General features: G+C 40.7%; 225 protein-coding genes, 1 tRNA gene, 1 other RNA gene and 2 CRISPR repeat arrays (2 of these 229 only partly in view). Of the genes, 156 read left to right on the top strand and 71 right to left on the bottom strand.

The genetic code is table 11. The features are described from left to right. The 6 genes from hscB to C1A47_RS01380 form a co-directional block, all read right to left on the bottom strand. Nucleotides 1-473: the 5' portion of a Fe-S protein assembly co-chaperone HscB gene (hscB, locus tag C1A47_RS01405; protein ID WP_111891688.1), read on the bottom strand. The gene continues 43 nt to the left of window position 1, outside the view; only the first 473 of its 516 coding nucleotides appear in the window; its start codon is at nt 471-473; the stop codon falls past the left edge of the window. An 82-nt stretch (nt 474-555) separates the two neighbouring features. Further along, nucleotides 556-876: an iron-sulfur cluster assembly protein IscA gene (gene iscA / locus C1A47_RS01400; RefSeq protein ID WP_111891686.1), complete on the bottom strand. Its 321-nt coding sequence runs from the start codon at nt 874-876 to the stop codon at nt 556-558. A 31-nt stretch (nt 877-907) separates the two neighbouring features. Then, complete coding sequence (gene iscU / locus C1A47_RS01395; RefSeq protein ID WP_111891684.1) at nt 908-1,294, bottom strand: Fe-S cluster assembly scaffold IscU; 387 nt, start codon at nt 1,292-1,294, stop codon at nt 908-910. Nucleotides 1,295-1,370: 76 nt separating this feature from the next. Continuing rightward, the gene (locus C1A47_RS01390; protein ID WP_111891682.1) at nt 1,371-2,588 is read right to left on the bottom strand and encodes an IscS subfamily cysteine desulfurase; all 1,218 of its coding nucleotides are present in this window, start codon (nt 2,586-2,588) and stop codon (nt 1,371-1,373) included. A 1-nt stretch (nt 2,589) separates the two neighbouring features. Continuing rightward, entirely contained in the window at nt 2,590-3,063 is a 474-nt protein-coding gene (locus tag C1A47_RS01385) for an Rrf2 family transcriptional regulator (RefSeq protein WP_111891680.1), read from the bottom strand. A 125-nt stretch (nt 3,064-3,188) separates the two neighbouring features. Then, entirely contained in the window at nt 3,189-3,836 is a 648-nt protein-coding gene (locus C1A47_RS01380; RefSeq protein ID WP_111891678.1) for a hypothetical protein, read from the bottom strand. Between the two features lie 183 nt (nt 3,837-4,019). Here C1A47_RS01380 and C1A47_RS01375 point away from each other — a divergent pair, with 183 nt between their 5' ends. The 3 genes from C1A47_RS01375 to C1A47_RS01365 all read left to right on the top strand — a co-directional run bounded on the left by C1A47_RS01375 (nt 4,020) and on the right by C1A47_RS01365 (nt 6,910). Next, entirely contained in the window at nt 4,020-4,490 is a 471-nt protein-coding gene (locus C1A47_RS01375; RefSeq protein ID WP_111891676.1) for a phasin family protein, read from the top strand. 148 nt (nt 4,491-4,638) lie between these two features. Beyond that, the gene (locus C1A47_RS01370) at nt 4,639-4,911 is read left to right on the top strand and encodes an HU family DNA-binding protein (protein WP_111891674.1); all 273 of its coding nucleotides are present in this window, start codon (nt 4,639-4,641) and stop codon (nt 4,909-4,911) included. Between the two features lie 130 nt (nt 4,912-5,041). Then, nucleotides 5,042-6,910: a SurA N-terminal domain-containing protein gene (locus tag C1A47_RS01365; RefSeq protein ID WP_111891672.1), complete on the top strand. Its 1,869-nt coding sequence runs from the start codon at nt 5,042-5,044 to the stop codon at nt 6,908-6,910. Between the two features lie 47 nt (nt 6,911-6,957). Here the strand turns inward: C1A47_RS01365 and C1A47_RS01360 are convergent, their stop codons facing one another. The 4 genes from C1A47_RS01360 to tusD are packed head-to-tail and all read right to left on the bottom strand — an operon-like array spanning nt 6,958 to nt 8,329. Next, a complete protein-coding gene (locus C1A47_RS01360) occupies nt 6,958-7,269 on the bottom strand; it encodes a TusE/DsrC/DsvC family sulfur relay protein (protein WP_111891670.1) in 312 nt (103 codons plus the stop codon). An 11-nt stretch (nt 7,270-7,280) separates the two neighbouring features. Beyond that, complete coding sequence (locus C1A47_RS01355; RefSeq protein WP_111891668.1) at nt 7,281-7,562, bottom strand: hypothetical protein; 282 nt, start codon at nt 7,560-7,562, stop codon at nt 7,281-7,283. 5 nt (nt 7,563-7,567) lie between these two features. Next, nucleotides 7,568-7,918 carry a hypothetical protein gene (locus C1A47_RS01350; protein ID WP_111891666.1) on the bottom strand — a complete coding sequence of 117 codons (351 nt, stop codon included), beginning with the start codon at nt 7,916-7,918 and terminating at the stop codon, nt 7,568-7,570. Between the two features lie 42 nt (nt 7,919-7,960). Then, a complete protein-coding gene (tusD, locus tag C1A47_RS01345; RefSeq protein WP_111891664.1) occupies nt 7,961-8,329 on the bottom strand; it encodes a sulfurtransferase complex subunit TusD in 369 nt (122 codons plus the stop codon). Between the two features lie 89 nt (nt 8,330-8,418). On the opposite strand from tusD, the gene C1A47_RS01340 reads away from it, so the two are divergent. From C1A47_RS01340 to C1A47_RS01330, 3 genes are all read left to right on the top strand, one after another. Further along, entirely contained in the window at nt 8,419-9,420 is a 1,002-nt protein-coding gene (locus tag C1A47_RS01340) for an SDR family NAD(P)-dependent oxidoreductase (protein ID WP_111891662.1), read from the top strand. A 112-nt stretch (nt 9,421-9,532) separates the two neighbouring features. Continuing rightward, on the top strand, nt 9,533-10,927 hold the full coding sequence (fumC, locus tag C1A47_RS01335; RefSeq protein WP_111891660.1) for a class II fumarate hydratase: 1,395 nt from the start codon (nt 9,533-9,535) through the stop codon (nt 10,925-10,927). A gap of 88 nt (nt 10,928-11,015) precedes the next feature. Continuing rightward, the gene (locus C1A47_RS01330; protein ID WP_111891658.1) at nt 11,016-11,507 is read left to right on the top strand and encodes a hypothetical protein; all 492 of its coding nucleotides are present in this window, start codon (nt 11,016-11,018) and stop codon (nt 11,505-11,507) included. A gap of 123 nt (nt 11,508-11,630) precedes the next feature. On the opposite strand, the gene C1A47_RS01325 is transcribed toward C1A47_RS01330, so the two are convergent. The 3 genes from C1A47_RS01325 to C1A47_RS01315 form a co-directional block, all read right to left on the bottom strand. Then, the gene (locus tag C1A47_RS01325) at nt 11,631-12,539 is read right to left on the bottom strand and encodes a DMT family transporter (protein WP_111891656.1); all 909 of its coding nucleotides are present in this window, start codon (nt 12,537-12,539) and stop codon (nt 11,631-11,633) included. 213 nt (nt 12,540-12,752) lie between these two features. Then, nucleotides 12,753-14,045: a dicarboxylate/amino acid:cation symporter gene (locus C1A47_RS01320; RefSeq protein WP_111891654.1), complete on the bottom strand. Its 1,293-nt coding sequence runs from the start codon at nt 14,043-14,045 to the stop codon at nt 12,753-12,755. A 1,036-nt stretch (nt 14,046-15,081) separates the two neighbouring features. After that, nucleotides 15,082-16,467 (bottom strand): ABC1 kinase family protein, encoded by a 1,386-nt coding sequence (locus C1A47_RS01315; RefSeq protein WP_111891652.1) that lies wholly within the window; start codon nt 16,465-16,467, stop codon nt 15,082-15,084. A gap of 191 nt (nt 16,468-16,658) precedes the next feature. Between C1A47_RS01315 and C1A47_RS01310 the strand changes: the two genes are divergently transcribed. Further along, a complete protein-coding gene (locus tag C1A47_RS01310; RefSeq protein ID WP_111891650.1) occupies nt 16,659-16,961 on the top strand; it encodes a hypothetical protein in 303 nt (100 codons plus the stop codon). Between the two features lie 48 nt (nt 16,962-17,009). Here C1A47_RS01310 and C1A47_RS01305 read toward each other — a convergent pair whose 3' ends face one another. Both C1A47_RS01305 and ychF read right to left on the bottom strand, forming a co-directional pair. Continuing rightward, entirely contained in the window at nt 17,010-17,474 is a 465-nt protein-coding gene (locus C1A47_RS01305; RefSeq protein ID WP_111891648.1) for a MarR family winged helix-turn-helix transcriptional regulator, read from the bottom strand. A gap of 239 nt (nt 17,475-17,713) precedes the next feature. Further along, on the bottom strand, nt 17,714-18,805 hold the full coding sequence (ychF, locus tag C1A47_RS01300) for a redox-regulated ATPase YchF (protein WP_111891646.1): 1,092 nt from the start codon (nt 18,803-18,805) through the stop codon (nt 17,714-17,716). A gap of 245 nt (nt 18,806-19,050) precedes the next feature. Between ychF and C1A47_RS01295 the strand changes: the two genes are divergently transcribed. After that, on the top strand, nt 19,051-19,800 hold the full coding sequence (locus tag C1A47_RS01295; RefSeq protein WP_111891644.1) for a glutathione S-transferase family protein: 750 nt from the start codon (nt 19,051-19,053) through the stop codon (nt 19,798-19,800). Here C1A47_RS01295 and C1A47_RS01290 read toward each other — a convergent pair whose 3' ends face one another. Then, nucleotides 19,801-20,325 (bottom strand): lecithin retinol acyltransferase family protein, encoded by a 525-nt coding sequence (locus tag C1A47_RS01290; RefSeq protein ID WP_111891642.1) that lies wholly within the window; start codon nt 20,323-20,325, stop codon nt 19,801-19,803. A gap of 210 nt (nt 20,326-20,535) precedes the next feature. On the opposite strand from C1A47_RS01290, the gene C1A47_RS01285 reads away from it, so the two are divergent. After that, nucleotides 20,536-21,897 (top strand): nucleobase:cation symporter-2 family protein, encoded by a 1,362-nt coding sequence (locus tag C1A47_RS01285; protein WP_111891640.1) that lies wholly within the window; start codon nt 20,536-20,538, stop codon nt 21,895-21,897. A gap of 157 nt (nt 21,898-22,054) precedes the next feature. Here C1A47_RS01285 and C1A47_RS01280 read toward each other — a convergent pair whose 3' ends face one another. After that, nucleotides 22,055-22,621, bottom strand: a complete 567-nt coding sequence (locus tag C1A47_RS01280) for an undecaprenyl-diphosphatase (protein WP_111891638.1) — start codon at nt 22,619-22,621, stop codon at nt 22,055-22,057. A 445-nt stretch (nt 22,622-23,066) separates the two neighbouring features. Between C1A47_RS01280 and pepN the strand changes: the two genes are divergently transcribed. Beyond that, nucleotides 23,067-25,673, top strand: a complete 2,607-nt coding sequence (pepN, locus tag C1A47_RS01275) for an aminopeptidase N (protein WP_111891636.1) — start codon at nt 23,067-23,069, stop codon at nt 25,671-25,673. A gap of 123 nt (nt 25,674-25,796) precedes the next feature. Here pepN and C1A47_RS01270 read toward each other — a convergent pair whose 3' ends face one another. The 7 genes from C1A47_RS01270 to C1A47_RS01240 all read right to left on the bottom strand — a co-directional run bounded on the left by C1A47_RS01270 (nt 25,797) and on the right by C1A47_RS01240 (nt 31,075). After that, on the bottom strand, nt 25,797-26,930 hold the full coding sequence (locus C1A47_RS01270; protein ID WP_111891634.1) for a phage integrase Arm DNA-binding domain-containing protein: 1,134 nt from the start codon (nt 26,928-26,930) through the stop codon (nt 25,797-25,799). Between the two features lie 3 nt (nt 26,931-26,933). After that, on the bottom strand, nt 26,934-27,140 hold the full coding sequence (locus tag C1A47_RS01265) for a hypothetical protein (RefSeq protein ID WP_045794083.1): 207 nt from the start codon (nt 27,138-27,140) through the stop codon (nt 26,934-26,936). Continuing rightward, a complete protein-coding gene (locus tag C1A47_RS01260; RefSeq protein WP_045794082.1) occupies nt 27,137-27,337 on the bottom strand; it encodes a hypothetical protein in 201 nt (66 codons plus the stop codon). The genes C1A47_RS01265 and C1A47_RS01260 overlap by 4 nt, the downstream gene beginning before the upstream one ends. Nucleotides 27,338-27,523: 186 nt before the next feature. Then, entirely contained in the window at nt 27,524-28,219 is a 696-nt protein-coding gene (locus C1A47_RS01255) for a hypothetical protein (RefSeq protein ID WP_111891632.1), read from the bottom strand. Then, nucleotides 28,212-29,306 (bottom strand): hypothetical protein, encoded by a 1,095-nt coding sequence (locus C1A47_RS01250; protein WP_111891630.1) that lies wholly within the window; start codon nt 29,304-29,306, stop codon nt 28,212-28,214. Before C1A47_RS01250 ends, C1A47_RS01255 begins: the two co-directional genes overlap by 8 nt. Further along, nucleotides 29,306-30,391: a hypothetical protein gene (locus C1A47_RS01245; RefSeq protein ID WP_111891628.1), complete on the bottom strand. Its 1,086-nt coding sequence runs from the start codon at nt 30,389-30,391 to the stop codon at nt 29,306-29,308. Before C1A47_RS01245 ends, C1A47_RS01250 begins: the two co-directional genes overlap by 1 nt. Before the next feature lie 36 nt (nt 30,392-30,427). After that, on the bottom strand, nt 30,428-31,075 hold the full coding sequence (locus C1A47_RS01240) for a LexA family protein (RefSeq protein ID WP_111891626.1): 648 nt from the start codon (nt 31,073-31,075) through the stop codon (nt 30,428-30,430). Between the two features lie 101 nt (nt 31,076-31,176). On the opposite strand from C1A47_RS01240, the gene C1A47_RS01235 reads away from it, so the two are divergent. From C1A47_RS01235 to C1A47_RS01065, 37 genes are all read left to right on the top strand, one after another. Next, nucleotides 31,177-31,362 carry a Cro/CI family transcriptional regulator gene (locus C1A47_RS01235; RefSeq protein ID WP_111891624.1) on the top strand — a complete coding sequence of 62 codons (186 nt, stop codon included), beginning with the start codon at nt 31,177-31,179 and terminating at the stop codon, nt 31,360-31,362. Between the two features lie 39 nt (nt 31,363-31,401). Further along, nucleotides 31,402-31,854: a phage regulatory CII family protein gene (locus tag C1A47_RS01230; RefSeq protein WP_004901041.1), complete on the top strand. Its 453-nt coding sequence runs from the start codon at nt 31,402-31,404 to the stop codon at nt 31,852-31,854. Further along, nucleotides 31,836-32,141: a hypothetical protein gene (locus C1A47_RS01225; protein WP_111891622.1), complete on the top strand. Its 306-nt coding sequence runs from the start codon at nt 31,836-31,838 to the stop codon at nt 32,139-32,141. Before C1A47_RS01230 ends, C1A47_RS01225 begins: the two co-directional genes overlap by 19 nt. Further along, entirely contained in the window at nt 32,138-33,082 is a 945-nt protein-coding gene (locus tag C1A47_RS01220) for a helix-turn-helix domain-containing protein (RefSeq protein WP_111891620.1), read from the top strand. The genes C1A47_RS01225 and C1A47_RS01220 overlap by 4 nt, the downstream gene beginning before the upstream one ends. A gap of 97 nt (nt 33,083-33,179) precedes the next feature. After that, nucleotides 33,180-33,647 carry a hypothetical protein gene (locus C1A47_RS01215; protein WP_227539712.1) on the top strand — a complete coding sequence of 156 codons (468 nt, stop codon included), beginning with the start codon at nt 33,180-33,182 and terminating at the stop codon, nt 33,645-33,647. 9 nt (nt 33,648-33,656) lie between these two features. Continuing rightward, nucleotides 33,657-34,154 carry a hypothetical protein gene (locus C1A47_RS01210; protein WP_111891618.1) on the top strand — a complete coding sequence of 166 codons (498 nt, stop codon included), beginning with the start codon at nt 33,657-33,659 and terminating at the stop codon, nt 34,152-34,154. 293 nt (nt 34,155-34,447) lie between these two features. After that, entirely contained in the window at nt 34,448-34,909 is a 462-nt protein-coding gene (locus C1A47_RS01205; protein ID WP_111891616.1) for a hypothetical protein, read from the top strand. Between the two features lie 274 nt (nt 34,910-35,183). Continuing rightward, on the top strand, nt 35,184-36,005 hold the full coding sequence (locus C1A47_RS01200) for a DUF2971 domain-containing protein (protein ID WP_111891614.1): 822 nt from the start codon (nt 35,184-35,186) through the stop codon (nt 36,003-36,005). 173 nt (nt 36,006-36,178) lie between these two features. Continuing rightward, entirely contained in the window at nt 36,179-36,415 is a 237-nt protein-coding gene (locus C1A47_RS01195) for a hypothetical protein (RefSeq protein WP_111891612.1), read from the top strand. Further along, a complete protein-coding gene (locus C1A47_RS01190; RefSeq protein ID WP_111891610.1) occupies nt 36,415-36,660 on the top strand; it encodes a hypothetical protein in 246 nt (81 codons plus the stop codon). Before C1A47_RS01195 ends, C1A47_RS01190 begins: the two co-directional genes overlap by 1 nt. Then, the gene (locus C1A47_RS01185) at nt 36,641-36,925 is read left to right on the top strand and encodes an HNH endonuclease (protein ID WP_111891608.1); all 285 of its coding nucleotides are present in this window, start codon (nt 36,641-36,643) and stop codon (nt 36,923-36,925) included. The genes C1A47_RS01190 and C1A47_RS01185 overlap by 20 nt, the downstream gene beginning before the upstream one ends. Nucleotides 36,926-37,109: 184 nt before the next feature. After that, complete coding sequence (locus C1A47_RS01180; RefSeq protein WP_111891606.1) at nt 37,110-37,592, top strand: terminase small subunit; 483 nt, start codon at nt 37,110-37,112, stop codon at nt 37,590-37,592. A 3-nt stretch (nt 37,593-37,595) separates the two neighbouring features. Beyond that, nucleotides 37,596-39,269, top strand: coding sequence for a terminase large subunit (locus C1A47_RS01175; RefSeq protein WP_111891604.1), 1,674 nt, complete (start codon nt 37,596-37,598; stop codon nt 39,267-39,269). 54 nt (nt 39,270-39,323) lie between these two features. After that, the gene (locus C1A47_RS01170) at nt 39,324-39,911 is read left to right on the top strand and encodes an HK97 family phage prohead protease (RefSeq protein ID WP_111891602.1); all 588 of its coding nucleotides are present in this window, start codon (nt 39,324-39,326) and stop codon (nt 39,909-39,911) included. Continuing rightward, nucleotides 39,908-41,230 (top strand): phage major capsid protein, encoded by a 1,323-nt coding sequence (locus C1A47_RS01165; protein WP_111891600.1) that lies wholly within the window; start codon nt 39,908-39,910, stop codon nt 41,228-41,230. Before C1A47_RS01170 ends, C1A47_RS01165 begins: the two co-directional genes overlap by 4 nt. Nucleotides 41,231-41,320: 90 nt before the next feature. Then, nucleotides 41,321-41,488, top strand: a complete 168-nt coding sequence (locus tag C1A47_RS17710) for a hypothetical protein (protein WP_171294313.1) — start codon at nt 41,321-41,323, stop codon at nt 41,486-41,488. A gap of 11 nt (nt 41,489-41,499) precedes the next feature. Next, complete coding sequence (locus tag C1A47_RS01155; protein WP_111891596.1) at nt 41,500-42,939, top strand: phage portal protein; 1,440 nt, start codon at nt 41,500-41,502, stop codon at nt 42,937-42,939. After that, entirely contained in the window at nt 42,939-43,250 is a 312-nt protein-coding gene (locus C1A47_RS01150) for a head-tail connector protein (RefSeq protein ID WP_111891594.1), read from the top strand. Before C1A47_RS01155 ends, C1A47_RS01150 begins: the two co-directional genes overlap by 1 nt. Before the next feature lie 8 nt (nt 43,251-43,258). Continuing rightward, complete coding sequence (locus C1A47_RS01145) at nt 43,259-43,612, top strand: phage head closure protein (protein ID WP_111891592.1); 354 nt, start codon at nt 43,259-43,261, stop codon at nt 43,610-43,612. 7 nt (nt 43,613-43,619) lie between these two features. Further along, a complete protein-coding gene (locus tag C1A47_RS01140; RefSeq protein ID WP_111891590.1) occupies nt 43,620-44,078 on the top strand; it encodes an HK97-gp10 family putative phage morphogenesis protein in 459 nt (152 codons plus the stop codon). 2 nt (nt 44,079-44,080) lie between these two features. Continuing rightward, nucleotides 44,081-44,452: a tail completion protein gp17 gene (locus C1A47_RS01135; RefSeq protein ID WP_111891588.1), complete on the top strand. Its 372-nt coding sequence runs from the start codon at nt 44,081-44,083 to the stop codon at nt 44,450-44,452. Between the two features lie 65 nt (nt 44,453-44,517). Next, the gene (locus C1A47_RS01130; RefSeq protein ID WP_111891586.1) at nt 44,518-44,985 is read left to right on the top strand and encodes a phage tail tube protein; all 468 of its coding nucleotides are present in this window, start codon (nt 44,518-44,520) and stop codon (nt 44,983-44,985) included. Nucleotides 44,986-45,034: 49 nt separating this feature from the next. Then, nucleotides 45,035-45,508, top strand: a complete 474-nt coding sequence (locus tag C1A47_RS01125; RefSeq protein WP_111891584.1) for a phage tail assembly chaperone family protein, TAC — start codon at nt 45,035-45,037, stop codon at nt 45,506-45,508. Between the two features lie 17 nt (nt 45,509-45,525). Further along, a complete protein-coding gene (locus C1A47_RS17625) occupies nt 45,526-45,693 on the top strand; it encodes a hypothetical protein (protein ID WP_162625905.1) in 168 nt (55 codons plus the stop codon). Between the two features lie 105 nt (nt 45,694-45,798). Next, nucleotides 45,799-46,218, top strand: coding sequence for a hypothetical protein (locus C1A47_RS01120; RefSeq protein WP_227539711.1), 420 nt, complete (start codon nt 45,799-45,801; stop codon nt 46,216-46,218). 104 nt (nt 46,219-46,322) lie between these two features. Beyond that, nucleotides 46,323-50,852 carry a hypothetical protein gene (locus C1A47_RS17815; protein WP_227539710.1) on the top strand — a complete coding sequence of 1,510 codons (4,530 nt, stop codon included), beginning with the start codon at nt 46,323-46,325 and terminating at the stop codon, nt 50,850-50,852. Beyond that, entirely contained in the window at nt 50,852-51,643 is a 792-nt protein-coding gene (locus tag C1A47_RS01110) for a hypothetical protein (protein ID WP_111891582.1), read from the top strand. Before C1A47_RS17815 ends, C1A47_RS01110 begins: the two co-directional genes overlap by 1 nt. Before the next feature lie 8 nt (nt 51,644-51,651). After that, entirely contained in the window at nt 51,652-52,563 is a 912-nt protein-coding gene (locus tag C1A47_RS01105; RefSeq protein ID WP_111891580.1) for a hypothetical protein, read from the top strand. A 5-nt stretch (nt 52,564-52,568) separates the two neighbouring features. Then, nucleotides 52,569-53,597, top strand: a complete 1,029-nt coding sequence (locus tag C1A47_RS01100) for a hypothetical protein (protein WP_111891578.1) — start codon at nt 52,569-52,571, stop codon at nt 53,595-53,597. Then, on the top strand, nt 53,581-54,075 hold the full coding sequence (locus tag C1A47_RS01095; protein WP_111891576.1) for a DUF1833 family protein: 495 nt from the start codon (nt 53,581-53,583) through the stop codon (nt 54,073-54,075). Before C1A47_RS01100 ends, C1A47_RS01095 begins: the two co-directional genes overlap by 17 nt. A 26-nt stretch (nt 54,076-54,101) precedes the next feature. Then, the gene (locus C1A47_RS01090) at nt 54,102-54,467 is read left to right on the top strand and encodes a hypothetical protein (protein ID WP_111891574.1); all 366 of its coding nucleotides are present in this window, start codon (nt 54,102-54,104) and stop codon (nt 54,465-54,467) included. Further along, nucleotides 54,445-57,282 (top strand): host specificity factor TipJ family phage tail protein, encoded by a 2,838-nt coding sequence (locus C1A47_RS01085; protein WP_111891572.1) that lies wholly within the window; start codon nt 54,445-54,447, stop codon nt 57,280-57,282. Before C1A47_RS01090 ends, C1A47_RS01085 begins: the two co-directional genes overlap by 23 nt. A 15-nt stretch (nt 57,283-57,297) precedes the next feature. Then, entirely contained in the window at nt 57,298-57,465 is a 168-nt protein-coding gene (locus C1A47_RS17620) for a hypothetical protein (protein WP_162625904.1), read from the top strand. A gap of 63 nt (nt 57,466-57,528) precedes the next feature. After that, on the top strand, nt 57,529-57,786 hold the full coding sequence (locus tag C1A47_RS01080) for a holin (protein WP_111891570.1): 258 nt from the start codon (nt 57,529-57,531) through the stop codon (nt 57,784-57,786). Next, entirely contained in the window at nt 57,770-58,312 is a 543-nt protein-coding gene (locus C1A47_RS01075) for a glycoside hydrolase family protein (protein WP_111891568.1), read from the top strand. Before C1A47_RS01080 ends, C1A47_RS01075 begins: the two co-directional genes overlap by 17 nt. Next, on the top strand, nt 58,309-58,899 hold the full coding sequence (locus C1A47_RS01070; protein WP_111891566.1) for a hypothetical protein: 591 nt from the start codon (nt 58,309-58,311) through the stop codon (nt 58,897-58,899). Before C1A47_RS01075 ends, C1A47_RS01070 begins: the two co-directional genes overlap by 4 nt. A gap of 200 nt (nt 58,900-59,099) precedes the next feature. Further along, nucleotides 59,100-59,498: a pilin gene (locus C1A47_RS01065; protein WP_111891564.1), complete on the top strand. Its 399-nt coding sequence runs from the start codon at nt 59,100-59,102 to the stop codon at nt 59,496-59,498. 109 nt (nt 59,499-59,607) lie between these two features. Here the strand turns inward: C1A47_RS01065 and C1A47_RS01060 are convergent, their stop codons facing one another. Continuing rightward, a complete protein-coding gene (locus C1A47_RS01060) occupies nt 59,608-60,096 on the bottom strand; it encodes a hypothetical protein (protein WP_111891562.1) in 489 nt (162 codons plus the stop codon). 164 nt (nt 60,097-60,260) lie between these two features. Between C1A47_RS01060 and C1A47_RS01055 the strand changes: the two genes are divergently transcribed. Both C1A47_RS01055 and C1A47_RS01050 read left to right on the top strand, forming a co-directional pair. Further along, nucleotides 60,261-60,857: a hypothetical protein gene (locus C1A47_RS01055; RefSeq protein WP_111891560.1), complete on the top strand. Its 597-nt coding sequence runs from the start codon at nt 60,261-60,263 to the stop codon at nt 60,855-60,857. Nucleotides 60,858-60,946: 89 nt separating this feature from the next. Beyond that, the gene (locus C1A47_RS01050) at nt 60,947-61,756 is read left to right on the top strand and encodes a DUF2971 domain-containing protein (RefSeq protein WP_111891558.1); all 810 of its coding nucleotides are present in this window, start codon (nt 60,947-60,949) and stop codon (nt 61,754-61,756) included. A 17-nt stretch (nt 61,757-61,773) separates the two neighbouring features. Here the strand turns inward: C1A47_RS01050 and C1A47_RS01045 are convergent, their stop codons facing one another. Beyond that, nucleotides 61,774-62,670 (bottom strand): hypothetical protein, encoded by an 897-nt coding sequence (locus C1A47_RS01045; RefSeq protein ID WP_111891556.1) that lies wholly within the window; start codon nt 62,668-62,670, stop codon nt 61,774-61,776. 2 nt (nt 62,671-62,672) lie between these two features. Then, nucleotides 62,673-62,909 (bottom strand): Arc family DNA-binding protein, encoded by a 237-nt coding sequence (locus C1A47_RS01040; protein ID WP_111891554.1) that lies wholly within the window; start codon nt 62,907-62,909, stop codon nt 62,673-62,675. Nucleotides 62,910-63,032: 123 nt separating this feature from the next. Here C1A47_RS01040 and C1A47_RS01035 point away from each other — a divergent pair, with 123 nt between their 5' ends. The 4 genes from C1A47_RS01035 (at nt 63,033) to C1A47_RS01020 (ending at nt 64,829) form a co-directional block, all read left to right on the top strand. Then, nucleotides 63,033-63,191: a YlcI/YnfO family protein gene (locus tag C1A47_RS01035; protein WP_111891552.1), complete on the top strand. Its 159-nt coding sequence runs from the start codon at nt 63,033-63,035 to the stop codon at nt 63,189-63,191. 67 nt (nt 63,192-63,258) lie between these two features. Beyond that, the gene (locus C1A47_RS01030; RefSeq protein WP_111891550.1) at nt 63,259-64,089 is read left to right on the top strand and encodes a Bro-N domain-containing protein; all 831 of its coding nucleotides are present in this window, start codon (nt 63,259-63,261) and stop codon (nt 64,087-64,089) included. Nucleotides 64,090-64,155: 66 nt separating this feature from the next. After that, nucleotides 64,156-64,383, top strand: coding sequence for a hypothetical protein (locus tag C1A47_RS01025; protein ID WP_004752848.1), 228 nt, complete (start codon nt 64,156-64,158; stop codon nt 64,381-64,383). Further along, nucleotides 64,380-64,829, top strand: coding sequence for a transcriptional regulator (locus C1A47_RS01020; protein ID WP_045794233.1), 450 nt, complete (start codon nt 64,380-64,382; stop codon nt 64,827-64,829). Before C1A47_RS01025 ends, C1A47_RS01020 begins: the two co-directional genes overlap by 4 nt. A 91-nt stretch (nt 64,830-64,920) precedes the next feature. On the opposite strand, the gene C1A47_RS01015 is transcribed toward C1A47_RS01020, so the two are convergent. After that, entirely contained in the window at nt 64,921-65,442 is a 522-nt protein-coding gene (locus tag C1A47_RS01015; RefSeq protein ID WP_162625901.1) for a hypothetical protein, read from the bottom strand. Nucleotides 65,443-66,636: 1,194 nt separating this feature from the next. Here C1A47_RS01015 and C1A47_RS01005 point away from each other — a divergent pair. The 8 genes from C1A47_RS01005 (at nt 66,637) to yddG (C1A47_RS00970) (ending at nt 78,586) form a co-directional block, all read left to right on the top strand. Continuing rightward, nucleotides 66,637-67,332 carry a GntR family transcriptional regulator gene (locus C1A47_RS01005; protein ID WP_111891544.1) on the top strand — a complete coding sequence of 232 codons (696 nt, stop codon included), beginning with the start codon at nt 66,637-66,639 and terminating at the stop codon, nt 67,330-67,332. Between the two features lie 61 nt (nt 67,333-67,393). Continuing rightward, nucleotides 67,394-68,713 carry an NAD(P)/FAD-dependent oxidoreductase gene (locus tag C1A47_RS01000; RefSeq protein WP_111891542.1) on the top strand — a complete coding sequence of 440 codons (1,320 nt, stop codon included), beginning with the start codon at nt 67,394-67,396 and terminating at the stop codon, nt 68,711-68,713. Between the two features lie 191 nt (nt 68,714-68,904). Next, nucleotides 68,905-70,236, top strand: a complete 1,332-nt coding sequence (locus tag C1A47_RS00995) for an MFS transporter (protein ID WP_111891540.1) — start codon at nt 68,905-68,907, stop codon at nt 70,234-70,236. A 69-nt stretch (nt 70,237-70,305) separates the two neighbouring features. Further along, entirely contained in the window at nt 70,306-71,211 is a 906-nt protein-coding gene (locus C1A47_RS00990; protein WP_111891538.1) for a dihydrodipicolinate synthase family protein, read from the top strand. After that, nucleotides 71,211-72,710, top strand: a complete 1,500-nt coding sequence (locus tag C1A47_RS00985; protein WP_111891536.1) for an aldehyde dehydrogenase — start codon at nt 71,211-71,213, stop codon at nt 72,708-72,710. The genes C1A47_RS00990 and C1A47_RS00985 overlap by 1 nt, the downstream gene beginning before the upstream one ends. A 163-nt stretch (nt 72,711-72,873) precedes the next feature. Then, complete coding sequence (locus C1A47_RS00980; RefSeq protein WP_111891534.1) at nt 72,874-74,046, top strand: hypothetical protein; 1,173 nt, start codon at nt 72,874-72,876, stop codon at nt 74,044-74,046. 91 nt (nt 74,047-74,137) lie between these two features. Then, entirely contained in the window at nt 74,138-77,587 is a 3,450-nt protein-coding gene (locus C1A47_RS00975) for a pyruvate carboxylase (RefSeq protein ID WP_111891532.1), read from the top strand. Between the two features lie 81 nt (nt 77,588-77,668). After that, the gene (gene yddG, locus C1A47_RS00970; RefSeq protein WP_111891530.1) at nt 77,669-78,586 is read left to right on the top strand and encodes an aromatic amino acid DMT transporter YddG; all 918 of its coding nucleotides are present in this window, start codon (nt 77,669-77,671) and stop codon (nt 78,584-78,586) included. On the opposite strand, the gene yddG (C1A47_RS00965) is transcribed toward yddG (C1A47_RS00970), so the two are convergent. The 3 genes from yddG (C1A47_RS00965) to C1A47_RS00955 form a co-directional block, all read right to left on the bottom strand. After that, nucleotides 78,583-79,518, bottom strand: a complete 936-nt coding sequence (gene yddG, locus C1A47_RS00965; RefSeq protein WP_111891528.1) for an aromatic amino acid DMT transporter YddG — start codon at nt 79,516-79,518, stop codon at nt 78,583-78,585. The two genes, yddG (C1A47_RS00970) and yddG (C1A47_RS00965), sit on opposite strands and share 4 nt — an antisense overlap. A 94-nt stretch (nt 79,519-79,612) precedes the next feature. Further along, a complete protein-coding gene (locus tag C1A47_RS00960; RefSeq protein ID WP_111891526.1) occupies nt 79,613-80,668 on the bottom strand; it encodes a GlxA family transcriptional regulator in 1,056 nt (351 codons plus the stop codon). Nucleotides 80,669-80,725: 57 nt separating this feature from the next. After that, entirely contained in the window at nt 80,726-82,456 is a 1,731-nt protein-coding gene (locus C1A47_RS00955) for a TerD family protein (protein WP_111891524.1), read from the bottom strand. Between the two features lie 248 nt (nt 82,457-82,704). On the opposite strand from C1A47_RS00955, the gene C1A47_RS00950 reads away from it, so the two are divergent. The 3 genes from C1A47_RS00950 to C1A47_RS00940 all read left to right on the top strand — a co-directional run bounded on the left by C1A47_RS00950 (nt 82,705) and on the right by C1A47_RS00940 (nt 86,280). Then, the gene (locus C1A47_RS00950; protein WP_111891522.1) at nt 82,705-84,138 is read left to right on the top strand and encodes a gamma-aminobutyraldehyde dehydrogenase; all 1,434 of its coding nucleotides are present in this window, start codon (nt 82,705-82,707) and stop codon (nt 84,136-84,138) included. A 33-nt stretch (nt 84,139-84,171) separates the two neighbouring features. After that, nucleotides 84,172-84,651 carry an ester cyclase gene (locus C1A47_RS00945; protein WP_111891520.1) on the top strand — a complete coding sequence of 160 codons (480 nt, stop codon included), beginning with the start codon at nt 84,172-84,174 and terminating at the stop codon, nt 84,649-84,651. Nucleotides 84,652-84,765: 114 nt separating this feature from the next. Beyond that, nucleotides 84,766-86,280 (top strand): APC family permease, encoded by a 1,515-nt coding sequence (locus tag C1A47_RS00940; RefSeq protein ID WP_205669572.1) that lies wholly within the window; start codon nt 84,766-84,768, stop codon nt 86,278-86,280. A gap of 53 nt (nt 86,281-86,333) precedes the next feature. Here the strand turns inward: C1A47_RS00940 and C1A47_RS00935 are convergent, their stop codons facing one another. The 5 genes from C1A47_RS00935 to C1A47_RS00915 all read right to left on the bottom strand — a co-directional run bounded on the left by C1A47_RS00935 (nt 86,334) and on the right by C1A47_RS00915 (nt 92,549). Continuing rightward, nucleotides 86,334-87,797 carry a SulP family inorganic anion transporter gene (locus C1A47_RS00935; RefSeq protein WP_111891518.1) on the bottom strand — a complete coding sequence of 488 codons (1,464 nt, stop codon included), beginning with the start codon at nt 87,795-87,797 and terminating at the stop codon, nt 86,334-86,336. Between the two features lie 254 nt (nt 87,798-88,051). Then, nucleotides 88,052-89,689, bottom strand: coding sequence for a PepSY-associated TM helix domain-containing protein (locus C1A47_RS00930; protein WP_111891516.1), 1,638 nt, complete (start codon nt 89,687-89,689; stop codon nt 88,052-88,054). Continuing rightward, nucleotides 89,686-89,982 carry a hypothetical protein gene (locus C1A47_RS00925; protein ID WP_111891514.1) on the bottom strand — a complete coding sequence of 99 codons (297 nt, stop codon included), beginning with the start codon at nt 89,980-89,982 and terminating at the stop codon, nt 89,686-89,688. Before C1A47_RS00925 ends, C1A47_RS00930 begins: the two co-directional genes overlap by 4 nt. Further along, nucleotides 89,979-90,266, bottom strand: a complete 288-nt coding sequence (locus C1A47_RS00920; protein WP_227539709.1) for a hypothetical protein — start codon at nt 90,264-90,266, stop codon at nt 89,979-89,981. The genes C1A47_RS00925 and C1A47_RS00920 overlap by 4 nt, the downstream gene beginning before the upstream one ends. 48 nt (nt 90,267-90,314) lie before the next feature. Then, entirely contained in the window at nt 90,315-92,549 is a 2,235-nt protein-coding gene (locus C1A47_RS00915; protein ID WP_111891512.1) for a TonB-dependent siderophore receptor, read from the bottom strand. Between the two features lie 349 nt (nt 92,550-92,898). Here C1A47_RS00915 and C1A47_RS00910 point away from each other — a divergent pair, with 349 nt between their 5' ends. Then, on the top strand, nt 92,899-93,513 hold the full coding sequence (locus C1A47_RS00910) for a superoxide dismutase (protein ID WP_111891510.1): 615 nt from the start codon (nt 92,899-92,901) through the stop codon (nt 93,511-93,513). Here the strand turns inward: C1A47_RS00910 and C1A47_RS00905 are convergent, their stop codons facing one another. After that, the gene (locus tag C1A47_RS00905) at nt 93,514-94,419 is read right to left on the bottom strand and encodes a LysR family transcriptional regulator (RefSeq protein WP_111892167.1); all 906 of its coding nucleotides are present in this window, start codon (nt 94,417-94,419) and stop codon (nt 93,514-93,516) included. A 117-nt stretch (nt 94,420-94,536) separates the two neighbouring features. Here C1A47_RS00905 and C1A47_RS00900 point away from each other — a divergent pair, with 117 nt between their 5' ends. Further along, the gene (locus C1A47_RS00900) at nt 94,537-94,956 is read left to right on the top strand and encodes a CidA/LrgA family protein (protein WP_227539719.1); all 420 of its coding nucleotides are present in this window, start codon (nt 94,537-94,539) and stop codon (nt 94,954-94,956) included. A gap of 12 nt (nt 94,957-94,968) precedes the next feature. Continuing rightward, nucleotides 94,969-95,661 carry an LrgB family protein gene (locus C1A47_RS00895; RefSeq protein WP_111891508.1) on the top strand — a complete coding sequence of 231 codons (693 nt, stop codon included), beginning with the start codon at nt 94,969-94,971 and terminating at the stop codon, nt 95,659-95,661. A gap of 46 nt (nt 95,662-95,707) precedes the next feature. On the opposite strand, the gene C1A47_RS00890 is transcribed toward C1A47_RS00895, so the two are convergent. The 5 genes from C1A47_RS00890 to glnL form a co-directional block, all read right to left on the bottom strand. Further along, nucleotides 95,708-95,932, bottom strand: coding sequence for a DNA-binding protein (locus tag C1A47_RS00890; protein WP_111891506.1), 225 nt, complete (start codon nt 95,930-95,932; stop codon nt 95,708-95,710). Nucleotides 95,933-96,107: 175 nt separating this feature from the next. Then, complete coding sequence (gene argF, locus C1A47_RS00885) at nt 96,108-97,028, bottom strand: ornithine carbamoyltransferase (RefSeq protein ID WP_111891504.1); 921 nt, start codon at nt 97,026-97,028, stop codon at nt 96,108-96,110. A gap of 80 nt (nt 97,029-97,108) precedes the next feature. Further along, nucleotides 97,109-97,780 carry a TetR/AcrR family transcriptional regulator gene (locus C1A47_RS00880; RefSeq protein ID WP_111891502.1) on the bottom strand — a complete coding sequence of 224 codons (672 nt, stop codon included), beginning with the start codon at nt 97,778-97,780 and terminating at the stop codon, nt 97,109-97,111. A gap of 236 nt (nt 97,781-98,016) precedes the next feature. Continuing rightward, entirely contained in the window at nt 98,017-99,510 is a 1,494-nt protein-coding gene (gene glnG / locus C1A47_RS00875; RefSeq protein ID WP_111891500.1) for a nitrogen regulation protein NR(I), read from the bottom strand. After that, entirely contained in the window at nt 99,497-100,606 is a 1,110-nt protein-coding gene (gene glnL, locus C1A47_RS00870) for a nitrogen regulation protein NR(II) (RefSeq protein ID WP_111891498.1), read from the bottom strand. The genes glnG and glnL overlap by 14 nt, the downstream gene beginning before the upstream one ends. Before the next feature lie 361 nt (nt 100,607-100,967). Here glnL and rimO point away from each other — a divergent pair, with 361 nt between their 5' ends. From rimO to lpxA, 12 genes are all read left to right on the top strand, one after another. Continuing rightward, nucleotides 100,968-102,311 (top strand): 30S ribosomal protein S12 methylthiotransferase RimO, encoded by a 1,344-nt coding sequence (gene rimO, locus C1A47_RS00865; RefSeq protein ID WP_111891496.1) that lies wholly within the window; start codon nt 100,968-100,970, stop codon nt 102,309-102,311. Between the two features lie 58 nt (nt 102,312-102,369). Beyond that, on the top strand, nt 102,370-103,098 hold the full coding sequence (gene pyrH, locus C1A47_RS00860; RefSeq protein ID WP_111891494.1) for a UMP kinase: 729 nt from the start codon (nt 102,370-102,372) through the stop codon (nt 103,096-103,098). Nucleotides 103,099-103,170: 72 nt separating this feature from the next. Then, the gene (frr, locus tag C1A47_RS00855) at nt 103,171-103,725 is read left to right on the top strand and encodes a ribosome recycling factor (protein ID WP_111891492.1); all 555 of its coding nucleotides are present in this window, start codon (nt 103,171-103,173) and stop codon (nt 103,723-103,725) included. 3 nt (nt 103,726-103,728) lie between these two features. Further along, nucleotides 103,729-104,481 (top strand): polyprenyl diphosphate synthase, encoded by a 753-nt coding sequence (gene uppS / locus C1A47_RS00850; RefSeq protein ID WP_111891490.1) that lies wholly within the window; start codon nt 103,729-103,731, stop codon nt 104,479-104,481. 3 nt (nt 104,482-104,484) lie between these two features. Continuing rightward, nucleotides 104,485-105,309 (top strand): phosphatidate cytidylyltransferase, encoded by an 825-nt coding sequence (locus tag C1A47_RS00845; RefSeq protein ID WP_111891488.1) that lies wholly within the window; start codon nt 104,485-104,487, stop codon nt 105,307-105,309. Then, nucleotides 105,310-106,509, top strand: a complete 1,200-nt coding sequence (gene ispC / locus C1A47_RS00840) for a 1-deoxy-D-xylulose-5-phosphate reductoisomerase (RefSeq protein ID WP_111891486.1) — start codon at nt 105,310-105,312, stop codon at nt 106,507-106,509. Next, complete coding sequence (gene rseP / locus C1A47_RS00835; RefSeq protein WP_111891484.1) at nt 106,509-107,864, top strand: RIP metalloprotease RseP; 1,356 nt, start codon at nt 106,509-106,511, stop codon at nt 107,862-107,864. The genes ispC and rseP overlap by 1 nt, the downstream gene beginning before the upstream one ends. A 39-nt stretch (nt 107,865-107,903) precedes the next feature. Beyond that, nucleotides 107,904-110,363 (top strand): outer membrane protein assembly factor BamA, encoded by a 2,460-nt coding sequence (gene bamA, locus C1A47_RS00830; protein ID WP_111891482.1) that lies wholly within the window; start codon nt 107,904-107,906, stop codon nt 110,361-110,363. Between the two features lie 57 nt (nt 110,364-110,420). Beyond that, on the top strand, nt 110,421-110,909 hold the full coding sequence (locus tag C1A47_RS00825) for an OmpH family outer membrane protein (protein WP_111891480.1): 489 nt from the start codon (nt 110,421-110,423) through the stop codon (nt 110,907-110,909). Between the two features lie 3 nt (nt 110,910-110,912). Further along, nucleotides 110,913-111,986, top strand: a complete 1,074-nt coding sequence (gene lpxD / locus C1A47_RS00820) for a UDP-3-O-(3-hydroxymyristoyl)glucosamine N-acyltransferase (RefSeq protein WP_111891478.1) — start codon at nt 110,913-110,915, stop codon at nt 111,984-111,986. A gap of 2 nt (nt 111,987-111,988) precedes the next feature. Next, the gene (fabZ, locus tag C1A47_RS00815; protein ID WP_111891476.1) at nt 111,989-112,465 is read left to right on the top strand and encodes a 3-hydroxyacyl-ACP dehydratase FabZ; all 477 of its coding nucleotides are present in this window, start codon (nt 111,989-111,991) and stop codon (nt 112,463-112,465) included. A 7-nt stretch (nt 112,466-112,472) separates the two neighbouring features. After that, complete coding sequence (gene lpxA, locus C1A47_RS00810) at nt 112,473-113,261, top strand: acyl-ACP--UDP-N-acetylglucosamine O-acyltransferase (RefSeq protein ID WP_111891474.1); 789 nt, start codon at nt 112,473-112,475, stop codon at nt 113,259-113,261. A gap of 68 nt (nt 113,262-113,329) precedes the next feature. Here lpxA and C1A47_RS00805 read toward each other — a convergent pair whose 3' ends face one another. The 3 genes from C1A47_RS00805 to paaZ form a co-directional block, all read right to left on the bottom strand. Beyond that, entirely contained in the window at nt 113,330-113,983 is a 654-nt protein-coding gene (locus C1A47_RS00805; RefSeq protein WP_111891472.1) for a CoA transferase subunit B, read from the bottom strand. A 12-nt stretch (nt 113,984-113,995) separates the two neighbouring features. Continuing rightward, on the bottom strand, nt 113,996-114,700 hold the full coding sequence (locus C1A47_RS00800; protein ID WP_111891470.1) for a CoA transferase subunit A: 705 nt from the start codon (nt 114,698-114,700) through the stop codon (nt 113,996-113,998). Nucleotides 114,701-114,782: 82 nt separating this feature from the next. Continuing rightward, on the bottom strand, nt 114,783-116,897 hold the full coding sequence (paaZ, locus tag C1A47_RS00795) for a phenylacetic acid degradation bifunctional protein PaaZ (protein WP_111891468.1): 2,115 nt from the start codon (nt 116,895-116,897) through the stop codon (nt 114,783-114,785). Between the two features lie 265 nt (nt 116,898-117,162). Between paaZ and paaA the strand changes: the two genes are divergently transcribed. The 19 genes from paaA (at nt 117,163) to C1A47_RS00700 (ending at nt 136,844) form a co-directional block, all read left to right on the top strand. Next, entirely contained in the window at nt 117,163-118,101 is a 939-nt protein-coding gene (paaA, locus tag C1A47_RS00790; RefSeq protein WP_111891466.1) for a 1,2-phenylacetyl-CoA epoxidase subunit PaaA, read from the top strand. Between the two features lie 31 nt (nt 118,102-118,132). Next, nucleotides 118,133-118,423 carry a 1,2-phenylacetyl-CoA epoxidase subunit PaaB gene (gene paaB, locus C1A47_RS00785; RefSeq protein WP_111891464.1) on the top strand — a complete coding sequence of 97 codons (291 nt, stop codon included), beginning with the start codon at nt 118,133-118,135 and terminating at the stop codon, nt 118,421-118,423. Nucleotides 118,424-118,438: 15 nt separating this feature from the next. Then, a complete protein-coding gene (gene paaC / locus C1A47_RS00780; protein WP_111891462.1) occupies nt 118,439-119,191 on the top strand; it encodes a 1,2-phenylacetyl-CoA epoxidase subunit PaaC in 753 nt (250 codons plus the stop codon). Nucleotides 119,192-119,211: 20 nt separating this feature from the next. Beyond that, on the top strand, nt 119,212-119,712 hold the full coding sequence (paaD, locus tag C1A47_RS00775) for a 1,2-phenylacetyl-CoA epoxidase subunit PaaD (protein ID WP_111891460.1): 501 nt from the start codon (nt 119,212-119,214) through the stop codon (nt 119,710-119,712). Nucleotides 119,713-119,735: 23 nt separating this feature from the next. Next, nucleotides 119,736-120,797, top strand: a complete 1,062-nt coding sequence (gene paaE, locus C1A47_RS00770) for a 1,2-phenylacetyl-CoA epoxidase subunit PaaE (protein ID WP_111891458.1) — start codon at nt 119,736-119,738, stop codon at nt 120,795-120,797. Between the two features lie 11 nt (nt 120,798-120,808). Continuing rightward, entirely contained in the window at nt 120,809-121,582 is a 774-nt protein-coding gene (locus tag C1A47_RS00765) for an enoyl-CoA hydratase-related protein (RefSeq protein WP_111891456.1), read from the top strand. Between the two features lie 4 nt (nt 121,583-121,586). Then, on the top strand, nt 121,587-122,378 hold the full coding sequence (paaG, locus tag C1A47_RS00760) for a 2-(1,2-epoxy-1,2-dihydrophenyl)acetyl-CoA isomerase PaaG (RefSeq protein ID WP_111892163.1): 792 nt from the start codon (nt 121,587-121,589) through the stop codon (nt 122,376-122,378). A gap of 1 nt (nt 122,379) precedes the next feature. Beyond that, nucleotides 122,380-123,921: a 3-hydroxyacyl-CoA dehydrogenase gene (locus C1A47_RS00755; protein ID WP_111891454.1), complete on the top strand. Its 1,542-nt coding sequence runs from the start codon at nt 122,380-122,382 to the stop codon at nt 123,919-123,921. Nucleotides 123,922-123,932: 11 nt separating this feature from the next. Then, nucleotides 123,933-125,150, top strand: coding sequence for a 3-oxoadipyl-CoA thiolase (pcaF, locus tag C1A47_RS00750; RefSeq protein ID WP_111891452.1), 1,218 nt, complete (start codon nt 123,933-123,935; stop codon nt 125,148-125,150). A 43-nt stretch (nt 125,151-125,193) separates the two neighbouring features. Beyond that, a complete protein-coding gene (gene paaK, locus C1A47_RS00745) occupies nt 125,194-126,483 on the top strand; it encodes a phenylacetate--CoA ligase PaaK (protein WP_111891450.1) in 1,290 nt (429 codons plus the stop codon). A gap of 35 nt (nt 126,484-126,518) precedes the next feature. Further along, the gene (paaX, locus tag C1A47_RS00740; RefSeq protein WP_111891448.1) at nt 126,519-127,460 is read left to right on the top strand and encodes a phenylacetic acid degradation operon negative regulatory protein PaaX; all 942 of its coding nucleotides are present in this window, start codon (nt 126,519-126,521) and stop codon (nt 127,458-127,460) included. Nucleotides 127,461-127,475: 15 nt separating this feature from the next. Beyond that, entirely contained in the window at nt 127,476-128,078 is a 603-nt protein-coding gene (locus tag C1A47_RS00735; protein ID WP_111891446.1) for a gamma carbonic anhydrase family protein, read from the top strand. A gap of 255 nt (nt 128,079-128,333) precedes the next feature. Then, entirely contained in the window at nt 128,334-129,932 is a 1,599-nt protein-coding gene (locus C1A47_RS00730; protein ID WP_111891444.1) for a GMC family oxidoreductase, read from the top strand. A gap of 9 nt (nt 129,933-129,941) precedes the next feature. Continuing rightward, nucleotides 129,942-131,378, top strand: a complete 1,437-nt coding sequence (locus C1A47_RS00725) for an aldehyde dehydrogenase family protein (RefSeq protein WP_413772943.1) — start codon at nt 129,942-129,944, stop codon at nt 131,376-131,378. Between the two features lie 159 nt (nt 131,379-131,537). Further along, nucleotides 131,538-132,200, top strand: coding sequence for a response regulator transcription factor (locus C1A47_RS00720; RefSeq protein WP_111891440.1), 663 nt, complete (start codon nt 131,538-131,540; stop codon nt 132,198-132,200). A 565-nt stretch (nt 132,201-132,765) separates the two neighbouring features. Beyond that, nucleotides 132,766-134,154, top strand: a complete 1,389-nt coding sequence (locus C1A47_RS00715; RefSeq protein ID WP_111891438.1) for an APC family permease — start codon at nt 132,766-132,768, stop codon at nt 134,152-134,154. Nucleotides 134,155-134,177: 23 nt separating this feature from the next. Beyond that, entirely contained in the window at nt 134,178-135,059 is an 882-nt protein-coding gene (gene aguB, locus C1A47_RS00710; protein ID WP_205669571.1) for an N-carbamoylputrescine amidase, read from the top strand. Nucleotides 135,060-135,081: 22 nt separating this feature from the next. Then, the gene (gene aguA, locus C1A47_RS00705; protein WP_111891434.1) at nt 135,082-136,176 is read left to right on the top strand and encodes an agmatine deiminase; all 1,095 of its coding nucleotides are present in this window, start codon (nt 135,082-135,084) and stop codon (nt 136,174-136,176) included. A 179-nt stretch (nt 136,177-136,355) separates the two neighbouring features. Continuing rightward, entirely contained in the window at nt 136,356-136,844 is a 489-nt protein-coding gene (locus tag C1A47_RS00700; protein ID WP_111891432.1) for a hypothetical protein, read from the top strand. Nucleotides 136,845-136,970: 126 nt separating this feature from the next. Here C1A47_RS00700 and C1A47_RS00695 read toward each other — a convergent pair. Continuing rightward, a tRNA-Ile gene (locus tag C1A47_RS00695) sits at nt 136,971-137,047 on the bottom strand. Nucleotides 137,048-137,468: 421 nt separating this feature from the next. On the opposite strand from C1A47_RS00695, the gene C1A47_RS00690 reads away from it, so the two are divergent. From C1A47_RS00690 to C1A47_RS00655, 8 genes are all read left to right on the top strand, one after another. After that, complete coding sequence (locus C1A47_RS00690) at nt 137,469-138,350, top strand: LysR family transcriptional regulator (protein WP_171294312.1); 882 nt, start codon at nt 137,469-137,471, stop codon at nt 138,348-138,350. A gap of 120 nt (nt 138,351-138,470) precedes the next feature. Continuing rightward, entirely contained in the window at nt 138,471-138,881 is a 411-nt protein-coding gene (locus C1A47_RS00685; RefSeq protein ID WP_111891428.1) for a DoxX family protein, read from the top strand. A gap of 60 nt (nt 138,882-138,941) precedes the next feature. Further along, nucleotides 138,942-139,910, top strand: a complete 969-nt coding sequence (locus tag C1A47_RS00680; RefSeq protein WP_111891426.1) for a glutathione S-transferase family protein — start codon at nt 138,942-138,944, stop codon at nt 139,908-139,910. Between the two features lies 1 nt (nt 139,911). Next, nucleotides 139,912-140,511 carry an alpha/beta hydrolase gene (locus C1A47_RS00675; protein WP_111891424.1) on the top strand — a complete coding sequence of 200 codons (600 nt, stop codon included), beginning with the start codon at nt 139,912-139,914 and terminating at the stop codon, nt 140,509-140,511. A gap of 675 nt (nt 140,512-141,186) precedes the next feature. After that, nucleotides 141,187-142,740 (top strand): EAL domain-containing protein, encoded by a 1,554-nt coding sequence (locus C1A47_RS00670; protein ID WP_111891422.1) that lies wholly within the window; start codon nt 141,187-141,189, stop codon nt 142,738-142,740. Between the two features lie 252 nt (nt 142,741-142,992). Then, nucleotides 142,993-143,571 (top strand): YceI family protein, encoded by a 579-nt coding sequence (locus tag C1A47_RS00665; protein WP_111891420.1) that lies wholly within the window; start codon nt 142,993-142,995, stop codon nt 143,569-143,571. A gap of 448 nt (nt 143,572-144,019) precedes the next feature. Continuing rightward, the gene (locus tag C1A47_RS00660; RefSeq protein ID WP_111891418.1) at nt 144,020-144,805 is read left to right on the top strand and encodes an HAD-IIB family hydrolase; all 786 of its coding nucleotides are present in this window, start codon (nt 144,020-144,022) and stop codon (nt 144,803-144,805) included. A 26-nt stretch (nt 144,806-144,831) separates the two neighbouring features. Continuing rightward, the gene (locus tag C1A47_RS00655) at nt 144,832-146,052 is read left to right on the top strand and encodes a glycosyl transferase (protein ID WP_111891416.1); all 1,221 of its coding nucleotides are present in this window, start codon (nt 144,832-144,834) and stop codon (nt 146,050-146,052) included. Between the two features lie 174 nt (nt 146,053-146,226). On the opposite strand, the gene C1A47_RS00650 is transcribed toward C1A47_RS00655, so the two are convergent. After that, nucleotides 146,227-146,946 (bottom strand): glutamine amidotransferase, encoded by a 720-nt coding sequence (locus C1A47_RS00650; RefSeq protein WP_111891414.1) that lies wholly within the window; start codon nt 146,944-146,946, stop codon nt 146,227-146,229. A gap of 229 nt (nt 146,947-147,175) precedes the next feature. Then, the gene (locus tag C1A47_RS00645) at nt 147,176-148,687 is read right to left on the bottom strand and encodes an aldehyde dehydrogenase family protein (RefSeq protein ID WP_111891412.1); all 1,512 of its coding nucleotides are present in this window, start codon (nt 148,685-148,687) and stop codon (nt 147,176-147,178) included. Nucleotides 148,688-148,834: 147 nt separating this feature from the next. On the opposite strand from C1A47_RS00645, the gene C1A47_RS00640 reads away from it, so the two are divergent. Further along, nucleotides 148,835-150,013 carry a helix-turn-helix domain-containing protein gene (locus C1A47_RS00640; protein ID WP_111891410.1) on the top strand — a complete coding sequence of 393 codons (1,179 nt, stop codon included), beginning with the start codon at nt 148,835-148,837 and terminating at the stop codon, nt 150,011-150,013. Nucleotides 150,014-150,186: 173 nt separating this feature from the next. Here C1A47_RS00640 and mdh read toward each other — a convergent pair whose 3' ends face one another. Next, nucleotides 150,187-151,359 carry an iron-dependent methanol dehydrogenase gene (mdh, locus tag C1A47_RS00635; protein WP_111891408.1) on the bottom strand — a complete coding sequence of 391 codons (1,173 nt, stop codon included), beginning with the start codon at nt 151,357-151,359 and terminating at the stop codon, nt 150,187-150,189. 307 nt (nt 151,360-151,666) lie between these two features. Here mdh and C1A47_RS00630 point away from each other — a divergent pair, with 307 nt between their 5' ends. Both C1A47_RS00630 and C1A47_RS00625 read left to right on the top strand, forming a co-directional pair. Beyond that, on the top strand, nt 151,667-153,382 hold the full coding sequence (locus tag C1A47_RS00630; protein ID WP_111891406.1) for an AAA family ATPase: 1,716 nt from the start codon (nt 151,667-151,669) through the stop codon (nt 153,380-153,382). A 13-nt stretch (nt 153,383-153,395) separates the two neighbouring features. Continuing rightward, complete coding sequence (locus C1A47_RS00625) at nt 153,396-153,761, top strand: 5-carboxymethyl-2-hydroxymuconate Delta-isomerase (RefSeq protein ID WP_111891404.1); 366 nt, start codon at nt 153,396-153,398, stop codon at nt 153,759-153,761. Between the two features lie 36 nt (nt 153,762-153,797). Here C1A47_RS00625 and C1A47_RS00620 read toward each other — a convergent pair whose 3' ends face one another. The 4 genes from C1A47_RS00620 to C1A47_RS00605 form a co-directional block, all read right to left on the bottom strand. Then, nucleotides 153,798-154,418 (bottom strand): LysE family translocator, encoded by a 621-nt coding sequence (locus C1A47_RS00620; protein ID WP_111891402.1) that lies wholly within the window; start codon nt 154,416-154,418, stop codon nt 153,798-153,800. Between the two features lie 61 nt (nt 154,419-154,479). Next, nucleotides 154,480-155,298 (bottom strand): hydroxyethylthiazole kinase, encoded by an 819-nt coding sequence (gene thiM, locus C1A47_RS00615; protein ID WP_111891400.1) that lies wholly within the window; start codon nt 155,296-155,298, stop codon nt 154,480-154,482. A 24-nt stretch (nt 155,299-155,322) separates the two neighbouring features. Continuing rightward, a complete protein-coding gene (locus C1A47_RS00610) occupies nt 155,323-156,414 on the bottom strand; it encodes a hypothetical protein (RefSeq protein ID WP_111891398.1) in 1,092 nt (363 codons plus the stop codon). A gap of 159 nt (nt 156,415-156,573) precedes the next feature. Further along, a complete protein-coding gene (locus tag C1A47_RS00605; RefSeq protein WP_111891396.1) occupies nt 156,574-156,831 on the bottom strand; it encodes a hypothetical protein in 258 nt (85 codons plus the stop codon). A gap of 272 nt (nt 156,832-157,103) precedes the next feature. Between C1A47_RS00605 and C1A47_RS00600 the strand changes: the two genes are divergently transcribed. The 5 genes from C1A47_RS00600 to C1A47_RS00580 all read left to right on the top strand — a co-directional run bounded on the left by C1A47_RS00600 (nt 157,104) and on the right by C1A47_RS00580 (nt 161,896). Next, nucleotides 157,104-157,472: a hypothetical protein gene (locus tag C1A47_RS00600; protein WP_111891394.1), complete on the top strand. Its 369-nt coding sequence runs from the start codon at nt 157,104-157,106 to the stop codon at nt 157,470-157,472. Between the two features lie 64 nt (nt 157,473-157,536). Then, nucleotides 157,537-158,764: direct repeats of the CRISPR family, unit length 28 nt; unit sequence TTTCTAAGCTGCCTATATGGCAGTGAAC. A gap of 279 nt (nt 158,765-159,043) precedes the next feature. Further along, nucleotides 159,044-160,054, top strand: a complete 1,011-nt coding sequence (gene prmB, locus C1A47_RS00595; protein ID WP_111891392.1) for a 50S ribosomal protein L3 N(5)-glutamine methyltransferase — start codon at nt 159,044-159,046, stop codon at nt 160,052-160,054. A gap of 12 nt (nt 160,055-160,066) precedes the next feature. Next, entirely contained in the window at nt 160,067-161,158 is a 1,092-nt protein-coding gene (aroC, locus tag C1A47_RS00590; protein ID WP_111891390.1) for a chorismate synthase, read from the top strand. Nucleotides 161,159-161,308: 150 nt separating this feature from the next. Further along, a complete protein-coding gene (locus C1A47_RS00585) occupies nt 161,309-161,551 on the top strand; it encodes a hypothetical protein (RefSeq protein WP_111892161.1) in 243 nt (80 codons plus the stop codon). Nucleotides 161,552-161,593: 42 nt separating this feature from the next. Further along, nucleotides 161,594-161,896 (top strand): hypothetical protein, encoded by a 303-nt coding sequence (locus C1A47_RS00580; protein WP_111891388.1) that lies wholly within the window; start codon nt 161,594-161,596, stop codon nt 161,894-161,896. Nucleotides 161,897-161,951: 55 nt separating this feature from the next. Here C1A47_RS00580 and accC read toward each other — a convergent pair whose 3' ends face one another. From accC to C1A47_RS00560, 4 genes are all read right to left on the bottom strand, one after another. Further along, nucleotides 161,952-163,325, bottom strand: coding sequence for an acetyl-CoA carboxylase biotin carboxylase subunit (accC, locus tag C1A47_RS00575; RefSeq protein WP_111891386.1), 1,374 nt, complete (start codon nt 163,323-163,325; stop codon nt 161,952-161,954). Between the two features lie 15 nt (nt 163,326-163,340). Continuing rightward, the gene (accB, locus tag C1A47_RS00570) at nt 163,341-163,766 is read right to left on the bottom strand and encodes an acetyl-CoA carboxylase biotin carboxyl carrier protein (RefSeq protein ID WP_111891384.1); all 426 of its coding nucleotides are present in this window, start codon (nt 163,764-163,766) and stop codon (nt 163,341-163,343) included. A gap of 35 nt (nt 163,767-163,801) precedes the next feature. Beyond that, nucleotides 163,802-164,239, bottom strand: coding sequence for a type II 3-dehydroquinate dehydratase (aroQ, locus tag C1A47_RS00565; protein ID WP_111891382.1), 438 nt, complete (start codon nt 164,237-164,239; stop codon nt 163,802-163,804). 773 nt (nt 164,240-165,012) lie between these two features. Beyond that, nucleotides 165,013-165,882, bottom strand: a complete 870-nt coding sequence (locus C1A47_RS00560; protein ID WP_111891380.1) for a DMT family transporter — start codon at nt 165,880-165,882, stop codon at nt 165,013-165,015. A 111-nt stretch (nt 165,883-165,993) separates the two neighbouring features. On the opposite strand from C1A47_RS00560, the gene C1A47_RS00555 reads away from it, so the two are divergent. Continuing rightward, nucleotides 165,994-167,385 carry a PLP-dependent aminotransferase family protein gene (locus tag C1A47_RS00555; protein WP_111891378.1) on the top strand — a complete coding sequence of 464 codons (1,392 nt, stop codon included), beginning with the start codon at nt 165,994-165,996 and terminating at the stop codon, nt 167,383-167,385. 7 nt (nt 167,386-167,392) lie between these two features. Here the strand turns inward: C1A47_RS00555 and C1A47_RS00550 are convergent, their stop codons facing one another. Further along, a complete protein-coding gene (locus tag C1A47_RS00550; protein ID WP_111891376.1) occupies nt 167,393-168,790 on the bottom strand; it encodes a coniferyl aldehyde dehydrogenase in 1,398 nt (465 codons plus the stop codon). Between the two features lie 428 nt (nt 168,791-169,218). Here C1A47_RS00550 and lldP point away from each other — a divergent pair, with 428 nt between their 5' ends. From lldP to dld, 4 genes are read left to right on the top strand one after another with little or no spacing between them, the layout of a single operon-like run. Beyond that, a complete protein-coding gene (gene lldP, locus C1A47_RS00545) occupies nt 169,219-170,883 on the top strand; it encodes an L-lactate permease (RefSeq protein ID WP_111891374.1) in 1,665 nt (554 codons plus the stop codon). 27 nt (nt 170,884-170,910) lie between these two features. Then, nucleotides 170,911-171,666, top strand: coding sequence for a transcriptional regulator LldR (lldR, locus tag C1A47_RS00540; protein WP_111891372.1), 756 nt, complete (start codon nt 170,911-170,913; stop codon nt 171,664-171,666). Continuing rightward, on the top strand, nt 171,663-172,814 hold the full coding sequence (gene lldD / locus C1A47_RS00535) for an FMN-dependent L-lactate dehydrogenase LldD (RefSeq protein ID WP_111891370.1): 1,152 nt from the start codon (nt 171,663-171,665) through the stop codon (nt 172,812-172,814). The genes lldR and lldD overlap by 4 nt, the downstream gene beginning before the upstream one ends. A gap of 10 nt (nt 172,815-172,824) precedes the next feature. Beyond that, the gene (dld, locus tag C1A47_RS00530; protein WP_111891368.1) at nt 172,825-174,525 is read left to right on the top strand and encodes a D-lactate dehydrogenase; all 1,701 of its coding nucleotides are present in this window, start codon (nt 172,825-172,827) and stop codon (nt 174,523-174,525) included. Between the two features lie 47 nt (nt 174,526-174,572). Here dld and C1A47_RS00525 read toward each other — a convergent pair whose 3' ends face one another. Continuing rightward, nucleotides 174,573-175,433: a YbgF trimerization domain-containing protein gene (locus tag C1A47_RS00525; protein WP_111891366.1), complete on the bottom strand. Its 861-nt coding sequence runs from the start codon at nt 175,431-175,433 to the stop codon at nt 174,573-174,575. Between the two features lie 276 nt (nt 175,434-175,709). On the opposite strand from C1A47_RS00525, the gene ffs reads away from it, so the two are divergent. After that, nucleotides 175,710-175,806: signal recognition particle sRNA small type (ffs, locus tag C1A47_RS00520), an RNA gene on the top strand. A 9-nt stretch (nt 175,807-175,815) separates the two neighbouring features. Here ffs and C1A47_RS00515 read toward each other — a convergent pair. The 4 genes from C1A47_RS00515 to C1A47_RS00500 all read right to left on the bottom strand — a co-directional run bounded on the left by C1A47_RS00515 (nt 175,816) and on the right by C1A47_RS00500 (nt 178,666). Then, entirely contained in the window at nt 175,816-176,307 is a 492-nt protein-coding gene (locus tag C1A47_RS00515) for a regulatory protein RecX (RefSeq protein WP_111891364.1), read from the bottom strand. A 56-nt stretch (nt 176,308-176,363) separates the two neighbouring features. After that, nucleotides 176,364-177,404, bottom strand: coding sequence for a recombinase RecA (recA, locus tag C1A47_RS00510; RefSeq protein WP_111891362.1), 1,041 nt, complete (start codon nt 177,402-177,404; stop codon nt 176,364-176,366). 145 nt (nt 177,405-177,549) lie between these two features. Then, entirely contained in the window at nt 177,550-177,993 is a 444-nt protein-coding gene (locus tag C1A47_RS00505; RefSeq protein ID WP_111891360.1) for an RNA-binding S4 domain-containing protein, read from the bottom strand. Next, nucleotides 177,977-178,666: an HAD-IA family hydrolase gene (locus C1A47_RS00500; RefSeq protein ID WP_111891358.1), complete on the bottom strand. Its 690-nt coding sequence runs from the start codon at nt 178,664-178,666 to the stop codon at nt 177,977-177,979. The genes C1A47_RS00505 and C1A47_RS00500 overlap by 17 nt, the downstream gene beginning before the upstream one ends. Before the next feature lie 714 nt (nt 178,667-179,380). Between C1A47_RS00500 and C1A47_RS00495 the strand changes: the two genes are divergently transcribed. Together C1A47_RS00495 and C1A47_RS00490 are read left to right on the top strand one after the other, a co-directional pair. Further along, complete coding sequence (locus tag C1A47_RS00495; protein WP_111891356.1) at nt 179,381-179,758, top strand: RcnB family protein; 378 nt, start codon at nt 179,381-179,383, stop codon at nt 179,756-179,758. Nucleotides 179,759-179,893: 135 nt separating this feature from the next. Further along, nucleotides 179,894-180,238, top strand: coding sequence for a DMT family transporter (locus C1A47_RS00490; RefSeq protein ID WP_111891354.1), 345 nt, complete (start codon nt 179,894-179,896; stop codon nt 180,236-180,238). On the opposite strand, the gene leuE is transcribed toward C1A47_RS00490, so the two are convergent. The 3 genes from leuE to C1A47_RS00475 all read right to left on the bottom strand — a co-directional run bounded on the left by leuE (nt 180,235) and on the right by C1A47_RS00475 (nt 182,915). Continuing rightward, the gene (gene leuE, locus C1A47_RS00485) at nt 180,235-180,903 is read right to left on the bottom strand and encodes a leucine efflux protein LeuE (RefSeq protein ID WP_111891352.1); all 669 of its coding nucleotides are present in this window, start codon (nt 180,901-180,903) and stop codon (nt 180,235-180,237) included. The two genes, C1A47_RS00490 and leuE, sit on opposite strands and share 4 nt — an antisense overlap. Nucleotides 180,904-180,974: 71 nt before the next feature. After that, nucleotides 180,975-181,952: a transaldolase gene (gene tal / locus C1A47_RS00480; protein WP_111891350.1), complete on the bottom strand. Its 978-nt coding sequence runs from the start codon at nt 181,950-181,952 to the stop codon at nt 180,975-180,977. Between the two features lie 69 nt (nt 181,953-182,021). Beyond that, a complete protein-coding gene (locus tag C1A47_RS00475; protein WP_111891348.1) occupies nt 182,022-182,915 on the bottom strand; it encodes a LysR family transcriptional regulator in 894 nt (297 codons plus the stop codon). 88 nt (nt 182,916-183,003) lie between these two features. Here C1A47_RS00475 and aceI point away from each other — a divergent pair, with 88 nt between their 5' ends. The 5 genes from aceI to C1A47_RS00450 all read left to right on the top strand — a co-directional run bounded on the left by aceI (nt 183,004) and on the right by C1A47_RS00450 (nt 186,812). Next, the gene (gene aceI, locus C1A47_RS00470; RefSeq protein WP_111891346.1) at nt 183,004-183,417 is read left to right on the top strand and encodes a chlorhexidine efflux PACE transporter AceI; all 414 of its coding nucleotides are present in this window, start codon (nt 183,004-183,006) and stop codon (nt 183,415-183,417) included. Nucleotides 183,418-184,032: 615 nt separating this feature from the next. Beyond that, nucleotides 184,033-184,749 (top strand): FadR/GntR family transcriptional regulator, encoded by a 717-nt coding sequence (locus C1A47_RS00465; protein ID WP_111891344.1) that lies wholly within the window; start codon nt 184,033-184,035, stop codon nt 184,747-184,749. A 63-nt stretch (nt 184,750-184,812) separates the two neighbouring features. Continuing rightward, nucleotides 184,813-185,526: a cache domain-containing protein gene (locus tag C1A47_RS00460; RefSeq protein WP_111891342.1), complete on the top strand. Its 714-nt coding sequence runs from the start codon at nt 184,813-184,815 to the stop codon at nt 185,524-185,526. Between the two features lie 25 nt (nt 185,527-185,551). Beyond that, the gene (locus C1A47_RS00455; protein ID WP_111891340.1) at nt 185,552-185,944 is read left to right on the top strand and encodes a MerR family transcriptional regulator; all 393 of its coding nucleotides are present in this window, start codon (nt 185,552-185,554) and stop codon (nt 185,942-185,944) included. Between the two features lie 64 nt (nt 185,945-186,008). Further along, the gene (locus C1A47_RS00450; RefSeq protein WP_111891338.1) at nt 186,009-186,812 is read left to right on the top strand and encodes an SDR family NAD(P)-dependent oxidoreductase; all 804 of its coding nucleotides are present in this window, start codon (nt 186,009-186,011) and stop codon (nt 186,810-186,812) included. Between the two features lie 53 nt (nt 186,813-186,865). Here C1A47_RS00450 and ahpC read toward each other — a convergent pair whose 3' ends face one another. Then, nucleotides 186,866-187,429 (bottom strand): alkyl hydroperoxide reductase subunit C, encoded by a 564-nt coding sequence (gene ahpC / locus C1A47_RS00445; protein ID WP_111891336.1) that lies wholly within the window; start codon nt 187,427-187,429, stop codon nt 186,866-186,868. 338 nt (nt 187,430-187,767) lie between these two features. Here ahpC and hrpA point away from each other — a divergent pair, with 338 nt between their 5' ends. From hrpA to C1A47_RS00360, 17 genes are all read left to right on the top strand, one after another. After that, a complete protein-coding gene (gene hrpA / locus C1A47_RS00440; protein ID WP_111891334.1) occupies nt 187,768-191,688 on the top strand; it encodes an ATP-dependent RNA helicase HrpA in 3,921 nt (1,306 codons plus the stop codon). Between the two features lie 30 nt (nt 191,689-191,718). Then, nucleotides 191,719-192,822, top strand: coding sequence for a beta-ketoacyl-ACP synthase III (locus C1A47_RS00435; RefSeq protein WP_111891332.1), 1,104 nt, complete (start codon nt 191,719-191,721; stop codon nt 192,820-192,822). A gap of 225 nt (nt 192,823-193,047) precedes the next feature. Next, on the top strand, nt 193,048-193,992 hold the full coding sequence (cas1f, locus tag C1A47_RS00430; protein WP_111891330.1) for a type I-F CRISPR-associated endonuclease Cas1f: 945 nt from the start codon (nt 193,048-193,050) through the stop codon (nt 193,990-193,992). Nucleotides 193,993-194,096: 104 nt separating this feature from the next. After that, on the top strand, nt 194,097-194,324 hold the full coding sequence (locus C1A47_RS00425) for a DUF2188 domain-containing protein (protein WP_111891328.1): 228 nt from the start codon (nt 194,097-194,099) through the stop codon (nt 194,322-194,324). Nucleotides 194,325-194,471: 147 nt separating this feature from the next. Then, nucleotides 194,472-197,852 (top strand): type I-F CRISPR-associated helicase Cas3f, encoded by a 3,381-nt coding sequence (gene cas3f / locus C1A47_RS00420; protein ID WP_111891326.1) that lies wholly within the window; start codon nt 194,472-194,474, stop codon nt 197,850-197,852. Nucleotides 197,853-197,861: 9 nt separating this feature from the next. After that, complete coding sequence (csy1, locus tag C1A47_RS00415; protein ID WP_111891324.1) at nt 197,862-199,112, top strand: type I-F CRISPR-associated protein Csy1; 1,251 nt, start codon at nt 197,862-197,864, stop codon at nt 199,110-199,112. Further along, nucleotides 199,112-199,996, top strand: a complete 885-nt coding sequence (gene csy2, locus C1A47_RS00410) for a type I-F CRISPR-associated protein Csy2 (protein ID WP_111891322.1) — start codon at nt 199,112-199,114, stop codon at nt 199,994-199,996. Before csy1 ends, csy2 begins: the two co-directional genes overlap by 1 nt. A gap of 26 nt (nt 199,997-200,022) precedes the next feature. Beyond that, the gene (csy3, locus tag C1A47_RS00405) at nt 200,023-201,036 is read left to right on the top strand and encodes a type I-F CRISPR-associated protein Csy3 (protein ID WP_111891320.1); all 1,014 of its coding nucleotides are present in this window, start codon (nt 200,023-200,025) and stop codon (nt 201,034-201,036) included. A gap of 3 nt (nt 201,037-201,039) precedes the next feature. Then, a complete protein-coding gene (gene cas6f, locus C1A47_RS00400) occupies nt 201,040-201,657 on the top strand; it encodes a type I-F CRISPR-associated endoribonuclease Cas6/Csy4 (RefSeq protein ID WP_111891318.1) in 618 nt (205 codons plus the stop codon). A gap of 131 nt (nt 201,658-201,788) precedes the next feature. Next, nucleotides 201,789-204,518: a CRISPR direct-repeat array (repeat unit 28 nt; unit sequence GTTCACTGCCATGTAGGCAGCTTAGAAA). A 192-nt stretch (nt 204,519-204,710) separates the two neighbouring features. Beyond that, on the top strand, nt 204,711-206,549 hold the full coding sequence (locus C1A47_RS00395; RefSeq protein WP_111891316.1) for a phage capsid protein: 1,839 nt from the start codon (nt 204,711-204,713) through the stop codon (nt 206,547-206,549). 135 nt (nt 206,550-206,684) lie between these two features. Beyond that, nucleotides 206,685-206,879, top strand: coding sequence for a hypothetical protein (locus C1A47_RS00390; RefSeq protein WP_111891314.1), 195 nt, complete (start codon nt 206,685-206,687; stop codon nt 206,877-206,879). Between the two features lie 244 nt (nt 206,880-207,123). Beyond that, on the top strand, nt 207,124-207,825 hold the full coding sequence (locus tag C1A47_RS00385) for a GntR family transcriptional regulator (protein ID WP_111891312.1): 702 nt from the start codon (nt 207,124-207,126) through the stop codon (nt 207,823-207,825). Further along, a complete protein-coding gene (gene prpB, locus C1A47_RS00380; protein ID WP_111891310.1) occupies nt 207,818-208,702 on the top strand; it encodes a methylisocitrate lyase in 885 nt (294 codons plus the stop codon). Before C1A47_RS00385 ends, prpB begins: the two co-directional genes overlap by 8 nt. Nucleotides 208,703-208,768: 66 nt before the next feature. Further along, nucleotides 208,769-209,929 carry a 2-methylcitrate synthase gene (gene prpC, locus C1A47_RS00375; protein ID WP_111891308.1) on the top strand — a complete coding sequence of 387 codons (1,161 nt, stop codon included), beginning with the start codon at nt 208,769-208,771 and terminating at the stop codon, nt 209,927-209,929. Next, a complete protein-coding gene (acnD, locus tag C1A47_RS00370) occupies nt 209,926-212,550 on the top strand; it encodes a Fe/S-dependent 2-methylisocitrate dehydratase AcnD (RefSeq protein ID WP_111891306.1) in 2,625 nt (874 codons plus the stop codon). Before prpC ends, acnD begins: the two co-directional genes overlap by 4 nt. Nucleotides 212,551-212,605: 55 nt before the next feature. Continuing rightward, nucleotides 212,606-214,045, top strand: a complete 1,440-nt coding sequence (locus C1A47_RS00365; RefSeq protein WP_227539708.1) for a hypothetical protein — start codon at nt 212,606-212,608, stop codon at nt 214,043-214,045. 445 nt (nt 214,046-214,490) lie between these two features. Continuing rightward, nucleotides 214,491-214,634: a zinc ribbon-containing protein gene (locus tag C1A47_RS00360; RefSeq protein ID WP_111891304.1), complete on the top strand. Its 144-nt coding sequence runs from the start codon at nt 214,491-214,493 to the stop codon at nt 214,632-214,634. Between the two features lie 132 nt (nt 214,635-214,766). On the opposite strand, the gene C1A47_RS00355 is transcribed toward C1A47_RS00360, so the two are convergent. Next, nucleotides 214,767-215,390 carry a TetR/AcrR family transcriptional regulator gene (locus C1A47_RS00355; RefSeq protein WP_111891302.1) on the bottom strand — a complete coding sequence of 208 codons (624 nt, stop codon included), beginning with the start codon at nt 215,388-215,390 and terminating at the stop codon, nt 214,767-214,769. Nucleotides 215,391-215,491: 101 nt separating this feature from the next. Between C1A47_RS00355 and C1A47_RS00350 the strand changes: the two genes are divergently transcribed. Further along, nucleotides 215,492-216,700: an MFS transporter gene (locus C1A47_RS00350; protein WP_111891300.1), complete on the top strand. Its 1,209-nt coding sequence runs from the start codon at nt 215,492-215,494 to the stop codon at nt 216,698-216,700. Nucleotides 216,701-216,786: 86 nt separating this feature from the next. Here C1A47_RS00350 and C1A47_RS00345 read toward each other — a convergent pair whose 3' ends face one another. Then, the gene (locus tag C1A47_RS00345) at nt 216,787-217,557 is read right to left on the bottom strand and encodes an IclR family transcriptional regulator (protein ID WP_111891298.1); all 771 of its coding nucleotides are present in this window, start codon (nt 217,555-217,557) and stop codon (nt 216,787-216,789) included. 219 nt (nt 217,558-217,776) lie between these two features. Between C1A47_RS00345 and C1A47_RS00340 the strand changes: the two genes are divergently transcribed. From C1A47_RS00340 to C1A47_RS00315, 6 genes are read left to right on the top strand one after another with little or no spacing between them, the layout of a single operon-like run. Continuing rightward, nucleotides 217,777-219,132, top strand: coding sequence for an MFS transporter (locus C1A47_RS00340; RefSeq protein WP_111891296.1), 1,356 nt, complete (start codon nt 217,777-217,779; stop codon nt 219,130-219,132). Between the two features lie 37 nt (nt 219,133-219,169). Next, a complete protein-coding gene (locus C1A47_RS00335; RefSeq protein WP_111891294.1) occupies nt 219,170-219,985 on the top strand; it encodes a shikimate dehydrogenase family protein in 816 nt (271 codons plus the stop codon). Then, nucleotides 219,975-220,802 carry a sugar phosphate isomerase/epimerase family protein gene (locus C1A47_RS00330; RefSeq protein WP_111891292.1) on the top strand — a complete coding sequence of 276 codons (828 nt, stop codon included), beginning with the start codon at nt 219,975-219,977 and terminating at the stop codon, nt 220,800-220,802. The genes C1A47_RS00335 and C1A47_RS00330 overlap by 11 nt, the downstream gene beginning before the upstream one ends. Nucleotides 220,803-220,807: 5 nt before the next feature. Further along, nucleotides 220,808-222,574: an FAD-dependent oxidoreductase gene (locus C1A47_RS00325; RefSeq protein WP_111891290.1), complete on the top strand. Its 1,767-nt coding sequence runs from the start codon at nt 220,808-220,810 to the stop codon at nt 222,572-222,574. A gap of 24 nt (nt 222,575-222,598) precedes the next feature. Continuing rightward, entirely contained in the window at nt 222,599-224,323 is a 1,725-nt protein-coding gene (locus tag C1A47_RS00320) for an FAD-dependent oxidoreductase (RefSeq protein WP_111891288.1), read from the top strand. Further along, nucleotides 224,320-224,937 carry an NIPSNAP family protein gene (locus C1A47_RS00315; protein WP_111891286.1) on the top strand — a complete coding sequence of 206 codons (618 nt, stop codon included), beginning with the start codon at nt 224,320-224,322 and terminating at the stop codon, nt 224,935-224,937. The genes C1A47_RS00320 and C1A47_RS00315 overlap by 4 nt, the downstream gene beginning before the upstream one ends. Nucleotides 224,938-225,050: 113 nt before the next feature. On the opposite strand, the gene C1A47_RS00310 is transcribed toward C1A47_RS00315, so the two are convergent. Beyond that, nucleotides 225,051-226,430, bottom strand: coding sequence for an L-serine ammonia-lyase (locus tag C1A47_RS00310; RefSeq protein WP_111891284.1), 1,380 nt, complete (start codon nt 226,428-226,430; stop codon nt 225,051-225,053). Nucleotides 226,431-226,672: 242 nt separating this feature from the next. Here C1A47_RS00310 and C1A47_RS00305 point away from each other — a divergent pair, with 242 nt between their 5' ends. Further along, nucleotides 226,673-227,554: a DMT family transporter gene (locus C1A47_RS00305; protein ID WP_111891282.1), complete on the top strand. Its 882-nt coding sequence runs from the start codon at nt 226,673-226,675 to the stop codon at nt 227,552-227,554. A gap of 410 nt (nt 227,555-227,964) precedes the next feature. Here C1A47_RS00305 and C1A47_RS17615 read toward each other — a convergent pair whose 3' ends face one another. Continuing rightward, nucleotides 227,965-228,123, bottom strand: a complete 159-nt coding sequence (locus C1A47_RS17615) for a hypothetical protein (protein WP_162625900.1) — start codon at nt 228,121-228,123, stop codon at nt 227,965-227,967. Between the two features lie 455 nt (nt 228,124-228,578). On the opposite strand from C1A47_RS17615, the gene C1A47_RS00300 reads away from it, so the two are divergent. The 4 genes from C1A47_RS00300 to C1A47_RS00285 form a co-directional block, all read left to right on the top strand. Beyond that, complete coding sequence (locus C1A47_RS00300; protein ID WP_111891280.1) at nt 228,579-229,442, top strand: transporter; 864 nt, start codon at nt 228,579-228,581, stop codon at nt 229,440-229,442. A 104-nt stretch (nt 229,443-229,546) separates the two neighbouring features. Beyond that, nucleotides 229,547-229,795, top strand: a complete 249-nt coding sequence (locus C1A47_RS00295; RefSeq protein WP_111891278.1) for a DUF6868 family protein — start codon at nt 229,547-229,549, stop codon at nt 229,793-229,795. A gap of 84 nt (nt 229,796-229,879) precedes the next feature. After that, nucleotides 229,880-230,581 carry a DUF1003 domain-containing protein gene (locus tag C1A47_RS00290; RefSeq protein ID WP_111891276.1) on the top strand — a complete coding sequence of 234 codons (702 nt, stop codon included), beginning with the start codon at nt 229,880-229,882 and terminating at the stop codon, nt 230,579-230,581. A 23-nt stretch (nt 230,582-230,604) separates the two neighbouring features. Continuing rightward, nucleotides 230,605-230,686 carry the start of a hypothetical protein gene (locus C1A47_RS00285; RefSeq protein ID WP_162625902.1) on the top strand. The gene runs 344 nt beyond the window's last position, so the window shows 82 of its 426 coding nt (coding positions 1-82); the start codon lies at nt 230,605-230,607; its stop codon lies off the right edge, out of view.

The raw sequence follows: 230,686 nt of genomic DNA, 5'->3' as shown, positions 1-230,686 counted from the left end.
CGATCTTCAGCCTTATCAATGTCATTCATGACACGTTGGAAGAAGCGTAACTTACGAACAGTATCACGTGCTTCGCCCCAATCTTCATCGTCATAGTCGATTTTGAATTCGCGAACTAAACCAGCAATCCATTGATTCACTTCATCTTTTAAAGTGTGTAGTTGCTCAGGGTTTTGTGCTTCATCGAGCTGTTCACGAATTTCTAGTGCAGACTGTAAAAATTCAAAGTCGTGAATAGATTGGTCTAGGCCATGATCTTGCTTTTTAAGTGCGAGTAAATAACCAGCGCGGCTATCAACATGTGATAACACTTTATGGGCTTGGTTAATCTCACTCGATTTGATGAGTGCTTGATCTTTATCTTGTGCTTTATCAGGATGATATTGTTGTTGCAATTTCAAAAAGCTATTTTTTAAAGCTGCTAAATCAATATCGAGTGCAATAGGTAATCCGAACAACTCAAAATGATTCATGGGGGATGATTTCCACGAGGTAAACGTCAATAAAACAGTGAATTATACACTGTTTTATTGAAAGGGAAGGTGAAAGGGAGAATTAAACAGTGAAAGACTCACCGCAACCACATTCACCTTTTTTGTTTGGGTTATTAAATTCAAAGCCTTCATTTAGACCATTTTTTACATAGTCCATTTCCAATCCATTGAGATAAACCAAACTTTTTGGATCAATAAAAACTTTTACACCAAACTGCTCAAAGACTTGATCATGTGTATCGACTTCATCGACAAACTCAAGTACATACGCTAAACCTGAACAGCCTGAAGTTTTCACCCCAACGCGAATGCCTTCACCCTTACCGCGATTTTTTAGGTAATTGCTGATATGAGTGGCTGCATTTTCAGTTAAATGGATCATGAAAACTCCGTGAATTTATCTTGCCAAACAATTATGCATTTGATTTTTTACTACGATAATCTTCAATCGCAGCTTTAATTGCATCTTCTGCCAATACTGAACAGTGAACTTTCACTGGCGGTAAAGCAAGTTCAGTTGCAATGTCAATGTTCTTGATCGCTTGAGCTTCATCAAGAGTCTTGCCTTTTAACCATTCGGTAACCAAAGAGCTCGATGCAATTGCTGAGCCGCAACCATAAGTTTTGAAGCGTGCTTCTTCAATTACACCTTCATCGTTGACTTGAATTTGTAAACGCATTACATCGCCACATGCAGGTGCACCCACCATACCTGTACCAACATTTTCCGCATTTTTGTCAAGTACACCGACGTTACGAGGGTTTTCATAATGGTCAATGACTTTTTCACTATATGCCATGGTCTTTCTCCGAACCTAGGGGGTTAGCCTGAGTATCCTTAATTTAATATGGGGGTAAAAACATTAATCGCAAGGATTAATGTTCTGCCCATTCAACTGTTGAAAGGTCGATGCCTTCTTTATACATATCCCAAAGCGGTGAAAGCTCACGGAGTTTTTCTACAGCAGATTGAGTAATGCTGATTACGTGGTCAATATCTTCTTCAGTGGTGTATTTACCAAAACTGAAACGGATTGAGCTGTGTGCAAGTTCATCAGACAAGCCAAGCGCACGTAATACATAAGATGGTTCTAGTGTTGCAGATGTACATGCAGAGCCACTTGAAACAGCCGCGTCTTTAAGTGCCATCATTAAAGATTCACCTTCAACAAAGTTGAAGCTGACATTTAAGTAGTTGGCAACGTTTTGTGTTGGGTGACCGTTCAGGAAGACTTGCTCTAAGCTTTGTACACCATTCCATAATTTGTCACGAAGTACACGTAAACGTGCCTGTTCAGATTGAAGATTTTTGCCTGCAAGTTCAAAAGCTTCACCCATACCCACGATTTGATGCGTTGCAAGTGTACCTGAACGCATACCACGCTCATGACCACCACCGTGAATTTGTGCTTTTAGACGAACACGTGGGCTACGGCGTACAAATAGTGCACCAATACCTTTAGGACCATAGATTTTGTGAGCAGAGAAGCTCATTAAGTCTACTTTGATTTGACTTAAATCGATTTCAATCTTCCCAGCAGCTTGAGCAGCATCGACATGGAAGAATGTTTTGTTGGCACGAGTCAATTCACCGATCGCAGCAACATCAGTCACAGTACCGATTTCATTGTTGACCATCATCAATGACACTAAAATGGTGTCTGGACGAAGCTCAGCAGCAACCATTTCAGGCGTAATCAAACCAGTTTGTGGTTGTGGTTCGATATACGTAATTTCAAAGCCTTCAGCTTCAAGCTCACGACAAGTATCTAAAATTGCTTTGTGTTCAATTTTACTGGTAATGATGTGTTTGCCTTTAGATGCATAAAACTGAGCAACACCTTTAAGTGCGAGGTTGTCAGATTCAGTTGCACCAGAAGTCCAAACAATTTCACGCGGATCGGCTTTAACTAGATTCGCAACTTGCTCGCGTGCATACTCCACTTTTTCTTCTGCTTGCCAACCGTAAGCATGTGAACGCGAGGCTGGATTACCAAAAGTACCATCAAAGGTTAAGCATTCCATCATGCGTTCAGCAACTTGAGGGTCAACTGGAGTTGTTGCTGCGTAGTCAAGATAAATAGGACGTTTCATGTTAAATACCTGTACCCGATAATAGGTCTGACTCATAAGAGGCTGAATTTTGGCGAATCGCAACAGTTTGTACGTTGTCGCGAGAAATGAGGTCAGATAAGGAAATTTTTGCTAAATAATCGGCGATATGGTTGGAAAGATCTTGCCATAGGTCGTGAGTTAAACACATTGCGCCATTTTGGCAGTTGCCTTTGTGGTCACAACGGGTTGCATCGACTGTTTCATTAACAGCTTCAATAATTTCTAAAACAGTAATTTCATTTGCGCTTCTTGCTAAATGGTAACCACCATTTGCTCCGCGAACGCTAGAAACTAAACCATGACGTTTAAGTTTGGCAAATAACTGCTCAAGATAAGCAACTGAAATTGTTTGGCGTGCTGCAATTTCTGCAAGCGTGATCGTTTGCTCAGGTGGCTGCAAGGCTAAATCAAGTAGAGCAGTCACTGCGTAGCGACCGCGAGTGGTTAGACGCATAATTCGATACACATGTTTAGACTAGATGCCTAAATTTTATGAATCCTGACTAAAATAGTCAAGTTTTTTGATGGTAAATTTGAAACTAAGCGGAGAGTGAAATTTAAACGGCTAATGTTATTGTTTTAAACTGCCCAATGATTATATAGCAAAGTACACAAAAGAATGACAATTACAGTGATAAAAAAACTATTTAAGCGGCGTTGCTTTTTTTCAATGTGACGTAGGCGATTTTTGTACTGTTTAACTTCAACTTGTAAGCTATTGATTTTTGATCGTTGGTATTCAATTTTTTCTAATAAAGGTGCAATACGTTTTTTTGATGCAATGACTTCTGTGTCAGGTTCAGAACGAAATAACCATTTTTTCCAATCAGCAGCAAGTTTTGGTAATGCCAGTTGAGTTAACAAATCTCGAAAAGGATCTTTGAGTTGGTCGTGTCCATACATGCGAATTCCGCGGACACTTTTCTTGTTGCCTAAGACTAAAGTTTGAACGTAACCAAAAACAGTACTGCTAATTTCTAAATCGACAGATGAGTCTGGTGCGTGTAAGTCAAATAAAATCCCTTTTCGGGTAAAGCGGACGTAAAAGTCCATATAAGGAATATAACAATTCACTTTGACTGTTAATTGCTGGTCTAAAAACTCTTTTGCATGTAGTTGAACCACATCATCGTGCTTGAAAATGAAACTATAGAAAGTTTCTAGTGCAATCATGCCAAAGTTTAACAACAACTTGGGTTGTTCTTGTTTCTGTTGAGATTCACTCATAAAGTCAAAATTCCTCAATGAAGATCCGAAGATTTCATTGATTGTCCTCGAACGATGAAAATGGTCGAAAAAATGAAGTAGTTTTGTAGAACAGTTTGGGAAAATGTTCAAGTCAAATCTTTGTTATTATAACGTGATTATGCCTAAAGACGGTTGCTGTCATACAAAGAAGGAGTGATAACAATGAATAAGAGGATAATAAATCAGCAAAATGAATCGGAAGAAAGCTCCGTTGAAACTCAGGATAAAAAAAATAAGCAGAATCAAAAAACTGCTTTAGATTTTCGTAAGTACACGCAACAAATTTGGCTGGCTGGTTTAGGAGCATTTTCACGTGCCGAAGAAGAGGGCAATAAACTATTTGACTCTCTAGTCAAAGTTGGTGAAGAACTGGAAGCGAAAACGCTTGGTTTTGCAGATCAAACCGTGTCTAAAGTAACGGATAAGGCTTTAGAGTCAGTTTATGAAACAAAAGATAAAGTTGAAAAAATATTGGATCAAGGGGTGAATACTTCACTCAACCGCTTAGGTTTAGCATCAAATAAAGATATTCAGCATCTGGAACAACTGATTCTGTCTCTTCACCGTAAAGTGGATATGTTAGTTGAAGAAAATCAAGCATTGCAACGTCAGCTTTCACAAAGCTCTCAATAAATGTGCATTTTCATAGATTTTTTCAGGGAAATCTGACAAAAGCTTTTGGTGAGTATTGCCTTTTCACCTCAAGCATTGCTATAAAGGCGTTATGGTTATATTTGAAAGCCTTGGATTTAAACAACCAAATTAAGAGGACGTAATCTTCATGAATAAATCAGAATTAATTGATGCAATTGCTACAAAAGGGGGATTGTCTAAAACTGATGCAGGTAAAGCATTAGATGCGACTATTGCTTCAATTTCTGAAGCGTTAAAAACAGGTGACACAGTTACTTTAGTGGGTTTTGGTACATTCAGCGTTAAAGAGCGCAGTGCACGTACTGGTCGTAACCCTAAAACTGGTGCAGAATTGCAAATCGAAGCAAGCAAAGTACCTAGCTTTAAAGCTGGTAAAGGCTTGAAAGATGCTGTTGCGTAAATAAAGCAGCAAATAAAGCGCGCCATAAGGCGCGTTTTTTTATTGAATTGTCGAAATAAACAAGGCAAATGCGTTCATTCGCCTTTTGATTTCAGTTAAAATCGCACACAAATAAAATATTGGAATACTTATGGAATCGTTTCGTAAACTGATCAAAGGTTGGTTAGGCATCGCATTGCTGGTGTTATTCCTAGCTCCTTTAGCGTTAGTAGGTATTGAAGGATATTTTAGTGGATCGAAAAAAACCGATGTAGCTAAAACAGTCAATGGTCAAGATATTTCAAACAAGGATCTTGATGACTTGGTAAAAGCTTATCAGAAACAATATTTGCAGTATGTTCAAGGTGATGCATCCTTACTTAATATGGATGTAATTCGTAAGAACGCACTAGATACTCTAATTGCACGTCAACTTATGCTTCAGCAAGCTCAAAAAATGGGTTTGAACTTAAGTGATGCGCAATTTGTGACAATGCTTTCGCAAGTTCCTGAATTCCAAGTCAATGGTAAATTTAGTGATGAGGCGTTTGGTAATTATTTACGTACCAGTGGTTTAACGAAAGAAACTCTTATTGCAAATTTGCGCAAAGATCAGGCTTTAAAAATCCTTACAGGAACGGTTTCGAATTACACATTATTAGATAAGGCGGATATTCAGCGTTTGGCGAATATTCAAACTGAACAGCGTGAAATTTATCTCGCGAGTGTGAAGCTTGATGACTATAAAAAAGGTTTGACAGTAAATAATCAGGAAATTGCTGATTATTACAACAAACATAAAACGAGTTTCAAACAGAATGCCAATGTTGATGTTGATTACGTCGTTTTAACACCAGCAATGGTCAATGTAACAACGGCTGCACCGACTGCTGCAGAACTTCAGCAAGCATATAGTAAATATGCGACAACTCAGAAAACTGATGCTTCTAAAGAAGTTCATCATATTTTGATTACGTTGAACAATCGTGATGACGCTGCAGCACTTAAGCTGGCAAATGAAGTTGAAGCAAAAATTAAGGCAGGTATGTCATTTGCTGATGCTGCAAAACAATATTCTGAAGATCCAACATCTAAAGAAAAAGGTGGTTTGCTTGATAGTTATAAAGCAGGCACTTTAGGTTCAAAAGAGTTTGATAATGCTGTGGCCTCTTTGGCAGACAATCAGATTTCACAACCTGTAAAAACTCAGTTTGGTTATCATATTATTGAAGTAAATACACCAGCTGTAAAAGTTGCACCATTAGAAGCGGTTAAAGCACAATTGATTGCAGACATTGAAAAGACGAAGAAAGCCAATGCATTTAGTGACATGGTTAACAAGTTAAATGATTCAGTGATTAGTAATGATGCTTTGGATGTTGTTACACAGCAAGTTAAAACAGCAAAAATACAATCTGCGAAAGCAGTAACCGTGTGGACAAAAGATCCATATTTGGCGGATGCATCTGTAAAAGCAAAACTCTTTAGTGATGATGTAAAAACGGGTGATCGTAATGCCTCAAGCAGTATTCAGTTAGCAAATGGTGATGTGGTTTGGGTGAAAGTCCGTAATTACCATGCTGCTGGAACGCAATCTTTGGCTCAAGCAACATCTCTGATTCGTAATAAAGTGTTAGACCAAAAAGCGGCAGCGATTGCACAACAGCGTTTAGCGGCAATCTTTGATGGATTTAAAACTAAGCCTGCGGCACAAGTGTTGACTCAGTCAAGTATCAAGTTTGAGAAAGCAGGTGTGTTCCCACGTCAAGGTCTGAAAAAAGAAGTATCTAATATTGCATTCACCCTGCCAGCACCAAAAGATGGCATGTGGTCAGTTGGAACAACAACTTTACCAGATGAAATGATTGTGATTGCGGTGTCTAAAGTATTGCCAATGGATCCTAAGGCGATTAGTGCTGAGCAAATGCAACAATTACAAACTTGGTATCAACAGAGTCGTAGTGAGCAAGAACTTGCAGACTATGTTGAGTATTTGAAGTCAAAAGCCAAGATCAAGTAATAAGTAAATAAAAAAAAGCGCTTCGGCGCTTTTTTTATTTTTAAAGATTATAAACAGTTGGCTGGCTTTGGTACGCCTGCCAAACGGCTTAGATGTCGGGCGACAAGTCCTGTGTTAAAGCGCTGTTGCAGCACAGCATTGTCAATTTCAGGACTAACCGTTTTCATTAAATACTTAATCAGTGGACGGGTCGCGGGTGAGTGTCCAAACTGCTGATAAAACTGTCGAACAGCATGTAAAATTTCGAAATGCCATGCTGAGAGTTCGATTTCTAGGCTATTGGCGAGTTCTTGGGCAACTTGTTCATTCCAGACTTGATAGTCAACTAAATGACCATCTTGATCGAGTTCTAAAGACATTGTTTTCTCAATTATTTAAGACTGATACAACGTGTATGTTGTATAAGTAATTCGGTGAAATCAGGATAATCAATAATCTGAATTGAAGCACTTTCAAGTTCAGGTAAAATACAGGTATCTGCTTTAAGCAGATAGCAATTATAAGATTGAACTGCTGGATGGCTGTATAGCAGGGTTGATTCTGCCATGAGTACAACTGAGTCAGTTGGGCTGGCCATTTGTTGTAATTGTTCTAAGAGTGCTGAGGCTTTACTGTAATCACCTTGCAGCAGGAAAAGCGTAGAATTTGACATGTCAGTTACCAGTAAAGCACGTGCTCAAAATTTGCAATAAATTCAGGATTCAATTCAATAAACTCAATTTCATGTTGGGTTTGGCAGACAAACGGATGATGTTGCTGCTTTTGCTCGATATAAATCGGGCTAAGATCATAAAACTCAAAACTATCGACCATATTCGAGCCAAGCTTAAAGGGATGATTTTTTGCATCAAAAACCAAATCATTTTTCAGCAGGCTCAAAGCTGCATCTTTGAGTAAGACTTTAACCTGACAACCAAAGGTTGCCAAAACCATGGTGGCAGACAAGCTTTCATTGCTCTGTGCCTGCATTAAATTTGCTTGAGTTAAAATAACAAGAACAGTTTTCACAGAACTACCTTTTAAAAACAACAAAGCACACGTGCAAAGCTACTAAAATTGAACTAAACGTAGGGTATTTTGAACAGCATCGGCAAACTCACCTAAACCAACCAGCTCAAAACCCGATGCCAGATTAAATTGTGTCAACTGATGACGTTCAGCATTGTCTTGGTCTGTAATGCCGCGAGCGAGAGCTGCACTGACACAAACAGGTAAATGAATACCTAGTTTTTGCCATTCCTTAGTAAGTTGGCGCTGATCGTCAGGATACCAGTTCAAGGTATTTGCCACCATGACACCATCCTGATAGAAAAAAACTCGAAAATTCTGATTTGTAGCTTGAAGTGCTTGTGCTGTACCTAGCGCATGCCAAGCCAAAACAGAGTGAGGAGATGCGGTGACGAGGATTAGGGTGCTCATAACAAATCACTTTACAAAGAATATGGTTGTGCACTCACTGAATAGATGGAATGGTAAACCATGGAAAATAAACAATAGGTAAGTATACAATGATTTTAATTACAGGTGGTTTAGGCTTTATAGGTTCTCATATTGCACTGCACTTGCTTTCAAAGGGGCAGCAGGTGGTATTGGTTGATAATTTGGTGAATAGTCATCCACAAACCTTAGATCGGTTGCAATATATCTCAGGACAATATATCCCATATTTACAGGTTGATGTGCGAAATACACCTGCACTCACTAAATTTGTGGAGCAGTACCCCATAGATGCTGTTATTCATTGTGCAGGATTTAAGTCGGTGCAGGAGTCAGCGCTCAAGCCTATTGAATATTATAATAATAATTTAAGTGCTTTAATGAGCGTTGTGCGAATGATGCAACGGATTGGTTGTCGAAACTTTGTACATATTTCAAGTCTTATGATTTATGGTCGATCTGAGTTAGGTCTTTCAGAGAATACGCCTTTGAATTATGACTATGTAAATCCTTATGTTCAGTCTCAGCAAATGATGGAAAAGATTTTAGCTGATGTCTTTCAGCATGATACTGAATGGAATATTGGTGTTTTACGTGTTGGCAATGTTGCGGGCGCATTTGAACAAGGTTTTTGGGGAGAATTTGTACCTAAACTGCCAAAAAGTATCATGGGGTTGTTAATGCAAGTGGCTAATCATGAGCGTGAGGGAATAGAACTCTATCAATCTGCAAAAACACAAGACCATACTGTTGAGCGCAGTTTTGTGCATATATTGGATGTGTGTGATGCGATAGACAAAACTTTAGAATGGTTAAAGCAGCAGCAACATCGTTATGAAGTATTGAATATTTCCCGTGCTGAAGCGACAAGTATGGCTGAATTATTGCAAGCAGCCGAACGAGTAACCCTAGCTAGAATTCCAGCATTGGAGTCAACGGTTGGAGTGCATTCTCAAGTGCTTGAGCAGATTGGTGCAGATGTGAGTAAAGCTAAGCAACTATTAGATTGGTCTGCACAAAGAACTGTTGAACAAATGCTAAAAGATCAGTGGCGATTTTATCGCGGTGGATAACTTTATGTGTAAATGATAATTATTTACTAAATGGCATTTACTGAGTATGATTGTCAAGGATATGACAAAAATCATTACATATAAATGAATGATAAAGAAATAGAGGAAGCTTATGAAAACGCGTATTGAACATGACACCATGGGTGAAGTTGAAGTTCCAGATGAAGCGCTATGGGGTGCACAAACACAACGGAGCTTGCAAAATTTTAAAATTGGTCAAGAGCGTTTACCACGTGCAATGATTCGTGGCATGGGACTGGTTAAAAAAGCTGCCGCGATGACCAATGCTGAGCTGAAACAGATCTCACAAGAACTTGCAGGCTATATTGTGGATGCGGCTGAAGAAGTGATTGCAGGGAAGTGGGATTCGCAGTTTCCTCTGGTGGTTTGGCAAACTGGTTCAGGTACGCAAAGCAATATGAACTGTAATGAAGTTGTTGCGAATATTGCCAACCAAAAATTAGGAAATCCATTAGGTTCACAAAAACCAGTTCATCCTAATGATCATGTCAATCGTGCTCAATCAACCAATGACTCATTTCCAACGGCTATTCATGTGGCGGCAAGTGTACAAATCAATGAATTATTGATTCCCGGAGTTCAGCGATTAAGAGATACCTTGCGAAAAAAATCATATGAATTTCAAGAGATTGTTAAAATTGGACGGACACATTTGCAAGATGCAACACCACTGACTTTGGGGCAAGAATTCAGTGGTTATGTATCACAACTTGATCATGGCCTAAAGCGCTTAAATCAGGCCTTAGAAGGATTATATGAGTTACCTTTAGGCGGGACAGCCGTGGGTACGGGCCTAAATGCTCATCCAGACTATGCTGTGAAAGTCGCACAGCAATTGGCGGAGCTAACAGGTTTGCCATTTGTAACTGCTCCAAACAAGTTTGAAGCTTTGGCAGGGCGTGATGCAGCTGTATTTGCTTCAGGTGCATTAAAAACACTCGCAACCAGTCTGAATAAAATCGCAAATGACATTCGTTGGTTGGCAAGTGGGCCACGCTGTGGTTTTGGTGAGCTACGAATTCCAGAAAATGAACCAGGCTCAAGTATTATGCCGGGTAAAGTCAATCCGACTCAAAGTGAAGCCATGACGATGGTTGTTGCCCAAGTATTGGGGAATGATACAACCATTAATGTTGCAGGGGCTTCAGGTAACTTTGAATTGAACGTCTTCATGCCTGTAATCGCATTTAACTTATTGCAGTCTATTCAATTGCTTGGAGATGTATGTAATAGCTTTAATGACCACTGTGCTGTTGGCATTGAGCCAAATCGAGAAAAAATTGATCATTTCTTGCATAATTCACTCATGTTGGTCACAGCATTAAACCCTGTTATTGGTTATGAAAATGCTGCGAAAGTTGCAAAGACAGCGTACAAAGAAAATAAAACCTTAAAGCAGGTTGCTGTTGAGCTGAATCTAGTCACTCCTGAACAGTTTGATGAAGTTGTACGACCTGAGAAAATGGTTGCACCCAATGTGAAATAATCATCAAGTACAACATCAGTAGTTTGTATTAGTGTGAGTTATGCGTACAATATAGCGCTTCTATTTACTTACTGCTGATGATCTTTTTATGCTCGATATATATTTAACCGATACGCAACAACACGTTCAGTTTCAAGATTATCCGGGTGATCATCCTGTAAAGTTTATTCTTAATTTTAAAAAGATTTTTCCAAGCGTTATGGAGCTTTTGCTTCCAGTATTGCCTTCAGATGAAAATTTGGAAGAAATGACTTGGGAATCGACTTCGCATGATCTGGAAATTTTCAAGCTCTTACTAAGTGGCTGGGGTTTGGTTGAATTGCGTTTATCGGCAGTTACACAATATAAAGATCGTGCTTATGCCGATCAATTTGTGAAAAAAGCACAAAAGAAACGTCAGGAATATAGCAAGAAAAATGCGAAATTATCGACAATCGAGCTGGACTATTTATTCTTGCAAGATTTACATGCCTTGATTGATGCTGATCTTATTGAAATCGGTGAAAAATTCTATTTACCAACTTTACGTGAACAATGGAAAGGCTTTGTTTCAGATGCTATTTTAAATGGCACAGTATAGGTATAGATAGTTAAGCAAAGTTCTAGACTTGCGTTTGAAAAACAAAAACCTGTTAAAATTTAACAGGTTTTTTTATAGCTTAGGTCAATGTTGAAATTGATCTAACTCATTCTATCTATAGTTTTACGCTTGCTTTTGGTGGTTCAGCGCAACTTTATCTGGACTGACCACCATCCATACCGCGATACAAACAATCACTGCTCCAAGAATAAAGCCTTTGGTAATTGTTTCATCTAATACAAGATAACCCCATAACACGCCAAAAGGTGGAATCATAAATGTCACAGTTAAAGAACGTAAGGGGCCAATATCAGCAATCAATTTGAAATAAATAATATAGGCAAAAGCCGTACAAACGAGACCAACTGCAATAACACTTGCCCATACGTTTCCCTGTAGCCAATGAATACTTGGGCTTGTTGTTAAAGACCAAATAAAAAATGGAAAAAGAAAAAGTACAGCCCCAAGCTGACTGCCAAAAGCGACTATTTTAGGATCTAAGCCACCTCGATTCGAAATCCAGCGCCGTGTTAAAAAGCCTGCTATTGCATAGCAACTTGTGGCAATCAGACATGCTGTAATTCCAACGGTTGTTCCCTGAGTTTTACTGGCTTTTCCAACGGTTGTAATGACGATAATTCCAAAGAGTCCAAGAAATACCCCAATCCATTTTTTCAAAGACAAGTGTTCGCCGAAAAAACCAAATCCAAAAATTGCACCCATGAGTGGTGTGGTTGCATTTAAAATTGCAGAATAACCTGCAGGTAGCCATTTCGCTGCTAAACAATACATTAAAAAGGGTAAACCAGAATTAATCATGCCTAAGATGAGTGTGGATTCAAATTTACCTTCAAATTGAAATGAAGATTTGAAAATAAATAAAATGACAGCAAGTCCTGAAAATCCAAACACGACTCTTAAAAAAGCAGTATTGATTGCGCCAAATTCAGGAACCGCTATTCTCATAAAAAGAAAGCTAGCTCCCCAGATAGCTGCAAGAAACAATAATCTAATGTAATCGGATGAACGCATATAATCCACCACTTCTTGTCATGCGTAATCATTTGATCTTATTCAAATCCGATTTTACGCAATCTTATACAAATTGATATCCAAAACTTGCTCAATTGAGTGGCTGATCACATTGCATTTTCGGTCGGTGTCATCATTTTGAATGATCAATTCAATGGCAATAAAAAAGCCGTGAATTTCACGGCTTTTTTATATGCAAATGATGTTTAGATTTTATTTGTGCGATTTAAGCGCAGCATCTAATTTTTCTTTATCTAAGGCTTTGTCCCAACGTGCAACTACAATAGCAGCACAGGCATTACCTACAAGGTTGGTTAATGCACGGCATTCAGACATGAAACGGTCAATACCTAGAATAAGGGCCATACCTGCAACAGGAACGTCTGGTACTACAGAAAGCGTTGCTGCTAATGTAATGAAGCCTGCACCTGTTACACCAGCTGCACCCTTAGAGCTGATCATCGCAACAAGTAACAATGTTAATTGTTGACCAATGGTTAAGTCGATATTACATGCTTGAGCAATGAATAATGCAGCCATTGTCATATAGATGTTAGTACCGTCAAGGTTAAATGAATAACCTGTAGGAATAACTAGACCAACAACTGATTTTTCACAACCCGCTTTTTCCATTTTGTCCATTAAAGATGGTAAAGCAGCTTCAGAAGAACTTGTACCCAATACTAGGAATAATTCATCTTTAATATAGCGAACTAAAGCGATGATTGAGAAGCCGTTGTATTTTGCAACCGCACCTAAAATAATCACAACAAACAATACAGCAGTGAGATAGAACGTTAAGATTAATAGCGCTAAGTTACCGATTGAGTTAATACCATATTTACCAATGGTAAATGCCATGGCACCAAATGCACCGATTGGGGCAAATTTCATTAACATGCCAACAATTTTGAATACAGGTGTAGTCAAGTTGTTTAAGAAGTCAATGATAGGTTTAGAGTGTTCACTTGTTGTTGCAAGTGCAATACCAAAGAGTACTGCAACGAACAGAACTTGCAGGATGTCACCACCAACAAGAGGGCTAACCAATGTTTTTGGAATAATATTCATAAGGAAGCCAACAACGGAAGAGTCGTGTGCTTTCTCTACATAATCAGCTACTTTACCAGTATCTAACGTTGCTGGATCAATATTCAAACCGTGACCAGGTTGAATAATGTTCGCAACGATCATCCCAACAAATAATGCTAAAGTTGAGAACGTGACGAAATAAAGCATTGCCTTGCCTGTTACACGGCCAACACTACCCATGTTGTTCATGCCAGCGATGCCCGTAACGACGGTTAAGAAAATTACGGGTGCAATGATCATCTTGACAATACTAATGAAAGCATCACCTAAAGGTTTTAAGCTCTGACCAACACTTGGGAAGAAATGTCCAATTACAATGCCGACGACAATTGCAAAGATAACTTGAACATAAAGTATTTGGTGAAACTTCGGCTTTGCCCCTGGAGCTTTGGTTTGATGTGCATGAATGTCCATTAATAAAAAAATCCTGTAAATATTCCAAAAAAGTGGGTGCCAATTTTTTTGCTTACTTGCAGAACGGATTTTACTTTAAAAAAATATTTGAAGTTAAAATGTAGCTATAAAATTTCGAAATGTTAAAAAAAAACAAATAATTTAAAGAAATAAGAAAAAAATACAAAAAATATAAAAATAAATTTAAAAACAAATACTTAATTTGATTTTGTATTTTTTTTGATTCAAAAAAACAATTTTTGAAAAAATAAAATGAAGAAATAGAAGTCTAATACTTTAGTCGAACAGATTGTTTTTTGTTCGAAATTTTTAAGAAAAATTACATTGAGTTTATTTTTTAAATTTTATTCTTATGCATAATGCATTTTTTAGATTGTTAAGTTTTGCTTGAAATTTTTAATCTAATAAGGTTGTCTTATCGAGAAAATGATTTGGTTTTTGAGGTTTTAATTTAATTTATTTAATCAATATGGTTATTTAATATGCAAAAATCGCATTAATATGGTGCAAAAAATGCATAAATTAAATAAGAAAATCTTAAATATGCTCATGACATTAGTGAGATTATTCATATTTCTTTATGAAATAGTGTAGAACCTAAATGCCAGAAAATAATGTGATCTGAAAGTTTTTTTAAATGCTTTCTAGTGATGTTTAGTAGCGTTTAGATCGGAGAAATGCAGTATTGGATGAAGAAAAAGGGAAAATCATTGATTTGCCGTCAGGCTAAGATGTGGTGAAAGGTGAGAATCTAGCTTTAACTCCTTCTAGTAGATTTTTTTATTTAAAAACATCATTGCGGCATTAATTTGATAGGCATTTGTAATGCTTTCATCAGTCAAAAAATGACTATTCGTGGTTAATAAATTGTTTGTTCTCTCTTTAGGGTGGTATCTGCATTGTAATTTCAAATAAGTCTGATGAACGAAATTCAATATATAAGGTTTGATCTATTTTTAGTGTTGTAGATAATTAAACTTGTATAATTTTAATCGTGTTTAATAAAAAAACCTCAGTCGAACTGAGGTTTTTGCTTTTATGCAGGTTGTATGAGAAAGGGGGTAACCATTTTTCGAATATTCGTTTGGGCATCAAGAACGGTCATAAAGGTATATGCACCGATGAACTTGCGACTAATAAACATGAACTCTTTTGGTGGAACACTGAAATAACGTGAAGCCATAGATTTACTTGCGCGTTGCATTACTCGGCTGTGCAACTGACTATTTTTCCAATTATAACGATTGTGTTCATCCATTACACCTTCTGGAATATCGGGATTATTTTCTTTGTTGCTAAATGGTTCTGTCGCAATTAAAAAGACTTTTGCCATATCTGGTTTGATACTGGCTGGAATATTATTAAAGAAGTCATAACCAGTCATGGCTTCTACCATTTGGTCTAGATCATGATGGTAGCCTGCGCTGATTAAGTTATGTGCAACATTCAGTAAGTGTTGGTCAAAATGACGGATTGCACCAAAATCTAAAAGTACGATTTGATCAGGAATATCTTCACCATTGCCTAATCGGACAAGATAGTTGCCAAAGTTGGGGTCAGTTTGCATTTCACCCCATTCAAACAATTCACGAATTGCAATTTCTAATGATGCTTCACCGAGTTTGTTGCGACGCTGTTGTGGTAAAGAAAACATTACAGGACTATTGACAGGGACACCCTGTTCAAAGGTCATGCAAAGAATTTGCTGAGTGCAGTATTCATCAATAATTTCTGGAACGATATAACGCGTGTCATGTTGCAAGTACTTAGCAAAGCGTCGAGTAGTTGCAGCTTCAACAGCATAATTAACTTCCCGATGCATCATGTCACGGACTTCTTCAAACCACTGGTCGAATTCGCGGGTTTGAGGAACCATATTGGTCAGGCGAATCATGCTTCGAAAAAGATTCATATCTGAATCAATGGCATTCGCAACGCCTGGGTATTGTACTTTTAAAACAATATCTAAACCGTCAGAGATTCTTTTTGCACGGTGTACTTGTGCTAGAGATGCTGTACCAATGGGCTCAGGGTCGATGTGTAGCTCGTAGTACTTATCACCCAACTCATTTTGCAGATGATTTTTGATGGCATTCCATTCTAAAGCCATCGTCTGGTTATTTAGTGTGTTTAATGCTTGAGTAATTTCTTCAGGTAAAAAATGTTCGCCATACAACGCCATCATTTGCCCGATTTTAACAATAGAGCCTTTTAATTTGCCAATTTCAGAAACTAAATAGTCGGCTTGTTCTTTTAAGGCTTTTTTGCGTTTACGCTCTTTTTCTTCTTCATTGGAAAACATGGTGGTTGCATTTGAAGTCGCCCAGCGTGTACCTGCCAATAATGAAGCTTTTACAATGGATAGACGTCGATCTATGGAAGATGTTTTTAAATTCTTTAACTTATCTTTCTGACCTGACATCGAACACAATCCTTAAAAGAAGGGAGATTTTGAAATAAGTAGTTTATTGTAACGAAAAAAAAGCTTTTCGTGCGTATTAAAACAGTTCAATGTAGATAATCTTGTAGCGTTTTGCAGTCTTTTGCATGCTTACTCATCATGTATTTATATAATGGATATAACACCATCTATGGTTGTTTGAGGGAAATAGTGTGAGTTACAAACATAATAATCTAATGGCGATGCGCAAACATTACTGGAATGATTCATCAGCACAAGTACAACAAGAAAAGCAGGCTTTAAAGAGTTTTTTGGAACAGCAGCAGTTATTTACCAATATGCAAGATGAAGATTTGAAGTACTTCTTCTTTAGCTTGCCAAGTCAGGTGATTGTGAAAGGATATGCATTGGGGTTTATGCATGAGCGCGTTCGGGATATGATTTTGCAACATATTACAGAAAATAAATCACGCCTAGAAAAGCGTGAGTTATTTAAAGTGAAATATCGAATGTAGAGATCAAACTTATAGTATAAGGATATAAGTTTGGCTCTATAGGGCTTGCTAGTGCGATAGATTTTTGAAAATGTGCTGTAATTGGGTGAGCAGCTTTTCAATTTGTAGCGGTGTAAGACCTGTGAATGCCTGTTCAAGGACAATGCCTGTAAGGTCATTAATTTTTTTGAGAATTTCCTGACCTTGCTCGGTGAGAACAACGCGAGTGATTCGAGCGTCGTCAGGACATGAGTAGGTGTCGATATAGCCTTCATCTTTGAGACGATAGATGAGCTTGGTGGTGGTCGACATTTTAGTGATTAACATTTCCGATAACTCGGAAACACTGGCATTAGGTCTGAGCAATAGTGCACCTAATATGCGGCGACGTGAGTTATCCATTCCGTATTTTTTTAGTACGTGATCGATATTCTCAACGTATTTTTGATGAATCTGCGTAACCCAATAAAATGGAAAATTATTGATTTCAATATTATCCGAAGAGGGTAAATATTTTGCATATTTTTTATTCATGTTTTTGCCAACCTCTTTTGGTACTTTTTATATTATAAGTATTTTGTGAAAAAAATCACATAAAAAGTGAATATTATACAAAAAGTTTAATTTTTAGCTTTTTTTAACAAATTTCTTTATAAATTAGCGCAATAATTTTAATAGTTTAATGTTGGAAATACATAGGAATTCTAAAAATTGATACAAAATCTTTATGAGCAAGGTCAGGAAAAAGGTTCCTGACCTTGAATGCTTTTTACTTACACATTAAAACGGAAATGCATGACATCGCCATCTTGTACAATGTAAGTTTTTCCTTCCAAGCGCCATTTCCCCGCTTCTTTAGCACCAGATTCGCCGTTGTACTGTACAAAGTCATCATACGCCACAACTTCAGCACGAATAAAGCCTTTTTCAAAGTCAGTGTGAATAACACCTGCTGCTTGGGGTGCTGTAGCACCAACTTTTACAGTCCACGCGCGGACTTCTTGCACGCCAGCCGTGAAGTAGGTTTGTAGACCAAGCAAGCTATAACCTGCGCGGATCACCACGTTTAGGCCAGGTTCTGCCATGCCCATTGCTTCAAGGAATTCAGCGCGTTCGTCATCTTCAAGAACTGAAATTTCAGCTTCGATCTGGTTGCATAGAGGAACAACAATTGCATTTTCTTCTTCAGCCAATTTACGGACAGCATCTAGATGTGGATTGTTTTCAAAACCATCTTCAGCAACGTTGGCAATATACATGGTTGGTTTTAGCGTCAGTAATCCATAACCACGAATAAGTTTACGCTCATCATCAGAAAGATCTGCAGAACGTGCAGGTTTACCTTCATCCAGTAATGGTAGGATTTTTTCGAGTACTGCTTTGGTTGCAACGGCTTCTTTGTCACCACCTTTAGCGACTTTGGTTAAACGAACAAGTGATTTGTTAAGCGTATCCAAGTCTGCTAGAGCAAGCTCTGTATTAATGGTTGCAATATCATCTAGAGGGTCGATTTTACCGTTAACGTGAATGACGTTTTCATCGTCAAAGCAACGTACAACATGTGCAATTGCATCTGTTTCACGAATATTTGCTAAGAACTGGTTGCCTAAACCTTCACCTTTTGATGCACCAGCCACAAGACCTGCGATATCTACGAATTCCATTGTCGTTGGTAGAATGCGTTGTGGATTCACAATTGCAGCCAATTTGTCTAGACGTGCATCTGGAACAGGCACAATCCCTGTATTGGGTTCAATGGTACAAAATGGGAAGTTTTCCGCAGCAATCGCAGCTTTGGTTAGTGCGTTAAAAAGAGTTGATTTGCCGACGTTTGGTAAACCGACGATACCACAATTAAAACCCATGCAAGACTCACAAAAGTTGTTATGTAAAATTGCCGATGATTTTACAACAAAGCAGCGTTAAAGTCAGGTGATGATCGGGTGGTGATATGTCATCTATCGTATAAAAGTCAGCTAAAGTTTTCACTTTCTGAAAATTACTTCATGATCTTGATAGAAATGAACATTGAGTTTGCCAAGATACCTGAATAAAGTGATAAAGTATTCTAAAACCTTAGAACTAAAATTGTGATAAATATGGAGGCATTATGCGTACTTTATATCAATTTCCATTGTCACATTTTTGTGAAAAAGCACGCTGGTTGCTCGATTATAAAGAATTAGATTTTGTTGCCCATAATTTAGTACCTGGTTTTCATCGAGCTTTCGCTCGTTTAAAAACTGGGCAAAATAACTTGCCGATTTTAAAAGATGGAACGCACTGGATTGCAGATTCTACTGAAATTGCCCGTTATTTGGATGAGACTTATCCTGAACATAACCTTTTACCCAACCGTTTTGCATTACGAGAGGAAGTGTTACAAATCAATCATCATGCAAATTTGTTAGGTGTGCATGTACGCCATTGGGTTTGGTCACAGATGATTGTTCGCAATAACACCACCATTGATATTTTGTTGGGTGAAAGTCGATATTTGCGTAAATTTAAAAAATTCTCTAAGCCTGTACTGAAATCTTTGGTGAGCCATGGTTTTCAATTGGATGCAGGTCGGCTGGCGGAATCAAAACATCATATTTTGACATTTGCCCAAAAGTTCAATGATCAGCCGAAGTATTTGGTTTCTGATCGGTTAACCTTAGCTGATATTTCTGTCTGTTCAATGCTAGCACCTTTATTAAATATTGCTGGAACACCATGGGAACTGGATGGTTTTGATGCGATTCCAGAAGAAGCGTATGCCTTTTCATTGCAATTACAAAACTTGCCAATCGGACATTATGTATTGCAAAAATATACCGATGAACGTAATGCACGAGTAGACTGGCGCGGAATCTAACTATTTTTTAACATCTTTTTGTTTGTTCAGATGATTCGGTAATTGCATTTGGGCTTTATCACGTAACTTCTTTTTAATGTAAAGCACCAGCGCAAAGCTGGTGGTTGCAACAGTTAAGAATAAACTATTCATATAACTCATGATTGAACTGACATAACCAATCGTGGTGAGTCGGTTCATCATTTTGATGACTTGCGGGCTACTTTCTATGCCAGTGATAGCCCAGCTACATAAGTGTTCACAGTTATTGATAATCAAGTGATAGTCATTTTCATGAATACGTGAACGCATTCGGCGAATCACGGCACGACCTTTGTATTTGGGGTTCTGATAGTGACGAACTAAAATTTTTTTGCCATGTGAAAATTGTGCAAGGCTAGTTATTTCGATAGGGTGTTTTTTGAATAGATGTGCAAAACCTGAGTAATGAATCACACGGCCACGTCCTGCGTAAATACCGTGATGCGTATAGCCTAAGTGTTTCACAATCAAATGTGTGCCAATGCTGAAAGGGACTTTCGCCATTTTTCTTTACACTGCAAAGATTCAAAGCCAAGGTTTCATAGAGTTTCGAAGAATAACACAATTCAGACTGAATCAATCGGATCTAGCGTGAACGTTTAGTATAAGCTTTGTTGCGCAATTTACTTCTCCACGATCAAAGATTGATTGGCACATTAATTGCTCTTTTTAGCATTAGGTAAATTTATTAATGCTTAAAGGAGGAGCAAAACAATGCCATCAACAAATCAAATCTCTCCAGAGCATGAGTTTTTAGGTTTCGGAAAAAGCTTTGCTTATGGTTTGCAACATGTTCTCACGATGTATGGTGGAATTGTTGCACCACCGCTCATTGTTGGTGCGGCAGTTGGATTGACCGCAGCACAAATCGGCATGTTGATTACCGCTTCACTCTTTGTCGGTGGTCTTGCGACCTTACTGCAAACTTTGGGATTCAAATGGTTTGGTGCTAAATTGCCACTGGTACAAGGTGTTTCCTTTGCTGGTGTTGCTACCATGATTGCAATAGGCACGTCAGGGAGTGGTTTCCCTGCAATTTTAGGTGCGGTCTTTGCAAGTGCAATTATTGGGCTTCTCATTGCACCATTCTTCGCCAAAATTGTACATTTTTTCCCTCCAGTCGTTACGGGTTCTGTGATTACCGTGATTGGGCTGTCTCTTTTACCTGTTGCACTACATTGGACGATGGGCGGAAATGACAAAGCGCCAAATTGGGGATCTTTAGAAAATATCGGGCTTGCAGGTCTGACACTGGTCATTTTATTGGTTTTAAGCAAAATCGGAAATGATGCGATTCGTCGTCTAGCAGTTCTGCTTTCAATTGTACTTGGCACAGTATGTGCCTATGCACTTGGCTTCACCGACTTTTCTAAGGTTGCAGCAGGAGATTGGTTTGCTGTCCCTAATTTTTTAGCTTTTGGTTTTCCTGTATTTGAAGTTCCAGCCATTATTGCTATGTGTATTGTCATGATTGTTACCCTGACAGAAACCACAGCCGATATTTTAGCGGTTGGGGAAATAATAGGGACACCAATTGACCAAAAACGGATTGCCAATGGACTTCGTGCAGACATGTTGTCATCGGCTGTCGCTCCATTTTTTGGAACATTCATGCAAAGTGCCTTTGCTCAAAATGTAGGCTTGGTTGCTATTACAGGGGTAAAAAGTCGTTTTGTAGTGGCTGCGGGCGGTGGAATTTTAGTGATATTAGGATTATTACCTGTGATGGGTCGTTTTATTGCAGCAATTCCAACACCTGTTTTAGGTGGAGCTGGTTTGGTGTTATTCGGCTCAGTTGCCGCAAGTGGAATTCGGGCTTTAGGTCGAGTGAATTATCAGAATCAACAGAACTTGATTATTGTTGCTGTTGCGATTGCTGCGGGAATGATTCCAATAGTGAGTCATGATTTCTTTGAACATTTTCCAAAATGGGTGCAAACACTATTTCATTCAGGAATCAGCTCAACATGTGTTGTAGCAGTGACTTTGAATATTTTCTTTAACCATTTATCATTTGGAAAGAAAACTGTGGATGTTAAAAATTTATCAATGACACAATCAATTTCACATCATTAGGCTTCTTTCATAAGTCCTTTTTATTTCTCTTGCGCTGCATTGAAATATATTTCAATTTGGCTCAGGGAGAAAAATAAAGAGGGTGTAGACAATTATGAAAGAAGTCTATTGATAAATGATGAATTAAAAAAAGCTGTCTTTTGGCAGCTTTTTTATTTCAGAGTGGGATATTGGCAGGATTTTTACGCAACGTTCTAACTTCTAAATATTTATAAAGAATCATATTCCCAAGGATATTGATGAAGAGTGCGATTATAAAAGCACCGAAAATATCGAGTGGAAAATGCACACCAAGATAAACACGTGACCAACCGACAATCCAAGCCAAAATCACACAAATCGTACCGATCAGTTTTTCGCGACTAAACAATAGAAATGCCAATGCCATACTACTCATCGCTAGCATGTGATGACTTGGAAATGAATTGGTTGCAGCGTGATGAATCAGGGTATGTCCCATATCTAGCACGAATGGGCGAGGGTGATAATAAAGTTTGTCGATAATTGCTGCGATGAGAGAAGTAATCCCTGTAAAGACAGCAGCTTTAATCGCAAGGACTTTAAAGCGTTTTGGTCTGAAGAATGCTAAAGCGACTAATCCGATTGCAAAAATGGTCACAAGGTCATGTGAAATAAAAATCGCAAATTTAACCAAAAAAGGATTAGGGGTTGCCGATGCATTGAATAAATCAAATAATCGGAAATTCAGCATCTCGAGAGACATCTAATAAGACCTCAAAAAAGCAAATACGCTTAATGTTCAAATTCTTTTAATTGAATAATTTTAATATTAAGCCTAGCTTAGGTTGAATTTGCCTGAAAATAATCAGAATACATGATTAATCTTGAATGATATATTTTATTTCTAACTGATATTTAACATCTTTTAATATTTCTTCTTGTTAGATTTTTTTCTAATAAAACTGAGCATGATAAAGCTTGGTAACAAAAAGTCTGTGCAAGTAGAGCTATGTAAATTTTTAAGGATTAATCAGATTTAGATGAGATTTAAGGTTGAAATTGTTTGTGATTTCATCACTAAAACGCAATTGAATTGAAAATACAGCAAATTGCCCAATATTAACAAACAAGCACTAAAGACAACTGAAACAACTCCACGTATGATCAAATCATGTGGTCTCGAGTTCAGAATAAAATTAGGAAGATCTATGAATATTGCAGCAAATCCAGTGGTAGAAGCCGATCAAACCGTTTATTTAAAAGATTACCAAAAGCCAAGCTTTTTAGTGGATTCGGTAGATCTTAATATTCAGGTTTATGCTGATCATACAGTTGTCGATGCAACCTTAAATGTACAACGTCAAACAGCGGGTGATCTGATTCTGCTTGGTCGTGATCTTGAACTGAAAAGCATTCGCTTAAATGGTGATTTGCTATCCGAAGCTGAATATCAGCTTGATGCTGAGCAGTTGGTACTTTCCAATGTGCCTGATCAGGCAATTATTCAAACCCAAGTGATTATTCACCCTGAAAGCAATACCATGTTAGAAGGCTTGTATCAGGCTGGTGATTTATTCGTTACGCAAAACGAGCCAGAAGGTTTCCGTAAAATTACCTTTTATCCTGACCGTCCTGATGTCTTGTCAGTCTTTACCACGCGCGTTGAAGCCGATAAAAAATATCCTGTATTACTCGCCAATGGTAACTTGCTGGAAACAGGTGAAGCAGGCGAAGGTCGTCATTATGCGATTTGGCAAGATCCAACCAAAAAACCAAGTTATCTGTTTGCTTGTGTGATTGGTAATTTGGCTGTATTGAAAGATCGTTATGTCACTTCAGAAGGTAATGATGTTGCTTTAGAAATTTATGCGATTGAAAAAGATATTCCAAAATGTCACATTGCGATGGAAGCCCTAAAACATTCCATGCGTTGGGATGAAGAACATTATGGTCGCGCTTACGATCTCAACAATTATATGATTGTGGCAGTCAGCCAATTCAATATGGGTGCAATGGAGAACAAAGGTTTAAATATCTTTAATACGTCCTGCGTGCTTGCCGATGAAGAATACACCACCGATGCCGCGATTATGCGTGTGCAGTCAGTCATTGCACATGAATATTTCCATAACTGGACAGGCAACCGTATTACTTGCCGTGACTGGTTCCAGCTCTGTTTGAAAGAAGGTTTAACGGTATTTCGTGATCAGTCTTTCTCGGAAGATTTACAATCGGCTGCGGTACAGCGTATTGATGATGTTGCTGTGCTCAAGTCACATCAATACCCTGAAGATGCAGGCCCACTTTCACATCCACCACGTCCTGATCATTTTGTTGAAATCAACAACTTCTATACCGCAACGGTTTATGAAAAAGGTGCGGAAATTAACCGCATGATGTCAACTTTGCTTGGTAAAGAAAAATACCGTCAGGGGACAGATGAATATTTCAGCCGTCACGATGGTCAAGCGGTTACCGTAGAAGACTGGGTAGCTGCACTTTCAGCAGGTTCGGGTGTCGATTTATCAGCATTTTTAAACTGGTACAATCAACCAGGCACACCAAAACTCGAAGCAAAAGGTGAGTATGATGCTGCGGCTCAGACTTATCGCGTCAGCTTCAAGCAAAGTTTAAAAGCGCATGCTAAATATCCAAACTTGAAAGCCGTACCTATTCCTGTTGCTTTAGCATTGTTTAATGCCAAAACAGGTGAACAATACACCTTGCATTCACCAGATTTGTTTGTGAATGAAGTGAAAGATGGTGTGTATCTGTTTGATCAAGATCAGGCAACCATTGAATTTACAGGGGTAACTGAACAACCTGTGGTGTCATTGCTGCGTAATTTCTCTGCACCTGTCAATTTAGACTTTAACTATTCAAATGATGAATTGGCATTTTTAATTCAGCATGAAACCAATGGTTTTAACCAATGGCAAGCAACTCAAACACTGCTTGAGCGTATTTTACTGGAAGATCATTCTGCTCAAGCTTATATTCAAGCGCTGAAAAATACCCTGCCTGAACTGGTACAAAAAGATCCATTACTGGCTTCGCGTTTACTGGATGTGCCTGCTGAGGGTTATTTGGGTAGCCGTATTGATCAAGATTATCAGCCACAAGTGATTCAACAAAAACGAAATGCTTTATTGAATGACTTGGCGAATGAAATGGGAACTTTCTGGAAAGAAACCTACCAATCGCTTGACCCTGAATTACAAAATGAGTTTTCACAAGCGATGGGTGAGCGTGCATTAAAAAATATTGCACTGAGCTATATGGCACGTCAGGGTGATGCAGATACATTTGCATGGGCTGAACAGCAGTATCAAACAACATACAATATGTCTGAACGCTTAGGTGCGTTGAAAGTGTTGGTCTGGAATGATGCACCACAAGCTAAAGTATGTCTGGATGATTTCTATAATCGTTTCAATGATGAGCCGTTGGCATTGGATCAGTGGTTTATGTTGCAAGCAGCACATCCAAAAGCAACTGAAGAAACCATTCAGTATTTAACTTCACATCCTGATTATGATTTGGGAACACCAAACCGTATTCGTGCAGTCAGTGGTGGTTTGAATGCCAATCCTGTGAATACATGGAGTTTTGGTATACAGCACTTTATTGAGCTTGCACAGTATTTAGATGAGAAAAATCCGATTGTGGGTTCTCGTATGCTACAAGTATTGTCACGCTGGTACACTTTGGCTGAGCCACAGCGTTCAGAAGTACAACAGGCATTGTTGGCACTCAAAGCACAAGTGAAGTCAAAGAATGTGGTTGAAACACTTAATAGTATGTTAAGTGTTTGATATTTAACAAGTTATTGATTTTTAAATAGAAAGGGGTGCTATTTTTCTAAATTTCGATGGAAAAATAGCACTTTTTGAAGTTATAGAAAACAATGACTTACGATAGGGTTTTGCAGCCGTTTTTTATGTCATTTCGGCAAATGGCAGTGCAATTCCAATGTCGACATCGTTCCAGATAATTTCATGTCCAGCGGCATAATGTTCTGTCATTTTGCTTGAGCTGTGTCCCGCAAGTGCCTGAGCACTTCGTCCTGCTTTTTTGTGTAGAAAAATCGCCAGTGCCCGAATTTCGTGGAAGCTTGGAATCTGCTTGCCTGTATATTCGGGATAGGCATTTGTACTCAGTGCCAGTTTGCTAAAGTTACGGGTAATGTACTGTTTGTCGATTTGCGTCCAGTGCAGTTTTTCGCCGTCGATACCATCACGCTTTTTACGCTGTGGGGTACGGTGGACAATAAACGGACTGTCGATGTCGTCTTTACAGCGATCTAAAACTTTTTGTAGTTCGGCATCTATCTTGATGCGGACATAACCTGCACCTTCCGAAATTTCAAAAGCGTCCTCTGGATCGTCCGTGGTTTTCTGCTGTGCAACGTGCAAGTAGCCATCGTGTATGTCTGACCATTTCATGTTGATAATGTCGATGCGCCGTTGAGTGGTGAGTAGCGCAAGGTCAATTGCATTTTTCAGCCACGGTTCAGCCGCATCACGAATTTTTTGCAATCCCTCAAGCGTGTGACGTTTTCTGATCTTGTTGGGGTATTTGCGTTGCGTGAGTCGGGCGGGGTTGTCAGGGCAAAGTCCTTTACTCATGGCAAGGTCAAAGATCTCGGTCAAAATAGAACGGGTCTGGTTACTTGGCACAACGCTGAGACTGTCCAAGTGCTGGTTGACCATGAGCAGGGTAATTGCGTCTAGGCTGAGGTCTTTCCACTTCTCCTGACAGAGTGTGAGGTAGAAGCGATAGAGGTCTTTGGTGTTTTTGGAAATCGGTTTGCCGTCTTTGCGCCGTTTGTTTTGAAACCACTGCTCGGAAAACTCAACGAATTTGACGTTGCCCGAAACTTTGGACACAAGGTCAACTTCGGGTGTGAGTAGGTCATTGAGTTTTCTTGCAGCAGCCACGGCTTTGGCTTTGTCGATGCCCATAGCGTGGAATTTGCCTGTTACGGGGTGGCGATAGCGCCATGTGTTGCCATCTCCCCGATACAGGTTGGCAGGCATGTCCTTGTTGCCTCGTTTGCGTGGTCGAGCCATGTTTTAGCCTCTAAGGACTTTGTCGACGAGGTTGTCACCTGTTTGTTTTTGGTAGATGTCCCAGTCGATGTACCAGAGTTTACCTTTTTGTGATGCAGGAAGTTCACCACGGCGGCATGAACGGGTGATGGTCTGCGGTGTCGGTGGTGTTGAACCGTGTTCGCCGTAGACACGTTTTATAAATTCGGACACTTTGATAAGACAGGTCATACCGCACCTCCAAGCATATACACCACTCCTGTAATGACTGCATAGCACAGCGTACCGATACTGGCAAACAGGGCAAAGTCTTTGGTGTTGGCCAGTACCACTTTTAGGCGGTTTGGGCGTTGTTCTTGTGGGGTGGGGTGTTGGTAGAGTCGTGCGGAGGTTGCGGGCATTTGACTCGGAATGTGTTTTTGTTTCATACTTATCTCGCTATATGCAAAGCCCCGTCTCCGTCCAAAGTGAAGGGGCTTTTTTATTGGTAGTGAGATAAAGGTAAGTTAACTTACTTTTATTGTCAATAGTTAATTAAACTTACTTTTTGAATTTCATACATGGATTAAATATTCACAATTAGGATTATAGGTGCTTTAGCTAAATTTCTATTATTAATTGGTATTTATAGAAAGTATTTCTTTGATGTATTTAAAAATTTCATTACCGCTTAATGAAAATTCCAAGTTATAAGATTTTACTTGAATGAGACCTTTTTTATTTAAAGTTATAGAAGTTTCAGAGATAATACTTTTTATTACTATAGATATTTTATTTAAGTCTAAATCATTTTTTTGTATAAGGACTTGGAAATCATCTAAAGCATTTTCAGCAGAGTATACTTCTATATTAGCATAAGCTTTTGAGTTTAAACTTACTTTATCAAATTCAACAAAATTTATCAGGCAATGATAATTTTGATTAAAATATTCAGAGATTTTTGATAATCTTAATGCTACTTCTTCAATTGTGTAGTTTATGCCGCCAATAACTGATAACACATTAAAAAAACTTCTTACGGATCTTGGTGGATTATGTAATGCTAGATAAGATGCATTTTCATGTGTAAAGATAGAAAAGAGAATGGTTTGGTATGTTTCATATTCGATTACATTTTTTTTGCCATCTGGAGAAGTGAAATTAACTCTATTTTTTATTTTTTCAAAGGATCTAACCTCCAAAATATCAGTGTTAAAAGTCTCAATTGCGAAAGTAAATTTCGAATTTTCTAAACTATATTTAACAAATGAGTCATATAGAGATGCAATTGTTTTTCCAGTTTTTATTTTGTAAAGGTAAATTCTATTCATGACTTTCTCCTAATTCTTTAGTAGCTTTAAGACTACGAACAGCAGAAAAATATATCTCTCTATTTAATCTAAGTGTTTCTGTTAAAGAGCATTGTTCAATTTTATCATCAGATTTCCGTCCTTTAAGAAGATAGGCAAATCCAAGACACTCATCAGGATTAGAGAATTTTGCCTCAAAAACAAAGGTTTCACCTTCTGAAGACTCACTTTGCCAAATGACGCGGTATATATGAAACCCTTTAGTCAAAAGATTATCTAGTTCAGGAACATCCATCAAGCCTTGTCCACTAAATGAGGCTTTACGAATAGAAGCAACAGAAGTTATAGGGGATTTTTTTTCATTGTCTTCAGGATCTTCACTCTTTGTTACGAAAATATCAATTACAGTATCATATTCAAAATCTTCAATTCCTCTAATTAATTTATTAAAGAAAAACTTCCTATGTTCTAAATTTGTTATACCTTTTAATTCAACTTTTGTTTTTTGACTACCTGGAAAGTTATTCATTAAAGAGGGTAAGATTTGAGTTTCAACGATATAGTTAATTTCTTTAATATTTGGAAATTCAATATATATTGATTCTGAGTGATCTAGTGGTTTTATAAAAATACTAGCTTCACGTCGATCTCGTCGATTAAATGCATTTTTTGTAAAATCATAAACTGAATATTTTAAATCAATTTGTCTTGAACTAATTCCATTCCTTTTATATGTAACAGTATCAATGTTCACTTCATCTTGGTCTTTTTGAATACTTCTTTTTAAACTATCTTCTAGTTGATCTAATTTAGTAACTATTTGTCGGTTAGTTAAACTTTTTACTCCATCTAACGAAAAGCCACTAGCTGAAGTTTTTTTACGATCTATTGCTAAAGCAGCTTCTATTAAAAGATAGTCATAACTGCTATGAAAATAAGAAGAAAATTCTCTTGCTAAAAGATCCCGAGGAGTATCTTTTCCAAAAATAATACCTCTTTTTGCAAATAGGTAGGAAACTTCTGATTGAGTCAATGCTCGGTTTCTATTTAGAGTTCCAAAAAGATCAATAGCATTAGGATTAATATAGGAATATCTTGAATAGTTCATTATAAATGTCTCGCGCCATTAAGAGGAGCTGATAAAAATTTTTTTTCTAAGTTAGGAATTTGATTAAATGTTAATTGATTTTGACCTATTGGATCTAAACCATTCACGCTCCAGATCCGATTATATTCTTGAAGAGCATTGTTAAAATTTACTTCTGCATTCTGATGAGGATTCAAATGTATTTGCCGTACATTAATTAATTTCTTATTGTTGAACATTTGAAATCTTGCTAGTTGATCAATCAAAAATAAGAACTCATCTTGAGTTTCACCACTTAGTCGATAGTAAACAATAAAACTTGGCGGAAATTTTATAGTTTTATCTGAATCTTCAGGATCTTGTTGCTCAGTTAAATAATTTCCAATAATCAGATATGGACCGCATAGAGTTTCAATTGTTGCTGGAAAATTAACTTCTTCACCTTGGGTTCTATGAATTTCTAAATTCGGATAAAAGAAATAATAATTTTTACTTCCCATTGGGAACTTTGATGATCCTCTAAGTCTCTTTATATCTTCACGAATTGTTTGCATATAAACAATAACTGTTGGATCCATCATATGTACGAATTGACCCGCATCAATATGAAGATTTTCAACGCTAATAACTGAACTAGTATTTCTATGTATTTCTTTCTCAAATTTAGCAACTACATTCAATTTTGATAATACATCAGATGAATAGTCACCATCATGATTTAGTAAAAAAAGTAAACCTCGAACTTCACCTAAATATTCAGGATCAGAAAAATCTATTCTCCATTGCTCATTATCTCTAGCACATGCTATTGATTTTCCTAGAGAGTTTAATGTTTCTCGTAACCTTGATGGGCTAATACTTGCTGCGGTATAACTTTTTAAGTCACTGTAAAAGAATATAGTTTTACCTGTATATGGATGAATATAAGAAAAAACCATATCTAGGGGGTGTTTATCATAGTCTGTTTCAAGAAAATGTCTTTCTATATCCTGACAAAGATAATCACGATTTTCTAAAAGTTCAGGATAGGTTTTCCATTTGAAAAAACTTAGCATTTCTTTAGATTTGTTTTCAGCAATTTTTGCTGTTGATGCAGTTTCAACCATTGTTCTCCCCTTAAAGAAGTTGCAGGGTTTTTTTATTTATACATCCCTATATAAACCCACGACTTTTCCAACCAAACGACAGCCTTCTTTTAAGTCCATCATTTTTTCGTGCCAGTCAGGGTTTAAGGGTTTTAAAACCATCCCATTACTTTCAACAATCAGCTTTTTAAACGTAGCTTCCACTTCATTGTCACAAACAACAATAACAAGGTCGCCAGTTTTTAAATCACTGAGCTGAAAGTCAGGGTTTACATAAATTTTGTCGTTTGGTCGGAAGTCAGGAAGCATCGACTCACCAACCACCACCAAGCCATAGCCATGCTTTCCGCATTTGGGATTTGGTGGTAACCATTCATCAAACTGTGTTCCTGTTGGAGCGCTGTCCATGGTTGTCCATGTACCTGCTTGTACCCATGAGATCACTGGCACTAAACGCCCAGCAATCGGGAATTGATCAGTTACATTTACATCTAAATTTGCTTCACCTTTGCCATGCAATAAATATTCGGCTGTAACTCCTAAAACCTTTCCTAAAGCAGTCAAGCTGTCATATTTGGGTAAGTTTTCATCTTTTTCCCAATAGATAACTGATGTTTTAGAAACCCCAATAGCATCAGCAACTTGTTGTTGAGTAAGCTTTTTTGCTTTTCGGTGGGTTTTAAGACGAATACCTAATGTTTCCATAGATTTAGCTCTATTAGTTCGTAAGAAAGCTTACCATTTGATAAGGTAAGTTTTATGTGTTTTAATAAAGGTAAGAAAAGTTACCTTTAAGAGTAAAATTCATGACTAAATCAGAAGCATTGAATCTTTTGGAATGCAATGTCACCGAATTAGCCGAGAAATTGGGAATTAGTACACAAGCAATTAGTCAGTGGTCTGAGGAGAGTATTCCTTTAGCGCGTGAGTATCAGATTCGTGATTTGTCTAAAGGTCAGGTGCCATTAGCTAGGGTCACATCATCAGCTTAGTAGGCATCAATCTTACAAACACGTTCAAAGGACACCACCATGAACATCCTAGATGCCGCATACGCAACCGTACACGACCACCACGGCGGCGCATCTGCCTTAGCCCCACGCCTAGGCATCAAAAGCCCCGCCGTACTGAACAGCAAGGTCAACCCAAATACGGAAACCCACCACCTGACATTGCTCGAGGCTTCAAAACTTATGGCACTGACAGGGGACTACCGCATATTGCAAACCCTTTGCGCCGAACATGGCAAAGCCGCCATAGATCTGCCCGACATACCCGAAAGTCAGCGTGACCATAGCCTTATGGACACCTTTGTACGCATCGCCATTCAAAAGGGCAATGTCGCACAAACCTTCCACGACATGATGGCAGACGGACGCATTACCCACGGCGAAGCCCTCGACATGAGCAAAGTTATCCACGAACTCCATGTGCTACTTGGCACACTCGCTACACAGGTGCAGGCATGTATAGAGAAAAACTAAACCCACACAGCCTGACCGCGCAAAAACAACGTCAGGCGATCCAGACATGGTACGAACCCGCACTCCGCGTGTTGAACGAACTACTGGCAGAAGCACAGCACAACTTACGCCAACGGCGCTATAACGTCGCCAATGCCGCCGTACCACGCCAAAAATTTAAAGAACAACTCCAGCGCCGTTTTCGCATTCAGTGGGCGCTAGTCAATGACATCGAAAAAAGCCTGCTCAATGCAGACAAAATCGAAATGATGGGCAGTTACATCAAGCCCAAGGCAGGTGAGCAATGAGTCTAGATGCAACCAACTGGGCATGGCGGATTAAATTTCCCGACCGTAAAGGCGGCAGCCTAAAACCGCTTAAAAAACTGGTGCTGCTATCACTGGCAGATCGGGCAGGCGAAGACCATACCTGTTACCCAAGCATGCAACGACTGGAACAGGATACAGGGCTAGACCGCAAAACCATCTTGAAAATTATTTCAGAATTACTGGCGGATCACCTGATACGAGATACAGGCGAACGCAAAGGCGTGACCAAACGTGTCAAAGTCTACAAATTGCTTGGCGTAACAGGTCGGGAAACAGTACCAACAACGGAACCATTCAACAGCCAAAAAGCACCTGAAACAGTCCCATCAATGGAACAGTCCCAACAGTGGAATGATTCCAACAATGGGATGTTGAATAGTCCCAACAGTGGTACTTTGAATAGTCCCAACAATGGGACACAGAATCTACCAAAGAATCTACCAGTAGAATCTAAAAATAAAAAAACGTGGTTGTGTTTGAAAAAACTTGGAGAAGAACTTGGTTTGATCACCGATGCAGAAACCATCGAGCAGATCAAAACCGCCAACTGGTTCAAACGAGAGCAAAACGCATTTGAACGCTACAACTCCGACAAGAACCTGTGTGATGACCTGATGCATTACCACTTTGCAGACTGGTTGCTGAACGCACGTTTGAAATACCAAAGCCGAGCGCAACAACCGACATCGCAAAACCCAACGGCGCAGACAGCAAAACCGAAAAAGCTCTCTGAAAAACAAATCAACCTGTTCGCCCAGAAACTGGCACACCATCCCGAAGTATCGAGCAAGTTTGCCGAAGCAGGGGAAAGCTACGAGCAGCTTACGGCGCGCATAGCAGCAAAACTGAGCAATCCTGAACAACGCAAAAAACTTGCACCGTATCTGGCACAGGTGGGATTTGAGGGGGTACTTGCATGAGTCCAAAAGATTTCTTGGTTTTTATGATTCTCCTGATCATTTTCTGTCTTGTTTTAGGCGCATCAAGTTACAGCGTCAATCATGTGTTGGGGTTTTTATGATGAAGCATAAAATTTTGATTGGGGTTGATACAGGGGTAAACACAGGCTTTGCAGTCGCCATTGACCAAGGACACGGTGGAGAGCTGATTTTGGTGGAAAGCCTGAGCATTACACAAGCAATGGAACAAGTGAAAGAACTTCTTAAAGAACATGGCCAAGACTCTGTACACGTTTTTATCGAAGATCCGCGCTTACGCACATGGTTTACAGGTGGACGGGAAAAAGCGCAGGGCGTGGGTTCGGTCAAACGTGATGCACAGATCTGGGAGGACTTCTGCAAGGAAAATGAGATTGCCTACAAACTGATACACCCCAAAAGCAATATGACCAAATCGAAAGCAGATACTTTTAAAAAACTCACAGGCTGGACAGGTCGCACCAATGAGCATGCCCGAGATGCTGCCATGTTGGTGTTTCGCCGTTTTGCCAAAGATAACACTGTACTTAAACGCTATGGGGCATAAGGACTTTATATGAATACAGCAATCAATATTATGCAAGCCGTAGACTGGACACGTTTTGATTTGGAGGGGTGGCTTTATCAGTTTGGGGCTTGGCTAGATCAGGAAAGTTTTACAGGTGCACCGAAAGGCTCGTACAGCAACCCGATTGCTTCAGCGATGGTGCAGGCAGAAAAGAAGCGCCGTTTAAAGCAGCTTAGTAAGAAACAGCAGCAAGAGATTATTGCCAGTTACTTCACCAGTGACGTTGAGCCATTTCGTAAAAGAAAATCTAAAGTGACCTGTCAGATTGAGGACAATGAAGCCCGCGCCGTACAGCGTTTAGTCCTTGACTTAATGGGACGCAGTGAAATTATGGATGACTGGATGGATGCAATTGTTGACCGTTATTTTCGGGGTTTGTCGTGGTCGGAAATGGTTACGCCTGAACGGACACAGGCGGATGCAAGACAGGATGTAAAGTGCGGGTTGGCGGTGTTGCATTGTCGGTATGGGTTTGTTGCGTATTAAACCAAAACTTATAATGAGAAATTATGGATACCAATCAAAATTTATCTGTATGCGTAATAAAAAATACAGAAAGAATTGTAAACAAAAAAAGCGCCGACTCGGAAAAGTTGGCGCTATTTAACTGTATTTAAGCAGAACTAATGTAAAAAATCAGTTATAAAATCGTATTAATATTATTAAAAATCAAATATTAAGCATATTGTTTTGTCGAAAAATAAGCATTATCTTTACCAGCATGTTTGCAAACATAACAACTTTAACTTTATGAAAATTAATGATTTTTAGGTGCTCTTATGTATATTTTAAGTGAAGATGGTCAAAAGGCATTTTCAGTATTTATGAGTAATTTAGTTGCTCAATCTGTTTTAGGATCAATATGTCTACTATTGCTTTATAGAGCTTCACAACTACCAATTTTGACATATCAATGGTTTGTCTTCGGGATCCTTTCTATAGCAATAATTTGTTTTTTTATTTTTTGGTGCTTTTGCAGTTTTATGCAGTTTATTAAACCATTGAATGATGAATTAGATCGAAGAATACAAGCTTTAGATATTCAAATGGATAAAAAAGATACCTTAAAACAAACTTTGATTAACTTATTTAAACGTGTCTATTTAGCATGGAAATACGACAAGGTTATTTTTTGGCAAGGTATTAGACTACTTGTCGCTATTGAGATACCAGCAATCTTTTTATTTCTAGCTTCTGCTATTGGAGCTGTTCAAATTGCAACTGGACTTGGATGGCAATAAATTTCAAATTTTAGAGGATCCAGAGGCGTTTATTCAAGCTGTGGGGACTCTGGCTTGCGCAAGAGGTATGAAACTATTGCCAAAGTTATAAATGCTTTAGGTTTGAAAATAGCTCATTAAATATTCAAAACTTGACCCTGTACAAGGCAAATGATATTTTTGCGTTATAGTGGTCGAAGTGTAAATGAAGATCACAGCTATATTTTCAAAGCTCGCCATTGGTGGGCTTTTTTCTTATAATAAGTGAATCACATTATATGATATTTTACTAAAAATGAATGTAGATGATCTTGATTTGAATATAAGCCTTTGGCGTTATATGGATTTCTCAAAATTTGTTGATCTTGTCTTAAATGAAAAAATATACTTAAGCCCTTTAAGGAAATTTGAAGATATATATGAAGGGCATATAAGTAATGTTTCGAAAAAAAAACAGCAGCAATATGTACAAACTCTCTCAAACTATTTAGGGTATAGCAAAAAAACAGATGAGATCCAAGCTATTGATGAGAAAGAAAATGATGCTGAAAAAAAATTAGTTTATTTTGCCTATGCAAATTGCTGGCATAGTAATAAATATGAATCCGCTGCAATGTGGAGGCTTTATGCTCAAACAAATGAAGCTATTGCAATAAAAACAACACTTGGTAATTTAATTAAAGCTGTAAAACCATTGAAATCACTTCGTGCAGATGGTTTTTTTTGTGTTAAAAAAATTGAATATGTTGATTATAATGATGTAAACAGCTTTCCTGAAAAATATAATTTTATTCAACCAGTAAGTCCATTATGCACAAAAAGATTGAGCTTTAAGCATGAGAATGAAATTAGACTATTATATTTAAAAAGTAATCTTTTATTCCCACCTTGTCACCCTTCAGAAAAAAGTAAAATTGAAAGTATGAGTTTGAAAGATTTAGAGAATATGAGTAGTTCTGGTGTTAATGTAGATATTAACCTTAGAGATTTAATTGAAAAAATATATGTTGCACCTGATGCACCAATTTGGTTTTATGAAATGACAAAAGAATTTTTGAAAAAAATGAATCTTGATTATATAGAGTGTGAAAAATCTTCATTGTATGAATTAAAATAATTATCATATAAAAGCCTAGCCTTCGGGTGGTTTTTTATTCTCCATAGCCGAACGGATTACGGCACACAAAACCGCACTGCTTGCAAAAGTTAGTGCGGTTTTTCTTTTTTATTCCGAGGTGTCTATGTCCTGTAAAGGCTGTGAAGAACGCCGTCAAAAACTAAAGGCTATGTATGACTACAGCAAACAACGACTGCAACTTGCAATCAATCGTCTTACAACTGGTACAGCAGAACAACCAGTTAGTCCAACAAAACAATCTGTTGACCGATCAAACCAATCAACTGATTCAACAGAACAACCAACTCATTCAAATCAACAGTGACCAAACCGCACAGATCCGCATGCTGCTCGATGAGATCGTTGGCGATGAGGATGAACCACAATCACGTAACTTGGATGATGACTAATGGCTAAAGTAGTTTCGATTGTTCCTACATCTAAATGTACAAATACAAATGCACATGCAGCACAAGGAACTAAAGTTTTATTAGATGATGGTTCGCGATTAGAGCATGTCCATAAAGTTACTTTGGTTGCTGAGAAGGGTGCAGCATGGAAAGCAATCATTGAAGTCTACCCAACCAATCAACAACAGATTGATGCAATCATTGAAGACTTAAAGGTGGTTAGTAGTGAAACTACAGACACTTAAGCCAAGGCTAGAGATACGCTGTCAACAGACTGAACCCAAGAAGAATTGGGGAACTGGTCGTGGTGGCAGACCATGGCGTAGACTCAAGGACAAGATACATCTGCGGGATGAATGGGCATGCCAGTGCTGTGGTCGGGTAACCACTGAGCTTGAGCTAGACCACATCATCAATGTTGCCCAAGGTGGAACGGATGACGAATCCAATCTGCAATCTCTATGTGTTGAATGCCATAAGAAGAAGACACAGAAGGAGAGCAGGCTATGATTGAAAAAAGAGCTTATCGCCGTGGATGGGGGGAGCTAAAAAGTTCAAAAACTTTAAGCAACGGACACCACCACCCACCTCACGTATAAAAAAAATTCCCGTTTCAGCGGAGTTAACTTTTTTGAGAGTTAACTCCTCAGAGTTAAAAAGTTAAAAAACAGTTAACTTAGTTAAAGGTCGAGCAATGGCTATCAATGAGAAAATGAAAAAATTTGCTCAAGCCATTGCTGATGGTGCGAGTAATAAAGACGCTGCAATTTCAGCAGGTTATCCAGAAAAATCAGCAGCGCAACAAGGCGCAAAATTAAAAAAACATCCCGAAATTATTGTCTATATAGAGAAGTTAAAGGCTGACAAAGACGGTCGCTCTTTAACTAAAACCGAAGTTAAAAAAGTTAAAGAAGTTAACTCGAATAGTGAAGAACAGGATTGGGATGACCCACCTGATGACCCGTATTCAAAAGATGACCCTTTAGAATTTTTGATTGAGGTGATGAACAACGCGGGCAACGACATGTTTTTACGTTTCAATGCTGCCAAGGCTGCTTTGCCGTACAAGCATGGGAAAGTTGCCGAGAAAGGCAAGAAACAAACCAAGGAAGAGGAAGCCAAGAAAGCCAGTACTTCTGGGAAATTTGGCACTCTGAATAGTCAGCTACCGAGTTAAAACATGTCTTCAATGTCACCAATCTGGACGACAGCTTGCCCAGATTGGGCAACACGTATCGTCAATAAACAATCTTTAATGCCATGTGAGCCACTCTTTCCTCAGGTGGCAGACGTTGCAGAACGGATTTTTAAAGAACTGATTCTTGTGGATGTGATGGATAGCCCGAAGATGGGCGATGTCACATTGCCATGGGTGATTGAGTTTGTACGGGCGATTTTTGGAGCATATAACCCGAGTACAAAACGCCGTTTGATTCGTGAGTTCTTTCTTCTGATTTCGAAGAAGAATACCAAGTCTACGATTGCTGCAGGTGTGATGCTGGTTGCTTTGCTTTTGAATGATCGGCTTTCAGCAGAGTTGATCATCCTTGCACCGACCAAGGAAGTCGCAGACAACAGCTTTAACCCGATCCGCGATTTTATTCGTGCTGATGAAGAACTCAGCGCAATGATTAATATCTCTGAACATACCAAGACGGTGACGCATCTCGGTACGGGTGCAACACTGAAAGTGATTGCAGCAGAAAGTAATGCGGCTGCAGGTAAGAAAGCCTCCATCATATTGATTGATGAGGTTTGGCTGTTTGGTAAACGTGCCAATGCTGAATCGATGTTTCGTGAAGCCAAAGGTGGTTTGGCCAGTCGCCCAGAGGGATGTGTAATTTATCTGTCGACCATGTCAGATGAGATGCCATGCGGAGTATTCAAGCAGCTTTTGGACTATGCCCGTGATGTTAGGGATGGCATCAAAGAGGACAAGGCATTTTTACCACTGATCTACGAGTTTCCAAAACAGCTCATTGAAGATGGTGAGCATTTAAAACCTGAAAATATCTACATCACCAATCCAAATTTGGGTGCTTCGGTTGACCTTGAGTACCTGATTTCGGAGTTCAACAAGGTTAAAGATGCAGGTGAGGAGTCACTTCGAGATTTTCTGGCTAAGCATTTAAACATTGAAATTGGGCTGAACCTACGTGCCAATCGTTGGGCAGGTGCCGAGTTCTGGTTACAACAGGCACGGAAGCTCTCACTCGAAGACATTATTCAACAATCAGATGTGCTTGAAATTGGCGGTGATGGTGGCGGCTTGGATGACTTGCTGGGTTTTGCAGTATTGGGACGGCATAAAGAGACACGGGAATGGCTGCTCTACAATCATGCCTGGTGTCATCAGATTGTACTTGAGCGCCGTAAATCAGAAGCGCCCAAGCTGCTTGATTTTGTCAAAGAAGGAAGCCTGACCATTTATGAAAATGTCGGAGATGACATTAGCGAGTTAGCCGCAATTGCCAAGCAAGTTTATGACAGTGGAAAGCTCGATAAAGTTGGACTAGATCCGCTAATGCTTGGTGGCTTATTGGATGGTTTGCTTGATGTGGGTATTCCTCAGGAGCAAATCATTGGCATTCCTCAAGGTTATAAGCTTGCAGGTTATTTGCAGACCCTTGAGCGCAAACTTGCGGGGTGTGAACTTTGGCATCAAGGTTTGGGATTGATGGCTTGGGTGGCAGGCAATGCTAAAATTGTGATGAAAGGCAACGGGATTATGGTCAGTAAGCAGGAAAGTGGTGTTGCTAAGATTGACCCACTGATTGCATCCCTGAATGCCACGGCACTGATGAGCATGAATCCTGAACCCGCCAAGAAAGACTATAACGTTTACTTTTTTTAATTGATCCAGTTTGTACAGCTCGCATTTGCGGGCTTTTTTATTTTTGGAGGAGCCATGTCTGCTCTACATAAAACGTTTGACTTTGAAATGAAGAATTTTGATGAAACCAAACGCACATTTAGCGGGATTGCCAGCACACCGAATCAGGACCGTGTAAAGGACGTTATGGTCTCGAAAGGTGCGTCATTTTCCTTACCCATGCCGTTGCTTTTTCATCATGACCCAACCAAGTCTGTTGGTCATGTCACCAGTGCCAAAGTCACGGATGCAGGCATTGAAGTCGAAATACACATTCCAGAGATTCAGGAAGAAGGCGACTTAAAACGGGAAGTCGATAAAGCCTTTCAATCCCTGAAATACAAACTGGTGAAAGGGCTATCGGTTGGTTTTATCCCGAATTGGGATGAAGCGGAAATGATCAAAGGCGGTGGAGTGCAGTTTAACAAGTGGGAATGGTATGAACTGTCACTGGTCACAATCCCTTGCAACCGTGAATCCGAAGCAGATTTCTCCAAAGCATTTGAGGAACATCAAGCCGCGTTGGGCAAAAAACCTCAGAACGTTCCAGATGGCGATGCATCTGAACAAAAACATGTTGTTGTCAAATTAGCAAGCCCAACGAAGGGCGGAGTGAAACTATGAATAAGTATTTAAAACAGCTTCTCGATGCTTTGGCTGCCAAGCAGGCAGAAAAACAGGTCATTGTGACTAAAGCACTTGATGGTGGTCAAACACCAAATGATGATGAAGAGAAGCAGATTGAGGCAATTGATGCTGAAATTGCCACAATTCAAAAAAATATTGATCGTGTGCAAGACATGATTAAACAAGCTGAGCAAGCCGCCAAAACCGCAACACCTGTTGCAGGTGAAAATCCTCAGCAAGCCAAAAAATCTGCTGAAGGTGATCCAAACCCTGCTGCACCTGCCACGGTGATTGAAACCTTGCCGAAAGGTATTGGTTTTGCTCAGTTTGTCCGTGCAAAAATGTTGTCAGCCCATGAAGTGAAGAAAGGTAACGCAGTGACGGCTGTACAAGCAGCTAAAAATTTGGGTTATGGGGAAAGTGTGGTTCAATTTGTGGAAAAGGCAACACTAGGAACCACAACAGATACAGGCTTTGGTGCGCCATTGGTTGAAACCAATACTTATACAGGGGACTTTATCGAACTGCTGCGCAATGCCACTGTGTTTGACAAATTGAAGGGCTATCGTTCAGTGCCTTTTAACGTAAAAATCAAAGGTCAGAAAACAGGCGGTACGGCTGCATGGGTAGGTGAATCTCAGCCTAAACCACTCACCAACCCGACTTTTGATAGTGTGGAAATCAAAGAGCATAAACTTGCTGCGATTACGGTCTATACCCAAGAGCTATTGCGCCGTGCAGACCCTGCGATTGATCAATTGGTTTTGGATGATTTGATTGCTGCATCGGCTGAACTGGTCGATAGCACATTCTTGGGTGCAGATGCGGGCACGGATGTCATTCCAGCAGGTATTTTAAATGGTGTTACTGCTGTACCAAGTTCAGGCACAACGGCAGCAGACTATGAAAAGGACTTAATGACCCTAATCACAACTTTTGTGGAAGCCAACCTATCAACAGACAATGCCTATTTCCTAATGTCTGAAACCCGTGCCATGCAATTGGCTTTGCTGCGTGATGCTTTAGGAAATACCTACTTTACTGGCATGTCGTTTTCAGGTGCAGCCCGTAGCTTGTTGGGTATTCCTGTGATTACCTCTCAAGCAGTGGGTACCAAAATTGAGCTTGTGAAAATGAGTGAGATTCTAGTTGCTCAAGATGGCGGTGTGGATGTGTCCTACAGCGACCAGGCGACCTTGGTGGATGGTACAACCACTTACAACTTATGGCAGAACAATGAGTTTGCCATCCGTGTTGAAAAGTTCATCACTTGGGCAAAACGCCGTGCGATTGCCAGTGCTTATATTCAGTACTAAGCCATGTAAATTGATGAATAACAGCTCCTGATTTGGGGCTGTTTTCATATCTGAGCAATGAAAATTGATTGTTGAGCTATGGGAGCAGCGATGAAAATTGAGTATTTAAAGACGATGCATGATGCCAATGTGGGTGATGTCAAAGATGTTGAGGATTTTGCCGCCAATGTTTTGGTTAAAACAGGGGTTGCAAAGGCATGTGATGAACCTAAAAAAGCATCTTCTAAAGTGGAAAAAGAACAAATCCCAAGTAAATAAAGGCGGTAGACATGGGCATTTTTGAGAAGTTATTCAAACGAAAAAGCTACCAAACTGCCCGAAATGCAGGAACTTGGAACAGTTTTTTTGTGCAAGAGCCATTCTCAGGCGCTTGGCAACAAAATAAGGAAATTACCCGTGAAGACATGACCGCATTTTATGCTGTATTTGCTTGTATTGGGCTGATTTCCAAAGATATTGGCAAGATGCCGATTGTACTAAAGAAGAAACAGCAGGGTGTTTTGGTTGATGCGTTGACCCCAAAACAGCTTGTTCGTGTCTTTAAAAAGCCCAATCATTACCAGAATTGGCAACAATTTAATGAGCAGTGGACACAAAGCTTACTTTTGCGTGGCAATACTTATGTATTCAAGGTGAAAGATGCCTTTGGTGAAATTTATCGCCTTGTAATTCTCAACCCTGATTTGGTCACCACCTTGGTGGATGATCACGGTAATGTATTTTACCAGTTGAGCACTGATCGGCTGACACAAACTGAAAATGTGATTATCCCTGCCTCTGAAATTATCCATGACCGTATTAATGCGCTGTATCACCCATTGATTGGTTTAACCCCGATCATGGCATGTGCTTTGGCTTCGGAGCAGGGCATCTCGATTTTACGCAATTCTAAAAATTTCTTTCTGAATGGCTCAAGACCGGGTGGCGTGATTGAAGTACCTGGTGCAGTCGATAAAGATAAAGCCCAAGATATTAAAACCAAATGGGACACCAACTATGGTGGTGCCAATGTAGGTAAAACTGGGCTACTGTCTGATGGGGCGAAATATACCAGTATTGGGATGAAAGCTACTGACAGCCAATTGGTTGAGCAGTTGAATATGTCAGCTCGGATTGTCTGTACCGCTTTCAATGTCCCACCTTTTAAAATTGGCATTACTGATGTGCAGGGCGCAACCAAGGTTTCTGATCTGAATGAAATCTATTATTCAGATTGTTTGCAGGTGTATATCGAGGCACGTGAAAACCTGCTAGATGATGGTTTGGGCTTGGTGGATTTGGGTGTCGAAGCCTTTCTTGATTTAGATGTGCTGATTCGCATGGACTCATCGAGCAAGATTGCTTATTACAAGGAAGGGATTGGCGCAGGAATCTTTTCACCCAATGAAGCGCGGCAAAAACTGGGTTATTTGCCCGTTAAAGGTGGTGATTCTCCACTGATTCAACAGCAAAATTTCTCACTGGAAGCATTGGCCAAACGTGATGCCAAAGATGATCCATTTAGTACAGGGTCATCCAATACGCCAGCACCACAGTCTGATGCCAATAAGTCCTTTGAAAGTTTGTATCAGGGCGTATTTTCAGATGAAAAAACCTATAAAAAAGGCAGTTTTGTAACGTTTAAAGGTTCACTTTGGCACTGTGAAAAAGATCATCAGGGTGAATTCAGCCATGAATCATTCAAGTTGTGCGTAAAAGGAGCAAAATAATGGCAATTACTACCTTGGAACTGGTCAAACAGCATTTACGCTATGACTCGGATGATCAAAATGACCTTTTGGATGCCTACCGACAAGCCGCAGAATCTGCGGTTTTTTCTTATGTGACAGATACATTTGAAGCAGATGTCAACACGGGTGTTGTGAGCTATCCCGCACAATTGACACAGGCAGTTTTGCTATTGTGTGGTTATTACGACCAGTACCGCAATATTGAAGGGGATATGCCCAGTGATGGCAATTACTTGCCGCCACCTGTTCGGGCTTTACTTTTTCCATTTCGTAGTCCGACAGTGGTTTGAGGTGATTGATGAAAGCATCCAACTTAAAACACCGCATCACCATTCAACAAGAAAACGTGACAGGGCAAGACCCGAAAACAGGCAAGCAAATCAGTCAGTGGAAAGACCTTGCTACTGTTTGGGCAGAGGTCACAGACCTATCAACCAAAGACCAGATTGCAGCCAAGGCAGCGCAAAGTACCATTCAGGCACGGGCAAAGATTCGATATAGCCAAACCGCCAAGCAGATTACCTCCTCGATGCGGGTAAAGTTTGAGGGTTATTACTACCGTATTGATGGTAACCCGATGGCGGATCCTGACAGTCGCCGTGAATACTTGACCTTGAACCTTGCCACAGGGGAAAAGGCGTGGAATCCGTGAGGGACTTATGGCACGTATTCAAGGTTTAGAGCAGTTACAGCAGAAACTTCGTGCCATTGGCAAGAAAAGTACCATTAAACGAATTGCACGAAAGTCGGCACGGCAAGCCATGAATATTGCCCGTGATGCTGCTCGAGCAAATGCCAAAGCGCTGGATGACCCGATTACCAAAGAGAAGATTTGGAAAAACATTGTCACCCAAACAGGTAAAACCCGTAATTCTGATGAAATCATTATGCGTGTTGGCATCCGTGGTGGTGCAGCGCAGAACAAATACACAGATAAAACTGCGTTATCAGGTTTACCGGGTGGCATTACCACCTACTGGCGTTATATCGAGTTTGGTACCAGTGAAATTGCAGCGCAACCGTTTATGCGTCCTGCATTATCTAAAAATGTGGGGCAGATTACCGACAAGTTTGTGCAGGTGTTTTCTGCTGAAATCAATATTGTTTTAGGAGGCTGATCATGATCGATTTGCCTATTTTTCCGATACTCAAAGCCAATATCGCCGTGACAGACTTGCTTGAGAGTAATGGCATTTTACGTGCGTATAGTTTCGGGCTTGCTCCTGATAATCCACAGCCGCCGTATGTGACTTGGCAGATTGTCGGTGGTGACCCGTATAACAATTTGGACATGGCTCCAAGTTGTGACCGTGTCGATGTTCAGATTGATGTCTATGCTACGGATGATGATGTGGTCAGTGATGTTGCTAAAGCAGTGCGAAATGCGATTGAGACAGAGTGTTATGTCACTCGCTATGGCAATCAGGATCGGGACCCAGTGACAGGTATGCCGCATTACAGTTTTGATGTGAGTTGGCATGTAAATCGATAGTTTAAATTTTTTAGTTATGCGTCCGAATGGGCGCTTTTTTTATGCCTGATTAGGAGTGATTTCTCATGGCAAAATTAAAAGTTCAGGGTTCTCGTTGGTGGGCATTTGACGGTACAAGCTTGATCCGTCTTGTCTGCTTAAAAACATTTGATCCTGGTTCAGATTCGGCAGGGAAAATCGAAACAACCTGTCTAGATGACGAGGAAACTAAAACCTATCTTCCTGGTCTATCCGATCCTGGTGATGGTTCGCTAGGGTTTGACATTGACACAGAAAATGCAAGCCACTTGCAGATTGTTCAGTGGGCAACAAATAAAAAGGAATTAACCATTATTCAGGGGGGGACGGATTCAGAATCCGTCCCAACAGTTACGGGTGGTGTATTAGATGCTCTCCCAACAGATCGGACGTGGTGGCAATATACAGCGTCATTTACTACCCCAGTGTGGAAATTTGATGCGGATACCTTGGTCAATTGTTCCGTGACCATGCAGCGCTCAAGCGCTACTACATTTATTCCTAAGACAACCTAAGATCAAACCTTTAGCCCCTTGATTGGGGCTTTCTTTTTAGGACAAAACCATGAAAAAGATTGATATTGCTCAAATCAAAGCAGGGGCATTAATTTCCAAGCCACAACCTGTCACGGTTCCGATCAAATTTAATGGTGAAGATGCTGAATTTAGTACATTCATCAAGCCGTATTCATATCACACCACCGTAGCAAAATTACGGGCTTTTGGTGAACAGAAAGAAGCTTTAGCAGGAATTTTGGCGGCTTCAATTTGTGATGAAGAAGGTAATCTTCAATTTACAGAAGATCAGGTACGTCAAACCTTTAGTCATGATTTGGCAGAGGCAATCTGGAATGAGATTGTCAATGTAAACTCATTGGGAAAGACATCGACCTCACAGAAGAAACCGAGCTCCTCTGTGAAATCGCCATTGCAACAGGCAAAAGCATCGAAGAAGTCCAAGAACTCTCGTTCAACGAAATCAAAATTTGGGCAGTCTACATCCGAAAATACGGAAGCCTTAACATCGGTCGAAGAGTAGAACAGGAGCTTGCTCGGTTGCATCATTCGTTCTTGGTATCGAAAGGCATCAAAAATATTGAGCTTGTTGATCTTATGCTACATGAAGGCGCTGAAAAACGGGCTGCCAATGATGATCAGGAATTTGATGATGATGCTTTGACGGCTTATTTGATGGGGACAGTGGAGAAGGAAGAATCAAAATAAAATGCCATCTTCGGGTGGTTTTTTTATTGTGTGGTATAAATTTAAATTTGCGTTACTTTATGTAAGTTGATTATATTGTAATCTCATGTCAGTAAGAGATTAAAAATGAAGAAACTTATTACTGCTGCCGCGATTGCCTCATTATTTTTGGGCGGTTGTACAATGCGTGTAGCTGATTTAACAATGGCAAGTACAAAAAATTATAACTTGGTTTCAAGTGGTTTTGTAAAAGGTGAACGAGTTCAAGGCGAAGATACTGCACCTGTTGTAGTTGTTCCACTTGGTATTCCAAATATGAAAACGGCAATTGACCGTGCTATTGAGAAAAATAAGTGTTCTGTTGCCTTAACCGATGTTGTGATTACTCAGTTAAACCAAGCGTTTATTTTTGGTCGTATTGGGTATCGTGTTGAAGGTACGCAGGTTATTGATACAAATCAGCCAAATTGCGGGCGAGTTTCTTCAAACCTTGCTGACATGAGTAAAGAAAGACCATTAATGCTGAGCCCAGCGCCACGAAATTAAAAATAAAAGCCACCTTCGGGTGGTTTTTATTAGCAATTAAGCAATAAGTTATTTTGATAGAAGCCCCGCCCAGCGGGGTTTTTTATTATCTAGAGGAAAGTAATATGGCTGCATCTCTCGGTCGTTTAACCCTTGATCTTGTGACTCGCATTAGCTCATTTACTGAGCCTCTAGAACGGGCAGAGCGTCAGGCAGAAGATTCTACAAAGAAAATTGCCAAGTCATTTGATGCAGCATCCTTTGCAGTCAAAGCATTGGGTGCAGTTGCCGCAGGCTTATCGGTGGCGAGTGTGATGGCATTTGCCGAAAAATTTGTTGATGCAGGCAATGACATTCAGAAATTTGCCAAGCTCTCCAATGCTTCTATTCAGCAGTTCCAATATTACGCAGTCGGTGCAGATACGGCAGGCATTTCGATGGAATCTTTTGCTGACAAAATGAAAGATATGCAAGACCGTATTGGCGACTTTCAGCGTACAGGTGGTGGGCCACTTGCTGACTTCTTTAATGATATTGGGCCACGTGTCGGAGTCACCATTGACCAGTTCCAAAAACTATCTGGGCCAGAAGCATTACAGCTTTTTTATAACTCATTGGAAAAAGCAGGGGCTTCAACCAATGATATGAAATTCTATATGGAGTCGATCATTTCAGATTCTTCATTGTTAATTCCATTGCTTGAAAATGGCGGTAAAGGATTCCAAAAATGGGGGGATGTAGCCCAACAAGCAGGAAAAATCATGTCAGATGACATGGTGAAAAACTTGGCTTTAGCCAAAGAAAACCTGCAAATTCTAGATTTACAGTGGCAGGGGTTTGAAGCGGAACTGGTCAATGTTGCAGTGCCAGCCTTGAAAGAAGTTGTGACCCACATGGATGAGGTCAAAGCTGTGGCAACCGTACTGGGCGCATATCTGGTTGGTGCAGCTGTACCTGCAACTGCAAAATATGTTGCAGGGATTTATAGCAAAATCACAGCGATTGTTGCAGATATTCAGGCAGAAGAAGCAGCGATTTTAACCGCACAGCGTAAAGCAACCGCAGAACTCAATGCGGCAAATGCGGAAATGTCTGCTGCACGTGCGGCTGTTGCGAATGCTGAGGCAAAAGTGGCTGCAGATCGTCAGGTGATTGCTTCAGAAATTCAGCGGGTTGAATCTAGTATTGCACAAACCAATGCTGAAAAAGCTTTAGAAGTGCAACGTCTACGCAGCCAAATTACAGATCAAGGGCGAAATGCAACATTGGCACGTATGGCGGAATTACAGCAGGTTCAAGCCAGTATGACTGCTGAACTGACTGTGTTAGAACAACGTTTGGCTTCAACTACAGTGGCAGGATCTGCCGAGTATGTTGCCGCCCGTACTGCACAAACTACTGCAACTGAGCGTTTGACTGTTGCCACCAGTGCCAACAATGTGGCGCAAGCTGCCAGTGTTCGTACTGGAGTAGGTTTATTAGGTCTGCTCGGTGGACCTGTCGGTTTAGGGCTAACTGTAGCGGCAGTTGCAGCATCTTATTTATTGCTCAAAGACAATACCAAAGATGTTCCAAAAGTTTTGGAGACACAAGGAAAATCTGTTGATGAGTTAACAAGTAAATATGAAAAACTGAATGCTATTCAGAAAGATACTGCAATTCGACAATTGACTAAGGATGTTAAGGAGCTAGGAGAAAAGTATTCTTTCGCTTACTCTGAACTTGATGCCTATTTAGGATATTTGGAAGATTCTGGGCGTATCTCTGAAAAAGTTTCTCAGCAAGTTCAAAAACAGTTCAAGCAGTACTCGCAAGGCAAAATTACAGCTGTTCAGTTTTATGAAGCCGTGAAGTCAATTAATGGTGTCAGTGATGAACAGGTTGAGAAGATTGGTAACCTAACTTCTAAACATGATGCAGCGAAAACAGCATACCAAAAGGAAAAAGATGTTTTAAATCAGTTGAATCAAAAAAATGATGAGGCTGCAAAGAAACAGCAACAGCATGCAGATGCGACAAACAATGCTGCCAAAGCGTATGCAAATCTGACCCAAAAGCAAATGGAGTATATTCGCGGTGTAGATAAGGACTTGGCACGCCAAAAATATATTCAAAACCAAGTGAATAATAATGGCATGTCTTTAGATATGGCCAATCACTTTGCAGATGCACGTGAGGCAGCAGGGCTAGGTTTTTCAGGTTCAAAAAAAGATGTGATGCCTGATTCAGTTCGACAAGCCACAATCAAAAGCTGGGATGCAAAAAACTATACATATAGTGATAGTGACCGTAAAAAAATTGCTGGTGCTGCTGTATTGGTTGCAACACATAGTCTTGAAGATATTGCTAAAAACAAGGGGTTACCATCAGGACTGCTAACGGGTCTTATTGCGACTGAATCAGGTGGGAAAAATGCGACTAGCCCAACAGGTGCAAAAGGTTTTCTGCAAACAACACAAGGGTTTAGGGATACCTATAGCCTAACAGTGGCAGACAATACGAAAAACCCTGGTAAGGTTGCTGCGGCAGCTGCGGAGGATTTGGCTAAGAATTATAAGAAATACGGAAACTGGTTAGATGCCATCATGGCATATAACGGTGGAACTGGCGGAGTCGATGCTCTTAGAGCTGGACGTATTTCTGATCAGGTTACTGCTCAGGGTGGTTATCAAAAAATTAATGGTGTTGGCTATTTATCTCCAGCGAAAGCAAAGGAGATGCAGGGGCATGCCAATAGTGTTTTGAAATATATGGCTGGCGCAAATGGCCAGTCTACCGTTGATCAGTCTATCTTGATGCCGACACAGGCGGATTTACTGGCTCAACAGGCAACTTTGGCAGAAGCCCAAAAGGCACTGGATGATAAGAAACTTGAAATCAACAAGAAGTACTACACCCAAGAACAGCAGCTTGCCCAAGATAACCAAGATGCCATTGAAGCGATTAACTCAACCTTGACAGGTTCAGATCAAACCAATGCTTTGGCAAAACAGGCTGCACTGTACCAAAGCCAGCTTAAAACCTTAAATGCTCAGGAGAAGGATGAATACAACCAGCTTCATTCTTTTGAAACTGATCGGATTACCCAGCTGCAAAATGAGTATGCCGTGAAAAAGCAATTGGCTGAGGCTGATTTATCTAAAACGCCAACACAACGTAAGGATGCAGCAGCTGCTTTAGATCGCCAGATGCAAACTGAGATTGAAGCAGTCAAACGTGAAGAAGCGCAGCAGATTCTATCAGCTAAGCAGGTTTCGATGGATTCCATCACGTTTATGAAACAGCAGTACGCATTTGAACGTGATGAAATTTCTAAAAATACTCAGTTAAGTAAAGCAGCACGTGAGGCAATACTTACCGCCAAAGATTCAGAGTTTCAGCATAATTTAAAAAATGCTGAGCTAGAGCGTGAAGCAACACTGTTAGCTGCACAAGAAGGTCTTTTAACTGTTCAGGATTATGCAAAGCGTCAGCATGATTATGAAATCGCCATGATTGATCAGACCGCAGGCTATGACAAAGCAGTTGCCGAACAACTCAAGGCATATAAGGAGCAGCTCTACCGTAAGGCTTTGGATGAGCAGTTTAACGAGGCCAAGCAAAAATGGGAGGAATTAAAGAAAACCCTAGGTTTAAACTTTGGTAAACCTTTTGGTCAAGGCGGGGATAATCCTGCTATGCCAGAACAAGGGGCTAAACTTGCTGATTATGCGACTGTTAAAGAAGGTGAAAATTCTGCACGTTCAGCATCATATGCAAACCAAAGTGATGCCGAAGCGAAGCTAGAGGAGTTACGTAAAGCTGGTTTGTTGACTTCAGAACAGGATTATCAGACTCAGTTAAATGACATTATTCAAAAGGGTCTAGATGAGCGTAATCGTATTTCTGAAGAGGCAAATATTACCCGTCAAGCAATTGACCAGAAATATGCACTGGCTCAAACCCAACTCTGGCTAGATCAAGGGACAACTGCAACCACGGCCATGCTGGATATGCTTGAAGCTGCAGGTGATAAACAATCAGGTGTTTATAAGGCTTTATTTGCTACTCAACAGGCTTTTGCAATTGCAACAGCAACTATGAATGCTTGGCAGGCTTATACCTCGGCATTTGCTGACCCAACAGCAATGACCCCCATGCAGAAGATTGCAGGCGCAACGGCTGTTTTTGCAGCAATTACACCTGCCATTGCAGCGATCTCATCGATTGATGCGGCTTTTGCTGATGGTGGACATGTGCGTGGTGCAGGTACAGAAACCAGCGATTCAATTCCTGCATGGCTATCGAACAATGAGTATGTGTTTAAAGCCAGTACAGTAAAAAGCTTGGGCGTTGGGACACTCGACTATATTAACCAGACAGGCAAACTTCCTGTCTTTCGTGCTGATGGTGGGCTTGTTGGATTTGATGCTTCTACATCTCAAAGTAAAATCGCATCTGCATTGACAGAGTCATCAAGCACAAATCAAGGCGCAAACATCACCATCAACAACACTTCAGGCGCACAGGTCAATGCCCAGCAGAACAGTGATGGTTCGATCAGCATTGATGTTGTGGATCAGATGATCAAGCGTTCATGGCAGCAACTGGGCAATGCCAATTCACGCGAAAGCAAATCACTGGCACGTAATACCACGGCAAGGAGAAACCGATAATGAATCGTCTTGATCTTTGCCCGTTACAAGCCAGTTATAGCGTGCAGTTTGGCTGCTCGGTGCAGCGAGATCAGTTACCAGGAGGATTTTCACGCTATAGCACGCTGACTGAATCCAAAAAGCATCTGGTCAGTATTGGCTATAAATTGACAGAAGCCGACTACCTTTACTTTCGGGCATTTTATCTGAACTGGCAGCTTAACCCGCTGCCTTTTTTTATGAAGCTGTTTATTGAAGATAGTCAGTACAAGGATTACATCTGCCAGTTTGTACCTGACAGCTTTAGTTTCTCGGAACTGAATGGGCGGATCTTCAATGTCAGTGCTCAGTTACTGGTGGTCATCAGTCCTGTGATTGCCCTGACTTCGCGAATGTATCCGTTCCAGTTTGTTGAGAGTATTACTACTGATTTTGCGCTGACAGCTGGAGTGCAGCGTGAAATTATGAATCTCACAGATGCCGATGTTGAATCGGTTGAAACAGCCTTTGCACTTTCACAAGCCACGATCCGTTCAGAAAATACCATTTATCCCGATGCTGATAACACCAGTGGTTCAGGTGCAACAGGTGGAGGTGATCAGGCAGTGGTTGATTCTGTTCAGACAGCCTTTGCACTGACAGCAGCAATGATGCGGAGTGTCTTGGACAGTACAACCATTGAAACAGAGAACGTCACGACGGCATTTGCATTGACTGCCGCGACTCAAAAAAATGTATTGGTGGTAAACACCATGCAGCCTGAAAAAATTCAAACCACCTTTGCGCTGATTGGTGCACAAATTACAAACTAGAGGTTGATATGAAATTTAGTTTCCATCAGGAAATTGGAGCACGGTTTAAACTGGTGGCTCGTAAAGCCGATGGCCGTATTGCCCGTGAAACAGACTGGTTTTGCAATCTGGTGCTCGATACGGGTCTGGCACAAATGTCAGTCGGTACATGGATCAGTCAGTGCTGTGTTGGAACAGGCAATAGCACGCCTGTGGCGACCCAGACCGCACTGGATGCCTTTCTGGCCAGTACCACAACACAGCAGGCAACATCGTCAGCGGTACAGGTGACCACAGCACCTTACTACTATTCAGCAACCGTGACATGGCGATTTGGGTTAGGTGTTGCTGCTGGAAATATTTCGGAAGTCGGTTTAGGGTGGGGGAATACCACACTTTGGAATCGGGCACTGATTAAAGATGCCAATGGCAATCCGACCACGATTACTGTGCTGTCTGATGAATATCTGGATGTGGTGTCAGAAGTTCGGGTTTATCCTGCACAAATCCTGTCAGGATCTTTTAACCTGGTGGATAAAACAGGAGCCTTGATTAATAGCTATAGCTATACAGGTCTACCATATCTAGGGACACCATCAGTTACTTTTGGACAGGTATATGCCCCATACCTATATGTTTATTCTGGTGCGTCAGGCTCATCGGTCACAGCATTACCATCCACAAATCTTGGCACTACATCTTCACGCACAACAACATACCCAACCCCAACCTCCTGTAAATCGGTGTTTAATCTGGACTTGAATACGGTGAACGGGTCGCATTTGTCTCTGAAGGTAGGGTATGCAGGGTTATTATCAGTCGCAGGTTGGTTAAGCACGATTATAGGTTATAAATTGCAACTCAATACAGCAATCACCAAGACCTCATCCAATACCATGACCTATACCTTTGAACTGAGCTGGGGCCGCTATACAGGATAATCATCATGCTACCTGACAACACACTATCTTCAGCCAGCATCTTCGCTGGCTTTTTAGTGCCTGATCGAACCAGTGACCTGATCGATTATGAATGGGGCGGTACAGATCTTCAGGATGCATCGAATGGCCTGCAAGTCAAAATCTGGACGTGTTTTTATCAGGATGGCTGGATCTGTATCACCGACAATGCTGGGATTACGCATCAATTGCTTGAAATTGCAAATGTTACTCAATTGAGTTTTGCCTTTAGTTTTTCCATGCGCCCCTACGTGACTTATGTTGCAAATGGCATTGCCTATCTGTGGTGGTATGACACCAGCATCAGTGCCTATGTCACCACAGCCTACGATGCCGAGCACCTGACCCCACAACTGGCACTGGATGACCATCGGGCAGAGCAGTCCGCCAATGCCGATGTGATTCTGGCCTATATTCGCAATGACACGCTGTACTATCGCCAACAGCGGGATCGCTTTCAGACTGAGTATGCATTGGGTACAGCATCCGCCCTGGTGCAAATCGGCATGACCAAGAACTACCGTTTTGCCTTTGCTTTAAAAGCTGTGGTGAACCGTTTCAATATCTATTATGACCAAGCGATTATCGAACCGCGCAACATTGCAGGGGCACGCTTTAATCATTTAGATCTCTGTCCCTTGCAAGCTTCTTATGCCATGACATTGGGCAATAGCGTGATTCAGGTCGAAGGCTTAACCGATAACCGTTATCGCGCAACCTTTGAGCAGCTTGAGAATGTGGTCACGACCAACTTTAACTTAACTGCCGATGACTACAGTTATTTCACTGCCTTTTATCGGGTCTGGCAGCATCTGCGTAAGCCATTCACCCTTGATACGGTGATTGATACACGGGCATTGCAGCGTTACAAGGCACACTTCGTCCCGAACAGCATTGGCATGACTAAAAACGGAAAGATTTTTAAAGTCACGGCTCAAATGCACATTTTAAACAATGTACTGGATACAGCCGCAATTCAAACCCTCGCGGAGTCCCGAAATGACCAATCAGCTTGAAGAATACCTGTTTGCCACACAACCCGCTTATTTGATCGAATGTATCGAGATCAAGCACAGCCTGTGGGCAACCCCGCTGCGCTATGTCACCAACATGGCGGATGGGGTCAGTGTTGGGCATGACAGCAGTTACTTTAACTATGAATACGTGCCGCTTCAGATCGACAAGGGCAGCAGTTCAGACGATTTAGACCAAACCCTAGCCATTACCATTGGTGATCTGGGTGACATTGTTCCTGATCTGATTGACCAGATTCTGGATGCAGGCTCAACCGAGCGTCCACAGGTCACTTATCGGGCTTACTCCAGTCTGGATCTGTCCACACCAATCCTGGTGATTGATAACCTCGAAGTGACCGATCAAAGCTCTGACTATCAGGGGACAACATTTAATGCCGAAGCACCGAAACTGAATGCCGTGGGGACAGGTTTGCTGTTTACCAAAGCTAACTTTCCAACGCTGATCGGATTCTACTAACTAACCAAAACAATGGAGTCAGTGGCATGGATCTAGGCTTATTTGAAAAGCAATACAACGTTTTAAATTATCACTGCGTGCATTTTGTGATTGATGCTGCCAAAGCCTTACTCCATCAGGATTATTCCAGCAGCTTTATTGGCTTAACTGGCGCACTCAATCAGGCGATCACCACCTCACGGCAAACTGTGATCAAAAACAAACGACTCAAACAGCCACAGCAGGGCTGTATCGTGCTGATGACCAGCCTCACGGGAGATAACCATGTGGGGCTTTTTTATGGCGGCAAAGTTCTGCATCTCAGCGAAGGCGGGGTGCAGTACGTGCATTTGCGTGCGCTCAACATTCACTATCTCAGGTTTCGATATTATGAGCATGTTCAGGATCTTTGAAAATCCACTGGATGATTCCAGCATCACCATCGAGCACACGGACAACGTTTTGCATGCTTTCCTGATGATCAAGGCCAAATATCCACTGGCCCGCATCTATAAGGGACAACCGTGTGCCGAGACCGATGTTACCCCGCATGACAAAGCCACGGCTTTTGCCTTACTGAATGCTGATCCAGATGATCAGTTTGAAGTAGTGTGTCATGCAGGGGCTGCGGTCTTGCCGTATATCTATTATGCGGTGGTGGCGATCATGGCGGCTTACTCGCTGTATACCGTGCTCACCATGAAAAACCCTTCTGCGGTGGCGCAGGGTTCAAGTAACAATGACCTGTCCAGTCGATCCAACAAACAGCGACTGGGTGGACGGGTTGCAGACATCTTCGGAACAGTCAAAGCCATTCCTGATCTGCTTGCAGTGCCGTTGTCTTACTACAACAGTGATGGCATTGAGATTGAAGAATGCCTGATGTGTCTAGGGCGTGGTTATTATCAAGTCACCGAAGTGAATGACGGGGAAACCGCAGTCGAGGGGATTAGTGGCTCATCGGCCTGTTTTTATGATCCTGAAACCAGTCTGATCGGGACACCTGCGTATCAGGCAGGAACTGCTTTCGATGAATTGCCATACACAGTCAAGAAATCGGCATCAATCAACGGGCAAACCTTAAAAGCACCCAATGATGTCAGTCTGAGTAATGTCGGGTTGTACTTTACATCGGGCGGGGCAATCCATCGTACTAATACCAGTGTCGATTTTACTGACTCGTTTGAAGTCGGTGATGGGATTGCGATTCAGGGTGCTGAGTTTGGTCAAGCCAATGTCTCACTTTCAGGTTCGGCCACTGTGAATGAAAATGGACAAGTGATTGTTACCAGTACCCAGAACATTGCAGGATTTGCAACCTATCAGGGGCTGACGTTGACAGGAGCATCCATCACCAAGACTGTGACCAATCCTGATCTGACAACCACAACACAATCTTATGATCTATCGGGCAGCTTTGAAGTTTCTAGTGTGGCTCAAACCGTCAGCGGCTCGGATTATATCTATACGATCCAGCTCAGCAATGCCAGTACGGTCAATTACAACTGGTCGCAGGTCGATACGGATTACAGCATTAGCGCAGGGATTACCTTAACAGACTCAAGCAATAGCATTAACCTCGATGAAACCTATACCGTCGGTGCTGTGCAGGAGGATCAGATCACACTGGCCAATGCATCTTCAGTGAATTCGGATTGGGATAAACTCAGCAGCGACTTTGGGGGAACAACACAAGGACTCAGCACTGATTCAGAGATTTCCCTTGCCATCGTCACCAGTAAATGGGTGGGGTGGTATTACTTAAAATTCGACAATCCCGAACGTGCGTTATTCAACTTCAATTTTCCACAGGGCTTGTATCAGGTCACTAAAGATGGCGTTCGCAAGGATTTTAGAGTCCAACTAACCATTGAATATCAATATCTGGATATCAATGGCGATGAGGTCGGCGAGGTTCTATCTTACGCATTCATTCAGTGGAGCAATATCATTGATAGCTTTGGTAAGAGTATCTATCTAGATCTTGATTTTGGTCACTATGGCATCCGCTTTCGATCAGCAAAAACTTGGGCGGTCTGGTCAAATGGCAATAGCTATGAAACGGTCAAGCTCAAAGATGTCTTTCTGCTCAAGCAATCCACTCAAGACAGCTACCCTGATGTGACCATTGTCCGCACCAAAACACTGGCCACCGATGGTGCACTTTCTGTCAAAGAACGTCAGATCAACTGTATTGCGACCCGTAAACTGTATAGCTATGCCACAGGCGTTCAATCCACAGAAATGACCGCCAGCAACAACTTTGCCGATGCGGTCTGTGCCTTGACGGTCGATCCGCTGATTGGACGACGGAGTCTCGACACACTGGACATTGAAAGCCTGTATGCCACAGCTTCAGAAATCAATGCCTACTTTGGCACAGCGATTGAGTTTAACTACACTTTTGATGATGCCAAGATGTCCTATGAAGAAACACTGGCTGCAATGGCATCGGTACTGTTCTGTGATGCTCGGCGTGAATCCAACATCGTGTACTTTGCGTTTGAGCAGCCGCAGGACGTGCCGACCTTGCTGTTCAACCATCGCAACAAAGTGCCACAGTCAGAAAAACGCACCAGTAATTTCGGAGTCAATAAGGACTACGACGGGATTAAATTGACCTGGACAGATCCCGATGACAGTTGGTCTGAAAGCGAAATTAATCTACCCAATGATGATGTGGTCAATCCGCAAAGCATCGATGCCAAAGGCGTGACCCATGAAAATCAGGCGAAGCTGTTGGCTTATCGTGCCTATAACAAACTGATCTATCAACGACGTGCCGTGGAGTTTCAAACTTATCACGAAGCGGATCTGGTCACCCGTAATGACCTGCTACTGGTGGCGGATGACACCAAACAACAGGTGATTAGCTCAGGGGCAGTGCTCGATCAGGACGGTTTATATCTAGAGCTTTCACAGCATTGTGAACTGGAGGTAGGGCAAAACTATGTCATTCACCTACAACTGCCCAACAAGTCGGTGGATGTGATTGCGGTGACTCAGGGGGACGATGAACATGAAGTCCTGCTGGCACGTGCACCAACCGCCAGTCTGATTCTGGAATATGACGGCAATCTGAGCTGTACCCAGTACATCATCACCCGTGATACGGGAGTCAGACGGGATCTGTTTTTAGTCACTGAAAAGTCCAGTGATGGCACGATTACCTCAATTAATTACAGTGATCTTTATTACAACAACGATAAAGATTTTATAAATGCTTGATCAGGAATAAATAAGATGAAATTTAAAATCATTACCCACCGTGTCTACCGTATTGAACGTGAAATTGAAGCTGAGTCACAAGAGGAAGCCATGCAATATGCTGAAGCATTACAGCAAGCGGATCTGCCTGAAGATGCTGTGCGTAGCGATGATTTAGGCGTTCAGGAAATTACAGAAAGTTAAAAATAGATTGATTTTATAGCCCCACATCGGGGCTTTTTTATTGCCAAAAATAAGGGGGAAACCGTGTCTGAACAGGCATTTGATAATACCGCTTCAACGCTACTCGCCAGTAAAACGGCCATGTATGGCGGAAGTATTGGCGCATTTTCATCGTGGCTGGCATCACTTGATTTGGGATTCTGGATCAGTGTGCTGATCGGTGTGGGTGGCTTGGCGATGAACTGGTATTTCGCACGTAAAAAAGACAAACGCGATGCAATTGAACACCAAGCCTATCTCGAATCGTTAAAAAAGGAAAAATGTGATGTCGAACAAGACTAAATACTACGTGATTGGAACTTTAGCCGCCGCGATTGGCGGCTTTTTTATTCAGGGTGTCAGTGATACAGGTGTGGCGTACACAGGCTCGAAAGAGGGTTTTCGTGCTGTACCGTACAAAGACATTGGTGGTGTGCCCACAGTGGCATTTGGTAATACGGTTCATCCCGACGGTCGCAAGGTTAAAATGACTGATCCGCCAGTCTCGAAAAAGCAGGGGCATGAATATCTCAAGGCACACTATGCCAAAGATGCACCCGTGTTTAACAAGTCCTTGCAAGGCATCAAGCTATCACAAGATGAATACGACCTGTATGCCGATTTCTCTTACCAGTTCGGGCAAAGCACGTGGGCTAAGTCATCTATGTTGAAAAATCTCAAAACAGGACAATACACACAGGCATGTAAGTCATTACTGAAATACAAATATGCCGCAGGGCGAGATTGCTCAATTCGTAGTAATAACTGCTATGGCGTGTACACCCGACAGCTTGAGCGTTACAACAAATGTATGGGAGCGAACTTATGATTTCAGCCCTCGCAATTCTGAGCGCCATTTGGCGTTTTTTTTGTGCCTGTTTCTGGTGGGTACTGGCACATAAACGCTGGTCTTTGATCATCGTTCTTGTGATTTATGGCGTATTCCAGACTTGGCAAGCTAACAGTCTGGCAAGTGATTTGAACAATGCCGATGCCAAATGCACAACAAAAGTGAACCAAGCCAAAGCTGAGTTAAAACAGTACAAAGCCGATCAAACCGAAGCCAATGCGAAAGCCAAAACCGATGCGATTACCCAAGAAAAAACATGGGCCGAACAACTTCTAAAGGTAGAACAAAATGCGAATCAAAAAATACAAGATGCGGCTGCTGCCGCTAGTGCTGCTCAGTTGGCTAATTACGGGCTGTCAGAGCAGATCCGTCGTGCAAACCAACGTCTGTCCAGTGCTTCCAAAGAAACCATTGTTGACTACACCATTGCCAACGGAGAGTTACTCGAAGCATGCACAACAGAATATCGAGCAATGGCAGAAAAAGCTGACGGACACGCAGTTGATGCGGAGCGATTGAGTCAGGCGTGGGATGTTGTGACGAATGAAGAAAAGCCCTCTAAGTGAGGGCTTTATATGTAGCCACATATTTTATTTTGACTCAATTTTCATATACGGCTGTGCTAAAAAAAAGCGTGAACAATGTCTCACTTAATAGAAGAAAAATGAATTGATTAAAACTTGATCATTTTATATATTGATAAGAGATAAAAAATAACGTGAATGGAAAAATAAATATAAATCAGCTTAACTTTGGAGAAATTCTGATGAAAAAGCACTATATGGGGTTTAGTTTAATTGAATTGCTTACTGTTATCGCAATTATAGGTATCTTGGCTGCTATGGCGTTTGCAGTGTATCAAACTTATATAGCGAGAACGCAGGTAACAGAGGCTATAGTTCAAGCTGGTGGGCTGAAACCCCAAATTGTAATAAATGTCGGAAACAATACTTGTGGGACAGATTCATCTCTAGGAACATATGGTGTTGCTGTAGTTGCAGGTACAGCACCAGATTGCACGATCACTTACACTTTTAACACTACAAAAGCTACAGCAATTCTAAAATCAAAAGTTATAGGTTTTGATGTTGGTTCTAGTGGATCACTGTCGTTAAATTCAGACACCACTGTAGACCGCATATACATACCCAACTCAATACAATGACTTGTTTAATATCCTATGCACATGGCACGCTGTAGTTTTTCGTTTTATAGCCATGTGAACTCTTCACATGGCTTTTTTACATAAAAAAAGGGAGAATCAACTGGTTTTATCAGTCATTAATCTCTTTAGGCATATTTACACGGTTAAAATCTTTTCCATATGGAGAAGAAGCATCTTTTTGAATCGAATAGCAGACCTTTACGTTATCATATGAATTTCGATAAGCAGATACACTACCTTCTATACATAAATCAGTATTATAAAGTGAATAGTTGATACTTGAGGGTTTACCTGTAAGAAAGCCATGAGAGTTTTTAAAGCCTTGTATTTCATCTGATAATGGATAAGCGATACCTGTTTTTGTATCTAGTGCAACATATCGAATATTTGAGCGACTGCTTACATTGATCAAAATGTATTGTTCATCAAAATTTGGTTTCTTTGTAGCCAAAGCATTTTTGTATTTTTGAATATTTGTTTTTGAGCAGAACTTAAAGCCGTCATAGTCAAATTCGCATGTTGTGATGCCTTTATAAGTTTGTGCGAGTGTTGCTGTACTGCAAAGAACTAAGCAAGATAGGAGTAATGATTTTTTCATTTTTTTTCCGTTTTTAGTGTTAGGGCGCAAATATACCTAATTTATGCTTTTGACGCATCAAATCATGTTGTAAAAAGGACATTTGGTTGACAAACTCCATTTTTAGTCCTAAAAGTTGGTTGACAAACTTAAGAATCAGTCCTAAATCGGATAAATAAAAAGATATGCTTGATTTTATTTTAAAAATAATTGAACTGTTTTTAACTCACCATAAAAATAAGTTTAAAAAAATAGAAGCTGTTTTAGAAAGAAGGCAAAATTTTATAGATGAAGTTAAGAAGATCGAGCAAAACACTGATCTGAGTGATGATGAAAAGAGAGCACTTAAAAACGCATGTGCCCAACTTGTCTGTGGTAGTCGTGCTGTTAATTATGAATTGGTTGATTATTACTTTAGAAATAAGAATTTTAGGAATTTTGAAATTATTGCACCAATAATTGCTTTTTGGGAGGATGCAGTTTCTAAAGAGTATGATGAGAATGGGAAAATTAAGTCGATAAAAATCCATAAGAAAAATCATAATCGGGAAAGAAACTATATAGTATTTAGTTTTTTTCTTACTATATTTATAGACTGGATGTTTATCAGAAATCATGATTGGGTTGTGAATCTTTTAATAAAATATTTGCCTCTAAATATTGCGATAGCAGATATTATTTTTGTCGTGTTGCTTGCACCATTGCTTTACTTAACATGGTTGGCATTCTTTGGGATGATGACAGTTATAGATTTAAAAAGTTATACGGAAGATGAGTCTTAGTTAATTGTATAACAGTTTCTCTATAATTAAGCTGAATAGAATTCACAAGATTTTTTAATGGTTTAATTGAAAAATAAAGGTATTTTAAAATGACAGTCTCATGGAAAGGTGGTTTCCTATATCGTTATCGAGAGTGGAATGAATATACTAAAAAAATATTGCTAGAAGAAGAGTTATTTTATGCATCCTTCTGTAGTTTAAATGACCCAAATGAAGGTAAGAATTTTTCAGATGAATTAATAGAACTTCACTTAAAGAAAATTATTGGTGAGAATAATATAGATCATAAAACTAGATGTAATATATTAAATGATTTGGATGGATACAATGAAAACAATAAAAGTGTTTTTAATAAATATAGAGATGCAGTATTAGGGGTTGTAGATAAAATGGGTGTAGTTTGTTTAACGGAGAAATATGATAATAATCCTATGTGGCATTTTTATGCAAATGAAAGTAAGGGGGTTTGTTTAGAATTTTATATTCCAGATATTAAAGATGAAAAATATGTACATTTATTGCCGCATTATGTTACATATGAAGATGGATGCTATAATGACGAAATTGCTGATAATGCAATTTTTAAAAAAAATTCAGATTGGAGTTATGAAAAAGAATGGAGAATGCTTGTAAGAAATATAAACACCAAAAATGATAGAGTGAAAAAATACCCAAGAGATAAAATGCTTGTTTCTATCATAGTTGGGCATAATATGAGTGAAAAAGATTTTAAAGAACTAAAAGATATAATAGATGAAATTAATTTAAAGAGAACTGAAAAAATTGATATCCATAAAAGAATAAATTCTAGTTATGGAGTGGTTTTTGAAGATCAAGATAAATGGAATAATCGAAAAAATGGTTTTCAAAAAATTATAAATAAAAATAGCTTGGATTGATGATAATTGGAAGCACCTCACGGTGCTTCTTTATTTTTAACTTCATTCTTAAATGCTTGAGCCATTGTAGTCATAGTTTCAAGAGCTTCTTTTGCAAAACTTACATCAGCATGTTTGAGAAGATAAGTTTCTGGCCACTTAATTTCAGAACTAAGCTGTTCTAATAAGATTGTAAAATCTTTATCACCCTTTTCTACAGTGACAAGATAAATCAGCATGTATTTATCAAAAATAGACTTAATTTTAGTCAAATATGTTGAGGTATCAGAAAAGCTTTTGTACTGACGTAGATACCAAGCGCTTATAAATTCTATGAAAATAAATACTAAAGAAGTCGAAACTATTCCATATATATGTTGAGTTTTAAATTCTCCAACGCGATATATATATAACTGCCATACAAAAGTAGCTAAGATAAAATAGGTAATACCAACAACAGAAAACTTTTTACCATTATCTAAAAGTAGAGAAGCTTTTTTATCAGAATCTATAGCTTTAATTTCTAGATAATTGATGACACTTATAAAATATTCAGAAAATCCAACGATTGATTTCTGAGTGGTTAGATTATTGTTATCTTTCCCACCTATGCTGATATCACCATTATTATTTACAATATTGATCACTCTATTTTTACTTTCTTCATCAATATCACTTAAATTCTTGTTTGAAACTGTTGTTTGTATTTTTATTTCAAAGAATAAAATCATTAGTAATGGGAGAAAAATATAAAATGCTAAATTTTCTTTTAGGTAATTTAGAAAACTCATTTTATTTTGAAGAAAGTAAAACATCATATTTAATGTTAAAAGTGCAGCTAATAGTAAGACTACGACTCTATAAACTAAAATACGTTTAGGATTTTCAAAAGCTTTTCTTAAAGATTTAAGAAATATTATTAATATACCATTCATGTTTATTTTGCCACGACACTAAACCCATCCAAACGCTTAGCCAACTCTTTCATCAAATCTTCAGTCGGTACGCTCTCTAAACTCTCAAAAGCTTTTTGTTCAAAACTTTCTTCAAGACGAGCCACAATATCGGAATTCATAGAGCGATTTAATTCTTTCGCAGATTTTGAAATTTTATCCTTCAATTCGGATGAAATACGTAAGTTGTATTGAATAGTTAGATGTCCACTATTGCTCATGTATATCTCATAGGTAAGTCAGTGGTGACTTACTATCATAGTAATATTAAGTGGGTATTGACAATACTACCCGAATAATAGTATTAATATTTATACCCGATTGATATTATTAGGCGGAAGAGCATGAGTGAGCACAAAAATCCTCAATATAATTTACGGTTACCTTCAGACTTAAAGAATTTTCTTGTAGATCAGGCGAAGAAAGACGGGCGTTCTCTTAATAATTTTATAGTGAAATCGCTAGAAGAACTTCGAGCAGAATTATTGAAACAATCAAATTGAAAAAGTGAAGCCCTGAGAACTTTGGACGGCAATCAGGGCTTCTGTCTAAACCATTAGGAGAGTAGACATGAATAGTCTAGCATTAACATTTAATGAAGTGAACTTGAACCCAGTTTCTACAAATGATGGGCAAGTATGGATAGGGGTAACCCAAATTGGGTTAGCCTTAGGATATGCAAATCCTGAAACCGCTATCACAAAATTATTTAATCGAAATATTGAGGAATTTTCATCTTCAATGACACGATTGATAGAAGTACATACCAATGGCGGTATTCAAACAATCAGAGCATTTACTTTGCGTGGTTGCCATCTCATCACATTCTTTGCCCGCACACCAGTCGCTAAAGAATTCCGCAAATGGGCACTCGATATACTTGAAAAAGAAATACAGCCCAAAGCCAAAACCATCATTGACGACCGCATCCCACTCGCCGAAGCAGTCGGGCTACTGGTCAGCAAGTCGAGCCTAAACACCGTAGAAGTCTACAAAATGCTGCATCAACGCTTTGACGTAGAACATGTGGAAGACATTCCACTTGAAAGCTTGCCTTACGCCGTGGAGTACGTGCATAACCTTACGGCTGTGGTGTCACAAAGCCACCAACTACAACGCCAAGACCAAAAGCAGATCCAACAGCTCGTTGAGGCGGTCATTAACCAAAACTTTAAAATGATGCATGTTTGGAATGCACTTCGACAGCTTAACCCGACTGAGTTTTTCAAATACTCAAGCCTGATCACCCGAGCAAATGAACTCGCGCTAGACGTGAGCAAACGCTACAACATGCGTGGCGCAAACAGTCAGCCACTCATTAGCAAAGACTTCCGTATTGTGAACATGTCCAACGGGGAAATCATGGACACCAATCCAAACTGGTTTAATGCGCCTGCATAAATGTTAGTTTGTTGACCATTGTCAACAAACTAAACTATAATTCAGTTTGCAGCAAAAGGATTAAAGATGAAAAAACATCCTAATAAGCATATTCGAGAAGCCATCGAATACGCGATAGATAACGGTTGGGATGTTGTAGATACAGGCAAATCAGGGCATGCATTCTGTCGCTTAAAATGCGTGCTCGGGCATGCCGAACATCAAATGAGTGTCTGGAGCACACCAAAAGACCCAGAAACTCATGCAAAACAGATCCTTCGTAAAGTTAAACAATGCAACGGAGATGAACTATGAATACATATCACTTCACCGTAGTGGTACGTGATGCACGTTCAGACCTAGCAGATCTCGAAGACCAGTTTTTTGAAGCAGGCTGTGACGATGCATTGCTCTGTAGCTATAACGATACCATCTATCTAGAGTTTGATCGGGAAGCCCCGAGCGCAGCACAAGCGATTACATCGGCTTTAGACAATATTCGTTCACTCGGCTTTTCAGATTTGATCGTAGAAGAACAAGGCTTTTCTACACTCTCTGAAATGGCAGAACGGGCAGGCATGAGCCGACAGGCACTTTCACTCTATGCCCAAAACAAACGCGGCGATGGAAACTTTCCAAGACCGATGTATGGACTGGCATCGAAGTCGGCTATGTACTCTTGGCCAGAGGTCGCAACCTGGTTATTTAAACAAGGCAAATTAGACAAAACACATTATGAAGTGGCGAGCACAGTGATTTAATTTCGTGCTATTTCAGATGTAAAAAGACTCTTTCGGGAGTCTTTTTTATGAGAGTTATTGGAGAGAGTAGTTTGTACTGTCCATATCTTTTCTAATGGCTAGTAGCTTCTGCTTTAGCCCGAGCCTCAGCTTTGGCTTTCGCTTTTTCAATTGCTTTGGCCTTAGCCTCAGCTCTAGCCTTAGCTTCTGCCTCTGTGAATGCTTGTCTTTTTGCGGTGTATCCTTTTTTATTTTCAATCGAGTCTTCGATTGATTTACACTTATTACCATGTACAGCATAATTTTCTTTTAAAAAGTATTTATCCAGATTTACAACTGATTGAGATACTTGATCTGTGAAAAATTCATGGTTTAACTCAACAAATGCCACGTAACTTTCACGTGCTCCAGTATTCATGCATAACTTAAGTAAAGATTCGTCAGAACTTTTATATTGATACGCGGGATAGACTACGGCATATCTTTCAGACTGAACTCGGAGCAAACGCTCTATATACTGTGCTTCAGCAGCATTGTTGGCCTTGATGGGTTCCATGAAATTAATAGAAGTCGATGCTGAAAAAGCCGATGAACTTATAAAAAATAATGATAAAAATGCAGGGATAAATTTCATAACTATAATTTTCAAGAATTTTTCGGTATTTAAACATATTTTAAAAAACCAAACGAACTCGTTTAATTGCAAATCTCAAAAGGGCTTTTGAGAGAGTCTTTTTTATTGCCTTTTTATCTGAAAATTTGTTACGTTTAAAGCATGTCAGAATGGTCAAAACTGCCAAAAACAGCACAAATAGTTTTGTCATTATTTTGCAGGAATTTTGCAGCCAGTCTTTTTAAAATGAAAAATAACGATATAATTTAAAAACTTACAATGAATGAAAAAATTGAAACACTTAATAGTATGTTAAGTGTTTAATGTAATTTAATATTTGTAATCATGGTGCTATTTCTCTCAAGGTGAGAGAAATAGCACATAATAAAAAATACTTAGTTTGCTCAAAAATGCTAATCTAAGAAATTAAAAGGAACATATTTAATTCTGACTTGAGTCCCAGTCTTATATTTTTGAATCTTCTTCTTAGCAGTTAAGAAACTGATATTTTCAGTCTTTACTTCATTGGTTGATGTATGAAATCTTAATCTGATATAAAAAAGCGATCTATATTGAACTTTGATTAAAGAATCAATGAGATATGTAATTTCTGCTGTTGTTATGATTCCTCGACGATAAAGACAAATTCGGTAGAAACATGCTTTAAAAATAATTTTCCAGAAAACATAAGTGATGATAGGGATTAGGCAGATTAAAAGAACAATTACAGTAATGTAGTGGAATGTCATTTTTAGAAAATTTCTATCTTGACTTGGATATCTCAATCAATTTATTGAGATTGCATAAGAGATTGTTATAGAACTCATAATTTAGTTTTGTTGATTGGTAACTTTATAATATCAATAATTGGCTTGCTATGCTGTTAAAACAATCATATTAAAAGTAAAGCATGTTGTTTTGAACCATAAGTACTACCCATACAATTAACCCTCATTTTTTAATTGTAAAATGGTTAATTATTTCAATATCTTAAGATTTTTATTTTTGATCTCTACTTTATAAGAGAATGCTTAAACGACTAAAAAAATTTCATATCAAAAAAATATGACAAAACATTCTATAACTTGTCCTTTTTATTATATTTGAGAATATCTACAAATTGTATTATTTGAAAAAATACAGATTAGACAATTTGTAGACACGATTTGAGTTGCTCCATACAATGGAAAAAAAACTCAAAACGGAGGGATTCTCATGGATAAGAAAGTCTTACTTGCAGAGACGTTGAAACGCCGAATCATCAGCATGGAGCTTGCACCTGGTGCGGTGGTTGATGAGGTGGCATTAAGTGAAGAATTCGGTCTTTCGCGTCCACCTGTTCGTGAATTGATTCGGCAGATGGCGGCAGAAGGTTATATCGAGCTTGAAGCAAATCGGGCGGCACGTGTGTCATCCATGAGTCATCAGGCTTTGCGGAATTTTTTCTTGGCAGCACCACTGATTTATATTTCTACAACTCAGTTGGCAGCGATCAATGCAACACAAAAGGATGTTGAGGCTTTAAAAGAAGTACAACGATTGTTTCTCGCAGCGATTGATCAAAATGATGTCGAAGGCCGAGTTTTCTATAACAATCAGTTTCATTTTGAAATTGGAAGAATAGCGGACAATGCCTATTTGTTGCCAAGTTTGCAACGACTTCTGATTGATCATGCCCGTTTGGGAAAAATCTTTTACAGAGAGCCGAATACCGTAGATATGCAACAAGATTTGGATTTGGCTGTGATTCAACACAATCAAATTATTGAAGCGATTGAACGACATGATGCAGGCGCAGCAGGTGAGCTTGTTCGCGTACATATGGATCTGTCACGTCGTCGCATGACGGAATATGTAGTACCAGCAGGTGTGGAAGTGCCTTTAAGTTATAAGGAAATTTCCACAGGCTGAAATAGTTGAATTCAGCGATAGGACAAGTCGCTGAAAGATCAATAAAAATGGAGTTTAGAAGATGCTTAAGGTTGCAGCATTACCTGCCGATGATAAAAATTGCGGTTGGTATCATACAAGTCCAAAACGACAAGTGAAACCAAAGCATGTGGGCAACAGCCATGCGCGTTGGGTGATTATTGGTGCAGGTTATACAGGTTTGGCGGCTGCTAGACAACTGGCTGTACGTTATCCAGATGATGAAGTGGTACTGGTTGAAGCACAAGAAGTTGGTTTTGGTACAGCAGGTCGTAATGCAGGCTTTGCAATTGACTTGCCACACGATATTGGTGCTGAAGACTATATTGGTGATATTGAAATTGCCAAAACCACACTCAAACTCAACTTGCTTGGACAGTCGATTCTTCATTCCTTGGTTCAAGAACACGGCATTGACTGTCATATGCGTGCCAGTGGTAAATATCAGGCAGCCGTTGAAAATCGCGGGATTGCGGTGTTGGAAGCGTATCAGCGCGGGCTAGATAAACTGGGTCAACCTTACGAAGTGATTAGCGGACAAGATTTACCGAATCACATTGGGACTTCATTTTACAAACGAGGTTTATTTACTCCAGGGACTATGTTGCTTCAACCATCAGCGTTGGTAAAAGGCTTGGCGGACAGTTTACCGTCCAATGTCACCTTATATGAAAATACCCCGATTACTGAAGTTGAATATGGCGAAAAAGTCATTTTAAAACATGAGTCTGGACAGATCACGGCAGATAAATTGATTTTGGCTAACAATGCCTTTGGTCAACGTTTTGGTTTTCTGAAACACACCATGTTACCTGTGTTTTTGTATGCCAGTTTATCTCGACCATTGACTGAACAAGAGCAAGCGGATTTAGGCGGGAAATCGTTTTGGGGTGTGATTCCATCTGACCCATTTGGTAGTACGGTACGCCGCACACATGACAACCGAATTTTGATGCGCAACAGTTTTAGTTTTAACCCGAATCAACAGCCAAAACAGCATTGTTTAGACAAGTTTGTACATCGCCATAAAAAATCTTTTGAGCGCCGTTTTCCAATGTTGCCAAAAGTTGATTTTGAATATACATGGAGCGGTTCGCTGGCATTGTCCCAAAATCATAAAGGCTTTTTTGGTCAGCTTGCGCCGAATGTTTATGGTGCACTGTGCTGTAACGGTTTGGGAATTACCCGTGGCACGGTGACAGGAACACTACTTGCAGACTGGATTTCGGGTGAGAGTAATGAACTGATCGATTTTCTACTCTCAACCTCTGGGCCGAACCGAGTTCCGCCAGAACCATTTTTATCAATAGGTGTCAATGCCACACTGTGGTGGGGGCAAATGAAAGCAGGACTAGAAAGTTAATCCTGTGACATCGAAATACAGTGTGATGGAAAGTCGTTAACAGGGCGGTTGATTGACCTAAACATCACAAAATCTTTAACCAAATAGATCAGCAAAATTAATCATTTAATTTTGCAGGGTTCGTTCAACCTAAATTTAGCAAAATGTGTAGGAAACACATCCACTTCGGTGGTCAAGGACTGGAGAGAACAATGACAAGAAATGATGTATCAATTGATGATGTGCCAATGAATGGCTTCCATCGATTACTCAGTATGCGTACAGGTGGTGGATGGCTACTTGACGGTTATGTGTTGAGCATTATTGGCGTGGCGCTGATGCAGCTATCGGCAGATTTGCATTTAACTAATTTCTGGCAAGGCATGATTGCTGCGTCTGCACTGATCGGGATTTTCTTTGGTGGATTTCTCGGTGGTTGGATGGGCGGCTTCATGGGGCGCAAAAAACTGTACTTTGTTGCTCCAATTTTATTTACGGTGTGTTCGCTTTCTCAACTTTGGGTTGAGTCGGGTATGGCGATTTTCCTGTGTCGTTTCATCATCGGTGTTGGAGTCGGTTTTGAATACACCGCAGGTGGTGCATTACTGGCTGAGTTTTTACCAAAACAGGCGCGTGGTCCACGTTTAGCGATGCTCACCATTATGTGGTTTGTCGGTGCAGCGTTGGCATACATCGTGGGTAATGCGTTACTCGGTCTTGGACATGATCAGGCTTGGCGCTGGGTGCTTGCGAGTCCTGCAGTCATTGGATTTATCCTGATTATCATGCGAATCGGCACACCTGAGTCACCACGCTGGTTGATTAGTAAAGGGCGTACTGCCGAAGCTGAAGCGATTATTAAACAAGTGTATGGCGCAAATTTCTCATTGGCGAATGTGCCTGCACAAGCCCCTGAAAAACAGTTGTCTTTCACTCAGGTCTTGGCTTCTGGTTATGGCAAACGTGTGTTCTTCTGTTCAATGTTCTGGGCGTGTTCAGTCATCCCTGTCTTTGCCGTGTATGCCTTTGCACCAAAAGTATTGGCTGCGCTGCACTTAAAAGGCGAATGGGCATCTTTAGGTTCAGTGATTATTACCATGATGTTTGTGGTGGGCTGTGTGATTGCAACACGTCTCATTAACAGCATGGGTCGCCGCAAAATGGTCATTCAAAGTTTCTTGTGGTCAGGTTTGGCATTATTAGGTTTGGGCATGTTTTCAGATAGCTCACAAATTCTGATTGTGGTGCTGTTCAGCTTGTATGCGCTGTTTATTGGTGGCGCTCAAGTGTTGCAGCTGGTGTATCCAAACGAGTTATTCCCAACTGAAATTCGTGCGATTGGCGTGGGGATGGGTACTTCATTCTCCCGTATTGGCGCTGCGATTGGCACATGGTTAGTCCCGATGTCTTTAGACACGATTGGAATCGGCAACACCATGTTTGTTGCGGCAGGTGTAACACTTTTAGGTTTGATTGTCTCAGTGGCTTTGGCACCAGAAACACGTGCAATGAGCTTGGAAGAAGCAACCTCTTTAAATTCTTAAGATGAGTGATATGCCATGAGCAGATCTCATGGCACTCAAGGAAAAAACGATTTTTGTGGAGAAAATACAATGAATTTTGACGGCATTTATACCCCAGTAATTACCCCATTGGCTGCGGATGGTTCAATTGATCAGGCAGGTTTTGCTGAGGTTTTAGAATATCTGATTGATGCCAAAGTCCATGGCATTATCGTGGCGGCAACCACAGGTGAATATTACGCACATACCGCTCAAGAACGCTATGACTTGGCGAAGTTTGCCAAAGATGTAATTGGTACACGTGTTCCACTCATGTTGGGTACTGGCGCAATCCGTACAGAAGATTCTGTGGAATATGCCAAAGTCGCAAAAGCAATCAAAGCAGATAGCATTTTAGTGACTACACCACCTTATGCTTTACCGACAGAACAAGAAACCGCAGTGCATGCTTTGACGATTGATCAGGCTGCTGATTTACCCGTGATGTTCTATAACTACCCAGCACGTATGGGAGTGTCGATGGGCAAGGAATTCTTTGACACGGTATTTGCTCAGTCAAAAAACTTTGTTGGTCTGAAAGAAAGTTCGGGCGATATGAACCAGTTACACATGCTGGCACGTAATTATCCAAACTTAAACATTTCATGTGGTTGGGATGATCAGGCACTCGAATTCTTTGCTTGGGGCGCGCGTAGCTGGGTGTGTGCGGGTTCCAACTTTGTACCACGTGAACACATTGCCTTGTATGAAGCCTGTGTCATTGAAAAAGATTTCGACAAAGGTCGCCGCATTATGGCTGCAATGATGCCATTGATGGATTACTTGGAAACGGGTCATTTTATTCAATGTATCAAATACGGCTGTGAGTTGAATGGCCTGCGCACTGGCAATGTACGTGCACCATTACAAGCATTACCTGAAGATAAAAAACAGGCATTTGCGGAAATTGTTCAACAGTTAAAACAAGATGTTGCTGCCATCACTGGAGGTGCTTAATGTCAGGGCTTTTGACGACAGCAGAATATACTGCAATCGCGAAAAATCTGAAATTTCAAACCTTGGCATTTATTGATGGCAAGTTTCAGGCTTCAGTTTCGGGTAAAACCTTTCAAACGAGCAACCCTGCAACGGGTGAATTACTGGCAGAAATTACTGCGTGTAATACTCAAGATGTAGATAACGCAGTCGCCATTGCCAAAGCCGCATTTGAAGATGGGCGCTGGCATAAGTTATCTCCAAACGAGCGTAAGCATACCTTACTCAAATTTGCTGATTTACTTGAACAACATACGGTTGAACTGGCTGTCATTGAAAGCTTGGATAGCGGTAAACCTGTGAGTGAGTGTCAACTGACTGACGTGCCTGAAATGATTCATACCATTCGCTGGCATGCCGAACTGATTGACAAAATCTATGACAATACTGCACCTGTCGGTTCAGATACGTTGTCGTTGGTGGTACGTGAAGCAATTGGTGTCGTGGGTCTGGTCTTGCCGTGGAATTTCCCATTGCTGATGCTGGCTTGGAAAATTGCGCCAGCATTGGCAGCGGGCTGTTCGGTAGTGATCAAGCCTGCCAAAGAAACCACACTGAGCGCACTTCGCGTGGCAGAACTGGCAGCAGAAGCGGGCATTCCTGCGGGAGTGCTGAACATTTTGCCAGGTGGTGGGTGTGAAGTCGGTGAGCCGCTTGGTAAACATATGGATGTTTCCATGGTCAGCTTCACAGGTTCAACCGAGACAGGTCGACTGTTCTTGAACTATGCCGCTGAATCCAACCTGAAACGCATTGTATTGGAATGTGGCGGTAAAAACCCTGCGGTGGTCATGAATGATGTCGAAGATATCGACCATGTCGCTCAGCACATTGTCAATGGTGCATTCTGGAATATGGGTGAGAACTGCTCTGCATCTTCACGTCTGATTGTGCATGCCGATGTTAAAGATCAGCTTTTGGAAAAAGTTGCCGTGCATCTTGCTGAATGGAAAATGGGCAATCCGCTCGATCCAGATCACAAACTCGGTTCGCTGGTTAGCCGTGCTCATTTTGAAAAGGTGAAATCCTATATTGAGCAGGCAAAAGCTGAACAACGCAACATCGTGTGTGGTGGCAATACTGAACAGGACATGTTTGTTGAGCCAACGATTGTTGATGGAATTAGTGCATCTGACACGCTCTTTAAAGAAGAAGTGTTTGGTCCAATTCTGTCAGTCACCACCTTTAATACGCTAGATGAAGCGATTGAACTTGCCAATGATTCAGTCTATGGGCTTGCTGCTTCTGTGTATACCAGCAATTTGCGTCACGCAATCAAACTTTCGCGCGCCATTCGTGCAGGTGTTGTGACGGTGAACTGTTTTGGTGAGGGAGACATTACCACGCCATTCGGTGGTTACAAAGAATCAGGTTTTGGTGGTCGTGACAAGTCAGTTTGGGCACATGATCAGTACACTGAACTTAAAACCATCTGGATTGATGTTTCTGAACCTGCATAAGGGTAGTGGTATCTATTCAATATAAATAATAAATCAGCCCTCCATCTTCCTTTGGCTCTGAATGAGTCAAAGGAAATACCCAATCACAGCATAAGAATTCGAAAGCCATGTGCTTTTGAAGGGCATTATTTTGTCAAAAATTCATTTAAATAAGGATATGTAAATGAAGCCACTCTATTTTCGATTAATGACAGGTCTATTGACCACGGGTTTAAGTGTTCCTGCTTTGGCAGGTATTACCTTGGGAGATGCCAATAGCGATTTAGGCGCACTCACCATTTCAGGGGCTTTGCGTGCCAATTATCAAGATAAAGACTATGGACAAGCGGCATCTGACCAAAAAATCAAATTTGATGCAGCCATTTTAAAACTGGATTATCAGGCTAAAAATGTCTTTGGACATGCTGAATATCGTTGTTACCAGTATGACACGCTCTGTGATTTTTCAACCCTTGTCGATGCGTATGCTGGCTATAAACTCAATAGCACCGATAACATTACGGTGGGTTTACAACCGATTCCATTTGGCCCATCACGTTTTTGGGACAGCAGTTTTTACGCAGGTATTAACAACACTATGGGGCTGCAAGATGCGCATGATTTGGGCGTGAATTATCACACTGAGCTGTCATCAGCAACCAAAGTCGATCTGGCCTATTTTGCTACGGATGGTGGCAACTATAAGGGAGCAAGTAAAGATTCGGCGCGTTATACCGCAAATATGGTCGAAACTTCTGATCCGCTGAAAACCAATCTACAAGAAAAGAACATGTGGATGGCACGAGTTGATCAGGATTTAAAATTTTTAAGAACAGATGATCTGAATGTTTCGGTGGGAGGAAGTTATTGGTACTCCGACATCGACAATCGTAAAACCTCTGCAACAGGTTCACGCCAAGTCTGGGCGCTGTTTAATAAAATCCGTTATAAAAATTTGAATATTGTGATGACAGGCGGCAAACAGTCGATGCATAACCAAGACATTCTGAGTCCAAGCATCTCGACTATCGGTTCATTTGACAGTGAATATGACATGGCAAACACGGGCTATTTTTATAGTGTCGATACCAGTTATACCTTCAAGAATGTCAAAGGCTTAGTCAACATTACGCCGTACTTTGTCTTAAGCGGTTATGACAAAAAGGACAAAGGCTTTGCAAATTCACAGCGAAACATTGTCGGGGTGTCTTTCGACTATAAAAATGTTTCGTTATACACCGAATATGTCATGGGCAAAAACGATCCTTTTGTTGGCGGCACAGCAAGTTCGCTGGCTGCGGGGGACGATGGGAAGTGGAACAAGCTAGTGAACGTGATGCTGGTTTATAACTTTTAAGTTCAGTAATCCAAGCCAAATAGACTCCGATTGACTGCGTTCAGGTTTGTATTCATCAGCAGCTTGAACGCAATTTTAGTGTGCAAAAATTATGAACCCGATCCGAACCATCCTCGTTGCCAACCGTGGTGAAATTGCCATCCGCGTGATGCGTGCCGCAGCCGAAATGGGCATTGCCACCGTAGCCATTTATGCCGAAGAAGACAAACTGGCCCTGCACCGCTTTAAAGCTGACCAGTCCTATCGCGTTGGCAAAGGACAAAAACCGATTGCGGCCTATCTTGATATTCAGGACATCATTCGGATTGCTTTAGAAGCCAAAGTTGATGCTATTCATCCTGGTTATGGTTTTTTATCTGAAAATCCAGACTTTGCCGAAGCCTGTGCTCAGGCAGGCATTCGCTTTATCGGGCCAAAACCCGAAGTGATGCGTCAGTTGGGCAATAAGGTCATGGCACGTAATGTCGCGATCATTGCAGGCGTTCCCGTCATTCCAGCCACCAATGCTTTGCCTGAAAGTCTAGATACATGCCAACAGCTGGCTGCCGAAGTGGGTTATCCATTCATGCTCAAAGCCAGCTGGGGTGGGGGTGGCCGCGGAATGCGGGTGGTTGAAAATCAACGTGAACTGGCGGATGCAATTACCGTGGCGCGTCGTGAAGCCAAATCGGCCTTTGGCAATGATGAAGTCTATTTAGAAAAACTCGTTCGACAGGCGCGTCATGTCGAAGTGCAAATTCTGGGAGATACCCACGACAATATCGTGCATTTATTTGAACGGGACTGCACAGTACAACGACGTAACCAGAAAGTGGTAGAACGTGCACCAGCACCTTATCTCTCAGAAGCACAACGCACAAAAATCTGTGAAGCGGCATTACGCTTGGCACGTACTGCAGGCTATAGCCATGCAGGTACCGTTGAATTCTTAATGGATGCAGAAACAGACGAATTCTATTTTATTGAAGTCAATCCGCGGATTCAGGTTGAACATACCGTCACTGAAGAAATTACAGGGATCGATATTGTCAAAGCACAAATACGCATCACCGAAGGCGCACAGATTGGCGATGCTGACAGTTTTGTGCCTGTGCAATCTGAAATTAAGTTACTTGGTCATGCCTTGCAATGCCGCCTGACCACAGAAAACCCCAAAAATGGCTTTATGCCCGATTATGGTCGCCTGACTACTTTTCGCAGTGCCACAGGCTTTGGTGTCCGGATCGATAGCGGCACAGCCTATACGGGTGCAGTGATTAGCCCCTACTATGATTCGTTACTGGCCAAAGTGACGGTTCGAGGGCGCACTGCCGTTGAAGCCAATGCCAGAATGCTTCGGGCATTGCAGGAATTCCGAATCCGCGGTGTTTCCAACAACCTGAACTTTCTGGAAAATGTAATTGCCCATCCGCTGTTTACCTCGGGGCAATGTACCACCCGCTTTATTGATCACACACCCGCCCTGTTTGAGTTTAAAGAAAAGCGCGACCGCGCCAGTAAAATTCTGGACTTTCTGGGCAATGTCACCCTCAATGGCAATCCTGAAATGCAGGGGCGAAGTATTCCTAAAATCTTGCCTCAAACCGCACAGTTGCCGGACTACCGCTTGCACCAGAGTATCCCTCAAGGCAGCCGTGATCTGTTTAAACAACTGGGTGCCGATGCCTTTTCCCAGTGGATGCTGGATCAGAAACGGGTCCTGATCACCGATACCACCATGCGTGATGCCCATCAGTCCTTATTTGCAACCCGTATGCGCACTGCCGATATGCTGGCCATCGCACCTTACTATTCCCAAATGGCAGATCAACTGTTTTCGATGGAATGCTGGGGCGGGGCAACCTTTGACGTCTCGATGCGCTTTTTAAAGGAAGACCCTTGGGAGCGCTTAGCCAAACTGCGTGAAGCCGTTCCGAACATCCTGTTTCAGATGCTGCTGCGTTCAGCCAATGCAGTGGGTTATACCAACTACCCAGATAACGTCGTCCGACACTTCATTCAACAGGCGGCTCAAGGTGGGATTGATTTATTCCGAATCTTTGACTCACTGAATAACGTCGATAACATGCGCGTGGCGATTGATGCAGTCCGTGAATCGGGCATGCTCTGTGAAACCGCGATTTGCTACACCAGTGATCTCTTCAACCACAGTCGCCGCTACAGCCTGAACTATTATGTCGATATGGCCAAACAACTGCAAAAAGCAGGGGTAAATATCCTGGCGATTAAAGACATGGCGGGGATTTGCAAGCCACAGGCCGCGCGTGAACTGATCAGGGCACTCAAAGAAGAAACAGGGCTGCCTGTGCATTTCCATACCCATGACACCAGTGGCATTGCAGCATCGAGTATTTTAGCTGCCATCGATTCAGGCGTAGATGCGGTAGATACCGCCATGGACGCCATGAGCGGACTCACTTCACAGCCGAGCATGGGATCAATTGTCGCAGCTTTAAAAAATACAGAACGTGACACTGGACTGGATCAACAGCATCTGCAACAGCTGTCAAGCTACTGGGAAGATGTTCGCCGAGTCTATGCCCCGTTTGAAGCCGACATGCGTTCCGGTACGGCTGATGTCTATCACCATGAAATGCCGGGGGGACAATATACCAACCTGCGCGAACAAGCCCGTTCATTGGGACTTGAAAAACAATGGAGCGAAGTCTCGGATGCCTATGCCCAGGTCAATCAGCTGTTTGGTGACATCATTAAAGTCACACCCACCTCCAAAGTCGTGGGGGATATGGCGCTGTATATGGTCGTGAACCGACTCTCGCCTGAAGATGTCCTGAGCCCGAAGACCGAAATCGATTTCCCTGAATCGGTGGTGTCACTGTTCAAGGGTGAACTGGGCACACCGGCACACGGTTTTCCAGAGGGTTTACAACACAAGATCCTCAAAGGGGAGACCGCCCTGACCCAACGTCCGGGAGCGACCTTGCCTGCGGTGAACCTTGCACTGGAAAAACAGCAACTGGGCATGATTTACGGCACCTCGATAAGCGAACAGGATCTGGCATCTTACCTGATGTATCCGAAAGTCTTTAGCGACTACCAGAAACATCAGCAGCAGTTTGGCAACCTGTCAGGGATTCCTTCCACGGCCTTCTTCTACGGATTATCGGAACAGCAGAACATCTCGGTTGAACTGGAACCGGGGAAAACTCTGGAAATCAAGCTACTGGGACGTTCGGAAGCCAAAGAGGGCCTGATCGACCTGTTTGTTGAACTAAACGGACAATTACGTCTGGTTCAGGTGCCTGTAAAAGCACAGCATGCACAAGGCGAACAACAGCAACAACATCCCCAGGTGGATCCGAACAACCCTGCACATGTGGGGGCATCCATGCCCGGCATGATTAGCAGTATTCCTGTGAAAGTGGGGCAAAGCGTGGTGAAAGGCGACACCCTGTTTACCATTGAAGCCATGAAAATGGAGCTTGCAGTAAAGGCGGATCGGGATGGGGTCGTGCAGGAGATTTTTTCTCAGCCGAATAAGCCGGTTAAAAATCTGGATTTGGTGTTGATGCTGGCATAAAAAGCAGATTTCGTCCCAACATGACGATGCTGCTTTCTCGCCACAACACGTAATTTTCAATTTATTGAGTGATTCAATGTGATGCAAAATAAAAGAAGCGCAACTTTAATTGGACTGATTGCTGTCCTGTTATGGAGTTCGATTGTTGGGCTGATTCGCAGTGTCAGTGAAAGTCTAGGTGCAACAGGCGGAGCCGCCATGATCTATACCGTTGCGGCTGTCTTTTTACTGCTCAGTGTCGGCTGGCGGCGTTTGTCTGAGTTCCCAAAACAGTATTTGATTTGGGGTAGCTTACTGTTCGTATCTTATGAGTTATGTTTATCGCTGTCGATTGGTTATGCCAATACCAACCGACAAGCGATTGAAGTGGGCATGGTGAATTATTTATGGCCTGCACTCACCATGGTTGCAGCGATTATTTTTAATCATCAAAAAGCCAATTTTTTGATCATTCCGGGATTTGCGATTGCAATTTGTGGGATTTGCTGGGTGCTTGGAGGGAATCAAGGCTTTGATTTGCAAGGCATGTGGCACAATATCCAAGACAATCCACTCAGCTATGGCTTGGCATTTTTTGGGGCTTTGATCTGGGCAGCTTACTGTACTGTGACGGCACGAATTGCGAAGGGTAAAAACGGAGTTACTTTATTTTTTATGCTGACAGCCGTAGTGCTCTGGTGCAAATATTTGTTTGTAGGCGGGAGCCCAATGCATTTTGATTTGCATGCCATGATCTATTTGTTATTGGCAGCAGCTGCAATGGGCTTTGGATACGCGGCATGGAATGTCGGAATATTACACGGCAATGTGACGATTCTTGCGGGAGCATCGTATTTTATCCCTGTGTTTTCGGCGGCGTTGGCAGCGTTGGTGCTGCGTACACCCTTGACGATGTCCTTTTGGCAAGGGGCAGCGATGGTATGTCTTGGCTCAATCTTGTGTTGGTTTGCGACTCGTGGCAAAAGCAAAACGGTTAAGCAAGCGACTGTTTCGGATTAAAAACCATATTTAAATTTGAGAAAAATCTTTTTGGCAAGTGGGCGAATGGCAATCCAGTTGGTTGAAATCCAGCAAATAAATGATCCTAAGGTGACCATTGCTGCACCTTGCCAGAAAGTTGTAGAGAGTGGAGAGTGCAATACAAACATCGCAATCAGTGAAGAAATAATTGGGGTGAAGTAAGACGCAATCACTAAAATCGTGATGTTGCCGTGAATCATCCCGATATTCCACGCGGCATAGCCTAAGCCAATCGCACAGGCAGCAACAACAATCGTTAGCCAGACCGACCAATCCATTGCGGGAATATGGATATCATGCTGAATAAACAATTTTAACCATAAAATCAGGGTCATCACCACAAAGAAGATTGAAACAGGATTGTGCCCCTGACTCATTTTCTTGGTGATCACACAATAAAAAGCCCAAATCACTGCACCTAAAAATGCAAGCAGATAACACAGCGGATTACTTGAAACATGTGCCATGACTTCTGCCAAGCTAAAAGCACCATCTCCTGTTTGAATAAACACAATGCCCGTGATGGAGAGTAAGAAACCCAAGACAATGAGGAACTGAAAGCGTAATTCTTTAAATATGACAAATGCCACAATGGTCAGGCTCGGCCACAGATAATTCACAATACTGACTTCGATGGCTTGTTGTCCATTTTGTGATAAAGCAATCGCAAAAGAAAAGCACAGCTCATAGGCAACAAATAGCAAAGTAGACAGAATCAGGTATTTTTTGGGAATGGCACGAAGGTTGGGAACTTTAAATACAATCAGCAATAAAATTGCGCTGAATGTATAAATGAGCGTTACCCCTAAATGTGGGCCAATCGCTGAACTGATATGTTTAATCAGCCCAACCATAGAAGCCCACATGATGATGGCGCTCAGACCAATCAGGGTTGCAAGATGTCTGGACATGGGAGAGTGTCAATAAAACGGGCGAAATATGATAAAGAAATATACAGGGATTCAATAGTGTTTTTAGGACAATTCATAGAATAGTTTAGCCAAATTATTGCAAACGTTCGGCTTCATGGCGGCGTTTACGATAAGAAAAAGGTGTTTCTCCATATTGTTTTTTAAACCATAAAATAAAATGAGAGGCATCTGAAAAACCACACTCAATGGCGATATTGGTAATGTAGTTATTGGTGTTGGCAAGCAGCTTTTTAGAATGATCAAGACGCAGTTTTCGCCAGTAATGTGCGGGAGACTCATGGGTATTGCTCACAAAAATACGGTGCAGTTGGCGTGGGTTGGTTTTTACATGCTCAGCCACTTCTTTTAAGGTGATGTGTGATGCAAGATTGTCACGCATATAGGCAATTGCTTGATGAACAATGATATTTTCATAAGTATTTGGTTGGTTTAAAGCAATTTGTTCAGCTTTTTGTTCGCTTGGTTTCTCACCGTTGACCAGTAAATATTCCAAAGTTTTATGTGCCCGAATATCACCGCAGTGCTGACGTATCAAATGTGCTGCCAAATCAATTGCTGTTCCCCCTGGGCAAGTCAAAATGCCTTGGTCTTCCACATAACTCTGGTCAACAATGGTGATAACTTTAGGAAAGCGTGTAGCAAACTCATCTCGGGTGGTAAAGTGAATGGCGCACTTTAGACCATCGAGTAAGCCTGCATTGGCCAAGACAAAACAACCTGAACATAAGGCAATAATCGGCACTTTAGCTGCATGAATCTCTCTGAGGGCTTCCAGTAATTCAGGAGAAGGTTCACGCGTTTCAGTCAGTAAGCCACCCGCGATCACTACATAGTCATAATTTTCTTTAAGTTCTTGTAAGTTAAATTCTTTTGTTGGATTGACCGATAAACCACAGCTTGCAGAAACCGATTGATTTGAAAAGGTAATCCAGTCCCATTTACAGTAAATTTGTAAGCTGCGAAAAGACTTGTCTGCTGCAAAACGTAAAGACTCAACCAATCCTGCAACAGGGGCGAGGGTGAACTGATTCATGAGAATAAACGCTACGCGCAGATCTGGATGGATCTGAGCCAGACTTTCTGCGGAAGGAGAAATGTCATCATAAGTATTTTGAGTCGAATAGGTCATGGCATTTATCCTAAGGCTAGGTCAAATTATTATAGCGATATATCGTGGAATACAGTCTTATAAACGATCACTTTTCGCCAAATTACAGGAACGGCATAACAGTTGAATGTTGCGTTCCGAGTTCGAACCGCCTTTGGAAAAAGGAATAATGTGATCAAACTCCAAATAAGACGATGCACCACATTCGACACATTTTCCCTGACAACGTTCCCACACGGCATTTTTCACCTGTTGAGCAATATGCCGTGTGTTGCCAGAGGTTTGCTGAAAGTCCAGTTGACGGTGGAAACGTTTAATCGCTTGATCTATATACGCTTCAACCAAATCGGCATCTTGCCCAATCCAGAATTCACCTGACGCTTTTTGAGTTTTCGCGGTAATGTAAATGGTGGCAGCATGACATTCGATACCCATAATCTGCGTAATCGGAATTTCTAACGCGGTATTAGACATATAAATCAGACGTTCACTGGTCACAAACAGATCACCGATGAGCGATTCTTTTTTGGCATGCAGTTTTTTGACTTGTGTCTGATGCAGATAACAGACTTCCAGATTTTTTAAAATGACCTCATTGGTTTGTATCGGTTGTACTTGCCCCTGACGAATCTGATAAATCTGATTGACCTTGCTAATTCGTGCCTGCAAGTCGCGTTCAAGTTGGGCGCTGACCTGTAAAAATTGGCACAGTTGCTGTAATTCCTGTTGTTCAGTCTGATCGACAAAACCATCAGCGCTCATACTTGCCAGTTGAAACTGCAAAAAGTTTTGAATGTCTTTGTGCATGCTTTGTATGAGCTGCGCTTTCGCTAATTGCTGACTGTGGCAAAGCTGATCGAGCGCCTGCATATTCTGCAAAGTGAGCTGACGTGAGTGAAGTGCTTGTTGCAGTTTTTGTCGAAATTGCTGTTCCGAGCTTTGTTTCAGCAAAGCATAGACTTGGTTTCGGGTTTTTTCGGTAGGGTGTAAAAAAGCCATCCAGCGGTCTAAGGTCGCTTTAGACTGCTTACTGGTCGCGGTAATTAAAAATAAATGAGTTTCTTGTTGAGAAAATTCCAAAGCTTCTTTGAGATCAAGCTGATGCTGCTGACAAAACTGAATGAGTTGTTGCTGGGTTTTTTCAGACAGATCTTGAGTTTGAAATAGGTTGCCAATCAATTGTTGAAAGGCTTTGAGGTGTTTACGTTTCTCAAAAATCTTGAGTGGATTTGACAAAATATCTGTAAAAAAGTTGGATGTTGGCGTTGGCGTTGCAAAGCTTGATTCAGATTCGTCTACAATGTCTACCCCAAAATGCTCTGCCAAAGGTTTGAGCCCACCATTAAAACCTTGCCCCACCAGACGGAATTTCCACTGACCTTTATAGCGGTAAATTTCTCCTAAAATCAGAGCTGCTTCTTGGCGGGACTCACCTAAAATTTTGCCCTGAGCCAGCACTTCATTTTGATTGAGTAATCTAATTTTTAAGAAGTTCATCGCTGAGAAATTACGGGAGACATCGGCGAGGGTGGCGCAAATCGCAATTCTTTCAATTTCAGGGGCTTGGCGCGATAAATCCACCATTAAACATGCACCCACTGCGCTTGAAGACAAACTTAAACTACGGGCTTGATCTTGCGGTTGCCCGTAAAAAATCATGTCATCGTCACCACGGACTTTCTGGCTCTGCTGAGCAAGGCGATAGACGCTAAAATCCAATTCTGCCGCACTTAAACCAAACACTTGGATGTCTACCGTCAGTTGTGTGGTGTTCAGGGCAGTATTGGCGCCAAGCGTCAGTTCTATCATTGGGTTACCTTGTCAGAAATTGTGTTGAATCTAGTTATTGTGTTCTTTGCACAATCTACCGAGCTTTGGCAGAAATAAAAATACAGATGGCGTATTTTGCAGTCTTTTTGCTGATTTCCTAGTCGATTCGTGAATTCAATAAAACATAAAAATTTTAATTAAAGTGATTGACAGGAATTTTTAAACATAATACATATAACATTATAGGTATTATTTTAAATGACTGTACATAGGGAATACGACACGTAATGAGCATACAAAAGTTAAAACATTTTATTAATGGGGAATATGTTGAATCGCTGGGTGGAACATACTTTGACCTTGTCAGTCCAGTGACAGGTGAGGTGTATGCCCAATCACCGAATGCCACAGAAGCGGAAGTCAACGCGGCGTATCAGGCGGCAAAATCAGCGTTTGCAGTGTGGGGAAAAGCAACGCCATCGGTTCGTCAAAAGGCACTGTTAGCCCTTGCAGATACGATTGAACAAAATTCAGAACGTTTAGTTGAAGCCCAAAGCCGTAATACAGGACAGCTCAAACATTTGATTGCTTCTGAAGAAGTGGCTGCCGCAGCAGATCAAATTCGCTTCTTTGCAGGAGCAGCACGCTGCTTGGAAGGCAAATCGACAGGGGAATATTTACAGGGAACCACCTCAAGCATTCGCCGTGAACCCTTAGGTGTCGTCGGGCAGGTTGCACCGTGGAATTATCCATTTTTAATGGCAGTATGGAAAATTGCTCCTGCTTTAGCCGCAGGCAATACCGTAGTGCTTAAACCAAGTGATACCACACCAGAAAGTACATTGTTATTGGCGGAACTGGCAGCGCCATTATTTCCAAAAGGCGTATTTAACGTGGTACTTGGCAATGCCGAAGCAGGTTCTTTAGTGGTATCGCATCGTGTGCCTGCACTGGTGTCAATTACAGGTTCAGTTCGTGCAGGTTTACAAGTGGCAGCATCAGCCGCAGCCAATCTTGCCAAAGCCCATTTGGAACTGGGTGGTAAAGCCCCTGTTTTGATTTTTGAAGATGCCGATTTGGACAAAGCCGCTGAGCATATTGCACTCGCGGGTTACTTCAATGCGGGTCAAGACTGTACTGCAGCAACCCGCGTTTTGGTTGCCGATCAGGTACATGATCAGTTTGTAGAGAAACTGGTGAATGCTGCCAAAAATACCCAGTTTGGTTTGCCAGATGACCAAGACGCTTTATATGGTGCGCTGAATAATGCAGGGCAACTTCAACGTATTCAAGGTTTTATTGAGCGTTTGCCAGCACATGCCAAAGTTGAAACAGGGGGCAAAAAAGCCGAGCAAGCAGGCTTCTATTTTGAGCCAACGGTCATCACAGGTTTGGCACAGCATGATGAAGTGGTACAAACCGAAATCTTTGGGCCAATCATTACCGTGCAGAAATTTAGTGACGAAGCTGATGCGCTAGACAAAGCCAATGATGTGGAATATGGCTTGGCATCGAGTGTCTGGACGAAAGATCACTCACGTGCCATGCGCCTATCTCGCGATTTGGATTTTGGTACGGTGTGGATCAATACCCATATTCCATTGACTGCAGAAATGCCACATGGTGGCTTCAAAAAATCAGGTTACGGCAAAGATTTATCGGGCTATGGCTTCGAGGAATATACCCGTATTAAACATGTCATGAGTGCTTACGAAGATTAATTTAAAAAATACATTCCAATCGGGGAGAGGAATATGCAACAGACAGTTCGTGCGTTTAGTTTTATGACCTTAATGGCATTGGTTGGCGCAGCACATGCCGCACAAGAAGATCCGCAAAAAGTCATTAAAGCCTATATGGCAGCGTGGAATGCACATGATGCTGAAAAAGCATCGAAATATCTGGCACAAGATGCCGTGTACTACGATGTCACCGTTGGCACACCGCAAAAAGGACGTGTAGCCGCACGCGATAATGTCATTAAAGTTTTTGTGGGTGCTGTACCTAACTTGAAATGGGAAATGACCAGTAAACCACTTGTCAGTAAAGATGGTATTTCGTTTCAATGGCGTTTTAGCGGAACCAATACAGGGGCATGGAGTAAAGAAACCCCTGCAACAGGCAAGCCGTTATCCTTTGAAGGGGTGAGCTTTGTCCGTGTTCATAATGGCAAAATTACCTATCAGGGCGATTACTACGACGCTTTAGGCTTTAACAAACAATTGGGTTGGTAAGATCGTCAGATGGGAATTGGGTTGGGGCATACTCAATTTCCATTTTGGCAATTCCGAGCATACTTGTTCTGATCTGCTTTTGAGCAAAGAATAAGGGCAATATAAGGAAATAACATGACAAAACATTCGATTAAAGAAGATGTGGGACTGGTGGTCGATGAAGTCAAACACATCGCACATGCAGTAGATCAAGAAGCCACCCAGTTTGAACGCTCGATTGGTCTGATTTCAAATTTTTCGTTGGGCTTTACCTATTTATCACCATTGACCGCCGTGTATTCACTGTTTGCACTGGCGATTACTCTGGCGGGACCACCATCGATTTGGTGGATTTTAATTGTTGCAATTGGACAGTTATTGGTGGCGATGGTATTTGGGGAAACCGCCTCACAATATCCAATTACAGGCGGATTGTATCCGTGGGCGCGGCGTTTATGGGGGCGTAAATACGCGTGGATGGCAGCATGGATTTATCTCTGGGCTTTGGTAGTCACAGTCACTTCGATTGTGGAATACAGTAGCGGTTTTGTGTTGTCATTATTGCATTTCGCTCCGACTGCCATGAATAGCCTCATCACATCCGTGATTTTGCTGTTGGTGATTATGGTGGTGAACATGTCAGGCACAAAAAACTTGGCACGTGTTGCGCGTATCGGGTTTTGGTGTGAAATCCTGAGCGTGATTGGCTTAGGTTTATACTTGCTGATTTTCCACCGTGCACAACCATTCTCTGTGGTATTTGATTCAATGGGCGTGTTGGCGAGTAATGGTTCTTACTTTAGCGCCTTCATGTCAGCATCTTTGTTGGGCTTGTTCATGTTCTTCGGTTTTGAAGCCTGCGGTAACGTAGCAGAAGAAGTGCAAAACCCAAGTCGTCAGATTCCTGTCGCCATGATTTTAAGTATCGTGTTTGGTGCGGTATCTGCAATTTTATCGGTACTTGGTTATTTGATGGCATCTCCAAACTTGCTACAAATCGTATCAGGTAAAATTACTGACCCGATTCCTGCAATTTTAAATGAAGCACTCGGCACAACTGGTGCGAATATCTTTATTGTGATTGCGATTGTCGCAATGCTGTCTTGTATCTTGTCATTACAAGCGGCTTTAAGCCGTTTGGTGTTCTCGTTTGCACGTGATGAAATGTTGCCAAATAGCCGTTGGATGGCGAAATTGTCAAAACAAGGTGTGCCTGACAATGCCATGATTGTAAGCTGTATCCTGCCGATTTTGCTATGTTTCTTGGTTTACTTCCAACCAGATAGCTTGGCACGTATTACTGCGTTTGCTGTGATCGGGATTTATTGCTCATTCCAAATGGTGGTTTTGGCGGCGTTGCGTCAGCGTTTCAAAGGCTGGAAACCAGCAGGTGAGTGGACTGTTGGTGCTTGGGGGTTGATCATCAATATCTTGGCACTGGCATACGGCATCTTTGCGATTTACTTACTGGCTCAACCAGCAACAGGTAATTCATTTGTCGATCGCTGGATTGTCTTGATTGGTCTTGGTTTTGTGATTGGCAGTGGTTTGGTCTATATGTTTGTGGCAAAACCTTATAACAAATCACAAGCGCCTGAGGGTGATGCAGTAGAATATGCTGCTCAGCTTCGTGCTAAATCTCATTCATAAAAAAATTGCAGGCGAAATGCCTGCAATTTTTGATTTTAAGTTTTCAATTTAGCTTAACTCAAATGTAACTGCGCCTGTGTGGCATGTTGTTGCAGCAACTGCACACTGGCAGCATTCAATCCACGAATTTCACAGTCCATTCCATTGCGTTTAAATTTGCCAATCACCTGATCTAGCGTTTCAATTGACGTTACATCCCAAAGGTGTGCCTGTTCCAAATCAATCACAATTCGATTTTGACTATGTTGATATTCAAACAATTGAGCAAACTTCTTCGCTGAGCTAAAAAATACTTGCCCTTGAATTTGATAGACGCGCTGTTCTTCGGTATCGGTAATTTGACACTGCAATTGTTTTTCCAGTTTGTTGGCAAGAAATACAGCTGATAACAAGACACCTGTAATGACACCTAATGCCAAGTTATGTGTTGCTAAAACCACAATCACGGTGGCAATCATCACCACATTACTGCTACTTGGGTTTTTATGAAATTGAGTGATCGACTTCCATTCAAAGGTACTGATAGACACCATAACCATGACTGCGACGAGTGCTGCCATTGGGATGACTTTCAGCCAGTCGTGAATAAACACCACCAAAATAAACAAGAACACGCCCGCAAAGAATGTCGATAAACGTCCACGACCCCCTGACTTAATGTTAATCATGGACTGTCCAATCATGGCACAACCCGCCATCCCCCCCATGAAACCTGTCACGATGTTGGCAACGCCTTGTCCCACACATTCTTGATGTTTGTTGCTGGTGGTATGGGTCATGTCATCGACAATGGTTGCGGTCATCATCGACTCAAGTAAGCCTACGGCTGCCATGGCTGCTGCATAAGGGAAGATGATCTGTAAAGTTTCCAAGTTCAAAGGAATATTTGGAATCAGAAACATCGGCAGCGTGTCAGGTAGTTTACCCATGTCGCCGACTGTTGGAACATGCACATTAAACAGCAAAGCCAAAGCAGTAATCACAATAATACAAACCAGTGGCGATGGAATTTGCTTGCCAATCTTAGGCACATAAGGGAATAGGTAAATAATCGCAAGACCCAGTGCGACAAACACATAGACCCAAGCGCTGACGTTGTATAAGGCAGGGAGCTGTGCCATAAAAATCAAAATAGCGAGGGCATTCACAAACCCAATTACCACAGACTTAGAGACAAAGCGCATTAGGTTGGCAAGGCGAATTTTCCCTGCAATGATTTGTAAAAGACCCGTCAAAATGGTGGTGGCAAATAAATATTGCAAACCGTGGTCTTTGACCAGCGTGACCATGAGGAGCGCCATAGCCCCTGTAGCCGCAGAAATCATGGCAGGTCGACCACCGACAATCGCAATCACAACTGCCATTGAAAAAGAGGCATATAAACCGATTTTCGGGTCAACCCCAGCAATAATCGAGAACGCAATTGCTTCAGGAATCAGCGCTAAGCCGACGACGAGGCCAGACAAAATATCGGCACGAATATGACCGAACCATTGCTGTCGATACGTTGAAAACATAGAAAAAACCTAATTTAAGAAGAAAAAACAATTAGGCTCGTGATGTGATATATAAGCACACAGACGACACCACATCACGAGTCAAATACTGGTGATGACAAAATTACTCAAGCAGAAAACGAGAAATTAAGGTGGCGTAACTTGCATGTATATAACGGAGAACAATTCTAGAGAATATAAAGCATAGCAAATTTGTTGGATTAAAGGTAGCTTTAGATTTGGCAAATGCTGATACCAAACCTAAAGCGTGTTTCTTATGACAGACTTGTTGAAGAGGAAGCCGCCCATAATGAACCTTGATCGGCTGTTTTTGAACGCCGTTTGGCTTGTCGATAAAAACGTAAAAACAATAAACCGATCAGTAATGCAATAATATCAATCCAAATCAGATCACCTGTGTAGTGCCACAAACCTAAACTTGGCATGATATAGGATACAATTGCGGTCAGTGGAATTGCGAGCAAGACCATTGCAATCGCCAGTAAAAATTGTGGTAATGCTTTGGCTGCACCAATTGCAAATGCATAGCTAATACAGCCTAAGAACACCACATAATAAATATAAATAAACAGTTGATTTAAAGTGACGGATAATGGGTTAAAGAGTGCATAACTCCATTTGCCGATTAACATGCTACTAAAAATCGCCAAGACACAACCTAAACAACTGCCAATTGTTAAGCTGGCTAATAAACGCACATCTTGACGTTGCTCAGGAATCGCATCATTCGGATTCTTGCGTTTACGAGCACGAGTTTCTACCCATAAAATATTGCCTGAGTAGAACAAAAATGCGCCCGCCAAGCCCAGTAAAACATACATCCAGCGAATCCCTGTGCCACCAAAACTACCAAAGTGTAGGCTGAACATCGAAGTGACGAGTTTATTCCAAGCACCTGTTTCAGTATTTAGAAATTTGTTGTTGTATTCACTGACTTTATAGGGGTTCATGGTCATAAAGTCTTGTGTTGCACCACGTAGCATTTGATCACTGCTATAAACTGCAATGCGTGCATTGGCTTTTTCAGGTTGGTTCAAGTTATTGAATTGAATATAGCTCACTGAATATTGAGGTGAAACTTTTTTGACTTGAGCTAAAATCTGATTGATATCTAATTTTGGTACAGCTTGATCAATGACATGTTCTGCTGGGGGCGGGAAAAATGATTTTTTCTGTTTAGATGCAAACTGTAGCGTGTCATAAAAAATATCATGAAATGCAAAAACTACTACAGTCACGCTAATGATGACATGAAAAGGCAAACTGGTAATCCCAATCACATTGTGGGTATCGAGCCAGAAGCGTTTTTTATTTTTCCCCGCACGAATGGCAAAAAAGTCTTTGACCAATGTGGGTAGTAGTAAAATCAAACCTGAAAATAAAGCTAGAAAATACAATACGCACACCACACCCATTAAAGTAACCCCTAAACTGTCATGTCCAAGTGTTCCAGGAATGCTCGCGGTTTCATGTAATTGCTCAATCAAATGTCCTGGTTGCACCAAAGGTTCTTGTTTGATGAGAGTCTGACCTTGTTCATCTAAGCTGGCAAGCCATGTTTTTTGAGTTGCATCGACAGCATGGCGTCCACCACCGCGACCTTCTGTCCACATCATGGGAGCATAATGAAATTCAGTCGAGTTGATATTTAAGGTAAAACTCTTTTGAGCTGCGGGGTGTTGCTGTTGAACATTGGCAATTAACTGATTGAGTTGCTGAACTTGCACGGCCGGCAGGACTTGATTAGGAGGCGTTGCCCACTGGCTCAGCTGATGCTGAAACATGCTTAAGCCGCCTGCAAAAAAGCAGATAAAGAGCAGAATCCCTGCAAAAATCCCAACCCATGTATGCATGCTTTTTGAAAGCTTCATGATATCTGCACGGACTTTCATACAGCACCTCTTAGTAAAAACACAGCTAAACCCGCAATCAGATTGGCAAACAGCATGATCAGTAAGGCTTGCCAACCTCTAGGAATGAAATAACAGGCAAAGAAAATCGGGAGCCAACTCCAAGGAATACTCCACATGGCAATTTGTGCTAAAACACTAGCATCAAGAAATGGTTGACCGATCAGAAAAACCAAACAACCTATCATCAGTGCAAGAGTAAATCCCAAGACTCCGCCAGCGATGGTTTTGCTCCACCAATCAGGTTGAATCGGGTGTTGAGTTTTAGCTTTCATGACCGACCTGTTAGTTTAAATAGAGGAACAAACGGCAAGAAACTCCACACGACAGTGATACAGATCAGCCACGATAAAACAGCCACGACTTTGGGTAGAACCCACCACAAAATCAATAGGCTACTGACAGAAAAAATAATGGCTAAACCACGATAAGTTTTGGCAAGTGGTTGCTTGAGTAAAGATTGATTTGGGTGGCAACAATACAGCACGCCACAACCGATCACAATCAACAGTAGTCCAAGAATTTTCATAAAGATACTCGGATAATTATGGTCTAACATTTAAAAAAGCCCCAAAGCATAAGCTCAGGGGTGTTTAAAGAACTTCAATTAAAATTTATAGCTGAGAGATGCGGTATAGCTAGTCGGATCTCCATAAGTAGCCGCCCAATAGTTCAGGCGATATTTTTCATTGGTGACATTGTCAACATTTAAAGCAACGCTTAATGCTGGCGTAAGCTGGTATTTCGCCATTAAATTGACCAATGCGTAGCCGTCTTGTTTATAGGCAATATATTTGGTACCTGAAACACTGCTGCTATAAAATGCACTTTGCCAGTTTACTCCACCGCCAATGGTCAGCTTTTTATCCCAAATCGGTAGATTGTAGGTTGTAAATAGTTTGAATTGATCTTCAGGAATGGTCGTGTTTTGTTTAATTCCGCTTTTGGTGGATTTGGCATGGCTATAACCTGCTTGAACATTCCAACCTTCTAGGATCTCACCTGAGGCTTCAAGTTCATAACCTTTGGTGATTACGCCATCAATAGCACTGTAATAACTACTGGTTGAACTGACAACACCTGTCAGGCTGCTTGGAATATTTGAGCCATAAACCGTCCCACTGTTGGCAACATTGTCCATTTTGGATTGGAAATATGCTGCACTGAGATTGATTCTGTTATCTAAGAAAGCTGCTTTTAAACCTGCCTCATAGTTGTTACCTTCTTGGGGATCAAGTAGGTTGTAGTTGTAATCCCGATAGGTTTGCGGCATGAAAATGTTGGTATAGCTCGCATACGCCGTGACATTTGGCGAAATGTCATAGGTAATACCTGCATAAGGCGTTAACTTAGCATAGGCACTCATGCGTGAGTCAGTGGTTTTGGTCGTGGTGGTAACATGTGAACGATAGGTATAGTCAGATAAACGTGACCCCAAAATCACATGCAAGCGATCAGTCGGGTTCAAGCGAGTTGCAGCATAGTAACCCACTTGCTGATATTCTTTATTGTTGACCCCAATTACACGGGTTGCTCCTGATGGTACGGCAACATTACCGTTCCATGTCGATAAATCTACCGTACAGGTATCGGTGCTTGAGTCACAGCCATTAAAGTTGTCATTGTTATTGCGGACATATTGATAGCTTGCACCAAGCATAAGTTCATGTTCACGTCCTAACAGTTGATAAGGTCCCGACGCTGAAACATCAAGGCTATGCTCTTTGGGATTGAAATTGTTTTGAGATGCAGCCAGAGAGGCAACATTGGTAGTGTAGTTGGCAGAAGCAACCCCAATGACGCCATAGAGCGATTTGATATCTTGTTCGGTATAACTATAGTTTGCCTGTAAAATCCAATTATTATCAAACTGATGTTTTAGTTGAGCAAAGGCATTGAATGTATCGACTTTGCTATATGCCCAGCGTGCACTGGAGTTAAAACTCGGGCTGTAGGGATTAATGCTGCCATCAGCCCCATACATATCTAAACCATGAACACCTTGCCCTGTAATTTTATTGCGGCTGAGCATGCCACCGACTGAAACGGTCGTTTGATCTGATAAATCGGCATCGACAATCCCATATAAAGTTGCTGAGCGATTGTCACCCCAGTCTTGCCATGAATCACCTTGCCCATATACAGCAACTGCACGACCGCGAACACTGCCTGACTGGTTCAGTTTGTCTTGCACATCAAGTTGGGTACGGTAGGTATTCCATGAGCCTGCGCTGACTTTGATTTCACCTTTTGGCTCGGTGCTATTGGCATGCTTGCGATTAAAATTGACGCTTGCACTTGGGTAGCCTGCGCCATTGGTTAAACCTGTTGCACCTTTGACAACGGTTACATTTTCATAGATAGCAGGATCTAAGCTACTGATCACTGAACCATTTTTACTGTCTAGCGACGGGGAGGTCATTACTCCATCGACTTGATAATTAATAATTTGCTTACCACGAGCGTAGTAAAAAGTATATTCCCCACCATTTCCAACAGCCCCTTTTGCTCCATAACGTTGCATAGAAACACCAGGTGTTTGATTGAGTACATCTTCCACGGAGGTAAGATTGGCATCTTCAATTTGCTGACTGGTAATGACACTGACAGATTGTGGTGTATCTTTCAGGGCTAAATTCAGTTTGGTGGCACTTCTACTTTTTTTAACGGTATAACTTGTGGTTGCATCTTGATTTGCATGCGCTGTAATGGTTGGAAGCGTACTTTCCTCACTGGCAAATGTTGCTGTAGATAGTAAAGAAGCAGAGATCCCGAATAATAAAATCTGACGAATTCCTAAAACAAGTTCCAAAGGGCGGAATTTGAATATATGTTGCTGCATAATTGTCATCGCTATGATTGTGTTACAAAAAACAAAACAATAATAAACTAAATAAAAATCATTATCATTATTGATAATGGATTTAATGATTTAAATAATCATTTATGTAGATTTAATATTTAATTAATTATTTGTTATATAAGTATTTATATTTTTTTATTAAGCTTTAATTTATATAGATAGTAAAAATCTATTCTAGATTTTAAGGGTTAAAACATGATGGAAATATGAAAAAGCCATTTTGATTGAGCACATCCCATCAAATCTGGGCTATTCAGATTGATGAAAATCGGGTATATGTCAGGTTCTTTGTGTAAATAATTATCATTCAAATATTGGATTTCATGAAATGGCTTATACATTACCTGAATTAGCATACGCTTATGATGCACTCGAACCGCATATTGATACTCAAACGATGCAGATTCATCACACCAAACATCATCAAACCTATATCAACAATATTAATGCGGCAATTGCAGGAACAGATTGGGAAAAATTAACGGTAGAAGCGCTGGTTGCTCAAGTTGAACATGTTCCTGAACAGTTAAAGGCAACGGTCATCAATAATGCAGGTGGACATGCGAACCATAGTTTGTTTTGGACAGTGATGAGTCCACAAGGAGGAGGAGAGCCACAAACTGAATTAGCGCAAGCAATTCAGCGTGATATTGGTGGTTTTGAAGCTTTCAAAGAAGCATTTACCAAAGCTGCGCTGACACGTTTTGGTAGTGGTTGGGCATGGTTATCGGTTACACCAGAAAAAAAGCTCATTGTCGAAAGCAGTGCCAATCAGGATTCACCTTTGATGTGGGGGAATACCCCAATTTTAGGTTTAGATGTTTGGGAGCATGCTTATTATCTCAAGTATCAAAACCGCAGACCTGAATATATTGCGGCATTTTATGAAGTAGTTGACTGGAATGAAGTTGCCCGCCGTTATCAGGCTGCACTGAACGCCTAATCAGGTTTTTTTGTGTGGAAAGTGCTGATGCATGATTTTGGTCCATGCTTGTACCGCAGGAGAAATGGCATAATTTTTTTTCCATGCCATAAATAAATGCCAACGAATATCTGGCTGTTGTAATGGAATCGCGGCAAATAATTGAGCATCTAGCATATTGGTATAGTACTGCGGTAAAAGAGCAATGCCCATGCGCTGTAAAACCATGTCAGCCAGTAGATTCCACTGACTGGTTTTACAGACAATATTCGGTTCAAAACCCAGATGTGTACATGCATTCATAATGATGCTATTTAGAGAAAAATTCTCAGGAAACATTAAAAAAGCCTGTTGCTGTAATTCTTCTAAACGAATGGATGAGCGGTTTGCCCAAAGAGAGTCGCGCCGTAACAGCACCATTAAGGGATAATCACACAGTTCAATCGCATTGAAAATATCAGTATCGAAGGGCTGTAATAATACGCCGACATCGAGTTCGTTATTTAACAGGGCTTGCTCGATACCACGTGAACCGACCTCTAAAAAAGACAATTCAATTTTTGACCATTGTTGATGGTAGTCAAAAAGGGCAGGCGTGAGCAGTTGAGCACCAAGTGGAGGGACACCCAATCTGAGTGTGCCAGTTTTCAGAGATTGATAGTTTTCAATTTCCTGAAAGATATTCTGCTGGGTTTGTAGTAAATCCAAAGCATGCTGATAAATTCGCTCACCAATTTCTGTCAGTTCAACTTGTCGTTTTCGTCCAAATTCGGCTTTGACCAAGAGTTGAACGCCAAGCTGATCTTCAAGCTGTTGCAACATTTTACTGATGGTGGGTTGGGTCAGATGCAGTTCATCCGCAGTTTGGGTAAAGCTTTTAGTTTTGACCAAAGTCACAAAACAGCGCAGTAATTTGAACGACAGCATAGGATGAATTTTATTATTCCAAATTGGCATAATTTTAAATTAAATAATTCATATTTGGTATACGGATTTGCATTTAATATGATTCTATCAAATGCAAAATGCTGTTTTAAACTCGCCATGAATACTAAGCTCAATATGGGTAAACAATTGCTCAAACTCTTGCTGCAACTGGGAGTTTTGGCCATTTTCTGGTGGTGTGGAAACCTCATCCATCAAAAACTAAGCTTGCCAATTTCCTCAGGTATTTTAGGCATGTTTTTATTATTGGCCTGTCTGTTTACAGGTTGGATTAAGCTCGAACAAGTGGCTTTGGGTGCAGATGCGGCATTGGCTGAGTTGGTTCTGCTATTTATCCCGATTGCGGTTGCTGTAGTTCAGTACAAGCAACTATTTCTAAGTGAAGGCTGGCAAATTGTCGTGAGTATTGGTTTGGGAACTATGCTGGTGATGTTGAGTACCAGTTTAACGATTCATTATGCCTATCGTCTTAAAAAATACTGGCATGCCCGTAAACGCTTGCAGCATGGTCTACGCTAAGGAGCAGTGACAATGAATCTTTGGGCTGGGTTATGTTTGGTTTGGACACTAGTTGCTTATGTCATCTCTAAAAAAATTTATAGTCGATATCCGAAACTTTGGCTTTCGCCTGCGATTTTAGTGCCTGTACTTACAATTGTTTTAATGATGATTTTTGGAATTTCTTACCAGACTTATCAGCAGGATACACAGTGGATTGTCAATTTGTTAGGGCCCGCAACTGTGGCTTTTGCAGTACCAATCTACCGCTATCGTGCGATGATTCGCCAGCATCTAGGGGTATTATCCTTGGCTGTTGTCGTGGGTATGACGGTCGGTGTGGTAAGTGCATATCAGTTGGCTGAATTATTTAAATTTAGTCCTGAAGTGACACATAGTTTAATGGCACGTTCGATTTCTACACCATTTGCAATTGCTTTGGCAGAAAATATTCACGGTTCAGCAGCTCTGGTTTCACTATTTACCATGATTACAGGACTATTTGGTATGGTCTGCGGTGACTTTGTTTTGGCCTTAACCAGAATTCGTTCCAATATTGCAAATGGTGCAGCCTTTGGTAATGGTGCACATGGCTTTGGTACTGTCCGTGCTCGCCAACGTGATAGTGAAGAAGGAGTGATTGCCAGTTTGACGATGGTGATTGCAGGAATTTTGATGGTACTGGTTGGGCCTACCGCGATTCATTTATGGTTTGCATATTTTTAGAATTTAGATGAAAAAAAGAGGCTTTTTACAAGCCTCTTTTTTAGATTCAAGCAACGGATTTATTATGTAAAACATCAATCACATGATGCATTTGTTCAAGCCGCATATCGGCTAGTTTAATTAAATCATCATTGACCCAATTTGGAATCTGATCGGAACGAATCCAATCTTGAATGTCATTCGTATCAATATTTAAAAAATCAGCGACTTGGCTTTGCCAGGATTCACCAAATAAAGCTTGTCCAATCAGAACAAAGTTTTCAGTTTTCATATTGTTTGTACATAGTCAAAAGACATCTATAGGATATCGGGCAAACATGTAGTGACAAGCTTTATTAGCAAAATTCAACAAAACCCTTAAATTTATACACCATTTCATGTCAACATTTTCGTGTTTGTTTAAGTGAATCTGGCATAAAAAAAGCCTCCGAAGAGGCTCTTAAAAATTAGTCTTTTTTAAGATTTTCAAGCAACAAAAATTCCATTAAGGCTTTTTGTGCATGTAGGCGGTTTTCTGCTTCATCCCAAACCACAGCATTTTTATGGTCAAGCATGTTTTCAGAAATCTCTTCGCCTCGGTGAGCTGGTAGACAGTGCATGAATAAGCAGTCAGGGTGAGCAAGGCTCATGAGGTGCTCATTGACCTGATAATCCGCAAATGCTTTTTCACGAATTTTTTGCTCTTCTTCCTGACCCATTGAAGCCCAGACATCAGTCACAATAAGATCAGCATTCACAGCAGCATCTTCTGCTGAGTCTACAAGTTCTGCACAGTGTGCAAATTCAGACAAAAACTCAGGTTTTGGTTCATAGCCTTTCGGCGCAGCGATTTTCAGCTTAAAGCCCCACATGTGTGCTGCTTCAATATATGAATTACACATATTGTTGCCATCACCAATCCACGCGACTGTTTTGCCTTCAATACTGCCACGGTGTTCAACATAAGTTTGAACATCGGCAAGAAGCTGACAAGGGTGGTGATCATCGGTCAATGCATTAATCACAGGAACTTTAGAGAAAGATGCAAAGCGCTCTACAATGTCATGTCCAAAAGTACGAATCATCACAATATCAAGCATGCTTGAAATCACACGTGCTGAATCTTCAATTGGTTCGCCACGGCCAAGTTGAGTATCTCGTGGAGATAAAAAGATTGCACTACCGCCAAATTGGCACATACCTGCTTCAAATGAAACACGGGTACGTGTGCTTGATTTTTCAAAGATCATGCCGAGAACTTTACCAACAAAAGGTTGATAAACCGTGTTTTCGTGTTGCAAGTGCTTTAATTCTTGCGCACGTGCAATAATGCGATTGAGTTCTGCTGTAGAAAGATCACGTAAGGTAAGGAAATGCCGTAGAGCCATGGTTACTCCACATAATTGTTGAATCGCGATGGCATCAACAATTAGTTGTTCGTTAAAGAAAAAAGTAATCGGCTACTATACTATAAACTGCTTGTTTTTCCAAAAACTTCTCGATATTGCAAGCCTTTTAGGAAGTGATCGATGCTATATTCAATATAGTCGGTAATTTCTTCTAGACTCTCTTGGGGATCAACGCCCATGAGCACTTGCCATTCAAAATGCCAGAGTATACCCAAATACATTTGTGCAGAGTTGATTGGTCGTTCACAAACAATCTGACCTTGTTCATGAGCTTGTTGTAGCCGATGACTGACTTTATGTAGAATTTTTTCTGGGCATTCTTCGTATAAATAAACTGCAAGCTCAGGGTTGTGCTTGGTTTGTTCAAAGAGTAGTCGGACAAATTTTCGATTTTCAGGTTTTAAAATATGTTGATAAAAATTCTGTAAAATGCTCGTTAATAACTCTTTTAACTCATTGTTTTGTAGTGATATTTTTAAAAATAATTCTTTAAAGAAAATATCACGGCGATAATCGCAAATCGCTTTAAATAAACCATCTTTGTTGCCAAAGTATTTATATAAAGAGGCTTTTGAACCTCCCGCGTGGTTAACGATGTCATCGAGTGAAACAGCGTCATATCCTTTATCTAAAAAAAGTTCTGTAGCAGATATTACAAAGGCAAGATGTCGTTCAAATCCACGTTTGGTTTGTGGAGGCACGTTGCAATAGCAGTGAATAGGATCTGACATAGAAAATTATTGAAGATATCACGATTGATTTTTAAGTATAACAAATCTGGACTAAAATGGCTCAAGACCAAGCTCTACAATTGTCCGCTTAAGGTCTATTTACTTTAATTTGTTGAAAAATAGATTGCTAACAAACACTTAGTGTTGGTTTTTTATGTATCTTTTTGCAATTTTCATTTAGGCTTCATCTCAATAAAAAAGCCATGCTGAGCATGGCTTTTCAAATCTCGCTGAACTTAGTCTAGTGTTGAGAGCTTTTGATCTTCTTCTTCATCGTCATCGGCAGAGTCCATACCGAGTTCTTTGAGTTTACGAGTCAGTGTATTACGACCCCAACCAAGGAGTTCAGCAGCATGGCGCTTGCGTCCTCTGGTTTGTTGTAACGCTGCATTAATGAGCGTGCGCTCAAACATTGGTGTTGCAATATCCAAAATTTTCATTTCACCATTGCGTAACTTTTGTACCGCCCATTGTGCTAAAAGTTCATCCCAATGCTGGATGCTGACACGTTCTTGGGTTGCGACGGCATTGCCAGCATCATCCGATTTCTGAATAGGAATTTGTTTTAGCTCATTCGGAAGATCTTCAGGATACACTTCTCGACCTGTGATCATCACCGTTAACCAGCGACAAGTGTTCTCTAATTGACGAACGTTACCCTGCCAAGGCAATTGCTGCATATAGCTAATGGTTTCTGGACGTAAGATTTTTGGACTAACGCCAAGTTCTTTGCCAGCTTGTGCCAGAAAGTGCTGCGCCAGCATTGGAATATCTTCACTGCGGTGCGCTAATTTTGGAATATGAATACGAATAACGTTGAGACGATGATACAAGTCTTCACGGAAACGACCTTCATTAACCAGTTTTTCCAAATCTTGGTGAGTTGCTGCAACAATACGTACATCGACTTTAACGGGGATATGTCCACCAACGCGGTAGAATTCGCCATCTGCCAAAACACGTAACAAACGGGTTTGCGTTTCAAACGGCATGTCACCAATTTCATCGAGGAACAATGTACCGCCATTGGCTTGCTCAAAGCGACCTTGACGTTGTGTATTTGCCCCTGTGAAAGCACCTTTTTCATGACCAAACAATTCGGTTTCAATCAAATCTTTTGGAATCGCAGCCATGTTGAGTGCAATAAATGGTTTGCTCTTGCGCGGTGAGTGGCGATGCAGTGCGTGAGCGACCAACTCTTTACCCGTACCTGATTCACCATTAATCAGAACAGTAATATGAGATTGTGATAAACGACCAATCGCACGGAAAACTTCCTGCATGGCAGGTGATTCGCCAATAATTTCAGTCGAATGAATTGGTGAGCTGGTTTTATTAGCAGATTCTTGTTGCTGTAATTTGGTAATGTGCAAAATTGCACGATTAACTAAAGCTAGAGCTTCGTCAATATCAAAGGGTTTCGGTAGATACTCAAACGCACCCGTTTGATAACTAGACACGGCAGACTCTAAATCAGAATGTGCGGTCATAATAATCACAGGCAAATCAGGATGGCTGCTTTTTACCTTGCCTAGAAAAGTTAGACCATCGATTCCAGGCATACGGATGTCAGTTAAAATAACGTCTGGAGCTTCATGAAGAAGTTGGTCTAAAGCGCTTTGAGCTTCCTCAAAGCTGGTGACATCAAAACCTTCTTCTTTGAATGTTTTTTCCAGCACCCAGCGCATGGCGCGATCATCATCAATGACCCAAATTTTATTTCGCGACATGTTGCGACTCCCAAGGTAAATATAGGCTAAAAACTGTTTTACCAGCGACAGAATGACAGACAATCATCCCGTTGTGCTGGTGCATAATATTTTGTGCAATACTCAAACCAAGCCCTGTGCCATTGGCACGGCCTGTGACGAGTGGATAAAACACGGACTCTAAAATTTCTTCTGGGATACCTGGCCCGTTATCTTCAATGTCAACTCGTACAGCTGAACGGTGCAAAATTCCGTTAATGGTGACAAGACGTTGAATGCGTGTACGTAAAATCAGTTCAGGCTTGTGCTCTTGGAAGAAATCCTTGTGCTCAAGCATGGCTTGAACAGCATTGACACTGATGTTGAGCATCACTTGAATCAATTGGTCTCGATCTGCCTTGACATCGGGTAGGGACAGGTCGTAATCACGGGTAATCTTGATTTTCTTTTTGGTTTGATTGGTGATCAGTGAGCGCACACGTTCTAACGGTTCATGGACATTGACATCGACATAGCTTGGTAATTGACGCGAGCCGAGCATGGTATCTGCTAATGTTCTTAAGCGATCAACTTCATTAATAATAATGTCAGTGAATTCATTATATTGTGGATCGTTTAAGCTGCGAGCCAGAAGTTGTGTTGCGCCACGAATTCCACCCAAAGGGTTTTTAATCTCATGTGCAACACCACGAATAAGCTGTCGAGTGACTTGATGTTGCTGAATCAGGTTTTCTTCTTTCGAAATTTTGAGCATCCGATCAATTGGATTGAGTTCAATCAACAATAAAGGATGATATGGACGACCTGCATTGAGCTGCGAAACCGAATAGTCCACATGAATGTCTTTGAAATTAACATTAATGATGGCTTCACGACGTGTATAGGCTTGACCTGTATTTAAGGTATTGAATAAAGCTTCACGCGTATCAAAAGTGTCATTCGGTGCTTGAAGTAGCTGAATGACAGGCATACCTGAAGCACGCAAAAGACTCATGTCAAAAAGTGCTTCACATGATGAATTTAGATAAAAAATGTTTAGATTTTTATCGACCAATAAGATGGCTGTGGTTAAATTATCAACCAATAGACGATAATCAATCGTTGGAGTAGGATCCATTAGCGTAATCTTCCTGATGTAAAATAGCGCAATGGCATCTTCTTCATTGTGGTTGCTCCCTGTTATGGAACATTTTCTAAAATTAAAAGTAGCCTAATTAAAGCAAAATGCACGCCAACTTTTTAGAATGACTTGTTTTCAAGCAAAAAAATGGTTTTTAAGTGATCTAAAATCAAACACGTGAGATAAACGCCTTAAACAGTATCAAAAAGGGGAGGTATGTGCACTATAATGGTGCTATAAATTTGTTTTGTTAAATAGTAAGCAATATTTTGGTGCGTGACTGAAACATTACCGTTTATACCTATGCTTATGCAGGGAAAAGTCATACAATACGCGCATTCTAGTGGAGTGTTGTTGCATGAAATCCCCCAAAGTCGGTTTTGTTTCTTTAGGTTGTCCTAAGGCATTGGTCGATTCTGAGCGTATATTAACCCAGTTGCGTACTGAGGGTTATCAGGTTGCATCAGATTATGATGGTGCTGACCTTGTTGTTGTTAATACCTGCGGTTTTATCGAGTCTGCGGTACAAGAGTCGTTAGATGCGATTGGCGAAGCCATGAGTGAAAATGGTCGCGTGATTGTGACAGGCTGCTTGGGGAAAGATGAAGACAAAATTCGTCAAATGCATCCAAATGTCTTGAAAGTGACAGGCGCAGCAGCCTATCAGGATGTTATGGAAGCCGTACATGAATATGTCCCTGCACCACCAAAACATAATCCATTTATTGACTTGGTTCCTGAGCAAGGAATTCGTCTAACGCCAAAACATTATGCATATTTGAAAATATCTGAAGGCTGTAACCACCGTTGTACCTTCTGTATTATTCCAAGCATGCGTGGTGATCTAGTATCTCGTCCAGTCGGTTCTGTACTTGAAGAAGCGGCTGCATTAAAACGTGCAGGCGTAAAAGAAGTGCTGGTGATCTCGCAAGATACCTCTGCTTATGGTGTCGATACTAAATACAAGTTGGACTTCTGGAATGGTCAGCCTGTTAAGACCAAATTCTATGATATGTGTGAAGCATTGGGTCAGCTTGGTATTTGGGTGCGTTTACACTACGTTTACCCATATCCACATGTTGATGCCGTGATTGACTTAATGGCGCAAGGCAAAATCCTGCCATATTTGGATATTCCATTCCAACATGCAAGCCCACGTATTTTAAAACTCATGAAGCGCCCAGCGCACAGTGAAAATACACTTGAACGTTTAAAAATTTGGCGTGAAAAATGTCCTGAGTTGGTGATTCGTTCAACATTCGTGGTTGGCTTCCCAGGTGAAACCGAAGAAGACTTCCAAATGTTACTTGACTGGTTGCAAGAAGCTCAGCTGGATCGTGTTGGATGCTTTACCTATTCTCCTGTAGAAGGTGCAACAGCAAACGATTTGCCAGATCATGTGCCTGAAGAAATCAAACAAGAGCGTTATGAACGCTTTATGCAGGTGCAGCAAGCGATTTCAGCAGCGAAGTTACAACAACGCATTGGTCAAACCATGACTGTATTGGTAGATAGTCTTGAAGATGAATATCCAGTTGCGGTTGCTCGTTCTTATGCAGATGCCCCTGAAATTGATGGCAATGTTTTTGTTGAAGACATTGATAAATCACAAATTAAAGAGGGTGACTTGCTAGAGGTCGAAATTACCGATGCAGATGAATATGATCTGTACGCTAAATTGATTAAAATTAAAGCAAGTTAATCAGCCAATATACACACATTTAACTTTATTCGAATGAAAACGCTTTCGGAGCACAGTCATGGCAGAAACAAATAGCCCTCGTTACTCACGTATTTTACTTAAGTTGTCTGGTGAAGCATTATCAGGTAACCGTGAAATGGGGATCGATGCTCAAGTTCTAGATCAAATGTCACTTTCTATTGCACATTTGGTTGGTTTGGGTGTGCAAGTCGGCATCGTTGTTGGTGGTGGTAACCTCTACCGCGGTAGCCAATTGCAAAAAGATGGTTTGGTTGGCCGTGTAACAGGTGACCAAATGGGAATGCTTGCAACTGTCATGAACGGTTTGGCAATGCGTGATGCATTGGTACGTCGTAACATTAAAACCCGTTTAATGTCTGCTTTGTCGATCGGTACAGTGGTTGAACCCTATTCAAGCCGCGATGCGATTCGTCATTTGAGTCAAGGCGAAGTATGTGTATTCGTTGCGGGTACAGGTAATCCATTCTTTACTACGGATACAGCAGCGTGTTTGCGTGGTATTGAAATTGAAGCAAATCTTATCTTAAAAGCAACCAAAGTTGATGGTGTTTACAATAAAGATCCGAGCAAATATGACGATGCTGTGAAATATGACCGTCTGACTTTTGACCAAATTTTGGATGAAAAGTTAGGTGTGATGGATTTGACAGCGATTTGTTTATGTCGTGATCATAATGTGCCGTTACAAGTGTTTGACATGAATAAATCAGGTGCGCTGCTTTCAGTGGTGATGGGTGAAAAAGAAGGAACTCTTGTTACGAAGTAATATACGTGACAGGGAAAGCTCTTTATACTAGCGCTAATTTTATCTATATCTTGAGAAAGTAAGGAAGATCATATGATTAACGATCTTAAAAAAGACAGCGAACAGCGAATGCAAAAATCAATCGAATCCTTAGAGCAAGGGTTTGCAAAAGTTCGTACTGGCCGTGCGCACCCATCTATCTTAAATAGTGTGATGGTTCCTTACTATGGTTCTGATGTGCCATTAAACCAAGTTGCAAACGTTGGTGTTGAAGATTCACGTACACTGATTGTTCAACCATTTGAACGTACAATGGTTTCTGCAATTGATAAAGCAATTCGTGAAAGTGATTTGGGTCTAAATCCAATTACTGCTGACGCAATTCGTGTTCCACTTCCAGCACTGACTGAAGAAACACGCCGTGATATGCAGAAAGTTGCGCGTTCTGAAGCTGAAAATGCCAAAGTTGCGATTCGTAATATTCGCCGTGATGTTCTGGGTGATTTAAAAGCATTGTTGAAAGAAAAAGAAATTTCTGAAGATGATGAGCGCCGTGCAAGTGAAGATGTACAAAAAATCACTGACAAATATGTAGCTGAAGTTGATAAACGTCTGGCTGCTAAAGAAGAAGAGTTAATGAAGGTTTAATGGATGACGAGTTTAGACGGCATTCACCATCTTCCTGAGCATGTTGCCATTATTATGGATGGCAACAATCGCTTCGCTAAAAAAATGCACCTTGAAAAAGGGGCAGGACATAGAGAAGGGAAGAATTCACTTGATCCAATCGTGGAACGCTGTCGCGAGCTTGGTGTTCAGGCGTTAACAGTTTTTGCTTTTTCAAGTGAAAACTGGAATCGCCCACAACCTGAAGTGGACTTGCTCATGCATCTGCTTGAGCAAACAGTCCATGAACAAATTCCACGCATGATCAAATTTGAAATTGCGTTGCGTTTTATAGGGGAGCGTTCTCGTCTTCCAATACATCTACAAGAGCTTTTAAATACAGCTGAACAACAAACTGCACATTTCACAGAGATGACCTTAACCATTGCAATTAGTTATGGTGGTATGTGGGATATTGCAGACTCAGCTAAACGTATTGCTCAAGATGTGCTTGATCATAAAATTACGGTTGATCAGATTAATCCGACATTGTTTGGTCAATACATTCATCTTGGAGATTTGCCTGCGGTAGATTTGCTGATTCGTACAGGCGGAGATTATCGCATCTCTAACTTTCTGTTATGGCAATCTGCGTATGCAGAACTTTATTTTACAAAAACATTGTGGCCTGAGTTTACAGTACAAGAACTCAATCAAGCCTTTAAGGTATTTGCAGAGCGTGAACGCCGTTTTGGTAAAACCTCTGAGCAAATCCAACAAGAGAACACTGAGAAATAATACATGTTTGAGCGGATTAAAACCGCGTTGGTCTTAGTAGCAATTGTTTTAAGCTGTATGTTTGCTACAACCTCGCATTACCCTATGCAAGCTTTGATGGTGATTGCTGCCACAATTGCTGGGTATGAGTGGTATAAATTAATGCCAAAGCAGGATGCATCAATACGACCTTTTTTTGTCTGGGGATATGCATTTATCGCGCTGATCGTTTCAGTTGTTGCGTTATATGTTCATGACATCACCATTCTTTTTTGGATTGCATCTATCCTGATCTGGTTAACAAGTACCTACTGGGTTAAAAACTTCCCTGAATATGATGGTTGGTATAACAAGAGCTTAAATCTTGTCGGGTTGATTTTAATTTCAGCAGCTGTCAGTGCTATCTTTTCCGTATGGGAACGTTCGCCATGGTGGTTGATGTATTTGTTCCTGTTGGTTTGGGGTGCAGATAGTGGTGCCTACTTCGTTGGCCGTAAGCTTGGCAAGCGTAAAATGGCACCAAATGTCAGTCCAAATAAATCTGTTGAAGGTTTAATTGGTGGTCTGATTACTTCAGGCATTATTGTGGTTATTGTTCAAAGCCAATATTTACATTTAACTTTATTACAACATTTATTATTCCTGATTTTATCGATTTTTACAGTGCTTGGTTCGGTTCAAGGTGATTTGTTTGAATCGATGATTAAACGTCGAGCAGGTGTAAAAGATTCGGGTCGGATTCTTCCTGGGCATGGTGGTGTGCTGGATCGTATTGATTCATTGCTTGCAGCAGCACCAATTTTTGCAACAGGAATTTATTTATTAAAACTTATTGGTGTAGATCTATAAATGTCTCAATCTGTTTGTATATTGGGCGCAACGGGTTCCATTGGTGAAAGTACTTTAAAAGTACTACAACAACATCCAGAGCAATATTCGGTTTTTGCGGTTACAGCGTATAGTCGACTAGAAAAACTGGTTGAAATATGTAAACAGTTTAAGCCTAAGATTGCAGTTGTTCCCTCTGTACAGCAGGATCGACTGGCACAGCTCTTTAAGCAGCATGGTGTTTGTAATGTTGAGATTTTGGTTGATGAAACAGGCTTAATTGCAGTTGCTGAACATCCACAAGTTGATATTGTTATGGCGGCAATTGTTGGTGCAGCAGGGCTTTTACCAACATTGGCAGCAGTAAAAGCCAGTAAGCGAGTGCTTCTTGCAAATAAAGAAGCATTGGTGATGTCAGGCGAAATCATGATGCAAGCAGCAGAGCAGCATCAGGCGTTATTGCTGCCTGTAGATTCAGAACATAATGCGATTTTTCAATGTTTGCCTAATGGATATTGCCAGTCAGAGCGTACAGGCCAACCAAAGCAAGGTGTTTCCCGTATTTTACTGACCGCATCTGGTGGGCCATTTTTAAATACACCATTAGATGAACTACGTGCAGTAACACCAACACAAGCCTGTAAGCATCCTAATTGGTCTATGGGACAGAAAATTTCGGTTGATTCGGCAACTTTAATGAATAAAGGTCTGGAATTAATCGAAGCTTGTCATTTATTTTCAATTTTAGAACATTTTGTTACAGTTGTTATTCATCCACAAAGTATTATTCACTCTATGGTTCAATATGTGGATGGTTCGACTTTGGCTCAAATGGGTAATCCTGATATGTGCACGCCAATTGCACATGCATTGGCTTGGCCTAAACGTATCTCTACGCCCGTAGATGCTTTAGATTTATTTGTGCATCAGCAGCTTAATTTTCAACAACCTGATACTACGAAATTTCCTGCATTGAATTTGGCGCGCCATGCGATGCAGGCTGGTGGTGTTGCACCAGCAATTTTAAATGCTGCCAATGAAATTGCTGTAGACGCTTTTTTACAACAAAAAATTAAATTTACAGCAATTCCTGAAGTTGTCGAACATACTCTAAATACAATGGAGAATGCACAAGCAAATTCGTTGGAGACTATTTTACAAGCAGATCAGTTTGCTCGTAATATAGCAACTCAGCGTGTCGATGCTTTGGGTCTAAAATAATGAGTATTTTATTTATGGTGGTTGCTGCAATTTTATTGCTTGGGCCACTGATCGCTATTCATGAATTTGGTCATTATTGGGTCGCGCGGAAATTAGGTGTTAAAGTTTTGGTCTATTCCATTGGTTTTGGACCGACATTACTCAATTGGACCTCGAAAAAATCAGGTATTCAGTATCGCTTGTCAGCACTTCCTTTGGGGGGCTACGTCAAAATGCTAGATGAACGTGAAGCTGAGGTGAAAACTGAGGAACTTCCACTTGCATTTAACCGACAAGCACCTTGGAAGCGTATTGCGATCGTTGCTGCTGGTCCTCTTATTAATTTAATCTTTGCGATTTTATTGTTTTGGATTTTATTTTTACCCAAGCAAGAACAACTGAATACACGGATTGGAAAAATTGTTCCTGATACACCTGCTGCAATGGCTGGATTGGAAGTTGGCGATAAAATTGTTGCGATTGATGGTCGGAATGCGACTAGCTGGGAAACATTAAATTTTGCTTTGGTCGATCGAGCTGGAGAAACTGGACAGATTCAGGTTCAAGCTGAACATCATGGTCAACTGAAAAATTTTAGTTTACCGATTCAGCATTTCTTAAAAGATCAAAGCCAGTCTGCTCTGGATACTTTGGGATTTTTACCTTATCGACCAAAAATTGAACCCATTATTGATCAGTTAGTGCCCGATGGTGCTGCGATTCGTCAAGGGCTACAAAAAGGTGACAAAATTATTGCAATAGATGGAGTTCGAACTCCAGATTGGTTTGATGTTGTCGATATCGTGCAAAAATCACCAGAAAAACTGCTTAAAATTGATGTTGAACGTCAAGGAAAAACCTTGCAGTTGCAAGTTATGCCTCAGGGTAAGCGAGACAACATGGGGAATGTGACAGGAATGCTTGGTGTGCAAACCAAGTCTCAACATGTGCATGTTCCTGATCAATATAAGCAAACAATTCAATATACGCCTGTACAAGCGTTTGGAAAAGCGGTACAAAAGACAGGTGAAATTTCCAGTATGATTTTAAACTCGATGACCAAAATGGTTCGTGGTTTAATTGGCTTGGAAAATCTCTCAGGTCCAATCACAATTGCAAAAGTTGCTGGACAAAGTGCTGAAATGGGGTGGCAAACTTTTATTTCATTTATGGCATTGATGAGTGTAAGTTTGGGGATTTTAAACCTGTTACCCATCCCAATGCTTGATGGTGGGCACCTAGTTTATTACTTTATAGAAGCGATTCGAGGTAAACCTGTTTCTGAACAAATACAAATGATTGGTTTTAAAATCGGGATGGTATTGCTTGGTAGTATGATGGTCCTTGCTTTATTTAATGATTTTATGCGTTTATAACAGAATTGACGGAAAATTCAACTTAGTGGAAAAATAGGCATGCGTCACTCACATTTTTTAATGCCTTTGGCACTGGTTAGTGCAATGGCAGCTGTACAACAAGTTTATGCCGCGGATGAGTTTATTGCTCAAGATGTCAAAATCGAAGGCTTAGTTCGCTTAACTCCTGCCAATGTTTATAGTATGTTGCCAATTAAAAGTGGCGATCGTGTCAATGATGCGACGCTTAATAACGCAATACATACTTTATATGACTCAGGTTTATTTGATGACATTAAAGCAACCCAACAGGGGAATACTTTAGTTTTTAATGTTGTTGAGCGTCCAATTATTTCTAAAGTTGAATTGAAAGGTAATAAGCTAATCCCGAAAGAAGCGTTGCAAGACGGTTTGAAAAAAATGGGGATCGCGGAAGGTGAAGTGCTGAAAAAAGCAACTTTACAAAACCTTGAAACTGAGCTTGAACAGCAATATAACCAGCAGGGTCGTTATAACGCTGATATTAAAGTGACAACAACGCCACGCCCAAATAATCGTGTTGACTTGACTATTGATTTTAACGAAGGTAAAGCTGCAAAAGTTGTTAACATTAGTGTGATCGGTAACACGGTCTTTAGTGATGATGATATTAAGCGAGCATTTTCTTTAAAAGAAAGCAGTTGGTCATCAATTGTCACGCGTAATGACCGCTATGCAAAAGAGCGTATGGCTTCAAGTTTAGAAGCTTTGCGTGCATTGTATTTAGATGCTGGTTATGTGAATTTTGCAGTAAATTCATCTAATCTCAACATTAGTGATGACAAGAAAAATGTTTTTGTTGAGGTTTCAATTACCGAAGGTCAGCAATTTAAAGTAGGTCAAACTAAATTCTTGGGTGATACATTATTTAAGCCTGAAGAATTAAAAACACTTCAGATTTATAAAGATGGTGATACGTATTCTCAAGCAAAAGTAGATGCGGTTAAAAACCTATTACTACGTAAATATGGTAATGCGGGTTATTACTTTGCCGAAGTTAATGTGGTTCCGCAAATTGACAATGATAAAAAGACCGTAGATCTAAATTACTATATTAATCCAGGTCAGCAAGTCACAATTCGTCGGATCAATTTCACGGGGAATACTAAAACTGAAGATCAGGTATTACGTCGTGAAATGCGCCAGATGGAAGGTGCTTTAGCAAGCAATGAAAAAATTGATCTTTCTAAAGTACGTTTAGAACGTACTGGATATTTTAAAACAGTCGATATTAAACCAGTCCGTATTCCAAATGTACCTGACCAAATTGATCTAGATGTTAATGTAGAAGAACAACATTCTGGTACAAGTACTTTAGCTTTAGGTTACTCACAAAGTGGTGGTATTACCTATCAGGCGGGTATTAGCCAGTCTAACTTCTTAGGTACAGGAAAAAGTGTAGGTTTCGACTTTACCAAGTCGCAATATTCAACCTCTTATAATTTAGCAGTAACAGATCCATATTTCACAATTGATGGAATTAGTGCTGGTTATAATGTTTACTATAAAGAAACTAAGCCTTATCAAGACTATCACGTCAGTGACTACTATTCGAAAACAGTCGGTGCAAACGCAAGTTTGTCTTACCCGATTGATGAAAACCAGAGTATTAGTGGGTCATTGGGCTTAGAAAGTACTGATATTTCAACGGATGCGTATGGTTCTGTTGCATTCAGAGATTATTTGCTGAGTCATGGTGGTAAGGTAAAAGCTACTGCAACAACAACTTCTGGCGGTGATACTTACGATAGTGAGTTTGAAGGAACATATCTAAATTACCTTGTAAATTTGGGTTGGTCATTTAATACTTTAAACAGACCAATGTTGCCGACATCTGGTCAGTTACATAGTGTTAACTTGGAAGTAGCGTTGCCTGGCAGTGATGTTGAATATCAAAAATTGACTTATAGTGCTCAAGCTTTCTTCCCAATTGGTGAAAAGGGTTGGGGAATTCATGGTTATGGAAAACTAGGCTATGGACATGATTTGCCATTCTGGAAAAACTATTATGCAGGTGGTTGGGGCTCAGTTCGTGGTTATGAGGATAATACTTTAGGCCCAGCTTATCCTGGTGTTTACTATAGCGCTAATAACTTGACTCAAAGCAGTAGTCGAGATTCTACAGGTGCAAATGCGCTTGTACAATTTGGGGCAGAATTGATTTTACCAGTACCATCAAAAGGTGATTGGGCGCGTAATGTTCGTCCAACTCTATTCGCCGAAGGTGGTAATGTATTTGATACTGACTGTAATGTTGGTGCTTTTAATATTGGAACAACAACATATACTGCTGCGGAAGCAAAACAATATTGTAAAGACAATTATGGTTTTGACTTAGGTAACTTGCGTTATAGTGTTGGTTTTGGCTTGACATGGAATACCATGATTGGTCCTCTTTCAATCAGTTATGCTTTCCCATTGAACAAGAAAACAAATGACCAAACTCAGGCTGTACAATTCCAAATCGGTCGAACTTTCTAAGTTCGACTCTGATTTGATCGTTTAAAAAGATATGATGATTTAAGTAAGGATATGTAAATGAAAAAATTAGCAGTAGCATTGGTAATGGCGGGTGTTGGTCTTGCAAATGTAGCTCATGCAGCGGGCTACGGTATTGTTGATATGCAACGTGTTGTAGAAAGTAGTACTTATTTGAAAGAACAAAATGCAAGCTTGCAGCAAGCAGTGAAGCCTTCAGCAAATCGCGTTGAGCAATTGAATAAAGATATTCAGGATTTACAAACCAAAGCGGCTACAGCTAAACCAGCAGAAGTACAACAGCTTAAAGCGCAATATGATGCAAAAGTAAAAGAAATTAACTCTTTAGAGCAAAATATTCAGCAGCGTGTACAGTCAACTTCTCAGGCAACAGGTCAAACATTTACGACTCGCGTTCAACAAGCAGCTGAACAATTGCGTAAAGAAAACAATTTGGATCTTGTTTTGAATAAAAACTCAGCACTTGCCTATGACGCTAAGAGCGACTTAACTGATAAAATGATTCAAAAGGTTAATGCGATGAAATAATCAATGATTCAGCGTTCATATACACTTAAAGATCTTACATCTTTAGTTCATGGTGAATTGATTGGACAGCCTGAAACGAAAGTTTCAGGTTTGTCTAGTTTAGAGCAAGCGACATTACAGCATATTTCTTTTGTCAATGGAGAGAAATATCTGGAACAGGCAGCAGTGTCTCAAGCTGCGATATTGATTGTCACGCGAGAATTACAAGTACAGCTGACGACGACCCATCAAAACTTTATTATTGTTGATAATCCTTACCTTGCTTTTGCAATTCTGACCCATGTGTTTGAAATTAAAAAAACAGATGTAGGCATTGAGAGTACTGCCCAAATCCATCCTTCAGCGATCATTTCTGATAGTGCTTATATTGGTCACTATGTTGTGATTGGTGAAGACTGTGTAATCGGGGATGAAACTTTTATTGAGTCACATGCCAAAATTGATGATGGTGTGGAAATTGGTAAAAAATGCTTTATAGATTCACATGTCACGATTACAGGCTTTTCTAAACTTGGTAATAATGTCCGTGTTCATGCCAATACCGTGATTGGTAGCGAAGGATTTGGTTTTGCGCCTTATCAAGGAAAATGGCATCGTATTGCTCAGCTCGGTTCAGTCAAAATTGGTAATAATGTGCGGATTGGCTCGAATTGTAGTATTGATCGTGGTGCATTAGATGACACAATTTTGGAAGATGGGGTCATTGTAGATAATCTTGTGCAAATTGCACATAACGTGCGTATTGGAGAAAATACTGCGATTGCTGCAAAAACAGGCATTGCGGGTAGCACAACGATTGGCAAAAACTGTATACTTGCAGGCGCTTGTGGGGTCGCTGGGCATCTAAATATTGCTGATAATGTGACATTTACTGCAATGTCAATGGTCACAAAAAGTATTTTTGAGGCTGGCACATATTCTTCAGGCACTGGTTTATTTGAAAGTGGGCATTGGCGTCGTACAGTTGTTCGCCTAAGACAATTAGCAGATGTGCCATTGACCCAAATTGTCAAACGACTTGATCATATACAAACTCGTATTGAGTCACTTGAATCAACTTTTAATATGCGTAAATGAATATGACTGAGTCACAAAATCAAGATTTGTATAAACCAGAATTACCAATGAATATTCAGCAAATTCGTGAGTATTTGCCACATCGTTACCCATTTCTGTTGGTTGACCGTGTGACAGAAATCACCGAAAACAGTATCGTTGGTTATAAAAATGTGTCGATTAATGAAGAATTTCTTCAAGGGCATTTTCCAGAATATCCAATTATGCCAGGTGTCTTAATTATTGAGGCATTGGCACAAGTTTCTGGTGTGTTGGGTTTCGTGATGAATGGCGAAAAACCACAGCCAGGTTCTTTGTTCCTTTTCGCAGGTGCAGAGAAAATTCGCTTCAAAAAGCAAGTTGTTGCAGGGGATCAGCTTGTACTGAAATCTGAGCTTGTGATGCAAAAACGCGGTATTTATAAGTACAACTGTACTGCAAGCGTAGATGGCATTGTGGCAACGACTGCTGAAATTATTATCTCTCATCAAAAAATCTAGAGCAGGCATGAGCAATAAAGAATATATCCATCCAACCGCTATTATTGATTCATCTGCAGTAATTGCATCTGATGTTGAAATTGGTCCTTACTGTGTGATTGGTCCACAAGTTACTATTGGTGCGGGGACTAAACTTCATTCACATGTCGTGATTGGCGGATATACTCGTATTGGTGAACACAATGAGATCTTCCAGTTTGCAAGCATTGGCGAGGTTTGCCAAGACCTGAAATATAAGGGCGAGGAAACGTGGTTAGAAATTGGTGATCACAATGTGATTCGTGAGCATTGCAGTCTGCATCGTGGTACGGTGCAAGATCATAGTTTGACCAAAATCGGTAGTCATAATCTATTGATGGTCAATACACATATTGCTCATGATTGTCAGATTGGTGATCATAATATTTTTGCTAATAATGTGGGCGTGGCAGGTCACGTTCATCTTGGAAGTTATGTTGTGGTCGGTGGTAACTCTGGAATTCATCAATTCTGTAAGATTGATTCCTACAGTATGATTGGTGCGGCATCTTTGATTGTTAAAGATGTGCCTGCTTATGTGATGGCTTCAGGAAACCCCGCACATGCTTTTGGTTTGAATATTGAGGGAATGCGTCGTAAAGGTTGGTCAAGACAAGTGATTCAAGGCTTACGTGAAGCATTCAAGCTTATTTATAAAGAAAGTTTGACAACAGTTGAAGCCATTGAGCGTATTCGTGCAGAAATTTTGCCAGAAGTTGCTGAAGTTCAGTTGTTGATTGATTCTTTAGAACAGTCTGAGCGCGGTATTTTGCGTTAAGCAAAATATTGTGTAAAAAAAGATGCTTGATGGCATCTTTTTTTATGGATAAATTATACGTTTACTGGTTAAGCAGTTTCTAAATAATGGTGTTGATTAATAATAGGCGTACCTGTTTTTTGCTGTACTTCATCAAACTCAACTTGATCTGCCAGTTCAATCAGCTTTAAGCCTTCTGGTGTAATATCAAATACGCCAAGGTCAGTAATGACGCGAGATACTACGCCTAAACCTGTGAGTGGCAAACTGCATTTATTCAAAATTTTGGCTTCACCAGATTTGCTGCAATGTTCCATTAACACCACAATTTTCTTTGCACCTGCAACCAGATCCATTGCACCGCCCATACCTTTGACTTTTTGTCCAGGGATCATCCAGTTTGCAATATCACCTGTCGCTGAAACTTGCATCGCACCTAAAATCGCAATATCAATATGCCCACCACGAATCATGGCAAATGATTCTGAACTACAAAACAGTGAAGCACCTTTTTTGGTGGTGATGGTTTGTTTACCTGCATTGATCAGGTCGGCATCGACTTCATCTTCTCGTGGAAACTCACCAATACCGAGTAAACCATTTTCTGACTGTAACCAGACATGGATATCTTCTGGAATGTAATTGGCAACCAATGTCGGTAGCCCGATGCCTAGGTTGACATAAAAGCCATCATGTAATTCTTGTGCGGCTCGTTGAGCCATTTGTTCACGCGTCCAAGCCATGAGGGTGCTCCATTATGCAGTTTCTGTTTTAACAGTACGAATTTCAATGTGTTTTGTTGGGTTGGCATTCACCACAATGCGATCAATATAAATACCAGGCAGATGAATTTCATCGGGATCTAGATCGCCAATTTCTACTAGATGTTCGACTTCGGCTATGGTGATTTTTCCTGCAACAGCGCAGTCTGGGTTAATATTTCGAGCAGTCTTACGAAAAACCAGATTGCCTGCTTTGTCTGCTTTATAAGCCTTAACGAGGGCAATATCTGCATGCAGCGCCATTTCAAGCAGATAGTCTTTACCATCAAAATTACGGACTTCTTTGCCTTCTTGTACGACTGTACCCACACCAGTACGGGTATAAAATGCAGGAATACCAGCACCAGCAGCACGCATTTTTTCTGCCATTGTGCCTTGTGGGGTGAGTTCGACTTCTAGCTCGCCTGCTAAATATTGGCGTTCAAATTCCTTGTTGCCACCAATATATGAGGAAATCATTTTTTTAACCTGACGAGATTCAAGTAACAGGCTTAAACCGATGCCATCAATGCCTGCATTGTTGCTGATACACGTCAGATTTTGGGCATTGGAATCACGCACAGTTTCAATCAGCATTTCTGGAATGCCGCATAACCCGAAGCCGCCCACAGCGAGTACCATATTGTCTTGAATAATATCGAAAATTGCCGATTGACTATCGGGATAGATCTTGTTCATTGCAGTTCCATTGTATAGTTTCAAATATCCATGAGTGTTGCGAGATGCTGATGCTGAAGAAACAACATCAGCATGATCATACTTAGTGCTCTGCTGCACGAGCAACCAAAGTGAGAATATCGTAAGTTGCGACCAATTCCTGACGCTGATTTTTCACTTTAATGTCCCATACTACAACGCCATGTGCAGGTTGTGTCGGGTCTTTTTGTGGTTTTGGCGTCTTTTGTTTGCAGGTGAGTTCGACCTGAATCGAGTCACCAATTTTAACAGGTTCGACAAAGCGTAAATTGTCCATGCCATAGTTGGCGATCACAGGTCCTTCGGCAGCATCGACAAATAAACCTGCGGCAGCCGAGACAATGAAATAGCCATGTGCTACACGCTCTCCAAAGAAGGAGTTAGCGGCAGCGATTTTGTCCGTATGGGCATAGAAATGATCGCCGCTTAGGCAGGCAAAATTCACGAGGTCAGACTCAGTCACGGTGCGGCGTGCAGTAAGTAGACGTTCACCAATCACCAGTTCATCAAAATCTTTCTTGAAAGGATGAACACGGTCTTCTCGGACATTAGAGCCTGCAGTCCATGCATGTGTGACTTGAGTTAGACTGTTGGGTGAGCCTTGAATGGCGGTACGTTGCATGTAGTGTTTAACTGCGCGAATACCACCCAATTCTTCACCACCACCTGCACGACCAGGTCCGCCATGAACCAAGTGAGGTAGAGGAGAACCATGACCTGTGCTTTCTTTGGCAGATTCTTCATCTAAAATGTGTAGGCGACCATGCCAAGGTGCAATTTTTTGTACCAGTGTTTCGATATTTTCATCGCAATTTTTAACGATTGAAGCGACCAGACTCCCTTCGCCACGCGCAACTAGATGGGCAAGTTGTTCAATGGATTGATAAGGCATGAGGGTACAAACAGGGCCAAATGCTTCAGTTTGATGGATAATTGAAGCCTGATCTGGCGTTGTGCAGCGGAGCAGGGTTGGCGGAAAAAATGCACCTCGTTCTGGGAATTCAGCATTAAATTCAAAATCGGTGTTACCACCAAATACAATCTCGGCTTCTTGCGCCAGTAGTTGAACTTTGTGGGCAACATCTTGTTTTTGTTTTAGGCTTGCCAATGCTCCCATTGTCGTATCACTTCGAGCAGGATCGCCAACGACTACTTTTTTGAGTTTGTTGATCAATTGGGTCTGAACGGTATCGAGTAGGTTTTCAGGAACAAAGGCACGGCGAATCGCAGTACATTTTTGGCCTGCTTTGCTGGTCATTTCTCGGAAGACTTCGCGGACAAATAGCTCAATGGTAGTTTCATTGGCTTCGGGACTTAAAATAGCACTGTTGACCGAGTCGGCTTCCATGCTAAATGGAATTGAGTGGTGGTTTAAGTGCGGGTGCTGACGTAATTTTTGTCCTGTATCGGCTGAACCTGTAAAGGTAACACAGTCTTGTGCTGAGAGTTGCTCAAACAAATCATAGGTTTGTCCACAGATGAGTTGTAAAGCACCTTGTGGTAAAAGCTGGGTATCCAAAATGGCATGAACTACAGCTTGGGTCAATTGTGCACCATCTGTTGCAGGTTTCACGATGCAAGGTACACCTGCCAAAAGTGTTGGTGCAATTTTTTCCAACATACCCCAAATCGGGAAATTGAAGGCATTGATATGTACGGCAACACCTGCTTTGGCAGACAAAATATGTTTTGCACCAAAGCTGCCGTGTTTTGAGAGTGGAATCCACGCATCTTCAGTAATGATTTTTTCATCATTCAGTTCACGACGAACCAAGCTTGAGTAGGCAAATAAAGTCTGAATCCCACCTTCAATATCGACCCATGCATCTTTACGCGTCGCGCCTGTTGCAGTTGCCAATGCATAAAATTCTTCTTTGCGTTCAAGCAGCGCCTGAGCAATTTGTTTGAGGGCGTTGGCGCGCTGATGAAATGTCCAGTTCGCAAGTTCAGCACCATGCTGTTTGACATAGTGAACAGCTTTTGCCATGTCGATACCGTGGCTGCTGACACGATAGATTGGCTCGCCACTAATCGCATGATAGACCTCACGAAAATCCTGGGTTGCATGGTGCCATGTCCCATATACAAAAGAAGCCAGATTTGGAATTTGCTGTTCAGCAGATGTTGAGGTGGCTGATGAATTGGGCTCAGCTGGATTGGTGGTGTCGAGATCTAGCATCTTAAAACTCCATTTTATGATACGTAAAATAAAATTAATTAAAAAATATGATTCATAATTTCTTTTAAAATTTTTCACTTGTCAATCGTATTTTAATTATTTTTGTACAAATATGATTTATTAATTTTATTTAAGTTGCTGTATTTTATATATTTATTTAAAATAATAAATAATTATAAAAAAGTGATACATAAAAATATATTGACATAATGATTGTTGTATCAAAAAATAGAAACATGGATATGAAGCAAAAAGGATTGCTGCTGTGGAAAATAAGTATCAGAAATTTAATGCCTGTATCGAACAGGATATTGCCATAGAAGCCAAAGATGATATGCCCGATGCCTATCGTAAGACTTTGATTCGTCAGATTGGACAGCATGGACATTCTGAAGTCATTGGTATGTTGCCTGAGGGGAACTGGATTACTCGTGCACCAACTTTGAAACGTAAAGCAGTGCTTCTTGCCAAAGTGCAGGATGAAGCAGGGCATGGTTTGTATTTGTACAGTGCGGCTGAAACGCTGGGTGCAGACCGTGATGACATGATGGAAAAACTGATTGCAGGGAAAATGAAATATTCCTCCATCTTTAACTATCCAACATTGTCATGGGCGGATGTTGCAGCGATTGGCTGGTTGGTTGATGGCGCAGCAATTGTCAATCAAGTGGCATTGTGCCGTACCTCTTATGGTCCTTATGCCCGTGCCATGGTGCGTATTTGTAAAGAAGAAAGCTTCCATCAGCGTCAGGGTTTTGAAGCCATGATGGCGCTAGCACAAGGCAGCGAGCAGCAAAAACAGATGGCACAAGATGCGGTCAATCGTTTCTGGTGGCCAGCACTGATGATGTTTGGCCCAAGTGATGATCATTCCCCGAACAGTGCGCAAAGCATGGCGTGGAAAATTAAACGTTTTAGTAATGATGAGCTGCGTCAGAAATTTGTCGATAACACCGTGCCGCAAGTATTGCAGCTTGGCTTGACCGTACCTGATCCAGATTTGCAATGGAATGAGAGCACAGGCCATTACAGCTTTGGCGAAATTAACTGGGATGAGTTTATGGCAGTGATCCAAGGGCAAGGCCCATGTAACCATGAACGTATCGAAGCACGTCGTAAAGCGTGGGAAGACGGTCAGTGGGTGCGAGATGCTGCCGCAGTGTATGCACAAAAACACACAGTCGCTCAAAGCAAAGTGGCTTAACTATACGGATTTTTGAATAAGGATATCAATCATGCAACAGAAAAATCACTGGTCACTCTATGAAGTATTTATTCGTAGCAAACAAGGTCTAAGCCACCGCCATGTGGGGAGCTTACGTGCAGCGGATGATGAAATGGCGCTGCAACATGCCCGAGATGTTTATACCCGTCGTAATGAAGGTATCAGCATTTGGGTGGTGCGTTCTGAACTGATTAAATCCTCTCAGCCTGATGAAAAGCCAGAATTTTTTGATCCGTCACTGGATAAGGTCTATCGCCATCCGACCTTTTATCACATTCCAGATGGCATTGAGCACATGTAAGCAAGGATGATCAAAATGACGAATTTAGCATTATCAAAATTCTTGCTGCATATTGGCGACAGTCAACTGGTACTGGCACAGCGTTTGGCACAGTGGTGTGGGCATGCACCTGAACTGGAAGTGGATATCGCACTGGCTAATATTGGATTGGACTTACTGGGACAGGCGCGTAATTTCTTGACGTTGGCAGGGCAACAACAAAACCCGCCACAAGATGAAGACCAACTGGCGTATTTTCGTCAAGAACGCGAATTTCTGAATTTACTGCTATGTGAACAGCCGAATGGTGACTTTGCCCAGACCATTGTCCGTCAATGGTTAATCGACCATTACCATGTGCTGTTAATGAGCACGTTGGCACAGTCACAACATGCCGAAGTCGCGGCATTGGCAACCAAGTCATTAAAAGAAATTAAATATCACCTGCGTTTTTCAACAGGCTGGATGGAACGCTTGAGCTTAAGTACAGATGAAGCCCATCAACGCATGCAACAAGCGCTGAATCAGTTGTGGCGTTTTAGTGCGGAGCTTTTTGAGTTGACGGTAGAAGAACAGACGCTGGTCGATACAGGCGTGATTCCTGATCTTGCATCGAATAAAACCCTTTGGGATGAACAAGTTGCTGCTGAGCTACAACGCTTTAGCTTGCAAACCCCTGAAACGGCATATCGTCGCGGTGCTAAACAAGGTTTGCATACCGAGCATTTGGGCTATTTGCTTGCAGAAATGCAATCCATACAGCGCGCTTATCCCAACATGGTGTGGTAGTCGAATCAGGGAGATGAGGCATGCAACGTATTCAACATTGTATTGAGCAGTGCTGGCAGATTTTGGAAAGTGTCAGCGACCCAGAAATTCCAGTGTTATCGGTGATTGATCTGGGAATGATTCGTGGGGTGGAGCTGAATGCCGCAAATGAAATTCTGGTACGCCTAACCCCAACCTATAGTGGTTGCCCCGCAACAGATTTGCTCAAACAGCAGATTCAGCAGGCACTGAATGAACAGGGTTTTGAACCCGTACAGGTTTTGCTGGATTTGTCGGAGGCTTGGACAACGGACTGGATGTCTGAGCAGGGCAAGCAAAAGTTGCAGGCTTACGGGATTGCTCCGCCACAAGGTCAGGCTGAACACTGCGGGACACATGTGGCATTGGTTGATGGTGTGGCTTGTCCGCATTGTCAAAGTCGCAATACCCGATTGCTAAGCGAGTTTAGTTCAACTGCCTGTAAGGCACTGTACCAATGTCGAAATTGCCTCGAACCTTTTGACTATTTTAAGTGCATTTGAGCCTGAAGATAAGGAAATCAGCCATGAACACATTTATTCCATTAAAAGTAAAAACCATTACACCGCAGACCGATCAGGCGATTTGTATTGCCTTTGATGTACCCAATGATGTGCAGTCCCAGTTTGATTTTCAGGCAGGGCAACATCTGACCATTCGTCATCTTACAGAGCAAGGTGAAATTCGCCGTTGTTATTCGATTTGCAGTCATGCTGCTACCGAAGATATCAGTATTGCAGTGAAAAAAATTGATCAGGGACAATTTTCCACATGGGCAAATGAGCATTTGCAGGTGGGTGATGTCTTGGAAGTCATGCCACCTCAAGGGGTATTTTTCCAGAAAGCGGCTAAACAGGGTGGTCGACATTATTTAGGTGTGGCTGCGGGCAGCGGCATTACGCCAATTTTGTCGATCATCAAGCATGTGTTGTTTGAACAGCCTGAAGCCAGTTTTACCTTGTTGTATGGCAATCGTTCATGGAAACAGACCATGTTCGCTGAACAGATTATGGATTTGAAAGATCAGTTCAAAACCCGTTTTCAGCTCATCAATATTTTTTCTCGCGAGATGAATGAAAGTGAGTTGATGAACGGGCGGATTGATGTTGCCAAGTTGCAACAACTGTTTGGTCATGAAGTGCTTGAACCGATTTTTGATCATTGTTTTGCCTGTGGCCCTGAAGAAATGATGCAGGCTGTAGAAATTGTGTTGCCTGAATTGGGCATCGACAAAACCCGTATTCATACTGAGCGTTTTAATACAGGTGAAATCAAACGCCGTACGGCAGAACAGCAGGCTGATCGTCAGGAGGCTCGGGTCAGTATTGTGCTGGATGGTCGTGAACTGCGTATTGATGTCGGGCAGCAAGATGACAGTATTTTAGATGCAGCATTGCGTGCGGGTGCAGACTTGCCATATGCCTGTAAGGGTGGGGTGTGTGCGACCTGCCGTTGTAAGGTCTTGCAAGGTGAAGTGGATATGCTGATCAACTATAGCCTTGAAGATGAAGAAGTAGCAAAAGGCTATGTCTTGAGCTGTCAGGCATTGCCAAAAACGGCCGATGTTCGCCTGAGTTTTGACGAGTAAGGGGAATGACGATGCAAGAACTGATCACGCAAAGTTACCCTGCTGAAAAAGTATTGCTACTGAGTTTGAATCGACTTGAAAAACGTAATGCCCTCAACAATGCCACCTTGCGCCATTTGGTCGAGCTGTTGCAACAGGCTGAGCAAAACCCAGATGTCGGCGTAGTGGTTATTACTGGGCATGTTTCCTGTTTTGCAGCAGGTGCAGATTTGGCAGAACTTGCCGATTTGGACATGGTGAATTTGCAGCTCGATGAGCGCCCACAGCTTTGGCAAAAAATTGACAGTTTTTCCAAGCCTTTGATTGCAGCGGTAAATGGCTATGCGCTAGGTGCAGGTTTTGAACTGGTACTGCATGCTGATATCGTACTTTGTGGGGAAAATGCCAAATTTGCCTTGCCTGAAATTGGTTTGGGCATGTTGCCTGGTGCAGGCGGTACGCAGCGCTTAGCCCGTCTGGTCGGGCAACAACTGGCAATGCGCTGGGCAATGACAGGTGAAATGCTCAGTGCCAAGCAAGCCCTACAGCACGGGATTTGTAGTCAGGTTTCACCTACAGCACTAACGGTGCAATACGCTGTAGAACTGGCAGGAAAAATTGCCCGACAGGCACCACTGGCATTACGTGTGATTAAACAATCTGTCAAAAATATTCATGAAACCAGTTTGAGTCAGGGCTTAAAACTGGAGCGGCAAAGTTTTGTCTGGCTGGCTGCCACCCAAGACCGCCAAGAAGGCATCAGTGCATTTTTTGAAAAAAGAAAACCCGTATTTAAAGGACAATAAGATGATGGATTATCAGCATATTTTAGTTAAAGAACACAATCAGGTGGGTTATCTGACCCTGAACCGTCCAAAACAGCTCAACAGTTTTAATGTGGCGATGCATCAGGAAGTTGCGGAAGTATTAAAAAACTGGACAGTCAATCCTGAAATCCGCTGTGTGGTGATGAGTGGAGAAGGTCGAGGTTTTTGTGCAGGACAGGATTTGAGTGATCGTGTGGTCGATCCCGATGCGGCTGCGCCAGATTTGGGTGTTTCGATTGAGAAATTTTATAACCCGCTGATTAAAACTTTGGTCAATATGCCCAAGCCTGTGATTTGTGCAGTGAACGGTGTCGCCGCAGGTGCAGGGGCAAATATTGCTTTGGCATGTGACTTAGTGATTGCAGCCAAATCTGCCAGTTTTATTCAGGCATTTTGCCGTCTGGGTTTAGTGCCAGATTCGGGCGGTACATGGTTTCTACCGCGTGCAGTTGGACATGCACGGGCGATGGGATTGGCGTTACTGGGCGATAAATTGTCTGCTGAAGATGCCAAACAACTCGGCATGATTTGGGATGTGGCAGAAGATGCTGAGCTTCAAGATAAAGTCACAGCAATGGCAGAGCGTCTGGCAAAACAACCGACATTTGGGCTGTCTTTAATCAAAAAAGCCATTCACCAGTCCAGCCATAACACGTTTGAACAGCAACTCACTTTAGAACGTGACTTACAGCGTATCGCAGGGCGTTCGGACGATTATCGTGAAGGCGTACAAGCCTTTATGCAAAAACGTGAACCCAATTATACGGGGTGCTGATATGGCGAATCGGGATTTGTCCAATGCGCGTATCGCGGTCATTGGTTCAGGGACAATGGGCATGGGCATTGTGCAGCTTGCCATTTGTCATGGTCATCACACTTATTTGTACGATACGGATCTGGCGAAAGCCCAGCAAGCCGTTGCAGCGCTACGCATGACTTTGGAAAAGCTGGTGGCCAAACAAAAACTGACTGCCGAGCAACTTGAACAGGCATGGTCACGTCTAGTTATTGCCAATGCTGTAGAAGAACTAAAAACTGTAGATTTGGTAATTGAGGCAATTGTCGAAAAACAGCAGATTAAACAGGCTCTATTTCAGCAACTTGCCGAGATTTGCCCAGCCAATACCATTTTTGCCAGCAATACCTCATCGATTTCGATTACCGCAATTGCTTCACAAGTCCCACAACCTGAGCGTGTCGTGGGACTGCATTTCTTTAATCCTGCGCCGATTATGAAACTGGTGGAGATTATTCAGGGTTTAAAAAACCCTGTGCAATTGTGTCAGGCATTACAGCAGTTGATGTTGAAGTGGCGCAAAGTTCCTGTTTTAGCCCAGTCGACCCCTGGTTTTATTGTCAATCGTATTGCTCGCCCATTTTACTCGGAAGGCTTTCGTGCCTTGCAAGAGCAAGTGGTTTCGCCTGAACAGTTGGATTATCTGTTGCGTCAGTGCGGTGGTTTCGCCATGGGGCCTTGTGAACTGACTGATCTGATCGGGCAAGACGTCAACTTTTCAGTCACTCAAACGGTGTATCAGCAATTTTTCTATGAACCACGCTACCGTCCGAGTCTGGTGCAACAGCAATTGGTCGATGCAGGCTGTTATGGTCGTAAAACAGGTCAGGGATTTTATAACTATAACGATGCAAGTCGAGCGCGTTATCAGCCAAGTTTGGCAAAAAGCACTTCTGCTGAATGGGATGATGCAACTTTGGCAGGGTCTTGGAACAATCAGTCTGCATTTGTGGAACGGATACAGGCGACTTATGAGCTTCGACAAGTCGCTGCCAAACACAATGTGTTGTGGATTGATGATATTGCCGTGATGTTGAGTCATGGTGAAGCTGTGAATTTCAGCGATCCACAGCAAAAAACCGTGGTTATGGACTGGCATGCCAACTGGCAGAGTGCCGAAGCGATTGCACTCAGTTATAACCTGTCTTGCCAGCCTGAAGATTTGGCGAAAGTTGAAGACTTTTTTGCAGGCTTAGGCGTTGCCGTCGTTTGGCTGAAAGATCATCCAGCTTTGCTGAGTCTACGCATCATTGCCTTGTTAATTAATGAAGCCTGTGAAGCGGTGCAGCAAGCAGTTGCCAGCCCTGAAGATATTGATAATGCCATGAAATATGGCGTGAATTATCCGCAAGGCCCATTTGAATGGTTACAGCAAATCGGTACGGCTCACATTTTAAAGACCTTGCAAAATCTATATGAATTTTATGGCGAAGAAAAATATCGCCCGAGCGTTTATCTCAAACAGTTATTGGCTCAACAACAGCAACTTTCACATTTGGCAGCTTTGCCCGCGTCAGTATAAAGGAATGAACTATGCACAATGTTGTAATCTGTGACCTGATCCGTACCCCGATTGGTCGTTATGCAGGCGCGCTGAGTTCAGTACGTGCCGATGATTTGGCGACCTTGCCCATTCAGTATTTAAAAAATAAACATCCCAATTTGCCGTGGGAACAACTCGATGAAGTGATTTTGGGCTGTGCCAACCAAGCGGGAGAAGATAACCGTAATGTGGCGCGCATGGCAGCACTGTTGGCGGGACTGCCTGAAAGTGTGCCTGCGGTGACCGTCAATCGTTTATGTGCTTCAGGCTTGGATGCGGTTGGACTGGCAGCGCGCAGTGTGAAAGCGGGTGAAGCAGAATTTATGCTGGCAGGTGGGGTTGAATCCATGAGTCGTGCGCCTTTTGTGCAGTCTAAATCGCAAGAAGCCTTTGCCCGCACCCCTGAAATCTATGACACCACCATTGGTTGGCGTTTTGTAAATAAGAAAATGCAGGCGAATTTTGGGATCGACAGCATGCCTGAAACGGCTGAAAACGTGGCAGAAAAATATCAGATTAGCCGTGCCGATCAGGATGCGTTTGCGCTACGCAGTCAGCAAAAAGCCGCAGAAGCCCAACAAGCGAAACGTTTCGATATCGAAATTATGCCTGTGGACATTACCAACCGTAAAAAACAGGTCACGCAGATCACGCAAGATGAGCATTTGCGTCCTGAAACAACCTTGGATGCCTTGGCAAAACTCAAAGCACCGTTTCGTACCCAAGGTGGAACAGTCACCGCTGGCAATGCTTCGGGTGTGAATGATGGCGCGGCATGTGTACTGATGACCAGTCAGGCATTTGCCGAACAGCATCAATTACAGCCTTTGGCACGCGTGGTGGGTTATGCCAGTGCAGGTGTCGAGCCGAAATATATGGGTATTGGACCTGTGCCTGCCATCCACAAAGTCTTGAAGCAAACAGGGCTTAGCCTAGAACAAATGGATGTGATCGAACTCAATGAAGCCTTTGCTTCGCAGTCGTTGGCAGTACTGCGAGAGTTGGGGTTAAGTGATGATGATGCACGCGTGAATCCAAATGGTGGTGCGATTGCGTTGGGGCATCCACTGGGCATGAGTGGTACGCGCTTAGTGATTACCGCAACCCATGAACTGAAACAGCGTCAAGGACGTTACGCCTTGTGTAGCATGTGTGTCGGTGTAGGACAGGGTGTCGCACTGATTCTGGAAAATCTCAGTGCAGTTTAAAGACCATTAAACAATAAAATAAAAATACTCAGGGAGAGTCATAATGCAGGTTCAACATACGGATATTCATGAAAACTTGCCACTTGAAACATTACGTCAGTTGCAATTTGAGCGTCTCAAGCAAACGCTGCATCACGCTTATCAAAACAGTGCCGTATATCGGCAGAAGTTTGATGCGGCGGGGGTGCATCCCGATGATCTGCACACACTGGCAGATTTGGCCAAGTTTCCATTTACCACCAAGCAGGATCTACGCGAAAATTATCCATTTGGCATGTTTGCTGTCCCGCAACAGGATATTGTCAGGTTGCATGCTTCATCGGGTACGACAGGCAAACCTACGGTCGTCGGTTATACCCAGCAAGACATTCAGACATGGGCAGACCTTATGGCACGGTGTTTGCGTGTTGCAGGGCTAGATCATTCAGATACGGTGCAAGTGGCGTATGGCTACGGTTTATTTACGGGTGGTTTAGGGGCGCATTATGGTGTGGAGCGACTCGGTGCAACAGTCATTCCGATGTCAGGCGGGCAGACTGAAAAACAAATTCAACTGATTCAGGATTTTAAGCCGACTGCCTTAATGGTCACACCATCTTATTGTGTCAATATTATTGAACAGTTAGAGAAGCAATGCGGTACAGCCAAGGAAACTTCCTTGAAAGTCGGAATCTTTGGTGCAGAACCTTGGACAGAAGAAATGCGCCGTGAAATTGAAACCCGTCTGAATATCAAGGCACTGGATATTTATGGGTTGTCTGAGGTGATGGGACCTGGGGTTGCTATGCAGGCCGCAGATGACACGATGGGTTTAACCATTTGGGAAGATCATTTCTATCCTGAAATTATCCATCCTGAAACAGGTGAAGTGCTGCCTGATGGTGAAATTGGTGAGCTGGTGTTTACCACCATTACCAAACAGGGTATGCCTGTGATTCGTTACCGTACCCGTGATTTGACCTGTCTGATGGCGGGACAGCACTGTGCCATGCGCCGTATGCAAAAAGTGGTTGGACGCAGTGATGACATGCTGATTATTCGCGGGGTCAATGTTTTTCCGACCCAGATTGAGGAGCAGATTCTTAAAATTCCACAACTGATTCCAAATTATGAAATTCATGTGTCGAAGAAAGGACATATGGATACATTGCATATCCGAACGGAAATGAGTCAATATACGCAAACCGCCGCGTTACAGCTCGCACAAGAGTTACAGCACAAAATCAAGACCATGGTTGGTGTTTCTGTAACGGTTGAAATTCTGGCTGAAGCGATGCTGCCGAGATCGGAAGGCAAGGCAAAACGCGTCATTGACTTAAGAAAGATCGCCTAAGCAGGATAACCTGCATATTTAAAAGTTAGAGAGATATGAGCGTACGTATTCAGCACATTATTCAGTATTTGATTGAACAAGAACCCCTCAGTGCGACCTCTTTGGTGTCGAGTATTTATGGGGATTCAATTTTGCATCGGGGCGGCAACATTAGTCTGGCGAGCCTGATTCAACTGGTTGAACCTTTTGGGTTTAATGATCGTGCGGTACGTACAGCCGTATTTCGTCTGGTAAAAAATGAATGGCTCGATTCACAAAAGGTGGGTCGTACCAGTTTTTATCGCATTACCGATGCCAGCCGCAAAGTCTATTTGCAGGCAGAGCAGCGTATTTATAACCATCAAATGCGTGAGTGGGATCACTATTGGGATCTGATTTTGCTGAGTTCAGTAGAGATGGAAAATAAAGTCACATTGAAAAAAGAACTGGAATGGCTCGGTTTTTCCAGTATTGCGACCAATGTGATGGCCTATCCAGGATTTGATCAAGCCAAGCTACAAAAGCTGCTGATTGAATTGAACATGATGGATCAGGTGGTGGTGTTTAAAGCACAAACACTCGATCTGTGGGCAGGTTCTTCCGATACGGTGGCGCGTATGCTGGAAGTGAACTGGCCGATAGACGAAATCAAACAGCGCTATTTAAAATTCTTGGAACAGTTTAGAGAAATTGCAGCCTTACTGAATCAGGAACAGGAAGAGATCAGTCCGCAGCAGGCATTTTTACTGCGTATTTTATTGATTCATCATTATCGCCGTATTTTACTCAAAGATCCGTCTTTGCCGCTCGAGCTGTTGCCTGCCGACTGGCCTGCGGTGAATGCCCGCAATTTAAGCGTGAATATTTACAAACGTATCTTTGAACAGGCCGATGAATATTTTCTGTCGATTGCCAAAACTGCCGAAGGTTCACTGCCTGCGATTAATTCCAATTTTTACAAGCGTTTTGGTGGTTTGGAACTTGCTGCCGCATCATAAAAAGGATGACCAGATATGCCATGTTATTCAATTGACGGGGTAATGCCTGTGGTTCACCGTCAGGCATTTGTACACCCAACCGCTGTGTTGATTGGTGATGTGGTGGTAGATGCAGGGGCATATATTGGGCCTTTGGCAGTCTTAAGAGCTGATTTTGGCGGTATCCGCATTGGTTACCATGCCAATGTGCAGGACAACTGTGTGATTCATGGCTTTCCGCAAAGTGTGACTGTGGTCGAAGACATGGGGCATATCGGACATGCTGCGATTTTGCATGGTTGTAAAGTCGGAAAAAATGCCATGATTGGCATGAACAGTGTGATTCTGGATGACTGTGAAATTGGTGAAAATGCGATTATTGGTGCGAACAGTACCGTAACGGCAAAGACCAAGATTCCCGCCAACAGCCTAGCACTGGGCAGCCCTGCAAAAATTATTCGGGAATTAAGAGCTGAAGAAATTGCATGGAAAACTCAAGGGACACAGCAATATATCGAGTTGACTCAGCGCTGTTTGCGTAGCCTGCAAGAGGTTACATCATTGAATGAGCAAGACTTGCTACTACCTCGTAAATCCTACTTGGATTTTCAGGCAGAGCACCACACAAAACAAAAATAAACGATACATTTTATTATGTAAAATTTAATAATGTGTTTTATTTAATACTGTGTATTTTATTTGAATTTTTTAAACTTTTAATCGCTATATTTGCCATAAATTCAGCACAAATTTTCATTAAACCGATAAATTTATTGTTTTTATTTTGCGTAAAAAATATGCAAAATAAATGTTGATTTTTTTACTTGTGATTATATGATATGAAATATATATTTTAATAAATAAAATGTATCATAAAAATCACGGAGTGATGGCATGAGTCAAAATGAGTTTGATTACATTGTATGTGGTGCAGGTTCAGCAGGATGCGTCGTGACTTCACGCTTGCTTGAACATAAAAAAGGAACCGTCTTGCTGCTTGAGGCTGGTGGAAATGACAACAGTATTTTTATTCGTATGCCTGCGGGTGTACAGCAGGTGATTGCCACCAAAACTTGGCAATACACCACTGAACCAGACCCGAGTACCTATAATCGTCGGATGTCCTGTGCCCAAGGGAAAGTTTTGGGCGGAAGTAGTTCGGTCAATGGCATGATTTATTTGCGTGGTCACAAGGAAGACTACGATGAATGGGAACAAAAATATGGCTGTGAGGGTTGGGGATTTTCTTCGATCTTGCCGTATTTTAAAAAAGCCGAAAATAATGAAACCTTGTCAGGCGAATATCATGGTACACAAGGGCCTTTACATGTCAGTGATAACCACTATCGTCATCCACTCAGTCGCGCTTTTATTCAGGCAGGGCAAGAACTGGGTTTGAATTATGTCACGGACTTCAACGGAAAGTCTCAGCAGGGCGTTGGATTCTTCCAAACCACGACACATAAAGGTGAGCGCGCCAGTACTTCAAAAACCTATTTGAATCGAGTCAAAGATAACCCCAATTTAACGGTACAGTTGAATGCATTGGTCGCACAGGTGATTGTGGAAAATGATCGCGCTGTTGGGGTGAAATGTATCATCAATGGCACGGAGCAGATCTTTAAAGCTCGCAAAACCGTGGTGGTCAGTTCTGGTTCATTGGGATCTCCGAAAATTCTGATGCTTTCAGGGATTGGACCACAGCAGCATCTACAGTCTGTCGGTATTCCAACCATCAAAAATCTGCCTGTCGGGCATAACTACCATGACCACATGCATGTCTCGGTCAATGCCACCATCAAACAGCCTATTTCACTGTATGGTGAAGATTTGGGCTTTAAAAAACTGGAGAATGGTCTGCAATGGTTGATGTTTAAAAAAGGTGTGGTGTCTTCCAATATTTTAGAAGCAGGGGCATTCATCGACACCAACAATGAAGGTCGTCCAGACATTCAGGCACATTTTTTACCTGGACTGGATACATGGGATGATCCAAGCGGTTTAGGTCAGGGCAAGACCCATGGTATTACATTTAAGAACTGTCATTTGCGCCCACGCTCACGTGGCAAGGTCAGCCTAAGTAGCAAAAATCCTGAAGATATGGTGAAAGTACAAGGTAATTTGTTACATGACGATTATGATATGGCAGGCATGATTCGGGCGACACAATTTGGTATGGACTTAATGAAAATGCCTGCCTTGTCGCAATATGTCGATGATGTATTTTCACCGACAGCTGATCGTAACGACACCCAAGCCATCGAAGAATTTGTACGTAGTACCTGTAAAACGACCTATCACCCTGTGGGCACTTGCCGTATGGGACAACATGAACAGGATTCGGTGGTTGATTTAGACTTAAAAGTACATGGTATCGACAATTTACGCGTCATTGATTGCTCGGTTTTTCCATCTGTACCGAGTGGCAATACCAATGCACCAACCATTGCCGTAGCAGAACGCGCTGTCGATTTATTGATTCAACAAACCTAAGCGGGACACATGAGCTTTTTAGAGGATGAATTTATGCTCAATACGATGATTTATCAGGGACAACACATACAAGGTTTGGAGAAGTCATTTGATGTACTGAATCCTGCGACATTAGATGTAATTGCAAGCTGTTCTTCTGCAAGTTCACAACAAGTGGATGAAGCTGTAAGTGGCGCAGTTGCCGCCTTTCAAACTTGGCAGAACACCAGTGATGTTGAAATCAGCCGAATGCTCGAGCAGATTGCCAATGATATTGAGGCAGATAAAGAAAATATTGCCCGACTCATTACACAGGAACAGGGCAAACCTTTGTTCTTGGCAGAACTTGAAGTGGATCTGGCAGTGTACTGGACGAAGATCACCAATCAGCTTGAGATTCCAGTATTAAAACATACCGATGAAAATGGCAAACATATGCAGGTTTATCATCGTCCACTCGGTGTTGTCGCTTCGGTTACGCCGTGGAATTGGCCATTTATGATTGCAGTGTGGCACTTGATTCCTGCACTGAAAACCAAGAATTGTGTCATTAACAAACCTTCAGAATTTACGCCGTTAAGTACCATTCGGCTGGTCGAGATTATTAACCGCCATGTGCCTAAAGGGGTTTGTAATTTGCTGCTGGGCGCAGGTGAGGTCGGGTCGCAACTAACCAATCATGTCGATGTTGCCAAGGTCACCTTTACAGGTTCAACGCCTGTAGGCAAAAAGATCTTGGCGGCTTCAGTTGAGCAGCTCCGTCATGTGGTACTTGAACTGGGTGGTAATGATGCCGCATTGGTACTAGATGATGTGGATGTTGATGAAATTGCAGCGAAAATTTTTATGAGTGCATTTTTTAATGCAGGGCAAACCTGTGCCTGTATTAAACGGGTTTATGCGCATGAAAGTGTCTATGATCGTCTCGTGGCAAAATTGGCAGAAATTGCAGACAGCCAAATTTTGGGAGATGGTTTAAACCCTGAAACCACACTAGGCCCTGTGCAAAATGTCAATCAGTACCGAAAAGTACAAGGTTTACTCGAAAAAGCTTTGGAAGATGGTGCAAAGATTGCCAATAAACAGCAAATTGCTGTGCCTGAAAAAGGCTACTTCTTACGTCCACTGATTTTGACGGATATGTCTGAAGACAGTGAAATTTTTGCAACTGAACAGTTTGGGCCAATTTTGCCGATTGTAAAATTCTCAGATTTGGATGACGTGATTGTACGTGCCAATCAATCGACATATGGTCTGGGTGGATCTGTCTGGTCGAGTAACATTGAACAGGCTGCTGCCATAGCAAGCCAGTTACAAACAGGAACAGTTTGGATCAATAGTCATTCTGACGTTTCTCCATATGCCGAGTTTGGTGGCTGGAAACAGTCAGGCTTGGGTTGTTCATTTAGTCTAGACGGCTTGCTGGAATTTACCCATAAACAGGCGATTCATATTCCAAAAAATTAGCAGTTTTTTTTTGATCAGTTGAAGTATGATATTCAGCTGATCGTTCAGCATGGGCATAAATTGAACATGCTGAAATGCACATCTTGATTTTGTTTAGGATTAATTGACTCAGGATGTGTCCGTTACTTACCCACTTGAATCTTCAGATGAGGGATTATCATGGATTTTCGACATTGGGTCGCTTTTGTGGACAACTTTACGACCTCTATTGCGCAGGTAATGCCTGTGGACAGCTTCTTTTCCTATGAGATGGCATCGCCTTCTTTTGCACATTCTTATTATTATCAAAATCTTCCTAAAACAATGGTTGATTCATACCTGAACAAGGATTATTTGCATGATCCTCTGTTTTTTGGTCGCCACTATGCAAACAAGGAAAATATGGTGGTGCTGAGTCAGCAGCCGATTACTACGGAATATCAAGAATTTATAAATGAAAACCAAGTGGTAGACAATGTTGAATTGTTCTTTAAGATTAACCAAGTGCCCATCAAGGGACTGAGTCTGATTCGGGCCAATCAAAAGCCATTTTCTGTCCAAGAATTGCAACTTTTGCAAGGTTTCTATTCACTGGCGAACTATCATTTTTCACAAACCTTTGAAAGCCCACAAAAAAGCTTGTGTCAGCGAATTGTTCAGGAATTTACCAAAAAAGAGCAGCAAGTTATTGAACTGATTATGCAAGGCAAGAAAAATCAGAGTATTGCAGATGAGCTTTTTGTGAGTTTACCGACCATTAAAACCCACATTCAGCATATCTTTCAGAAAATGCATGTCGGTAGTAAACAAGAGCTGATTAGTAAAATCATGCATTTGAGTTAATCTGATTGAATCGTGATCAGATTTCAGTTATTGTCAATTGCGATGATCAATGAGACTCTTTTTATAAATGTCTAGGGTCATCGCTTTGATGGATTAAAGTGCACCGCAACAAGGAATGCTGCGTTTAGGTGCATAAAAACAAAAAAACTGGAAGGATTAAGCCAGCATCTCACACAGAATGTCTTGGATTTTATGGCATGGGTTTTGCTTAATTCTGTTTTTCGTTGTTTGCATTGGAAAGTCTATGTTAAACAGTTTCATTCACAATTTGTATTCGCGCTGTGATGCGTTCGCATCTGCTAGCCGATACTATTTTTATTTAGTGCGTATTCAGCTAAATAAACGCTTTTCTTTATACAAACGCTTCTTCATTAATATTCTGCAAGTCTAATTTCCCACGCCCTCAAAAATCTCTACAGATTTTTCTTTTTCTATTGATCTAAGTTTCTAAGTCTGACGATGGCATTGCGGACTACGGCATAGATGTGTCTGCATTTTAGAAAATTGATCAATTCCAAATACGACAACAACATTCCTAACATTTGAATGGAAGGAAGGAGTACGTATGCAAGAAATACCCCAAAAGAAAATGGGCGTGAGCATATTAACTGCTTTTACTATTTGTGCAGTGATTGTGCTCGATACGTTAACGGCATCAGCCATGATAGGACCATCAGCATTTACGTGGTGGATACTTATGCTGATCGGTTTTGTATTGCCATATACCATGGTGGTTGCTGAACTTGGCACAACATGGGTGGCAGAAGGTGGGATTTACGACTGGGTTAAACGTGCATTTGGTGATGGTATGGCAGCACGTACCTCATTTATGTACTGGATTAATGTCGGTTTATGGATGCCCTCAGTTTTTATCCTGTTTGCAGGAAGTTTTTCGGCATTATATTGGCCAGATATGGGGATTACGGTACAAATCATCATGTGTTTGTTGCTGACATGGTTAACCATCTGGTTTTGTAATACATCAACCAAAATTAGTCTCAATATTGCCAAATGGGGTGCTTGGGCTAAGGTGTTTGTCATCCTTGCCTTAGGTGTTGCAGGGGTATTGCACGCCTTTCAATATGGTGTGGCAAACCATTTCACGCTGCAAAGTATGTTGCCAAAACTGAGTGAAGGCAGCAAATTTTTGCCTGTGATTATCTACAGTTTACTTGGACTGGAACTGGTTGCCTGTATGGGAAAACTAATTGACAGACCTGCACAGACCATGACCAAAACCATGCAGATTTCGGCCATTCTGATCGCAGCATTGTATTTGTTTGGAACTCTGGGAATTTTGGTTGCATTGCCACAAGATCACATTAGCTTGGTATCGGGGATTATTGATGCACTCAAGATTTTGTTTTCTGGAAGTTTGTTTGCAAAAGTAATGCTGCATTTACTGTGTATCTGCACCTTATTTAGCTTTATTTGCAATATGGTGACATGGACTTCGGGAGCAAGTCGGGCAGCAGCGGAAGCGGCACTGGCTCAAGATTTACCTAAATGGCTCGCCATCAAAAGTCCAAAATATGACACGCCAGTCGGGGCAAATAATGCAACAGGTGTGGTGTCGAGTGTGGTGATTTTAAGTTATAGCCAGTTTGCACAAGGCAATAATGATCTGTTCTGGTCGATCTTTTCATTTTCCAGTTGCATCTTTTTATTGCCGTATTTGTTTCTGTTTGCAGCGTGGTTCAGCTTGAGAAATAAATATCCCGATCAGCCGCGGCCTTACCGCGTACCTGGCGGTCAGTTCGGAAAATATCTGGTGTTGTGCTTAGGACTGTTTTTTATTGGGCAGGGAATTATTTTGTTTATTTTTCCTGATCTTTTAATTGGATCAATCTCAATGCAGCACAGCTTGCCAATTATTTTAGGCTTAGTCATTACATTGATTGTACAAGAGATTTGTGTTTACAAGACGCTCAAAGTACAACGAGATATTTCTTAGAAAAAATTTATATTTAGGTATTTATGATGAAAAAAGTTACCGTTGCAGCCACGCAAATGCAATGCACATGGAATCTTCAGGACAATATTACGCGAGCGGAAAAACTGATTCGACAGGCACATGCACAGGGCGCCCAAATTATTCTGATTCAGGAACTATTCGCTGCACCTTATTTCTGTATTGATCAGCATCCTGCACACTATGCGCTGGCTGAAGAAGTCGTAACCAGCCCGTTACTACAGCACTTTTCGGCATTGGCAAAAGAGCTTGAGGTGGTTTTGCCTATCAGCTTCTTTGAAAAATCCAATCAAGCATATTTTAATTCTTTAGCCATGATTGATGCAGATGGCACAGTGCTCGATATTTATCGGAAAACCCATATTCCCAATGGGCCTGCTTATCAGGAGAAGCAATTTTTTATTCCTGGAGATACAGGTTTTAAAGTCTGGAAAACCCGTTATGCCACGGTCGGTGCAGCGATTTGTTGGGATCAGTGGTTCCCTGAAACAGCCCGTAGTTTGGCATTAATGGGGGCTGAAGTTTTATTTTTTCCAACAGCAATTGGCTCAGAACCTGCCGATGCACAACTTGATAGTCGAGATCACTGGGTACGGGTACAACAGGGACACGCCGCAGCCAATATGCTACCTGTGATTGCATCGAACCGTATTGGCACAGAGCAAAGTAAGTTTATCCCAAACTATGAAATGACTTTCTATGGTTCGTCATTTATTGCCGATCAGACAGGGGCAATTTTGCAGCAGGCTGATCGTGATCAGGAAACTGTGTTAGTTCAAGCTTTTGATTTGGATAAGATTGCGCAGCAACGTGCCGCATGGGGGCTGTTCCGAGATCGCCGCCCTGAACATTATCAAATACTTTTAACTTCTGACGGCAAACAATAATTTTGAAAATAGGAAAATACACATGACAACTTTAAGCTTAAAACAACAAGGATTTTACATGCCAGCCGAGTGGCACCCACATGAAGCTGTATGGATGATTTGGCCGTACCGTACCGATAACTGGCGTGCGGATGCAGCACCAGCCCAGCAGGCTTTTGCCCAAGTAGCACAAGCTATTTTACAAACTACGCCAGTGTTTATGGCTGTATCTCAGAGCGAAATGCAAAAAGCACAACAGACCATGTCTCGAGAGGTTCAACTGGTTGCTATGGATAGTGATGATGCTTGGATGCGAGATGTTGGCCCGACCGTGGTGATTCATTCAGAAGGGCAACGCTGTGGTGTTGACTGGACTTTCAATGCTTGGGGTGGTTTGCATGGAGGGTTGTATAGTCCGTGGGACAAAGATCAGGAAATTGCCAATCAGGTTTCTGATTCACATCAAATAGATACACACTCGACCTCATTGGTTTTGGAAGGTGGTTCGATTCATGTGGATGGTGAGGGTACATTGCTGACCACTGCCGAGTGTTTACTTAACCCAAATCGTAATCCAGATTTGACTCAAGAACAGATTGAACAACAACTTGCCGCATGTCTAGGCGTAGAAAAATTCATCTGGTTGCCAGATGGTGTGTTTAATGATGAAACAGATGGACATGTCGATAACATGTGCTGTTTTGTTCGTGCGGGTGAAGTTGCATTGCACTGGACAGATGACCCGCAAGACCCACAATATGCGCGTTCACAACAGGCTTTATCAATTCTTGAATCAACAACAGATGCACAAGGGCGTAAGCTTAAGGTCTGGAAACTACTTGCACCAGGCCCATTGTATGCAACCTCTGATGAAACGGCAGATGTTGCTTCTGGCCCAGCCATTGAACGAATAGAAGGGAATCGTTTAGCGGGTTCTTATGTGAATTATTTGATCACTAATCAACAGATTATTTATCCATTGCTAGATCAAAGAACCGATCAACAGGCGCATGAATTATTTTCTGAGATGTACCCTGATTATTTAATTACAGGCGTACCTGCACGTGAGATTTTGTTGGGTGGTGGCAATATTCATTGTATTACCCAACAAATTCCAGCCCATGTAAATAACATATAAATATGTAACTTTGACCAGTGGCTAAGGTTGCTGGTCAAACTTATATCATCGTATAGCCAGTAAGATTTGCTTAAAGTTAACGAAAGTTAATCATTTGGCAGCAAGATTTTATGTTGCATATACACATTCGCAAACCAGATGCTTTAAACTTATCGAAATGGTGTTTCCGAGATAACTAGATGTCTGAGTCCAAAGACAACTCAACAAAAATTAGTGCAGATGAACATAAACAAAACATTGATTATATTTTTAATGAAGTTGGGTTTAGTTTTTTTGTACTGAAAAACTTTTTATGGTTTTTCTGGTGGTTGGACTTAGGAATGTTACCTGGGAAAATTATTTCTTATCTCTATTCGAATCATGCGACATGGCTGTCTTATGATTATGATTTAAGAAGTTACTCATGGTTAATGCTCGATAAGACACCAACCTTAAGTTATATTGGCTGGTTTTTTATTGCCTTAGCGCTTTCTAATCCAAAAACGATCCAGCAGTTATTTTATCGGATTCCCATTCTAAAAATTAAAATTACCCGTGATTTGTTAAGTCCACAAACATTGGTTTATGGATTTTTTATCGGATTTCTCGCTTCGCATTTGTCGAGCGTTTTGATGGATTTACCAGATATTCTGTCTGCATATTCCCTTGACTATCTTCGAATTTTTTAAGATCTATAACTGAATTATATGAAAAACTATCAATATGATAGTTTTTTATCGCTTACATAGTGTTTACATGGATTTATACAACAAAAAGCCACTTAGGATTAGTACACCTAAGTGGCTTTTAAAATTTGGTGGGCCCACACAGACTTGAACTGTGGACCAACGGATTATGAGTCCGCTGCTCTAACCAACTGAGCTATAGGCCCTATAAGATACAAATGCTTGTATTTTAAAGCATTTATTTTGATTCGCATCATATATAAATTTGTTGAAAATTACAAGGTTTTTAACAAGTAAAACCAATTGTAAATTGCAAAAAATGCTGAATATATTGCGTTATCTCTTGCGCTTGCAGATTTTAGATGATGCATGGAATAAAAGTAAAGCTAAGTTAATCATTTATTGATCAATCTATACGTAGACATCCTGATTGAGACAAGCTGTTGATGCGCTATGAGGTCAAGTCAGATCTAATTTAAATAAGAATAATAATGAAATTCGGTAGAATCTGGTCAATCAAATCTAGCTATAAATTCCTAAATTCTTCAAGAAATTTAAGTTAGTATGGACACATTAATATCGAGTTCTTAATAAGTTACAAATATGGATCGATTGGAATGTAATCGCATGTTGATTGCGGTAATTGAAAAGGGAAGCTTTGCTAAGGCTGCTGAACTACGATTTACCAGTGTTGCCCAAGCTTCCAAATTAATTGCACGATTAGAAAATGAGCTTGGTGTACAGTTATTACACCGTTCAACACGCGCGTTACGGACTACAGAGATTGGTCAGGCCTATTATTTACAAGTTAAACAGTTAATGGCTGAGTTTGATGAGTTGGAAGTGAGTGTCAAGAATCAGTCACTAACTCCAAGTGGACGTATTAAAATTAGTGCGCCAAGTTCATTTGGTGTCAATCAGTTAAGTCATGCCTTGGTCGAATTTGCCCAGTTATATCCTGAAATTGAGTTGGATGTTAGTTTTACAGATCGTTTAGTGAATGTGATTGATGAAGGTTTCGACTTGGCAATTCGAATTGGGCTTTTAGAAGACAGTAATTTGATTGCCAGACATTTACTGGATATACAAATTATGCTCGTGGCATCTCCAAGTTATTTGCAGCAGACGAATTTACCTGAGCATCCACAAGATTTATTGCAACATCAATGTATTATCGATCGAAATTTTAAAGAACCAGAATTATGGCGATTTTATCATGTCGAACAGCCCTCACAGCGAGAAGCCGTACAGGTGCATGGTCGGATTAGTTTTGCCAATACAGAAGCTTGTAATACTGCGGCTTTAGCGGGGTTAGGAATTTGTCGTATTCCAAGTTTTATTTGTGAACCCTCATTAAAGGCACAAAAACTCATACCAGTGATGCCAAATTATCGAATCCAAAGTAGCGGGTTATATGCGATGTATCCGCCATCACGACATTTAGCGAACAAAATTAGATGCTTGATTGATTTCTTAAAAAAATATTTTGAAGATCGGGCATGGGGCTAGGTGATTTGATTGAATTAATTGTTTCTAAAATGGAAATAATATTTTGCTTATAGACTGATTAATCTACTGAATAAAAATAATTATGCTATTCCCATAACGTCATCGTTGAAGGAAATGATTATGCACACGACAAGCGCAAGCACAGCACCTTATGCAGCTCTATTACTCCGAGTGAGTCTGGCAATTTTATTCTTTGCGCATGCGGGATTAAAATATTTTATTTTTACCCCAGCAGGCACAGCACATTTTTTTGAATCTGTTGGTGTTCCAGGCTGGATGGCCTATGTCACTATGACATGGGAATTCTTGGGGGCAATTGCATTACTGGTTGGTTTTATGCCACGTTTAGCTGCACTGGCACTTATTCCTGTATTGCTTGGAGCAATTTTTACTGTCCATGGTGCAGCAGGATTCTGGTTTACTAATCCAAATGGTGGTTGGGAATATCCAGCGTTCTGGATTATTGGATTAATTAGCTTGGCATTGATAGGTGATGGACCGTATCACTTAAAAGCTTCTTTCAAATCATAAAATTAATCATAAGTGTGATGGAATTTCATCACACTTTTTCTGAATTAAAAAGGTCGCACAATGTTAGTCAATGGGCAATGGGTAGAAAACTGGCAACCCGTACAAGGCGTGGATCAGGAAGGTGGGTTTGTACGCCAACAGTCTACATTCAGAAACTGGGTTACGCCTGATGGACAGGCAGGTCAAACTGGAGAAGATGGTTTTCAAGCGGAAAAAGATCGATATCATCTTTATGTTGCATTAATTTGCCCGTGGGCTTCACGTACTTTAATTGCACGTGAATTGAAAGGTTTAACAGACATTATTTCTGTTTCTGTCGTTGAACCTAAATTGAGTGATTTTGGCTGGCGTTTTGGAGATGCTTTTGCAGCAGATCAGGATGTACTGAATCATAAGCAATACATGCATGAAATTTACACCATGGCAGAGCCTAATTTTACAGGGCGAGCAACAGTACCTGTGTTATGGGATAAAAAACGTCAAACAATTGTGAATAATGAGTCAGCAGATATTGTACGTATGCTGAATAATGGGTTTTCAAACCTAGTTCAGACGGATTACAACTTATATCCTGAACATTTACAGCACGAAATTGATGTTTTAAATGAGCAGATTTACCACAAGTTGAATAATGGGGTATATCGCGCTGGTTTTGCCACGACACAAATTGCTTATGAACATGCAGTCAATGATGTGTTCGACATGCTGGATCTGCTAGATGAACGTTTAGAAGACAGACGTTATTTGTTTGGTAGCCAGTTTACAGAAAGTGATATTCGTTTGTTTGTTACACTGATCCGTTTCGATGTGGCATATCATGGCTTGTTTAAATGTAATGTAAAAATGTTGAGTGACTATCCACAATTAAGTCGCTACGTTCAAGATATATTGATGATTTCTGGTGTTGCTAAAACGGTAAATTTTGAGCACATCAAGCAAGGCTACTATTCAATTAAGTCCTTAAATCCTTTAGGAATAGTTCCCGTAGGGCCACAAAGTAATTTCCAGTTTCCAACTTCAGGTGTATGAAATGAGTATTAAGCTGATCATTTTTTTACATGGTGTTGGTAGTCAGGGAGATGATTTACGACCTGTTGGACAATTTTGGCAACATTATTTTCCTAAACTTGAGATTACAACACCCAATGCACCCTATTCTTTTATGAATAGCTCAGAAGCCTTTCAATGGTTTAGTATTCAGGGGGTGACTGAAGAAAACCGCCTGCAACGCATTGAGCAAGCACGTGCCGCTTTCGATCAGACAATCCAAAATATTCTAGAGCAGTACCAATTACAGGATCATCTGGATCAGGTGCTATTTTGTGGCTTTTCACAAGGTACGATCATGGCATTAGATGCTGTTGCTTCAGGACGCTGGAATGTTGCAGGTGTAATAGGATTCTCTGGAAGATTAGCCACACCAATTCAATCGGATTTGGCTCATAAACCTAAAATCTTATTGTTGCATGGTCAGGACGATTCAGTCATTCCTGTAACTGAATCCATTCATGCAGAACAACAGCTCAGACAAGCAGGTTTTAACATAGCACTTCAGACATTTGAGAATTTAGGACATTCAATCAATCAGACGGAATTACAACAAAGTTTGTCTTATATTCGTTCATTCTGATTGGAATACAGTAAAAGCTCAGTCATGAGTTTTTACTGACTCAGATAAAGAATTGAATAAATCGGATTCAATGAATTATAAGATAAGATTCCGGTTATAAATAAAAAAATAATCAAGGGAGTTGATATTGAAAGTTTCTACGTCACCTAGAAAGATAAGATCTTTATTACAATTCTTCGTTTTAAAAATAACTTATAAAAGAGGTTGTCTCATTGAGATAAAAAATAAATTAAATTATAAAATACACATAATAAATATATGGATTTAAAAACTACTTTTTATTACCAAAATACAACATGGAGTTTATAAATTTTATCTAAAACTTATCTTATCGTTTTGAATTTTTTCTACACAATCAAATAAATATAATTCGGACAAAGATATCTCTAATTATTAAATACTTCTCATTTTTTATTATTAGCGTGATTTTAAATACGATTAGGGAATAGAGTAATGTAATTTTTATTCATTTAAAATTAAATCTAAAAATGATCCATTCCATGTACGTGTTAAAAAAATATAAAAATAATATATTGATAGATTTGATTTTTTTGATTAATAATCAGAAAGATTTTATAAATGTAAAATAACATTGTGTTTCTAAGATCAGAAATTCGATGTTTTTTTATTTTTAATTTTTTAAATATCAATATTTTATTGCTTGAGCACTACGTGATGATGAGCGTTTTTGAAAATAGTCGAAAGCATTTTTTGCCATGGATCATGGGCTTATTTATGGCAATTTTATTTTTAGTTGTCACGCATGCTTTTTGTTATTTGATGGCGCGGCGAAATCTTGATCATTATGCGGCTGAAATTTTAACTTTAGCAGATCGAATCGCATTGCAATTACAGCAGTCTATTGATGAGTCTATTGCGCTTGGAATACATGACTGTTCTGAACAAAATTTAGTCAAAATGCGAATGATTTTATGGAATAAGCATTTTGTCAATGATATCGCGGTAGTGAAGGATCAGCGTATTATCTGTTCTGCAGTTTGGGGGGAAAAATTTAATAAAACTCAGGCATTCTCTAAAGTCGGATTTATTGATCAAAATGGTTATAAAAAAATCGAAAATAAAGGGGGATACTTGCCATTCCACAGCTCAGGAAACATAACAACCAAACAAGATATAGCTGTGGTCACAGCTCCTTATGCATTTGAAAATATTTCCACACTAGCAAACAAGTATGATATACGCCTGACTACACCGAACGACCAGTATGTGTTTTTTCAGACCAAGCCTCATCCGTATAGTCTCTTGTCGTTTTTACCCTTGCAATCTATAGACACAACGACGTGTTTAAAAAATACTTTTTTTTGTGTGCACATGCAGGACAATCAGGCGGGAATTGCCCATTTTTCATGGGTGGTTTTATGGATGATAGCAATAATTGGTGCTTTTTTTGGTGTAATTACAACGTATATCTTAAGTTATACTTTAATGGGGAGAAATGCACTATCAAACCGATTAAAGCGAGCAATCAGGAACAAAACAATTTATGTTGAATATCAACCTATTGTTGAGATGAAAACACAGCGTATTTCTGGTGTAGAAGCTTTGGTGCGTTGGAAAGATAAAAAATATGGACAAGTATCACCTGAATTATTTATTCGATTAGCTGAAAATGCCAATATTGATGGTGAAATTACAAAATTAGTTTTAAGTCGAACTTTAGCTGATTGTGTGAATTATATTAAATTTGATCCAAAATTTTCGGTCAGTATTAACTTGGGAAAAAGTGATTTGACGACTGATGGTTTTATTGAGTATGCCCATCAAAAAATTCAATCTTATTTTATTAATCCTCATCAAGTTGTATTTGAAATTACCGAACGTGTGAATATTGATATTAAAGATTTAGAAAATAAAATTCAGCAAATTAAAAATATTGGTTGTCGAGTAAGTTTGGATGATTTTGGTACGGGAACTTCTAATTTATCTTCTCTATCTGGGTTGTCATTTAATTTAATTAAAATTGATCGCATGTTTATTCGACATTTTACAAGTAATCAATATTGGGAAAATATTTTAGATGCTATTTTATCTCTAGCACAAGAAAATAATCATCCTATTATTTTCGAAGGGGTAGAAACAGTAGAGCAATATAATTATTTATCAAGTAAGGCATCTAATGGTTTTATACAAGGCTGGCTGTTTTATAAATCAATGGATAAACATAAATTGCATGATGTCATCACTAAAAATCATGGATATCATTATTGAAAAATTATTAGACTTCTTTCATAGTTACTTACACCCTCTTTATTTTTCTCCCATAGGGAGAAATAAAAAGGACTTATGCAAGAAGTCTATTCAACCGTGATGGTTTTTAAAATGTAATCTGCCTTTTAAATCTTTGCGCTGAGGTGATAGATTGTTGCATTGATGCAACAAAACGTTTTATCTATAAGCATGCAATCTATTGCTGAATGTTTAAAATGTTGGTATGACTTATTCGTTTGCGAGACAAACAAAATGAACTTGAAAGCATTATCTCTTGGTTTAGCTGTCGCAGTTGCAAGCTCACTTACTGTTGCTGCACCAGTTGCATACAAAATTGATCCAACTCATACAGCAACAGTTTTTTCATGGAGTCACTTTGGTTTTTCTACACCAAGTGCGAACTTCTCTGCAATTCAAGGTGTAATTAATGTTGATAATGCAAAACCTGCAAATTCTTCAGTAAATGTTACAATTCCAGTGAGCAGTGTAAATACTAACGTACCTGCTTTAGATAAAGAATTTCAGGAAGAAGGTTGGTTTAATGCTGAGAAGTATCCAAACATTACTTTCGTAAGTACTAAAGTTCAGACTACAGATAAAAAACATTTTAAAATTACAGGTAATTTGACTGTTAAAGGAATTACTAAACCTGTTGTTTTAGATGCTGTTCTTAACAAACAAGGTATTCACCCGATGACTAAAGATGAAGCTGTAGGTTTTAATGCGACAACCAGCTTCAACCGTTCGGATTTTGGTCTTGCGAATTATGTCCCATATGTTGGTGACAAAATCACTGTAAATATTACGACTGAAGCGCATGCAGCGAAGTAATACTGATACTTAAATTAGAAGCTTGCATTTAAAAGATGCAAGCTTTTTTTTGTCTAGAATAAATTGAAATTATTAGACTTCTTTCATAATTGTTTACAACCTCTTTACTTTTCTTCCTGAGCAAATTGAAATATATTTCAATGCAGCGTAAGAGAAATAAAAAGACTTATGAAAGAAGTCTATTCTCTTTAAGAATGAATAATCAGCTAGGAAAAAAACTACTTTTGTCATTAAATATTTAAAAATTATAAGATTGATCTTTAAACTTCTTTAACTCTAAAACTTAAAATTATTTATAAGTAAAAAAATGTTTGTTGTAACTGATTTATTGAAGTCTATGGCATATAGTTAAAGACAGATACATTTTAGTCATGCATGAAAATACACCAGATCGAAATAAATCATCTATAAAATTCATGAAAGAGGTTAAATTCTGATTAAAAAAATAATGCCATTTCTTATTGTCACGGATTTGGACGGTTCTCTATTAGATCATAATGACTATAGCTGGTCTGCCGCAGAACCTTGTCTAAGCCGATTAATTCAAATGAACATCCCTATTATGTTTTGTACCAGCAAAACACGATCTGAAGTACATATGTTACAAGTGCAGATGGGTTTGAGTGGTCAGCCCGCTATTTGTGAAAATGGTGCAATATTATTGGTTGAGGGTAAAACTAAAATAATTTCTGCTGATTGCGCTAATTTGAATTATTGTGAAATCACTCAGATTTTAGATCGAATTCGGGCTGTTTATGGATTAGATTTTACTGGATTTCACGATGTTGACACGCAACAAATCATGAAGTGGACTAACCTACCTATTGAATCAGCAAGGTTGGCTCAGGAACGTTTAGCATCTGAACCGATCATATGGCAAGGTACGTCCTTGCAGTTTAAGCAATTTCAACAGTGTCTTGAAGAATATCGGCTATGCTTGATTCAAGGCGGCCGATTTTGGCATGTTATGAATATCGGGAGTGATAAAGGGGCCGCTTTATCTGCTTTTTTACAACAAGAAAGGCATCAGCAAAGATATTGGAAAACAGTAGGCCTAGGAGATAGTCCGAATGATCTTCCTTTATTGGAAATCACTAACTTTGCAGTCGTAATTCGCACAGGGCAATCTAATGGGATAGCCTTATCTCGTAAAGACTTACAAAACATTTATTACAGTGAATATTATGGGCCTAAAGGCTGGTGTCAGGGTATTCAGCATTTTTTATGTCAGTAGTGAACTTTATAAAAAAGGAGATCACGATGTCAGATTTTTACCAAAATGGATCATTTACGAATTTTCATAATTTAACCTCTCGTTCAGTGGGTGAATTGGAACAAGAACTGATCGGGTTTTCGCGGCGTAGAAAAATGGGATTAATTTTACCTTCACTATTTTCCGAACTGGAAGGCCCTGCATTAGACAATATTATTCAAGAGCTGACCAAAGTTCCTTATTTAGAAGAAATAGTGATTGGTTTAGACCGAGCCAGCCGAGATCAATTTTTATATGCTAAAGACTTCTTTAGCCGATTACCCCAGCGTCATCGTATTTTATGGAATGATGGGCCACGCTTAAGAGCGATTGATGAAAAATTACAAAGCCAAGGACTTGCACCTTTAGAAGCAGGGAAAGGGCGGAATGTCTGGTTTTGTATGGGATATAACTTAGCTTCAGATCGTACTGATTGTGTTGCTTTACATGATTGCGATATTTTGACCTATGATCGTTCTATGTTGGCACGACTGATTTATCCTGTAGCCAATCCTACTTTTCAATATGTGTTTTGCAAGGGGTATTATTCCCGTATTGCGCAAAATAAATTAAATGGGCGTGTTTGCCGCTTGCTTTTGAGTCCTTTATTGCGTTCTTTACAGTCAGTCTATGGCCACCATGATTTTTTAGATTATTTATCTAATTTTCGTTATGCACTGTCGGGTGAATTTGCAATGCGGACACGCGTGTTAAATAGCATAAAAATACCCAGTGATTGGGGGTTGGAAATTGGAATGTTGTCTGAAATTTATCGTAACTACAGTCCTAGACGCAGTTGCCAAATCGACATTCTGAATAATTATGAACACAAGCATCAGCCTTTGGCAAATGAAGATGGAACAGGTGGCTTAAAGCGCATGAGCAATGACATTATTTTGTCTTTAATGCGAAAATTAGCGACTCTTGGAGTCAATATTACCAATGATTCTTTTCGTATTTTAAAGGCCACGTATTATCGCAATGCCTTGGATATGATCGAAATCTATCACCATGATGCAGTAATGAATGGATTAAGCTTTGATTTGCATACTGAAGAGGTAGCTGTGGAATTATTTACCCAGTGCATTCTCGAAGCAGGTCAGGCCTTTATTGAAAGACCCAATGATCAGCCTTTTATTCCAAGTTGGAATCGGGTTGAATCAGCATTTCCCAATATTTTTGAAGAACTGTACGATGCAGTTGAAGAAGATAATCTTGGGCGAGTTTAAGCGAATGATGCATTTAGATAACAATTTTCTGTCAGATTCAAGCTATTGATGATGCTGAGTACTCAATCTGATTGAAACATTACATTTTAATTTTCTTCAACATATCACGACATTTATATAAATATGTTCGAAGAGAAGCACCTTACATTATGACTATGAAAGGTGCTGATATGTTTAAATTTTAAGGTTCGTCACATAGTGTTTGAGGACTTCTGCTGATTTTGACATGAGTGCAGGAGCATAGTTTTGATTGTCCTCTCGCAACAATGGAATATTGATATTGGCTTTACGTAGTTCGCAGGTATGCCCAATCAACCATTTTTCTAAATCTTCTTCTGCTACCTCAATATGAAACTGCAAGGCTAGAATGTTATCCCCAATTTTAAATGCTTGGTTCGGGTACAGTGCAGAGCTTGCCAATAATTCAGCTTGAGCAGGTAAGTCAAACGTATCTCCATGCCAGTGTAAAACAGCCGTATCTCCGAGTGTTGCTAAAGGATTATCCACAGCTTGAGATAAAGTGAGAGAACTCCAGCCAATTTCTTTAGCTGGTCCAGCATAAACAGAAGCACCAAGTGCATGAGCAATCAGTTGTGCACCTAAACAAATGCCCAGTGTTGGTTTGTTGGCTGCAAGGCGTTGTTTGAGTCCTGCGATTTCATCAATTAAAAATGGATAATCATCTTGCTCATAGACACCGATTGGGCCACCTAAAATTACAACCAAGCCATCATAATTTAGAGCTGTTGTTAAATCATCAACACCAGCATCAAAGTAACGAACACGATAACCATATCGATAGAAGACATCTTCTAGAGCACCTAAATCTTCAAAAGCAAGATGCTGGATGGCATAAACTGTTTTGGGCAAATTAGGATGTAATGTTGTTGTCATGATCTTAAAAAGAATGTAGATAAAATCAAAACATAAACAATCAGCAGAAAAAATCAAGTTGATCTGACATTATTTGATACTGAATTTTGCGATCAAAAGATCGGGCATAAAAAAGCTGATTTCAACCAAACAATCTAAAATTGTATTGTGTCTAAATCAGCTTCGAATAAAAAATACAGCGAATCGAGGTTCGCTGTATACCGTAGCAAATACGCTACAAAAGGCTAAATCAGAAGAAACCTAACGCTTTAGTTGAGTAGCTGACCAACAAGTTTTTAGTTTGTTGATAGTGGTTCAACATATCTTTATGGTTTTCACGACCGATACCTGAACGTTTGTAGCCACCGAACGCTGCGTGAGCAGGGTAGATGTGGTAACAGTTTGTCCAAACACGACCAGCTTCAATTGCACGACCCGCGCGGTAAGAAGTGTGTGCTGAACGAGACCATACACCTGCACCTAAACCATAAATGGTGTCGTTTGCAATTTTCATTGCATCATCAAAGTCTTTAAAAGTGGTCACAGACAGTACAGGCCCAAAGATTTCTTCTTGGAAGATCTTCATGCTGTTGTCGCCTTTGAAGATTGTTGGTTCGATATAGAAACCACCTTCAACGTCATGACGAGGAGAACCACCTGTTAATATTTGAGCGCCTTCATTGCGACCTGTTTCGATGCAACCCAAGATTTTATTTTGCTGTTGAACAGAAGCTTGAGCACCGATCATGGTATCTGTATCAAGAGGGTGGCCTGTTCTGATACGTTTTACACGTTCAATCGCTTTTTCCAAGAATTTGTCAGCAATGCTTTCTTGAACAAGTGCACGAGAAGGACAAGTACAAATTTCGCCTTGGTTCAATGCAAACATTGCAAAGCCTTCAAGTGCTTTGTCTAAGTAGTCATCATCTTGATCCATAACGTCTTCAAAGAAGATGTTTGGTGATTTACCACCAAGTTCAAGCGTTACAGGAATAATGTTTTCTGTTGCATACTGCATGATCAATTGACCTACAGCAGTAGAACCTGTGAATGCAATTTTTGCAATACGTGGGTTAGTTGCCAATGGGCGACCTACTTCCGCACCAAAACCGCTCACGATGTTCAGGATACCTGGTGGAAGAATATCTTGGATCAATTCAATTAAAACTAAGAGACTTACAGGGGTTTGCTCAGCTGGCTTCATAACGATACAGTTACCTGCTGCCAATGCTGGTGCAATTTTCCATGCTGCCATCAAGATTGGGAAGTTCCAAGGAATGATTTGGCCTACAACACCGAGTGGCTCATGGAAGTGATAAGCGATGGTATCTTCATCGATTTCAGAAATGCCACCTTCTTGTGCACGAATACAGCCTGCAAAATAACGGAAATGGTCGATTGCTAGTGGGATGTCTGCAGCCAATGTTTCACGGACTGGTTTACCGTTGTCCCAAGTTTCTGCTACTGCAAGAACTTCAAGATTTTCTTCTAAACGGTCAGCAATTTTAAGCAACAAGTTAGAACGAGTTGTAGGAGATGATTTGTTCCATGAAGCTTTTGCTTTATGTGCAGCATCTAACGCAAGTTCAACATCTTCAACGCTTGAACGTGCAACAGTTGTAAAAACTTTACCATCTACTGGAGAACTATTTTCAAAATACACGCCTTTTACTGGTGGAACCCATTCGCCACCAATAAAATTTTCATATTGAGATTTAAATTGAACTTTTGAACCAGGTTGATTAGGATCAATATAGCGCATGTGAAAATTCCTTTGCTTTATTTTATATCATCTAACAAAAGCATACTGCTTCTGATAAAGTACTTCTGGTACATTACGGATATAATAATAATCATAAATTAGGTTGGAAAAAGGTTGGAATCTTTCAAGCATACAAGGGAAATACAAATGTTTACGAAGAAAGATCTTTCGCACCATCGTGGTGCGGTTGAGCAGTTAAGACAGAGCATTACATGGTCTCCTCAACAAGCTCAAGAAATAGGCCAGAGCATCATGAGTTCTTGGCAACGAAGCGTTTCTGCATGTATTCCAAAAGAGCGCATGGCCGCGCCATTGGTTGAGAATACTTCGTTTAAAGGCAATACCTTAGCTTCAGCACTACAACGCTGTGAGTCTGAATTACGACACGTTGCAGAGCAATCTTCAATGGTCTTAGCCATTGGTGACGTTGGTAGTACTATTGTCTGGACAGCAGCGAGTCGTGAGATGCAATCTCAAGCAGAACAGGTACATTTTGTATCTGGTGGTAAGTGGAGTGAGGATGCTGTCGGTACAAATGCACTAGCATTATCATTGAAAACTCGACAGTCATGTTGTGTATTTTCAAGTGAGCACTATATGGAATCTGTGCATGATTGGGTGTGTTATGCTACGCCAATTGTCGATCCATATTCCCATCAGTTACTTGGTGTTGTAGATTTATCCACGACTTGGAAAAATCATAATACTTTAGGCGTACTCGCTGTGGAGCGCTGTGCATCAATTATTCAATCTGCCTTGCTAGAGCAGCAAAAACAGCATTTATATATTCGTGCGTTTTCTGTATCGCAAGTGTTATTCAATGGCAAGGTTTTAGTATTAACACCCCGTCAATTTGAAATCATGACGATACTGGCGCTTTGTCCACAAGGATTGAACCTCGACAAGCTTCATAGTGCATTGTACGGTGAACGTAAAGTGAGTATGGGGACACTTAAGGCTGAAATGTCACAGTTACGTGACCTGCTTGGTGGAATGCTAGGATCACGTCCATATCGCTTACTGGCGCAAGTAGAAGCGGATTTCTTGCAGGCAGAAAAGGCGCTTGATGCAGGCTATCTAGAGTCAGCCTTACGTTTGTACACAGGGGTATTTTTGGCGAAAACAGAAAGTCCATTTTTATGTGCTTGGCGTGATTGTCTGGAATCACGGTTAAGTGATGCGATTTTTAAAGCAAAAGATACTGATACATTGCTTAAACATATTGCACATGTACCTGATGCGATTGATGCTGTTGAGCGTTTAATTGAGCTATTACCAGAAACGCATCCAGCACATCAAGTATTAGAAAAATATAAAGATTCTTAAAAATAGATAAACAGTAATAAAAATGTTAATCAAATAATAACAAGAATAAATTTTGCGTTGCTCAGGCATCGCATTGTCTTTTTTTGCCTAAAATAAAAAAGACCTCCCACAAAGTGAACTTTGTGAGAAGCCTACTGGAGAAAACTTACAGCCTATGATTCAAATCATCAAAATTACAAAGCAGCTTTAAAGATATCTACAACTTGAGCATGTGTTGCTTTACGTGGGTTAGTCAACATACAAGCATCTTTCTGTGCATTTTCAGCCATAACAGCAAGATCTTCAGTTTTTACACCAAGCTCAGTCAAACCTGAAGGAATTCCGATTGATGCTGATAATTGACGGATTGCAGCAATCGCAGCGTTAGCAGCTTCAGTTACTGTCAAGCCATGTGTATTTACACCCATCAATTGAGCAATACGTGCATAACGGTCAGGGCAAGCAATTAAGTTGAATTCACAAACGTGCGGTAGAAGTACTGCGTTACATACACCGTGTGGCAGGTTATAGAAACCACCTAATTGGTGAGCCATTGCATGTACATAACCTAAAGATGCGTTATTAAATGCCATACCAGCAAGGTACTGTGCGTAACTCATTGCATCACGAGCTTCAAGGTTTTGACCATTTGCAACAGCAGGGCTTAACCATTCGCTAATCATGGTGATTGCTTTTTCAGCACAAGCATCAGTAATTGGGTTTGCAGCAGTAGATACATAAGCTTCAACAGCGTGAGTCAATGCATCCATACCTGTTGCAGCAGTTAAGCTTGCTGGTTTTGCTAGCATTAACTTAGGATCGTCGATCGCGATAAGTGGAGTACAACGCCAGTCAACAATTGCCATTTTCACGTGTGTATCGGTGTTGGTAATGATACAGAAACGAGTCATTTCTGAAGCAGTACCTGCTGTTGTGTTGACTGCAATAAGCGGAGTCATTGGAACAGTACTTTTGTCGATACCTTCATAATCACGGATATGACCGCCACCAGCTGTAACGAGGCCAATACCTTTAGCACAGTCGTGTGAAGAACCACCACCTAAAGAAACAATAAAGTCACAACCGTTGTCAGTATATTCTTTTACACCGTTGTGGACGTTAACGTCAGTTGGGTTTGGTTCAGCACCTGGGAAAATGTGGCTTTCTACACCAGCATCTGTTAAGTATTGAGCAATCGTATCTGCTACACCAAACTTAAATAAACCTTGGTCAGTTACGATTAACGCTTTTTTAGCACCGAGGTTTTGTGCTTTTGTACCAATTTCTTTGGCACAGCCTGGGCCAAATAATGATACGCATGGGATGTAAAAACCGTTAGTTTGGTCAGCAATATTTTTAAAAGCCATGGAGCGATTCCTTCTTCCATTATTCCATTGTTCTTTTGCAGGTGATCAAGTTCACCATGTCGCTAGTATTGTTAGACGCTCAAAAATTTCCTACCTACCAAATACCTACCAGCCCAAGATTAGGTTGGTTGATTTTTTAAGGTATTAAATTTAATAGAATTATTTTTTTATTTTCAAAAAAACTGATTAAAAAACTCAGATTTTTAGTTGATTTGTGAAGTAAAAAAATAATCGTTTTAGATCAAAATTTCCCTTATGTTTCGAAACTCGTTAAGCTATGCCAGATTGTTGAGATTTTGATAGGCTTATGAAACAAGAGACAGCACTGAAACTTTTAAAAGCAGGCGAAAATGTTTTTTTAACAGGTTCAGCTGGTGCAGGTAAAACGTATACACTTAATCAATATATTCAATATCTTAAAATAAGAAAAGTGCCAGTTGCAATTACAGCTTCAACAGGCATTGCTGCAACGCATATGAATGGCATGACAATTCATACTTGGGCAGGCATTGGCATTAAAGATAGCCTAAGCGAAGATGATTTAAAGCGCATGAAAGAGCGTAAATATCTTAAAGAACATTTGGAAAATACCCAAGTGTTGATTATTGACGAAATTTCAATGCTGCATGCCAAACAACTCAATTTGGTCAATCAAGTTTTAAAATATTTTAAAGAAAATGATCAAGCCTTTGGTGGTATACAAGTCGTTGTTGCGGGTGACTTTTTCCAGTTGCCACCTGTGGGTAAAAACGAAGAACGGAATCGGGATAAATTTTGTTTTATGTCAGAGGCTTGGGTCGAAGCAAAATTTCGTATTTGTTACCTGACCGAGCAGCACCGCCAAGATGATGAGACTCTAAATCAAATTTTAAACGCGATTCGTGCACAAAATTTACAAAACCAGCATTTTGATGCATTAACCAGTGTTCGTAAGCAAGATATTGGCGAGACGTTTACCCGTTTGTATACGCACAATATGGATGTTGATAATTTGAATTTTCAACATTTAAATGCGATTGATGGAGAAAGCCATCAGTTCAATGCAGTACTCGATGGCAATGAAAAACTCCTCGAAACGCTGAAATCTTCAGTACGTGCACCAGAAGAATTAACCTTAAAAAAACATGCTAAAGTTATGTTTGTTAAGAATAATTTTGACATGGGCTACATCAACGGAAGTTTAGGCGAAATCATTGGATTTGAAGAAGATGACGAGCATGGACTACTTCCAAAAGTTCAATTAACAGATGGCTCTGTTTTACTGGTTGAGCCTGAAACATGGTCAGTTGAAAATGATGGTGGCAAAGTAATTGCCAGTTTTCAGCAAATTCCACTGCGTTTGGCATGGGCAATCACCATTCATAAAAGTCAGGGCATGACTTTGGAAGCTGCTGAAATTAACCTGAGTCATACCTTTGAAAAGGGTCAAGGTTATGTGGCGTTGTCCCGTTTAAAGTCCTTAGAAGGACTTCGTTTAACAGGTTTTAATGATCAAGCTTTGGAGTTAGATAGTCTAGCGATTAAGGCAGATCGGCGTTTTCAGGAACTCTCTGAAGAAGCAGAGCAGCATTTTGCCAATACTGATTTGGCTGCACAACATCAGGCTTTTATTCGTCACTGTGGCGGCACACTCAATCCGAGTGAAATTGCACGTAATGAACGTAAGTTTGCAAAGAATGCTGATAAAAATAATTATGCCACCAGTACTTTGGAAGAAACCAAAGAGCTGTTTGAAAATGGCTATGAAATTATGGATATTGCACAAGAACGTGGATTAACGCCTGCAACGATTATTAACCACTTGGCGCGGTTACATAAAGAACAGGGACTCGATATTTCAGTCGCACATCCTGGGGATGAAGTGGTTGAGCAAGTTCGAAAGATTTATAAGCGTTTGAAAAAAGGGCAACGTACTGAAAACTTTAATGAAGATGGTTCGATTAAGTTACGTCCAATCGTTGAAGCAACGCAACCGAAAATGGGCTATGATCAAGTGCGGTTAGCGTTATTGTTTATCGAATAATAAGGAAAAACATATGCCACATTTAGTGATCGGATATTCACGTAATATTCATAATTTAAGCCAAGAAAAACTCCTTAAACATGTCAATCATCAACTCATCGAAACGGGGTTGTTTGTAGCAAAAGATCTAAAATCACGTATTCATAAAGATGAGGTTTTTGTGATTGGTGATAATGATGATTCACAAGGCTATATTCATGCGCAGCTGTCGGTGCTGAGTGGACGAACCGAGGAGCAAAAGCAACACCTGAGTCAAGTTTTGTTAGAAGCATTGCTGAGCTTTAAGGATTATGAAGCTTATACTTTATCGGTACAGATTTGTGCAGAAATTTTAGAAATGCCACAAACACAGTATGCAAAACAAGTTGTTGAATACTAATCATAAAAAAAGGGTGAATTGAGTTTCACCCTTTTTTTAATCTCGTGCTAAACGCAAGCCTAAAAGAATCAAAATGCTGCCGCTTAAATAGCGAAAAATCTGTTGACCACGTGTAGATGTTTTAAATTTTTTCAGAATGAAATCTGCACAAAATACACAAACCACATCTGCTGAACTAAAGGCCAAATTGACGATTGTTCCAAGAATCAAAAATTGTAACCAAATTGGAAATGTTGCCTGCGTATCAATAAATTGCGGCAAAAAGGCGAGATAAAAAATAGCCGTTTTGGGATTGAGGATTTCAACCCAAATGCTTTCAGAAAAAGCGCGTTGTTGCTGATTTTTCTGTAAATCTGACGATGGTTTTGAGCTGCGAGCAAATAGCATTTTTAATCCAAGCCAAATCAGCCACAGAGCACCGCCAATTTTGACCAATGTATAAGCAACTGGAATCGCATGAAATAAAACAGTTAGACCTGTTGCAGCGATCATGATATGGGTATAACCACCGAAATGAATCCCGAGAGATGCCATAAGCCCAGCCTTACGTCCGCGAGCTAGCGTTTGTGCTGCTGTATACAACATCGCGGGGCCGGGTAAATAGGCAAAAATTAATGTGGTAAGTAAAAATGTACTGAGTAATTGGAATGAGGGCATTTTATTGTTCCTGTTATTTTGCCCAAATTCTACACACAAATACTGAGAATAGTTCAGTTTTCTAGCTTAACAATTCAATATCAGCAAATTCAGCAATTTTCTCAGCATTTAAACTAAACAATTCATCCATAAATGCTACGGCAAATTGTCCAATGAGTGGCGCACGTTGAGCAGCTAATTTACCTGCAATCGCAAAATGTACATGTGCAGCAACACAGGCGAGCATCGGTGAAGTTACTGAACAGTAAGCTGCAATCAGTGCACCTAAAGCACAACCTGTTGCAGTAACTTTAGGTTGTAGGGCTGAACCACCATTGATTTTAATCACTTGAGTGGTTTCATGATACAAAATGTAGTCGCTTGCACCCGAAATGGCAACGCAGTCACAATGTTGTAGAAGGTTTTGAGCTTGCATATAAACCGCATCACTACTGAGCGTACTATCCACACCTTTAGATGAACCTTGGTTTCCTGCCAATGTACTGATTTCAGACGCATTGCCACGAATCACGGTTGGATGATACTTCAGTAGAGTATCCGTCATATCACTGCGCCATTTTAAAATTGGGCTATAACCTACAGGGTCGAGCACCCATGGTTTTTGATGTGTTTGAGCAGTTTTAGCCGAGATTTGCATGGCTTGCATTTGTTGCTCAGTCGGTGTGCCCAAGTTAATACTGAGTGCTGAGCTAATTTGGGTAAAACTTTCAGCTTCAAATGGATTGTCAATCATCGCAGGGGATGCACCACAGGCAAGTAAAACATTTGCAGCATAATTACTGGCAACTTGATTGGTAATGCACTGAACGAGTGGGGAAGTTAGTTGTAATTTTTGCCAAGCATCTATGATTTGTTCAATAAGTAGTGTGCGTTCAAGCATAAAAAATCCTGTAAATACTGAGTTTTAATGTGTGAAATAGTGATCTTGATGCTGGCATTTACGACAAGTGAGCGTGACGTAATGTCCAGCATCATATTCGACATCAAGTTCGTTAGAGCCACAATGCATACAGCGCTTATCTGAATAAAAATTGAGTCGAGGCTGAATTTTTTTCCAAAGATGCCAAACAGGTTGATTGAAAATTCGTTGATCGTAGTTGAGAAAACGATAATATAAAATTTGACTCATTCTGCTCAGAGGTAAATGCTCTGGACGCATAAAGCTTGGTGTTTCCCACTTTTCTGCAATAGCACGTTCCCGATACTGCAACATGGTCTTTTTTAAACGATGCGTATTTACAAATCCATCATTACGCGCGGCAAGTGCTTTTTGTTCGTATAAAAACAACAAACCCGTATGTGCTAAATAAAAAATTTGCTCGACGGAAAGGTGATCTAACAGTCGATAACAAAGCTGTTGAAATGAGGCATGTGAACTGAATTGTACTTGCCACATTTTACAGATGGATTGAATAAACTGAATAATCTCTTGATACAGCATTTCATATAAGACAGCTTTAACTTCCTCACCATTTTTAAATGGAATTCCGAGTGTTAAATTGAAGTAGAACCAATGGCGTAATTGCTGGGTAATACTAAATAAACTGGGTTCACTATAACCATCTAAACGAACATTAATATAAAAGGTTGTTGGTTCATCAATAGCTGTTGTTGCAACAAAGATATTTTCTTTCTGTAGCTGTTTCACCAATTGATGCTGAAAATGATAGGTGGGTGAAATGCTAAAGAACTTTATTTTCTCCCAATGAATGTATTCATCATGCTGAGAATCCTCACGAACCTGATCATCGAGTAAAGCAAGTAGGAATAGTTTCTGTAAAAAGCTAAGTTGTTCTAGCGATGGCGCTAAAACTTCTTTTTTTCGATATTTTTGATGTTCTTGATGACGTGTTTCTTTCAGAATCTTTTTACGTTGTTGCTGGCAACGAGTACAGTGGCAAGTATATTTATCTTCTTTGAAGACTCGATGTTCACAATAACTACATTGGTGAAATTGAACGTCCTGATCAAATTGTTCAGCATCAACCCAAAACATTGCAGCTTGGCATAAAGGGCACCGAGTACTGGCATCAAGCTGTTTATTTAAGATCTGGAACAAAGTGATTTATCCGTTCGGAATGAATTAGAACTGGAAATTATACACCGCTCTATCGAAAAAATAAGAAAAAAAGCCAGTCGCGTGACTGGCTGAAGATTATACAGGGCATGGTAAGTTGTCGTCATGTTGTCCCATTTTTTTGGCAACAATCATGGCTTGAATTTTTTTCTGAGGTACTCTAATTTTACCGCAGTCATCATACAGGTGAATGAGTAGTGCTACATCTTGTTCGCTGAGTGGAAGCCCCTCACTGGTCATAAATAGGGCAATCACTTGATGCTGAATTCCTGCTTTATGCATGCAGTGTAAAGCTTTGAGGTTTTCAATGCGATAGATTTGATCCTTAATCAACATGGTTTTGACCTCCTTGATAAAAGAAGCTCATTCTACTTTGGCATAAATTGTAGGAAATACCATGTGTAGAAATGTAAGTGTGGAAAAAATTTATAATTTACAAATGTCAAGAGTTTTGTTTGAAATGTAATAAAATGTGTTTAATTTCTTAAGTTTTATCTAATTTTTAAATAGATTTAAAATTCAATTGGTTAATTTATAATAGTTAAAATAATGTGATTATCCATTATGATAGCCCACTGAAGTTTAAACAATAAAATGGGATTGAAGATATGCCAGCGACTTTTAAAAAAGTGATATGGGGATTGGCAATTTTGATGTGCTGTAAAAGTAGTTATGCAGAATTAAACGCTGAATTGAAGCAAAACGTTGGGCAGAGCTGTCAAGGAAAGTCAGAACTTGCTGCTCAAATTATGTCTGAGCATCAAAATGGTAAATTATTTGTAGATATGGTGCAAACTGCGGCAAATATGCAGAAAAATGCAACAACAGATGACCAGCATGCATTGGCACAATTTTATGCTGCGATAGCATTGAAAGTTTCTCGCTTACCCGTTGAAAGTAGCAATAGTGCAAAGAAGGTTAAAATAGAAGAATTACGCCAAATGGTTTTGACTTCATGTCAGCAAAACCAGATTTAAAGTTTTTTAATCAAGTTCTAAAATGAAATAAAACCTACTTGATGTTAAGAAGTAGGTTTTTTCATTTCTAAGCTGCCTATATGGCAGTGAACCTGTTGAAATGCAGGCTTCAGGTGATCGTTTTTTTCTAAGCTGCCTATATGGCAGTGAACTTCATTAAGTCCAGTTCCTTGCAGCAACTCACTTTCTAAGCTGCCTATATGGCAGTGAACACTTTCAATACTCGTGAATTACGAATCGCATATTTCTAAGCTGCCTATATGGCAGTGAACTATGTGAGGTTTTTATGGGTTTACAAGTTTGTTTTCTAAGCTGCCTATATGGCAGTGAACTGGTGCTTCTACAATTAAAAATGCATTGTCTTTTTCTAAGCTGCCTATATGGCAGTGAACAAACCCTTGCAGCAAGTGTGCGTGTGGCCATCTTTCTAAGCTGCCTATATGGCAGTGAACTTCCTCGCAAATACTTGTTTGCATCAACAAATTTTCTAAGCTGCCTATATGGCAGTGAACTTTGAATTTCCCCAATAAATTCAGCAGCACGATTTCTAAGCTGCCTATATGGCAGTGAACGATTATTACAACGTAACTTTAAGATTTGTCGATTTCTAAGCTGCCTATATGGCAGTGAACTGGATTTGTCATGCTACTATCCGCACCAAATTTTTCTAAGCTGCCTATATGGCAGTGAACCGATCTGCGCTTTTTGCATCTCAATCGAAAGTTTTCTAAGCTGCCTATATGGCAGTGAACTTCACGCTCGAACTTTGCTTTGTCAGTTTCTCTTTCTAAGCTGCCTATATGGCAGTGAACCTATCCTGGTATTACTGCACTGCCAAGCGCAGTTTCTAAGCTGCCTATATGGCAGTGAACATCATCATACGAAAACCGACCACTATTGCTCTTTTCTAAGCTGCCTATATGGCAGTGAACGATCTGTTCCAGTAGTTTTTAACCATCTTTTATTTCTAAGCTGCCTATATGGCAGTGAACTGTTTCTCACCCTTGGCTTTATCGTGATAATATTTCTAAGCTGCCTATATGGCAGTGAACAACCCCTGCACTGGTATAAAGCTCACCGCCTTTTTCTAAGCTGCCTATATGGCAGTGAACCTTTTTACGAGCAACTTCGATTTCCTCTTTCGTTTCTAAGCTGCCTATATGGCAGTGAACTGCTGAATAAATAGACGCTTGATTTCCAGTGATTTCTAAGCTGCCTATATGGCAGTGAACTTGATACAGTAAGCAATAGTGCTGACTTTACTTTTCTAAGCTGCCTATATGGCAGTGAACAGTAAAAATATTATCAGAAAAATAGAAATAACAAAGGCTTAAATATAAAAAGTCTTAAAAGACCCAAATTTTTCAGCTAAGTTATAACTAATTGATTTTATTAAACTGTTAAAGAATTTAAAAATATTGGGTCAAAAGGCATGATCTGTCAAATTAAAAAATACGTAAAATTTACATTGATCGAGATGATCATTTGTCCAAAGACACTATAAGCATTAAAAATCAGGCTAAAACAGGGTAGAATACCGAGCATATAAATTTATAGATTTGGAGTTCTGAGTGGAGCGATTGACGATTAGCCCTGAAAGTTTAAATGAAGCGGCTGAAAACTTAAGCACGATTCGTGATTTTATTCGCTTTGGGGTCACAGCACTGCGTCAATACGATGCTCATTTAGGGCAAGGTACAGAAGACTTTTTTGCAGAAAGCTCAGCATTGGTATTGCAAACCTTGTCTTTAGACTGGGCAGCCGATAACGAAATTCTCGATGCAAAACTATTACCAAGCGAAAAAGCAGAATTTTTAAGCCTTTTAGAACGCCGTATCAACGAACGCGTTCCAACCTCTTACTTATTGAACCTTGCTTATTTCTGCAATAAACCATTCTATGTTGATGAGCGTGTTTTGATTCCACGTTCACCAGTTGCAGAACTTATCGAACAACGCTTTGCACCTTACTGTTTAGATGAAAATGGGCAAATGCGCGAAGCATTGAATAACTTACCTGAAAATACAAATCCACAAACCCCACGCCGTATTTTAGATATGTGTACAGGTTCGGCTTGTATCGCGATTGCACTTGCATACGCTTACCCAGAAGCTGAAGTCGATGCAACGGATATTTCTCGTGAAGCACTTGAAGTCGCTGCGATTAACACTGAACACCACAACATGCAGTATCAGGTTGCATTGTTAGAATCTGACTTGTTCTCAAAAATTCCTGCTGAAAATCAATATGATTTGATCGTCAGTAACCCGCCATATGTCGATGCTGAAGACATGGCAGATCTACCTGAAGAATTCTTACATGAGCCAGAATTGGCACTTGCAGCAGGTCAGGACGGTTTAGACTTGGTTCGTAAAATGTTGGCTCAAGCCGCAGATTATTTGACTGAAGATGGTCTTATTGTGATTGAAGTGGGTAACTCTGAGTGGGCAATGCGCCAAAACTTTAATACAGTTGACTTCCATTGGTTAAAATTCCAAAAAGGTGGTTCAGGTATTTTTGCTTTGACTGCTGCACAATGTCGTCAATATCAACAATTATTTCAAGATTCAGTAAATGCATAAGGAATTGTCATTATGGCAGGAAATAGTATTGGGCAACTTTTTCGTGTAACCACCTGTGGTGAGTCGCACGGTGTCGGCTTAATGGCGATTGTCGATGGCGTTCCCCCTGGTCTTGAATTGGTTGAAGCAGATTTACAACAAGATCTCGATCGTCGTAAACCTGGCACATCAAAATTTGCGACGCAACGTAAAGAACCTGACCAAGTTGAAATTATCTCTGGTGTATTTGAAGGTAAAACCACAGGCACACCGATTGGTTTGTTGATTCGTAATACGGATCAAAAATCAAAAGATTATGGCAATATCGCGCAGACTTTCCGCCCAGGACATGCAGACTATACTTACACACATAAATACGGTTTCCGCGACTACCGTGGCGGTGGTCGTTCAAGTGCGCGTGAAACTGCTATGCGTGTGGCAGCAGGGGCGATTGCGAAAAAATACCTCGCTGAAAAATTTGGCATTGTCATTCGTGGACATGTGACCCAAATCGGGACAGAAGTTGCTGAAAAACTGGATTGGAATGAAGTTCCAAACAACCCGTTTTTCTGTGGTGATGTCGATGCCGTTCCTCGTTTTGAGCAACTGGTGACTTCACTACGTGAGCAGGGGACTAGCTGTGGTGCTAAGCTCGAAATCTTGGCTGAAAATGTTCCAGTGGGTTGGGGTGAGCCAGTTTTTGACCGTCTGGATGCAGACATCGCGCATGCCATGATGAGCATCAATGCGGTGAAAGGCGTAGAGATTGGTGATGGTTTTGCAGTAGCGGGACAATTTGGTCATGAAACCCGTGATGAACTGACTTCACAAGGTTTCTTGGCAAATCATGCTGGCGGGATTTTAGGTGGGATTTCGAGTGGTCAAGACATTCGTGTTGCGATTGCACTTAAACCGACAGCCAGTATTACCACATCTGGAAAAACCATTGATATCAATGGTCAAGATGCTGATGTATTAACTAAAGGTCGTCACGATCCTTGTGTAGGCGTACGTGCGGCTCCGATTGCGGAAGCGATGCTTGCAATTGTGCTGATGGATCATTTCATGCGTCATCGTGCGCAAAATGCTGATGTGGTCGCGCCATTTGCACCGATTGCACCATAAAAAGATAGCGAAAAGAGCAATAGCTTCACTTCGGTGGAGCTATTTTTTTAGTTGTTGTTTATTCAGACAGTTTATACATAAATGACGTTCCCTTTCTCTTTTAAACCTGTTAAAACAAAAATAAAGCCTAGAGAAAAAGGGTCATAAATGATGAAAACCACAGTGAAATATATTGCTTTAAAAAGCAAGGACTACCAATTAGGCCGCCCACTTTTTGAAGAAGAAATCGAGGAAACAGGTGATTACTTTGACCGCATTCCAAGCCATATTCAATTTCAAAACTTACAGTTTAAAGTGAAATCTAAAGAATTAACGCGTAAGCAAATTTTTGATGAATTTGAAGAATCTCAAACCATTATTGTGAAAGTCATTCCTGTATCTGATTTGGGTTAAATCTTTTAAGCCTTTTATCACCTGAAAATACGGAGGTGCAGCATGACCCAAGTGGAGGAGTTTTTACATTATGGGCAGCAATTGCAAACTCAGCTTTTAGACTTGGCAAAAGAGTACAATGTGCGTTCAGATGAATATGAAATTTTATTGTGGGAAGCGGATATTGTCGCCGCCCATCTACAATCTGTTCAGTTAGGACATGAAATTTCGGAAACTTTACAGCATTCAGTGCTGTTGAGTGCATGGGGGAAAGATACAGCAAGGCATCATCCTGAGTTGGCACATTTTACTCAAAATTTTTACCAGCAGTTTGATCTGATTTATGCTTCACAATTTTTGAGTTAATTTAAATAAAAAAGAAGCGAACGAGTCGCTTCTTTTTTTGAGACCAAGAAAAGAATTAAGCAGATTTCTTCTCTTCTGTCGCACCTTCAAGCTGTTTAAGAAGATGAGTTTCTAGGTAGTGAATATCCATCGCTGTTTCACAGAAATCTTTGTCTTGTAAGATCAAGTCTTTATGTAATGGAATGTTGGTTTTCACACCTGTCAAAATCATTTCATCTAATGCTTGGCGCATACGAGCAATCGCAGTATTACGGTCTTTACCATGTGCGATCAATTTCGCGATCATAGAATCGTAATAGGGTGGAATGCTATAACCAGAATAGATATGAGAATCTAAACGGATACCTGCACCGCCTGGCGCATAGAAGTGTTCGATACGACCTGGAGATGGTAGAAATGTTGTTGGATCTTCAGCATTGATACGGCATTCAATCGCATGACCACGAACTTCGATGTCTTCTTGGTTAAGGGTTAAACCTAAACCAGATGCGATACGAATTTGCTGTTCAATGATGTCAACGCCAGTGACCATTTCAGTCACAGGGTGTTCAACCTGAACACGTGTGTTCATCTCAATGAAGAAGAACTCGCCATCTTCAAATAAGAATTCGAACGTACCTGCGCCACGGTACTGCATAAGTTTACATGCATGTACACAAGCTTCAAGAATGTCAGCACGTGCTTGCTCAGGCAAGTCTGGTGCAGGCGCTTCTTCAAGCACTTTCTGGTGACGACGTTGTAAAGAACAGTCACGATCGTACAGGTGAATCGCATGACCTTGACCATCTGCCAAGATTTGAACTTCAACGTGGCGAGGTTTTTGTAAGAAACGTTCCATATAGACCGTGTCATCACCAAACCACATTTCAGCATCACGTTGAGCTGCTTGTACAGACTCAAGCAAAGTGTCGATGCGTTCAACAATACGCATACCACGACCACCACCACCAGAAGCGGCTTTAACAATCAGTGGGAAACCGATTTTCGCTGCTTCTTCTTTTGCATTTGCAGGTGTTACTGCGTGTTGAGAGCCTGGTACTGTGGGTACACCAGCTTTACGCATTGCGGTAATTGCCGAAACTTTGTTACCCATCAAACGGATGTGTTCTGGGCGTGGACCAATAAAGATATAGCCCGAAGTTTCAACCATTTCTGCAAATTCAGCATTTTCAGACAAGAAGCCATAACCAGGGTGGATGGCATCTGCACCTGTAACTTCAGCAGCAGTTAATAATGCTGGAATATTTAGATAACTTTCGCTGGTTGTACCAGGACCGATACATACAGCTTCATCGACAAAACGCAAATGCATCAAGTCTTTGTCGGCGCTAGAATACACACCAACGGTTTTAATGCCTAAGGCTTTACAAGCGCGGGTGATTCGCAAGGCGATCTCACCACGGTTTGCAATCAGAACTTTTTGCAACATTGTGAGTCCCCGTAATTATGCGCGGTAACGGAATAACGGTTGACCAAACTCAATCACTTCGCCATTTTTTACCAAGATTTCTTCAATTACACCGCTTTGAGTTGCTTCAATCGGGTTCATGATTTTCATTGCTTCGATAATACCAAGTGTATCACCAGCAGAAACTGTTTGACCTACTTGAACAAATGGTGCTTCGCCTGGGCTTGACGCTGCATAGAACACGCCAACCATCGGTGCAGTTTCAACAACACCACGTGGTGCTTTTGCTTTTGGAGCAGCAGCTTCAGCAGCAGGTGCTGGCATTGCAGCAACACCCATTTGGATTGGTGCTGGGCTACGGCGAGTTAAAGCAATCGATTGATCACCTTCTTTTACTTCAATCGCGTGAAGATCAGATTCAATCATCAAGTCGATGAGTTTTTTGATTTTACGAATATCCATGGTGTTCGTATTCCTTATGAAGATTAATGAGAAGGTTAAAGTTGAGAAATCGCATAATTGAGTGCAAAGTGATAGCCTTTCGCACCTAGGCCACAAATCACACCGACGGCTTTATCGCTGAGGTATGAGTGATGACGAAAGGCTTCACGGGCATGCACATTGGATAAATGCACTTCAATAAATGGAATATTGACCCCAAGCAGCGCATCACGTAATGCAACCGATGTATGTGTATATGCTGCTGGGTTAATAATGATAAATTGCACACCTTGTTCTTGTGCTAAATGAATACGGTCGACAATCGCACCTTCATGGTTGCTTTGAAATGTATCTAAAGAGCAATCTTGTTGTTTGGCTTGTTCAATCAGGCTTTGATTAATGTCGTTTAAAGTGAGGTGCCCATATACTTCAGGTTCGCGCTTTCCTAGCAAATTTAGATTTGGTCCGTGAATGACCAAAATACGTGAAGTCATATAGTGCGCTCCAGTCAGAAATTGCAATCATTTTTTGCAAGATCTTTACAAAGTTGGCTGATTTTTGCTTTGAATTCTGTAATTATTTTGCAAGTTGTACTTATCTATACAGAATAAACAAATCAAATTATGCGTATATCTTGTAAATTTTTGGGAAAATTAACAATGTTAAAAAGTGCCATTTTGAAAACATAAAACTTGTATGTATCTTTAATTTTTTGGAATGTTTAGAAATCTTATGGTTGTTTACACTAACACTAAATAAAAACAATTGGAATGGTGGAATTTATAACAAAGTTGGGTTTCGTAGTCACTTTGATTTTAAGCTATTTGCAAGGTTTTAAATTATTAAGCATATGAATAAATTAAGTAAATTTTATAATTTTCAAGATTTTTAACAAGATATATTTAGAATGATATCCACAAAATTAATCCCTTGATTAGGGGTAATAGCCTAAGTATTTTATTGAAAATGACTTTGAGTCCTGAACAAAACTTGCAGAAAGCGTACTTTTGTCTGAACCAAATTGTCCTCATAAACTAAAAGGCATTGACCATTTTGTTCAGATTGAACGTGTGTTGAGTGATAAAACAGCAGTGTAAGTGTTTATAGAATGTGCAATAAGTTGTTACATGTAGAATGATATCATTTCCAATATCTAAAGAACTGATATTTGAACATGATTTTTAAATGATTTTCTTATGGATCTGGATTTAAATACTTGAATAGAATTAAGCTTGGTAAGCCCTAAATGACTTACCGAGAGATGTATTTAGCGAACAGAAAATTTCTTGGCAAAGCTTACACAGCCTACCACCAGTAAACTGGTTAGAAACATTGACCAGCCGACAGGTTCATGCAAAATAATTGCGGATAAACCCAGACCCAAAAAAGGCTGTAGTAGTTGTAATTGCCCCACTGCAACGACACCGCCTGTGGCTAAGCCGTGATACCAAAAAATAAATCCAATAAACATGCTAAATAGAGACACATAAAGTAATCCTAAAGATGCGCTGAATGTGACATGGCTAAAGCTCTGAGGGAAATAATAGATGCTGCCAAATAACATAAAGGGAAGAGTCAAGATCAGCGCCCAAGAAATAACATGTAAACCACCCAAATCTTTCGATAAACGACCACCTTCGGCATAACCTAGTCCACAAAGTAAAATTGCTGCCAGCATATACAAATCCGCAGAAATCGGGTGTTGTGTCTGCGGTGACATATAGATGAAAGCAATAATGCTACAACTGCCAAGCATTGCAAACAGCCAAAATTGATAAGGAGGTTTCTTCTCACCCAATAGGATGGCAAAAATAGCAGTTGCTAAAGGCAATAATCCAACGAATACAATCGAATAAGATGCACTCATTTGTTTGAGCGCTAATGCTGTAAATAAAGGAAAGCCCAATACGACTCCAATGGCGACCAGTATGAGTGATCTAAACTGAGTGATAGAGGGTAAACGCTGTTTAAAGCAAAGTACGGTACATAAAGCCAAAATGCCTGCAATTAGTGCGCGGATTGACGTTAAAAACTCAGGGCTAAATCCGACAACAGCCAAACGTGTTGCAGGCAACGAACCTGCAAAAATACACACGCCACAAAATCCACTTAACCAACCACGTGAAATATTCAACATTGATAAACTCTCCATCCAATGATCTGAATGTATAAAATGAGAGGCTTGTTGAAACAGTCACAAAGCCATACAATTGAATAAAACTGTTAGGGTATAAAAATTAAAACTGTTATGGATGAGTTCGCTGCATCGAGTAAAATTGAACGGGTAAAAGCCCATGTTCATCAACAAATTGAAAACCGAATTTTGGTTGCAGGGTCACGTTTGCCATCACTTAGGCAACTTGCGGAGCAGCTGGATGTGTCTATTTCAACGGTCATAGAAGCCTATGCGCGTTTGGTCACAGAGCAACGGATTGAGGCTAGAGCGGGGTCTGGTTATTTTGTCACTGGCATTCGTGCATCTTATGCCTTTACGGCAATCGCACCCCGTTTAGACCGTGATGTCGATCCATTATGGATTTCTCGGCAGTCTTTAGAGGCCGATGCAAGTCATTTAAAACCAGGCTGTGGCTGGCTTCCTGAACACTGGATGCCAGAAGATCTGATTCGTAAGTCTTTACGAACAGTTTCAAGATCGACAACATCGTATTTGGTGAGTTATGGTCAACCTTTGGGTTTTGCCGAGCTTCGACATTTAATTGCCCAGCGCATGCAGACCACAGGTGTAACGGCGCATCCTGATCAAATTTTATTGACCGATAGTGGTACACATGCCATTGATTTAGTTTGTCGACTTTTTCTCAATCCGAATGATGTTGTACTGATTGATGACCCTTGTTATTTTAATTTTCATGCTTTGCTAAAAACTCATCAGGTCAAAACCATTTCGATTCCTTGGACGGCGACAGGCCCAGATCTGGAACAGTTTCGAGAGGCTTTAGGATATAAACCGAGACTTTATATCACTAATTCAGGTATTCATAACCCAACGGGTGGTCAGTTGTCGCTTGCAACAGCCTATCAAGTTCTGAAAATGGTCGAGCAAACCGATTTAATTATTGTTGAAGATGATATTTTTGCAGACTTTGAATATATGCCTGCACCGCGCTATGCGGCATTGAATGGTTTTGCTCAGGTGATCCAAATTGGGAGTTTTTCTAAAACACTTTCTGCTTCAATGCGTTGTGGTTATATTGCGACGCAACAACAGTGGATTGAGCAATTAATTGATCTGAAAATCGCGACCAGTTTTAACAATAATCAGCTCAGTACAGAACTGATTTATCATGCCTTAACCGACAATGCTTACCGAAAACATGTGGAGTGGTTAAAGCAGCAATTGGCATTGGCGATGAGTAAAACCATACAGAAATTAGCCCCTTTAGGTATTCGTCCTTGGTTGATTCCTCAATCGGGAATGTTCTTATGGTGTCAGTTGCCAGAAGGGTATTCAGCACAGCAAATTTCTAAACTTTGCTTGCAAGAAGGCATTATTTTAGCGCCTGGAAATGTGTTTAGTGTGCGCCAATCGGCTGACCAGTTTTTACGTTTCAATGTGGCACAGTCAGCAGATCAACGGATTTATCAGGTATTGCAACGTGTGATGCAACAGCTTGGTTGATGAATGATTAACGTAAAAATAGACGGAAAATCAGCTTTTGTAACCATGTGCCATACGGTGGATAGATTAGTTTCATCAAACTGAATTTTGGACGGACAAAGACGGACTTGGCATGACTAAAGGTCAAGAAACCTTCATGTCCATGATAATGCCCAAGCCCTGAAGCTCCAATACCACCGAACGGTAAGTCGTCCTGTGCAACGTGAACCAGGGTTTCATTTAAACAGACCCCACCGCTATGTGTGTGCTTGATAAAGTACGGCTGCTCATTTTTGTCGTAACCAAAATAATATAGCGCTAATGGGCGTGGACGCTGATTGATATAGTCGATCACTTCATCAATATGCTGATAAGTTAAAATTGGCAAAATCGAACCGAAAATTTCATTTTGCATCAGTAACATATCATCATGTACATTTTGTACCAGATAATATCCAAAATGCTGCTCAGTTGCAGGGTAAAGCGAGGTAATCTTTGCACCTTGTGCTTGTGCATCATCTAAATAGCTCTGTAGACGATGGGCTTGACGTGCATTGATAATTTGACTGCAATCTGGATTGTGAGCGAGTTCAGGATAAAATTCCCGCATGACATTTTGATAGGTTTCAATAAAGCGATTGAGCAAGTTTTCTGGAACAAAAACATAATCAGGTGCGACACAGGTTTGCCCAGCATTGATGGCTTTGCCAAACGCAATACGTCGTACAGATTCTTCAAAAGGTGCATCTTTACCTAAAATGCTCGGTGATTTTCCTCCCAATTCTAAAGTAACAGGCGTTAAGTGTTCCGAGGCTGCTTGCATCACTTGTCGACCAATCACGGTTGAACCTGTAAACAGTAAGTGATCAAAGGGCAGTGTAGAAAACTTGGCAGCGATTTGATGATCGCCAATGACGACATGAACCAAATCTTCAGGAAAAACTTCAGCCAGTATGGTTTTAAATAAGGCTGAGAAATTGGGAGTAAATTCACTCATTTTCAGCATCGCCCGATTACCTGCGGCTAAGGCTTGGCAAAGCGGGCCAATCGCCAGAAACAAAGGGTAATTCCACGGCACAATGATGCCAACCACACCCAAAGGTTGATACAGCACATAAGCCTGAGCAGGTTGAAACAAAATACTGACTTGACGGTGACTTGGTTTCATCCACTTTTTAAGATGTTTCAGACTGTGCTGAATACCCATAATGCTCGGCAGCATTTCCACCAGTAGGGTTTCATCGTTACTTCGATGTCCAAAATCGGCAGAAATCGCAGCATTAATGGCATTTTGGTGCTTGAGCAATGCAGTTTTTAATTGTTTTAGCCAAGTGCGGCGTTGTTCTAGCGTGGGGTATTGTTCGGCTAAAAAAGCCTTTTTTTGTTGTTGGAAAATATGATCTAGGTATTCTGCTGAATCAGTCATTGTGCCAAAAGTCTTGGAAAGTATCACTGCATACTAACTGAAAAAATTGTGATATCGAATGGGATTTGTGAATCCTGAGTTTCCTTATTGGCGATATAGAAATTAAAAAAAGTGCATGATTGAGTGTCTTCTTAGACTAAAGTTGCAAACCATTCTTAAAAATAGTCAATTAAACGTATATTTTTTCTATCTTTATGATTATTCAATGAATTATAAATTTAAAATCATTCTTTTAAAAGAAAAGTGAAATAAATCTCTATTTATATTGGTCTGACCATTATTTAAATATTTAGACCGATGTTGATCTTTTTGGTGTGAATAATTACTATTCGGCAACAAATCAATGCTTTTCTAAATAAATTGGTATGACCAATACTAAAAGCATTGGATGTCTATAAATATCGCCGAAGCATTTCAAGGAGAAGAGAATGCTACAACAATGGCAACAAATTTATGATCCTGTTGGTAATGTCTGGCTATCCAGTCTAGTTGCCTTGATCCCGATTATTTTCTTTTTCCTTGCTTTAGCTGTATTTCGTCTGAAAGGTAGCGTAGCAGGGACAATTACTGTCGTTTTGGCATTGCTGGTATCGCTATTTGCTTACCATATGCCAATCAGTATGGCTTTTGCATCCATCATTTATGGTTTCTTTTATGGGCTTTGGCCAATTTCTTGGATCATCATTGGTGCGGTATTCCTTTATAAAGTCTCGGTAAAAACTGGGCAATTCGATGTAATTCGCTCTAGTATTTTGTCGATTACCGAAGATCAGCGTTTACAAATGCTCTTGGTAGGCTTTGCTTTTGGTACTTTCCTTGAGGGTGCTGCGGGCTTTGGTGCGCCAGTTGCAATTACAGCAGCACTATTGGTTGGATTGGGCTTTAAACCAATTTACGCAGCTGGTTTGTGCCTGATTGTGAATACTGCGCCTGTGGCGTTTGGTGCGATGGGGATTCCAATTATTGTTGCGGGTCAGGTTTCAGGTGTTGAAACGCATGAAATTAGCCAAATGGTCGGTCGTCAATTACCGTTTGTTGTGCCAATTGTCTTAATCTGGATTATGGCGATTATGGATGGCTGGCGTGGTGTGAAAGAAACATGGCCTGCGATCTTGGTCGGTGGTGGTGCATTTTCTTTGGCTCAATACCTGACTTCAAACTTTGTTGGCCCAGAACTTCCAGATATTACCGCTGCAATTGCATCTTTGGTGAGCTTAACTGTCTTACTTAAGTTTTGGAAACCAAAACATATTTTCCGTTTCTCGAATGAAGATGGTGCTGTTGACAGTGCAATTCTAGAACAGCAAAAGCAACAACATACTGCGGGTCAAATCTTTAAGGCTTGGTCACCATTCATGATTTTGACAGCAATGGTCACAATATGGAGTATTAAGCCATTTAAGAGCTTATTTGCAAAAGATGGGGCTTTGCATGACTGGATTATTGCCATTAAAGTGCCGTATTTACATCAATTGGTACAAAAAATGCCACCAGTTGTAGGTAAGGCTACTGATTATGATGCAATCTTTAAATTTGACTGGTTCTCGGCGACAGGGACAGCAATTATTATTGCGGCAATTATCTCGATTATCGTGTTGAAAATGCGTCCTGCAGCAGCAGTTGCAACTTTTGGTGAAACCTTAAAAGAGCTAAAAACACCAATCTATTCAATTGGAATGGTGCTTGCATTTGCCTTTATCGCGAACTACTCAGGTATGTCAGCAACATTGGCATTGGCTTTAGCACATACAGGTCAGGCATTTACGTTCTTCTCGCCATTCTTAGGTTGGATGGGTGTGTTCTTGACAGGTTCGGATACATCTGCAAATGCCTTGTTCAGTGCGTTGCAAGCCACTACTGCACATCAAATTGGCGTGCCAGATGTATTGCTCGTTGCTGCGAACACTTCAGGTGGTGTAACAGGTAAGATGATTTCACCTCAATCGATTGCAATTGCATGTGCTGCGGTAGGTTTGGTCGGTAAAGAATCTGATTTATTCCGTTTCACGGTGAAGCACAGTATCGCATTTACTGTGATGATTGGTATTATCATTACCCTTCAAGCCTATGTTTTTCCATGGATGATTCCATGAGTTGCAGATTGACCGAAGGAAAGTAAGATGAAAATAGCCGATCGCGTAGTACAAAGCCTGTATGACTTGATAGAAAAGCAGAGTATGCAGGTGGGTGATCGGCTGCCTTCAGAACGTCAATTGTGTGAACAACTTAGTGTTTCACGCTCCTCATTACGTGAAGCACTACAAAAACTCTCAAGCCAAGGTGTGATTGCGAGTCGTGTGGGGGCGGGAACCTATTTGGCAAAACGCCCTCAAAGTGATTGGTCTGACCAATTTATTATTCAGCCTCTCAGTGATCTGATTGATCAAGACCCGCTATATCGTTTCGATGTTCAGGAAGCACGACTGATTTTAGAAGGTGGAACAGCTTGGTATGCAGCTCAGCGTTCAACTGAAGAAGATCGCGCCAAGATTCATCATTATTATGATCAGGTTTTACATTTCCAGTCGATTGGTGATGCAGATAAAGCCTCGGCATCGGATGCAAACTTTCATTTGGCGATTGCTGAAGCCTCTCACAATATTGTATTGACGCAAATGATGCGGAGTCTGTTTGACTTGTTGCAATACAACGTAGTGCTGGGTCGTCGAAAAATTTATACCGATGCACATCAATTTGGACAATTACATTTGCAGCACTTTCAGGTGATGGATGCCATTGATAAACAAGATCCCGAATTGGCACGTTCATCGGTTTGTGGGCATATCGAATTTATTATTCAACAAGTGCGCGCCATTGACGAAGCTGAAGCTCGTCTAAAACGCTCATCTCGCTTAAAAAGGATCGATTTAAAATGATCATTTCCTCTTCAAATGACTACCGCGAAGCGGCACGACGTCGTTTGCCACCATTTTTGTTCCACTATATCGATGGTGGTGCTTATGCCGAATATACTTTAAAGCGAAATGTCGAAGATTTATCTCAAATTGCACTGCGTCAGCGCGTGCTGAATGATATGTCTCAACTAAGTCTTGAAACCAAGATTTTTGATGAAACATTATCTATGCCTGTGGCGCTGTCACCTGTGGGGTTGACAGGCATGTATGCACGCCGTGGCGAAGTGCAAGCTGCAGTTGCTGCCGATAAAAAAGGCATTCCATTTACCTTATCAACAGTTTCTGTTTGCCCAATTGAAGAAGTTACTCCAGCGATTCAACGTCCAATGTGGTTTCAGTTGTATGTACTGCGTGACCGTGGCTTTATGAAAAATGCCTTGGAACGTGCTAAAGCGGCAGGTTGTTCAACATTGGTCTTTACGGTGGATATGCCAGTACCAGGGGCGCGTTACCGTGATGCTCATTCGGGTATGAGTGGGCCAAATGCATCGATGCGCCGTTATTTACAGTCTTTTGCACATCCACATTGGGCATGGAATGTGGGCTTGCTCGGTCGTCCGCATGACTTAGGTAATATCTCTAAATATTTGGGTAAACCGACAGGTTTGGAAGATTACATTGGCTGGTTAGGTGCAAACTTTGACCCATCTATTTCATGGAAAGACCTAGAGTGGATCCGTGATTTCTGGGATGGCCCAATGGTGATTAAAGGCATTTTAGACCCTGAAGATGCCAAAGATGCGGTACGTTTTGGTGCAGACGGGATTGTGGTCTCCAATCATGGTGGTCGTCAGCTCGACGGTGTGTTATCAACAACACGTGCTTTACCTGCGATTGCAGATGCCGTGAAAGGTGATTTAAAAATTTTGGTGGACTCGGGTATTCGTAATGGCTTGGATGTCGTACGTATGCTGGCCATGGGTGCAGACCTGTGTATGTTAGGACGTGCATTTGTCTATGCACTTGGCGCAGAAGGTGGGCAGGGAGTGTCTAACTTACTGGAACTGATTGATAAGGAAATGCGCGTCGCAATGACCTTAACGGGTGCGAAAACCATCCAAGACATCAATTCAGATTGCCTTGTGAATTTAGATCGTCTAGCAAAATAAGAGAATACTTATGTTACACGCAAATCACGCTCAAACGATTCAGCAGTTAAAAAAAATCGTGGGTGAGCAACATGTGCTGACCGATGATCAGCACACGCGTTTGTACCGTCAAGGACGCCGTTTCGGTGAAGGTAAAGTTTTGGCAGTGGTTGTGCCAGCAAACTTGCTGGAGCAATGGCAAGTTTTGCAAGCTGCCGTAGATGCGGATTGTATCGTGATTATGCAGGCCGCCAATACGGGCTTAACAGGCGGCTCAACACCGTATGGTGATGACTATGATCGTCCTGTAGTGCTGATTAGCACGCGTCGTTTGGCGGGTATTCAAGTCATTAATGACGGCAAACAAGTGATTTGTTTACCAGGTGCAACACTGGATGCCCTTGAGCGTGAATTGGCTCAATATAACCGCGAACCTCACTCTGTGATTGGTTCATCGTGTATTGGTGCATCGGTTCTAGGTGGTGTGTGTAATAACTCGGGCGGGGCTTTGGTACGCCGTGGGCCTGCTTACACTGAGTTAGCACTTTATGCACGTGTGACAGAGCAGGGCAAGTTGGAGTTAGTGAACCATTTGGGTGTGAACTTGGGTCAAACCCCTGAAGAAATTTTGACACGCTTACAGCAAAATCAATATCAATCGAGCGATGTTGAAAACTCGGAGCATCGCTGTGCATCAGATCAGCATTATGTGCATGATGTTTGTCAGGTCGACGAAGCAACACCTGCACGTTTCAATGCTGATCCAAGCCGTTTGTTTGAAGCTTCAGGCTCGGCAGGTAAAGTTTGTGTTTTTGCAGTACGTCTAGACACCTTTGAAAAAATCAAAAGTCAGGTGTTTTATGTGGGTTCAAACTCTATTAATGATTTGACTGCAATTCGTCGTTTCTTGTTGCAAGATTTACCTCGTATTCCGATTGCGGGTGAATATATTCACCGTGTTGCGTATGACATTGGCGCTGAGTACGGTAAAGATACCTTTGTTTTTATTGAGAAGTTTGGCACAGCTAAAGTACCACAAGCCTTTGCCATGAAAGACAAGGTTGATGGTTTCTTGGAAAAATTTGGGATACGTGGCTTGACGGATAAAGTCTTGCAAATCATGACCCATTTTATGCCGAATCATTTGCCGAAGCGTATGAACCAGTTCCGTGATTTATACGAGCATCATTTGATTTTACGGATTGAAGATCAAGATGTGGCTCAGGTTCAGCAGTTTTTAGCGGGTTACTTTGCTGAGCATCGTGAAACTGGCAACTACTTCTTATGTGATGCCGATGAAGGGCGTAAAGCGTTCTTGCATCGTTTTGCTGTTGCAGGCGCTGCGATTCGTTATCGGGATACCCATCGTAGCGAAGTCGAAGACATTGTGGCATTGGACATTGCGTTACGCCGTAATGACCGTGATTGGCTAGAAACTTTACCTAAAGAGATGGATGAGCAGATTATCCATAAACTTTATTATGGTCATTTCTTATGTCATGTCTTCCATCAAGACTATATCGTTAAAAAAGGTGTTGATCCTTTAGATATGGAACATCAGATGTGGAAACTGCTTGATCATCGTGGTGCTGAGTATCCAGCAGAGCACAATGTCGGACACTTATATGTCGCAAAGCCTGCCTTGAAACAGCATTATCAGAAGCTTGATCCAACCAATAGCTTTAATGTCGGGATTGGGCATACTTCAAAGTTAAAATACTGGAAGTCCTAATTGCGATTTAGAGGAATAAAAAAACCGAGTTGCTACTCGGTTTTTTATTATGATTTTTTCAGATATCCAGCTTCTTTGGATTTGGGATATTGCTTCAGCAGTTGTTGGCGATAGAGATTGGCAGAGACATTATTTCGATCGACATTTTTAGCAATGCTATAAAGTTGATACAACGCATGCGGTGCTTTCGCTGATTGAGGGTAATGCTTCGCAACAACCTCATAGTTTTTCTTTGCTTCTGAATAATTGGCAGGTTCTATTGCTAAATAGAACTCTGCGAGCCAGAAGTGTGCATTGCCAATATAAATGCTGTCAGGATAGTTCTTGATAAAATTCTGCATCGGTTTGATGGCTTGTTTAGCGCCACCTTGTTTGTAGGCATCGAGTGCTAAGGTATAGGCATCCTTCTCACTCAGCGGCTTTTTTGCTGGGGGTGCTCCTGTAGCTGTTGTTGATTTGGCTGGTGCTGGAGATGCTGGGGTTACACTGTTCGGTGCTGTTGCATTATTGCTTGGAGTTGCATTAGACGCACTACTATCGTCACTGGTGGCATCTTCTGAAGCTGCTGAACCATCATCTCCGTCGACTTTTTGTTGAAGGAGTTGTAAGCGCTGGTCTAAATCATTGTAATGATTGTCTAGGTCTTGGCGCTGCTGATCAATTGTGTGTTGTTGTTCTTCGATCATTCCTCGCATGTTGCGCACTTGATTCTCAAGTTGATCAATACGCTGCATAAGTTCCCAGTTCACATTGGTTGGAATGTTACTGGTTGGAGGATTAGTTGTTGTGTTGCCAGTTGAACCGCTACTGTTATTTTGACTTAGTGAAACATTTTCAATTGGCGCAGCAAGTACCGCAAGTGTTGTGGTACAGGCTAGCAATCCAAGTGCTAACTTTTTAAGCTTCATATGAAGAACCTAAAGAAATCGGAATAAGAAGTACAAGCCCGAAGGGTTGTTTAGATTTTAGCGTTTATTTATCAACTTTGCTTCGTTTAAAGCAAGCAGGCTTTACAATAATTCAGCATTTCTTCTATGAATTTTCAAATAAATTGCGTTGTATGTGTTCGAAAATCATAAAAATGTTTTATTAATAATCAAACGGTTCGGATTTTGTGGAAATTGGCTGATTTTATATTGCATGTTGATTAAAAATCTCTATACTTGTCCTTGCAATGGTAGCCCTGCTGGTAGCTTCGCAATTGTACTCTGTGAACCCCGCCAGGACCGGAAGGTAGCAACGGTAACAGATCTATGATGTGCCGAAGTTTCGCTAGTAGGGCTGCCACCATTATTCTTCTTGTACACTTCTTCGTACAGCCTTTAAAATCACATCCATATCATATCCTCGATATTGCAAAAACCGAATTTGCTTTGCCTGTAATTTTGGATCTTTCTCGACCGCTGTTCCATATTTCTTCACTTTAAGCTGGTAAGCATGCTCTAGCCAATCAGTTTCTTGTACTTGTTCTTGAATATAGTCTTGATCAACTTGCTTTTGCTGTAAAGTTTGTAGAATTCGTCGAGGGCCTTTGCCTTTGCGTATTTGACTCACTAAAACTTGTTCGGCGACACGCTGGTCACTTTGATACTGATATTGACTAAACTCTTCAAGCAGTCGTTCTACTTCATCAGGATCTTCAGCATACTGATTTAATTTAGCTCGTAATTCAGCTTTTGAATATTCGCGCTTGCACAGCAAAGCATAAGCATAACTACGTAGGCGGGCGCCTTTCATGGTTTTTGCAGGTTGTTGATCGGTATTAAAATGTCGCTTTTGCATTTGGGTATCCCATAAAAATCAAAAACGCCCCGTAGGGCGTTTCATTATCGGGTGAATTAGCTTTCTAGAAGCTCGGCAGGCTCTTCATCATCCTGCACAGGAGCATTTGTCGTAGTGAGAAGTTGTTCGCGAATCATACGTTCAATTTCTTGGGCAATTGCAGAGTTTTCTTCTAAATAACGAATGACGTTATTTTTACCCTGACCAATTTTATTGCCTTGATACGAGTACCAAGCACCTGCTTTTTGAACAAGCTCTTGTTGTACTGCGAGATCAACCAATTCACCTAACTGGTTCACGCCTTTACCATACAAAATTTGGAAAATGGCTTCTTTAAATGGAGGTGCCATTTTATTTTTCACAACTTTGACTTTGGTTTCAGAACCAATAATTTCGTCGCCTTCTTTGACTTGACCAATTCGGCGAATGTCTAGACGGACAGATGCATAGAATTTAAGTGCATTACCACCAGTTGTGGTCTCTGGGCTGCCAAACATCACGCCAATCTTCATACGAATCTGGTTAATGAAGATCACCATACAGTTCGAGCGTTTCGCATTACCTGTGATTTTACGTAAGGCTTGGCTCATTAAGCGCGCTTGTAAACCCATATGCGAGTCGCCCATTTCGCCTTCAATTTCAGCGCGTGGTGTCAGTGCTGCAACTGAGTCGACAACAATCAGGTCGATTGCGCCTGAACGGACGAGCATGTCTGCAATTTCAAGGGCTTGTTCACCATTATCAGGCTGAGAAACCAAAAGATTGTCAATGTCTACGCCAAGCTTACGCGCATATTGAGGATCGAGAGCATGCTCGGCATCAATAAAGGCACAAGTTCCGCCAGCACGTTGGCATTGTGCAATTGCTTGTAAAGTCATGGTGGTTTTACCAGAAGATTCTGGACCATAGATTTCGACAATACGACCTTTCGGTAAACCGCCAATCCCTAAAGCAATATCTAGAGTTAGCGAGCCTGTTGAAATAGCTTCAACAGCTTGCACAGTGTTGTCGCCAAGGCGCATCACGGTGTTTTTACCGAACTGTTTTTCAATTTGACTTAAAGCGGCATTCAGCGCTTTACTTTTATTCTCATCCATCTTACAACCTCAAAACGATGTAAATGTCACTATATACTCAAAGTGGATGTCTTTCATCAATCTCGTTTCCACAAAACGCATAGTGACAGAATTCATGTGTATTTTCTATGTGTAAATGATGTTTAGGCGACATGATATGTCGTACCTAAATATCATCTTGATATGACCAATATTCATCATACTGCTGATCATTTTCTTGTTTAAATTTACCAATTTGTCTTCGATCTTTTTTACTTGGCCGATGATCTGGTCTTGCAAGATTATTCATTTTTCTTTGCGTTGCAATGAGTTCCCGACGAGCAACGCTGACGACAGTTTCTTCATAGAGTTGTTGTGCAACAGGCGCAGGACCACGAGTCTCAGACAGGGCAGTCACCATCACGGTTTTTTTGTCAAAACCTTGCTGAATTGTTAATTCCATACCAATACGGATTTCTTTTGAGACTTTGACCCGTTCACCCTGATGATGCACTTTACCACCTTCAATGGCAGCTTTGGCTAGAGAACGGGTTTTGAAAAATCGTGCTGCCCAAAGCCATTTGTCAACACGCATGCTATCAGCAGAAGGGGTTTCATGCTGTTTTGTCATGGATATCCTTGTTTGTATTTAATGAAAATAAATCCAGTAAATCGGGGAGTTGCTGGAGTGTTGGATAACCTAGTGTAGCACTGTCACGAGCAGGCTCAAGACTAGAGGGTTGACTAATGCTATACAGTTGTTGAATTCCAAAGCGTTTGGCACTATCGAGTACACGGACGGTGTCATCAATAAAGATGGCCTGTTCAGGGTTAAACGGATAGCGTTGTTGCAGGGTTGTCCAGAACTCGGGATGTTCCTTCGGGAAACCAATACTTTCACTGCTAATAATGAGTTGGAAATACTCATCAAGACCTGTCATCTGGAGTTTTAATTCTAGGCTTGCACAATCAGCATTGGTTACAAGCCAGCAGAGGTGTTGTTGCTGTCTTAATGCTTGTAGTAATTCATGGCAACCCGATCGAGTTTGAATTTTATGGCGAAATTGATGCTGTAGCTGAAGAACATCACTACCAACAACTTGTGACCAAAATTTAGATGAATACCATTGAAGTGTATGTTGATGTTTTTGATAATACTCAAAAAGCTTGGCTTGACTGTCTTCTAATGAGCATTGATGTTGGTTTGCATAATGCTTTGGTAGATGTTCGTTCCATATGAACTGGTCAAATGCTAAATCTAGTAGTGTGCCATCCATATCGAACATGACGATAGTTTCATTCATTTTTCATATCCCAAAAGGCATTCAACGCGTTATCTTGATAAATCGTATATTAATTTTTGAAAGATAACAAAATAATGAATGTTTGATAGCATATTAAACCTTTATCTTTTTTTATTGTTTTTCCTAGAAAATTTCTGAGTAAGGAACGGTTTGTTTGTTATGTAAATATGAAGCGATAAATCAACTAAACAATAATTAGTACATTGGAATTTTTAAAAAAAATTACAGAGTTAGATTTTGCTAATGTGAATTTGGTCACATTTTGCTTGTGTGATACATGGGTTTTAATATGATAAAGATATAAAAATTTTACATATAATACAAATATATAATTAAATTTATGACTTTGTAAGTGTATTGACGTTTAGATAATGCTTTGAGTATTAATAAATTATTAAATTATAGTTTTTTGTTGTTGAATTGTTTTTGAAAGTATTGTATAAAAAATATTCAACTTGCCTAAGATAGATGGGTGGGATATGACAACTTTAGAATTATTATTAACTTCATCATCTGTATTAACGCTAATTATTGTTGTTTATGCGTTTGGTCAGATGTTTAACTGGGCTATGTAATTACCTAATAAGGCACCTTCGGGTGCTTTATTGCTCATATTATGAAGAAGTAAACTACAGAAATTGGCGATTTATTCATATTTTCTCTTGGATTGTATGGCTTAATAACAACATAAATTCCAAGACTGGATATGAAGCCATGTTTACAAAAAAATTATTTGCAGTGACCGCTCTTTCAGTTGCGATGTTAGGTTCAAGCATGGCAACAATGGCAGCGCCTTATGATGATCATTCTGATCGCGATGCTGGAGGATATAGTTCTCAGCACATGAATGATCGTGATCATCATGATGCACGACCATCTCAAGACTGGCAGCGTGGACAGCCATTACCTCATGGTTATGATAATGGTCGTTATCAAGTAGATGACTGGCGTGGTCGTGGTTTACCAGAACCTCCACGTGGACATCGCTGGATGTATATCAATGGTGAATATGTACTCACAGCGATTGCAACAGGTGTCATTAGTGCCATTTTACTTGGCGCAATTTATGGACCTGGACATGATGGTCGTTAATACCATTATCTAAATCTAAGGAATGATAAAAAAGCGCTAACATGCGCTTTTTTTATTTGTAAACAAATTCAAAATTTGAAAAAGATGTTTTGAAAAAATACTATACACACATTGAATAAAGAATTGAGTAAATCAATGAATCTCATGCTGTCAGCATATTTACTACTTGCTTTTGCAATCGTAGCCGAAGTTTTAGGGACGGCATTTTTAGTTAAGTCAGATGGCTTTAGTAAATTGATTCCATCATTGCTGGTTATCGTTTGTTATAGCCTATCTTTTTATGTTTTATCACAAGTCACCAAAACGCTGAATATTGGTGTAGTCTATGCGATTTGGAGTGGGGTCGGTATCATTTTTACGGCGTTAATTGGTTATTACGCCTTTAAACAAACATTAGACACACCTGCACTGATTGGAATTGGATTTATCATTGCAGGTGTTTTGATCATGAATCTATTTTCAAAAACACTTGGTCATTAAATCGTTGAAAATGCGAGTTTTGCACCAAATGTTAAGAAAAGTAAACCTACGCTACAGGTTGCAATACTTGCAAGACGTTGTTGCTGAGAAAAGTAACTTGCGAGTTTACGGCCACCAAAAATCAGGCTGGTTAAATAGCTAAAACTAATCAACTGTAAAATCACAGCCAAAATTAAAAAACTGAGCATTGGCGCACTGCTGCTCGGATCTACAAACTGTACAAAAAAAGACAGGAAAAACAAAATAGCTTTAGGGTTGAGTAAGCTAATGGTTAATGCTGTACGAAAGGGAGATATCTGTTTTGGATCAGACTTGATATTCGTCTCTGTGCTATCAGCAATTACACTTGATTTGGTCTTGGCATTTTTCCAAATACCAATACTATGTAGAAAAAGCTTGATACCGAGATAACCCAGATATCCTGCACCTAAGACTTTTAAGACTGTAAAAATAATGGGATAGGCATGAATTAAGGAAACTGCACCAAGTACAGTTGCTAAAATTAAAATACTATCGCCTGTCAGAATTCCTAAAGCAGCTTGATAGCCACGTTTAATGCCATAACGTGAAGCAATTGCTAGCAAATAAAGTGAATTTGGACCAGGCAGTAAAACAATTAAAATAGTCCCAATAATAAATCTTGGGAGATCAATAATCCCGAGCACAATAAACGACCATAAAGAAAACCGAAACAGTTTAAGCCTGTTTCGGTGTGTAAAAAGATAAGGTTATATTATTACTTTAATTCAGCATTTTCACCAAAAGATTGACGCAATAATGCACTCAGTTGATCGCGTGCTTTAATGAATCCATCAATTCCTGATTGAAGTAATTGAGAAGCCATTAAATCGTGTTGAATCGACTCTTTAAATTCGGATTCAGACAATTCAGTTGTAATTTGAGCTATAGCAGTTGGTGCAATTAATTGTTCGGTTACAGTGCGTTGATCTTCATAGAGTTGTGCCAATAAATTTGGTGCAACGGTAAGTAAATCACAGCCTGCTAATGCCAATACCTGTTCTGTACTGCGGAAGCTTGCACCCATAACCTCAGTTTTAACGCCATGTGTCTTATAGTAGTCAAAAATGGCCTTTACGGACAAAACACCAGGGTCTTGCTCAATTGGATAGTGGTCAACATTTTCTGCTTTTTTATACCAGTCTAAAATACGCCCAACAAATGGTGAAATAAGCGTAACTTTGGCATCAGCACAAGCTTTGGCTTGGTGTAACCCAAATAAAAGCGTTAGATTGCAATGCACACCCTCAGCTTCAAGTGCTTTAGCAGCTTGAATACCTTCCCAAGTTGATGCAATTTTAATGAGAATGCGATTTTGATCAACACCATAATCTTTATATAGTGCTAATAATTCTTTGGCTTTTGTAATTGTAGCTTCGGTATCGTAAGACAGGCTTGCATCGACCTCGGTTGAAACTCGGCCGTCAATCAGTTTGAGAATTTCAACACCAAACTTGACTGTTAAAATATCAATTGTACGTTCAATTAAGGCATCGTGAACCAAGCCTTCCGATTTGGCTTGATGATAAGCCGCTTCAATTAATTCACGGTTATTGGGCTGAGAAGCTGCTACTGTAATTAAAGATGGGTTGGTGGTTGCATCGAGAGGGCGGAATTGTTCAATGGCGCTCAAATCGCTGCTATCAGCAACAATTGTGGTTAATTTTTTTAATTGGGATAAAGCTGAATCTGTCATTGTCTTAAACTATTTAATCGTGTTTTGAATCTATCTAGTTATAGCATAGCTTTTCAAAAAAAAAGAGGTTCACAGCACTTTTTTAAGGCGCTGTTGTCGTACATAGTCAATTAAAAATCGGCTGGCTTGCCCTAATTGGGCTTCTTTATTCCAAACCAAATCAATGTAGTAATCGAGTTGAGGGGTAATGTCTAAAATATCTAGAATTTTAAGCTGGGTATATAAATGTGGGTTTTGCTCGAGCATGGTTAAGGGTAAAAGCCCCCAACCTAAGTTTTTTAGAATAAGAGACAAAGCCAATTGATGGTTATCGGTTCGCCAGTATTGTTTTGAGAAGAGTAATTCGGGCTCAATCCGCCGATCACGTGCAGTCACAATCACCTGTCGGTAGCGTTGTAACGTTTCAAGGCTAATTTGCTGTTGCTGTGCCAGAGTATGTTGCAGGCTGACCACAGGGACAATGGTTTCGCGTTTGAGTTCAATAAAGGACTCTCGATGATCAAGTGATTCACGTTCAAACATTAATGCAAACTGCACTTCACCCTGCATCAGCATGCGTAAAGCATCTTCTTGCGGTGCAGAAAAAATATCAATTTGTAAGGTTGGGAACTGGTGTTCGAGTAGCGCAATATAATCAGTCCATTCCGTATGAATAAGTTCGGAAACAACGACAATGCCTAAAGTAGATTCTAGACCTGTACTGAGTGCATGCGCATGTTGCACCCATTGCTGCATTTCAGTGAGTAAAAAAAGCGTCTTTTCATATAACACCTGAGCTTGTGCGGTGGGTTTTGGCTCGCGGCCAACGCGTTCAAATAGCTGTAAATTCAGGTCAAGTTCAAGGTTGGCAATCGACATGCTGACCGCAGAGGGGACTTTGCCGAGCTGTCGTGCAGCAGCAGAGAAAGAGCCTGTTTCGATTACGGTCTTGAAGATATTGAGTTGTTCTTGATTTATGTTCATCTATCAATTTTTCTGAAAGAATCTAATTAGACTCATCAGAATCATAAAAATAAAATAGATTCATGCCAAGCAAAAAAATGAGTTTTTTATGTTGATGTCAAAGAAAAGATGGGTTCATGCATTAAGTTATGAAGGTATTTTACTGTTTATAATGACTTTTGCGCTCAGCTATATGTTTGAAATGCCAGTGGAATTAACAGGTAGTTTCGGACTGGCAATGGCCATCATATCTGTATTCTGGAATATGCTGTATAACAATCTCTTTGAAAAAATGGAACATTTTTTAACCTTAGAGCGTGGAGTGAGAATACGCATTTTACATGCAGTGGGTTTTGAAGGTGGATTATTGTTCATTAGCGTACCTTTGATTGTTTATAGCTTAAACCTAAGTCTTTTAGATGCGCTCTTACTTGATGTGAGTATTACTTTGTGTATTCTTGTTTATACTTTTATATTTCAATGCTGTTTTGACGCGATTGAAAAAAGATATTGTCTAGATTAAATCTAGACTTCTTCTTAATTGAATTTAAAAAAAGTAACTGATCAAAAAGATAAAATTTTGAATTTATGTTGAAAGTCCATTATTTACAAAACTATAAAGAAGATGAAGATTAACTGACTAGAAAATAAGTGTTTCTGTTCACATTTTATATAATAAATTATAAGTCATATTTTATTATTAATAAATTAAATTAAACAATAACTTATATTTAATATGAATTAAAAAATATAATATTTCTAAACAAGAAAAATTTAAGATTTCTCTAAATAACATCAAATATTTGCCAATGGTCTGCACATTTGTGTGAGATTAAAGCAATTGTTCGATTTATTTTGAGGAATTTATCATTGATTTTTCAAGAAACAACATCAATTTAAAAACGATTTGCTATAATCCCAGCATTCATAAAACATTCAGAGATGATGTGTTAGGCGATTAAATACAAGTCAGTTAAGTTATTTACGCTCATCATCACAAACAGAAATGGAATTTCGGCAATATGGACAAATTGCATATTGTGCCTAGAAACAATAGGGATGACTGGTTTTATGGAGAGCTTTTTATTTTTTAGCCTACCTTATCAAGTATGAAGCTTGATTTAGATGAGAACGAGCGATGACAGCACACACCGTTATATATGCACCAATCGGTCAGGCGACACGTTCTGAACAGGTCGTAGAACGATTAGGCAATGCAATTATTGCAGGGCTGCTTGAAGCAAATGAACAGCTTCCAAATGAAGCTGATTTATCGCGTCTTATGGGAGTGTCACCTGTAACAGTGCGCGAAGCACTCAATACATTGCGTGTAAAAGGCCTCATTGATACTCGCCGTGGACGAAACGGAGGTAGCTTCGTTTGTGAGCTTTCAGCAAATCAGGTGTTACAGCAACAACCTTTACGTCAAGTCAGTAATGAATATATCGCCGATTTATCTGAGCTGCATAGTGCGATTTTAGCGCATAGTGCCAAACTTGCGACCCAGCGAACAACGCTTCCACAATTGGCTAAATTGCATGAACTCATTTTAACTTTTCAAGATGCAGAGCAGCCAGATATACGTGCCCAGACAGACATGCGCTGTTTGTTAATGGTTGTTGCTTATGCTCAGTCATCAAGATTGGCGAATCAGGAACTTGCAATTCAAACAGAATGGTTGCCACTGGTTGCGACATTGTATAAAAACGATAAAATCCATAAGCAGACCGTTGCTGAATATCTAAAATTATTCGAATGTTTGCAACAGCAGGATGCTGAAGCCGCTGCGCAACAGGCACAGAATTTGCTTTATGGATTAACAGATGAAATGCTTGAATTTAAGCTTACATTGTAAAGTGAAACAAAATTCTGATTCTGTTTGGCTGTGGTAAGAGAAAGTATATTGAAGGAAATAAGCATGAAAGATATGCAAATCGAACAGATTCAAAATTTACTGAACCAAGTCGTTAATGAAATTACCCAAGCTGCACAGGATTTGGCAATTGAAGCAAGCCAGTTGTTATCAGCGGATTCGGTACTCACTCAAGGTGGCGTTAAGTTGACTGAAACTGATCGGCATCAACTACAAGCGCATATTCAGACTGCATTACAAAAGAGTCAGTATAGTCACGGAATGGGTTTTGCAAGCTACTCTGCTGCAACTAACCAGCAACAAGGCTACTGGACACTGGAATGGTGGTATAAAAAAGATCAAAAAATCCAGCAAGCAGAACTGGAAAGTTATCAAGAATTACAACAACGTCTAGATTTTCGGTTATTTGACTGGTTCAACCATCCTGCGAAAAATAAACAGCCTTATGTTGAAGGGCCTTATGTTGATTATATTTGTAATCATGCTTATACGATTACCTTTTCGCATCCTGTGATGATTGATCAGCAATTTGTTGGGGTCATTGTGATTGATTTGTTGGTTTCAACGTTAGATCAATTGGTATTGCCGAAGCTTAAAACCCTTGAGCAAACTGCGGTTGTCACGAACGATGATGCTCGAATTATTTTGTCGAATACATCAAAGTATCGTACTGGTGCATTATTTAAAGAAAAACCACCACAAAAATTTAGCGATTCACATCATCCTTTTCAGGTGATACTCGTGCAAAGTTATTGCTAATGGCTTAACTTAGAAATATAGATTTATGTATATTGGTCAATTGGCTATCTGTTGTAATACTACGCCCAAGGCGATTCGCCATTATGAACAATTAGGTTTATTACCTGAACCAAAGCGTTTGGGTAAATACCGAATTTATTCTGAAATGGATGTACGTTTGGTGAAAATGATTCGCCAAGCTCAAGCGGTAGGTTTTAGCTTGGCTGAAATTCAAGAGCTAGCCCATATCAAAGCACAACAACAACGCTTTCCCTTAGATGTTGCCAAACTGCTGATAACAAAAAAATGGCAAAAATTAGATCAACAAAAACAGCAGATTATTCAGTTGCAATATGATTTATTGCAGCTTGATCAACAGCTATCTGAACTCTACCAGAGTGAAGCACAGCAATCTTGTTCAGAATTTTCTCAAAAATAAAAACTTGACTCTGTCCTTAGGGGCAGGGTTTATGGTAATGACTCATTCATATTAGGTTAGAAAAATGAGTCAGATTTTAAAACAATTCAAAAATAAAACTGCGTTGATTACGGGTGCGTCTTCTGGAATTGGACATGGTTTTGCTGAATATCTGGCAAAACAAGGCATTCATCTGATTATTGTGGCGCGTAGTACTGAAAAGTTACAGCAATTGGCACAGCAATGGCAAAGTGACTATCAGATTCGAGTGACGGTAATTGGTTTGGACTTATCCCACTCAGATGCTGCGTTACAACTTTTTGAACATATTACCCAACAAGATTTATCGGTTGATATTCTGATTAATAATGCTGGTTTTGGTAAATGGACAAACTTTCTAGATCAAAGTCCTGAAAGTTATCAGCAGATGATCATGTTAAACATACTGACATTGACGCAATTGACCCGGTTGTTTTTGCCAAGCATGTTACAGCGGCAACAGGGGATTATCATCAATATTGCATCGACAGGTGCATTTCAGCCTTTACCCTATATTGCCGTGTATGGCGCGACCAAAAGCTATGTTTTGAATTTTACAGAAGCCTTAGCAGGTGAATATCAAAATTCAGGGGTGCAATTTTTGGCGCTTTGTCCTGGAAATACCCGCACCAATTTTGCAGAAGTTGCCCAAGCCAATACTCAAGGTATGCAAGCTATGACAGTCGACGAAGTGATTTGTTTGGCAATTCTTGGTTTAGAAAAGCAAAAAACTGTAGTGATTACAGGAAAATTGAATTATATGACAGCGCAACTGGCTCGGATTGTGTCGCGTCAGTTTATGGTCAACTTGATCGCAAAAATGTTTAAGAAACGCGTTGCAATGGTTTAAATCAAAAAGCCCCTCAAAATGAGGGGCTTTTTAGATATTAGCTAATCAGAAGATTAGATTTTACCTACTAGGTCGATAGATGGAGCAAGTGTTGCGTCACCTTCTTTCCATTTAGCTGGGCAAACTTCACCTGGGTGAGCGTGAACATATTGAGCAGCTTTAACTTTGCGAAGAAGTTCTTGAGCGTCACGACCAATACCACCTGCGTTGATTTCAACGATTTGGATTTTACCTTCTGGGTCGATTACGAAAGTACCACGGTCAGCAAGACCAGCTTCTTCAATTAACACTTCAAAGTTTTTAGCAAGTGTCCAAGTTGGATCGCCAACCATTGGGTATTCGATTTTTTTGATTTCAGCAGAAGAATCGTGCCAAGCTTTGTGTGTGAAGTGCGTGTCAGTAGAAACTGCAAAGATTTCAACGCCTAATTTTTTGAATTCAGCGTAGTTGTCAGCAAGGTCGCCAAGTTCAGTTGGGCAAACGAAAGTGAAGTCTGCTGGATAGAAGAAGAATACAGACCATTTGCCTTTAAGATCAGCTTCAGTGATGTCGATAAATTGACCGTTGTGGTATGCAGTTGCTTTAAATGGTTTAACTTCAGTATTAATTAAGCTCATCATTATCTCCGTAAGATGGATGGAAGTAGTAATCTGTTTACGAAATTTAGAATAAGAAAAAAAACATCATTGGTAAAATAGTATTTTTTAATGCAATAAATCGGAAAAATAAATCGATGATTTTTGCAACACCTTTCACCTATTACAACAAGGATTGTTAGGGTCATCTATTGCATGGTGATGACAGTCACAATCCTATTTCGCATCACTGTGACTAAATATGAAGATAGACAGCTTTAAATTCAAGAGCTTTGTTGAAAAAACTTGGAAATGTAATTCTTTCTATCAAGATCAGAGTCGAGTAAACTAGCCTCTTTTATGTATGAGGATAGCATTCGGTGCAAAGTGATTTAAATATAGATCAATTGGTTATGGTGCGTGACCGACATCGTTTAAATCGACTAGGCAAGACAAAGGATGCAGATCAACAGCAGTACCAAGCATTATTTGAAAAATCCAATGCACAAGTCAAAGCGCGTTTTCAGCGCTTACCAAAAATTAAGCTGAATCAAGATCTTCCTGTAACCCAATATGCTGAACGCCTGATTACTGCCATTCAGAAACATCAGGTGATTATTGTTGCGGGTGAAACAGGCTCGGGGAAAACAACACAATTACCACAAATTGCCATGCTTGCAGGGCGTGGCTTGACAGGCATGATCGGGCATACCCAGCCACGTCGTTTGGCTGCACGTAGTGTGTCACAGCGTATTGCCGAAGAAGTTAGTGAAAAACTGGGCGAGTCGATTGGCTTTAAAGTTCGTTTTAATGAACAAGGTTCCAATGATTCGATCGTCCGTTTAATGACGGACGGGATTTTATTGGCAGAACTGTCAAATGACCGATTTTTAAATAAATACGATACGATTATTATCGATGAAGCACATGAGCGTTCGCTCAATATTGACTTCATCATGGGTTATTTGAAGCAGTTATTGCCAAAACGCCCCGATTTAAAAGTCATCATTACTTCGGCGACATTAGACGTTAACCGTTTTAGTGAATATTTCCGTCAAGCGCCAATCTTTGAAGTCGAAGGTCGTAGCTTCCCTGTAGAAGTTCGTTATCGTCCAATTTCTGAAATGAATATTGGCGGTAGTGATGACGATGCCTTTGATGATTTTGAAGAAAATTTGCCGCGTGCCGTTGTTCAGGCTGTTGAAGAATGTTTTGCCGATGCCGCAGAAAAAGGGCATCCTGAACACGCCGATATTCTGATTTTTGCTAGTACTGAACAAGAAATTCGTGAACTGCAAGAAACTTTGCAGAAATACGGCCCACGCCATACCGAAATTTTGCCACTTTATGCACGTTTAGCACTGTCTGAACAGCAAAGGATTTTTAATCCCGGTGGGGCAGGTCGACGTATTATTATTGCCACCAACGTCGCTGAAACTGCACTGACTGTACCGAATATTCGCTACGTCATTGACAGTGGTTTTGCACGTATTTCGCGTTATAGCTATCGTTCACGCGTACAGCGTTTACCAATTGAAGCGGTGTCACAAGCGGCAGCCAATCAGCGTAAAGGTCGTTGTGGTCGTATTGCGGCGGGTGTCTGTATTCGTTTATATAGCGAAGAAGATTTCCAAAGTCGTCCAGAATTTACCGAACCTGAGATTAAACGAACCAACTTGGCATCGGTGATTTTACAGATGCAAAGTTTAGGATTGGGAAACCTTGAAGACTTTGATTTTATTGAACCACCTGATCATCGTTTAGTGAATGATGGGCGTAAATTATTGGTGGAATTGGGGGCACTGACAGAGAAGAATCCTCCTAAATCCTCCTTTGAACAAGGAGGACTTGAACAAGCCCCACTTTCTAAAAGAGGGGTTGGGGGAGATTCTCTGACCAAAGTCGGGCAAATGATGGCAAAAATGCCAATCGACCCACGTCTGGCACGTATGATTGTTGCAGGTTCGCATTTTGGTGTGCTCAAAGAAATTCTGGTGGTAGTCAGTGCACTGGCGGTGCAAGATCCACGGGAACGTCCTGCCGATAAACAAACCCAAGCGGATCAGAAACATGCGTTATTTAAAGAAGCAGATTCTGATTTTCTATTTTATTTGAAACTTTGGGACACGCTACAAAGCAATCGCGAAGCAATGACGGAAAACAAACGTCGTAACTTCGCTCGTCAGCATTTTCTAAGTTGGTTGCGTTTACGTGAATGGCGACAAACCCATCAGCAGTTGGTTGAACTTGCAGAAGGTTTAAAACTGTCATGGAATGACAAGCCTGCCAGTTATGAAAATCTGCATCGTGCTTTATTGACAGGATTGTTATCGTTTATTGCCAATAAAACCGATGAACGTAATGTTTATATGGCAGTACGCCAGCAAAAAGCCCGAATTTTCCCTGCCAGTAGTCTGCATAAAGCAGGTGCATCGTGGGTGATGGCCTTTGAAATGGTCGAAACCTCGCAGGTGTATTTGCGTACCTTGGCGAAGATTGATCCTGAATGGATTTTGCTTGCCGCGCGTGATTTGCTGAAATACCACTACTTTGAGCCGCATTGGTCGAAGAAGTCAGGCATTGTGAATGCCTATGCACAAATTTCATTGTTTGGTTTGATTATTGAGCCAAAACGCCAGATTAATTTTGAAAAAGTGGATCATGCGGCTGCGCATGAAATTTTCCTGCGTGATGCTTTAACAACAGGTCAATTGGGGATTACACCACCATTCTTAAAGCACAATTTACTGAAACTTGAAGAAGTCGAGCGCGTTGAAGATAAATTGCGCCGTCGCGATTTGGTGGTGGATGAAGAAACCATTTACCAGTTCTATGCAGCGCGAGTGCCTGAGGACATTGCCAGCCGTCGTACTTTTGAAGACTGGCGTGCAACGGTTGAACCGAAACAGCCACGTTATTTGTTTGTAGAAGATGATGCACTTTGGCAAAGTGACCGTCCAACCACACAGCAATTCCCTGATTATCTGCACAATGGCGAGCTACGTCTTGCGACCAGTTACCGTTTTGACCCAAGTCATGATCAGGATGGGGCAACAGTCAAAATTCCCGTACAAGCCTTGCCGCAGGTCGATGAAAATATCTGGTCGTGGGGAATTCCGGGTTGGCGTCTGGATTTGATCGAAGCTTTACTGAAAGCTTTGCCAAAAGATAAACGCCGTAATATCGTGCCGATTCCAGATACCGCTAAAAAATTGCTGAGTGGTGTAGATGCGGTGCATTTACGTGAGCATATTTTTAAGTATTTGGCATTTGCGCTACGTGGCGAGCAAATCACTGAAAAAGATTTTTCATTTGAGCGTGTTGATCCGTACCTCATCCCATTTATTGTGGTGGTGGATGAAAAAGGTCGCACCATTGAAAAAGGACGTGATCTGTCTGAACTTAAGGCGCGTTGTCGTACTGAAACCCATCGACCAGTCAAGCAGTCTAAAGGGGAGTTCCAAACTTTCCCTGAGCAATTTGTGTTTGAAGCGGCTCAGAAAGTTACGGGCGTGGTGGTCAAGCAGTTTCAGGCACTGGTTCCGACCAAAGCTTTTTCTAAACTAGATGCCAAAGATGAATCGGGTGTGGTGATTCAGACCTTTAATGATCAGGCTGAAGCGATGCATCAGCATAAGCAAGGGGTGATTCGTCTGATTCATTTACAATTGGGCGATGCGATTCGTCAGTTGAAAAAACAGATTTCCAAGCCACTGGCTTTGGCATATTCGCCACTCGGTGATAAAGCCAAACTGGAACAAATGTTGATTTATGCCACTCTGGATGAAGCAATTAATGAATTGCCAGTCGATGCCAATGCATTTGCAGAATTGCTGGCTCAGGTGAAAAAACAATTTTTGACGCATGGTCAGCACATCTTAAGCGTGCTCAATGACGTTCTTATTCCGTGGCAAAACATTCGCCGTCAATTACTTACGCTTGATCAAAGCATTTTTGGCAAGAATATGGATGATATTGAAGACCAGTTAGACTTGATGCAACTGGATAATTTTGTCTATACACAACCTTTGAGCTTATGGCAAGAGTTCCCACGCTATTTGAAGGCACTCATGATGCGACTGGAGCGTCTACCAAATAACTTGCAAAGAGATACTGCTGCCATTGATCAGATCGATGCTTGGATGGAAAAATTATTCAAATATAAAAATGACCCAAGATTGCGAGAATTGTACACCATGGTCGAAGAGCAGCGAATTTCATTATTTTCGCAGCCCATGAAAACCAAGATGCCTATTTCTGAAAATCGTTTGCAAAAACACTGGCAACAGTTGGGTCTTTGATTTGATTTTTGAATAATTGAGGAATTTGACATGAGCATTCGTATTACAGGGACAGGGTTATTTCATCCAGCCGAAGCAATCAGTAATCAGGAACTGGTCGCAAGCTTGAATGCTTATGTAGAACGCTACAACCAAGCCCATGCTGAGCAAATTGCCGCAGGTGAACGTGTAGAACTGCATGGCTCAAGTGCAGAGTTTATTGAAAAAGCATCGGGCATTAAAAGCCGTTATGTGGTCGAAAAATCTGGCATTTTAGATATCGACCGTATGTATCCACGTTTGGCTGAACGCAGTAATGATGAATTGTCATTACAAGCGGAGTGGGGCGTTATTGCGGCCAAACAGGCCATGCAGCAAGCGGGTGTCACGGCTGACGAGATTGATGTGGTGATCTTGGCATGTTCCAACATGCAGCGTGCTTACCCTGCGGTGTCAATTGAGATTCAGTCGGCATTGGGCATCAAAGGCTATGCCTATGATATGAATGTGGCGTGTTCTTCAGCGACTTTTGGTTTGAAACAGGCGCATGATGCCATTCAGGCAGGTGCGCGCCGTGTCTTGATGGTGAATGTTGAAATTACTTCGGCACATCTCAACTTTAAATCACGCGATTGTCATTTTATTTTTGGTGATGTGGCGACTGCGACCATTATCGAAGAAAGTTCGGACAAAGCAGGTTTTGAACTGGTGGATTTAAGTTTGCAAACCCAGTTTTCGAACAATATCCGTAATAACTTTGGCTTTTTAAACCGTTGTGAAGATGCCTTTGGCGATGCTTTGTTGTTTAATCAAGATGGACGTAAGGTATTTAAAGAAGTCTGTCCATTGGTCGCGCAGATGATTAATCAGCAACTTGAGAAAAACCAGTTGGTTGCCGATCAAGTAAAACGCTTTTGGTTACACCAAGCCAATGCCAACATGAATGAACTGATTTTGAAATATGTCGCGGGTAAACAGGCAGAAGCTGAACGTGCCCCGATTATTTTAGATGAATTTGCCAATACTTCTTCAGCAGGCGTGATTATTGCCATGCATAAAACGGCACATGAAGTTGGTGAGGGTCAATATGCAATTTTAAGTTCATTTGGTGCAGGTTATTCGGTCGGGACAGTCTTGCTCAGAAAAGTTGCTTAGTTGAATGCCTTGCAAAAAAAGCCCACTCGTTGGGCTTGTTTTATGGGTGATCCCTCTGGAGCAGCGTTGGTCAGGACCGTGAAGAAAATATTAAACTTAAAATTTTAATGCTAGATCCATACAAGATAGCGTCATTGAGTGTCGCTTTAAAATGAGAAGAGGTTTTCTTTATGATGAGGGTTGCATAGAATCTAATTCACAACCTATTAAAAAGATAAAATATAAATGGAACAACTGAATCCATCAGACTTAAAAGCAATTCTTCATTCGAAACGTGCAAATGTCTATTACCTTGAACATGCGCGTGTTATGCAAAAAGATGGTCGGGTGCTTTACCTGACTGAAGCTAAAAATGAAAATCAATATTGGAATATTCCGATTGCTAACACGACAGTGATTTTACTGGGTACAGGCACTTCAATTACTCAAGCTGCCATGCGGATGCTTGCCAGTGCAGGTGTTTTGGTGGGTTTTACAGGCGGTGGTGGAACACCTTTATTTATGGGCTGTGAAATTGAATGGATGACACCACAAAGTGAATATCGCCCAACGGAGTATATGCAAGGTTGGATGCAGTTTTGGTTTGATGAAGCGAAACGCTTACAAGTCGCAAAACAGTTTCAGTTCGCTCGTATCGAATTTATTCGAAAAATTTGGGCAAAAGACCGAGAGCTACAAGCAGAAGGGTTTTACCTCGACGATCTTGATATCGAACAAGCCCTTGCTCAGTTTCAAAAGAAAATTCCACATCAGGAAAAAGTCGGTGACTTGTTGCTTGTTGAAGCTCAGACCACCAAGCAACTGTACAAAGTAGCTGCGACACGTTGCAAACTCGGTTTTGAGCGTAATCCTGAACAAGGCGACTTGGCCAATGATTTTCTTAATCATGGTAATTATTTGGCTTATGGGTTGGCGGCGATCACGCTTTGGGTACTGGGGATTTCGCATAGCTTTGCGGTGATGCATGGCAAAACCCGCCGTGGTGCTTTGGTATTTGATGTTGCGGACTTAATTAAAGATGCGATTGTGCTGCCGTGGGCATTTATCTGTGCCAAAGAAAAAATGACAGAACAAGAGTTTCGTCAGCAGATTTTGCAGAAGTTTACCGAGCATAAATGCTTAGACTTTATGTTTGATCAGGTGAAGGAAAATTCAAAATTTACTTATTAAAAGTAAAACTTTATAGGTTGATTTTATTTATAGGTTATTTTACAGTCATAAACTGAGTGTTTTTTACTCATTTGGTTCTAATTTTTTTATAGGTGATCTAACTTATGACTAATAAATCAACACATGTTGTGCCGAATAAAGATGGTGGCTGGGATGTAAAACAAAGTGGAGGACAGCGTTCCTCTGGGCATTTTGATACTAAAAAAGAGGCTACAGATAGAGCTAGAGCAATTAGTCAAAATCAAAAGACAGAATTAGTCATTCATAACAAGGATGGCAAAATTTCAGGAAAAGATAGTCATGGAAATGATCCATATCCACCTAAGGGTTAATCTGCTTGGTTTTATAAGTAGCTTAGAAATATAAAGTATTCCTTTTAATAGATATATCTACTGCCATATAGGCAGCTTAATTAAAATCTTATGTTGAATTATTTGAGAATGGTTCAACACAACTTATTTCAAATTAGGATAATAATAATGATTGTCACGTTTATTTCTCAATGTGAAAAGAAAGCGATTCCGCGTACTCGCCGTGTGTTGGATGCCTTTGCTGACCGAATTGGAGATAACACATGGCAAACAGTCATTACCGAAGAGGGGCTAATTGCAGTTAAAAAACTGCTGCGTAAAACCGTGACCAAAAGTACCGCAGTGAGTTGTCACTGGATTCGTGGTAGACGTCGTAGTGAGCTGCTCTGGATTGTGGGCAATCGAAATAAGTTTAATGCACAGGGCATTGTTCCTGTGAATACGACGCAAAAAAAATTAGATCAAAATAAATGGGAAAATGATTGGCATTATTTACCCCTGATAAAAGCGTTAGTAGCAGTGTCTGCACTTTTACATGATTGGGGTAAGGCGACAGTTTTATTTCAAGAAAAATTAGATGCTAAAAGTAGAAATAGTCATAAAGGTGATCCTATTCGACATGAATGGATTTCCTGTTTATTACTCAATGCCTTGGTGAAATCATCGGGAAATCAGCAAACGGATGAAGGTTGGCTCAATCTTTTAATTGAAAACACTTGGGATGAAGAAATATTAAAGAACATCATTTTAAAACATACAGACCAAGCGAAGGCTTTAGAACAGCTACCACCATTTGCTCAATTGGTGGCATGGCTAATCGTATCGCATCATCGTTTACCCGACTTAAAAGATGAAAAACAACGAAGTGGTTTTAGTGCCGAACCTATGCAAAACAGATCTGATTTATTTGAGTATATTGAGGTAGGTTGGGGGTATCAAAATAAGTTTGATGAACAAGACTATCAACGTCGATTAAAGCAGTGTTTTGAATTTGAGCAAGGCTTATTGAGTCAATCTAAACACTGGATGAAACAGATTCAGAAGTGGTCGGCTCGTTTATTACAAGAAACACATAACAATCGGATAATTTTTGAAGATGGCTGTTGGCGAGTCATTTTGCACCATGCACGTTTATGTTTGATGTTGGGCGATCATTACTATTCATCCTGTGATGCAGATAAAACTTGGACAACGTCGTTGAGTTTAATTGCAAATACTGATCCTAAAACCAAAAAAGCCAAACAGTATTTGGATGAGCATTTGGTTCGGGTCAGTGAAAAAGCGATGCGCGTCGCACAGTCCTTAAGTCGATTGGCCGATGAAATGGAACTTGCCTATGATATTCAAAAACTCAAGAAAAAAAGCCCACTAGGTTTTGAGTGGCAAGATCACGCTGTTAAAGGAATTCAGCAGTTTATTCAGAAGAATGAAGATGCACAGAAACAGGGTTGGTTCATTGTCAATATGGCAAGTACAGGCAAAGGGAAAACCATTGCCAATGCCAAAATCATGCAAGCACTTTCCGTAAATGCAGATTCTTTACGTTATATTTTGGCTTTAGGCTTAAGAACCTTAACCCTACAAACAGGTGACTCATATCGTCACGATATTGGTTTGCAAAATGATGAGCTTGCAGTTCTTGTAGGTTCTAAAGCTGTACAGGAATTACATGCACAAAATCATAAAAACCAAGAAACTGAAGAAATAGCAATAGACGAAATTGGCTCAGAATCATTAGAAGAATTATTAGAAAATGAGCTGAATTATGAGGCGATGCCACACGCTGAATTTTTAGATGCTTTATTTCCACAGCATCAGGCAGAGAAAAACAAGGCATTTTTATATAAACCTGTTTTAACCTGCACGATTGATCATATGATTGCTGCAACAGAAACTAAACGTGGTGGAAAATATATTCTACCAAGTTTACGGTTATCTTCATCAGATTTGGTGATTGATGAAGTTGATGATTTTAACGGGCAAGATTTAATTGCGATTGCTCGCTTGGTACATTTGACTGGTATGCTTGGACGTAAAGTCATGATTTCTTCAGCAACTATTCCACCTGCATTGGCTGAAGGTTTTTTTAATGCTTATCAACAAGGATGGGCTTTGTACTGTGCATTTAAAAAAATAAAAAATACTGATGCAGTTGCCATGTGGGTGGATGAGTTTAAAACCCAAGTTCAAATGATTCCTTTATCAAGCCAAGCACAATGCATTGAAATTTATAAACAGGTACATCATCAATTTGTCCAGTTTCGAGTCGATGCATTAGTCAAACAAATAATTAAACATAAAGCTTATATTGTGGATTGTGCAGATTTAGTGGCTGAAAAAGAGCAACGGCAACTTGATGAAAGTTTACAAAATCAATATTTTGAAAGAATGTTGCAGCAAGCAGAACATTTGCATCAATTACACCATACCTTAGATCAAAAAACAGGGAAGAAAGTTTCATTTGGTGTCATTCGTGTCGCCAATATCCAACCTTGTGTTGGGTTAACTCGATATTTACTGAATGCTGAATGGTCAAAAGGAATAGCTCCACGTGTGATGGCATACCACAGTCGACAAGTGATGCTATTACGCAGTGAACAAGAGCGACATTTAGATCAGGCACTCAAACGCAAAGAAAAACAAGGTGAACAACCTATTGCATTTTCAAATGAAGTGATTCGTCAGCATTTGGACAGCACAGATGTCGAGAATGTCATTTTTATTTTGGTAGCGACACCTGTGGAAGAAGTTGGGCGAGATCATGATTTTGATTGGGCGATTATAGAGCCATCATCTTATCGTTCGATTATTCAATTGGCTGGGCGAGTTTTACGGCATCGAAAGTTAGAACAAGATATTCAGCAACCCAATATTGCACTGATGCAATACAACTTAAAAGGGCTTCAAGGCGCTAAAGTAGCATTTGAGAAACCAGGCTTTGAGATCAATAACGATAAATTTAAGCTAGTGACTAAAAATTTAACTGAATTACTCGATAGTAGTGATGTCAATTTTGCAATTAATGCGATTCCGCGTATTCAGGAAAATCAGCCGCTACAAGCGACAAAAAAACTGGCTGATTTAGAACATGCAGCGTTGGCAGATGCTTTAACCAGTTATAAAAAACTGGGGGCGAAGCCTTTAAATGCATGGTTAACCCAGTATTGGTTTCTAACAGCATTACCACAGCGATTTACACCGTTTCGACAAAGTTCGCCCAATATTCAGCTTTTCGCAGTATGGAAAAATAATAAGCTTACATTTTGTTTAAAAGATGATTTTGGGCAATATATTGATCGGGCAGGGTTCTATCATATTGAATACTTAAAGTTAAATGAAATAGAGCAGCAACGACTATGGTTAAATCGAAATTATTACGACATTTTATGTCGTACGGCGGTTGATCAATTGCAAGAAAATGAAGATATTGATGCAAAGATAGAAGAATTATCAAAACGCTATGGGGAAATCATGCTACCTGAATATGATGAAAATAAACGATTGATTTATTCTGAGCAGTTTGGGCTTGTAATTTCAGACAAAAAATAAGAGAAAAAAATGATAGAAAATATTGACGCTTTTTTAAATGAACGAAAAGAACTGTGGCTCAAAGACCGATTAAAGAAGGCGGAAAATGAAACTGCAATCGCAGAGTTGCAACAACAAGCGAATGAAAAATTTGATTTGAGCGAGTGGCTACCTGATGCTGCAAAGCGCGTTACACAACTTTCTATGGTGAGTCATCCAAGTAAATTTAGCCATCCGAGCGCCAGAACATCGAGTGTCATTGTTCGAGCAAAACAGGCGAATGATGGGTATTTACGTAGTGGCAATGTTGATTATCCTTTAGATGTATTTGGTAATGCCGCTGCAATGGATGTTTATAAATTTCTATCTTTACAATTGACAGATCAATACACTGTTTTAGATGGTTTTGAACAAGATCATCAAGACTTGATTCAACATATTGAGCAAGCTTCTCTTGATTTTAAAACATTAAAGCAAGCATTTTTAGTTATCAAGCATGGAGAAAATGTTAATAAAACGGATCATTTGATTAAACAGGTTTATTTTCCAATAAAACAGGCTGAATATCATTTATTGTCTATATTGACACCTTCTGGTTTGATGACTCAATTAAAGCAAAAAATTGATGCTCTACGTTTTTCAGAGCAAACCAAACAAGCCAAAGAAAAGCGTAAGAAAAATGAGCATGATGCTGAAGGTTATGCTGATATTTATGATTTAACGGTAACGGCTTATGGTGGTACTCAACCCCAAAATGTCAGTGTTTTAAATAGTCAAAATGCAGGACGAGCTTATTTATTATCAAGTTGTCCACCCATTTTAGAAAAGCGAATGATTCGATTGCCGAAAACTGATTTTTTTGCGCAATGTTTATATCGAAAAAATTATCAAGAAAGTTTTATGCAACTCCATAAGTTTATGCAGTTAGATTTAAATAATATTGATATTCGAACAGCAATATACAACATCATTCAGTTCGTGACAGATCAAATATTGTTACAGGCATTAAGAACTAGAGAATATGCAACTGAAGGTTGGTCAAATCAAGATTATTACGCAAATTTACCTAAAGTACAGCGTATTTGGTTAGATAAAATTCATCAAAAAGAAAGAGAAGCAGATAATGACTGGTGTGATGAGTTAAGTAAAGAAATTGCTCGTTGGATATTACGGAGTTATGAAAAAATCATTAGCGATGCTTATACATTAGGAACAAGTGAGTTGCTTGATGTTAAACAACATGTAGAAAAATCACTACAACAGGCAAAGGAGTTTTTTTGATGCGTTACTTTCTTTTAATTCCTCATTTAAAACTTCACAATGCCAATGCCATGAGCAGTCCTTACTCGATTGGATTTCCTGCTATGACAGCTTGGCTAGGTGCAATGCATGCTTTGCAGCGTAAGTTACATGCACAAGGTTGTGAAGTTGAACTCAGTAAAATTGCGGTGAGTTGTCATGATTTTAATTTACAGACCTATAAGGGGCGTGGTGACTTTGTTCACTCGATTGTGAGTACCGCAAACCCTTTAGATAAAGATGGTAATCGTCCTGCATTTATTGAAGAAGCACGTTGTCATTTAGATGTTTCGTTGCTGATTGAACTAGAAGAATGTGGTAATAAAAAGCGAGCGCAAGTGCTGAGTTGTATTGATCAATTGATTGGCAGTATGAAGTTTGCCAGTGGCGATGTTTTGTCTTTTAAAAAGCCAGAAATTTTAGAGTTTGATGATGATGAAGATCAGGATCAGCAGCTTCGTCCTATTTTAAATAAATTGATGCTTGGGCATGTGCTCATTGAGCGCCGTGATTTGATGGTTGAAAGCATGTGTACAGGGCAAGATGCGCTTGATACTTTATTAGATTATTTAAAAGTGACACATAGTTCACAGATTGATGAAAATCAAAAAGTCACTTGGACATCAAAACGTAAAGCCCAAGGTTGGCTAGTTCCAATTGCTGTCGGTTTTCAGGGGATTTCTGAACTTGGACAAGCTAAAAATCAACGAGATGCCAATACGCCACATCGTTTTGCCGAAAGTATTTTGACCTTAGGTGAATTTGTGATGCCATACCGAATTGAAAGTCTAAATCAACTGTTATGGCAATATCATTTTGATTTAGAAAAAAATTTATACCTTTGCCAAAATCAAACAACAATCTAATTTATACGATAAAGAGGAAAATCATCATGGCTAAGAATGAAAAAACAGTTGCAAGCGTACTTGCCTTTGAAAAGAAATTGGTTCCATCGGATGCTTATTTTTATGGCACTTCTTGGAATAATCGAGAAGAACAAACGGCATTAAAATTGATTGAAAAATCGGTTCGAGGAACGATTTCAAACCGCCTTAAACCTGCGGTTGCGAGTGATCCTTTAAAGCTGAATGCAGAAGTTGAGAAAGCAAATTTACAAAAAGTTGATGCATGTGCTTTAGGTGAACATCAAGATACTTTAAAGCTTTCATTTACATTGAAAGTACTCGGTGGGATTGAACAACCTTCGGCATGTAATAATGAAATATTTTTAAAGTCTTATCAGCAAGTTGCTCAAAATTATATTCAGCAATATGGTTTTACAGAGTTGGCTAAACGCTATGCACTCAATATTGCCAATGCACGTTTTTTGTGGCGAAACCGTGTGGGTGCTGAAAAAGTTGAAGTGATTGTAACTGTGAATGAGCAAGAGTCTGTGACATTTAATGCGTTTGATTATCCTCTACATGATTTTGATATCACAGATACAAAGGTTAATGCTTTAGCTGAGCAAATTGCCAAAGCTTTAAAAGGTGAAACAGCTTATTTGTTAATTAAAGTGGAAGCATTTGCTCTTGTGGGTAAAGCACAAGAAGTTTATCCAAGTGAAGAACTTGTATTAGATAAAGGTAAAGGCGATAAGAGCAAAATTCTTTACCAAGTGAATCATGTTGCTGCCATGCACTCACAAAAAGTAGGGAATGCATTACGTACAATTGATACATGGTATCCAGATTTCGCAGAGCAAAAATCGGCAATTGCAATTGAACCCTATGGTGCTGTGACTAATCTTGGAAAAGCGTATAGAACACCTAAAGATAAAGTCGACTTTTTCAACTTATTTGATAAGTATGCTTTAGGTGAATCATTAGCTAATGCTGAACAAGAGCATTATGTAATGGCTGTTTTGGTTCGTGGTGGAGTATTTGGTCAAAGTGGTAAGGAGTAATCAATGGATTATTACCAAGAAATTACCTTGATTGATCAAGCTGAAATTTCTCCTTATGTGATTTGGTCAAAGCTCTATCAGCAATTGCATATAGCTTTAGCTGAAATTAAAGATGCAAATAATAAGGTCAATATTGGTGTGTCTTTCCCCCAATATATTTATGAAGAAAAAACAGATCATCAAAAATCTAAAGTCAATTTGGGCAAAAAACTTCGCTTGTTTGCCACATCTGAAAATAGTTTAGAGCAGTTAAATATTCGTAAGTGGTTAGAACGCTTGGTTGACTATGTTCATGTCAGTTCTATACGTGAAGTGCCTGAGAATAAAGTCACAGGTTATACCATTTATAGACGTAAGCAATTTAAAACTAATGCTGAGCGTTTGGCACGTCATCGAGTAAAACGTGGAGATATTGGGTTTGATGAAGCACTCGCTCGGTATAGCCATGTCGTGAAGACCACCAACTTACCGTATATTGACATGTTGAGTTTAAGCACTTCAGATGAGCATGATAAAAAGCGGTTTAAGCTGTTCATTGAAAAGCAATCTGCTGAAAAATCTGAAACTCAGGTTTTTAGCACCTATGGGTTAAGTTCAGAAGCATCTGTACCCGAATTTTAACCCAATATTTTTTGACTCTTTAACAGTTTAATAAAATCAATAAGTTATAATGGTGAGTAAAAACTTGGGTCTTTTACTAGATTTTAGGTTTAACTCACTGTTATGGCTTTATTTTTTGTGCTAATTTTATAGTTCACTGCCATGTAGGCAGCTTAGAAATGCCAATTCAGCAGCTTCAGAAACTTCCAAGCGTTCACTGCCATGTAGGCAGCTTAGAAAATAATGTGATGCCATAAAATAAAACAGCCAATGTTCACTGCCATGTAGGCAGCTTAGAAATTACGAATCTTTGCCGACAAATTTTACAGGTAGTTCACTGCCATGTAGGCAGCTTAGAAAACAAATCACGGAGTTTTCTTCAACGACAAACAGTTCACTGCCATGTAGGCAGCTTAGAAATGTGGAGAAGTCAACGTAAAACAGCACCATCGGTTCACTGCCATGTAGGCAGCTTAGAAATGTCCAGTGCCGTCTACCTGCTGAGGAAGAAAGTTCACTGCCATGTAGGCAGCTTAGAAAAAGGTCATCATTAGCTTTGAGAAAGCACTCTCTGTTCACTGCCATGTAGGCAGCTTAGAAAAATCCAGTAGCCAAGCTAACAACACCCAAGCAGTTCACTGCCATGTAGGCAGCTTAGAAATTCTGCTATTGAAAACCCATCCATTCAACTTCGTTCACTGCCATGTAGGCAGCTTAGAAATTTTCCATTGGGACGTTTCCAGTTGCCTTTATGTTCACTGCCATGTAGGCAGCTTAGAAAAAGCAAAAAAAATACAAGGACTATAACGCCGTGTTCACTGCCATGTAGGCAGCTTAGAAATGTCAAATTAGCCATCGATTATGAATCATCAAGTTCACTGCCATGTAGGCAGCTTAGAAATGATTACTGCGGACGCAGTTGTATTAAAAAATGTTCACTGCCATGTAGGCAGCTTAGAAACAGACTCCTCAACCGCACGAATTAACTCAGGCGTTCACTGCCATGTAGGCAGCTTAGAAAAATGCCCTGCTCCTGCGATATCTCCTGCAACTGTTCACTGCCATGTAGGCAGCTTAGAAAAAACCAAGCTGCAACTGAAAATGGCTTAAAAGGTTCACTGCCATGTAGGCAGCTTAGAAAGAATAGTACCTATCTTCTTTTAGTCGCTCTTTGTTCACTGCCATGTAGGCAGCTTAGAAATTGGTATCTTCCCAGTATCGGATGTTAGCTTTGTTCACTGCCATGTAGGCAGCTTAGAAAATACAGGTTCCACATGGCAGCTGATTCATACTGTTCACTGCCATGTAGGCAGCTTAGAAAAAAGGAAATGCCAGCCTTGCCCGCTAATTTAGGTTCACTGCCATGTAGGCAGCTTAGAAATAATCACGAAATAAGGCATGAGAAAAACAAGCGTTCACTGCCATGTAGGCAGCTTAGAAAACTGGCTGCACATCTTCTGACAATCATTTTAGGTTCACTGCCATGTAGGCAGCTTAGAAATACGGAACATGGTACAAAAATAGTAAAGGTGAGTTCACTGCCATGTAGGCAGCTTAGAAAAATCTTAGGCACAATTCTTGGGGTAATGGGAGGTTCACTGCCATGTAGGCAGCTTAGAAAAACAACATGTATAACGTGTTTCGTTCCATCTAGTTCACTGCCATGTAGGCAGCTTAGAAAAAAATCTATTACACTTTCAATTTCAAATGATGGTTCACTGCCATGTAGGCAGCTTAGAAAAATACACCTAAGTAACTCATTACCCCAAGTCCGTTCACTGCCATGTAGGCAGCTTAGAAAAGTAGCCGCAGCATCCATTAAACCTTGAACAAGTTCACTGCCATGTAGGCAGCTTAGAAAATTTAGAGAAAAGATCGAATAAATCTAGTTTTGTTCACTGCCATGTAGGCAGCTTAGAAACGAACCTGTTGTAAGTGTAAGCATCGCAGGGCGTTCACTGCCATGTAGGCAGCTTAGAAAACTTCACCGCATTATTATTTGCGCTGACAATGGTTCACTGCCATGTAGGCAGCTTAGAAAACCATAAAGATGACCTCCGCCAAAATTAAACTGTTCACTGCCATGTAGGCAGCTTAGAAATCGTAAGCATGGTCTATTGTGGCAGCAAAGATGTTCACTGCCATGTAGGCAGCTTAGAAATCTTGGAATACATAAAGCCAATCCACCAACCTGTTCACTGCCATGTAGGCAGCTTAGAAATATCAAATGATCATAATCATTATTGGGAATCTGTTCACTGCCATGTAGGCAGCTTAGAAAATCCAATCATTCTGACCATCATCAGCAATATCGTTCACTGCCATGTAGGCAGCTTAGAAAAGGACACAGGAACGATTAAGAGTGGCATCCGAGTTCACTGCCATGTAGGCAGCTTAGAAATAAAGAAGATTTGAATATTTCAATGCTGCCGTGTTCACTGCCATGTAGGCAGCTTAGAAACAGCCAAAGATATTGACCAAGTGAATATGAAGGTTCACTGCCATGTAGGCAGCTTAGAAAGTAGCGCGTTAGAAACCAATCAAACTGCCGAGGTTCACTGCCATGTAGGCAGCTTAGAAAAACTGTCCCCCAGAAACTCCAAGCATTGCCGAGTTCACTGCCATGTAGGCAGCTTAGAAAACGATTTACGATAGCAACATGATTTCCGTGTAGTTCACTGCCATGTAGGCAGCTTAGAAAAGCACATCACGACCAATAGGGTGTGCTTCAAATGTTCACTGCCATATAGGCAGCTTAGAAAGATGAATAGTAATTGCCTGTGTCAGCGACAATGTTCACTGCCATATAGGCAGCTTAGAAAAGGGCGGGATTTTAAAAGGTGGGAAGAAAGATGTTCACTGCCATATAGGCAGCTTAAAAAGAGAAGTTATGACTCATGTTCACGATTATGTAACAGGGAACAAAAGCTATGAATACTGTAAAAGCGTCTTTGAAGTTTCATTATATTTCTACACTTGAAATAGCTTAAAAAAAGAGCAATATAAAAATTAAATGCCTTCCTCATTACCACAAAACAATAAAACAATCTGTGCGATAACAAAAGGACAGACATATGCCAAACCTACAAGTCAATACAGTCGATCTTTCAAGATTTCATCGTAACTACTGGCGAGTAGATGGCTCACCAAACATGTCTTTTGCGCTGACGAATATTGAGGATGGCTTTCAGGTCGAATTTGTTGCTCGAACCAATACCGATCGGCTGGAAATTATTTGGGACAGTGAAGATGTTAAAGATCATCAATTTTTGAGTTATGCAACCCAGCGTGATTACAGCAACTTGATTTGGGAATTTGACTTAGAGTTATCTGAAAATATGCCTGAATTGAATGATCCTGTGTTTTGTCCAAAGCTGATGGTGGTGTATGAAGACGAGGGTATTCAACAAACGGCAGAAGTTGCTTTGTTTAATTATGCAGATATGTCAAATCTTCACTCAGCACATATTTATATTGACTGGAATACACTTAAAAGTGGGCTCAATGCAGATGTGACATTTCCAGTCACACAGATAGATCAGATTTATTTTTCCTGTATTTGTAACAACAATGAGGAAAGTTCGAATTCAAAAGTATTGATCACCCCAAAATCGGGATATTTAAAAATTACCCATAGTGAAGTTTCAGGCGAACGTGCAATGCTGGAACTGAAAGAGGTAATTGTTCCAATCCACGAAATCGGCATATTGACAGATTATGATGAGGTTTATGATTTAAACCCACAGCGTATTGTCGATAATTTATTGACCCTAGGATATATGGGGCAAATTAATCACGATTGTGGAAGTGGGCATTATCCAGAAATTGTTTGGAATAGCCAAATTGAAAAATTTCATACAGTTGATCCCTTAACGACACCATCAAGCGTTGTAAATGCACCAGCCATGTCATGGCATCGTACTTATGCCGACGCATTGCAGAAAGCGGGGCTAGAGCCGATATTTAGAATCGGTTTTGAAATCTCGGCAGCGGTCGCTATTCCAGAATGGCTACAACGTGAACATGACCATACATTGGGGACTACGATTGATGAACCATCACGGAATTTCTTTAGCCCAACACATCAACATGCGGTTGCTTACTTAAAACAAGTCTTTTTTGAATTTGCCCAAGTTTTGCAAGATACGGACTGCACTGTAAATATGCAGATCGGTGAACCCTGCTGGTGGCATAATTCTGATACTTTAAACCCTTGTGTCTATGACTATCATACCCGTTTGGCTTTTCATGCCGAGACAGGCCTTTATGCTCCTGATCTTGGAACGATTTATATGTCATTACAAAAAAGTGGAGCACCGTATGATGAATTTAGAGCATGGCTCAGCAATCAATTGGGACAAGCCTGTTTAGCGATTCGGAATGAAATTCAAACTCACTTTATAGGTTCAACAGTGAGTTTATTGATTGATCTTGCTTCGATGAACGAAAGTATCCCAAACGTCTTACAAGAGATTAATTTGCCTGTTGATCAATTTATGCATCCTGCTTTTGATACGATAACAGTGCAAACGTATGCGTGGACATTGCACCAACCACCACAGCTCAATTTGGTACAGTCACATATTCACGATATTGTCATGCAAAAGTTAGGCTTTTCTGCCGATCAGGTGGCGTATATTTCAGGTTTTGTTCCGACAGTAAGTACTGCATATTTATATGAGTTTGACTATACGCAACCATATCAAATTTCGATTTGGCAGCACATGATTAGTACAATAAAAAACAATCAGAAATTTGGACTCGGTAAGCAATTTATTTGTGGATACGCACAACTTATGCGAGATTCGATTACTTTAAATTATTCTACTGAATTCTCTGGTTTTTTTGCAGGAGATCAGTATGTTGAATTTATTTTTGGTCATCTTTCATATTCTAAAAATATTTTAATTTAATATATATAAATATAATATTTAGTCAAAAATGTGATCAAAATATGAATTTCATATTACTTTAAATCACGAAAATAAATTTTAAAAAATGCTGAATTTGTATACTATGACATTAAGATTTTTTTGTAGGTTTTTAACATGAATAAGATACTAATTGAACTCCTTCAGCCAATTAAACATGAAAAAGAAGGCTATGAGCCAAAATTTTATCATGAGGGGACATTGCTAAAAGTCATTCATGAAGCAACAGATGCTTACCTAGTGAAAGCAGATGACGAGTTCTCATTTTCTATTCGTAAGGCCGATGAAGATGTGACTTGGTCAAAACTTTAATCTCCTGTTGAATTATTTCTGCCCTTTGTTTTAGTCCAGACAAAGGGCTTTTTTATGCTCGGCTTGTGTGTTGGTTGTTTCTTAATCCGTGTCGACAATCCTGAATTTTTAGTATAAAAAATAATCTAATTTGACAGTTCATAGCACATTAGTCGTAGAGAATAATTTATATTGTTGACAATATCTTGTTTTTTGCTAAAAAATAGGCATCATTCAGAGATCTTTAATAAGAATTGTCAACACTATGCAGAATTTGTCAGAAAACCCAATCGAGAAAGGCTACCAAACGCTGACCGATCAGATTTTTGATAAAATCCAGTCCGCGATTATTTGTGGTGAACTTGCCGCAGGAAGCAAGATTTCTGAACCAGAACTTGCGCGTGTTTATGGAATTAGCCGTGGTCCTTTGCGTGAAGCCATTCACCGCCTAGAAGGGCAAAAACTGGTTGAACGAACTGCTCATGTCGGTGCACGAGTGGTTTCACTCTCTCATCAGCAGTTGCATGAACTGTATCAAATTCGCGAAAACCTTGAAGGTCTCGCGTGTCGTCTCGCTGCACAGCATATTGATAAAAAACAGATACTAACTCTAAGAGATATTTTAAAGCGTCACGCTGAAGACGATGCGTTTAAAGCGGGTAAGGGATATTTTTTGCAGGAAGGTGAAGATGACTTTCACTATTGCATCATTAAAACCAGTGGTAACAAAACCTTAGAAAAAATGCTGTGTGATGAGTTATATCACCTGATTCGTATGTACCGTATTCAATTTTCCAAAACGCCAAATCGCCCGCATCAGGCCTTTAACGAACATATTCGTATTTTAGATGCGATTGCCGATGGCGATGCCGAACTTGCCGAATTGTTGATGCGCCGTCATATCGCTGCATCTTATAAAAATATTGAATCCAACTGGATTCAAGCTCAAGGAGAAAAACATGTCTAATTTATCTGCGGGTCAGCGTTTCCGCGATGCTGTTGCGGCTGAAAAACCGTTACAGGTCGTGGGTACGATCAACGCCAACCACGCCTTACTGGCAAAACGTGCAGGCTATAAAGCCATCTATTTATCAGGAGGTGGGGTCGCCGCAGGCTCATTAGGTTTGCCCGATTTAGGCATTAGTAACTTGGACGATGTGCTGACCGATGTGCGTCGTATTACCGATGTGTGTGATTTACCGTTATTGGTCGATGCAGACACAGGCTTTGGTGCTTCGGCATTTAACATTGCACGTACCACCAAATCCTTAATCAAGTTTGGCGCAGCAGCCATGCACATTGAAGATCAGGTTGGAGCAAAACGCTGTGGACACCGCCCAAACAAGGCGATTGTTTCACAACAAGAAATGGTTGATCGTATTAAAGCCGCAGTAGACGCGCGTGGTGATGATAAGTTTGTGATTATGGCGCGTACCGATGCTTTGGCAGTCGAAGGTTTGCAAGCTGCGATTGATCGTGCAGGGGCGTATATTGAAGCGGGTGCAGACATGCTGTTCCCTGAAGCGATTACTGAACTGTCGATGTACAAACAATTTGCCGATGCTGTCCATGTACCAATCTTGGCGAATATTACCGAATTTGGTTCTACGCCTTTATTTACCACAGAAGAACTGGCTTCTGCCGATGTCAGCATTGCGCTGTATCCACTGTCTGCATTCCGTGCCATGAACAAAGCGGCTGAAAATGTGTATCAGACTTTGCGTCAAGAAGGCACACAGAAAAATGTGGTTGATACCATGCAAACTCGTCAGGAGTTGTATGACCGTATTAACTACCATCAGTTTGAACAGTATTTAGATGCCTCATTCGCTAAAAATAAATAAGCATCTGACACTCAAATTGACCCCCTAATTTTTACAACAAGATCAAACAGACAAAAGGAAACTGTCATGAATACACAAGTTGAAAAAACAGAATTCAAACCAAAGAAATCAGTGGCGCTCAGTGGTCAAGTTGCTGGCACCACCGCGCTATGTACGGTAGGACGTAGCGGAAATGACCTGCATTATCGTGGTTATGACATTTTAGACTTGGCGGTACATTGCCAGTTTGAAGAAGTGGCGTATTTACTGGTGCATGGCAAACTGCCAAATACTGCGGAATTGAGTGCTTATAAAGCCAAGCTCAAGGCATTACGTGGTTTGCCAGCAGGTTTAAAAACGGCCTTGGAACAATTGCCACCGTCGGCGCACCCGATGGATGTGATGCGTACAGGGGTTTCAGTTCTCGGTTGTTTAACGCCAGAACATGAAGACCATAATTATGCAGGCGCACGCGATATTGCCGATAAACTCATGGCGAGTTTGGGTTCAATGTTGCTGTACTGGTATCACTTTAGTCATAACGGCAAACGCATTGAAGTGGAAACCGATGACGACTCAATTGGCGCACACTTCCTGCACTTGTTGCATGGTGAAAAGCCGTGTGAGCAGTGGATTCAAGCCATGCATACCTCTTTGATTTTGTATGCTGAGCATGAATTTAACGCATCGACATTTACCTCGCGTGTGATTGCAGGCACAGGCTCAGACATTTACTCGACTATTTCAGGTGCGATTGGTGCATTACGTGGGCCAAAACACGGTGGTGCAAACGAAGTCGCATTTGTCATTCAACAGCGTTATAACTCTGCCGATGAAGCTGAAGCTGATATTCGTAAACGTGTTGAAAACAAAGAAGTGGTGATTGGTTTTGGTCATCCTGTCTATACCATTGCTGACCCGCGTAATGATGTGATCAAGAAAATTGCTGCTGAACTGGCCGATGCACAGCGCAATAAAAAAATGTATGTCATCGCGGAGCGTTTGGAATCCGTGATGAAAGAAGTGAAAAACATGTTCCCGAACCTCGACTGGTTCAGTGCAGTGAGTTATCACCTGATGGGCGTACCAACAGCCATGTTTACCCCATTGTTTGTGATTGCACGTACCGCAGGCTGGTCGGCACATGTGATTGAACAACGCCAAGATGGCAAGATTATTCGACCAAGCGCACATTATACAGGCCCAGAAAACCTGAAATTTGTGCCACTTGCGGAGCGTGATGCATGAACACCCAGTACCGTAAAAAGTTGCCAAATAGCAACTTAGATTATTTTGATGTGGTACAGGCAGTGGAAGACCTGCAAGCAGGGGCTTGGGCAAAACTGCCGTATGTCAGCCGTGTGCATGCTGAAAATATTGTACGCTGTGCTGAACCTGAAAAAATCAACGATTATTTGCTGCAAATTATTCAAGGCAAACAGGAATTGGACTTTCCGTGGTTTCCTGCGCGTGTGGTTTGTCATGACATTTTAGGTCAAACCGCACTGGTTGACCTTGCAGGTCTACGTGATGCGATTGCCGATAAAGGCGGAGATCCATCTAAAGTCAATCCTGTTGTGCCAACTCAGCTCATTGTCGATCACTCTTTAGCAGTTGAATATGGTGGTTTTGACCCAGATGCATTTTCCAAAAACCGTGCGGTGGAAGATCGTCGTAATGAAGACCGTTTTCACTTTATTGAGTGGACAAAAACGGCTTTTAAAAATGTCGATGTGATTCCTGCTGGCAACGGCATTATGCATCAGATCAATCTGGAAAAAATGTCACCTGTGATCCAAGTGCGTGATGGCGTGGCATTTCCAGATACTTGTGTTGGTACAGATTCGCATACGCCACATACCGATGCTTTGGGTGTGATTTCGGTCGGTGTCGGTGGCTTGGAAGCTGAAAACGTGATGTTGGGTCGAGCATCTTGGATGCGTCTGCCAGACATTATTGGGGTTGAGCTAACAGGTCAACGTCAAGCGGGTATTACCGCGACGGACATCGTACTTGCCTTGACGGAATTTTTGCGTAAGGAACGTGTGGTCGGTGGCTATCTCGAATTTTTCGGTGAAGGCGCAGACAGCATGTCAGTGGGTGATCGTGCTACCATTTCCAACATGACTCCTGAATATGGTGCAACCGCAGCCATGTTCTATATCGACCAAAATACCATTGATTATTTACGCCTGACTGGTCGTGAAGATGCTCAAGTTGAATTGGTTGAAACCTATGCCAAACACGTTGGTTTATGGTCAAGCAGCCTGAAACAAGCTGAATATCCACGTGTTTTACGTTTTGACTTGTCGAAAGTGACCCGTAACATTGCAGGGCCATCGAATCCGCATGCACGTGTTTCTACCGCTGATTTGAAAGAAAAAGGCATTGCAGGTGTGGTTGAACAACGTACCGATGGTTTAATGCCTGATGGTGCAATCATCATTGCGGCAATTACCTCATGTACCAATACTTCAAACCCAAGGAATACAGTTGCCGCAGGCTTGTTAGCACGTAAAGCCAATGAATTGGGTTTAACTCGCAAACCGTGGGTGAAATCGTCTTTTGCCCCAGGTTCTAAAGCGGCTGCGTTGTATCTTGAAGAAGCAGGCGTATTGCACGATCTTGAAAAGCTGGGTTTTGGTATCGTGGCGTATGCCTGCACAACCTGTAATGGCATGTCAGGTGCGCTTGATCCGAAGATTCAGCAAGAAATTATTGATCGTGACTTGTATGCCACAGCGGTACTTTCTGGTAACCGTAACTTCGATGGTCGTATTCACCCATACGCAAAACAGGCATTCTTGGCATCTCCACCACTGGTTGTTGCGTATGCAATTGCAGGAACCATGCGTTTTGACATCGAAAAAGATGCACTGGGCACAGACAAAGACGGTAATCCGATTTACCTGAAAGACATTTGGCCAAGTGATGCTGAAATTGATGCACTGGTTAAAGAAGCGGTGAAGCCTGAACAATTTCGTAAAGTCTACATTCCAATGTTTGACTTGGGCGAAATTGAGCAAGCCAAAAGCCCACTTTACGACTGGCGTCCAAAAAGTACTTACATTCGCCGTCCGCCATACTGGGAAGGTGCTTTGGCTGCTCCGCGCACATTGGCAAATATGCGTCCGCTTGCCATTTTGGGTGACAACATCACCACAGATCATTTATCGCCATCCAATGCGATTTTGATGGACTCTGCGGCAGGTGAATACCTCCACAAAATGGGTGTACCTGAAGAAGACTTCAACTCATATGCAACGCACCGTGGCGATCACTTAACGGCACAACGTGCGACATTTGCCAACCCGAAACTGTTTAATGAAATGGTACGCCGTTCTGACGGTACGGTAAAACAGGGTTCAAAAGCGCGTGTCGAGCCTGAAGGCGAAGTGATGCGGATGTGGGAAGCGATTGAAACTTACATGAACCGTAAGCAACCGCTGATCATCATCGCAGGGGCGGACTATGGTCAGGGTTCTAGTCGTGACTGGGCTGCCAAAGGGGTTCGTCTTGCGGGTGTAGAAGCGATTGTCGCAGAAGGTTTCGAGCGTATTCACCGTACCAACCTTGTAGGTATGGGCGTGTTACCGCTTGAGTTTAAAGCAGGGGTGAACCGCAATACTTTGAAGCTTGATGGTACTGAGCTATACAGTGTGATTGGTCGTATTGCACCACGTTCTGACTTGACTTTGGTGATTGAGCGTTCAACGGCAGATGGGCAAAATGAAGTTGTGGAAGTGCCTGTGACTTGCCGTTTAGATACAGAAGAAGAAGTGTCTGTGTATGAAGCGGGTGGTGTGTTGCAGCGTTTTGCTCAGGACTTTTTAGAAGGTCAGGAGCAGAAAGAGCCATTGACTGCTTAATTAAAAGTGTTTGAAATTGTTTGAGAAAAGCCCTACTGTGAAGTGGGGTTTTTTTATGTTTGGAATTAAAATGACAACTAGTTTTTCAGATTCTTATAATATTGAGTTCTCAGCATATGATGCATTGGGAGCTTTAGACCCAATCTTGGGTATCGATACTAGATTATTTATTGATCCTTTATTGGTCAAAAATACAAAAATTCCAGAGTTCCAATCGGCAGCGAGTAAAATAGAAAAATATTTTGAAAGTATTCTAACGTTGTTAAAAGCCAGTCAAAAAGAAAAAGATATTTTTTGGAATCAGGCATTTAAAAATTTTAAGTCGAGTGAAATTAGTGGGCTATCAATTGGATATGGTAAGGATAATGATGGAGGAGGTGGAATCGGAAAAATAAAGAAATTAGAAATATTAAAGAATCTAAAACAAATTTTAGATGCTGGAACTGATGATCCCACGATTTTTGAACTTATTGGTGGATTCCAAGATGGTGTTGGACCAGATTTAATAAGTGACTTAATCTCAAATATATTAATTGATGATCTTATTACTTATACTCAACGTATTTGTTTGGAACTGAAAATTCCTTTAACTGAATTGAATTTTTCTAAGAGCTATGAGCCACAAAAATTACCTAAAAATCTATTAAATGGTAAACCTGTAATTCTTGTTCCTAAAGAATTTTTGAGAGATTTACCTATCGCTGATAGCTTTATGGATATTGATTGGATTTGTAAACATAATGAGCAATTAAGAAGATATCTAAATTCTGTTATAGAGGGTTCATTTAAAAAAATAACAATCAAAGAGCAAAAAGGGCATATTAGAAAAGCAATAGTTGATGATCCCGAGTTTTTAAAAGAAATATTGGAAGCTTATAGGAAACAATCACCTGAATATTATAATTTTTCTGATGATCCAAAAGGTGAAACTATTTGGTATGAAGCTTCAAAAAACTATGCAAAAGAATATCCATTAATTTTACAATTATCTAGTCAACCAACAATTGATGATATTTATAAGATTGTAGAGAAAATATGTGAACATTTTAAAGTCTTAATTGAAGATAATCAGTTATGTAAATTACTTTATGATAAAGATGGAAAGCGCAAACCAGAAGCGGCCGCCCAGCTTCTATTTTTTGGTATAGCGAATGCTTATTGTTTAGCAAATAATATAGATATTAGTCCTGAATCTGATGCAGGCAGAGGACCTGTAGATTTCAAATTTAGTAGTGGTTCTAATTCAAAGGTCTTGGTAGAAGTTAAGTTAACCTCTAATAGTAAGCTTAAAAAAGGATTTGAATCTCAATTACCTATTTATCAAAAGGCAGAAAAATCTCAAAAAGGTATTTACTTAGTCATTCATAATATAGAAATTTCAGATAAACGATGGGAAGACTTCTTAAAACTCACACAAAATAGCGGTTTATCTAATTTAAAAATGATAGATGTCGATGCAATACCTAAGCCATCAGCTAGTGTTGCAGATGAATAATGCTATAAACATAGAATAACTTCTATTTTGTATTCAATGCAGACACCGCGTTTACTTAGAAATTGGTACAGACTTTACTTCCGTATACCAAATGCCTTGGCAAGCAATTTAACGATAAAATTGCTTAAGCTATACAAAATGTAAAATCCACTGTTTTAACCAACGCCCCAACCTCACGGGGCTTATTTGTATCAAAATTTAAGACTTTAGGCTGAGTTACAAAACTCTTAATTGCAAATTTCTCAACCAAGAAAAGCAAAACTAAAAATTCAAGATATTGAAAAATAACAGTAATATTAAAAATAAAACAAAATAAATTAGTGAAAATTCCATCTTTAATTATTTATTTAAATTATATGCTCATTTATATTTAAAATAATGTATAGACAGGTTTTTTGTTTTGCCTATACTTTGATCACCATTTCTAAAATCATGGAGAACAAAAATGGTTATTGCTGGCTCTCAACCTGGAACAGGCTTCTATTTTTGTGTCCAATGCGGACATCGCGTTTACTTAGAAATTGGTACAGACCGTTTACCTCCGTGTACCAAATGCCTAGGCACCCAATTTAACGATAAAATTGCTTAAGGCTACACAACATTAAAAACAGTTACCTTCTGTTTTTAAACATAAAGCCCGATTCATCGATCGGGCTTTTTACATTTGAGCTTACATGGTTTTTATGCCGAAAAGTGTGAAGGTTGTTTCTATCGCATATTTTTAATGATCGGCATTAAATAAAAGCTTTAGGTTATCTTTAAATAAACAGTCCAGTTCTAGCACATCATTCGGATTTAAAATTCGGTTGTGAATCATACCTGTCCACATCGGGCTAACAATCAACAAAGCAAACTGTTTTGCAGAAGTCTGTGCAGGCAATTCATTTCGCGAAATAGCAAGTTCAACCAACTGTTGTAATTCATGCTGAATCGGGAAAAAGATTTTCTGACAGTAAGTATTGAGAATACTCGGAAAATTTTGACCTTCACGTAAAATTAACAACGCCATGTCAGCACGACCTGTTGACTCTAGCGTTAAAACACTCGGGATGATTTGCCTACAAATAAAATCATAAACTGTTTCATGATCTTGAATTTCATGCGCTTTGATTGGGCGAAAAGACTCATTAAGAAAGGCATCAATCACACCTTCAAAAAGTTGTTCTTTGGTTTCAAAGTAAGAATAAATTGTACCTTTGCCAAGTTCTGCACGCTTGGCGATCTCGGAAATCTTGCTACGGGCAAACCCTTCTTGAATAAAGTGGTGCAATGCGGCTTCGAGAATTTTATGGCGAGTTTCCTGTGTTTTTTCAATGCTTGGGCCGCGTGTTCTTGGTTTTTCCATACTTTATTCAACCATCGTCTTAACCGAAATAGCCTAACATAAATTGACCTTGGGGTCACTTTTGACTAAAATCGACCTAAAAGTCATTTTTGGCTAAGCCAATGCAAACACCAAAATCCAGTGTGCAATACGCCATTGTCAGTCTAGCGTTATGTCTTGCGGCATTAAGCACCGCACTGGCAAGCCCGTTATATGCCCTTTATGAACGCACATGGGGGATTAGCACCTCACAAGTCGGTTATGTATTTATTGCTTACATGCTTGGCGTGGTGTTTTCGCTGCTGTTTTTAAATAAGCTCAATGCAATTTATAGCTATAAGCAAATTATTGTGTTTAGCCTTGGCTTGAGTATCGTTGGTCTATTTTTATCGGCTTCCGCTGGCTCAGTTTGGCTGTTAGGCATTTCCCGATTTCTGATTGGGATTTCATCTGGGTTGATTACCACAGCGGCCATGGTGGGCTTGAAAGATCAATATCCTTTTAAAAACCGCATGCTGTCAGAAAAACTGACTTCAATGATTACCATTTTAGGTTTTGCTTTAGGGCCGTTGCTTGGTGGTGTATTGGCTGATCATACGTCACAGCCTTTGGTCGACCCATATCGAATTATTGCACTGTTTTCGGTTGTGGTTTTAGTCAGTGTGTTTTGGGTTCGACCAAAAACGGTCTTACCACGTCAGCAGAAGATAGTGGATTTATTCAAAGTTGAAGGTTTGGTTTTACCTCAAACAGCATCAAGCAAACTGTTTTTGATATGTAGTATTACTGCGCTCTGTAGCTTTGCGGCATTTAGTTTATATGCGGCATTGGCAGGGACATTTATACACGAATTGCCTATTCGCTCATCTGCAACCCTGACAGGTGTATCGATTTCCATCATTTTATTTGTCTCGGTCTTGAGTCAGGTTTGGTGTAAATCATACAAAGAAATCAATGTGTTGTACTGGGGTCTAGCTGCACTAATGATGGGTACAGTCAGCCTTGTGATGGCTGAAATTGGGCACTATGTGTGGTTTTTGCTGCTGAGTATTTTATTGACAGGGATTGGGCACGGCTTCTCACTCAGTGCAGCTTATTATTTTATGGGCAAAATAATTGACCGTGAGAAAAATCCGCTGATCTTCTCCAGTTTTCTGTTTATTGCTTATCAGGGCACGATCTGGCCCGTGATATTTTCCAGTTATCTCATTGAATATGTGGGATTGGTACAGACGCTATTGTTGATTGCGGTGGTGTTGATGGTCACGATTATCTGGTTGGTTTATCAAATCAAATTGAAGCTTGAGCCATTGTTGGCTTGTCACAAGTAAATCGGGAGAAACAGGGACGAAAGATACAAAAAGGATGAACGACCTTCTTGCTCTAAAGGAAGAAGGTCGAATGAGGGAGAAAATAATTAGATATGGATCAGGTTAATAATTGAGGCGATGTGGTTTGCAGTACTGATGAGTGCAGGTGCAAGTTCTTCAATGCGTTTGGCATTTAAGCGCACAGAAGGGCCTGCAATACTGACCGTGGCAAAAGGTTTGCCTGTTTGAGGGTTGAGAACAATTCTCGCCATTGAAGACATGCCAAGTTCATAGGTGTCATTAATCAGACCATAACCGCGTTGTCGTGAGGCTTGTACCATCTGCTCAAGTTCAGCAAGGTTTTTAGGCGTGTTCGGCCCGAAGTTTTTGGCTTTTTCAAAACCTTCACGCTCAACCAGCCGCGAGAAATCTTCCGATTCAAGTGCAGATAGATAGGCTAAACCACAGGCAGAAGCTGGCAAATAGGCTACATTGCCCGAATCAGGGTCGTATTTCAGACCAGACTTTGCGCCTTGAGCTTTGCCAATCCAGATAATTTTTTCATCTTCAATCAGACCTAAACGCACCAACTCAGACGAGGTTTCTGCAAGTTCGTTGAGATAAGGCTGGAAGGTTTCAGTAATTGAGCGAGAAGACAGGTAGCTCAAGCCCATTGAGGCAATTTTAAGGGTGAGTTTGTAGTGCTGTGAAACTTCGTCTTGGTAGATATAGCCCATGTCTTTCATCGCAGTCAGAATGCGATGCATGGCAGATTTGGGAATATCCAGTTCAACCGAAAGATCACTGAGCGCACGTCCATGCACTTCTTTTAATAACGCTTCAAGGATGAGTAAAGAACGATCGTTATTGCTGAGCATAAAAATCCTAATATTATTTTTTGGAACAGTGTTCCAAAAATGAATAAAACCAATTATAGTACCTGTAGATTTTATCCGAAATGCAAATGAGGTAAATCGATTCGTCAAGAAAAGGTGGTTTCTTGGCTTTAAAAATTCATGACCTGAATGAAAACAACAAAACCAGTCGTGCGATGGAAAACGCATATTTTTACTGGTGACACTCAAGGGAGTAAGTGCATGACTCAACAGGTGAATTTAAGGGAGTTTATCGATGAAAGTCGGATTTCTCCGCTGCAAAGATTAGTTATTTTTCTATGTTTAATGATCATCGTTGTCGATGGTATTGATATTTCAGTGATGGGCTTTGTTGCTCCTGTACTCAAACATGAATGGGGCATCACGACCAGTGACCTTGCTCCTGTAATGAGTGCGGCATTGATTGGTCTGGCTGTCGGTGCAGTGGTCTCAGGCCCTCTTGCAGATAAATTTGGACGTAAAAAACTGCTGATTACCAACTTGGTTGGTTTTGGAATATTTACTTTACTGGCTGCGCTTTCGAGCCATGTCAATGAGTTGATGATCTATCGTTTTATCGCTGGCCTGTTTATGGGGGGTGTAATGCCTCAAGCGGTGACTTTGGTAACGGATTACTCATCCATGAAAGTGAATGCCCGTTTAGTGACGATTATTTTGAGTGGTTTTACCATTGGTGCGGCAATTGGTGGCTTCCTTGCGGCATGGGTAATTCCACATTTTAGCTGGCATGCGATGATGATCATTGGTGGGATTTTACCTTTAATTTTGGCAACGATTGCAGTTTTCAAATTGCCAGAATCCATTGGTTATAAAGTTCTCAAGCACCATCCGAAAGCAGAAATTGATGCCATTATTCATCAGATTGCACCAGATTTTGATACCAGCAATAAGGTCTTTGTTTTACCGCAACCTAAAACAGATACCGTAGATAATCCTGTTAAAACCGTACTCAGCCCATTTTACTTACTCGGTAGCTTTTTACTGTGGTGGAGCTATGCATCGGGTCTGTTCGTTGTTTACTTGCTTGGTAGCTGGTTGCCAATGATGAGTAACGAATTTGGTTTTAGCATCAGTGAAGCATCTGTGATTACTGCCATTTACCAACTCGGTGGGCCTGTGGGATGTATTGTGTGCGGTTATGTCATGGATAAGATCAGCCCGCACTTTGGTTTAGCCATTTCTTATGGATTGGCTGTGATTTTCATGGTGTTAGTGGGGGAAGTGGGACATAACTTTACCTTATATAGCTTGATGTGTTTTTTCATCGGGATGTGGATGAATGGTGCGAATGCAGGCATGAACAGCGTTTCAAGTTCTTTCTATCCAGTATTTGCCCGTGCAACAGGTAATAGCTGGATGCACGGTATCGGACGCCTGGGTGCTGTGGGCAGTGCTTTTGCAGGGGCTTATTTTCTCAGCTTAGGTTGGGCAGCCAGTAAAATTTTCCTGATTTTATGTTTGCCTACTGTCGGTATTATTCTCGCCCTGTGCATTATGAAACTGGCATATTCACCTAAAAAAATGCGTCAACAAGAACTGAACAAAGTTCAAATCTAAAATTTTCTAAGTCTAAGATTTTCAAGGAGATTGAATAATGGATATTCAATTGAACGGCTCAACTCGTCTCTATTTTGTGGTCGGACACCCGATTGTACAAGTGAAATCACCTGAAGGTGTGACTATGGAACTGTCAAAAAAAGGCTTGAATGCACTGGTTGCACCTGCCGATGTTGCACCTCAACATTTTGCCAGTTTTGTTCAGCAAAATCTGTACTTGAACAATACCGATGGACTGATTGTGACTGTGCCACACAAGATTTCAGCTTTGGGCTGCTGTCAGAAACTCACGCCACGTGCGCAGTTTATTGGAGCGGTCAACACCATTCGTCGCTGTGAAGAGGGTTGGGAAGGCGACATGCTCGATGGTAAAGGCATGGTGCAGGCGATTCGTAACCAGTCAATTGAACTGAAAGATAAGCGTGCCATTTTGGCGGGTGCTGGGGGTGCAGGTAAAGCCATTGCTTATGAATTGCTGCTTGCAGATGTCGCTGAACTGGCAATTTTTGATGTCGATCAAACCCGTCAACAACAACTGGTCGAGCAGCTGCAACAGTTGGGTAAAGGCAAAGTAACAGCACATGACAACGACCCGACAGGTTTTGATGTGGTAGTGAATGCAACCCCGATGGGGATGAATGGTGATTCATCAGCAGCATTTCAGTTAGACAAACTGACTGTCAGCATGTCGGTGGCAGATGTGGTGACTAAACCCGAAAATACGCCGTTTATTCAGCAGGCTGAAGCTTTGGGTTGTACCGCAGTGAAGGGGACAGACATGTTTGTGCAGGTACGTGACCTGATGGTGGCGTACTTACTGAAAAGTGAACAGGAGCAACAGGATGCCGCGTGAATACTCACTTTCTTTTTTGACGGTGGCAGATGTTAGCCCTGTAGAAGCCGTCAAAATTGCAGCGCAGTGTGGCTATGCAGCAGTGGGCTTACGCCTGCTGCCTGCGGCACCCAATGAAGCTGACTATCCGATATTGACCCAGAGTCAACTGATTCGCGAAACCCGTGCAGTCTTGAAGGATACAGGGGTGCGCGTGGCAGATGTTGAAATTGTACGAATCACACCAGACTTTGATTCAAAAAAATATCTGCAATTTTTAGACGTGGCACAGCAGCTTGGCGCTCAACATATTTTGGTTGCAGGCAATGACCCTGAACAGGCACGCCTGATTCAGCACTTTGCCGAATTTTGCGAACTGAGCAAACGCTATGGTTTGAGTTGTGATCTGGAATTTATGCCGTGGACTCATGTCAAAAACTTGGCGCAAGCCGAGCAAATCGTGTCGGCATCGGGGCAGGACAACGCTGCGATTTTGATTGATGCGCTGCATTTTGCTCGTTCTGATTCAACGCTTGAACAGGTGAAAGCACTGGGTCCAGCACGTCTGAACTATGTCCAGCTCTGTGATGCACTGGCTGAATATGATCCGAGTGATGAAGGGCTCATCAAGATTGCCCGAGGCAATCGTTTGGTGCCAGGTCAGGGCGAACTTGATCTGGTAGGGCTAATTCGCGCCTTGCCTGAGAACTTAATGTTCGCTGCGGAAGTACCGAATCAGGCTTTGGCAGCACGACCTGCACTGGAACGTGCACAAATCAATTTTAATGCCATACAGCAACTTGTTGCGCAAGCCCAGCAGGACGCTGTTGCGGGGTAACTCTTATGAATGCGACAACCCAATACTCATTGCAAATGCCATTGCTCCCGATCCGCAAACAATACGAATGTGATGTGCTGGTCATTGGTTCGGGAGCGGGCGGGCTGTCTAGTGCAGTTACCGCTGCACATGATGGGCTGAAAGTGATTGTGGCGGAAAAAGCCAGTGTGTTTGGTGGTACTTCAGCCGTTTCGGGGGGCTGGTTATGGATTCCCAATACGCCACATGCCGAGCGTGAAGGACAGGCTGAACCGATTGCTGCACCCAAGCAATATTTAAAGAATGTTTTGGGTGAACAGTATGATGAAACCAAAATTCATACCTATCTCACTCAAGCACCGAAAATGGTCGAGTTCTTCGAAAAAAACACGGAGGTGAAATTCGAGATTGGTCGTGCAGTGCCTGATTTCTTTGATGTATCAGGGTCACGTGTTGGGTGGCGTTCAATAGTGGCTGCACCCTATGATGGTCGTCTGCTGGGACAGCATTTGCATGTGTTGCGCCCAGCGATTCCTGAAACCACTTTGTGGGGAATGGGAATTGCTTCGGGTGCTGACATGAAGCACTTCATTAATACGTTTAGTGCCATTTCTTCCTTTGTTTATGCAACCAAACGTGTATTACGACATTTTATTGATCTGATTTTCAGAAAGCGTTCGACCCAGATTGTGAACGGCAATGCGCTTGTGGCACGTTTACTCAAGTCAGCATTTGATCAACAGGTCGAGCTTCTGGCAAACCATGCCATGACTGAACTGGTTTGTGTGAATGGTCGAGTGACGGGTGCATATTTCTCGACTCCGACAGGTATCGTCAAAATCACTGCCAAGCATGCTGTGGTTTTGGCAACGGGTGGTTTTCCGCATGATGAACAGCGCAAACGCAGTCTATTTAAGCATGTGGCAGAAGGTACACCACATCACTCGGCAGCACCTGAAACCAATACAGGCGATGGTTTAAATGCTGCCGAAGCCATTGGGGCGGAAGTTGAACAGCATTTGCCGTGGTCGGGTGCGTGGGCACCTGTTTCTCTCATACCGCGTTTAGATGGAACCTTAGGACGATTTCCACATTTGGTCGAGCGTGGCAAGCCAGGGCTGATCGCCGTTTTAGCCAATGGTCGCCGTTTTACCAATGAAGGCGATTCTTATCCAGCCTTTATCAAAAGTTTGTTTCAGCAGACTGCATCGGGTGAACAGGCCCATTGCTGGCTAATCTGTGATCATCAATTTATCCGCCGTTATGGTCTGGGTGCAGTCAAACCATTTCCGATTTCCATGCAGACTTGGCTGGACAACGGTTATTTGAAGTGTGGTGAGAATCTACAAGCACTAGCAAATGCATGTGGGATTGATCCTGTGCAATTCCAGCAAACCGTAGCGCAATACAATCTGCATGCCCGAAAAGGGCAAGACCCTGAATTTCAACGTGGCACAACACCGTACCAAAAGGCACAAGGCGATGCTGATCACAAACCAAATCCTTGTATTGCTCCGATTGAGAGCGGGCCATTTTATGCGGTGGAAGTGGTACCAGGCAGTCTAGGGACATTTGCTGGATTAATCACGGATGAATCCGCACGTGTGCTGCACAAACAAACCCGACAACCCATTGAGGGCTTATATGCTGCGGGCAATGACCTGAACAGCATTATGGGTGGGCAATATCCAAGTGGCGGAATTACCTTAGGGCCGGCCATGACTTTTGGCTATTTGGCAGCGAAGAAAATTGCAGAACACGCTCAGGCTGCTGCTCCATTTGAAATGTCATAGCAACAGATTTAAGGAGAAATCAAAATGGATAAACAGGTCGATTTATTGGTGATTGGTGGCGGTGCGGCAGGCATGTCGGCTGCGCTGTTTGCCAAATTAAACGGATTAGAAGTGCTGCTCTGTGAAAAGGCAGGGCAAGTGGGCGGAACATCGGCAACCTCGGGAGGCACTGTTTGGGCACCGGGGTCGCATCTGAGCGTACAGGCAGGCGTTCCTGATGATGTAGAACAGGCGCGTATTTTTCTAAAGTCCGTGGTTGGAAATCGCGGTGGCGAAGAATTACGCGAAGCATTTTTAGCATCTAGTGCCGACATGATTCGTGAACTGGATGAAAAAACCACAGTCAAACTGAATGCTTGTCTGGCACATCCAGATTACATTAAAAATCAGCCAGGTGAAGCATTGGGTGGACGAGCTTTAGCGCCTGCCGAATTCGATGGTAGGGTTTTGGGGGCAGACTTTCAGTATGTCCGCCCACCACGTCCTGAATTTATGGGCTTGGGCGGGATGATGGTTAACCGCAGTGAACTGAATGCCTTGCTGAATCCGCTGAGTAGCCTGCAAAACCTGATGACGACTTTTAAAGTGGTGCTGCCATATTTTCTGTCACGTCTACGCTTTTCACGCGGGACACGTTTGGTCATGGGGAATGCCTTGGTGGGTAGCCTGTTTTATAATTTAAAACAGCAGCATGTACCTGTCTGGTTCAATTCACCGTTGCAAGAACTGCTGCTGGAAAATGGCAAGGTGGTCGGCGCAAAAATCCAGACTGAACAGGGGCTACAAACCATTCGTACGCGTCAGGGGGTGGTACTGGCAACAGGTGGTGTCGGCTGGAATACGCAGCTTCGTGAGCAATTATTTCCTAAAGCCATGCTGAAAGATTCTTTATCACCCACTTCAAATACAGGTGATGGCTTGACACAGGCGATAGCAGTAGGTGCAAAACTCGACCCGTCTGTAGACAGTAGTGTGCTGTATTTTCCTTGTTCGATTCATACCCATGCCAACGGATATAAGGCGATTTGGCCACACATCATTTTAGATCGAGCCAAACCAGGTGTGATTGCTGTCAATGACGATGGCAAGCGCTTTGTCAATGAATCTGACTCTTATCATGATTTTTGTATGGCACAAATCCGCAGCAATCAGGGCAAAGATAAAATCCAGTCCTATTTAATCTGTGATCATACTGCGATACAAAAATACGGTCTGGGTTTTGTTCTACCTGGTGCAAAACAGCTCAATTATTACTTAAAAAATAACTATCTATATTCAGCCAATACACTCGACGAACTGGCAAAAAAAGTCGGCATTCAACCCCAAGGTCTGGTGGATACCGTTCAGCGTTTTAATCATTTAGTAGAGCAAGGCGAAGACACCGATTTTGGCAAGGGGACTGGGGTTATGAACCGCTTTAACGGTGACCCAGAAGTAAAGCCAAATCCGTGTCTGGGCAAAGTCGAACAAGGGCCTTTTTACGCATTAGCAGTAACCCCGATGGACTGCGCCAGCAGTGGCGGTTTGGCTGGAGATATTTATGGTCGGGTTCTCGACCACAATAATCAGGTCATTTCTGGGTTATTTGCCTGTGGAAATGATCTCAGTTCAATTTTTAAAGGCACATATCCTGGTCCAGGAACAACGCTTGGCCCAGCCATGGTCTTTGCGTGGCGAATTGCTCAATTTGCCGCAGGAAAACTTGTCGAACAACCAATATCAAACATGCAACAACGGAGATCCGCATGAAACTTTATCAACTCATCAATATCACCATTAAAATGGGAACAACGGCTGCTGTTGCGCAAGGCATTCAGAGCTTTTATCAGGATGCTGCTGCACAAGGTCGGCTCTTGGGGGTATTTTTTTCGGATATTGGTCAATTAAACCAAGTGGTGATACTACGCAGTTATGCTTCCCAATCTGAGCTGGATGCTGAGAATGCACGTTTGGCAGCGCAAGAGCAGTTATTTGGTGCGGCTGAAAATATCATTCGTTATTCGGTTGAAAATTTTGCAGGTTTTGACTTCTTGCCTGAGGTTGAACTTGGCGAATTTGGCCCTGTGTATGAAATTCGAACCTATGAGTTAAAACATGGTGGCGTACCACATGTTCTTGAGGCATGGAAAAATGCCGTGCCAACACGAACCGAATATTCAAAATTGACTGTAGCAATGTATGCACTGGACGGCACACCGCGTATTGTGAGTATCTGGCCGTATGCTTCATTGAATCAGCGCTCTGAAGTACGTACTAAAGCTGTAGCAGATGGAATCTGGCCACCAAAAGGTGGGCCACAGTGGTTGACACATGAAATGCAATCGATGATTGCTTTGCCAACAGCAATTTCGCCGTTGAAGTGATGATTAAAGATTGAATCTATTAAAAAAGCGAGTGGGAAATCACTCGCTTTTTTAGGTTTTTATTACACTAAATTGAAATGCTTAAATTTTAAATAGAATGAGGCGAGCAACCATCAACATTCAATCGCATTGACGGCTAAACCACCTTTAGATGTTTCCTTATATTTATCAGACATATCTTTGCCTGTTTCCTTCATGGTCTGAATCACTTTATCGAGTGAAATAAAATGCTCACCATCATCATGGAGTGCCATTTGCGCCGCATTAATGGCTTTCACCGCAGCAATCGCATTGCGTTCAATACATGGAATTTGGACTAAGCCACCAACAGGATCGCAGGTCAAACCTAAGTTATGCTCCAGACCAATTTCCGCTGCATGTTCGACTTGGGCTGGGGTTCCCCCTAAAATTTCGGCTAGACCTGCCGATGCCATAGAGCAAGCTGAACCGACTTCACCTTGGCAGCCGACTTCAGCCCCTGAAATAGATGCCTGCAACTTACATAAAATGCCGACTGCTGCTGCACTCAAGAAGAAATTCACGATTTTTTCTTCGGACAAATCTTGTGAAAAAGTCACGTAATAATACAAAACCGCAGGAATAATGCCTGCTGCGCCGTTGGTCGGTGCTGTGACGACACGACCACCTGCGGCATTTTCTTCATTGACGGCTAAAGCAAATAGGTTTACCCATTCCATCGCAGTAAAAGTCGTATCAATCAGGTTCGAATTTTTCTTTTGAATGAGCTGTTGGTGAATTTTTTTGGCGCGTCGTCTGACATTGAGTCCACCAGGGAGAATCCCTTCATTTTGCAGACCATTTTGAATACAGGTTTGCATCACCTGCCAAATATGCATAATTTTACTGCGAATCTCAGTTTCACTGCGCCAGCATTTCTCATTTTCGAGCATGAGCTGGCTGACACTTAAATTATGCTGTTTGCAGAGTGCAAGTAATTGTTTGGCAGTACGAAATGGGAAAGGAATTGGAGTATCGTCATCGACCACGTTTCCGTGTTGACTTTGACTTTCATCCACAATAAAACCACCACCCACAGAGTAATAAGTATTTTGATATACAACCTGATCTTGAGCACCATATGCGGTTAAACGCATCGCGTTAGGATGGTAAGTCAGTGGCTCATCAATAAAGATCACATCTTGTGAATAATCAAATGCGATACGTTGTTCACCATTAAGTGTCAGGTATTTTTGTTCGAGTGTGGTTTTGATTAAATTTTCAGTGAGTTGAGTATCGATACTTTCTGGCTCATATCCCATGAGTCCTAAAATGGTTGCTTTGTCGGTACCATGTCCAATGCCTGTTGATGACAGTGATCCAAACAACTCAATTTTGATGTTGTGCACTTGTGAAATCTGATGATGTTCTTTTAGATCTTGGCTAAACGTGAAGGCAGCACGCATCGGGCCAACGGTGTGTGAGCTTGATGGTCCAACACCTACTTTAAATAAATCAAATACACTAAGAGCCATAGTTACGTCCTTATAATAAAATATGGGAGAAAATTGCCTAAAAATAAAATCTTAGCGCTAAAAATCACAATACTAAACTTATGTGACATTCGCTAATATTATATTTATCTTAAATTTCAATATTGATGTGAAAGATGATTTTTCAATCAAAGAACAAAAATTGAATCTGAAATTCAGGCTCGAAAAAAAGGTCTAAAAAGCGTACATTAGCCACATTCGAAATTTAGCTTCATTTGGATGTCATGATTTGGATTTTATTTACCGTAATGGCTGCGTTTATGCAGGCATGGCGTAATGCGTTTCAAAAGCAATTGAGCACTACGGTAGATGTTTATGGTACAACGCTTGCCAGATTCTTATTTTCTCCAGTCTTTGCAATCAGCTACCTCGTTTTTCTATATCACCAGCATCCAATCAGTGCTCAAGTTCATTTAAGTCATCAGTTCTGGATTTATATTTTTGTTGGTGGGATTAGTCAAATCTATGCAACAGCTCTCATGGTGAAGTTATTCCAGCAAAGAAATTATGCCATCGGAATTGGTCTTGCCAAAAGTGAGGCGATTTTAGCCGCGATTATCGGTGTAATCTGTTTAAATGAACATCTCACCGCATGGGGCTGGGTTGGTGTTGTGATTGGCGCAATGGCTGTTTTTCTATTGAGTAAAGGTAGCCATCGTACTGAACTCTCCATAAAAACCATATTGATTGGTTTGGGGAGTGGATTGTGTTTTGCCATTACTTCGCTCTTGGTTCGTCAGGCTAGTCTAGAACTGACAATGCTGCCTGTTTTGCATCGGGCAGCGTGGGTGCTGTGCTGTCTGATTAGTTTTCAATGCGTGATTATGCTGTTGTATCTGGGAATTTTTAGCCGAAAAACCCTGTACAATATGTGGCAACGGGTTGGACTGACATTTCGGGTGAGTGTCAGTAGCTTTTTAGCTTCACTTGGCTGGTTTAGTGCCATGAGTATGCAATCTGTCGGGATTGTGAAAACATTGGGGCAGATTGAAATTTTATTCAGTTTGCTGATTTCAGCATTTTTCTTTAAAGAGAAGTTGGCGGGTTCAGATCATTTGGGGTTAGCGCTGGTGATTGTCGCAGCGATTATGGTGATATGGGCATAATGACAATCGAGAAAATAGCATTCGATTGTCATTACAAAGACCGTCATTCAAGCTAAAGTCAACACTGCATCATTTAATGTTGTAGTGGTAAAAAAATAATAAATATTGAGTTTAAGTGTAATTAAAATTCGAATAAATTTTATAAATTAAAAATATTTTCTTTTATTTAGTGTTTTGTTGGTAAAAATTTTCAAAATATCTAAAAAAATCTCTGACTAAGAAAAACAATCCCACCCTGAACTCCCTAAACTATATTTCAAGGGTGTGAAGGGGATCGAAAAGAGTAGCATGCACCAATGCGTATAACGCAAGTGTGTACTCACCCAAAAGGTCTCGATTCGGCTTAGGACGCTATAAATCAAGAGTTTATAGGCATTAGGTCATCACTTACAAAGTCATGGTTGTTGAAGTTATTCCCCTGACACCCTAAAAATTTCTATGATTATAAAATCTTCAAAATCTTCAAAATCTTCAAAATCTTCAAAATCTTCAAAATCTTCAAAATCTTCAAAATCTTCAAAATCTTCAAAATCTTCAAAATCTTCAAAATCTTCAAAATCTGAAATCAATCCATTTAATTTTTATTTTTAAAAATAATTAGACTGCTTTCATAAGTCCTTTTTATTTCTCCCTCGGGGAGAAAAATAAAGAGGGTGTAAGCGATTATGAAAGAAGTCTATTGGACAAAAAATTTCTTTTCAAACCAGTAAATGAGTGCCCAGTTACAAAAATATTAGCTGAAATTAGCCGATACAAGGCTTCTGAAAAGGTGTAATACATTTGATGGATCGATTAATTTTTAGACATTCTAATAAATATGAAATTAAATAGAGGTAATTATTCTTTTTTCTAAATAATAGCATCATAAAAATTTATACAGAGATCGTAGAATACAGCAAAAGTCATTAAGACCATCGAATGGTTTTTTTTAATAAGAAAAACAGTAGATTAGAAAATAAGCAAATATTGTCTAAATAATAGACATGTATTGGCTTATTTATTTTGATATTCAAAGGATTGGAATATGAAGTTTTTAAAAAGAAGCATTCTTGCTATCTCCGTTTGTTTAAGTTTCTCTCAGGCTTTTGCTGTTGATTTGGATGCTGGGGATTATGAATATGCGCCAAGTGGTACAAATCTGGCCATGTTGTATTATCAGCATGCTTCACGGGATTCGCTTTATGGCGGAAGCGATAAGGTTTCGGGTAATTATGATCTGACCTCAGATGTGGGTATTGCACGTTATGTGCACTATACCGATGTTGCAGGCATCCACATTGCGCCTCAAATCTTGGTTCCTTTTGGGCATGTAGACGCGGGTAAAGATATTTCTGAACTCGGTTCAAGCAGTGGCTTGGGCGATATCATTTTAGCCAATATTTTCTTTTTATATCACGATGCCAGCACACATAGCAGTTTCGGGATAACTCCTTATTTGTTTTTGCCAACAGGTGAGTACTCTGCAAATAAGGCATTAAATTTAGGAGAAAATCGCTACAAATTTAATATTCAGGCAGCTTATACAACACGCTTGTTACCAAAACTGGCTTGGGATGTCTCTGCCGATATGACCTTTTATGGCAAAAATACCGATGCGCTTGGTGGGGACATTAAGCAAGATGTGGGTTATCAGGTACAAACCAATGCACGCTACTTTTTAACTGATAAAGTGGATTTACGCGCTGGGGTTTCGTATAGCAATGCAGGTGATGTTAAACAGGCTGGTGTCACTACAGATGCGATGAAACAAACCAAATTTTGGGTGGGAACAGGAATTAATCCAACACCAACAACACAATTGATTGTGGCATATGGACGTGACATTAAAGTCGAAAATGGCTTTAAAGAAGACAGTCGAATTAACTTGAGATTTTTAAAAGCATTTTAATTTAAGTATTTAAAATATAGCGTTTATTTTAGAAATAAAAGTTGTCTATATTTTTAGCAATTTTCGGTTTATGCTCATGGTATCTACTCCGTCGGAGAGAGACCATGAGTTATGAGTTTATAAGGCATGTTTTACAATACACCACCCTAATTAATTACATTATTCTGATTTTTTGGTTTTTGATGTTTGTTTTTGCTCGACCATTTCTAAAACATATACATACACAATGGTTTAACTTGTCAGATAGCCAATTTGACACGATTAACTATGCAGGAATTGCTATCTATAAAATCTTGGTGATTGTGTTTAATCTGGTTCCATTATTGGCGCTCTATATTGTCGGGCATCCATAACGGTAAGTGATCGCATGATGATTGCCATAAAACGGTCAAATATTGCTATCATGATAAACATAAGATTAAGAACATCAGCATATTATGGATACTCGAATTCCACTTCATTATTGTGCGGTTTGTAAAAAACAATTTCCGTTTAGGGCACTTGTTCCAAGCGAGGCGATTCGCGATGTGATTAGCATGGAGATCCGTAAGGATTGTCCTGAGTGGTCATCGGATAGCTTTATTTGCCACCCAGATTTGACGCACTATCGTATTCAGTATGTTCACTCTTTACTGAGATCTGAAAAAGGTGAATTGACCGATCTTGAAAGAGAGGTCATTAGCAGCATGCAGCATCATGAACTGATCAGCAAAAATATAGAAACAGAGTTTGATCAGAATTGGACATTTGGAGAAAAACTTGCCGATAAAATTGCCAGTTTTGGTGGTAGCTGGACATTTCTGATTTTTTTCGCGGTATTTCTTGTGGCATGGATTCTGATCAATACAATAGTTTTTATCATTCATCCTGTTGATCCATATCCATTTATTTTGCTGAATCTGGTGTTGTCGTGTTTAGCGGCAATTCAAGCCCCCATTATTATGATGAGCCAAAATCGACAGGAAGCTAAAGATCGATTACGCTCGCAACATGATTATCAAATTAATTTAAAAGCAGAGTTGGAAATTCGACATTTACATGAAAAAATTGATCATTTGCTTTCAAATCAGTGGGAGCGTTTGACACAAATTCAGGAAATTCAACTGGATTTGCTCTCTGAAATGAATAAAAAGCGCTAAGTTTAAGTGGGAGGCTAGGAATCATGGCAAAGTATATAGTGAATAGTTATAGGATCTTGTTTGATCGACCAGAGATTTTATTAGCGAGAGCCGATTTGCCTGAAC

Source organism: Acinetobacter sp. MB5 (assembly GCF_003261585.1).
Taxonomy (GTDB): Bacteria; Pseudomonadota; Gammaproteobacteria; order Pseudomonadales; family Moraxellaceae; genus Acinetobacter.
This window is presented reverse-complemented; position numbering and strand designations above follow the sequence as displayed.

Excerpts from the sequence above, each read along its gene's own strand:
- iscA (WP_111891686.1), bottom strand. The coding sequence starts at position 876 with ATGATCCATTTAACTGAAAATGCAGCCACTCATATCAGCAATTACCTA.
- iscU (WP_111891684.1), bottom strand. The coding sequence starts at position 1,294 with ATGGCATATAGTGAAAAAGTCATTGACCATTATGAAAACCCTCGTAAC.
- C1A47_RS01390 (WP_111891682.1), bottom strand. The coding sequence starts at position 2,588 with ATGAAACGTCCTATTTATCTTGACTACGCAGCAACAACTCCAGTTGAC.
- C1A47_RS01385 (WP_111891680.1), bottom strand. The coding sequence starts at position 3,063 with ATGCGTCTAACCACTCGCGGTCGCTACGCAGTGACTGCTCTACTTGAT.
- C1A47_RS01380 (WP_111891678.1), bottom strand. The coding sequence starts at position 3,836 with ATGAGTGAATCTCAACAGAAACAAGAACAACCCAAGTTGTTGTTAAAC.
- C1A47_RS01375 (WP_111891676.1), top strand. The coding sequence starts at position 4,020 with ATGAATAAGAGGATAATAAATCAGCAAAATGAATCGGAAGAAAGCTCC.
- C1A47_RS01370 (WP_111891674.1), top strand. The coding sequence starts at position 4,639 with ATGAATAAATCAGAATTAATTGATGCAATTGCTACAAAAGGGGGATTG.
- C1A47_RS01365 (WP_111891672.1), top strand. The coding sequence starts at position 5,042 with ATGGAATCGTTTCGTAAACTGATCAAAGGTTGGTTAGGCATCGCATTG.
- C1A47_RS01360 (WP_111891670.1), bottom strand. The coding sequence starts at position 7,269 with ATGTCTTTAGAACTCGATCAAGATGGTCATTTAGTTGACTATCAAGTC.
- C1A47_RS01355 (WP_111891668.1), bottom strand. The coding sequence starts at position 7,562 with ATGTCAAATTCTACGCTTTTCCTGCTGCAAGGTGATTACAGTAAAGCC.
- tusD (WP_111891664.1), bottom strand. The coding sequence starts at position 8,329 with ATGAGCACCCTAATCCTCGTCACCGCATCTCCTCACTCTGTTTTGGCT.
- C1A47_RS01340 (WP_111891662.1), top strand. The coding sequence starts at position 8,419 with ATGATTTTAATTACAGGTGGTTTAGGCTTTATAGGTTCTCATATTGCA.
- fumC (WP_111891660.1), top strand. The coding sequence starts at position 9,533 with ATGAAAACGCGTATTGAACATGACACCATGGGTGAAGTTGAAGTTCCA.
- C1A47_RS01330 (WP_111891658.1), top strand. The coding sequence starts at position 11,016 with ATGCTCGATATATATTTAACCGATACGCAACAACACGTTCAGTTTCAA.
- C1A47_RS01325 (WP_111891656.1), bottom strand. The coding sequence starts at position 12,539 with ATGCGTTCATCCGATTACATTAGATTATTGTTTCTTGCAGCTATCTGG.
- C1A47_RS01320 (WP_111891654.1), bottom strand. The coding sequence starts at position 14,045 with ATGGACATTCATGCACATCAAACCAAAGCTCCAGGGGCAAAGCCGAAG.
- C1A47_RS01315 (WP_111891652.1), bottom strand. The coding sequence starts at position 16,467 with ATGTCAGGTCAGAAAGATAAGTTAAAGAATTTAAAAACATCTTCCATA.
- C1A47_RS01305 (WP_111891648.1), bottom strand. The coding sequence starts at position 17,474 with ATGAATAAAAAATATGCAAAATATTTACCCTCTTCGGATAATATTGAA.
- ychF (WP_111891646.1), bottom strand. The coding sequence starts at position 18,805 with ATGGGTTTTAATTGTGGTATCGTCGGTTTACCAAACGTCGGCAAATCA.
- C1A47_RS01295 (WP_111891644.1), top strand. The coding sequence starts at position 19,051 with ATGCGTACTTTATATCAATTTCCATTGTCACATTTTTGTGAAAAAGCA.
- C1A47_RS01290 (WP_111891642.1), bottom strand. The coding sequence starts at position 20,325 with ATGGCGAAAGTCCCTTTCAGCATTGGCACACATTTGATTGTGAAACAC.
- C1A47_RS01285 (WP_111891640.1), top strand. The coding sequence starts at position 20,536 with ATGCCATCAACAAATCAAATCTCTCCAGAGCATGAGTTTTTAGGTTTC.
- C1A47_RS01280 (WP_111891638.1), bottom strand. The coding sequence starts at position 22,621 with ATGTCTCTCGAGATGCTGAATTTCCGATTATTTGATTTATTCAATGCA.
- pepN (WP_111891636.1), top strand. The coding sequence starts at position 23,067 with ATGAATATTGCAGCAAATCCAGTGGTAGAAGCCGATCAAACCGTTTAT.
- C1A47_RS01270 (WP_111891634.1), bottom strand. The coding sequence starts at position 26,930 with ATGGCTCGACCACGCAAACGAGGCAACAAGGACATGCCTGCCAACCTG.
- C1A47_RS01265 (WP_045794083.1), bottom strand. The coding sequence starts at position 27,140 with ATGACCTGTCTTATCAAAGTGTCCGAATTTATAAAACGTGTCTACGGC.
- C1A47_RS01260 (WP_045794082.1), bottom strand. The coding sequence starts at position 27,337 with ATGAAACAAAAACACATTCCGAGTCAAATGCCCGCAACCTCCGCACGA.
- C1A47_RS01255 (WP_111891632.1), bottom strand. The coding sequence starts at position 28,219 with ATGAATAGAATTTACCTTTACAAAATAAAAACTGGAAAAACAATTGCA.
- C1A47_RS01250 (WP_111891630.1), bottom strand. The coding sequence starts at position 29,306 with ATGAACTATTCAAGATATTCCTATATTAATCCTAATGCTATTGATCTT.
- C1A47_RS01245 (WP_111891628.1), bottom strand. The coding sequence starts at position 30,391 with ATGGTTGAAACTGCATCAACAGCAAAAATTGCTGAAAACAAATCTAAA.
- C1A47_RS01240 (WP_111891626.1), bottom strand. The coding sequence starts at position 31,075 with ATGGAAACATTAGGTATTCGTCTTAAAACCCACCGAAAAGCAAAAAAG.
- C1A47_RS01235 (WP_111891624.1), top strand. The coding sequence starts at position 31,177 with ATGACTAAATCAGAAGCATTGAATCTTTTGGAATGCAATGTCACCGAA.
- C1A47_RS01230 (WP_004901041.1), top strand. The coding sequence starts at position 31,402 with ATGAACATCCTAGATGCCGCATACGCAACCGTACACGACCACCACGGC.
- C1A47_RS01225 (WP_111891622.1), top strand. The coding sequence starts at position 31,836 with ATGTATAGAGAAAAACTAAACCCACACAGCCTGACCGCGCAAAAACAA.
- C1A47_RS01220 (WP_111891620.1), top strand. The coding sequence starts at position 32,138 with ATGAGTCTAGATGCAACCAACTGGGCATGGCGGATTAAATTTCCCGAC.
- C1A47_RS01215 (WP_227539712.1), top strand. The coding sequence starts at position 33,180 with ATGATGAAGCATAAAATTTTGATTGGGGTTGATACAGGGGTAAACACA.
- C1A47_RS01210 (WP_111891618.1), top strand. The coding sequence starts at position 33,657 with ATGAATACAGCAATCAATATTATGCAAGCCGTAGACTGGACACGTTTT.
- C1A47_RS01205 (WP_111891616.1), top strand. The coding sequence starts at position 34,448 with ATGTATATTTTAAGTGAAGATGGTCAAAAGGCATTTTCAGTATTTATG.
- C1A47_RS01200 (WP_111891614.1), top strand. The coding sequence starts at position 35,184 with ATGAATGTAGATGATCTTGATTTGAATATAAGCCTTTGGCGTTATATG.
- C1A47_RS01195 (WP_111891612.1), top strand. The coding sequence starts at position 36,179 with ATGACTACAGCAAACAACGACTGCAACTTGCAATCAATCGTCTTACAA.
- C1A47_RS01190 (WP_111891610.1), top strand. The coding sequence starts at position 36,415 with ATGGCTAAAGTAGTTTCGATTGTTCCTACATCTAAATGTACAAATACA.
- C1A47_RS01180 (WP_111891606.1), top strand. The coding sequence starts at position 37,110 with ATGGCTATCAATGAGAAAATGAAAAAATTTGCTCAAGCCATTGCTGAT.
- C1A47_RS01175 (WP_111891604.1), top strand. The coding sequence starts at position 37,596 with ATGTCTTCAATGTCACCAATCTGGACGACAGCTTGCCCAGATTGGGCA.
- C1A47_RS01170 (WP_111891602.1), top strand. The coding sequence starts at position 39,324 with ATGTCTGCTCTACATAAAACGTTTGACTTTGAAATGAAGAATTTTGAT.
- C1A47_RS01165 (WP_111891600.1), top strand. The coding sequence starts at position 39,908 with ATGAATAAGTATTTAAAACAGCTTCTCGATGCTTTGGCTGCCAAGCAG.
- C1A47_RS17710 (WP_171294313.1), top strand. The coding sequence starts at position 41,321 with ATGAAAATTGAGTATTTAAAGACGATGCATGATGCCAATGTGGGTGAT.
- C1A47_RS01155 (WP_111891596.1), top strand. The coding sequence starts at position 41,500 with ATGGGCATTTTTGAGAAGTTATTCAAACGAAAAAGCTACCAAACTGCC.
- C1A47_RS01150 (WP_111891594.1), top strand. The coding sequence starts at position 42,939 with ATGGCAATTACTACCTTGGAACTGGTCAAACAGCATTTACGCTATGAC.
- C1A47_RS01145 (WP_111891592.1), top strand. The coding sequence starts at position 43,259 with ATGAAAGCATCCAACTTAAAACACCGCATCACCATTCAACAAGAAAAC.
- C1A47_RS01140 (WP_111891590.1), top strand. The coding sequence starts at position 43,620 with ATGGCACGTATTCAAGGTTTAGAGCAGTTACAGCAGAAACTTCGTGCC.
- C1A47_RS01135 (WP_111891588.1), top strand. The coding sequence starts at position 44,081 with ATGATCGATTTGCCTATTTTTCCGATACTCAAAGCCAATATCGCCGTG.
- C1A47_RS01130 (WP_111891586.1), top strand. The coding sequence starts at position 44,518 with ATGGCAAAATTAAAAGTTCAGGGTTCTCGTTGGTGGGCATTTGACGGT.
- C1A47_RS01125 (WP_111891584.1), top strand. The coding sequence starts at position 45,035 with ATGAAAAAGATTGATATTGCTCAAATCAAAGCAGGGGCATTAATTTCC.
- C1A47_RS01120 (WP_227539711.1), top strand. The coding sequence starts at position 45,799 with ATGAAGAAACTTATTACTGCTGCCGCGATTGCCTCATTATTTTTGGGC.
- C1A47_RS17815 (WP_227539710.1), top strand. The coding sequence starts at position 46,323 with ATGGCTGCATCTCTCGGTCGTTTAACCCTTGATCTTGTGACTCGCATT.
- C1A47_RS01110 (WP_111891582.1), top strand. The coding sequence starts at position 50,852 with ATGAATCGTCTTGATCTTTGCCCGTTACAAGCCAGTTATAGCGTGCAG.
- C1A47_RS01105 (WP_111891580.1), top strand. The coding sequence starts at position 51,652 with ATGAAATTTAGTTTCCATCAGGAAATTGGAGCACGGTTTAAACTGGTG.
- C1A47_RS01100 (WP_111891578.1), top strand. The coding sequence starts at position 52,569 with ATGCTACCTGACAACACACTATCTTCAGCCAGCATCTTCGCTGGCTTT.
- C1A47_RS01095 (WP_111891576.1), top strand. The coding sequence starts at position 53,581 with ATGACCAATCAGCTTGAAGAATACCTGTTTGCCACACAACCCGCTTAT.
- C1A47_RS01090 (WP_111891574.1), top strand. The coding sequence starts at position 54,102 with ATGGATCTAGGCTTATTTGAAAAGCAATACAACGTTTTAAATTATCAC.
- C1A47_RS01085 (WP_111891572.1), top strand. The coding sequence starts at position 54,445 with ATGAGCATGTTCAGGATCTTTGAAAATCCACTGGATGATTCCAGCATC.
- C1A47_RS17620 (WP_162625904.1), top strand. The coding sequence starts at position 57,298 with ATGAAATTTAAAATCATTACCCACCGTGTCTACCGTATTGAACGTGAA.
- C1A47_RS01075 (WP_111891568.1), top strand. The coding sequence starts at position 57,770 with ATGTCGAACAAGACTAAATACTACGTGATTGGAACTTTAGCCGCCGCG.
- C1A47_RS01070 (WP_111891566.1), top strand. The coding sequence starts at position 58,309 with ATGATTTCAGCCCTCGCAATTCTGAGCGCCATTTGGCGTTTTTTTTGT.
- C1A47_RS01065 (WP_111891564.1), top strand. The coding sequence starts at position 59,100 with ATGAAAAAGCACTATATGGGGTTTAGTTTAATTGAATTGCTTACTGTT.
- C1A47_RS01060 (WP_111891562.1), bottom strand. The coding sequence starts at position 60,096 with ATGAAAAAATCATTACTCCTATCTTGCTTAGTTCTTTGCAGTACAGCA.
- C1A47_RS01055 (WP_111891560.1), top strand. The coding sequence starts at position 60,261 with ATGCTTGATTTTATTTTAAAAATAATTGAACTGTTTTTAACTCACCAT.
- C1A47_RS01050 (WP_111891558.1), top strand. The coding sequence starts at position 60,947 with ATGACAGTCTCATGGAAAGGTGGTTTCCTATATCGTTATCGAGAGTGG.
- C1A47_RS01045 (WP_111891556.1), bottom strand. The coding sequence starts at position 62,670 with ATGAATGGTATATTAATAATATTTCTTAAATCTTTAAGAAAAGCTTTT.
- C1A47_RS01040 (WP_111891554.1), bottom strand. The coding sequence starts at position 62,909 with ATGAGCAATAGTGGACATCTAACTATTCAATACAACTTACGTATTTCA.
- C1A47_RS01035 (WP_111891552.1), top strand. The coding sequence starts at position 63,033 with ATGAGTGAGCACAAAAATCCTCAATATAATTTACGGTTACCTTCAGAC.
- C1A47_RS01030 (WP_111891550.1), top strand. The coding sequence starts at position 63,259 with ATGAATAGTCTAGCATTAACATTTAATGAAGTGAACTTGAACCCAGTT.
- C1A47_RS01025 (WP_004752848.1), top strand. The coding sequence starts at position 64,156 with ATGAAAAAACATCCTAATAAGCATATTCGAGAAGCCATCGAATACGCG.
- C1A47_RS01020 (WP_045794233.1), top strand. The coding sequence starts at position 64,380 with ATGAATACATATCACTTCACCGTAGTGGTACGTGATGCACGTTCAGAC.
- C1A47_RS01015 (WP_162625901.1), bottom strand. The coding sequence starts at position 65,442 with ATGAAATTTATCCCTGCATTTTTATCATTATTTTTTATAAGTTCATCG.
- C1A47_RS01005 (WP_111891544.1), top strand. The coding sequence starts at position 66,637 with ATGGATAAGAAAGTCTTACTTGCAGAGACGTTGAAACGCCGAATCATC.
- C1A47_RS01000 (WP_111891542.1), top strand. The coding sequence starts at position 67,394 with ATGCTTAAGGTTGCAGCATTACCTGCCGATGATAAAAATTGCGGTTGG.
- C1A47_RS00995 (WP_111891540.1), top strand. The coding sequence starts at position 68,905 with ATGACAAGAAATGATGTATCAATTGATGATGTGCCAATGAATGGCTTC.
- C1A47_RS00990 (WP_111891538.1), top strand. The coding sequence starts at position 70,306 with ATGAATTTTGACGGCATTTATACCCCAGTAATTACCCCATTGGCTGCG.
- C1A47_RS00985 (WP_111891536.1), top strand. The coding sequence starts at position 71,211 with ATGTCAGGGCTTTTGACGACAGCAGAATATACTGCAATCGCGAAAAAT.
- C1A47_RS00980 (WP_111891534.1), top strand. The coding sequence starts at position 72,874 with ATGAAGCCACTCTATTTTCGATTAATGACAGGTCTATTGACCACGGGT.
- C1A47_RS00975 (WP_111891532.1), top strand. The coding sequence starts at position 74,138 with ATGAACCCGATCCGAACCATCCTCGTTGCCAACCGTGGTGAAATTGCC.
- yddG (WP_111891530.1), top strand. The coding sequence starts at position 77,669 with ATGCAAAATAAAAGAAGCGCAACTTTAATTGGACTGATTGCTGTCCTG.
- yddG (WP_111891528.1), bottom strand. The coding sequence starts at position 79,518 with ATGTCCAGACATCTTGCAACCCTGATTGGTCTGAGCGCCATCATCATG.
- C1A47_RS00960 (WP_111891526.1), bottom strand. The coding sequence starts at position 80,668 with ATGACCTATTCGACTCAAAATACTTATGATGACATTTCTCCTTCCGCA.
- C1A47_RS00955 (WP_111891524.1), bottom strand. The coding sequence starts at position 82,456 with ATGATAGAACTGACGCTTGGCGCCAATACTGCCCTGAACACCACACAA.
- C1A47_RS00950 (WP_111891522.1), top strand. The coding sequence starts at position 82,705 with ATGAGCATACAAAAGTTAAAACATTTTATTAATGGGGAATATGTTGAA.
- C1A47_RS00945 (WP_111891520.1), top strand. The coding sequence starts at position 84,172 with ATGCAACAGACAGTTCGTGCGTTTAGTTTTATGACCTTAATGGCATTG.
- C1A47_RS00940 (WP_205669572.1), top strand. The coding sequence starts at position 84,766 with ATGACAAAACATTCGATTAAAGAAGATGTGGGACTGGTGGTCGATGAA.
- C1A47_RS00935 (WP_111891518.1), bottom strand. The coding sequence starts at position 87,797 with ATGTTTTCAACGTATCGACAGCAATGGTTCGGTCATATTCGTGCCGAT.
- C1A47_RS00930 (WP_111891516.1), bottom strand. The coding sequence starts at position 89,689 with ATGAAAGTCCGTGCAGATATCATGAAGCTTTCAAAAAGCATGCATACA.
- C1A47_RS00925 (WP_111891514.1), bottom strand. The coding sequence starts at position 89,982 with ATGAAAGCTAAAACTCAACACCCGATTCAACCTGATTGGTGGAGCAAA.
- C1A47_RS00920 (WP_227539709.1), bottom strand. The coding sequence starts at position 90,266 with ATGTTAGACCATAATTATCCGAGTATCTTTATGAAAATTCTTGGACTA.
- C1A47_RS00915 (WP_111891512.1), bottom strand. The coding sequence starts at position 92,549 with ATGCAGCAACATATATTCAAATTCCGCCCTTTGGAACTTGTTTTAGGA.
- C1A47_RS00910 (WP_111891510.1), top strand. The coding sequence starts at position 92,899 with ATGGCTTATACATTACCTGAATTAGCATACGCTTATGATGCACTCGAA.
- C1A47_RS00905 (WP_111892167.1), bottom strand. The coding sequence starts at position 94,419 with ATGCTGTCGTTCAAATTACTGCGCTGTTTTGTGACTTTGGTCAAAACT.
- C1A47_RS00900 (WP_227539719.1), top strand. The coding sequence starts at position 94,537 with ATGAATACTAAGCTCAATATGGGTAAACAATTGCTCAAACTCTTGCTG.
- C1A47_RS00895 (WP_111891508.1), top strand. The coding sequence starts at position 94,969 with ATGAATCTTTGGGCTGGGTTATGTTTGGTTTGGACACTAGTTGCTTAT.
- C1A47_RS00890 (WP_111891506.1), bottom strand. The coding sequence starts at position 95,932 with ATGAAAACTGAAAACTTTGTTCTGATTGGACAAGCTTTATTTGGTGAA.
- argF (WP_111891504.1), bottom strand. The coding sequence starts at position 97,028 with ATGGCTCTACGGCATTTCCTTACCTTACGTGATCTTTCTACAGCAGAA.
- C1A47_RS00880 (WP_111891502.1), bottom strand. The coding sequence starts at position 97,780 with ATGTCAGATCCTATTCACTGCTATTGCAACGTGCCTCCACAAACCAAA.
- glnG (WP_111891500.1), bottom strand. The coding sequence starts at position 99,510 with ATGTCGCGAAATAAAATTTGGGTCATTGATGATGATCGCGCCATGCGC.
- glnL (WP_111891498.1), bottom strand. The coding sequence starts at position 100,606 with ATGGATCCTACTCCAACGATTGATTATCGTCTATTGGTTGATAATTTA.
- rimO (WP_111891496.1), top strand. The coding sequence starts at position 100,968 with ATGAAATCCCCCAAAGTCGGTTTTGTTTCTTTAGGTTGTCCTAAGGCA.
- pyrH (WP_111891494.1), top strand. The coding sequence starts at position 102,370 with ATGGCAGAAACAAATAGCCCTCGTTACTCACGTATTTTACTTAAGTTG.
- frr (WP_111891492.1), top strand. The coding sequence starts at position 103,171 with ATGATTAACGATCTTAAAAAAGACAGCGAACAGCGAATGCAAAAATCA.
- uppS (WP_111891490.1), top strand. The coding sequence starts at position 103,729 with ATGACGAGTTTAGACGGCATTCACCATCTTCCTGAGCATGTTGCCATT.
- C1A47_RS00845 (WP_111891488.1), top strand. The coding sequence starts at position 104,485 with ATGTTTGAGCGGATTAAAACCGCGTTGGTCTTAGTAGCAATTGTTTTA.
- ispC (WP_111891486.1), top strand. The coding sequence starts at position 105,310 with ATGTCTCAATCTGTTTGTATATTGGGCGCAACGGGTTCCATTGGTGAA.
- rseP (WP_111891484.1), top strand. The coding sequence starts at position 106,509 with ATGAGTATTTTATTTATGGTGGTTGCTGCAATTTTATTGCTTGGGCCA.
- bamA (WP_111891482.1), top strand. The coding sequence starts at position 107,904 with ATGCGTCACTCACATTTTTTAATGCCTTTGGCACTGGTTAGTGCAATG.
- C1A47_RS00825 (WP_111891480.1), top strand. The coding sequence starts at position 110,421 with ATGAAAAAATTAGCAGTAGCATTGGTAATGGCGGGTGTTGGTCTTGCA.
- lpxD (WP_111891478.1), top strand. The coding sequence starts at position 110,913 with ATGATTCAGCGTTCATATACACTTAAAGATCTTACATCTTTAGTTCAT.
- fabZ (WP_111891476.1), top strand. The coding sequence starts at position 111,989 with ATGACTGAGTCACAAAATCAAGATTTGTATAAACCAGAATTACCAATG.
- lpxA (WP_111891474.1), top strand. The coding sequence starts at position 112,473 with ATGAGCAATAAAGAATATATCCATCCAACCGCTATTATTGATTCATCT.
- C1A47_RS00805 (WP_111891472.1), bottom strand. The coding sequence starts at position 113,983 with ATGGCTTGGACGCGTGAACAAATGGCTCAACGAGCCGCACAAGAATTA.
- C1A47_RS00800 (WP_111891470.1), bottom strand. The coding sequence starts at position 114,700 with ATGAACAAGATCTATCCCGATAGTCAATCGGCAATTTTCGATATTATT.
- paaZ (WP_111891468.1), bottom strand. The coding sequence starts at position 116,897 with ATGCTAGATCTCGACACCACCAATCCAGCTGAGCCCAATTCATCAGCC.
- paaB (WP_111891464.1), top strand. The coding sequence starts at position 118,133 with ATGCAACAGAAAAATCACTGGTCACTCTATGAAGTATTTATTCGTAGC.
- paaC (WP_111891462.1), top strand. The coding sequence starts at position 118,439 with ATGACGAATTTAGCATTATCAAAATTCTTGCTGCATATTGGCGACAGT.
- paaD (WP_111891460.1), top strand. The coding sequence starts at position 119,212 with ATGCAACGTATTCAACATTGTATTGAGCAGTGCTGGCAGATTTTGGAA.
- paaE (WP_111891458.1), top strand. The coding sequence starts at position 119,736 with ATGAACACATTTATTCCATTAAAAGTAAAAACCATTACACCGCAGACC.
- C1A47_RS00765 (WP_111891456.1), top strand. The coding sequence starts at position 120,809 with ATGCAAGAACTGATCACGCAAAGTTACCCTGCTGAAAAAGTATTGCTA.
- paaG (WP_111892163.1), top strand. The coding sequence starts at position 121,587 with ATGGATTATCAGCATATTTTAGTTAAAGAACACAATCAGGTGGGTTAT.
- C1A47_RS00755 (WP_111891454.1), top strand. The coding sequence starts at position 122,380 with ATGGCGAATCGGGATTTGTCCAATGCGCGTATCGCGGTCATTGGTTCA.
- pcaF (WP_111891452.1), top strand. The coding sequence starts at position 123,933 with ATGCACAATGTTGTAATCTGTGACCTGATCCGTACCCCGATTGGTCGT.
- paaK (WP_111891450.1), top strand. The coding sequence starts at position 125,194 with ATGCAGGTTCAACATACGGATATTCATGAAAACTTGCCACTTGAAACA.
- paaX (WP_111891448.1), top strand. The coding sequence starts at position 126,519 with ATGAGCGTACGTATTCAGCACATTATTCAGTATTTGATTGAACAAGAA.
- C1A47_RS00735 (WP_111891446.1), top strand. The coding sequence starts at position 127,476 with ATGCCATGTTATTCAATTGACGGGGTAATGCCTGTGGTTCACCGTCAG.
- C1A47_RS00730 (WP_111891444.1), top strand. The coding sequence starts at position 128,334 with ATGAGTCAAAATGAGTTTGATTACATTGTATGTGGTGCAGGTTCAGCA.
- C1A47_RS00725 (WP_413772943.1), top strand. The coding sequence starts at position 129,942 with ATGAGCTTTTTAGAGGATGAATTTATGCTCAATACGATGATTTATCAG.
- C1A47_RS00720 (WP_111891440.1), top strand. The coding sequence starts at position 131,538 with ATGGATTTTCGACATTGGGTCGCTTTTGTGGACAACTTTACGACCTCT.
- C1A47_RS00715 (WP_111891438.1), top strand. The coding sequence starts at position 132,766 with ATGCAAGAAATACCCCAAAAGAAAATGGGCGTGAGCATATTAACTGCT.
- aguB (WP_205669571.1), top strand. The coding sequence starts at position 134,178 with ATGATGAAAAAAGTTACCGTTGCAGCCACGCAAATGCAATGCACATGG.
- aguA (WP_111891434.1), top strand. The coding sequence starts at position 135,082 with ATGACAACTTTAAGCTTAAAACAACAAGGATTTTACATGCCAGCCGAG.
- C1A47_RS00700 (WP_111891432.1), top strand. The coding sequence starts at position 136,356 with ATGTCTGAGTCCAAAGACAACTCAACAAAAATTAGTGCAGATGAACAT.
- C1A47_RS00690 (WP_171294312.1), top strand. The coding sequence starts at position 137,469 with ATGTTGATTGCGGTAATTGAAAAGGGAAGCTTTGCTAAGGCTGCTGAA.
- C1A47_RS00685 (WP_111891428.1), top strand. The coding sequence starts at position 138,471 with ATGCACACGACAAGCGCAAGCACAGCACCTTATGCAGCTCTATTACTC.
- C1A47_RS00680 (WP_111891426.1), top strand. The coding sequence starts at position 138,942 with ATGTTAGTCAATGGGCAATGGGTAGAAAACTGGCAACCCGTACAAGGC.
- C1A47_RS00675 (WP_111891424.1), top strand. The coding sequence starts at position 139,912 with ATGAGTATTAAGCTGATCATTTTTTTACATGGTGTTGGTAGTCAGGGA.
- C1A47_RS00670 (WP_111891422.1), top strand. The coding sequence starts at position 141,187 with ATGATGAGCGTTTTTGAAAATAGTCGAAAGCATTTTTTGCCATGGATC.
- C1A47_RS00665 (WP_111891420.1), top strand. The coding sequence starts at position 142,993 with ATGAACTTGAAAGCATTATCTCTTGGTTTAGCTGTCGCAGTTGCAAGC.
- C1A47_RS00660 (WP_111891418.1), top strand. The coding sequence starts at position 144,020 with ATGCCATTTCTTATTGTCACGGATTTGGACGGTTCTCTATTAGATCAT.
- C1A47_RS00655 (WP_111891416.1), top strand. The coding sequence starts at position 144,832 with ATGTCAGATTTTTACCAAAATGGATCATTTACGAATTTTCATAATTTA.
- C1A47_RS00650 (WP_111891414.1), bottom strand. The coding sequence starts at position 146,946 with ATGACAACAACATTACATCCTAATTTGCCCAAAACAGTTTATGCCATC.
- C1A47_RS00645 (WP_111891412.1), bottom strand. The coding sequence starts at position 148,687 with ATGCGCTATATTGATCCTAATCAACCTGGTTCAAAAGTTCAATTTAAA.
- C1A47_RS00640 (WP_111891410.1), top strand. The coding sequence starts at position 148,835 with ATGTTTACGAAGAAAGATCTTTCGCACCATCGTGGTGCGGTTGAGCAG.
- mdh (WP_111891408.1), bottom strand. The coding sequence starts at position 151,359 with ATGGCTTTTAAAAATATTGCTGACCAAACTAACGGTTTTTACATCCCA.
- C1A47_RS00630 (WP_111891406.1), top strand. The coding sequence starts at position 151,667 with ATGAAACAAGAGACAGCACTGAAACTTTTAAAAGCAGGCGAAAATGTT.
- C1A47_RS00625 (WP_111891404.1), top strand. The coding sequence starts at position 153,396 with ATGCCACATTTAGTGATCGGATATTCACGTAATATTCATAATTTAAGC.
- C1A47_RS00620 (WP_111891402.1), bottom strand. The coding sequence starts at position 154,418 with ATGCCCTCATTCCAATTACTCAGTACATTTTTACTTACCACATTAATT.
- thiM (WP_111891400.1), bottom strand. The coding sequence starts at position 155,298 with ATGCTTGAACGCACACTACTTATTGAACAAATCATAGATGCTTGGCAA.
- C1A47_RS00610 (WP_111891398.1), bottom strand. The coding sequence starts at position 156,414 with ATGTTTTGGGTTGATGCTGAACAATTTGATCAGGACGTTCAATTTCAC.
- C1A47_RS00605 (WP_111891396.1), bottom strand. The coding sequence starts at position 156,831 with ATGTTGATTAAGGATCAAATCTATCGCATTGAAAACCTCAAAGCTTTA.
- C1A47_RS00600 (WP_111891394.1), top strand. The coding sequence starts at position 157,104 with ATGCCAGCGACTTTTAAAAAAGTGATATGGGGATTGGCAATTTTGATG.
- aroC (WP_111891390.1), top strand. The coding sequence starts at position 160,067 with ATGGCAGGAAATAGTATTGGGCAACTTTTTCGTGTAACCACCTGTGGT.
- C1A47_RS00585 (WP_111892161.1), top strand. The coding sequence starts at position 161,309 with ATGAAAACCACAGTGAAATATATTGCTTTAAAAAGCAAGGACTACCAA.
- C1A47_RS00580 (WP_111891388.1), top strand. The coding sequence starts at position 161,594 with ATGACCCAAGTGGAGGAGTTTTTACATTATGGGCAGCAATTGCAAACT.
- accC (WP_111891386.1), bottom strand. The coding sequence starts at position 163,325 with ATGTTGCAAAAAGTTCTGATTGCAAACCGTGGTGAGATCGCCTTGCGA.
- accB (WP_111891384.1), bottom strand. The coding sequence starts at position 163,766 with ATGGATATTCGTAAAATCAAAAAACTCATCGACTTGATGATTGAATCT.
- aroQ (WP_111891382.1), bottom strand. The coding sequence starts at position 164,239 with ATGACTTCACGTATTTTGGTCATTCACGGACCAAATCTAAATTTGCTA.
- C1A47_RS00560 (WP_111891380.1), bottom strand. The coding sequence starts at position 165,882 with ATGTTGAATATTTCACGTGGTTGGTTAAGTGGATTTTGTGGCGTGTGT.
- C1A47_RS00555 (WP_111891378.1), top strand. The coding sequence starts at position 165,994 with ATGGATGAGTTCGCTGCATCGAGTAAAATTGAACGGGTAAAAGCCCAT.
- C1A47_RS00550 (WP_111891376.1), bottom strand. The coding sequence starts at position 168,790 with ATGACTGATTCAGCAGAATACCTAGATCATATTTTCCAACAACAAAAA.
- lldP (WP_111891374.1), top strand. The coding sequence starts at position 169,219 with ATGCTACAACAATGGCAACAAATTTATGATCCTGTTGGTAATGTCTGG.
- lldR (WP_111891372.1), top strand. The coding sequence starts at position 170,911 with ATGAAAATAGCCGATCGCGTAGTACAAAGCCTGTATGACTTGATAGAA.
- lldD (WP_111891370.1), top strand. The coding sequence starts at position 171,663 with ATGATCATTTCCTCTTCAAATGACTACCGCGAAGCGGCACGACGTCGT.
- dld (WP_111891368.1), top strand. The coding sequence starts at position 172,825 with ATGTTACACGCAAATCACGCTCAAACGATTCAGCAGTTAAAAAAAATC.
- C1A47_RS00525 (WP_111891366.1), bottom strand. The coding sequence starts at position 175,433 with ATGAAGCTTAAAAAGTTAGCACTTGGATTGCTAGCCTGTACCACAACA.
- C1A47_RS00515 (WP_111891364.1), bottom strand. The coding sequence starts at position 176,307 with ATGCAAAAGCGACATTTTAATACCGATCAACAACCTGCAAAAACCATG.
- recA (WP_111891362.1), bottom strand. The coding sequence starts at position 177,404 with ATGGATGAGAATAAAAGTAAAGCGCTGAATGCCGCTTTAAGTCAAATT.
- C1A47_RS00505 (WP_111891360.1), bottom strand. The coding sequence starts at position 177,993 with ATGACAAAACAGCATGAAACCCCTTCTGCTGATAGCATGCGTGTTGAC.
- C1A47_RS00500 (WP_111891358.1), bottom strand. The coding sequence starts at position 178,666 with ATGAATGAAACTATCGTCATGTTCGATATGGATGGCACACTACTAGAT.
- C1A47_RS00495 (WP_111891356.1), top strand. The coding sequence starts at position 179,381 with ATGTTTACAAAAAAATTATTTGCAGTGACCGCTCTTTCAGTTGCGATG.
- C1A47_RS00490 (WP_111891354.1), top strand. The coding sequence starts at position 179,894 with ATGAATCTCATGCTGTCAGCATATTTACTACTTGCTTTTGCAATCGTA.
- tal (WP_111891350.1), bottom strand. The coding sequence starts at position 181,952 with ATGACAGATTCAGCTTTATCCCAATTAAAAAAATTAACCACAATTGTT.
- C1A47_RS00475 (WP_111891348.1), bottom strand. The coding sequence starts at position 182,915 with ATGAACATAAATCAAGAACAACTCAATATCTTCAAGACCGTAATCGAA.
- aceI (WP_111891346.1), top strand. The coding sequence starts at position 183,004 with ATGTTGATGTCAAAGAAAAGATGGGTTCATGCATTAAGTTATGAAGGT.
- C1A47_RS00465 (WP_111891344.1), top strand. The coding sequence starts at position 184,033 with ATGACAGCACACACCGTTATATATGCACCAATCGGTCAGGCGACACGT.
- C1A47_RS00460 (WP_111891342.1), top strand. The coding sequence starts at position 184,813 with ATGAAAGATATGCAAATCGAACAGATTCAAAATTTACTGAACCAAGTC.
- C1A47_RS00455 (WP_111891340.1), top strand. The coding sequence starts at position 185,552 with ATGTATATTGGTCAATTGGCTATCTGTTGTAATACTACGCCCAAGGCG.
- C1A47_RS00450 (WP_111891338.1), top strand. The coding sequence starts at position 186,009 with ATGAGTCAGATTTTAAAACAATTCAAAAATAAAACTGCGTTGATTACG.
- ahpC (WP_111891336.1), bottom strand. The coding sequence starts at position 187,429 with ATGAGCTTAATTAATACTGAAGTTAAACCATTTAAAGCAACTGCATAC.
- C1A47_RS00435 (WP_111891332.1), top strand. The coding sequence starts at position 191,719 with ATGAGCATTCGTATTACAGGGACAGGGTTATTTCATCCAGCCGAAGCA.
- cas1f (WP_111891330.1), top strand. The coding sequence starts at position 193,048 with ATGGAACAACTGAATCCATCAGACTTAAAAGCAATTCTTCATTCGAAA.
- C1A47_RS00425 (WP_111891328.1), top strand. The coding sequence starts at position 194,097 with ATGACTAATAAATCAACACATGTTGTGCCGAATAAAGATGGTGGCTGG.
- cas3f (WP_111891326.1), top strand. The coding sequence starts at position 194,472 with ATGATTGTCACGTTTATTTCTCAATGTGAAAAGAAAGCGATTCCGCGT.
- csy1 (WP_111891324.1), top strand. The coding sequence starts at position 197,862 with ATGATAGAAAATATTGACGCTTTTTTAAATGAACGAAAAGAACTGTGG.
- csy2 (WP_111891322.1), top strand. The coding sequence starts at position 199,112 with ATGCGTTACTTTCTTTTAATTCCTCATTTAAAACTTCACAATGCCAAT.
- csy3 (WP_111891320.1), top strand. The coding sequence starts at position 200,023 with ATGGCTAAGAATGAAAAAACAGTTGCAAGCGTACTTGCCTTTGAAAAG.
- cas6f (WP_111891318.1), top strand. The coding sequence starts at position 201,040 with ATGGATTATTACCAAGAAATTACCTTGATTGATCAAGCTGAAATTTCT.
- C1A47_RS00395 (WP_111891316.1), top strand. The coding sequence starts at position 204,711 with ATGCCAAACCTACAAGTCAATACAGTCGATCTTTCAAGATTTCATCGT.
- C1A47_RS00390 (WP_111891314.1), top strand. The coding sequence starts at position 206,685 with ATGAATAAGATACTAATTGAACTCCTTCAGCCAATTAAACATGAAAAA.
- C1A47_RS00385 (WP_111891312.1), top strand. The coding sequence starts at position 207,124 with ATGCAGAATTTGTCAGAAAACCCAATCGAGAAAGGCTACCAAACGCTG.
- prpB (WP_111891310.1), top strand. The coding sequence starts at position 207,818 with ATGTCTAATTTATCTGCGGGTCAGCGTTTCCGCGATGCTGTTGCGGCT.
- prpC (WP_111891308.1), top strand. The coding sequence starts at position 208,769 with ATGAATACACAAGTTGAAAAAACAGAATTCAAACCAAAGAAATCAGTG.
- acnD (WP_111891306.1), top strand. The coding sequence starts at position 209,926 with ATGAACACCCAGTACCGTAAAAAGTTGCCAAATAGCAACTTAGATTAT.
- C1A47_RS00365 (WP_227539708.1), top strand. The coding sequence starts at position 212,606 with ATGTTTGGAATTAAAATGACAACTAGTTTTTCAGATTCTTATAATATT.
- C1A47_RS00360 (WP_111891304.1), top strand. The coding sequence starts at position 214,491 with ATGGTTATTGCTGGCTCTCAACCTGGAACAGGCTTCTATTTTTGTGTC.
- C1A47_RS00355 (WP_111891302.1), bottom strand. The coding sequence starts at position 215,390 with ATGGAAAAACCAAGAACACGCGGCCCAAGCATTGAAAAAACACAGGAA.
- C1A47_RS00350 (WP_111891300.1), top strand. The coding sequence starts at position 215,492 with ATGCAAACACCAAAATCCAGTGTGCAATACGCCATTGTCAGTCTAGCG.
- C1A47_RS00345 (WP_111891298.1), bottom strand. The coding sequence starts at position 217,557 with ATGCTCAGCAATAACGATCGTTCTTTACTCATCCTTGAAGCGTTATTA.
- C1A47_RS00340 (WP_111891296.1), top strand. The coding sequence starts at position 217,777 with ATGACTCAACAGGTGAATTTAAGGGAGTTTATCGATGAAAGTCGGATT.
- C1A47_RS00335 (WP_111891294.1), top strand. The coding sequence starts at position 219,170 with ATGGATATTCAATTGAACGGCTCAACTCGTCTCTATTTTGTGGTCGGA.
- C1A47_RS00330 (WP_111891292.1), top strand. The coding sequence starts at position 219,975 with ATGCCGCGTGAATACTCACTTTCTTTTTTGACGGTGGCAGATGTTAGC.
- C1A47_RS00325 (WP_111891290.1), top strand. The coding sequence starts at position 220,808 with ATGAATGCGACAACCCAATACTCATTGCAAATGCCATTGCTCCCGATC.
- C1A47_RS00320 (WP_111891288.1), top strand. The coding sequence starts at position 222,599 with ATGGATAAACAGGTCGATTTATTGGTGATTGGTGGCGGTGCGGCAGGC.
- C1A47_RS00315 (WP_111891286.1), top strand. The coding sequence starts at position 224,320 with ATGAAACTTTATCAACTCATCAATATCACCATTAAAATGGGAACAACG.
- C1A47_RS00310 (WP_111891284.1), bottom strand. The coding sequence starts at position 226,430 with ATGGCTCTTAGTGTATTTGATTTATTTAAAGTAGGTGTTGGACCATCA.
- C1A47_RS00305 (WP_111891282.1), top strand. The coding sequence starts at position 226,673 with ATGATTTGGATTTTATTTACCGTAATGGCTGCGTTTATGCAGGCATGG.
- C1A47_RS00300 (WP_111891280.1), top strand. The coding sequence starts at position 228,579 with ATGAAGTTTTTAAAAAGAAGCATTCTTGCTATCTCCGTTTGTTTAAGT.
- C1A47_RS00295 (WP_111891278.1), top strand. The coding sequence starts at position 229,547 with ATGAGTTATGAGTTTATAAGGCATGTTTTACAATACACCACCCTAATT.
- C1A47_RS00290 (WP_111891276.1), top strand. The coding sequence starts at position 229,880 with ATGGATACTCGAATTCCACTTCATTATTGTGCGGTTTGTAAAAAACAA.